Origin of the sequence: Ruixingdingia sedimenti (assembly GCF_031432425.1) — a bacterium.
Lineage (GTDB): Bacteria > Pseudomonadota > Alphaproteobacteria > Rhodobacterales > Rhodobacteraceae > Ruixingdingia > Ruixingdingia sedimenti.
Map to the genome: position 1 here is coordinate 56,446 of NZ_JAVKPH010000003.1, position 188,956 is coordinate 245,401.

Here is a 188,956-nt window from a genome sequence, read left to right on the forward strand (position 1 = left end):
GGACATGGAAAACCCCCGCGATCCGGCCGGATCGCGGGGGTTTTCAGTGGCGGGGACCGCAGCAGCCGTGGCGGCTGTGATTTCCCGAGAGCCTGACGTATCAGGTGGGCGCCAGATACCGGGACCAGGATCCCGGCAGAGCCAGCCCCCTCGGAAATGCTTATCGGCCACTGGAAAAGGGCCGCACACGAACCGAGCAGATCCGCCGTTTCCATAGGTAGGGCAGGGCAGGGGCTTCGGCAAGGGGGCGGGACGCGCGCCCCCGGCCTGCGGGCGCGGCGGGGTCAGAAGGCCATCGCCGCCGCGACCGCCCGGGTCCAGCGGTCGTGGCGCGCCGCGCGTTCCTCCGGCGTCATCGCCGGGGCGAAGCGGCGGTCGAGCGCCCATCCCTGCGCGAACTCCTCCATCCCCGGGCAGAGCCCGGCGCGCATCCCCGCCAGCCATGCCGCCCCGCGCACGGTGGTTTCGGTGACGCGCGGGCGGTCCACCGGCGCGCCGAGGATGTCGGCGAGGTATTGCATCGTCCAGTCGCTCGCCGCCATGCCGCCGTCGACGCGCAGCACCGTGGCCGCCCCGGCACCCCAGTCGGCGCGCATCGCCTGCCACAGGTCGCGCGTCTGGTGGCCCACGCTTTCCAACGCCGCGCGCGCCAGTTCCGCCGGCCCCGTCGCCCGCGTCAGCCCGAAGATCGCGCCCCGGCATTCGGGGCGCCAGTGCGGCGCGCCGAGGCCGGTGAAGGCGGGCACCATCACCACGCCCTGTTCGGGGTCGGCGGCCTCTGCCAGCCCCTGCGTTTCCCCCGCGCTGCGGATGATCTGCACCCCGTCGCGCAGCCATTGCACCACCGCGCCCGCGATGAAGATCGACCCTTCCAGCGCATAGCTGACCCGCCCGTCCAGCCGCCAGGCGATGGTGGTCAGCAGCCGCGCATTGCTGGCGACCGCCCGTTCGCCCGTGTTCAGCAGCGCGAAACAGCCGGTGCCATAGGTCGCCTTGATCATGCCGGGGGTGAAGCACGCCTGCCCGATGGCCGCCGCCTGCTGGTCGCCCGCGACGCCGAGGATGGGGATTTCCCGCCCGAACAGATCCGCCCGGGTGCGGCCGAAATCGGCGGCGCAGTCGCGGACCTGCGGCAGGATCCCCATCGGCACGCGGAAGAGCGCGCAAAGTTCGGCATCCCATTCCCCGCGATGGATGTCGTAAAGCGAGGTCCGCGCGGCATTGGTGGCGTCGGTCGCATGCACCCGCCCCCCGGTCAGCCGCCAGATGAGGAAACTGTCCACCGTGCCGAAGGCCAGCTCGCCCCGCTCGGCCCGCGCCCGCGCGCCCTCGACGTGATCGAGGATCCAGGCGATCTTGCCGGCCGAGAAATAGGGGTCGAGCAGCAGCCCCGTGCGCGCGCTCACCAGCCCCTCGTGCCCCTCTGTGCGCAGGTGGGCGCAGGCCGCGGCGGTGCGCCGGTCCTGCCAGACCACGGCGGGATGGATGGCCCGGCCCGTCCCCCGGTCCCAGATCACCACCGTCTCGCGCTGGTTGGTCAGGCCGATGGCGGCGATCGCCCCCGGCGCCAGCCCCGCCCGCTCGATCGCCGCGCGGGCGGTGGCGGCGGATGTGGCCCAGAGATCCTCGGGGTCATGCTCAACCCGGCCCGGGGCGGGATAGGACTGGGGAAATTCCTGCTGCGCCTGCGCCACGGGGGCAAGGGAAGCGTCGAACACCACCGCCCGGCTGGAGGTGGTGCCCTGGTCGATGGCGAGGATATGGGTCATGGCGGTCTCCCTCCGCGCAGTTTAGGGCGGATCGGGGCGGGGGAACAGGGCCCGGCGGCGGTGGGGGCGGAGGGCGCGGCGCCGGGGGCCAGCCCCCGGACCCCCGGAGTATTTGGGGGCAAGATGAAGCCGCGCCATTCTTTCCGGGAAATGCCTTGCGTCTTTCACCGTGAGAGAAATATCCCGGGGTCCGGGGCAGCGCCCCGGCGCCGCGCTCTCTGCCCGCTCAGCCGCCCCGCATGAAGGCGTCGATGGCCGCGATCTGGCCGGCGCTCAGCCGCAGGCCGAGCTTCGTGCGCCGCCAGACCGCATCCTCGGCCGTCCGGGCATATTCGCGCGTCATCAGCCAGCGCAGTTCGGCCCCGGTCAGCGTCGCGCCGAAATCGGGGCCGAGGTCTTGCGGGGCGCGCGCGCCGTCCAGCACCGCCCGGGCCTCGGTGCCGTAGGTGCGGATCAGGCGGGCGGCCCAGGGGGCGGTGAGGAAGGGGTGGTCGGCCATCAGCCGCGCGCGCAGGGCGGGGGCGCCGTCCGGCGGAAAATCGCCGCCCGGCAGCGGCGCCCCTGCCGTCCACGCCCCCCGCGCCTGCGGCAGGTGCGGGGCGAGACGGGCGAGCGCGGCCTCTGCCAGCCGGCGATAGGTGGTGATCTTGCCGCCGAACACGGTCAGCAGCGGCGGGCCCTGCGTGTCGAGGGTCAGAACATAGTCCCGCGTCGCCGCCCGGGCCGGCCCCGCGCCGTCGTCATAAAGGGGCCGGACCCCGGCATAGGTCCAGACCACATCGGCGGGTGTCACCGGCCGCGCGAACCAGCGCGAGGCGGCGGCGCAGAGGTAATCCCGTTCCGCCGCGGTGCAATGCGCATCCTCGGGCGGGCCGGGGTGGTCGATGTCGGTGGTGCCGATCAGGGTGAAATCCTGCTCGAACGGAATCGCAAAGACGATGCGGCCGTCCGATCCTTGCAGGATATAGCAGCGGTCGTGGCCGAACAGGCGGCGGGTGACGATATGGCTGCCGCGCACCAGCCGCACATGCGCGGGGCCGTCGCGCCCGGTGATCGTGCGGGCCATGCCCTCGGCCCAGGGGCCGGCGGCGTTGACCAGCGCGCGGGCGTGCGTCTCGGCCCGCCCTTCCGGCCCTTCGGTGGTGATGCGCCACAGCGCGCCCTCGCGCCGCGCGGCGGTCACGCGGGTGCGGGTGCGGATGCGCGCGCCACGGGCCGCGGCGTCGCGGGCGTTGAGGACCACCAGCCGGGCGTCCTCCACCCAGCAGTCGGAATATTCGTAGGCGCGCCGCAGCCCGGGCCGCAGCGCCGCCCCCGCCGGATCGTGCCGCAGGTCCAACCGGCGCGTGCCGGGCAGGATCCGCCGCCCGCCCATATGGTCGTAGAGAAACAGCCCCAGGCGGATCATCCACGCCGGCCTGCGTCCGCGCAGCCAGGGCAGCGCGGCAGAGATCAGGCGCGAGGCCGGGGTTTCGGCGTCGAACCGCATCGCGGGGTCCAGCGGCAGCACGAAGCGCAGCGGGTGGCTGATATGCGGCATCGCGGCCAGCAGAACCTCGCGTTCGGCCAGCGCCTCGCGCACAAGGCGGAATTCGAAATATTCCAGATAGCGCAGCCCGCCGTGAAAAAGCTTGGTCGAGGCCGAAGAGGTCGCCTGCGCCAGATCGCCGGCCTCGGCCAGGTCCACCGTCAGCCCCCGCCCCGCCGCATCGCGGGCGATGCCGCAACCATTGACGCCGCCGCCGATGACGAAGAGGTCGATGGGTGCGGGGGTGGTCATGGGGACCCTCCGGGGCTGGCAGGATGTGGCCGGGGCGGCGGCACGGGCGGGCCCCCGCCCGGCCCGCGGGCCCGGTGCGAAGGGCAGGGGCCTCCGGCGGGGATATTTAAGGACAGAAAGTGAACGGGCCGTGTCCAAGTCCCGGTCCTGCTCACTTTCTGTCCGCAAATATCCCGCGGGGGTCCGGGGGCGCGAAGCCCCCGGCGCCGTCCCCGCCACGGCCGCGGCGCGCGTCAGTCGCCCAACAGGCGGCCCGCGTCGATCTGGCCGACGTTGCGCAGCAGTTGCTGGATCAGGCCGATGCCCTTGACATTGGTGCTGGTGACGCGGCGCGACAGCGGCACGACATTGCCGTTCTCGAGCCCGAAGCGTTCCACATTCGCCACCGTGCCGTTCGTGGCATAGCTGACGACCACCACCTGGCGGTCGACCTCCTGCGGGGCGCGCGCGCCGAAATGGCGCCAGCGGCTTTGCACGTAATACCAGCTGTCGTCGGACAGCAGCCCCTCTGCCGAGGGGCGGCCGATTTCGGCGGCCACGGTGTCGCGGTTGTCCTTGCCGACCGCGATTTCCGCCAGTTCGGCATCGGTCGGCGCATAGCCGTGGTTGCGGTAGACCGCGCTGCAACCCGCCACCGCCAGCAGCACGAGCCCCGCGAGGGCACCGCGCATGCCCAATCCCGCCTTCGCCATCACGCCCTCTTGCCTTGCCCGGGGAAGCCTTCTATCCGCTTAAAGGATGACCGGGGGCGGTTCAAGGAAGGAACGCGCCCCTGCGCACGGAACCCCATCGCTGACCGGAGGCGCCGTTGACCGATCTTCCCTATACCCATCCCGTGCGCGCCGCCGACCTGACGGGCCGGCGCGACCGCGCGTTCGACCTGCGCCCCGATGCGGCGGCCTGCGCGGCGATCGCCGCCACGCTCGGCATCAATGCGGTGGCGGATCTGGCCTTTGCCGGCCACCTGCGCCCGGCGGGCCGCGCCGATGTGATGCTGGAGGCGCGGCTGGAGGCCACGGTCGACCAGCCCTGCGTCGTCACGCTCGTCCCCGTGCGCAGCCGCATCGACGTGCCCGTCGCGCGCCGCTATGTCGCCGGCATGGCCGCGCCCGAGGGGGCCGAGGTCGAGATGCCCGAGGACGACACGCTCGAACCCCTGCCCGAGGTGATCGACCTCGGCGCGGTCATGGTCGAGGCACTGGCGCTGGCGCTGCCCGACTATCCGCGCGCGCCCGGCGCCGAACTGGGCGAGGCGGTCTTTGCCGCCCCCGGGGTCGCGGCCCTGCGCGATGCCGACCTGCGCCCCTTCGCGGCGCTGGCCAGGCTGCGCCCCGGCGGCGAGGGCGACAAGGGCTGAGCCGGCCAGAAAGGGGCTTGCGCCCGGCCGCAAACCGGCTATGTTCCGCGCCTCGCAAGGAGGCTCGCGCAGGGTCCGTCCGGCTATGCCGGGCAGCGCGCTTTCCGCAAGGATTTCCGGGGCCTGTCCCCCCCAACACCGAGGTCGAGACATGGCTGTCCCGCAGAACCGAGTCACCCGTTCGCGCCGCAACATGCGCCGTGCCCATGATGCGCTGGTCGCGTCGAACCCCAACGAATGCCCGAACTGCGGCGAGCTGAAGCGCCCGCACCACGTCTGCGGCGCCTGCGGCCACTACGATTCGCGCGAGGTGGTCGCCACCGCGGCCGAGGTCGACCTGGACGACGACGCGGCCTGATCCCGCCTGACATCCTTTCGTCATGGCAACCGGCAGCGATCTGACGGATACCGGGGCGGCTGCCGGGCAGGGGCCCGGGGTCGTGCTGTCCGTCGATGCGATGGGGGGCGACCGCGGGCCTGCGGCCGTGGTCGCGGGTCTGGCCCGCGCCGCCGCCGCGCATCCCGATGTCAGCTTCATCCTGCACGGCGACGAGGCCGCGTTGGCGCCCCTGGTCGGGCGCCGCCGCGCGCTCGCCGGGCGCTGCACCATCCGCCACGCCCCGCGCGTGGTGACGATGGAGGACCGCCCCAGCCAGGTCATGCGCCATGGCGAGGGCACCTCGATGTGGTCCTGCATCGAATCGGTCAAGCAGGGGGAGGCCACGGTCGCCGTATCCTGCGGCAATACCGGTGCGCTGATGGCGGTGTCGATGATCCGGCTGCGCAAGCTGCCGGGCGTGAACCGCCCGGCCATCGCCTGCCTCTGGCCCTCGCGCAACCCCACCGGCTTCAACGTGATGCTGGACGTGGGCGCCGACATCAAGGCAGAGGCGCCGGATCTGTTGCAATACGCCACCATGGGCGCGTCCTATGCGCGCAACGGCCTCGGGCTGGCCAGGCCGCGGGTGGGCCTGCTGAACGTCGGCACCGAGGAACACAAGGGCCGCGCGGAACTGAAAGAGGCGAACGAGATGCTGGCCGCCGGGGCCGAGGCGGGCAATTTCAGCTATCACGGGTTCGTCGAGGGCGGCGACATCCCGGGCGACCGGGTGGATGTGATCGTCACCGACGGCTTCACCGGCAATATCGCGCTCAAGACCGGCGAGGGCACGGCCAAGCTCATCAGCGACTTCCTGCGCGAGGCGTTCAACGCCACCTTCCTGTCGAAGATCGCGGCCCTGCTGGCGCTGACCTCGCTCAAGCGGCTGCAAAAGCGCATCGACCCGCGCCGGGTGAACGGCGGGGTATTCCTGGGCCTCAACGGCACGGTGGTGAAATCGCATGGCGCAGCCGATGCGACCGGCGTCGCCGCCGCCATCCGGCTGGCCTATCTGCTTGCAAAATCGGGATTTCAGGACCGTCTGGCGGCGCGGGTTGCATCCGCCGGGGCGGCGGGGCAGGATGCTGCCGGTCTCGGGGCGTTGAACGGTAATCTGGAATGACAACAAGAGCCGTCGTCAAGGGTGTCGGGCACTATCTGCCGGAGCGGGTGGTGCCGAATGCCGAATTCGAAGCCACGATCGACACCAGCGACGAATGGATCCGCAGCCGCAGCGGCATCGAGCGGCGCCATTTCGCCGCCGAGGGGCAGACGACATCGGACCTTGCGGTGCGCGCGGCGCAGGCGGCGCTGGCCGATGCGGGCCTGACGGCAGAGGATATCGACGCGATCATCGTCGCCACCTCGACCCCGGACCTGACCTTTCCGTCCGTCGCCACCATGGTGCAGGCCGGCCTCGGGATGACGCGGGGCTATGGCTATGACGTGCAGGCCGTCTGCGCCGGATTCGTCTTTGCGCTGGCCAATGCCGATGCGATGATCCGCGGCGGCATGGCGCGGCGGGTGCTGGTGATCGGGGCGGAAACCTTTTCGCGCCTGATGGACTGGACCGACCGCACCACCTGCGTGCTGTTCGGCGACGGCGCCGGCGCGCTGGTGCTGGAGGCGGCAGAGGGGCAGGGGAACACCGACGACCGCGGCGTGCTGTCCTGCGACCTGCAATCCGACGGGCGGCAGCGCGACATCCTTTATGTCGATGGCGGCGTGTCCACCGGCACCACCGGCCACCTGCGCATGCTCGGCAAGGAAGTATTCCGCCATGCCATTGAGAAACTTGCGCAAACCGCCCATGCCGCGCTGGATCGCGTAGGGCTGAGCGGGGAGGATGTGGACTGGATCGTGCCGCATCAGGCCAACCTGCGGATCATCCAGGGCACCGCGCAGCGCATGCAGGTGCCGATGGACCGCGTGGTGGTGACGGTGCAGGATCACGGCAACACCTCTGCCGCCTCGATTCCGCTGGCGCTGTCGGTCGGCAAGGCGCGCGGGCAGATCAAGCCGGGCGACCTTCTGGTGTGCGAGGCGATCGGCGGCGGGCTCGCCTGGGGGGCGGTGGTTCTGCGCTGGTAAGGCCCCGCTACAAGCCGTTGATATTGACTCGGAAATTCAAACCCCGCATCCTGCCGTGAAAATCCGGGAACAGGGGGATGGCATGTCCGGCAAGACGTTGACGCGGATGGACCTGAGCGAGGCGGTGTTCCGTGCCGTGGGCGTATCGCGGAACGAGGCGGCGCAGCTGGTCGAGGCGGTGCTGACCCATGTGTCCGACGCGCTGGTCGCGGGCGAGACGGTCAAGATCTCGTCCTTCGGCACCTTTTCCGTGCGCGACAAGGCCGCGCGCGTGGGCCGCAACCCCAAGACGGGCGAGGAAGTGCCGATCTCGCCCCGCCGGGTGCTGTCGTTCCGGCCGTCGCATCTGATGAAGGATCGGGTCGCGGCCGGGCCGAAACGCTGAAAGGACCCGGCGGATGGAGAAGTCTCCCGACGCCTTCCGCACCATCAGCGAAGTCGCCGACCTGCTGGAGACCCCGCCGCATGTGCTGCGCTTCTGGGAAACGCGGTTTCCCCAGGTGCGCCCGGTCAAGCGGGCGGGCGGGCGGCGCTATTACCGCCCCGCCGACATCGCGCTGCTGGCCGGGATCCGGGCGCTGCTGCATGATCAGGGAATGACGATCCGGGGCGTGCAGAAGATCCTGCGCGAACAGGGCGTGCGCCATGTGATGGACCTGCCGGAGGCCGTTGTCCCGGCGGGTGCGCCGGCGGCCATTCCCCCGGCGCAGCCGCCGGAAACCGCCGCTCCACCCGCGGCGGCCCCGGGTCCGACGGACCTGCCGGAACGCCCCGATCCGCCCGAGGCGCCCGGCGTGGAGCCTGTGCCGGAGGCCGCCGACCCGTTGGACCTGTCCGCAGACGCCGCCTCGGCGGATGCGGGGGAAGATGTGGCCGGACAAGCATTTGCCGCCCCCGCAGACCTTCCCGATGACGCGGGCCAGCCCGGCGGTGTCGCCGAACCCGCCGTCCTGCCCGGGGCCGAGGCATCGTCCCGGCCCGCGCCCCGCCTGTCGCTCGTATCCGCCGCCCCGCCGGTGCCGGACCCCGCCGCGCCCCCGCCGGAGGCCGACCCCATGCCCGAGGACACCGCCCCCCAGCCTGAGGATGCCGCGATGGACCCCCGCCAGAGCGACCTGTTCAACCACGCCGCACCGCCCGCCGATTCGGCCCCGCCGCCTGCGCCCGATTCCCTGCCGGACCCCGAACCTGCCGCCCCGGCCGATCCGGCCCGCGAATCCGTTCCCCCCGAATCTGCGACGATATCCCTCCCGGACATCGCCGCAGAGGACCCCGTGCCAGAGACCGGGGCCGCGCCCACCGCCGCCGCCCGCCTGCGCCGCCTGGGGCCCGCGGCGCTTGGCCGCCACCGCGCGGCGCTGCTGTCCGTCCATGCCCGGCTGACCGATCTGCACCGCCGCCAGACCGCCGCCGCCCGCGGCCGGCGCGGTTGATCGCGCCCATGCGTTTTCGCCCTTGCGCCCCGGGCGTGATTGTCGCTAAGAGTGCCCCCGTCGGGCCGTGGCGCAGCCTGGTTAGCGCGTCCGTCTGGGGGGCGGAAGGTCGCGAGTTCGAATCTCGCCGGCCCGACCATACCGAAAACCGCCCGCCCGCCGCATTGGCCGGCGGGCGGTTTTGTATGTAGGAACAACGGCGGGGGCAGGCATGGCCGAAGGCGTTCTACCGGCACAGGCGATCCGGGCGCTGGCCGCCAGCGGCGCGATCGCGGCCGATCCCCCGATCCTGCCCGCGCAGATCCAGCCCGCCAGCATCGACCTGCGGCTCGGCACGGTGGCCTATCGCGTGCGCGCCTCGTTCCTCGCGGGGCAGGGGCGCCGCGTGGCCGACCGGATCGCCGAATTCGGCATGCACGAAATCGACCTGACGCGCGGCGCGGTGCTGGAAAAGGGCTGCGTCTATGTCGTGCCGCTGATGGAACATCTGGCGCTGCCCGGCGATCTGACGGCGGTGGCGAATGCCAAAAGCTCCACCGGGCGGCTCGATCTTCTGACGCGGACGATCACCGACGGCGGGGTGGAATTCGACCGGATCCCGGCGGGGTATACCGGCCCGCTGTATGCCGAGATCTGTCCGCGATCGTTTTCGGTGCTGGTGCGGCCGGGGATGCGGCTCAACCAGATGCGGTTCCGCCGCGGCCATGCGGTGCTGGACGATGCGGCGCTGGCGGCGCTGCACGCGCGCGTGGGGCTGGTGGACGGGCCGGCGGTGATTTCGGACGGTCTGGGGTTCTCGGTCGACCTGCGGCCGCGGGCGGGGCTGATGGGCTATCGCGCCAAGCCGCATGCCGGCATGATCGACCTCGACCGCATCGGCGCCTACGACCCGGCCGATTTCTGGGAGGAGTTGCAGGCCCGCGACGGCCATCTGATCCTCGACCCCGGCGCGTTCTACATCCTCGTCAGCCAGGAAGCGGTGACGATCCCGCCCGACCACGCCGCCGAAATGGCGCCCTATCTGGCGATGGTGGGCGAGTTCCGGGTGCATTACGCGGGCTTCTTCGACCCCGGCTTCGGCCATGCGGCTGCGGGCGGCGCGGGGTCGCGCGGGGTGCTGGAGGTGCGCTGCCACGAGGCGCCCTTCGTACTGGAACACGGGCAGGTGGTGGGCCGGCTGGTCTATGAACGCATGGCGGCGGTCCCCGATACGCTCTATGGCGCGGGGATCGCGTCGAACTATCAGGGGCAGGGGTTGAAGCTGTCGAAGCATTTCCGCCCCTGACGCGCCCATGAAGGAGCAAGCCCCGGCCTGCGGATCCCGCGCCCGGCGGCGGTGCGGGCGGATGGGGCAGGAGCCTCCGGCGGGGATATTTAAGGACAGAAAGTGATGGGGGGCGTGCCCTTCCGCACTTTCTGTCCGGAAATATCCTCAGGGGGTGAATTGGCGCAGCCAAGAGGGGGCAGAATGCCCCCTGCGCCGCCCGTCGGGGGCGCGCGGGCGGGGTCAGCGGCCGATGCGGCGGGTCAGGCGCGCGGCGCGGCGGGCGGTCTTGATCGTCTCGCGCATCTTCCTTGCCTGTTCGCGTTCGGCCTTCGTCATCTGCGCCGCGGGTTTGCCCTTGCCGGCGGCCATGTCCGCGCCCTTGCGGACGCCGTAATTCACCGCCTTGCGGGTGAAGAGGCGGATCAGGCGGTTGATGATCTGGTCGACGTTCATGGCCTTCCCTCCTTCGGGATCAGTCCTCGAAAAGCTCGCTCTGGCCGGCGGGCTGGTCGTCGTCCTCGCCCGCGCCGGGCAGGGGGCGGCTGTCCAGCAGCCCGGCCGCGCGCAGTTCCTTCAGCCCCGGCAGGTCGCGCGTCGATTCCAGCGCGAAATGGTCGAGGAAGCGTTCCGTGACCATGAAAGTCACCGGGCGGCCCGGGGTCATGCGGCGGCGGCCGAGGCGGATCCAGTCCAGTTCCATCAGCTGGTCGATGGTGCCGCGGCTGACGGCGACGCCGCGGATTTCCTCGATTTCCGCGCGCGTCACCGGCTGGTGATAGGCGACGATGGCCAGCGTCTCGATCGCTGCGCGGGAAAGCTTGCGCGTCTCGACCACTTCCTTGTGCATCAGGTGCCCGAGGTCCGGCGCGGTGCGGAAGGCCCATCCGTCGCCCACCCGCACCAGCCGCACCCCGCGCCCGTCATAGCGGCGCACCAGATGCGCCAGCGCCTCTGCCGGATCGCAGCCGAGCGGCATGCGGCTGGCGAGTTCGGCCACCGTCACGGGTTCGGTCGCGGCAAACAGGATCGCCTCTGCCATGCGTTCCTGTTCGCCCATGGGGGGCGCGGCAAAGAGCGAGGGTTCTTCCGGTACGGTGGGCGCGGGCTGCATCAGCGGTCTTTCCGGCGGACTTCGATGGGGGCGAAGGTCTCTGCCTGTCTTAGCGCGATATGGCCCTGTTTCGCCAGTTCCAGCGCCGCGGCGAAGGTGGCGGCGGTGGCGGATCGCCGCCGGCGGGGCGCGGTGCGCCAGCCTTCGGGCAGCCAGTCGGCAAGCGCCGTCCAGTCCACCGCCTGCGGGATCAGCGGGCGCAGCGCATCCAGCGCCTGTTCCATCGTATAGACATCGCGGCGGTCGAAGGCGAAGGGGCGGAATTCGTCGCGGGTGCGGATGCGGGCATAGGCGTGCAGAAGGTCGAGCAGCGTCGCGCCGTATTCCACCTTGCGGCTGCGGATCACCTCTTCGGGCTGGCCGCGGGCGAAGGTGTCGCGGCCCAGATGCGGGCGGGCCATCAGTTGCGCCGCCGCCTCGCGCATGGCTTGCAGCCGTTCCAGCTGAAACGCCAGATGGGCGGCCATGTCCTCGGCCGAGGGGCCTTCCTCGGTCGGGTCGGGGGGCAGCAGCAGGCGGGATTTCAGATAGGCGAGCCAGGCGGCCATCACCAGATAATCCGCCGCCAGTTCGATCCTGAGCGCCTTGGCGCGGTCGACGAAGGCGAGGTATTGTTCGGCCAGTTGCAGCACCGAGATGCGGCGCAGGTCCACCTTCTGCGTGCGCGAGAGGTTCAAAAGCAGGTCGAGCGGCCCCTCGAACCCGTCCACATCGACGATCAGCGCCTCTGCCGCCAGGCGTTCGGCGACGGGCGGGGACAGCGGCAGGGCGGGTTGGCCCCGGTCAGCCATCGGCGAGGGCGGCGAGGTCGCGGGCCAGTGCCGTCAGGTCGGCCTCCTCGGGGGCGTGGCGGCGGGCGAGCGCGGCGGCGGCGCGATCCGCAGCAACGCCATGCAGGGGGCCGGCAGCGGCCACCACCGCCGCCATCTCGGCCCGGTCGCCGTTGCAATGCAGCGCCACGTCGCAGCCGGCGGCCAGCGCCTGTGCCGTCAGTGCGCCCAGATCGCCCGAAAGCGCCTGCATCGACATGTCGTCGGTCATCAGCAGCCCGTCGAAGCCCATCCCACCCCGGATCGCGGCGATGCCCGCAGGCGACAGCGTGGCCGGCAGATCGGGGTCGAGCGCAGTATAGACCACATGCGCGGTCATCGCCATCGGCAGGTCGGCCAGCGCGCGGAAGGGGGCGAAATCGGTCGCCTCCAGTTCCGCCAGCGGGGTGGTGACGACGGGCAGGCTCAGGTGGCTGTCGGCGGTGGCGCGGCCGTGGCCGGGGATATGCTTGATCACCGGCAGGACGCCCCCCGCCAGCATCCCCCGCGCCGCCCCCCGCGCCGCGGCGGCGACTGCGGCGGCATCCAGCCCCAGACAGCGGTTGTGCAGGAAGGGATGCGTCGCAGGCCCCGCGATATCGCAGGTCGGCGCGCAGTTCGCGTCGATGCCGAGGGCGCGCAGGTCCGCCGCGATCAGCCGATAACGCAGTTCCATCGCGCGCGGCGCATCCGCCCCGGCGGCCAGAACCTGATCCAGCGGTGCGGGCCAGTCGCGCCAGTGCGGCGGGCGCAGGCGCTGTACCCGCCCGCCCTCCTGGTCGATGAACACCGGCGCATCGCGCCCCACCGCATCGCGCAGGGCGGCGGTCAGGCGGCGGATCTGGCCGGGGTCCTCGATGTTGCGCGCGAACAGGATGAAGCCCCAGGGCGCGGCCTCGCGGAAGAACGCGGCCTCGCCGGGGCCGAGCACCGGCCCCGCGCAGCCCAGGATGGCGGCAGAGGTCATCGGTGCGTGACCGGCACGCAGCGCAGGTCGTCGCCCTCGATCGCGGCGCAGAAGCGGCGCGCGTCATCCTCGCTGGAAAAGCCCTTGGCGCGCAGGCGGAAGAAATCCTGCCCGGCGCTGGTGGCGGGCTGGATCACGCGTTCCTTCCCCTCCATCAGCGCGCCGGCGCGGGTGGCGATGCGGGCCCATTCGGCGCGCGCGATTTCCGCCGTGTCGAAGGCGCCGAGCTGCACCAGCCTTGTGCCGGGGCGCAGGGTGGCGGGGTCCACCTCGGGCGCATCGACGAAGGCCGAGGTCGCCTGCACCTGGGTCAACACCGCCGCGGCGGTGCTGAGCGGGCGCGGCCGGGGGCGGGGCGAGCGGGTGACGGCGCCCGGGGGCGGGGTGAAGGCGGGGGCGGCATCGGCGGATACCAGTTCGTCGGCCAGCGCCAGCGTGCGTTCCACCGCCGCGGCGACGGCGGCGGGCGCGGGGGCCACGGGGATCTCTGCGGCGGGGGCGGCCTGGCCCAGGCCCGCCGCGTCGTCCTCTGCCAGACCCACGGGGCGGGGGGCCAGCACGATGCGGTCGGGCAGTTCGCCCGCCGCGCCGGCAGCGGCGACGCCGTTGACCGAAAGGCCCAGATGCGCGGCGGTGGCGCCGCCCGGATCCTCGGGCGCGATGCGCATCGGCCCTTCCATCGCCTGGATCACCGGCACGCCCGACACGTCGCGCACCGCCAGCCGGTAGCCCCAGAAGGCCACCCCCAACACCAGCGCGACCGAGGTCACGCCGCCCGCGATGTTCACCATGCGCCCGAAATGGATGCGACGCGGCGCATGCGCGCCCGTCACGAATTCATCGAAATTCGCCTCGGCCATGTCCTGCTCCGTCGCGGGGCTACCCTCTGACGGGGCGCTGACCGCTTGTTGCCTGCCATGCCGGACGACTGCGCCTGTTGATCAGCGCATTTCCTCGACCGGCTTGACCCCCAAGATACCAAGACCAGCGGAAATGACAACGCCCACGGACCGCGCAAGGGCAATTTTCGCCCGGCTGGTGTCGGGATGCCCCTCTTGCACGAAGCGCAGGGCGGGGTCGTCGTTGCCGCGGTTCCACAGCCCGTGGAAATCCGAGGCGAGTTCGTAGAGGTAGAAGGCCACCCGATGCGGCTCGTTCGCGCGGGCGGCGATTTCCACCAGCCGGGGCCATTCGGCCAGCTTGCGCGCCAGCGCCAGTTCCGCCGGATGCGACAGCCGCGTCAGGTCGGCCGCCGCCAGCGTGGCGTCATCGACGACCAGCCCCGCCTCCGCCGCCCGGCGCAGGACGGAATTCACCCGCGCATTCGCGTACTGGACGTAAAAGACCGGGTTGTCCTTGGACTGTTCCAGCACCTTGTCGAAGTCGAAATCGAGCGCGGCGTCGTTCTTGCGCGTCAGCATGACGAAGCGGGTCACGTCCGGGCCCGCCTGTTCCACCACGTCGCGCAGCGTCACGAAGGTGCCGGCGCGTTTCGACATCTTGAAGGGTTCGCCGTTCTTCCACAGCTTCACCAGCTGGATCAGCTTGATGTCCAGGGGCACCCGGCCTTGCGACAGCGCGGCGACCGCGGCCTTCATCCGCTTGACGTAACCGCCATGGTCGGCGCCGAAAATGTCGATCAGCGCGTCGAAGCCGCGGGTGATCTTCTCGTAGTGATAGGCGATGTCGGGGGCGAAATAGGTCCAGCTGCCGTCCGATTTCTTCACCGGCCGGTCCACGTCGTCGCCGTGCAGGGTGGACCGGAACAGGGTCTGTTCGCGGGGTTCCCAGTCCTCGGGCGTCTTGCCCTTGGGCGGTTCCAGCACGCCTTCGTAGATCAGCCCCATGCCGCGCAGGGTGTCCAGCGCCGCCTCGATCCGCCCGGTGCCGTAGAGCGCGCGTTCGGACGAATAGACGTCCATCTCCACCCCCAGAAGGGCGAGGTCGTCGCGGATCATCGCCATCATCCGTTCGGTGGCGAATTCGCGTACGATGTCCAGCCATTCGGATTCGGGCCGGTTGAGAAAACGGTCGCCGTATTCGGCCTTGAGCGCCTCGCCCACCTCGATCAGGTAGTCGCCGGGATAAAGCCCCTCGGCGATCTCGGGCGACAGGCCATGCGCCTCGCGGTAGCGTTCATAGGCGGACCGCGCCAGCACCTCGACCTGCGCGCCGCCGTCGTTGATGTAGTATTCGCGCGTCACGTCCCAGCCGGCAAAGGCCAGCAGGCGCGCGAGCGCATCGCCGAAGACCGCGCCGCGGGTATGGCCGACATGCATCGGCCCGGTGGGGTTGGCGGATACGAATTCGACATTCACCCGCCGCCCGGCGCCGAGGGCGGACCGGCCGTAACCGGCCCCGGCGGTCAGCACCGCGCGCACCAGCCCCTGCCAGACCCCGGGCGCGAGCCGCAGGTTGAGGAACCCGGGCCCCGCCACCTCTGCGCTGGCGATGCGGGGATCGGCGGCAAGGCGGCCGGCCAGCGCCTCGGCGATGGTGCGGGGGGGCAGGCCCGCGGGTTTGGCCAGCACCATCGCGGCATTGGTCGCCATGTCGCCATGCGCGGCGTCGCGCGGGGGTTCCACCGTCACGGCGCCCCGGTCCAGCCCCGCGGGCAGGCCACCCGCCGCCTCGATTTCGTCCAGCGCGGTCAGGACCAGCGCGCGAATGTCGTCAAAAAGGTTCATCATGCCCACCTTGGTCTGCCCGCGGGTTTATCACGCGGACATGCCGGGTCAACCGCGGCGGGGGCGTTCGTGGTGCGGGCTGGCCGGATCGGCATTGATCTCCCCTGCCCTCAGTCCTCGGGCTGGAAATCCAGCGCCACGCCGTTGATGCAATAGCGCAGGCCCGTGGGGGCGGGGCCGTCGGGAAAGACATGGCCCAGATGCGCCTCGCAGCGCGCGCAGCGGATTTCCGTGCGCGTCATGCCGTGGCTGTTGTCGATCACCGCCTCCAAGGGCGCATCCTCGACCGGGCGGAAGAACGAGGGCCAGCCCGACCCGCTTTCATACTTCGCCGCCTTGTCGAACAAGGGCGCGCCGCAGCAGGTGCAGGTGAAGGTGCCCGGCCCTTCGGGAAAGCCGGGGTGGCTGCCGGCGCGTTCGGTGCCGTGCTGGCGCGTCACGCGATAGGCGAGGTCGGAAAGCTGCGCGCGCCATTCGGCGTCGCTGCGGGTGATCTTGCCGGTCATCGGGGGCTCCGCTTCAGATGTCGCTTCGGTGTCATATGTTGTATGTTAGGGTCCGCAGGGCAAGATGCCCGGGACAGGAGTGTGCGATGCTGTCACTGCGCAAGGGCCGCTATGCCGCCCGTTTCGCCGAAACCCCTGCCGATATGGCGGCGGCGCAGGGGCTGCGCCATCTGTGTTTCCGGGGGAGCGCGGGGCTGGACGCCGATGCCTTCGATGCGATCTGCCGCCATGTGCTGGTCGAGGAAACCCGCACCGGGGCGCTGGCCGCCTGTTTCCGCCTGCTGCCGCTGACCTCGGGGTGCGAGATCGGGCGCAGCTATTCGGCGCAATATTACGACCTTGGGGCTTTGGAGGCTTTCGACGGCCCGATGGTCGAGATGGGCCGATTCTGCATCCACCCCGACCGGCGCGACCCCGACATCCTGCGCGTGGCCTGGGGGGCGATGACCCGCTTTGTCGATGCCAACGGGGTGCGGATGCTGTTCGGCTGTTCCTCCTTCAAGGGGACCGAGGCCGAGGTATACCTCGACGCCTTCGCCATGCTGCGCGAACGCCACCTCGCCCCGCGCCGCTGGCTGCCGCGGGTCAAGGCGCCGCAGGTCTTCCGTTTCGCCCGCCGTCTGGCGCGCCGCGAACCCGACCGCAAGCGCGCGCTGCTGACGATGCCGCCCCTGCTGCGGACCTATCTGGTGATGGGGGGCTGGGTGTCCGACCATGCGGTGGTGGACCGCGACCTGAACACGCTCCACGTTTTCACCGGGCTGGAAATCGGCGCCATCCCCCCCGCCCGCGCGCGCCTGCTGCGGGGCGTGGCGGGCTGAGCAGCACATGAAAAAGGCCGCAAAAAGCGGCCCGTTTTCAAGTCTTTGGAGATTTTGGTGGAGCCAAGGGGAGTCGAACCCCTGACCTCTTGAATGCCATTCAAGCGCTCTCCCAACTGAGCTATGGCCCCACCGGAGGTACCGATCATCTCGGTGACGTGGCTTCTAGTGCGGGGCGGAGGCGGCTGCAAGTGGAAAATGCGCCCCCGCCACGGTTTGTCAGACTTCCTCGTCGTCGCCCGCCACATCGGCCAGATCGTCGAGCGAAACCGTCTCGTCCTCGTCGTCCTCGAGCAGTTCCTCGTCCAGATCCGCGTCCTCGGTGGCATCGGCCTCGATCAGGTCGTCGGCATCCAGATCGGTGTCGAGCAGGTTCGACGCCTTGGCCTCCTGCGCGATGATCGCGCCCACGGCCTTGCGGCGGGCGGATTCGATATCCACGATCTCGCCCGTATAGGGGCTGACGATCGGGGTGCGGTTCAGGTCGTAAAAGCGTTTGCCGGTGGTCGGGCAAATCCGCTTCGTGCCCCATTCAGCCTTGGGCATGGTCATTCCCCTTGCGGTGTCGGATGGTCCAAGGAAGGCCCATTGGAACAGCCCGCAGCCCCTGTCAAGGGCTTTTCCGCAGGGCAGGAGCGGCTATGCTGCGCCCCTGCCGCCGGGCCGCGAATCCCCGGCGCGAAGGAGCCTTGATGCCGCCGCTGCCCGGCCTGCCGGAAGTCGAGATCACGTTGCGCCGGTCGGCCCGCGCGCGGCGGATCAGCCTGCGGGTGTCGAGCCTCGACGGGCGCGTGACGCTGACCCTGCCGGCGCGGGCGCGCGAATCCGAGGGGATGGCCTTCCTGCGCGACCGCGCCGACTGGATCCGCGCGGCGCTTGCCCGGGTGCCGCCGCCGCGCGCGCCGGGGCCGGGCGGAATCCTGCCGATCGAGGGGCGGGGGGTGCCGGTGCTGGCGGGGCCCGCGCGGGGGCCGGTGCGGGTGACGCCCGAGGGGCTGGTGGTGCCCGGCGATCCGGCGCTGGCGGGGCCGCGAATCGCGGCCTTCCTCAAGGCGCTTGCCCGGGGGCGGCTGGCCTCGGCCTGCGACCGGCATGCCGCGGCGCTCGGCCGGCCCTACAGCCGTCTGGTGCTGCGCGACACACGGTCGCGGTGGGGGTCCTGCACCACCGCGGGCGTGCTGATGTTCAACTGGCGGCTGGTCATGGCCCCGCCCGAGGTGCTGGATTATGTGGCGGCGCATGAGGTTGCGCATCTGGCCGAAATGAACCATTCGCCCGCCTTCTGGGCCGTGGTCGCGCGCCTGATGCCGCAGCACGCCGCCCCGCGCGCCTGGCTGCGGGCAGAGGGCAATGCGCTGCACGGCTGGCAGTTCGGCCCGCGCGGGGATTGACCCGGCGGCGCGGGGCGTGAAGATGGCGCATGGTATTGCGCGCCCGTCCGTCCGACTCGGCCCTTGCGGCCCATGACCGGCTCTACCGCACCCTGCGCACGCAGGTGATGCATGGCGAGCTGCCGCCCGGCCATGCGCTGACGCTGCGCGGGATCGGTGCGGCGCACGGCACCTCGATGACCCCTGCGCGCGAGGCCGTGCGGCGGCTGGTGGCGGAAGGCGCGCTGACGCTTTCGGCATCCGGCCGGGTGGCGACGCCGGAACTGTCGTCGGAACGGATCGAGGAACTCGCCTCCATCCGCGCGCTGATCGAACCGGAACTGGCCTCGCGCGCGCTGCCGCGGGCGCATTTCGCGCTGATCGACCGGCTGGCGGCGATCAACGCCCTGAACGCAGAGGCCGTGGCGCGGCAGGATGCGGTGGCCTATATCCGCACCAACCTGGAATTCCACCGCACATTGTATCTGCGCGCGCAGGCCCCGGCGATGCTGGCGCTGACGGAAACGGTGTGGCTGCAACTGGGGCCGACGATGCGCGCCCTTTATTCCAAGCTGCGCCGGAACGAACCGCCCCAGCACCACCGGCTGATCATCGCCGCCCTGCGTGCGGGCGACGAACCCGGCCTGCGGCTGGCGGTGCGCACCGATGTGACGCAGGGCCTGCGGCATCTGGCGGCCTGAGCCTGTCCCGCGCGGATGGGGCATTCCGCGCCCGCCGCCCGTGCCAGCCTTCCCCATCCGCAAGACCGGCGAGGGGGATCCGATGGGCAGGTTCGACGGAAAGGTGGCCGTGATCACCGGCGCGGCCTCGGGGTTCGGGGCGCAGGTGGCGGTGCAGATGGCCGCGGGCGGCGCAAGGGTGGTTCTGGGCGATCTGCGCGACTGTGCCGAGACCGCCGCGCACATCCGCGCCGCCGGGGGCGAGGCGGCGACGGCCCTTGTCGACGTGTCCGACCCGGCGCAGGTCGCGGCGCTGATGCAACTGGCCACCGACAGCTTCGGCGGCATCGACATCCTGCACGCCAATGCCGGAATGGTCGGCAACGGCGCGGACGGGCTGGTGTCGATCCTCGATCTCGACCTCGATTTCTGGGACCGGACCTTCGCGGTGAACGTGCGCGGCGCGATGCTGTGCATCCGCGCGGCGCTGCCGTCGATGATCGCGCGGGGCGGCGGGTCGATCGTCATCACCTCGTCCATCGCCGGCCAGATGGGTGAAAACGTGCGCAGCGCCTATTCGGCCTCCAAGGCGGCGGTGAACGCGATCACCCGCCATGTCGCCACCGCTTTCGGCCGGCAGGGGGTGCGCTGCAATTCCATCGCGCCCGGCCTGATGCGCGAGGTGCCCGAGGGCGCGGCGGTCGATGCCTGGGGCCGCCATGTCCCGGGCCGCGTCGCGGCCTATGCCGAGGTCGCGCCGGTGGTGCTGTTCCTCGCCTCGGACGATGCGCGCCATGTCACCGGGCAGGTGCTGACCGCCGATGGCGGCTTTTCCATCCATTTCCCCAACTGGGCCGATGGCGGCCATGTCAGCGAACGCAGGGCCTGAGCCGGAGGAACCGATGGGACTGTTCGACGACCGCATCGCCGTAGTGACCGGCGCCGCCAATGGCCTAGGCGAGGCCACCGCCCTGCGGCTGGCGGCCGAGGGCGCGACGCTCGCGCTGCTGGACCGCGAGGGCCCGGCGCTGGCCGCCGTCTGCGACCGGATCGCGGCCGCAGGGGGCAGGGCGCGGGGCTTCGTGGTGGATGTGCTGGACCGCGCCGCCGTCGCCGATGTCTTTGCCGAAATCGCGGGCCGTCTCGGCCCGGTCGATGTGCTGGTCAACAACGCCGGCGGATCGGCGCGCGAAAGAAACCGCGAATTCTGGTGTTCCGACCCCGAGGTCTGGGATTACGTCATCGACCTGAACCTGAAATCCGCCATGTTCTGCGCGCGGCAGGTGGTGCCGGGCATGCGCGACCGCGGGCGGGGCAAGATCGTCAACCTCGGCTCGGGGTCCTACAACGCGGGCGATGCGGATATCGCCGATTACGTCGCGGCCAAGGGGGGCGTGGTGGGTTTCACCCGCTCGCTCGCCCGCGAACTCGCGCCCTTCGGGGTGAACGTCAACGCCGTCTCGCCCTCGACCATCATGACCCGCGCCGCCGAACGCGCGCCCGAGGTGATGGCGCGCGCGCTGGCCAATGTGCCGATGCGCCGCGCCGGCCGGCCCGAAGACATCGCCAACGCCATCGCCTTCCTCGCCAGCGCGCAGGCCGATTACATCACCGGCCAGGTGCTGGTGGTCGACGGCGGGCGCACCTTCAACTGAAAGGACAGTCCATGCCCGCGCTTTTCATCGCCATCCGCGAACGCACCCGCGATGCGGCAGAGATGGAAACCTATTCCGCCCTCGCCCGCCAGACGCTGGCGGGCCGCGCCTTCCGCCTGCTGGCGCGCTACGAGGGCCACGACGGACTGGAAGGGCCGGAACCCGAGGCCGTGCTGGTGATGGAATTCCCCACGATGGCGGATGCCCGCGCCTGGTACCACAGCGACGACTACCGCGCCGCGCTGCGCCACCGCAACATGGGTGCCGATTACCGCGTGCTGCTGGTGGAAACGAAGGAATAGGCCGATGCAGGCGCCCCCCACCCTCGACCGCGATCCTTATGGCGAAGGCATCCTTGCCGACCCCTATGCCTTCTACGCCGAACTGCGCGAGATCGGCCCGGTGGCCTATATCCCCGCCCATGGCGTCTATGCCGTCGGCCGCTACGATGCGGTGAAACAGGTGTTCTCCGACCATGCCCGCTTCACCTCGGAAAGCGGCGTCGGCATCCAGGACGCCCGCGACCCGGCCCAGAAGGCGCGGCCGAAAAGCCTGCTGGTGGAAATCGACCCGCCCGCCCATACCGCCAACCGCCGCGCCGCGAACCGGATCATGTCGCCCCTGATCATCCGCAGCTTCCGCCAGGTGTTCGAGGAACGCGCCCGCGCGCTGGTCGATGCCGTGCTGGCGCGCGGCGGCGATTGCGACGGCGTGGCCGATCTGGCCGAGGATCTGGTGCTGACCGGCTTTCCCAAGGCGATGGGCCTGCGCCACAACCCCGAGGCGATCCGCGCCATCGGCTACATGTCCTTCAACCAGACCGGGCCGAAGAACGCGCTGCATGAAAAGGGCCTCGCGGCGGGCGAGCCGTATATGGAATGGTTTCTGGAAAGCTGCCAGCCGGAACATGTCCGCCCCGGCTCGCTCGCCGATGAATTCTACCGGGCCGAGGCGGCGGGCGAGGTCGAGCCCGGCTTTGCCGCGAATGTCATCCGCTCGCTGGTGCGGGGCGGGTCGGATTCGACGATGGCGGGGATCGGCTTCGCGATCCACCAGCTGGCGCGCAACCCCGATCAATGGGCGCTGTTGCAGGCCAACCCCGGCCGCCGCCGCTTCGTCTATGACGAGGCTTTGCGCCACGAATCCCCCTTCCATGTCGTCTACCGCGCGGTGGTGGGGCAGGGCGCGGAACTCGACGGTTTCGCGCTGGAGGGCGGGATGAAGATCGGCATGTACCCCGGCGCCGCCAACCGCGACCCGCGGCAATGGGAACGCCCGGATGCCTTCGACATCCTGCGCGACAGCGCCGGGGTGCATCTGTCCTTCGGCACCGGCGATCACAACTGCATCGGCCAGAACATCGCCCGGCTGGAGGCCGATGCGCTGCTGGCCGCGCTGATGGAACGGGTGGCCCGCATCGACCTCGCCGGCCCGCCCGCCTACCGGCTGCACAACCAGCTGCGCACGCTCGACACCCTGCCGCTGCGCCTGATCGCCGCCTGAAACAGGAAGGGGGCGCCGCGGCCCCCTTCACTTTCTGTCTGAAAATATCCCACGGGGCGCCGGGTGGTGCGCCACTGGTTCGAGAACCAGCCGGCGCCGGGGGTGTGAAACCCCCGCCGCTGCCCTATCCCCCCGCAGCTACGCGTGGATGGCGCCCAACCCGCAGGCCAGCGCCGCCTCGCGCACTGCCTCGGAACAGGTCGGATGCGCGTGGCAGGTGCGGGCGATGTCCTCGGCAGAGGCGCCGAATTCCATCGCCACGCAGATCTCGTGGATCATCTCGCCCGCGCCGGGGCCGATGATATGCGCCCCCAGAACCCGGTCGGTCGCCGCATCGGCGAGGATCTTGACGAAACCGTCGCCCGCGAACATCGCCTTGGCCCGGCCGTTGCCCATGAAGCTGAACTTGCCCGCCTTGTAGGCGCGGCCCTCTTCCTTCAGCTGTTCCTCGGTCTTGCCGACGCTGGCGACCTCGGGGCTGGTGTAGATCACGCCGGGGATCACGCCATAGTTCACATGCCCCGCCTGACCGGCAAGGATTTCGGCCAGCGCCACGCCCTCGTCCTCGGCCTTGTGGGCCAGCATCGGGCCGGGCACCGCGTCGCCGATGGCATGGATGCCCTTCACGCTGGTGGCGTAATGCGCATCCACCGCGATCTGCCCGCGCGCCGTCATCTGCACGCCGAGCGCGTCGAGGCCCAGACCCGTCGTGTAGGGCCGCCGCCCCGTCGCCACCAGCACCACATCGGCGGCGAGCGTCGCCTCCGCCCCGTCCTTGCGTTTCTGATAGCGCAGGGTGGCCTTGCCATCCGCCACATCGACGCCCTGCACCGCGGCGCCGGTCACGATCGCCAGCCCCTGTTTCTTCAGCGTCTTCTCGAACGCCCGCTGCACCTCGGCGTCGTTGCCGGGGATCAGCGCGTCGAGGTATTCGACCACCGTGACCTTCGTGCCGAGCCGGGCATAGACCGATCCCAGTTCCAGCCCGATCACGCCGCCGCCGATCACCGCCATCGTCGCCGGGATCGCCGCCAGCGCCAGCGCGCCGGTCGAGGTCACGACGACCTTTTCATCCACCGTCACCCCCGGCAGGCTGGAGGGTTCGGAGCCCGAGGCGATGACGATATGTTTCGCCCCGTGCACCTCTTCGCCGACCTTCACCTGACCCGCGGCGGGGATGGAGGCCCAACCGTTCAGCCATGTCACCTTGTTCTTCTTGAACAGGAATTCGATGCCCTTGGTGTTCTGGCCGATCACATCGTCCTTGTAGGCCAGCATCCTGGCCCAGTCGACGGTGGGGTTCGCGCCCATCAGGCCCATCTTCTCGAAGTTCTCGTGCACCTCGTGCAGCTGGTGGCTGGCATGCAAGAGCGCCTTGGACGGGATGCAGCCCACGTTGAGGCAGGTGCCCCCCAGGGTCTCGCGCCCCTCGACGCAGGCGACCTTCATCCCCAGTTGCGCCGCGCGGATGGCGCAGACATAGCCGCCGGGACCGGCGCCGATCACGATCACATCAAAACTGGCCATCGGGCTCTCCTTCCTTCTGGGCCGCCGGGGCATGGCGCGCGGGGGCCGGTATCGGTCATATCAGATCAGGCCGGCGACGATCATCGCCAGCGTTGCAACGAAACCCACCCCCCAGACCACCGACCGCCAGGGCGTCAGCCCCATCACATAGGCGGGCAGATAGAGGATGCGGGCGGCAAGGTAGACCCAGGCGCAGGCGGCGGTGAAGCCGCTGGCCTTGGCGCCGAGCGTCACCACCACCACCGCGAGGGTGAAGAGGATCAGCCCCTCGAAATGGTTCGCCACCGCCCGTTGCAGCCGCCCGGCGCGCGGCGACAGGGCGCGCGGCGGCGGGGCGTCGCGGGGCCCGGCGGTGTAATCGGGGCCAAGCTCGCGGTTCGCGGGCACGGCATAGAGCGCCAGTTGCACCGCCTGCAACAGCCCCGCAAGGGCCAGCACGGTCAGTTCGGGGGGCAGTCCGGGGGTCATGCGGCCTTCTCCTTCGTCCAGCGGCGCAGGTTTTCGGGCGTCAGCAGCCGCGCCTTGCGGGCGACGAAATCGGCGATGCAGGCGGTTTCCGCCGCCGCCACGCCGGGCAGGGCGCGTAGGCGGGCCATTTCGGCCTGCGTCGCGGGCCAGTGCCGCAGGATGGACCGGTCCTGCACCGCGTTGCGGTTGGCGGTGCGGTGCCAGCGCGAGTTCAGGTGGTATTTGTCGCTGGCCTTGCCCTGCCCGTCGCCGCGATCGTTCTTGAGCAGGAAGGTATCGCGCGACCGCACCGCGTAATGGTTCACGCAGGCCCCGGGCCGCGTGGCGCGGTCGAGGGGGCGGTATTTCGCCCGCGGCGGGCCATAGAGAACATCGGCCTGCAACGGCTCGCCCCGGGTATTGACCACCCGCGCCTCCGCGATGCGGGGCCGGGTCGGCATGTGGTCAGAGGCATGTTCGAACGCGCGGAACCGGAAGAGCGACTTGAACTTCACCGTCGCGGGGTCCGGCGCCGCCTCGCAGGCGGTGAAATGCGGCAGCGTCGCGCCCGGCCAGTCCGCCAGCCCCGCATCGCCGAAGGCCCGCCAGGGCAGGGCGACCACATGCGCCGCGCCCGCCCGCGCGGTTAGTTCGCCCACCCCGCCCCCGCCATGGGCGATGTTGAGGAATTCGTCGCTGTCCAGTTGCGCCAGCCATTCGGCGCCCGTATCCGCCAGCCGGACCATCGCGCGGATCATGCCGTGGTCCTGCGGCGCCTCGCCCGGCGGGACCGGATTGTCCAGATGCACCACCGCATCCCCAGCGGCCAGCGCATCCAGCAGCCGGTCGGATCCGTCGGTGCAGTCGTTGGTGCAGATCACGACGGGATCGAAGCCGATCACCCGGTGATAGGCCAGCCATTCGAGGATGAAGATCCCCTCGTTGCGCATGCAGGACAAAAGGGCGGGGGGCGTCATGGGCGGCCCCTGCCGAAGGTCGCTGCGCATATCCGAAAGGGTGACAGGGCCACGGGGTCGTCCGCCGGTCTGGGCAAGGCCGGGCCGGCCGCAGGGCCGCCCCGGCAGGGTATCGCACCGCCGCCGCGTACTGCCGCGGCGGGCCGGATCACAGATCCATCAGCAGCCGGCGGGGATCCTCCAGCGCCTCTTTCACGCGCACGAGGAACGTCACCGCGCCCTTGCCGTCGACGATGCGGTGGTCGTAGCTGAGCGCGAGGTACATCATCGGGCGGATGACGATCTGGCCCTTCACCACCACCGGGCGGTCCTGGATCTTGTGCATGCCGAGGATGCCCGACTGCGGCGGGTTCAGGATCGGGCTGGACATGAGCGAGCCATAGACGCCGCCGTTCGAGATGGTGAACGACCCGCCCTGCATTTCCGCCATCGACAGCTTGCCGTCGCGGGCGCGCGCGCCCAGTTCGGCGATCTTCTTCTCGATCGCGGCGAAGGACATCTGGTCGGCGTCGCGCACCACCGGCACCACCAGACCCGAGGGGGTGCCCACCGCCACGCCCATATGGACGTAGTTCTTGTAGACGACATCCTGCCCGTCGATCTCGGCGTTGACCTCGGGCACCTCTTTCAGCGCATGGCAGCAGGCCTTCACGAAGAAGGACATGAAGCCGAGCTTCACGCCGTGCTTCTTCTCGAACTGGTCCTTGAACTCGCTGCGCAGGTCCATGATGCCGGACATGTCCACCTCGTTGTAGGTGGTCAGCATGGCGGCGGTGTTCTGCGCATCCTTCAGGCGCCGCGCGATGGTGGCGCGCAGGCGGGTCATCTTCACCCGTTCCTCGCGCGCGGCATCGTCGGCCGGAACCGGCGCGCGCGGCGCGGGGGCCGCCGCCGGGGCCGGGGCGGATTTCGCGGCGGCGATGGCGGCCTGCACGTCTTCCTTCATCACCCGGCCGTCGCGGCCGGTGCCGGTGACGGCATCGCGGGCCACGCCCGATTCCGCCATCAGCTTCTTGGCCGAGGGTGCGTCTTCCACATCGGCGCGCGGCTGCACCACCTCGGGGCCCGCGCCGGGCGAATTGACGGCGGCGGCGGCTTCGGCGCGCGGCTCTTCGGCCTTCGGCGCCGCGGCCACGCCCGCGCCATCGGTGGAAATGATCGCCAGCCGCGCATTCGCCGCGACCGTCGTGCCCTCGGGCGCGAGGATTTCCGCCAGCACGCCCGCCGCCGGGGCCGGGACCTCGACCGACACCTTGTCGGTTTCCAGTTCGCACAGCATCTCGTCCTGCGCCACCGTGTCGCCCGGTTTCTTGAACCAGGTCGAAACCGTCGCCTCGGACACGCTTTCGCCCAAGGTGGGCACCATCACGTCAATCATTCCGCCCTCTCCCGCGCCGGTCTTCGTCTCGGCGCCTTTCATCGGCTTGAGTGTTTCTGCGGCCCCTTCCGTGATCTGCGCCAACAGCGCATTCACGCCGACCGTGGCCCCTTCGGGCGCCACGATCTCGGCCAGAATTCCGGCGGCGGGGGCATGCACCTCGACCGTCACCTTGTCGGTTTCCAACTCGCACAGCATATCATCGGCGGCCACGGCATCGCCCGGTTTCTTGAACCAGGTGGCCACCGTGGCCTCCGACACACTTTCGCCGAGCGTCGGAACGCGAACCTCCACCGCCATGTCAGGAAGACCCCAGGCTGAGGGCTTCGTTCACCAGCGCCTCCTGTTCGGCCTTGTGGCGGCTGGCAAGCCCCGTGGCGGGCGAGGCAGAGGCCGCGCGGCCCGCATAGACGGCGCGGCTGTGCTTGGCCCCGATCCGGGTCAGCACCCATTCGAGGTTCGGCTCCACGAAGGTCCAGCCGCCCTGGTTCTTGGGTTCTTCCTGACACCAGACGATTTCCGCGTCCTTGAACCGTTCCAGTTCCTTCACCATCGACATGGCGGGGAAGGGGTAGAACTGTTCCAGCCGCAGCAGGTAGACGTCATCGAGCCCGCGCGCATCGCGTTCGGCCAGCAGGTCGAAATAGACCTTGCCGGAACAGATCACGACGCGCTTGATCTCTGCATCCGGTTTCAGCTGCGTGGCCGACCGGCCGATCTGGGCGTCATCCCACAGCACGCGCAGGAACTGGCTGCCGGCGGTGAAATCCGCGGCCTCGGACACGCACATCGGATGGCGCAGCAGCGATTTCGGCGTCATCAGCACCAGCGGCTTGCGGAAGCTGCGGTGGATCTGGCGGCGCAGGATGTGGAAGTAGTTGGCGGGGGTCGAGCAGTTCGCCACGATCCAGTTGTCTTCCGCCGACAGTTGCAGGAACCGTTCCAGCCGCGCGGAGGAATGTTCCGGCCCCTGGCCCTCGAACCCGTGCGGCAGCAGCATCACCAGCCCCGACATGCGCAGCCATTTCCGCTCGCCGGAGTTGATGAACTGGTCGAACATGATCTGCGCGCCGTTGGCGAAATCGCCGAACTGGGCTTCCCACATCACCAGCGCGTTGGGTTCCGACAGCGAATAGCCGTATTCGAACCCGAGCACGGCATATTCCGACAGCATCGAGTCGATGACCTCGTAGCGTGCCTGCCCGGGGCGGATGTTGTTGATCGGATAGTACCGTTCCTCTGTCACCTGATCGACGAAGGCCGAATGCCGCTGGCTGAAGGTGCCGCGGGTGCAGTCCTGCCCGGACAGGCGTACCGGATAGCCCTCGACGGCGAGGCTGCCGAAGGCCAGCGCCTCTGCCGTGGCCCAGTCGAAGCCCTTGCCGGTTTCGAACATCTTCGCCTTGGCGTCGAGCTGCCGCAGCACGGTCTTGTGCATGTCGAAGCCCGCCGGCGCCGTGGTCAGCGCCTTGCCGATTTCCTGCATGGTTTCCGGCGTGATCGCGGTCGCGCCGGGTTCGTAATCGGCCTTTTCGCGGTCCAGATGCTTCCAGCGGCCATCCAGCCAGTCGGCCTTGTTGGGCTTGTAGTCCTTTCCGGCCTCGAATTCCTCGTTCAGCTTGGCCTGGAAGGCGGCCTTCATGTCCTCGATCTCGCCCTCGGGGATCAGGCCGTCGGCCACCAGACGCTCGGTATAAAGCTGAAGCGTGGTCTTGTGCCGCTTGATGTTGGTGTACATCGCCGGGTTGGTGAACATCGGCTCGTCGCCTTCGTTGTGACCGAAGCGGCGATAGCAGAAGATGTCGATGACCACATCCTTGTGGAACTTCTGCCGGAACTCGGTCGCCACCTTGGCGGCATGCACCACCGCCTCGGGGTCGTCGCCGTTGACGTGGAAGATCGGCGCCTCGACCATCAGGGCGATGTCGGTGGGGTAGGGGGACGAGCGGCTGAAATGCGGCGCGGTAGTGAAGCCGATCTGGTTGTTCACCACGATATGGATCGTCCCGCCGGTGCGGTGCCCCTTCAGCCCCGACAGGCCGAAGCATTCGGCCACCACGCCCTGGCCGGCGAAGGCCGCGTCGCCATGCAGCAGGATCGGCAGCACCATCGTGCGGTCGGGGTCGTTCCACTGGTCCTGCTTGGCGCGCACCTTGCCCAGGACGACGGGGTTCACCGCCTCCAGATGCGAGGGGTTGGCGGTCAGCGACAGGTGCACGACATTGCCGTCGAATTCCCGGTCGCTCGACGCGCCGAGGTGGTATTTCACGTCGCCCGACCCGTCCACGTCGTCGGGCTTGAAGCTGCCGCCCTGGAATTCGTTGAAGATCGCGCGGTAGGGCTTGCCCATCACGTTGGCGAGGATGTTCAGCCGCCCCCGGTGGGGCATGCCGATGATGATTTCCCTCACGCCGAGCGCGCCGCCGCGCTTGATGATCTGTTCCATCGCCGGGATCAGCGCCTCGCCCCCGTCAAGGCCGAACCGCTTGGTGCCCATGTATTTGACGTGCAGGAACTTTTCGTAGCCTTCCGCCTCGACCAGCTTGTTCAGGATCGCCTTGCGGCCCAGCTTGGTGAAGGTGATTTCCTTGCCGTAGCCCTCGATCCGTTCCTTCAGCCAGGCGGATTGCTCGGGGTCCGAGATATGCATGTATTGCAGCGCGAAGGTGCCGCAATAGGTGCGTTTCACCAGATCCATGATCTGGCGCAGCGAGGCGTGGGTCAGGCCCAGAACGTTGTCGATGAAGATCGGCCGGTCCATGTCGGCCTCGGTGAAGCCGTAGGATTTCGGGTCCAGTTCCGGGTGCGGGGTCTGGTCGCGCATGCCCAGAGGGTCGATGTCGGCGATCAGGTGGCCGCGGATGCGGTAGGCGCGGATCAGCATCAGCGCCCGGATGGAATCGAGCACCGCGCGCTGCATCTGCGCATCGGTCAGCGCCACCCCCTTTTCGGCCGCCTTTTCCGCGATCTTGCGGCCCGCGCCCTTCGCCTCTGCCGGCGCCTGCGGCCATTCGCCGGTCAGCGCGGCGGTGCGGTCGTCGACCGGCAGCGGCGGCCAGTCGGCCCGCGCCCAGGACGGACCCGCCGCCGCGCGCCGGGCATCCGCATCGCTGTCGCCGAGGGCGGCGAAGAACGCGGCCCAGGAGGCATCGACACTCGCCGGATCCGCCGCGAATTTCGCGGCCATCTGATCCATGTAATCGGCATTGGCCCCGTCCATGAAGGACGAGGCACGAAGCGCGGCGTTGGGGGATTGGTCGGTCATGTTCTCACCTCAGGCGGTTGGGACCGGATGGGGGGGATGGATGGGGGAACAGGCAAAAAGCGCGGGACGACGGGACGGGCAGGGGGCGCGAGACGACGGAACCCGGGGCGGCCGAACCGCCCCGGGGATTGTGGCGGCCGGCGGGGCTGGCCGCAGTGGCTCGCGCCGGGTGCATGGTCAGCCCTTGATCGCCTTCAGCACCGCCTGCCCCAGTTCGGCGGGGCTGTCGGCCACCACGATCCCGGCGGATTTCATCGCCTCGATCTTGGATTCCGCATCGCCCTGGCCGCCCGACACGATGGCGCCGGCATGGCCCATGCGGCGGCCCTTCGGCGCGGTGCGGCCCGCGATGAAGCCCGCGCAGGGCTTGGCGCGGCCCTTCTTCGCCTCGTCGGCCAGAAAGCGCGCGGCCTCTTCCTCGGCGGTGCCGCCGATTTCGCCGATCATGATCAGGGCCTCGGTTTCCGGGTCGGCCAGGAACATTTCCAGCACTTCCAGATGCTCGGTGCCCTTGATCGGGTCGCCGCCGATGCCCACGGCCGAGGACTGGCCGAGCCCGAGGTCGGTCGTCTGCTTGACCGCCTCATAGGTCAGCGTGCCCGAGCGCGACACCACGCCCACCTTGCCGCGCTTGTGGATATGGCCCGGCATGATGCCGATCTTGCAGGCGCCCGGCGTGATCACGCCCGGGCAGTTCGGCCCGATCAGGCGCGAGCGCGAATTGATCAGCGCCCGCTTGACCTTCATCATGTCCAGCACCGGGATGCCCTCGGTGATGCAGACGATCAGTTCCATCTCGGCGTCGATCGCCTCCATGATGGAATCGGCGGCGAAGGGCGGGGGAACGTAGATCACCGAGGCATTGGCGCCGGTCACGTCCCTGGCCTCGTGGACCGAGTTGAAGACCGGCAGGTTCAGGTGCGTCGTGCCGCCCTTCCCGGGGGTCACGCCGCCGACCATCCTGGTGCCGTAGGCAATGGCCTGTTCGGAATGGAAGGTGCCTTGCGAGCCGGTGAAGCCCTGACAGATGACCTTGGTGTTTTCGTCGACGAGGACTGCCATTTTCTTAGCCTTTCACCGCTTTCACGATCTTCTGCGCCGCGTCCGACAGGTTGTCGGCGGCGATCACGTTCAGGCCCGATTCCGCGATGATCTTCTTGCCCAGATCCACGTTCGTGCCTTCCAGACGCACGACCAGCGGCACTTGCAGGCCGACTTCCTTCACCGCGGCGATGATGCCTTCCGCGATGATGTCGCAGCGCATGATGCCGCCGAAGATGTTCACGAGGATCCCTTTGACGTTCGGGTCGGAGGTGATGATCTTGAACGCCTCGGTCACTTTCTCCTTCGTCGCGCCGCCGCCGACGTCGAGGAAGTTCGCGGGTTCGGCGCCGTAGAGCTTGATGATGTCCATCGTCGCCATGGCGAGGCCCGCGCCGTTGACCATGCAGCCGATCTCGCCTTCCAGCGCGATGTAGTTCAGGTCGAACTTCGAGGCGGCGAGTTCCTTCGGGTCCTCTTCCGTCTCGTCGCGCAGCGCCAGGATGTCGGGCTGGCGGTAGAGCGCGTTGTTGTCGAAGCCCACCTTGGCGTCCAGCGCCTTGAGGTCGCCCCCGGTGGTCACGATCAGCGGGTTGATCTCGATCATCTCGGCGTCCTTTTCCACGAACGCCTTGTAGAGCTTGGCCACCAGATCGGTGCACTGCTTGACCTGCTTGCCTTCCAGACCGAGCGCGAAGGCCACGCGGCGGCCGTGGAAGCCCTGGATGCCGGTCGCCGGGTCGACGCTGAAGGACAGGATCTTTTCGGGGGTGTGGGCGGCCACTTCCTCGATGTCCATGCCGCCTTCCGTCGAGACGACGAAGGAGATGCGGCTGGTCGCACGGTCCACCAGCAGCGCGAGGTACAGCTCGCGGCTGATGTCGCTGCCGTCCTCGATGTAGATGCGGTTCACCTGCTTGCCCGCGGCGCCGGTCTGGTGCGTCACCAGCGTGCGGCCCAGCATCTGATGGGCCATCGCCTCGGCCTCTTCGACCGATTTGGCAAGGCGCACGCCGCCCTTCTCGCCGGCCTCGGGCTCCTTGAACTTGCCCTTGCCGCGGCCGCCGGCGTGGATCTGCGCCTTGACGACCCAAAGCGGCCCTTCCAGTTCGCCCGCGGCGGCCTTCGCCTCTTCGGCGCGCAGCACGACGCGGCCATCCGACACCGGAACGCCATAGCTGCGCAGCAGCGCCTTGGCCTGGTATTCGTGGATGTTCATAGCCCTCTTCCGTCCTTGGTGGGATCGGGGCTCCTTTGGCACAGCTTGCGCCGGTAGTGAAATGAAATTGGCGTTTCCGCGCGGGCGGGGTGCGGAAATCCGCCTTATGTGATCACGGCCAATTTTCCAGTGATCACAAAACCGCAAAGGCCCCGCGCCGCGTCCTGACGGGCGGGATTCGCCGCCCTCAGCCGGGGCCGACGATGGCGAGGATCAGCGCCGGGGGCTGGCCGGGGCCGTAGGGGCGTTGCAGCAGGACGACCTGCCCGGGGGCGATGGCCCAGGCCCGTTCCACCCGGGGCCCGAGCCGCGCGGGATCGACCGGCGCCGCGGCGGGGAAACGGCGGGCCACCATGTCGTGGATCCGCCCGGTCTGGCCGGTGCGGGCGGCGGCGGCCACGGCGCAGGCGCTGCCGTCGGCGGCCAGCATCACCGCAGGGCGCCGGTCGTCCACGGCAAAGCTGCGGATCGCGCCATCGCCGCTGCCGATGCCCGGAGAGGCGCGGCGGGGCACCTCGACGTAATCCATCCCGCGCAGCGCCTGTGCCGCGGCCCCGGGCGGGGTGTCGAGGCAGATATGCTCGAACACAGCGGTCAACTGGCGCGGGGAGCTTTTGGGCAGGATATGCGCGGGGTGGATGTTGCGCAGTTCCTGCGCATCGGGCCCCTGCGGGGCGTCGCAGCCCGCCAGCGCGGCGAGACAGAAAAGAAGGGAAACGCGACCGATCACCATGCAAGGCCCCCTGTTACAGGCGCGATGCTGGACCGGCGGGGGGCGGAACGCAACCACGGGTTGCGGCCCGGGGGATGGCGCGCGCAAGGGGCCCCCTGCGCGCGCCGGATAAGGTGGAAAGGTCAGGCCAGCGAGGGGTCGATGCCCTTGCAGGCGGTGACGAGGCCCTTCACCGCATCGACCGACTTCTGGAACATCGCCTGTTCGTCGCCATTCAGCTTGATGTCGACGATCCGCTCGATCCCGTCCTTGCCGATCACGGTCGGCACGCCGACATAAAGCCCGTCGAGCCCATAGGCGCCCTTCACATAGGCCGCGCAGGGCAGCAGGCGCTTCTGGTCCTTCAGATAGCTTTCGGCCATCTCGATGGCGCTGGTCGCCGGCGCGTAGAAGGCCGAGCCGGTCTTGAGCAGGCCGACGATTTCCGCCCCGCCGTCGCGGGTGCGCTGGACGATCGCGTCCAGTTTCTCCTGCGTGGTCCAGCCCATCTCGACCAGATCCGGCAGCGGGATGCCCGCCACGGTGGAATAGCGGGTCAGCGGCACCATCGTGTCGCCATGGCCGCCCAGAACGAAGGCGGTCACGTCCTTCATCGAGACATCGAATTCGAGGCTCAGGAAATGCCGGAAACGCGCGGAATCGAGCACGCCCGCCATGCCCACCACCATGTGATGCGGCAGGCCCGAGAATTCGCGCAGCGCCCAGACCATCGCATCCAGCGGGTTGGTGATGCAGATCACGAAGGCGTTCGGGGCGTTCTTGGCGATGCCCTCGCCCACCGACTTCATCACCTTGAGGTTGATGCCCAGAAGGTCGTCGCGGCTCATCCCCGGCTTGCGCGGCACGCCGGCGGTGACGATGCAGACATCCGCGCCCGCGATGTCCTCGTAGCTGTTGGCGCCTTTCATCGCGGCGTCGAAGCCCTCCGAGGGGCCCGATTGCGCGATGTCGAGCGCCTTGCCCTGCGGGGTGCCTTCGGCGATGTCGAACAGGACGACGTCTCCGAGTTCCTTGATCGCGGCGAGATGGGCGAGCGTGCCGCCGATCTGCCCCGCGCCGATCAGCGCGATCTTGGGTCTGGCCATGATGTACTCCGGTTTCCGGTCATTGACGGGGGACGCTTAGGCCCAACCTTTACGCCACGCAAGCCCGGATGGCCCCCGGGGGCTGTCGCAGGGCGCAGGTTTGCGCTAAACCCGGCCCCCGGCGGCGGCCGCAGGGGGGGCGGGGGTGACGTTCGATCTGGCGTTCTTTGCGGTTGCGATCCCGGCGGTGCTGCTGGCGGGGGTGTCAAAGGGCGGTTTTGCCTCGGGCGCGGCCTTTGCGGCGACACCGATTCTCGCGCTGGTGATCCCGCCGGGGCAGGCGTTGGGGCTGATGCTGCCGCTGCTGATGCTGATGGATGCGGCCACGCTGCGCCCCTACTGGAAGCGGTGGGATGGCGCGGCGTCGCGCATCCTGATCCTGGGCGGCATTCCCGGCGTGGTTCTGGGGGCGGCGGTCTGGCGGCTGGTGGATGCCGATCTGATCCGGCTGCTGATCGGGGTCATCGCCATCGGGTTCGTCGCGTTCCAGGTGGCGCGGATGACGGGGCTGCTGCGGATCGCGCAGCGCCCGATGGGCCCGGTGGCGGGGCTGGCCGCGGGCGCGGCGGCGGGGTTCACCAGTTTCGTCAGCCATGCGGGCGGGCCGCCCGCGGCGGTCTATCTGCTGATGAAGGGCATCGGCAAGACGCCCTATCAGGCGACCACGGTGATCGTGTTCTGGGCGATCAACATCGTGAAGGTGATCCCCTTCCTGTTTCTCGGCATCTTCACCGCCGACACATTGCTGGGCAGCCTCATGCTGGCGCCGGTCGCGCTGGTGGGCGCGCGGCTGGGGGTGAAGGCGCATCACCTTTTGCCCGAGGGGCCGTTCTTCGCGCTGACCTATGTGCTGCTGGTGCTGACCGGGGCCAAGCTGGTGTTCGACGCGCTGGTCTGAGGGGGGGGCATCCACGCGCGCGCGCCGGTTGACCCGGGCGGGGTAAGGAAACGCACTGCGTTTCCCCGCCCGTTCGCGCGGCGGTGCCGTGAGAGACGGTGATCACAGGAGTAACGGCCAGGCCGGCGCCTGCCCCGGCGGGCGAGAAGCGCCCGCCATGGGCGGGGCGGGCGCTGGCCGGGGGCTTGGGGCCCCCGGCCGGGGCAGCGAGATCTGCGTCGCGGTGGCGAAGGCACGCGCCTTCGCCAGACAGAACGATAGTGCGACTGCCCCACCTTTAGGTCCGCGCTTACCCCGACTCCCGCCCCCGGGTTTCGCGGCGGTGCAGAAAGACCTTGCCGGATGTGCCGCGGTTGTGGTCACTGACGCAAGAATATTTCGTGGAGCGAATCATGACCCAGCCCGCCCGCCCGTTCCGTTCGGTGCTCTACATCCCCGCCTCGCGCGAGCGCGCGATGGAAAAGGCGCGCGGCCTGCCTGTCGATGCGATCATCTTCGATCTGGAAGACGCCGTGGCGCCGGACGAAAAGGCCCCGGGGCGGGACCTGCTGGTGCAGGTGCTGCGGACGGCCGATTACGGCCAGCGCGCGCGGATCGTGCGGGTGAACGGGCTCGACACCCAATGGGGCCGCGACGATCTGGCGGCGCTGGCCGGCGTGCCGCTGGAGGCCGTGCTGATCCCCAAGGTCAACCGCGCCGCGGATGTCGAGGCGGTGGCGCAGGCGCTGCCCGGCGTCGCCATCTGGGCGATGATGGAAACGCCTCTGGGCATGCTGAACGCGGCGGAAATCGCGGCGCATCCGCGGCTGGAGGGCATGGTGATGGGCACCAACGACCTCGCCAAGGATCTGGGCACCCGTTTCCGCCCCGACCGGCTGCCGCTGCTGACGGGCCTCGGCCTCAGCCTGCTGGCGGCGCGGGCGCATGGGGTGGCGATCGTCGATGGCGTCTACAATGCGTTCAGGGACGCCGAGGGCCTGCGCGCCGAATGCGAACAGGGCCGCGACATGGGCTTCGACGGCAAGACCCTGATCCACCCCGATCAGGTCGCCATCGCCAACGAGGTCTTCGCGCCCTCCGAGGCCGATGTGGCCCTTGCCCGCCGCCAGATCGAGGCGTTCGAGGCCGCCGCCGCCGCGGGGCAGGGCGTTGCGGTCGTGGATGGCAAGATCGTCGAAAACCTGCATATCGTGACCGCACAGGCGACCCTGGCCAAGGCGGCGGCGATCGCCGCCCTGTCGGCGGGGTGAGCCCGGCCAATAGCAAGCGAAAGGCGAGCCATGACCCTGTTGATCCTCGGCGTGGCCCTGTGGTGGGCCGGTCATCTGTTCAAGCGCGCGGCGCCCGGGCTGCGGGCGGGCATGGGCGACCGGGGCCGGGGCGTGGTGGCGCTGGTGCTGCTGGTGTCGGTGGTGCTGATGGTCCTCGGCTATCGTGGCGCCGGGGGTGCGGTGTACTGGGGACGCAGCCCGGCGCTGGTCGGCGTCAACAACCTCGTCATGCTGGCCTCGGTCTATCTGTTCGCGGCGGCAGGCATGAAGACCGCGGTGGCGCGGCGGCTGCGGCATCCGATGTTGCTGGGCGTGCTGCTGTGGTCGGCGGCGCATCTGCTGGTGAACGGCGATGCGGCGTCCGTCGTGCTGTTCGGCGGGATCGGGCTCTGGGCCCTGGTCGAAATGGCGGTGATCGGCCGCGCGGACCCCTGGGTGCCGCCGCGGGGCAAGGGACCGAAGATGGAGATCTTCGCCATCCTCGGCACGGTTCTGGTCTATGGCGTGCTTGCGGGCGCGCATTATCTGCTGGGGTATCCGGCGTTCGGGTGAAGCGATGAAACTCTATCGACTGCTGACCGAGGACGACACCTCGGCCTTCTGCCACAAGGTCACGGCGGCGCTGAACAAGGGTTGGGAACTGCATGGTGGCCCCGCCTACGCCTTCGATGCGGCGCGGGGCGTGATGCGCTGCGCGCAGGCGGTGGTGAAGGACGCGCCGGGCGACTATGCGCCAGAGGTGAAGCTGGGCGAGCAGTAGGGTCAGCGTCGGGGGCGGCGCCATTGGATGGCGCGGCGCCGGGGCGCTGCCCCGGACCCCGGAGTATTTTTGAAAAGATGAAGCGGGAGGCGTGGGCATGAAGACGAATGCGGGGCGGTTTTTCGAGGATTATCGGGTGGGCGAGACCATCACCCATGCCGTGCCGCGCACGCTGTCGGGGGGGGAGCGGGCGTTCTATCACGCGCTCTATCCCGCGCGCGGGGCGCTTTATTCTTCGGATGAATTCGCGCGGGCCTGCGGGCTGCCGGCCGCGCCGCTGGACGACCTGATCGCCTTCCACACCGTTTTCGGCAAGACCGTGCCCGACATCAGCCTGAATGCGGTGGCGAACCTCGGCTATGCCGAGGGGCGGTGGCTGGCGCCGGTATATCCGGGCGACACGCTGCGGTCCGTATCCGAGGTGATCGGGCTGCGCGAGAATTCCAACGGCAGGTCCGGCGTCGTCTGGGTGCGCACCCGGGGGCTGAACCAGCGGGGCGAGGCGGTGCTGGAATATGTCCGCTGGGTGATGGTGCGCAAGCGGCGCGACACGCCCGCGCCCGCGCCGGTGGTGCCCGCGCTGGCCCCGGCGGTCGCGGCCGCCGATCTGGTGGTGCCGGCGGGGCTCGACTTCACCGGCTACGATTTCCCGCTGGCGGGCGAGGGGCATCGCTGGGGCGACTATGCCGTGGGCGAGACCATCGACCATGTGGACGGCGTGACCATCGAGGAGGCCGAGCACATGCTCGCCACCCGGCTGTGGCAGAACACCGCCAAGGTGCATTTCGACGCCACCTTCCGCGAGGACGGCAAGCGGCTGATCTATGGCGGCCATGTCATCAGTCTGGCGCGGGCGCTGTCGTTCAATGGCCTCGCCAATGCGCAGATGATCGTGGCGCTGAACGGCGGCGCGCATGCCAATCCCTGTTTCGCGGGCGATACCCTGCGCGCCTGGTCCGAGGTGCTGGACAAGGCCGAAACGGCGGCGCCCGGGGTGGGGGCGATCCGGCTGCGGCTGGTGGCGGTGCGGCAGGGGGCGGCGCCCTTCGCGCTGAAGGATGCGGCGGGCAAGTACCTGCCCGAGGTCCTGCTCGATTTCGACTACTGGGCGCTGATGCCGCGCTGAGCCCGGAAATGCGGCGTTGCGGCGGGGCCGTGACGCCGAAAGGGGCGCGATGCGGAAATCCTGATGCGGCGCTGCAACATCGCGGGCGCCGCAACGGCCCCCGATCCCCGCGCGGCGCTTTTGTCCATGGTGCGGGGCGGCGGAAAGTGCTTTTGTAAACATCATGCAACATGGTTCGCAGGAGTCCCCCATGCGCTCGCTTCTCGCCGCTTCCGCCCTTGCCCTGGGCGTTTCGGTCCCCGGTCTCGCCGCCGCGCAGGACCTGTCGGTTTCCGCCGGCTTCACGCTGACCAGCCGCTATGTCAGCAGCGGCATCGAGCAGACCAAGGGCGCCGCCTTCCAGCCCTGGGTGGAGGCAGAGATCGCCGGCTTCTACTTCGGGGCCTGGGCCTCGAACACCACCAAGTCGGTGATCGGCCATTCGGCCGAGATCGACCTCTATCTGGGCTACCGCAACCAGATCGGCATCTTCGCCTATGACGTGGGCTATGCCCGCTACTTCTACCGCAACCCGTCGTGGGATTGCTGCGGCGAGATCACCTTGGATCTGAGCGTGACCCCGGTGGAACAGTTCACCGTCGGGCTGGACATCGCCCACGACCCGAGCGCGGATGTCACCAACAGCGCCGTCTATGCCAGCTTCGCGCCGATGGACAAGATCACCCTCGACGCCACCTATGGCGAGATCAACAAGGGCGGGCATTCCTACTGGTCGGTGGGCGCGGGCTATGCCGTCACCGATTCGCTCGGCCTGTCGCTGGCCTATCACGACACCGACATCAGCAAGGGCCTCGCGGTCCTGTCGCTCGACTACAGCTTCTCCATCCGCTGAGCCGCAGCGCCTTTCCGCATCCGGGGCCGCGACCGTTGTCGCGGCCCTTTTGCATGGCCGATGTGATCACGCTGTTTTGCGCGTGATCACAAAGCGCGGCTTTTTGTATTGCCCACGCCACATTCCGGCGCTTTTCCCGCGGCTGGCCCGTGACAGCGGCGAAAAAAAGCGTATTCATCACCGCGAAGTCAGCGGGCCGCCCGGATGCGGCCCGCAGCCCGCCAGCCGAAAGGGAATCCCATGGCCGAGCCAAAACGGGTGGAACGCCCCCTGTCCCCATTCATGATCGGGCCCTACTACCGCCCGCAGATGACCTCGATCAGCTCGATCCTGACGCGCATCACCGGCAACGGGCTGATCGTGGCGGCGGTGCTGGCCGTCTGGTGGCTGCTGGCGGCGGCGACGGGGGACGACTATTTCGCCACCGCCGACGCGGTGGTGCGGTCGTGGTTCGGGAAACTGGTGTTCCTTGGGTCCATCTGGGCGATCTGGTACCACTACCTCGCCGGGCTGCGGCACCTTTACTTCGACGCCGGCCACGGGATGGAGATCCGCACCGCGGAAACGCTCGGCTGGGTCTGCGTCATCGGTTCGGTCGTGCTGACCGTCATCACCATCCTGATCCTGTGAGGGCAACATGCGCTATCTGACCGCACGCAAGCGCGCCGAAGGCAAGGGCGCGGCCCATCGGGGGACGGAACACCACTGGTACATGCAGGCGTCGGCCGTGGGGCTGGCCTTCGCGGTGCCGACCTTCCTCTATATCTTCGGCTCTGCCATCGGCGGCACCCGCGAAGAGGTGCTGGCCACCTTCGCGCGCCCCTTCCCGGCGATCCTGACCGCGCTGGTGCTGGTGGTGGGGATGCAGCATTTCCGCAAGGGCGCCATCATGATGATCGAGGATTACTGGCGCGGCAGCCTGCGCAAGACGCTGATCATCGCCGTCACCGCGCTTTCCTACATCATCGTCGCGACCGGGCTTTACGCGCTGGTCAAGATCGCGCTTTGAGGACCTGAGAGACATGGCAGCTTACGCTTACGAGACGCATGAATATGACGTCGTGGTGGTCGGCGCGGGTGGCGCGGGCCTGCGTGCTACCCTCGGGATGGCCGAACAGGGCCTGCGCACGGCCTGCGTGACCAAGGTGTTCCCGACCCGCAGCCACACCGTGGCGGCCCAGGGCGGCATCGCGGCGAGCCTGTCGAACATGGGGCCGGACCACTGGCAATGGCACATGTTCGACACCGTGAAGGGGTCGGACTGGCTTGGCGACACCGACGCGATGGAATACCTCGCGCGCGAGGCGCCCAAGGCGGTGTACGAACTGGAACACTACGGCGTGCCCTTCAGCCGCACCGAGGAAGGCAAGATCTACCAGCGGCCCTTCGGCGGCCATACCACCGAATTCGGCGACGGCCCCCCGGTGCAGCGCACCTGCGCCGCCGCCGACCGCACCGGCCACGCGATCCTGCACACGCTCTATGGCCAGAGCCTCAAGAACAACGCGGAATTCTACGTCGAATATTTCGCCATCGACCTGATCATGTCCGCCGACGGCCGTTGCCAGGGCGTGGTCTGCTGGAAGCTCGACGACGGCACGATGCATGTGTTCAACGCCAAGATGACCGTGCTGGCCACCGGCGGCTATGGCCGGGCCTATTTCAGCGCGACCTCGGCCCATACCTGCACCGGCGACGGCGGCGGCATGGTGGCGCGGGCGGGGCTGGCGTTGCAGGACATGGAATTCGTGCAGTTCCACCCCACGGGCATCTATGGGTCCGGCTGCCTCATCACCGAAGGCGCGCGGGGCGAGGGCGGCTATCTGACCAACGCCAACGGCGAGCGGTTCATGGAACGCTACGCGCCGCAGTACAAGGATCTGGCGCCGCGGGACTATGTGTCGCGGTCCATGACGATGGAGATCCGCGAGGGCCGGGGCGTGGGCGAACACGGCGACCACATCCACCTGAACCTCAGCCACCTGCCGCCCGAGGCGTTGGCCGAACGCCTGCCCGGCATTTCGGAATCCGCCCGGATCTTCGCCGGCGTGGACGTGACCAAGGAACCGATCCCGGTGCTGCCGACCGTGCATTACAACATGGGCGGCATTCCCACGAACTACTGGGGCGAGGTCATCAACCCGACCGCCGCCGACCCGAACGCCATCGTCCCCGGCCTGATGGCGGTGGGCGAGGCGGGCTGTGCCAGCGTACACGGGGCGAACCGGCTCGGCTCGAACTCGCTGATCGACCTCGTGGTCTTCGGGCGCGCCGCGGCGATCCGCGCCGGCAAGGTGGTGGACCGCGACGGGCCGAACCCGGTGCTGAACAAGGCCGGCGTCGATGCCGCCTTCGACCGCTTCGACGGGCTGCGCCACGCCAGCGGCACCATCCCCACCGCCGAACTGCGGCTGGAGATGCAGCGCACCATGCAGGCCGACGCGGCGGTGTTCCGCACCGACAAGACGCTGAAGGAAGGCGTGGAAAAGATGACCGCGATCGCCGCCCGCCTCGGCGACCTGCATGTCACCGACCGCAGCCTGATCTGGAACAGCGACCTGATGGAAACGCTGGAACTGACCAACCTGATGCCCAACGCGCTGGCCACCATCGTCGGCGCCGAGGCGCGCAAGGAAAGCCGCGGCGCGCATGCCTCCGAAGACCACCCCACCCGCGACGACGCCAACTGGCGCGTGCACACCATCGCGCGGGTGGACGGCAACAAGGTCGCGCTCAGCTACCGCGACGTCATCAAGGACCCGCTGACCACCCCCGAACAGGGCGGCATCGACCCGTACAAGATCGCGCCCAAGGCGCGGGTATTCTGAGGAGGCAGCCAGATGGTCCAGTTCACGCTCCCCAAGAACTCCAAGATCCGCACCGGCAAGACCTGGCCGAAGCCCGAGGGCAGGAATGTCCGCAAGTTCCTGATCTACCGCTGGAATCCCGAGGACGGCGAAAACCCCCGGGTGGACACCTATTTCCTCGACATGGACAAGTGCGGCCCGATGATCCTGGACGCGCTGATCAAGATCAAGAACGAGGTCGACCCGACGCTGACCTTCCGGCGGTCCTGCCGCGAGGGGATTTGCGGGTCCTGCGCGATGAACATCGACGGGATCAACACGCTGGCCTGCATCTATGGGCTGGACGAGGTGAAGGGCGACGTGCGCATCTATCCGCTGCCGCACATGCCGGTGGTCAAGGATCTGGTGCCGGACCTGACGCATTTCTATGCGCAGCACGCCAGCATCATGCCTTGGCTGGAAACCAAGACCAACCGCCCCGCCAAGGAATGGCGCCAGTCGATCGAGGATCGCAAGAAGCTCGACGGGCTCTATGAATGCGTGATGTGCGCGTCCTGTTCGACGGCCTGCCCGAGCTACTGGTGGAACTCCGACCGCTATCTCGGCCCGGCGGCCTTGCTGCATGCCTATCGCTGGATCATCGACAGCCGCGACGAGGCGACGGGCGAACGGCTGGACGCGCTGGAGGATCCCTTCAAGCTTTACCGCTGCCACACGATCATGAACTGCACCAAGACCTGCCCCAAGGGGCTGAACCCGGCCAAGGCGATTGCCGAGATCAAGAAGATGATGGTGGAACGGATCGTCTGATCCGGTCCGCCTGCCTGCCCGCCGGTTCGCGGCCCCGGACCTGCGCGGCAGGCCGGGGCCGCCTGCATTCCGGGCCCGGTTCCAGGGGGTCGTGCTGCAATGCAGAATATGCATGCCGCAATTGCGCAATCGGCAGTGGGTTCCGGGGGCGTTCGTGCTTATCTGGATGCGGGAGGACGAACAGGAGACATGCCATGTCGCGCCATCCGAAACCCGACACCTTCCGCCCGGCCCCCGATGCGGCCCTGCGGACCGCCGCGATCGCGGCCGAACTCGAGGTCTATTATCAGCCCGGCCCGGCCCGCGCGGTCGACCTGCGCCAGCTTACGCCGCTGGAACAGATGTACGAATACTACAGCCAGCCCGAAGCCCTGGCCGAAACCCTGGCCGAAGCGGCCTGATCCGCCGCGCGCCGAAACCGGGCAGGGGGCCTGAATGCCGGTCCTGCTGCTGATCCTTGCCATCGGGGTGTTCGTGTGGCTGTGGCTCGCCCGCCGGGGCAGCACGCTGACGCGGCTCTGCCGCTGGCGCGAGGACCGGCGCGTGGGCCCCGGCCATTTCCGCTGCGCCGCCTGCGGGGCGGAATGCATCCTGCCGCCCGGGCAGGTGCCGCGCCACTGCCTGCGCGATGCCGGATGAGGATGCCGGGGCGCCTGCCGTCAGGGATCGGTCAGCAGGAAACTCGACAGGAAATTCGCGAATACCCGCGTCTTGCGCTGCGCGCGGCGGCGGGCGGGGAAGGTGGCATAGGCCTGCAAGGGCGGCACCTCCAGTTCCGGGCAGATGCGGATCAGCCGTTCGGACGCCAGATCGCGCCGGCACATGACATTGGGCAGGATGGCGATGCCCATCCCGGCCAGCACCATCTGCCGCGCCATGGCGATGTTGTTCAAAATCACCTGCGGCTCTATCGAGCGGTCGTCGGCGCCGAGGCCGAGCGCGCGTTGCCACACGCCCTCTTCGGCCTGATGCATGGTGATGATGATCGCATGCGACAGGATTTCCTCGGGCGTGCGGGGCACGGGGCGGCGCGCCAGATAGCCGGGCGCGACATACATCCCGCGCGACAGGGTGGAAAAGGGCCGCGCCGGGCGCTGCGCGTCGCCGGGGGCCGACAGCATGATGGCGATGTCATAGGGTTCCTCGGACAGGTCCACCCGGCGGTTGTTGATGTCCAGCATCAGGCGGATGTCGGGATGTTCGCGGGAAAACTCGGCGACCAGCCGGCTGAGCCATGTGCTGCCGAAATCCACCGGCAGGCTGATCCGCAGAAGGCCGCTGAGCTGCGAATCCTGTTCCGACCGGTGCACGCCCGCGTCTTCCAGTTCCGCCACGATCCGCTGCGTGTGGTCATAGATCCCGCGCCCGAATTCCGTCAGCACCAGCCGCTGGCGGTCGCGCCTCAGCAGTTTGGTGCCCAACTGGTGCTCGAGGACCGACAGCTTGCGGCTGATGGTCGATTTGGGCAGGTTCAGCTTGCCGGCCGCCGCCGAGATCCCGCCAGAGGCGGCGACCTCGTGAAAGATCATCAACGCGTTCAGATCCGTCATGCCGGCCATGGTCCCCTCCGCCGAAAAACCCGCGCTCAGCCCTGCGCCAGAAGTTTGGTGACAAGGTAGGGCTCCATCCCCTCGATGCCGCCCTCGCTGCCGTAACCGCTGTGGCGGACGCCGCCGAAGGGCGCCTCGGGCGTGGAAACCGCGATGGCATTGACGCCGAGCATCCCGGCCTCCACCCCTTCGGCCAGCCGGGCGATGGTGGCGGCAGAGCGCGTGAAGGCATAGGCGGCGAGCCCCAGGGGCAGGCGGTTCGCTCGGTCGATCGCCTCGTCCACGGATGCGATGCGGGCGGTGACGACCACGGGGCCGAAGGGTTCCTCGTTCATGATCCGGGCGGTTTCGGGCACGTCGGCCAGCACCGTGGGGGCGAAGAAATACCCCCGGTTGCCGACCGGCGCGCCGCCCGTGACCAGCCGCGCGCCCTGCGCCACCGCATCCTCCACTAGGTCGCGCACCGCGGCGACGCGGCGGGGGTTGGCAAGCGGTCCCATGCCGGTGCCCGGCGCGGTCCCGGGGCCGAGCGTCAGCCCCTTGGCCATCTGTGCCATGCCGTCGACGAAACGGTCGTGCAGGCTGTCGTGGACGTAAAAGCGCGTCGGCGCGATGCAGACCTGCCCGGCATTGCGGAACTTGAACGGGCCCAGAAGGTCCAGCGCCCGGTCCAGATCGGCGTCCTCCATCACCAGCACCGGCGCATGGCCGCCCAGTTCCATCGTACAGCGTTTGGCCCCGTGGCGCGCGGCCAGCGCCGCCAGATGCTGCCCGACCCCGACAGATCCGGTGAAGGTGATCTTGCGGATCGCGTCATGCGCGATCAACCGTTCCGACACCATCCCCGGTACCCCGAAAACGAGGTTCAGCACGCCATCGGGCAGGCCCGCATCCTGCAACGCGCGGGCGAATTCGACCGCCGCGCCGGGCGTTTCCTCGGATGGTTTCAGCACGATGGTGCAGCCGCTGGCCAGCGCCGATGCCACCTTGCGCGCGGGCATCATCAGGGGAAAGTTCCACGGCGTGAAGGCCGCGACCGGCCCCACGGGCTGTTTCAGCGCGCGGTATTCGACGCCGGGGACGGGGCTCGGGATGATCCGGCCATAGATGCGCCGCCCCTCTTCGGCGCACCAGTCGAGCGTATCGGCGGATACCCCGATCTCGATGCGCGCCTGTGCCAGCGGCTTGCCCTGTTCGGTGGACAGGATCCAGGCGATGCGGTCGGCGCGGTCGCGCAACAGGTCCGCCGCCCGGCGCAGGATGCGCCCGCGGTCCAGCGCGCTGCGCGCCCGCCATGCCGGAAAGGCCCGGGCGGCGGCCGCTGCCGCGCGGTCCAGATCGTCGGGCGCCGCATGCGGCAGATGCGCCAGAACCTCGCCCGTCGCCGGGTCGAACACATCCTCGCCCGCCGCGCCGTCGCCGGTCCATTTGCCGTCGATCAGCATTTCCAGCGGGCCATAGGGGTGGGGGGCGTCAGTCATGCGCGGTCTCCGTCAGGTCGGGGTCGGGGTCGAGGGCGTCCAGCGCCGCGGTCAGGGCCATGGCGCGCTTGAAGAACAGCCCGATGTCGCAGTCGTCGGTAAAGCCGATGCCGCCGTGGAACTGGATCGCCTCGCGCGTGGCCAGCCGGGCGGCGCGGGCGGCGCGGCGGTAGGCGGCGCGCGCCCCCGCATCGCGGGCCCCGCCGTCGAAGGCGCGCACGGCCTCGTAGACCAGCGCCTGCGCCGCCATCGCCTGCACATGCGCATCGGCCAGACGGTGCTGGATCACCTGATGGCTGGACAGCGCCGCCCCGAACTGCCGCCGCGTTTCGACATGATCGACGGTAAGGCGCAGCGCCGCGGCCGACAGCCCCGCAAGCTCCGCCGCCGCCAGCAGCCGCAGGGTGGCGCGGGCGGCATCGGCCAGCGCCAGCGCCTGTGCGCCGGTGGCCAGCACCGTGCCCGCATCGGCGGGAAACCATGCCGTGCCGGAACTGCCGCCGTCCACCGTGGCGAAAGGGTCCACCACCAGCCCGGGCGCATCGCGGGGCAGAAGGCGCAGGGCGGCATCCTGTGCGCAAAAGACCGCCAAGGCCCCGGCCTGCGCCAGCCCCGGCACCGCGCCGGTGCGCCAGCCACCGCCGTCCGGCACCGCGAAGGCGGGCAGGGTGCGGGGTTCCCGGTCGGGCCGGTCCAGCACCTGCGCCGCCACCGCCAGCCCGGCCAGCGGTTCGGGCGCAAGATTGCGGCCCGCGGCCTCCAGCGCCACCACCGCGCCGCGCAGCCCGAAGCCGAGCCCGCCGCGGTCCTCATCCAGCAAAAGCCCGCCCCAGCCTTCGGCCAGCAGGCGGTCCAAGGCGCCGCCGCCGCCGCCCCGCAGCCGCGCCCGCCCGCCGAGGGCGGCGAACAGCGCATCCGCGCTGTCGGCGATCATGCGATCCTCGTCCGACCAGACCGGCATCAGGCGCGCCCCCCGTTCAACCCCATGATCCGCGTCGCGAGGATCGTGCGCTGGATCTCGTTCGCGCCGCCGTAGATCGGCAGCCGCCGGGCCTGCAAGAACATCTCGTTGAGGTCGAGCCGCGCGTCCCCCTGCATCAGCGGCCCCCGCCGCGCGGCCATGCCGCCCGCGGCCTCCTGCACCAGATCGAGGATCTCGTGCACGGCCTCGGTGTTGAGGATCTTGAGCCCGCTCGATTCATTGGGCACCGCCGTTCCGGCCGCGAAGCGTTCGGCGGTGTCGAGATAGGCCGCCGTCACCGTTTCCACCGCGTCGCGCGCCTGGTCGAGCCGCCCGGCCCAGTCCCGCTGCGCGCGGGCGGGCATGCGCGCCACCAGCCGTTCCAGCCGCACCAGCGCGCGGTTGGCCTGCGCCGGGGTGCCCAGATGCATGCGTTCCTCGTCCAGCAGGGCGGTCGCGACCTTCCAGCCCTCGTCCACCGCGCCCACCACATTGGCCAGCGGCACGCGCACCCCGTCGAGGAACACCTCGGCGAATTCCGCATCCCCGGCGATGGTGGTGATGGGGCGGGTGGTGATGCCGGGCGTGTCCATCGGGAACATCACGAAGGTGATCCCCTGCCGCCGCTTGCCGGATGTCCGCACCAGCGCGAACATCCAGTCCGCGTGATGGCCCCAGGTGGTCCAGATCTTGCGCCCGTCGATGACCAGATCGCCGCCGTCGATCCGCGCGCGGGTCTGAAGCCCGGCCAGATCCGACCCGGCCTCGGGTTCCGAATAGCCCTGGCACCAGATCACGTCGCCCGACAGGATCGGCGGCAGGTGGCGGGCGATCTGGTCGGCCGTGCCCGATGCCATCAGCAGCGGCCCGATATGGTTGAGCCCCTGCGAGGGGATGTCGGGCGTGCCGGCGCGGGCGAATTCCTCCCACAGGATGACCTGTTCGACCGGGCTTGCGCCCATGCCGCCGTGCTCTTTCGGCCAATGCGGGGCGATCCAGCCCTTTTCGGCCAGCCGGCGGTGCCATTCCATCGCTTCTGCCGGGGCGGGGCGGAAGGTGGTATGGGCCAGATGCGGCGGCACCGCCGTTTCCAGCCAGGCGCGGACCTCGGCGCGCAAGGCGGCCTCGGCCGGGGTTTCGGGGCGGATCATGGCGCGGGCTCCGTCGTCAGGCCCAGTTCCGCCAGCGCGGCGGGCAGGATTTCGCGTTTGAGCACCTTGCCGGTGGCGTTGCGGGGCAGGCGGTCGCGGTAGAGGACATGTTTGGGCTTCTTGTAGCCGCCGATGCGGCTGCGGCAGTGTTCGATCACCGCCGCGGGGTCGGGGGGCGCGGCGGGGCCGGTTTCGATCACCGCCACCACCGCCTCGCCAAAGACCGGATCGGGCACCCCGATCACCGCCACATCCACCACCCCCGGCAGTTCGCCGATGGTCAGCTCCACCTCCTTGGAATAGATGTTGAACCCGCCGGACACGATCATGTCCTTCTTGCGGTCGACGATATAGAGATAGCCGTCGGCATCCTGCCGGGCCATGTCACCGGTGCGGAACCAGCCGTCGGTAAAGGCGGCGGCGGTTTCCTCGGGGCGGTTGAAATAGCCCTTCATCACCGTGAAGGCCCCCGGCCGGCCCGCGCGCACCAGCAGTTCGCCCGGTTCGCCCGGGGCCACGTCGCGGCCGTCCTCGGCGACGATCCGCACCTCCACCCCCGGCGAGGGGCGGCCGACCGATGCGGCATGCGTGACCTGTTCGCGGTGCATGAGCCCGGTGACGCCGCCCGCCTCTGTCATGCCGAAGAACGACACGATTTCCAGTTGCGGCAACAGCGCCATCAGCCGTTCCTTCAGCGGCACGGGAAACGCCTCGCCGGTGACGGCAAGGCGGCGCAGGCTGGCGGCGCGCTCGGGTGCTGCGTCGAGCGCGGGCATCATCATCCGCACCATCGTGGGCACCAGCCCCATCACCGTCACCCGTTCGCGCGCGATGGCGGCAAGGATGTCGTCGGGGTCGAAACGGGTCATGACGATCAGCGTGCCGCCGAGCAGCATGGCGTTGATCATCCGCCCCATCCCGGCGCGATGCGCCATGGGTGCTGCGACAAGATAGGTGTCATCGCCGCCGATCCCCCAGTCCACCGCGTTCATGTAGCCGTGACAGACGAGGATATTGGCATGGGTCAGCACCACGCCCTTGGGCCGCCCCGTGGTGCCCGAGGTATAAAGGATCGCGGCCTCGTCCCGGTCCACCGCCACCGGGGGCAGGGGCGTGTCGCCGGGCAGGCGCAGCGTGTCGAACCCCGCAAAGCCTTCTGCCTGCCCGCCGGCGGTGATCATCGCCACATCCGGGCCCAGTTCGGCCCGCGCCGCCCCGGCGGCCGCGGCGTCGCAGATCACCAGCCCCGCGCCGCTGTCGGCCCGGAACCACGCCAGTTCGCGCGGGGTCAGCCTTGTGGTGACGGGCACCGCGATGGCCCCCGCCGCCTGGATGGCAAAGAACGCCTCGACGAATTCCGCCCGGTTCGACATGTAGAGAACCACCCGGTCGCCCGGGCCGATGCCGCGCGCCAGAAGCCCCCGCGCCACCGCCCGGACGCGATGGCCCAGATCCGCCCAGGTCAGCCGTTCGTCGCCGCAGACCAGCGCGGTCTTGCCGGGATGGGCGCGGGCATGGGACAGAAGGATCGTTTCAAGACGCACGGCAGCCCCCGTTCAGACCAGCCGGAAGGCGGGATACCAGATGTCGTCCGCCAGCCGTTCCCAGTCGAGGTCCACCCGCGCGCCGATCTGCACCGCGCCCGGCTCGGCGTTGGTGATGTTGCCCAGAAGGCGCGCGCCCTCGTCGAGGTCGATGGTCGCCACGTTCAGCGGCAGACGGCCCTCGGTGCCCGTGCCGGGGATGCGGATCACGGTCGCGGCATAGACCACGCCCTTGCCCGTGACCTGCCGCCATTCGAGGTTGCGCGAGCCGGTATAGATCGACACCGGGCGCGGATAGTGCTGGAAACGCCCCGTGTCGCGGCAATATTGCAGCCACAGCTCCTTGCGCTTCGCCCCTTCCCAGAAGGGGCGGGTATCGACGAAGGTGTTGGGCTTGGGGACCGGGCGGGTTGCAACGGCGTCGGACATGTCAGACCTCCAGGATCATGGCGGCGCTGGTGCCCCAGTTCCGCGCGAATGGAATGACGCCGATCCCCGTGACCAGCGCGTTCTTGGGATTGGCGACCTGCCGCGCCCCGCCCTCGCCCATCAGCTGGCGCACCGCCTCGGCAAGGTTGAGCCCGCCGCTGGCCAGTCCCGGCTGCCCGGCCGAAATCTGTCCGCCCCCGGTGTTGAGCGGCAGATCGCCCTTATGGCTGAGATCGGTCGCCATCACGAAATCGCTGCCCTCGCCCCGGCCGCAAAAGCCGAAATCCTCGAACTTCATCAGCACCGCGATGGTGAAATCGTCATAGGGCTGGAACATCGAGATGTCGGCGGGTTTCAGCCCCGACTGCGCCCAGATCTTGGGCGCGATCCTGGAAAAGCCGGTTTCCGTCACATCGGCCAGCGGGTCGGTGCCGTTCACGTTCGTCAGTTCCGCATAGGCGGTGGGATGGACGTATTTCCTGATGCCGAGCGCATCCGCCTTTTCCCGCGTCATCACGAGAAACGCGTTCGCGCCATCGCAGAACATCACCGAATCGAGCATCCTGAGCGGATCGGCCACCACCCTGGAGGCGAAATAATCTTCCTCCGTCAGCGGTTTGCGGAACTTGTCCAGCGCGTTGTCGTTCAGCAGCGCGTGGTTGCGCTGTGTGATCGCGATCTTGGCCAGCGCCTCGGGGCGCAGCTTGTACTGATGCGCATAGCGGCTCATCAGCAGGCCAAAGACGGCCGGCGGGCCCTGCACGCCCTGGGGATCCTGAAACTCGGTCCGGTAGGCGCCGTAGTTCGCGGCCCACCGGGTCGAGGGCGCGTCGGCCGACATCACCACCGCCACCTCGCAATGGCCGTCGCGGATCGCCGACATGGCGCGCGCCACGCCCCCAGTGGCCGAACAGCCGCCGGTGCCGCCATAGTTCAGCCAGGTGGGCGACAGGCCGAGCGCCTCTGCCATGTAGACGGCGAAGAACGGGTTGGAACATTCGCTCAGCGGCACGGTGACGGCCATGCCGTCGATTTCCGCCTTGTCGATGCCGCTGCGTTCCAGCAATTGCGCCAGCGCCTCGCCGGCGAAGTCATAGGCGCTGCGGCCCGATTTGAAAAGCACCGGGGTTTCCGCATAGGCGGCGATGACGATATCGGATTTCGGCATGCCCTTCATTCTCCCTTGAACTGCGGTTCGCGCTTTTCGCGGAAGGCGCCGAGCCCTTCCTGACGGTCGCGCGTGAAATACAGCATGAACGAGGCGTCGCCCTCGGCGGCGAACCCGTCGGCCAGCGACATGTCGATGCCGCGGTCGATGACGCCCTTGGTCAGCATGACCGACAGCGGCGCGTTGGCCGCGATGGTGCGGGCGATCTCGCGCCCCTTGTCCAGCGCCGCGCCCGCGGGGGTGACGTGGTTGACCAGCCGCATCTGATGCGCCTCGGCGGCGGTGATGCGCCGGCCGGTCCACATCAGTTCCTTCGCCAGCGGCTTGCCGATCAGGCGGGGCAGGGTCTGCGTGCCGCCGCCGCCGGGCATCAGCCCCAGGCGGATTTCCGGCAGGCCGAGCCGCGCCTTTTCGCCCGCCACGATGATGTCGCCCACCAGCGCCAGTTCCAGCCCGCCGCCCAGGGCAAAGCCCTCGACCACGGTGATCACGGGCTTGGTGTAGTCGGGCAGGTCGCGGAACAGGCGGTTCACCTTGCGGCTGCGGCGGCGCAGGCGGTAGAAGTCGAAATATTCGTTGTCGGCGATGGTGAATTCCGAGGTGTCGATTCCGGTGCAGAACGCCTTTTCGCTGCCCTTGAGGATGACGGCGCGGATGGCGCGGTCATGTTCGGCGGCGGCCATCGCGTCGAGGATCTCGGACGCCGTGGTCTCGCGCAGCGAGTTCAGCTTTTCCGGCCGGTCGATCTGGATTTCCAGCCAGCTTTCGACCTGTTCGACAAGAATGTCCTGATAGCTCACAGATTGCTCCTTGGTTGTGCGGGGGCCTTTGGGGGCCGTCATGCGGGATCGCCGTCCATGCAGGCGGCGATGCGGCCGTGCAGGGCCGCGGCCTGCGCGGGGTCGGCACGAAGCGTGTCGTCGATGCTTTCTTCCAGCGCCACGCCCACCTTGGGGCGCAGGACGATCACGCGGTCGGCCATTTCGATGGCGTCGTCGATGCGGTGGGTGACGAAGAGGCAGGTCTTCTTGTATTCGCGCACCACCGCCGCGAAATCCTGCCGCAGCGTGCGCGAGGTCACATGGTCCAGCTGGCTGAAGCTTTCATCCAGCAGCACCAGTTCGGGGTCCACACACAGCGCGCGCGCCAGCGACACCCGTTGCCGCATGCCGCCCGACAGTTCGTGCGGATATTTGTCCGCCGCCCCGTCGAGCTTGACCCGCGACAGCCAGGTCAGCGCACGCTTGCGCGCCTCTGCCGCCGGGATCTTGAGGATCAGCAGGCCAAGCTCGCAGTTTTCCACCGCGGTGCGCCAGGGCAGCAGGCGGTCGGTCTGGAAGCTGACGGCAAGCTTGCCGCGCAGCCGGGCGAATTCGGCATGGGGGTCGTGCCCGGCGACGCGGATCGTGCCCTCGGTCGCCTCCTGCGTGCCCATGATCATGTTCATCACGGTACTTTTGCCGGCGCCGGTCTGGCCCAGAAGGGCGACGATCTCGCCCTTGTGGACCTGCATGTCGATGCCGGACAGCACCCGGAACGATCCATAGGCCTTGCCCACGCCTTCGAGGCGGATCACGGTCTGGTCGGTCATCTGACGGAAGCCTCCGGGCGCCATTTGAGAAGAGCCTTGTCCAGCGCGTTCAGAGCCGCCTGAAGCGCGATGTTCGCCACCACCAGGATCACCGTCCAGCCCATCACCAGGTCGATGCGGAACATCGACTGCGCGAGGCTCATCCGCGATCCGATGCCGATGGCCGAGGCGACGAGTTCGGCAAAGATCGCCATGCGGATCGCATAGCCGATCACCGATTTGGTGGTCGAAAGGATGTAGGGCACGATATGCGGCAGGATCAGATAGCGCAGGACCTGCATCCGGCTTGGCCGGAAGCTTTCGATCATCTCCACATAGTCGCGCGACAGGGCGCGGATGCCGTCGTAGATGCTCAGCGCATAGAACGGCACCAGGATCACCGAGAGGATGAAGAAGATGCGGATTTCCGGCTGCGAGAACCAGAAGATCGCCAGCAGCATCCAGGACAGCGCCGGTATGCCGGTGTCGATGATGATGAGCGAACGCAGATAGGGCCGGATGCCGGGGAAGATCCCCATGATGATGCCCAGGACCACGCCCAGAACCATCGCAAAGGCCAGCGCCACCAGAAGCCGCAGCGCGGTGATGCCCATATGGACGTATTGCGTGCTCAGGATGTCGATCATCGCCCGCACGATGGCGGCGGGCGAGGGCAGCACGAAGGGCGGCACGAACTGGCTGGCGACCTGCACCACCGCCACCAGCGCCGCGACGACGACCAGAACGGGGACGATGCTTTCGCGCCCGCCTTTCGGGGGTTCCACCGGCCTCGCCGTGCCGGTCTGTTCTGCGTTGGTGTCGGACACCGCCTTCTCCCGGGGTTCTGGACCTGCGCGCGCCGGGGGGCGCGCAGGTCGGGTCTGGTGGATCAGAGCTTGATGAAGAAGCTGTCGTCCGGCACCTGCGCCAGCGCGCCGTTGCGCACGCAGAATTCCGCCGCCCCGCGCAGGTTGTCGCGCGCCGCCGGATCGGTCATCGAGGCATAGACGAAATGCAGCCGCCGCGATGCGATCGCCTCGGTCAGCACCTCGGGGCGGAAGCCCGTCGTTTCGCCCACGATGTTCACCGCGGCCTCGACATCGCCGGTGATCCCGTCGATGCAGTCCTTGAACATCGCGTCGATCTTTGCGCCCACCCCGGGATCCCGCGCCAGCAGTTCGTTGCGCACCGCGACGCCGAAATAGGGCAGCACGCCGCCCCCGGTGGCCTTGGTGTAGGTTTCGCCCACGTTGAAGATCGACTGGATCCGGGGATCCTCGGCCATGCCGTTGGACACGTTCGGTTCCCATGTCAGGCCCGCGGCGGCACTGCCCGCCCGCAGCACCGAAACCGAGGCGGCGGGGTTCGTCACGCTCTGGATCGTGGAACTGGCCTCGATGTCGATATTGCTGAATTCCGACAGGACCGCCTTGGCCATCCGGTAGGTGCCGGTGGATTGCGGCGCGGCGATCACCTTGCCGGCCAGATCCTCCACCCTGTCGGCGCCGGTATCGCGCAGCGAGACGAGGTTGATCATGTTCGCGGTGGTGATGTTGCACACATAGGAAAGCGGCACCCCGCCCGCGTGGCGGACGGCGAAAGTGTCCCAGCTGCCGATGCAGACGTCGTAGTTGCCGACGTCGAAATCGCCGTAATAGGTCGGGACAGAGGTGTATTCCGTCGCCGGGCCCAGTTTGAAGCCGTTCTTTTCGTCCAGCTTGTGGTGGCGGATGTAGTGGGTGATCAGCACCGTGAAGCCCGGCGTCAGCCCGGCCCAACGCACCTCTGCCGCCTGCGCCAGCGCCGGACGGGCGAAACCGGACAATGCCCCGGCGGCGGCCAGTCCGCCTGCGCCCCTGAGTATCTGTCGACGTGAAATCCTGTTCATCGGCTCCTCCCCAGCCTTTTCGTGATCTCCCGCCGGTCCGGTTTTTCCGATTCCCCGCGGGCTGTGGGCACTATGGGGTGGCCCGGCCCGTTCAGAAAGACGCTGGATTGCCTCCATCATGTTCCATTGGTGGAACGGTTTTCGATGCAAATGCGGAACATGTTTGCAACCCGGCCGGGCGCTGCGGGCCGGGCCGGGTGGGGTCTGGCAGGCGTCGGGGCGCCGTCAGACGGCCTCTTTCCGCGGTTCCGCGCGCCAGCGGCGCACGGTGCCGAGGTCGATGCCGAACAGGTCCAGCACCCGGCCGAGCGTATGGTCCACCATCGCGTCGAGCGTTTCCGGCCTTGCGTAGAAGGCCGGAACCGGCGGGGCGATGATCGCGCCCATCTCTGCCGCCGCCGCCATGTTGCGCAGATGGCCCAGATGCAGCGGCGTCTCGCGCACCATCAGCACCAGCGGCCGGCGTTCCTTCAGCACCACATCGGCGGCGCGGGTCAGCAGCGAGGTCGTTGTTCCATTTGCGATTTCCGCCAGACTGCGGACGGAACAGGGCGCAACGACCATGCCCATCGTGCGGAACGACCCCGAGGATACCGCCGCAGCCATGTCATCGGCCCCGTGACAGCGGTCGGCGAGCGCCCGCACCGCGGCGATCTTGCGCCCGGTTTCCAGCGCGATGGTGACTTCGGCGGCCTTGGACAGCACCAGATGCGTCTCTATGCCCGTGCCGCGCAGCAGTTCCAGCAGGCGGATGCCATAGATCGCCCCGGACGCGCCCGAAATGCCGATCACCAGCCTGTTTTCGCCCGCCTGTGCCATCCGCCCCGTTCCCTGTTGCGGAACGAATGGATCACAGCCGTGTATCACAATCCACTAGGGAATGATGATGTTTGTCATCACGATTCGCTATGACGACAGAGTGATGAGGTCGCGCGGCACCCGGCGAAGGCGGTCGCGCAGGCCCGACAGGAACACCTGTGCCGCCCGGCTCATCGGGCGGGTGGCGCTGTGGGCAAAGACCACCCGGCGGCGCGTGTTCGGGGCCAGCGGCAGGATCGCCAGCCGCCCCGCCGACAGGCCGCGCAACACCGCCACCGCCGGCAGGATCGTCACATGGCCGCCCCGGGTGACGAACTGTTCCAGCATCGCGATCTCGTCGCATTCCAGCTTGGGGTCGAGCCGCAGCCCCGCCTCGCGCGCGGCAAGGTCGATCACGTCGCGCAGCCCGTGGCGGAAGGTGGGCAGGGCCAGCTGGTCCAGATCCGCCTGCACCACCGGCCCGCCCCGCCGGACCGCCGGGTGATCGGGCGCGCAGACCAGCGCCAGCCCCTCGTGGAACAGTTCCTCCTCGATCAGGTCGGGGCGGGGGCGCGGGCCCTGGTTGATGATCGCCACGTCGATCCGGCCCACGCGCAGCAGTTCCAGCATTTCCGCCGAATAGCCGCCCGTCACGCGAAAGGTCACGTCGGGATGGCGCGCGCCCATGGCGATCAGCGTGTCGGGCAGGATGTCATGCGCGATCGAGGCGATGGCCCCGATCGACAGCATGCCGCCCACATGATGGCGGTCCGACGACAGGTCGTGGCGCGCGGCCTCCAGCCCCTGCACCAGCGGGCGGAACAGCCGATAGGCGTTTTCGCCCAGATAGGTGGGTTTGAGCCCCTTCGAGGTGCGCTGGAACAGCGTGCCGCCCAGTTCGCCTTCCAGCTTGGCCAGTTGCTGGCTGACCGCCGGCTGCACGATGTTCAGCCGATGCGCGGCCTGGGTGATGGAGCCCTCTTCGTAGACGGCGACGAAATAGTGCAGCTGGCGCAGTTCCATGGTCTGTCCATAGCGAATCGTGATGGTGGATATTACCCGAAATTACTGGTGATTATAGGTATGGTCCTCCACCCTGCCGCGACCATGGAACGAGAGGCAGGACATGAACGCGCCGACATCCCTTTGCCGCGCCCCGGAATTGCGCGACTGGCTGGCCCATCTGCACCGGACGGGGCGGCTGGCCATCGCCCGGCCGGGGGCGGGGCTGATGCATGAAATCGCGGGCATCGCCAACCGGCTGGACGGCACCGCCGCCACCGCCTTTCCCGATGCGGGCGGGGGCGGGATGACGGTGGTGTCGGGCCTTCTGTCCGACCGCGACTGGATGGCAGAGGCGCTTGGCGTGGATCGCGCCGGGCTGGTCGCGGCATTCCAGCATGCGGCGGCCCATCCGCTGCCCTGGCGCGAGGTGACGGAGGCGCCCTGCCAGCAGGTGGTGGTCGAAGAGGGCGATCTGTTGGGCCGCCTGCCGATCCCGACCCACAACGAACATGACAGCGGCGCCTATATCACCGCCGGCCTGCTGATCGCGCGCAACCCCCGCACCGGGGTGCAGAACGTGGCGATCCACCGGCTTCAGGTCTCCGGCCCGCGCGAACTGGGCGTGCTGCTGTTGCCGCGGCACACGCTGGCCTTCTTTGCCGCGGCCGAGGCGGAGGGGCACGACCTCGACGTCGCCATCGTGGTGGGGTGCAGCCCCGCCTGTCTGATGGCCTCGCAGGCGATCCTGCCCATCGACCGGGACGAGCTGGAGGTGGCGGGGGCGCTTTACGGTGCGCCGCTGGCGGTCGCGCGCTGCATCGGGTCCGAAATCCGGGTGCCGGCGGAGGCGGAAATCGTCATCGAGGGGCGGCTTCTGGCCCGCAGGCGCGCGCCCGAGGGGCCGTTCGGCGAGTTTCCGCAGTATTACGGCGAACGGGCCGAACGCCATGTCATCGCCGTGGACCGCCTGACCCACCGCGAGGCGCCGCTGTTCCACACCATCGTCGGCGGCGGGCTGGAACATCTGCTGCTCGGCGCGCTGCCGCGCGAGGCGACGATCCTGAACACGTTGCAGTCCAGTTTTCCCGGGGTGCGCGCGGTGCATCTGACGCTCGGCGGGGTGGGGCGCTATCATCTGGTGGTGCAACTGCACCAGACCAGCCGGGGCGAGGCCAAGAACGTCATCCTCGGCGCCTTTGCGGCGCATTACGACATCAAGCATGTCGTGGTGGTGGACGGGGATGTGGACATCCACGATGCCCGCAGCGTGGCCTGGGCGGTGGCGACGCGGTTCCAGGCCGACCGCGACCTTGTGGTGGTGGGGGGCGCGCAGGGGTCGAAGCTCGACCCTTCGACCGAGGACGGTTTCGGCGCGAAGATGGGGCTGGACGCCACGGTGCCGCCCGGCGCGCCCGAGTTCCGCTTCACCCGCATCCGCGTGCCGGGGCAGGAGGCCATCGACCTCGGCGCCGTGATCGACGCGGGCGCGGGGCTGGAGGGTATTCTGTAGCGTAGCCCTTTCGCGCTGTCTGGCGAAGGCCCGTGCCTTCGCCACATCCGGCGCGTGGAGTTGCCCCGACCGGGGGGCCCAAGCGCCCGGCCAGCGCCTGCCCGGCGTTCCAGGCATCATCGCCCCTGATGGCACCGCCACGCGAACGGGCGGGGGAAACGCGGTGCGTTTCCTGATCCCGCCCGGCCAGATCGCCGTGTGCCAGATCGCCCAATGAATACCGATCCGCCCCGGGGCGCGCGCCCCGCGACGCAAGGGCCCCCGCAGCCCTTTGTCGCACTGCGGCGGATTGCCCTGCTTGCCAGCCCGGCCCCGCGTCCGTAAACGGGCCCGAGGCATGAAGGGAAACGGCATGAACGCGACCGCAAATGGCCCCTCCGCGGCAGAGGACCGCGCCACCAAGGCCCGTGTCGGGGCGCTCCGGGGGCTGATGCCCTTCCTGCGGCCCTATCGCGGGATGATCACGGGGGCGGGGCTGGCGCTGGTGGCCACCGCGGTGCTGTCGCTTTTGCTGCCGCTGGCGGTGCGCCGGGTGGTCGACGGCTTCGGCGCGGGCGAGGAACTGCTCGACCTCTATTTCGGCGCGGCGCTGCTGATCGCGGCGCTGCTGGCGCTTGGCACCGGGGCGCGGTTCTATCTGGTGACGCGCCTGGGCGAGCGGGTGGTGGCCGACATCCGCCGCGCGCTGTTCGAGCGGGTCCTGTCGCTTTCGCCCGCCTTTTACGAACGGATGATGACGGGCGAGGTTCTCAGCCGCCTGACCACCGACACCACGCTGATCCAGTCGGTCATCGGTTCGTCCGTCTCGGTCGCGCTGCGCAACATCCTGATGATGATCGGCGGGCTGGCGATGCTGGCGCTGACCTCGGCCAAGCTGACGGGGCTGGTGCTGCTGATCGTGCCGGCGATCGTGGTGCCGATCGTGCTTCTGGGCCGCCGCCTGCGCCGGCTGAGCCGCGAGACGCAGGACTGGATCGCGGCCTCTTCGGGCTATGCGTCGGAATCGCTTCTGTCGGTGCAGACGGTGCAGGCCTACAGCCGCGAACGCGAGACCGGCCATGGTTTCGCGCTGATCACGGAAAATTCCTTCGTCGCCGCCTGCCGGCGCACCGCGACGCGGGCGCAACTGACGGTGATCGTGATCTTTCTGGTCTTTGCGGGCGTGGTCGGCGTGCTGTGGATCGGCGCGCATGACGTGCGCGCGGGTACCATGTCGGCGGGCGAACTGGTGCAGTTCGTCATCTATGCGGTGATGCTGGCGGGCGCCGTGGGCGCGCTGTCGGAAATCTGGGGCGAGTTGCAGCGCGCGGCGGGCGCGACGGAACGGCTGGCCGAACTGCTGCACACCGACGATACCGTGGCCGACCCGGCGGCGCCCGTCGCGCTGCCGCTGCCCGTCCATGGCGAGATCGCGTTCGAGGGCGTGCGCTTCACCTATCCCACGCGCCCCGGCCACCCGGCGCTGGATGGCGTCAGCCTGACGGTGCGCCCCGGCGAAACCGTGGCGCTGGTCGGGCCTTCGGGGGCGGGCAAGTCCACCATCCTGCAACTGCTGCTGCGGTTCTACGACCCGCAGGCGGGGGCGGTCCGGCTGGACGGGATCGACCTGCGCGACATGGCGCGCGCCGATTTCCGCGCCGCGATGGCGCTGGTGCCGCAGGATCCGGTGATCTTCGCCACCACCGCGCGCGACAACATCCGCTTCGGCCGCCCCGAGGCGACGGATGCAGAGGTCGAGGCCGCCGCCCGCGCCGCCGCCGCGCATGATTTCATCATGGCGCTGCCGCAGGGTTACGACACGCAGGTGGGCGAACGCGGGCTGATGCTGTCGGGCGGGCAGAAACAGCGCATCGCCATCGCCCGCGCCATCCTGCGCGACGCGCCCGTGCTGCTGCTGGACGAGGCGACGAGCGCGCTCGACGCCGAATCCGAACGCGCGGTGCAGGAGGCGTTCGCGCGCCTCGCGCAAGGGCGCACCACGCTGGTCGTGGCGCACCGGCTGGCCACCGTCAAGCAGGCCGACCGCATCGTGGTGTTCGAGGGCGGCCGCATCGTCGCCACCGGCACCCATGACGAACTGGTGGCCGAAGGGGGCCTTTACGCGCGCCTCGCCCGGTTGCAGTTCGCGGCCGAAGCCGCCTGAGCGGTTGATTTTCCCGCCCCGCGCGGCGACAACCGGCAGGGGCCGGACGTTCCGGCCGCGATGCAGGAGAGTGACATGGGTCTTTGGTCCTTCGTGAAGGATGCGGGCAAATCGCTGTTGGGGTCCAAGGCGGAGGCCGCGACGCTGCCCGACGAACAGGCGCTGAAGCAGGAGGTCGCGGGTCTCGGACTCGACACCACCGGGGTGGACATCAAGGTCGAGGGCGACAAGGTGGTGGTCAAGGGCGCCGCGGTGTCGCCCGAGGTGAAGGAAAAGATCATCCTCGCCGTCGGCAACGTCGAGGGCGTGGCAGCGGTCGAGGCGGATGCGGACGGCGACGAGCCCGTGTTCCACACCGTGGTCAAGGGCGACACGCTGTCGGCGATCGCGAAAAAGACGCTCGGCAACGCCAACCGCTATCCCGAGATCTTCGAGGCCAACAAACCCATGCTGACCCATCCCGACAAGATCTACCCGGGCCAGGTGCTGCGCATCCCGCAGAAATGACCCCCCACGGGGCCGCGCGCCATGCGCCGCGGCCCCTCGCGCAGCGTCAGGCTTGCCAGACCCGCGAAAAGCCACCATTTTCCCCTTGAGGAGACCGTTCAGGGGGGGAGAGTTGCGATGGCCCGTTTCGCCACGATGGAGGACCGCAACGCGGTCGAGGCCGAAAGCCCCTGGGCGGACCGGCAGGTTCCGGGGACGATGTACGGCTTTCTGGCCGATGTGGCGCGCCGCCACGGCAGCCGGCCGGCGGTCACGTTCCAGCTCATGTCGGGGCCGAAGGACCCGGCGCAGACCCTGACCTGGGCGCAATTGCTGGCGCGCTCGACCCAGGCCGCGAACCTGTTCCGCAGTCTCGGCGTGGGCGAGGGCGATGTGATCGCCTATGTGATGCCCAATGCGCTGGAAACCGCGGTGGCACTGCTGGGGGGCTCCATCGCCGGGGTGGTGAACCCGATCAACCCGCTTCTGGAACCCGAACAGATCAGCGCCATCCTGCGCGAGACCAGGGCCAAGGTCGTCGTCACCCTGCGCGCCTTTCCCAAGACGGATGTGGCCCAGAAAGTGGCAGAGGCCGTGCGCCACGCCCCCGAGGTGCGCCATGTGCTGGAGGTCGACCTCAACCGCTACCTGACCCCGCCCAAAAGCTGGATCGTGCCGCTGGTGCGGCCCAAGAACCCGGTGGAACATGTCGCGGATGTGCAGGATTTCAACGCCGCCTGCGCCCGCCACCCTGCCGACCGGCTGACCTTCGCGGATGCGACCGCCGACCGGGTGGCGGCGATGTTCCATACCGGGGGCACCACCGGCATGCCCAAGGTGGCACAGCATAAATACAGCGGCATGATCTACAACGGCTGGCTCGGCGCGACATTGCTGTTCACGCATGAGGACGTGCTGATGTGCCCGCTGCCGCTGTTCCACGTCTTTGCGGCCTATCCGATCCTGATGTCGGCCATCGCCTCGGGCGCGCATGTGGTGTTCCCGACGCCCGCGGGCTATCGCGGGGACGGGGTGTTCGACAATTTCTGGAAGCTGATCGAACGCTGGAAGGTGACGTTCATGATCACCGTCCCCACCGCCATTGCGGCGCTGATGCAGCGCCCGGTGAATGCCGATGTCTCGACCCTGCGCAGCGCCATTTCGGGATCCGCCCCCCTGCCGATAGAGCTTTACAACCGCTTCAAGCAGGCCACCGGGGTGGAGATCGCCGAGGGCTACGGGCTGACCGAGGCGACCTGCCTCGTTTCCTGCAACCCGATCGACGGGGTGAAGAAGATCGGTTCCGTCGGGATTCCGTTCCCCTATACCCAGGTGCGGATCCTGACCCGCAAGAACGGCGATTTCCATGAATGCGCGGTGGACGAGGTGGGCGAGATCTGCGTCGCCAACCCCGGCGTGTTCGAGGGCTCGACCTATACAGAGGTGGACAAGAACCGCGATCTTTTTGCCGATGGCCGCTATCTGCGCACGGGCGATCTGGGGCGGCTGGATGCCGACGGCTATCTGTGGATCACCGGCCGGGCGAAGGACCTGATCATCCGCGGCGGGCACAACATCGACCCCGCGGTGATCGAGGATGCGCTGCTGCGCCACCCCGCGGTCGCCTTCGCCGGGGCCATCGGCCAGCCGGATTCCTTCGCGGGCGAACTGCCCTGCGCCTATGTCGAACTGGTGGCGGGCAGTGCGGTGACGGTGGACGAACTCATGGCGCATGCCCGCGACCATATCGCCGAACGCGCCGCGGTGCCGAAACATGTCGAGATCCTGCCCGAACTGCCCAAGACGGCGGTGGGCAAGATCTTCAAGCCCGACCTGCGCAAGCGCGCCATCGCCCGCGTCTATGACGCGGCGCTGGCCGAGGGCGGCGTGGCCGCGCAGGTGGCCGAGGTGTTCGAGGACAAGAAACGCGGCCTCGTCGCCCGCCTCGCCCGCACCGGCACGGTGGACGAGGCGAAGGCGCAGGAGGTCCTGGGCAATTTCACCGTGCCCTGGGAATGGGGCTGAGCCCCGGCGGCCGGTCCCGGACCGCCGCCTCGGGGGGCATCGAGCCCCCCTCGCCGGCGCTGCCGCGGCCCTTTGCCCGGCGGTGGTGCGGGGGATGGGGGCGGGAGCCTCCGGCGGGGATATTTGGGGACAGAAAGTGAGGCGCGGCGCGCGCTGGCCCGGCGAAGGTGCGGGTGGCGAAGTCGGTGGCGCCCCGCGCGGGGATATTTGGGTCCAGCCTGAAGATACGGGGCCTGAAGATACGGGGGCCTGAAGATACGGGGGTCGGTCTTTCGCTGCCCCTGCTCACTTTCCGTCCCTAAATATCCTGCGGGGCGCCGGGTGGTTCGCCACCGGTTCGAGAACCGGCCGGCGCCGGGGGTGCAAAACCCCCGCCGCTGCGCCATCCCCCGCAGGGCGGCCGGGTTCAGCCCTCCATCGCCTCCAGTTCGTCGATGAAGCCCGCGATCATGTTCAGCCCCTTGTCCCAGAACGCGGGGTCCGTCAGATCGAGGCCGAAGGGGGCCAGCAGGTCCTTGTGGTGTTTCGAGCCGCCCGCCTTCAGCATGTCGAAATACTTGTCCTCGAACCCTTCCAGCCCCTCGGCATAGGCTGCGTAGAGCGCGTTCACCAGCCCGTCGCCGAAGGCATAGGCATAGACGTAGAAGGGCGAGTGGACGAAATGCGGGATATAGGCCCAGAAGGTTTCATACCCGTCCATGAACTCGAACGCATCGCCGAGCGACTGCGCCTGCACCGACATCCAGAGCGCGTTGATGTCGTCGGGCGTCAGTTCCCCTTCGCGCCGGGCGGCATGCAGCTTGCATTCGAAATCGTAGAAGGCGATCTGGCGCACGACGGTGTTGATCATGTCCTCGACCTTGCCGGCCAGCAGGGTCTTGCGTTCGGCGGGCGTCGCCGCCGCATCCAGCAGTTTGCGGAAGGTCAGCATCTCGCCGAAGACGCTGGCGGTTTCGGCCAGCGTCAGGGGGGTGGAGGACAGCAGTTCCCCCTGACCCGCCGCCAGCCGCTGGTGCACGCCATGCCCCAGTTCATGCGCCAGCGTCATCACGTCGCGCGGCTTGCCGAGGTAGTTGAGCATCACATAGGGGTGCACCGTGGTGACGGTGGGATGGGCGAAGGCGCCCGGGGCCTTGCCGGGTTTGACGCCCGCGTCGATCCAGCCCCTGGTGAAGAAGGGATCGGCCAGTTCCGCCATGCGGGGGTCGAAGGCGGCATAGGCGGTGCTGACGGTTTCGCGCGCCTCGTCCCAGCCGATGGTGCGCGGGGTTTCGATCGGCAGCGGCGCGTTGCGGTCCCAGACCTGGAGCCGGTCGAGCCCCATCCATTTCGCCTTCAGCCGGTAATAGCGGTGCGAGAGCCGCGGATAGGCGGCGACCACGGCGTTGCGCAGCGCCTCGACCACCTCGGGTTCGACATGGTTCGACAGATGCCTTCCGTGCTGCGGCGTCGGCATCTTGCGCCAGCGGTCCTCGATTTCCTTTTCCTTGGCCAGCGTGTTGTGGACGCGGGCGAAAAGCTTGATGTGGCGGTCGAAGACGCCGGCCAGCGCGCGCGCCGCGGCCTCGCGTTTGGTGCGGTCGGGGTCGGTCAGCAGGTTGAGGGTGGATTCGAGGTTCAGATCCTCTTCCTCGCCCGCGACGGTGAAGGTGAGGCCCGCCATCGTCTCGTCGAACAGCCGGTTCCAGGCGGCGGCGCCCACGGTGGACTGGTCGTGCAGGAAGCGTTCCAGTTCGTCCGACAGCTGGTGCGGGCGCATCGCGCGCATGCGGTCGAACACGGGCCGGTAGCGGGCGAGATCGGCGTTCGCGGCCAGCAGGGCGGCCAGATGGTCCTCCTCCAGCCGGTTGAATTCGAGGCTGAAGAACACCAGCGGCGTGGTGTGGTCCGTCACCTGGTCCTGGCAATCGGCCAGAAACTTGGCGCGCGTGCTGTCCATCGTGTTCTGGTAATAGCGCAGCCCGGCGAAGGACATGATCCGCCCGGCCACCACGTCGATCTCTTCGTAGCGGCGCACGCAGGCGAGCATCGCGGCGGCGTCGAGCGTGGCGAGTTTGCCTTCGTAATCCGCCGCGAACCCGGCGCAGGCGTCGCGCAGCCAGTCGAGGTCGCGCGCGACCTCGGGGGCGTCGGGGGCGGGGTAGAGGTCGGACAGGTCCCATTCGGGCAGCGGCCCGAGCCCGCCTGCGGCGGCGTTGGCGTCGAAAACGGGGCGGGGCAGGGGCAGCGTCATGGGAACCTCTCGGATGGTACTGCCTCCATCTAGGGGTTCCGCCCCCCCGGGTGCAACCCGAGAGGCGGCGGGGCGGCGAGGGCAGGGCCGGGGGCCAGCCCCCGGACCCCCGGGATATTTGGATCACGGTGAAAGACGGCTCGGCGTCCTTCGAAAGAAGCGGCGCGGCTTCATCTTGCCGGAAATACTCCGGGGGTCCGGGGGCTGGCCCCCGGCGCGGCGCCTTCCGCACAACCGGGCGGCGGGATTTCGTGCCCGGGGCCCTTTCCCTCGCCCGCCGGATGCGCAAAGCTGTGCGCGCCGGGCCGGATGGCGCCCTTCCGGGGGTGCGTCCCGGCCCCCGAGGAGGAGCCGACATGATGCCACAGACCACCGCCGCCGCCTTGCCCTTCCCCGAGCCGCCCCCGCCCGGTGCGGCCATCGAGGTTGCGCCCGGGGTGCTGTGGATGCGCTTTCCGCTGCCCTTCGCGCTCGATCACGTCAATATCTACGCCATCGACGACGGCGACGGCTGGGCCATCGTGGATGCGGGTTTTGCCGACGACACCACCCGCGCGCTGTGGGACCACATGCTGGCCGGCCCCCTGCGCGGCCGGCCGATCACCCGGCTGATCGTCACCCACCACCACCCCGACCACATGGGGCTGGCGGGCTGGCTCTGCGCCCGTTTCGGCCTGCCGCTGTGGATGACCGAGATGGAATACCTCTACGGCCGGTATTTCCTGTCGGGGACCGAGGCCGTGCATGGCCAGTTCTACGAACGTTTCTACGCCCGCCACGGCCTGCCGGCGGAATATGCCGATGCGGTGGTCGAACGCGGCCACTGGTACATGGAACAGATCACGCCCCTGCCGAACGACTTCCACGTGCTGGAGGCGGAGACGCCGCTTTCCCTCGGCGGGCGCAGTTTCCGTGTGCTGAAGGGCGCCGGGCATTCGCCCGATCAGGCGATGCTGCATTGCCCGGCCGAGGGTCTGTTGCTGGCCGCCGACCAGGTGATGGAACGGATCACGCCCAATATCTCGGTCCATGCGATGCAGCCCGAGGCCGATCCGCTCGGCCGGTATCTCGACTCGCTCGCCATGCTCAAGGCGGTGGTGCCCGAGGGCACGCTGACGCTGGCGGGCCACCACCGGCCGATGCGGGCGCTGCATGCGCGCATCGACGAACTGGCGGCCCATCACGCCGACCGTTGCGCGATCATCGCGGCGGCCTGTGCCGATGCCCCGCGCAGCACGGCGGAGATGCTGCCGCTGCTGTTCCACCGCAAGCTCGACCTGCACCAGACCTCGTTCGCCTTTGCCGAGGCGCTGGCGCATGTGAACCACATGATCCGGCAGGGTGACCTGGAATGGGTGAGCCGGGGAGAACACTGGCGCATGCGCACCCTGCGCGGGGCGGGGGGGCGGTAGGGGGGCGACCTTCCGCGGCACGCGTGTTTCGCCCGCTTGCATCCGGCGCGGGCGCGTGTATAAGGCCCCATCCTTCCGCGCCCATATGTCAACCGGCGCATCCCCTCGTGGACGGGGCGGAAGGCGTGGCCCGTCCTATGAAATGCGCCCCTGAGATCGGAGACCGCATGCCGCTTTACGAGCATGTCCTCATCGCACGCCAGGACCTGTCCTCGGCGCAGGCCGAAGGCCTCGTCGAACATTTCTCGACCGTCCTTTCGGACAACGGCGGCAAGATCGTCGCGTCCGAATACTGGGGCGTCAAGACGATGGCCTACAAGATCAACAAGAACCGCAAGGGCCACTATGCCTATCTGCGGTCCGACGCGCCCTCGGCCGCCGTGCTGGAGATGGAGCGTCTGGCGCGCCTGCACGACGACGTGATGCGCGTGCTGACCGTGAAGGTCGACAAGCACGAGGACGGTCCCTCGGTGCAGATGCAGAAGCGCGACGACCGCGAGCGCGGCGACCGGGGTGAGCGGGGCGATCGCGGTGGTGATCGTGGCGACCGCGGTGATCGTGGTGGCGACCGCGGCGGCTTCCGCGGCGACCGGCGCTGATCTGGGGAGAGGAACAGAAAATGGCAACCAAACCGTTTTTCCGCCGCCGCAAGGTCTGCCCCTTCTCGGGCGAGAACGCACCCGCGATCGACTACAAGGACGTGCGCCTGCTGCAACGCTACATCTCCGAGCGCGGCAAGATCGTCCCCGCCCGCATCACCGCCGTTTCGGCGAAAAAGCAGCGTGAACTGGCCCGTGCGATCAAGCGCGCGCGGTTCCTCGCGCTGCTGCCCTATGCCGTGAAGTAAGGAGAACGAAGATGCAAGTCATCCTGCTTCAGCGCGTGGCCAAGCTTGGCCAGATGGGCGATGTCGTCAAGGTCAAGGACGGCTACGCGCGCAACTTCCTGCTGCCGCAGGGCAAGGCGCTGCGGGCTTCCGACGCCAATATCCAGGGCTTCGAGGTCCGCAAGGCGCAGCTCGAGGCGCAGAACCTGGAAACCCGGAAAGAGGCCCAGGCCGTTGCCGAGAAACTCGACGGCCAGTCCTTCGTGGTGATCCGGTCGGCGTCCGACGCCGGCGCGCTCTACGGGTCGGTGACGACGCGCGATGCGGCTGATGCCGCGACCGCGGCGGGCTTCACCGTCAACCGCGCGCAGGTCGTGCTGGAACGCCCGATCAAGGAACTGGGCCTGCACCGGGTTTCCGTCGTGCTGCACCCCGAAGTGACCGCTTATGTGACGCTGAACGTCGCGCGGTCGGTCGAAGAGGCGGAACTGCAAGCCTCGGGCAAGTCGATCCAGGAACTGGCGGCGGAGGCCGAGGCCGCGGCGGAGTTCGAGATCGCGGAGCTTTTCGACGATATCGGCGGCGCCGCGTCGGAAGACGAGTGAGCCTTTGCCCCAAGGGGCCGGAATGCGGGAAGGCGGGTCGGCAACGACCCGCCTTCCTGCGTTTTCCGCGATTGAGTCGCGCCCCCCGCCGGGATAAGAGGCGCGCAACGGGGTAAGGAGGTAACATGTTTGACCTTACGGGCAAATCCGCGCTGGTGACGGGCGCATCGGGCGGCATCGGCGCGGCCGTCGCCCGGCGGCTGCACGGCGCGGGCGCGGTGGTGGCGCTGTCGGGCACGCGGCTGGCGCCGCTGGAATCGCTGGCCGCCGAACTGGGGTCGCGGGCACATGTGCTGCCCGCCGATCTGGGCAGCGTCGAGGCGGTCGAGGCGCTGCCGAAGCAGGCCGCCGAGGCGATGGGCGGGCTCGACATCCTCGTCAACAATGCGGGCATCACCCGTGACGGGCTGATGATGCGCATGTCGGACGAAGACTGGGCGCAGGTGCTCGAGGTCAACCTGACGGCGACCTTCCGGCTGTGCCGCGCGGCGATCCGCCCGATGATGAAGGCCCGCTGGGGCCGGATCGTCAATATCGGTTCCGTCGTGGGCACCATCGGCAATCCGGGGCAGGCGAACTATGCCGCCGCCAAGGCGGGCGTGCTGGGCCTGTCGAAATCGCTGGCCGCCGAGGTGGCGACGCGCGGGATCACCGTGAACGTGGTATCCCCCGGCTTCATCACCACGGCGATGACCGACAAGCTGAACGACGACCAGAAGGCGCGGCTCCTGGCGATCGTGCCGCAGGGCCGCATGGGCAGCGCCGAGGAAGTGGCCGGGGCGGTGCATTATCTGGCCAGCCCCGAGGCGGCCTATGTGACCGGCGCGACGCTGCATGTGAACGGCGGCATGGCGATGATCTGAGCCCCCCGGGGGCCCATGGGAAAGCGTTTGCCTGTGCGCGCGACTGTGCTATAGGCGGCGCTAGCCGATCCGGCCGCAGCCCGGCGCGTGGCCGGGGTAAACCGCTCGGACGAGCAAGGGACAAGCCCGGGTGCGCCCCGGCAGCAAGAGGAAAGACCATGAGCGACATCGCGGAACGCGTGAAAAAGATCGTCGTCGAACATCTCGGCGTGGAAGAGGACAAGGTGACCGAGAACGCCTCGTTCATCGACGATCTGGGCGCGGACAGCCTCGACACGGTCGAGCTGGTGATGGCCTTCGAGGAAGAATTCGGCATCGAGATCCCCGACGACGCGGCCGAGACGATCCAGACCTTCGGCGATGCGGTGAAGTTCATCACCGAAGCCAACGCCTGACCGTCCGGCCCCCGGGCCCGATGCGGGGCGCCCCTCGGGGCGCCCTTTTTGTTTTGACCGGGACCGTCGTGCAGGTGGATGGGACAGGGCCGGGGGCCAGCCCCCGGACCCCCGGGATATTTATGGACAGAAAGTGAAAGGGGGCGGCTTTCTCTTCCAGGGAAGGTGCCCGCGGCTTCATCTTTTCCCAAATACTCCGGGGGTCCGGGGGCTGGCCCCCGGCCCTGACCCGTCCACCCGCGCAAGGCCGGGCAGGGCGGCCTGCCGCCGCCGCAGCGCGGCCCATGTTGCGCGGCTGTCGCGGGGCGTGTATCACCGCGGCGGTATGCACCGGCTGAGAGGTTCCATATGCGTCGCGTTGTGATCACGGGTCTGGGAATGGTGACGCCGCTCGCCTGCGGGGTGGAAGAGACCTGGCGGAGGCTTCTGGCCGGGCAATCCGGGGCGGGGCCGATCACTCGGTTCGACACGTCGAACGTGGTCACGACCTATGCCTGCGAGATCCCGTTCGGCGACGGCAGCGACGGGACCTTCAACCCCGACGACTGGATGGAGGCCAAGGACCGCCGCAAGGTGGACGACTTCATCCTTTACGGTATGGCCGCCGCCGTGCAGGCGGTGCGGGATTCGGGGTGGGAGCCCGCGTCCGAGGAGGACCGCGAGCGCACTGGGGTGATGATCGGATCCGGCATCGGCGGGCTGACCTCGATCGCCGAGACGGCGGTGCTGATCAAGGAGCGGGGGCCCAAGCGCGTGTCGCCCTTCTTCATCCCCGGCGCGCTGATCAACCTGATTTCGGGGCAGGTCAGCATCCGTTTCGGCTTCAAGGGCCCGAACCATGCCGTCGTCACCGCCTGTTCCACCGGCGCGCATGCCATCGGCGATGCGGCGCGGCTGATCCAGTGGGGGGATGCGGATGTGATGGTCGCGGGCGGGGCGGAAAGCCCGATCAGCGAGATCGGCATCGCCGGGTTCAACGCCTGCAAGGCGCTGTCGACCAAGCGCGCGGACGATCCGGCCAAGGCCAGCCGCCCCTATGACGCCGACCGCGACGGGTTCGTGATGGGCGAGGGCGCGGGCGTCGTGGTGCTGGAGGAATACGAACACGCCAAGGCCCGCGGGGCGAAGATCTATGCCGAGGTTCTGGGCTATGGCCTGTCGGGCGACGCCTATCACATCACCGCGCCGTCCGAGGATGGCGAGGGCGGATACCGCAGCATGCAGGCGGCGCTGAAGCGCGCCGGCATCACGCCCGATCAGGTGGACTACATCAACGCCCATGGCACGAGCACCATGGCCGACACGATCGAGCTTGCGGCGGTGGAGCGGTTGCTGGGCAATGCGGCGGGCAAGGCCACGATGTCGTCCACCAAGTCGTCCATCGGCCATCTGCTGGGGGCGGCCGGGGCGGTCGAGGCGATCTTCTGCACGCTGGCGATCCGCGACCAGATCGCGCCGCCGACGATCAACCTCGACAATCCGGCGGTTCAGCCGGTGCTGGATCTGGCGCCCAACAGGGCGGTCGAACGCAGGATCGATGTGGCGTTGTCGAACAGCTTCGGCTTCGGCGGCACGAATGCGAGCCTCGTTCTGGGCCGGGTGGACGGCTGATGTGGCGGGCCGTCGCCTCGAACGCGCTGACGCTGTTCATCGTCATTCTGGTGGCGGTGGCGGGGGTGCTGGCCTGGGGGCGGCAGCAATATGTCGCGCCGGGGCCGCTGGCCGAGGCGATCTGCGTGCGGGTCGAACGGGGGGCGAGCCTTGCCGCCGTCAGCCGCAACCTTGCGGCGCAGGGCGCGGTCAGCGATGCGCGCATCTTCCGCATCGGGGCGGATTACACCGACAAGGCGCAGGGGCTGAAGTTCGGCAGCTATCTGGTGCCGGCGGGCGCCTCGATGGAAGAGATCGTCGATATCCTGACGCGGGGCGGGCAATCGACCTGCGGGTCCGAGGTCAACCTGCGCATCGGCGTGGCGACGGCCGAAATCATCCTGCGCGAGCTTGACCCGGCCACCAGCCAGTTCGTGGAAAAGGCCCGGTTCGACCCGGCGGCGGGGCCGACGCCGCAGGAATATGCGGATGCGCAGAGCGATTCCGCGCTGCGCTACCGGGTGACGGTGGCCGAGGGCGTGACCAGCTGGCAGGTGGCCGAGGGGCTGAAGCGCGCCGATTTCCTGGGCGGAGAGGTCGCGGCGGTGCCGGCGGAGGGTTCGCTTGCGCCGGAATCCTACGAAGTGGTGAAGGGACAGGACCGCGCGGCGCTGCTGGCAGAGATGGCGGCGCGGCAGGACCGCATTCTGGCCGACCTCTGGGCCGCGCGGGCCGAGGGGCTGCCCTATGACACGCCGGAGGAGGCGATGATCATGGCCTCGATCATCGAGAAGGAAACCGGCATCCCGGACGAGCGCGGGCAGGTGGCGAGCGTGTTCGTCAACCGGCTGAAGGCGGGGATGCGGTTGCAGACCGATCCGACGGTGATCTATGGCGTCACCAAGGGGCAGGGCGTGCTGGGCCGGGGGCTGCGGCAGTCCGAACTGCGTGGGGCAACGCCTTACAATACCTATGTCATCGACGGGCTGCCGCCGACACCGATCGCCAATCCGGGGCGCGAGAGCATCGCGGCGGCGCTGAACCCCGAGGCGACCGATTTCCTCTATTTCGTGGCCGACGGCACCGGCGGGCATATCTTTGCGCGGACGCTGGCCGAGCATAACGCCAATGTCGCCAAATGGCGGCAGATCGAGGCGGAACAGCGCCGCCAGCAGGGCGCGAACTGAGGATTGCGCGGCGCCGGGGGGCTTGGTGTTGCGTAAGGCGCGCCGGGGGCGTGCGCCGCATTAACCATTTGAAAACACAAAACTTCTTGACCTGGCGCCCGGTCTGATGTAGGTATTGTGGCATGCTAGAAGAGGTGGGCAAGCGGCACGGGGCAACCCGGCGCCGCTTTTTCATTTCGCTCGTGCGGAGTGGCATGAGAGGCAGCAGGACGCATGACGCTTCACACTCCCGTAGATGAGAGCGGTTCCCCGGAGGTGGCACTTTCGGGGGCCTGGGAACTTTACACCACGGCGGCGGAAATCTTCACGCTGCTCCTTCGCGAGGTGAAGGAGGAGAAGAAGGACAACGCCCGCGAACTGATGACCTACACCAAGGACATCAAGGACGCGCTCAAGCTGGTACTGAACGAAAGGGCGGCCGTTGACAGACTTCGCAAGGATTTCGGAGGACCGGACGGGGACCGGGACCTCGACTTCGACGCGGCGCGCGATGAGATCGGGCGCCGCCTGGCTTGCCTCCGCGACGCAGGAGGCGGTTGACGAATTTCTGGCCGGGCTCAGCGACCAAGCGTTGCTGGCCCTGCCGTGGATGTTCGAATTCTGGGCGCTGCCGCATCAGTTGCCCCCCGATGGCGCATGGAAATCATGGGTCATCATGGGAGGGCGCGGTGCGGGCAAGACGCGGGCCGGGGCGGAATGGGTGCGCGCAGAGGTAGAGGGCGCGCGGCCCGCCGACCCCGGCCGGTCGGCGCGGGTGGCGCTGGTGGGCGAGACGGTGGATCAGGTGCGCGAGGTGATGGTGTTCGGCGACAGCGGGATCCTTGCCTGTTCGCCCCCCGACCGCCGCCCGCAGTGGGAGGCGACGCGGCGCCGGCTGGTCTGGCCCAATGGCGCGGTGGCGCAGGTGTTTTCGGCGCATGACCCCGAAAGCCTGCGGGGGCCGCAGTTCGATGCCGCCTGGGCGGATGAACTGGCCAAGTGGAAGAAGGCGGAGGAGACGTGGGACATGTTGCAGTTCGCGCTGCGCCTTGGGCCGCATCCGCGGCAGGTGGTGACGACGACGCCGCGCAATGTGGGGGTGCTGAAGGCGATCCTGCGCAACCCTTCGACGGTGATCACCCATGCGCCGACAGAGGCGAACCGGGCCTATCTGGCGGCGAGTTTCCTCGAGGAGGTGCAGGCGCGGTACAAGGGCACGCGGCTGGGGCGGCAGGAGCTGGACGGGGTGCTGCTGGAGGATGCGGAGGGGGCCTTGTGGACCTCTGCCGGGATCGAGGCGGCGCGGGTGGATGCGGCGCCTGCCTTGACGCGCATCGTGGTGGCGGTGGACCCGCCGGTCACGGGGCACGGCGGGTCGGACGAATGCGGGATCGTGGTGGCCGGCGTGCTGGCCGAGGGCGAGCCGCGCGACTGGTGCGCCTATGTGCTGGAGGATGCGAGCGTTTCGGGGGCCTCGCCGGAGGCCTGGGGGCGGGCGGCGGTGGCGGCGATGCGGCGGCACGGGGCCGAGCGGCTGGTCGCCGAGGTCAACCAGGGCGGCGATCTGGTGGAAACCCTGTTGCGCCAGATCGACCCGCTGGTGCCCTTCCGCGCGGTGCGGGCGGCCAAGGGCAAGGCCGCGCGGGCGGAACCCGTGGCGGCGCTTTACGAACAGGGGCGGGTGCGGCATCTGCGGGGGCTGCCCGGCCTCGAGGACCAGATGTGCCGCATGACGCTGCACGGATACGAGGGGCGGGGCAGCCCCGACCGGGTGGATGCGCTGGTCTGGGCGCTGACCGATCTGATGATCGAGCCCGCGCAGACATGGCGGCGGCCGCGGGTGCGCAGCCTCTGACCCCATGAACCGGCGCCGGCGATCCCCGGCGCGAAAGGAGTTTGCCTGATGGTGTTCGATTTCCTGCGGCGCGGCGGCGAGCCTGCGCCCCGAACGGCTGTGCCCGAAACCAAGGCCTCGGCCACCGGGCCGGTGGTGGCCTTTCACGGCGCGGGCCGCGCGGCATGGAGCCCGCGCGACACGGTATCGCTGACCCGGACCGGGTTTCAGGGCAATCCGGTCGGGTTCCGCGTGGTCAAGCTGATCGCGGAGGCGGCCGCTGCGCTGCCCCTGGTGGTGCAGGATTGCGAGCGGCGGTACGAGGCGCATCCCGTTCTGGAGTTGATCCGCCGCCCGAACCCGGCGCAGGGGCGGGCGGAACTGTTCGAGGCGGCTTACGCACAACTGCTGCTGTCGGGCAACGCCTATCTGGAGGCGGTGGCGGGCACGGGCGGCGCGCCGGTGGAGCTGCATGTGCTGCGGTCCGACCGGATGAGCCTTGTGCCCGGGGCGGATGGCTGGCCGGTGGCCTATGACTATACCGTGGGCAGCCGGCGGCATCGGTTCGACATGACGGGGGCGGCGGCGCCGATCTGCCATATCCGGGCGTTCCATCCGCAGGACGACCATTATGGCTTCAGCCCGTTGCAGGCGGCGGCGACCGCCATCGACGTGCACAATGCGGCGAGCCGGTGGTCCAAGGCGCTCTTGGACAATGCCGCGCGGCCCTCGGGCGCCATCGTCTACAGGGGCGTGGACGGGGCGGGGACACTGAGCGCGGATCAGTACGACCGGCTGGTAACAGAGATGGAGGCGAACCATCAGGGCGCGCGCAATGCCGGGCGGCCGATGCTGCTGGAAGGGGGGCTCGACTGGAAGCCGATGGGCTTTTCGCCCTCGGATATGGAGTTCCATCGCACCAAGGAGGCCGCGGCGCGGGAAATCGCCATCGCCTTCGGCGTGCCGCCGATGCTGATGGGGATCCCGGGCGATGCGACTTACGCGAACTATCAGGAGGCCAACCGGGCGTTTTTCCGCCTGACGGTGCTGCCGCTGGCGGCCAAGGTCACGGCGGCGGTGGGGCATTGGCTGTCCACCCTGACCGGCGAGGCGGTGGAGATCCGCCCCGATCTGGATCAGGTGCCCGCGCTGGCGGCCGAGCGCGACCAGCAATGGGCGCGGGTGGGGGCGGCGGATTTCCTGACGGTGGCGGAAAAGCGGCTGTTGCTGGGGCTGCCGCGGCTGGCGGATGACGCATGAGCCTGCGCAAACCCGCGGGCGGGTCGCGCTATCTTTACGACAGTTTCGATGCCGCCGCGGCGCGGATCGAGGCGAACGAGCGCGTGGCCGAGGAACGCTGGACCGCGCTGGATTTCCGTCTGGGCCAGATCGACGCCGCGCTGGAGCGGCTGGAACGGCGTCTGTGGCTGGGCGTCTACGGGGTGGCGGGTTTCCTTCTGGCGCAGGGCGCCGAGGCGGTCCTGCGCGCGGCGATGAAATAGGGGGCATCATGGAATGGTCGGATGAGGGGGCCGGGCTGGAACGCAAGTTCCACCGGCCCGAAACGGGGCTGGCGCTGACGGAGGGGGGCCGGGTCGAGGGTTACGCCTCGGTCTTCGGGCTGGCCGATCAGGGCGGCGATGTGGTGCTGCCAGGGGCCTATGCGGCGTCGCTGGCGTCGCTCAAGGCGGCGGGGCGCGGGGTCAAGATGCTGTGGCAGCACGACCCGGGCCAGCCCATCGGCGTCTGGGACCATGTGGCCGAGGATGCGCGCGGGCTTTACGTCCGCGGCCGTCTGCTGCCCGAGGTGGCAAGGGCGCGCGAGGCGCTGGCGCTGGTGGGCGCGGGGGCGGTGGATGGCCTGTCCATCGGCTATCGCACGAAACGGGCCGAACGCGACGGCAAGGGCCGCCGCCTTCTGGCCGAACTGGAGCTGTGGGAGGTGTCGCTGGTCACTTTCCCGATGCTGCCGGAGGCGCGGGTGCAGGCCAAGGGCGCGGCCCCGGATGCGCTGGCCCTGCTGGCGGCCGCCTTCGACGAGGCGCGCCGCAATCTGTCGGGCCGCTGAGGCCCTTTTCCCCAAGGAGCGACGATGAGCGAGACCAAGGCGCGTACCCCCGCCGGGGTGCCGGAGGCTGCCGGGTAGGTGGCCGATTTCCTGAACGCCTTCAACGGGTTTCAGGCCGAAATCAAGACGAAACTTCAACAAACGGAAGAGCGACTGACCATGCTGGATCGCAAGACCGCGGGCTTTGCCCGCCCCGCGCTGTCGGCCCATGCCGAGGTGGAAGTGCCCCACCGCAAGGCCTTTGACGCCTATCTGCGCAATGGCGACGACGACGGGCTGCGCGGCCTCGTGCTGGAGGGCAAGGCGCTGAACACCGCCGTGGCGGCGGAGGGCGGCTATCTGGTGGACCCGCAGACGGCAGAGGCCATCCGGTCGTCGCTGCGGTCCACATCGTCGCTGCGGGCCATCGCCAATGTGGTGCAGGTGGAGGCGACCAGTTTCGACGTGCTGGTCGACCATTCCGATGTCGGATCGGGCTGGGGCACCGAGGCGGGCGGCGTGACGGAAAGCGCCACGCCGGCGATCGAGCGGATCTCGATCCGCCTGCACGAACTGTCCGCCATGCCGAAGGCCAGCCAGCGGCTGCTGGACGACAGCGCCTTCGATATCGAGGGCTGGCTGGCGGGCCGCATCGCCGACAGGTTCGCCCGGGCCGAGGCGGCGGCCTTCGTGCTTGGCGACGGGGTGGACAAGCCGCGCGGTTTCCTGACCCATGACAAGGTGCCCGAGGCGAACTGGGCCTGGGGCGACATCGGCTATATCGCCACCGGCACGGCGGGGGATTTCGCCGCCACCAACCCGGCGGATGCCATCGTCGATCTGGTCTATGCGCTGGATGCGGGCTACCGCGCCAATGCGAGCTTCGTCATGAATTCGAAAACCGCCGGTGCGGTGCGCAAGATGAAGGATGCCGATGGCCGCTTTCTGTGGTCGGATGGCCTTGCGGCGGGGGAACCGGCGCGGCTGATGGGCTATCCGGTGCTGATCGCCGAGGACATGCCCGACATCGGCGCCAATGCCCATGCCATCGCCTACGGCGATTTCGGCGCCGGCTATACCATCGCCGAACGCCCCGACCTGCGCGTGCTGCGCGACCCGTTCAGCGCCAAGCCGCATGTGCTGTTCTACGCCACCAAGCGCGTCGGCGGCGATGTGAGCGATTTCGCGGCCATCAAGCTGCTGAAGTTCGCGGTGTCCTGACCCGCGGCGGAAGGCCCGGTTTCCCCTGACGGGGGGCCGGGCTGATGGGCGCGTGCCGCTGGCCGGTGCCGTCTAGCTGTTCCCCCTCCGTCCGAGCGGTGCCGGGGTGCGCGCCCATTCTTGCGGGGGTGTTGCGGAGATCTGGGATGATGTTGATCGAGCAGACCGGGGTGCCCGAGGGCGCGCTGCCGGTGGCGATGATGCGGGACCATCTGCGGCTGGGATCCGGCTTTGCCGATGACGCGGCGCAGGACGGGCTGGTGGCGGCCTATCTGCGCGCGGCGCTGGCGGCGGTCGAGGGGCGGATCGGCAAGGCGCTGCTGACGCGGCGGTTTTTGCTGCGGCTGCCGGACTGGCGCGATGCGGCGGGCCAGGCGCTGCCGGTGGCGCCGGTGGAGACGGTGGTGTCGGTCGCGCTGGTCGATGCGGGGGGCGTGGCGGTGGCGGTGGATCCGGGCCGCTGGCGGCTGATGCGCGACATGCACCGGCCGCGGCTGATGCCTGTGGGGGCCCTGCTGCCCGGGGTGCCGCAGGGCGGGCGGGTCGAGGTGGTGTTCGACGCCGGTTTCGGTGCGGCATGGGCCGATGTGCCGGCGGACCTGCGGCAGGCGGTGTTCCTGCTGGCGGCGCAGTATCATGAATTGCGCCACGAGGGCGGGCCGGGGGCGGCGATGCCCTTCGGCGTCATGGCGCTGATCGAACGCTGGCGCACGGTGCGGGTGCTGGGCGGGGGCGGGCGATGAGTACGCCGCGGCTGAACCGGCGTTTGGTGCTGGAAACCCCTGCCGCGGTGCCGGATGGCGCGGGCGGGTATGTGCAGGGCTGGGCCGTGCTGGGCACGCTTTGGGCCGCGATGGCGGCGGGGGCGGGGCGTGCGGCGGGCGGCGAAGAGGTGATCCGGCCCGAGGTCGGCTGGCGCATCACGGTGCGGGCGGCGCCGGTGGGCGCGCCTTCGCGCCCGGTGGCGGGGCAGCGGTTGCGGGCGGGGGACAGGGTGTTCGCCATCCTTGCCGTGGCCGAAAGCGATGCGGATGCCCGCCACCTGACCTGTTTCGCGCGCGAGGAGGAGAGCGCATGAGCTATGCCATGGCGGCGGCGTTGCAGGCGGCGGTCTGGCAGCGGCTGGTGACGGATGCGGGGCTGGCGGCCATCGTGGGCGATGCGGTGCATGACGCGATGCCCGCCGGGCCGGTACCGGAAACTTATGTGATCCTCGGCCCCGAGGAGGTGCGCGACGCATCGGACCGCGACGGCGCGGGGGCGGAACATCGGTTCGTCGTTTCGGTGGTGTCCACCGCGGCGGGGTTCCGGCGCGCCAAACAGGCGGCGGCGGCGGTGTCGGAGCGGCTGGAAGGGGCGGAACTGGTGCTGGCGCGGGGGCGGCTGGTGGGGCTGTGGTTCCACCGGGCGGTGGCGCGGCGGCTGGACAACGGCGCCGCGCGGCGCATCGACCTGACCTTCCGCGCCCGCACGGAAGCGTGATTTTTCCACAAGGAGACAAGGACATGGCTGTGCAGAACGGCAAGGACCTGCTGGTGAAGGTCGACCTGACGGGCGACGGGCAGTTCGAGACCATCGCGGGCCTGCGCGCCACGCGGATCAGTTTCAACGCGGAAACGGTGGATGTGACCTCGCTGGAATCGCAGGGCGGCTGGCGCGAGTTGCTGGGCGGCGCGGGGGTGCGGTCGGCGTCGATTTCGGGGTCGGGCGTGTTCCGCGACAGCAGCACGGACGAACGCGCGCGGCAGATCTTTTTCGACGGCGAGGTGCCGGCCTTCCAGGTGGTGATCCCCGGTTTCGGCGTGGTGGAGGGGCCGTTCCAGATCACCGCGCTGGAATATGCCGGGAGTTACAACGGCGAGGCCACCTATGAACTGTCGCTCGCCTCGGCCGGGGCGCTGTCGTTTACGGCGCTGTGATGAACCCCTTTGCGGGCGAGGTGGCGGTGATGCTCGACGGGCGGCGGCATGTCTGCAAGCTGACGCTGGGGGCATTGGCCGAACTTGAGGCGGCGCTGGAGGCGGGCGGGCTGATCGAGCTGGTGGAACGGTTCGAGACGGGCCGGTTTTCCACCCGCGATGTCCTGGCGCTGCTGGTAGCGGGGCTGCGGGGCGGGGGCTGGCAGGGCACCGCCGCCGATCTGCGCACGGTCGAGATCGGCGGCGGGCCGCTGGAGGCCGCGCGGGTCGCGGCGCAACTGCTGGCGCGCGCCTTTGCCCTGCCGGGCGAGGCGGGATGAGTGCGCGGATCGACTGGCCGGGCCTGATGCGGGCGGGGATGGCGGGGCTGGGGCTGACGCCGGACCAGTTCTGGCGGCTGAGCCCGGTGGAATTGCGGATGATGCTGGGGATCGAGGCGGGGGCGGCGCCCCTGTCGCGCGCGCGGCTGGACGAACTGGCGCGCGCCTTCCCCGACCGGCGGAAAGGGCAGGGTGAGGATGCAGGATCTGGACAGCCTTGACGATCAGGTGACGGCGCTGGAGGGCAGCTTGGGCGGCGTGGCCGCGATGGCGGGGGCTTTTGATGCCGAGTTGCGGCGGATGCAGGGCAGCCTGACGCTGACCTCGCGCGAGGCGAATACGCTGGCGATGGGGATCGGCGGGGGCCTGCGGCGGGCCTTCGACGGGCTGGTGTTCGACGGGATGAAGCTGTCGGACGCCCTGCGCGGGGTGGCGCAGTCGGTGGTGAACACGATGTACGGCATCGCCATGCGCCCGGTGCAGAATGCGGTGGGCGGCGCGATCGCGGGGGGGCTGGAAAACCTGCTGGGCGGGTTGATGCCTTTCGCCAAGGGGGGCGCGTTCACGCAGGGCCGGGTGATGCCGTTCGCGCAGGGGGGTATCGTATCCTCGCCCGTGTCCTTCCCGATGCGGGGCGGCCGCGGCCTGATGGGCGAGGCGGGGCCCGAGGCGATCATGCCGCTGGCGCGCGGCGCCGACGGGCGGCTGGGTGTGCGGGCGGCGGGGGGCGGGCGGCCGGTCACGGTGGTGATGAACATCGCGACGCCGGATGTGCAGGGTTTCCAGCGCAGCCAGAGCCAGATCGCCGCGCAGGCGCAGCGCGCGCTGGCCCGCGGGCAGAGGAACGGGTGAGACATGGCATTCCACGAGGTGCGGTTTCCCGCCAACCTGAGCTTCGGTTCGGTCGGCGGGCCGGAGCGGCGGACGGAAATCGTCACGCTGACCAACGGGTTCGAGGAAAGGAACAGCCCCTGGGCGCATTCGCGCCGGCGCTATGACGCGGGGCTGGGGTTGCGCAGCCTCGACGACGTGGCGGCGCTGGTGGCGTTCTTCGAGGCGCGGCGGGGGCAGCTTTACGGGTTCCGCTGGAAGGACTGGGCGGATTTCAAATCCTGCGCGGCGTCCAAAAAACCGGGGCCAGAGGACCAGATCCTCGGCACCGGCGACGGCTTGGCGCGGGTGTTTGCCTTGCGCAAGGGCTATGCCTCGGGCGGGGCGGTCTACTGGCGGCCGATCGTCAAGCCGGTGGCGGGGTCGGTCACGGTGGCGCTGGCGCGGCGGCCGGTGGCGGAAGGCATCGACTGGCAGGTGGATGTGGCCACGGGGCAGATCACCTTCGCCGATCCGGTGCCCGAAGGCGAGGTGGTGACGGCCGGGTTCGAATTCGACGTGCCGGTGCGGTTCGACACCGACCGGATCCAGACCTCTGTCGCCAGTTTCCAGGCGGGCGACGTGCCCAACGTGCCGGTGGTGGAGGTGCGGCTGTGAGCGGGTTTTTCGACCATATGGCCACGGGGGCGACAACGGTCGCGCGCTGCTGGGCGGTGACGCGGCGGGACGGGGCGGTGTTCGGATTCACCGATCACGATGGCGATCTTGCCTTCGACGGCATCACCTTTCGCGCCGGGACGGGCCTGTCGGCCCGCGCGCTGAGCCAGACCACGGGCCTGTCGGTGGACAATACCGAGGCCGTGGGCGCGCTGTCCGACACGGCGGTGACGGAGGCCGACCTGAACGCGGGCCGGTTCGACGGGGCCGAGGTGCGGGCCTGGGCGGTGAACTGGGCCGATCCGGGGCAGCGGGTGTTGCAGTTCCGCGGCGCGCTGGGCGAGATCACGCGCGCGGGCGGAGCGTTTTCGGCCGAACTGCGCGGCCTGACCGAGGCGCTGAACCGCCCGCAGGGGCGGGTGTTCCAGCGGCCATGTTCCGCCGTTCTGGGCGATGGCCAGTGCCGGGTGGACCTGTCGCTGCCCGGCTATGCCGCCGAGCGCGCGGTGGAGGTGGTGGAGGGTGGGCAGCTGTTCCGTTTCACCGGCTTTACCGGGTTCGATGACCGCTGGTTCGAAAACGGGCGGCTTGTCGTGCTGTCGGGTGCGGCCGGGGGGCTGGTGGCGATGGTGCGGGGGGACCGGCTGTCGGGCAGCGACCGGGTGGTGGAACTGTGGGAGGCGTTGCGCCTGCCCATCGTGCCGGGCGACCGGGTGCGGCTGGAGGCGGGATGCGACCGGCGGGCGGATACATGTCGGTTGAAGTTCAACAATTTCCTAAACTTCCGCGGCTTTCCTCATATTCCGGGTGAAGACTGGCTGATGGCCTATCCGACCAGTGCGGGGATGAACGACGGGGGGAGTCTGGCATGACCCCCGACCGGATCGTGGCAGAGGCGCGGGGCTGGATCGGCACGCCCTATGTGCATCAGGCGAGCGCCAAGGGGGCGGGCACGGATTGCCTCGGCCTGTTGCGCGGGGTCTGGCGCGCGGCGGTGGGGGCGGAGCCCGAACCCGTCCCGCCCTATACCGCCGACTGGGCCGAACCCGCGCGCGACGAGGTGCTGGAGGCGGCGGCGCGGCGCTGGCTGGTGGAAAAGCCGCTGGCGGACGAGGCGCCGGGCGATGTGATCCTGTTTCGCATGCGCGCGGGCGGGATCGCCAAGCATCTGGGCATCGCGGGGCGCGTGGGTGCGCAGGCGAGCGTGATCCATGCCTATACCGGGCATGGGGTGGTGGAAAGCCCGCTGTCGGCGCCGTGGCGGCGGCGGATCGCGGCGCGGTTCGCCTTTCCGGGCGTCTGAGCGCGCCAGAGTTTCAAGAACAAGGGGGTCGGCATGGCGACCATTTTGCTGTCGGCGGCGGGTGCTGCGGCCGGGGCGGGATTTGGCGGCACGGTGCTGGGGCTTTCGGGCGCGGTGATCGGGCGCGCGGTCGGCGCGACGCTGGGGCGGGTGATCGACCAGCGGCTTCTGGGCGCCGGGTCGGCCCCGGTCGAGGTCGGCCGGGTCGAACGGTTCCGCCTGATGGGCGCGGGCGAAGGTGCGGCGGTGCCGCAGGTCTGGGGCCGGGTGCGGCTGGCGGGGCAGGTCATCTGGGCCTCGCGCTTTCTGGAGGATGTCACCCGCAGCGGCGGCGGCAAGGGGGCGCCGAAGCCCAAGACCACGGAATATTCCTATTCCGTCAGCCTTGCCGTGGCGCTGTGCGAGGGCGAGATCGCGGGCATCGGCCGGGTCTGGGCCGATGGGCAGGAGGTTGCGCCCGAGAGCCTGAACCTGCGCGTCTATACCGGGACCGAGGACCAGTTGCCCGACCCCAAGATCGCGGCGGTGGAGGGCGCGGGCCATGCGCCCGCCTATCGCGGCATCGCCTATGTGGTGATCGAGGATTTGGCGCTCGCCGCCTATGGCAACCGGGTGCCGCAGTTTTCCTTCGAGGTGATGCGCGCCGCCGGGGGGGCGGAGGCGCTGCCGGTGCGGGCGGTGGCGCTGATGCCGGGGACGGGGGAATATGCGCTGGCCACCACGCCGGTGCATTATTCCGACGGGCCGGGGATCAACCGTTCCGCGAACGTCAACACGCCCTCGGGGACGACGGATTTCGCCACCTCGCTGGCGCAGCTGGAGGCGGAGGCGCCGGGGGTGGGGGCGGCTTCGGTGATCGTGTCGTGGTTCGGGGACGACCTGCGCTGCGGCCAGTGCCGCATCCGCCCCAAGGTGGAACAGAAGGCGAAGGACGGCGTGGGCCAGCCCTGGCGGGCAGGCGGCATCACCCGCGCGCAGGCCGGGGAAATCGCGCAGTCGTCGGGCCGGCCCGTCTATGGCGGTACGCCGGGGGACGAGAGCGTGGTGGAGGCGATCCGCGCGCTGCGGGGGGCCGGGAAGGCGGTGATGTTCTATCCCTTCGTGCTGATGGAGCAGATGGCGGGCAACACCCTGCCCGACCCCTGGACGGGGGCCGCTGGCCAGCCCGCGCTGCCCTGGCGGGGGCGGATCACACTGTCCACCGCGCCGGGGCGGGCGGGCAGCCCCGACCGGACGATCACCGCGGCGGTCGAGGCCGCGTCGTTCTTCGGCACCGCGCAGGTGGCGGATTTCGCCATCCAGAACGGGCGCGTCAGCTATTCCGGCCCCGCCGACTGGCGCTATCGGCGGTTCATTCTGCATTATGCGCATCTGTGCAAGCTGGCGGGCGGGGTCGATGCGTTCTGCATCGGGTCGGAAATGCGGGGCTTGACGCAGATCCGGGCGGATGGGCATGCCTTTCCGGCGGTGATCGCGCTGCGGCAACTGGCGGCGGATGTGCGCGCGGTGCTGGGGCCGGGGGTGAAGATCGGCTATGCCGCCGACTGGTCGGAATATTTCGGCTATGACAGCCCGGACGGGAACCGGTATTTCCACCTCGATCCGCTGTGGGCCGATGACGCCATCGACTTCGTGGGCATCGACAATTACATGCCGCTGTCGGACTGGCGCGAGGGCGTGGACCATGCGGATGCCGGTTGGGGGTCGATCTACAACCTCGACTATCTGAAGGCCAATGTCGCGGGCGGCGAGGGGTTCGACTGGTATTATGCCAGCCCCGAGGCCGAGGCAGCGCAGATCCGCACCCCGATCACCGATGGCGCCCATGGCGAGCCCTGGGTCTGGCGCGTGAAGGATCTGCGCAACTGGTGGGCGCTGCCGCATCACGACCGCATCGGCGGGGTGCGCAACGCCGCGCCGACGGCATGGGTGCCGCGGTCGAAGCCGATCTGGTTCACCGAACTGGGCTGCGCGGCAATCGACAAGGGGACGAACCAGCCGAACCTGTTCCTCGATCCGAAATCGTCGGAATCGCGGCTGCCGCGGGCATCGTCGGGGCGGCGGGACGATCTGATCCAGATGCAGTACCTGCGCGCGCAGGCGGATTACTGGGGCGACCCGGCGCACAACCCCGTCTCGCCCCTTTACGGCGGGCGGATGGTGGATATGGCGCGCGCCTTCGTCTGGGCCTGGGACGCGCGGCCGTTTCCGCAGTTTCCGGGGAATACCGATCTGTGGGCCGATGGCGCGAACTATACCCGCGGGCACTGGCTGAACGGGCGGATGACGAACCAGCCGCTGGCGGCGGTGGTGGCGGAGATCTGCGCGCGGTCGGGGGTGACGGACTGCGACCTGAGCCGGTTGCACGGCGTGGTGCGCGGCTATGTGCGCACCGATACCGGGTCCGCCCGTTCGGCGTTGCAGCCGCTGATGCTGGCCTATGGGTTCGAATGTCTGGAACGCGGCGGGGTGTTGCGGTTCCAGATGCGCGACGGGCGGGCGGCGGCGGTGCTGGACCCCGCGGCGCTGGCGGTGCACGGGGATCTGGAGGGGCCCTTGGAGTTGACCCGCGCGCCCGAGGCCGATGTGGCGGGGCGCGTGCGGCTGGGTTTCACCGAGGCCGAGGGGGATTTCGAGGCGCGGACGGAAGAGGCGCTGTTTCCCGACGAACAGGCGTTCGGGGTCGCGCAGACGGACCATCCGCTGGTGCTGACGCGGGCCGAGGGGCGGGCGACCGCCGAACGGTGGCTGGCCGAGGCGCGGGTGGCGCGCGACGGGGCAAGGTTCGCGCTGCCGCCCTCGCTGTCGTGGCTGGGGGCGGGGGATGTGGTCGATCTGCCGGGGGCGGGGCGGTTCCGTATCGACCGGGCAGAAGCCGCGGGCGCGGTGCTGGTCGAGGCGGTGCGGATCGAGCCGCAGGTCTATGTGCCCTCCGACGCCGCCGAGGAACGGGTGGCGCCCAAGGCGTTCGTCGCGCCGGTGCCGGTCTGGCCGGTGTTTCTGGACCTGCCGCTGATGACGGGGGCAGAGGACCCGCTGGCCCCGCATCTGGCGGTGGCGGCGGTGCCCTGGCCGGGGGCGGTGGGGGTCTGGGATGCGGCGGCGGATGCGGGCTATGCGCTCAACCGCCTGATGCCTTCGCCTGCGGTCGTGGGGGTGACGGAAGGACCGCTCTGGGCCGCGAAACCGGGGCTGTGGGACCGGGGCCCGGCGCTGCGCGTGCGGCTGTTGCGCGGCGTGCTGGCGGGGGCGGACCCGGTGGCGGTGCTGGGCGGCGCGAATCTGATGGCGATCGGGGATGGGTCGTCCGACCGGTGGGAGCTGTTCCAGTTCGCCGAGGCCGTGCCGGTCGCACCCGGGCTGTGGGATCTGTCGCTGCGCCTGCGCGGGCAGGCGGGGACGGACGGGGGGATGCCGCCGGTCTGGCCCGCGGGATCGGTGGTGGTGCTGATCGACGGGGCGGTGGCGCAGATCGGCGTGCAGCCCGCGAACCGGGGGCTGGCGCGGCACTACCGCATCGGGGCGGCGGCGCGGGGCTATGACGACCCGGCGACGGTGCATCGGGTCGAGGCCTTCGCGGGCATCGGCCTGCGCCCCTATGCCCCGGCGCATCTGCGTGTGGCGCGCACGGGGGGCGCCGACCGTTTCACCTGGGTGCGGCGGACGCGGATCGACGGCGACAGCTGGGCATCCGAGGAGGTGCCCCTGGGCGAGGCGGCGGAGAGCTATCGCATCCGGGTGCTGAAGGCGGGCGCGATCCGGCGCGAGGTCACGGTTTCGGCGCCGGAATGGACATATGGGGCCGCGATGCGCGCGGCGGACGGGATCGCCGGGCTCTGGCGGGTCGAGGTGGCACAGGTTTCCGACCGTTTCGGGCCGGGGCCGTTCACGGGGATGGATCGCAATGACTGAGACGACGCAACTGGGGTTGCCGCTGCTGCTGCCTTCGCAGGCGCAGAAGCATGTGACGGTGAACGAGGCGCTGGCGCGGCTCGACGGGCTGGTGCAGGCGGTGGTGGCGGACCGGGTGCTGACCGCGCCGCCCGCCGACCCGGCGGAGGGCGAGGCCCATATCGTCGCCGGCCCCGCCCCGACCGGAGACTGGGAGGGGTGGGAGGGCGACGTCGCCGTCCGGGCCAACGGCGCCTGGCTGCGGCTGGTGGCGCGGGCCGGCTGGCGGGTCTGGTCGCTGGCCGAGGGGACGGTGCTGGTGCGCACCGGCGCGGGCTGGCAGCGGTTGCAGGATGCGCTGGGGCTGGTGGATGCCGATGCGCTGGCCGCGGGCGGGGTGGAACGGCTGGGGATCAACGCCGCGGCGGATGCCACCAACGGCTTCGTCTTTCGCGGCACCAATGCGCTGCTGCATTCAGATGGCTCCATCGACGCGACGCTGAACAAGGCGGCGCCCGGGGGCGATGCCAGCCTGTCGTTCAAGACCGGCTGGTCGGCGCGCGCGCTGCTGGGCCTGCTGGCGGGCGAGGATTTCAGCATCAAGGTCTCGGCCGATGGCGCGAGCTATGCCGAGGCGCTGCGCATCGCCGCCGCCACCGGGGCGGTGACGCTGGGGCAGGGCGCGCGGGTTGCCGGGGGCGGGGCGGCGGAACCGGGGCTGGCCTTTGCCGGCGACACCGACACCGGCCTGACCAATCCCGGCGCCAATCAGCTGGGGCTGGTGGCGGGCGGGGTGCAGCGGGCGGTGCTGGGCGCCGCGGGGCTGAACCTTGGCGTGCCGCTGACGGGGACGGCGGTGGTTTCGGGGGCGGCCGACGCCACGGCGGGGCGGGTGCTGACCACGGGGTACATGGGGCTGGGCGGCATCGCGCCGCTGATCGGCAATGCGGCGGTGACGGACAACAGCCTGACGCCGGGCACCTGGCGGTTCGACAGTTCGGGCGGTTCGTCGGGCGGGCCGGCGGTCGGGGGGGTCGTCCGGGGGTTCCTGATCCACAACCGCCGGGCGGCGGGCGGGGGCGAGGTGCAGGTGCTGGTCGTCGAATCGGCGGGGCAGTTGCCGGCGGGCAGCATCCTGACGCGCAGCCGGGTCAGCGCCGGCTGGTCCGAATGGGCGATGGGCTATGGACAGGCCAATATCGTCGGCACCGTCAGCCAGACCGGGGGCCTGCCCACGGGCCGGCTGATCGAGCGGGGGGCGAATGCCAACGGATCCTATATCCGCTGGGCGGACGGGACGCAGACCTGCTGGCACAGGCTGCCCCTGGGCAGCATCGCCGCGCAGGGGGCGGGGACCTGGGCGAACCCCTACCGCACCGCATCGACGGCGGCCTGGACCTTTCCGGTGGCCTTTTCCGCCGCGCCGCAGGTGACGGGCCGGGCGATCCCGCCCGCGGGGGCCGACGATGCCCGCCGCCGGGCCGCCTTTGCCAGTGCGGCGGCGGATGCGGCGGCGGTCTATCAGGTGCAGGCGGTGCGGCTGGGCGACAGCGCCGCGGCGGATATGTTCGAGGCCGACCTGATCGCGGTCGGCCGCTGGTACTGAGGGAGGACGGAATGCGGATCACACTGGCACCACAGCGCAGCGACGACCGGCTGGACCTGCACCGGGCGGGCGATGTGCTGACGATCAACGGCACCGCGCATGATTTCGGCGCGCTGGCCGAGGGCGCGGTCCTGCCGCGCGCGGCGGTGGGTTGCGACAGTCTGGTATCGGACGTGACGCGGCAGGGGGGCGTGATCTGCCTGACGCTGATCCTGCCGCACGGGGCGGTTGCGCCCGAGGCGACGCTGTTCCCCGCACCGCTGGAGATCGCCGCCGACGGCCCCGTCGCGCTGCCGCCCTACGAGGCCGCGCCGGAGGCCGGGCCCGACCCCTGACGCGCGGCGATTTGCGCGTGCGCCTCTTGGCCCGTGACATGGCGATGCTATCTGATAAAATCGGTGGCGAAGATACGGGAGAACGGCATGGGCGAGACCAGGATCAAGATCACGGCCGTCGACCCGGTATGGGACCGGATCCGCCTCGATGCGGAAGAATCCGTGCGCAACGAGCCGCTTCTGGGCGGGCTCATCCATGGCAGCCTGCTGCACCATCCGACGATGGAACGGGCGCTGGCCTTCCGGTTCTCGATGAAGCTCGCCTCGGGCGAGATGAGCGAGCAGATCCTGCGCGAGATCGCGGACGAAGCCTATGCCGACGACGAATCCCTGGGGCAGGCGGCGCGGGCCGATCTGGTCGCGGTCTATGAACGCGATCCGGCCTGCCACCGGATGATCCAGCCGATCCTGTTCTTCAAGGGCTATCAGGCGGTCCAGGCCTACCGCGTCGCGCATTGGCTGTGGCGGCGGGGGCGGCGGGACATGGCCTATTTCGTGCAGATGCGCATGTCGGAACTGTTCGGTGTGGACATCCATCCGGCCGCGCGGGTGGGCAGGGGGATCATGATCGACCATGCCCATGCCGTCGTCATCGGGGAAACCGCGGTGGTGGGCGACAATGTGTCGATGCTGCATTCGGTGACGCTCGGCGGGACCGGCAAGGAGGATGGCGACCGCCATCCCAAGATCGGCAATGGCGTGCTGATCGGGGCGGGGGCGAAGGTTCTGGGCAATATCCGTGTGGGCGAATGTTCCCGCATCGCCGCCGGGTCGGTGGTGCTGTCGGACGTGCCGCGCTGCACCACGGTGGCGGGGGTGCCCGCGCGGGTGGTGGGCGAGGCGGGGTGTTCGCAGCCCTCGGTCACGATGGACCACCGGCTGGACGGGGCGGTCTGAGCCTGGCGCAGCAGACATGAAAACGCCCGGCGGGGGACCGCCGGGCGTTGTGCATTGCGGGTGCGTGTCAGACGCCGCGGGCCAGCGCCGCAACGCCGGTGCGCGCAACCTCGGCCAGGCCGAGGGGGCGCATGAGGTCGGCGAAGGCGTCGATCTTTTCCGGGGTGCCGGTGATTTCGAACACGAAGCTTTCCAGCGTCGAATCGACGACATTGGCGCGGAAGATCTCTGCCAGCCGCAGCGCCTCGATCCGCGCCTCGCCCTTGCCGGCGACCTTGAGCAGGCCCAGTTCGCGCTGCACGGCGGGGCCTTCGACCGTCAGGTCGTGGACGTCGTGCACCGGGACCATGCGGGCGAGCTGCGCCTTGATCTGTTCGATCACCTGCGGGGTGCCGGTGGTGACGATGGTGATGCGCGAGCGGTGGCCCTTGTGGTCCACCTCGGCCACCGTCAGGCTGTCGATGTTGTAGCCGCGGCCCGAGAACAGGCCGATGACGCGGGCGAGAACGCCGCTTTCGTTGTCGACCACCACCGCGAGGGTGTGGCTTTCGATCACCTCGGCATGCGGATCGCGCAGGTCGTAGGCGGAGTGGCTCGACGAGCCCTTCTGGATGTTGAGCGGGGACATGGGCGGCCTCTGGCTGCGTGTGGGGGCCGCCCCGGGCGGGGGCGGCCGGTGTCGGGTCAGACGAGCACCGCGCCGGTGGCGCCGATGGCGCCTTCGGTATCGGCCTCGCCCAGGAGCATTTCGTTGTGCGGCTTGCCGGACGGGATCATGGGGAAGCAGTTCTCGTGCTTTTCCACCAGACAGTCGAAGATCACCGGGCCGTCATAGGCCAGCATTTCGCGGATCGCATCGTCGAGATCGGCGGGGTCGCTGCACCGGATGCCCTTGCAGCCGAAGGCCTCTGCCAGCTTCACGAAATCGGGGAGCGATTCCGACCACGAATGCGCATAGCGTTCGCCGTGGAGCAGTTGCTGCCACTGGCGCACCATGCCGAGGCGTTCGTTGTTGAGGATGAACTGTTTCACCGGGGCGCGGAACTGCATCGCGGTGCCCATTTCCTGCATGTTCATCAGCCACGATGCCTCGCCGGCGACGTTGATCACCAGCGCCTCGGGATGGGCGACCTGCACGCCGATGGAGGCGGGCACGCCATAGCCCATGGTGCCGAGCCCGCCAGAGGTCATCCAGCGGTTGGGCGCGTCGAAATGCAGGAACTGCGCCGCCCACATCTGATGCTGGCCGACCTCGGTGGTGATGTAGCGGTCGCGGCCGCGGGTCAGTTCCTCCAGCCGTTGCAGCGCGTATTGCGGCTTGATCGTTTTCGAGGACGGGCGGTAGGACAGGCAATCGACCTTCTTCCATTCCGCGATCTGGCCCCACCAGGCGGAGAGCGCGGCCTTGTCGGTCCTGCGGCCGCGGGATTTCCAGATGCGCAGCAGGTCTTCCAGCACATGGCCCACGTCGCCCACGATCGGCACGTCCACCCGGATCACCTTGTTGATGGACGACGGGTCGATGTCGATATGCGCCTTGACCGAGCCGGGGCTGAAATCGGCCACCCGGCCGGTGATGCGGTCGTCGAACCGCGCGCCGATGTTGATCATCAGATCGCAGCCGTGCATGGCGAGGTTCGCCTCGTAGAGCCCGTGCATGCCGAGCATGCCGAGCCAGTTCTTGCCCGAGGCCGGATAGGCGCCCAGACCCATCAGCGTCGAGGTGACGGGAAAGCCCGTGGCATCGACCAGTTCGCGCAAGAGCTGGCTCGCCCCGGGGCCGGAGTTGATGACGCCGCCGCCGGTGTAGAACACCGGGCGTTCGGCCTTTTCGATCAGTTCCACCAGCCGGGTGATGTCGGCGATGTCGCCCTTGACCGGCGGGCGGTAGTGATCGACGCGGGCCTTTTCGGGGGGCGTGTATTCGGCGGTGGCGAACTGCACGTCCTTGGGGATGTCGACCAGCACCGGCCCGGGGCGGCCCGAGCGCGCGACATGGAACGCCTGGTGGATGGTGCCGGCCAGCCCGGCGGTATCCTTGACCAGCCAGTTCATCTTGGTGCAGGGCCGGGTGATGCCCACGGTGTCGGCCTCTTGAAAGCCGTCGGTGCCGATCATGAAGGTGGGCACCTGGCCCGACAGCACCACGATCGGGATCGAATCCATCAGCGCGTCGACGATGCCGGTGACGGCATTGGTCGCCCCGGGGCCCGAGGTCACCAGCACCACGCCGACCTTGCCGGTGGAGCGCGCATAGCCTTCGGCCATGTGCACGGCGCCCTGTTCGTGGCGCACGAGGATGTGGCGGATGTCGTTCTGCTGGAAGATCTCGTCATAGATCGGCAGGACCGCGCCACCGGGGTAGCCGAAGACCACCTCGACGCCCTGGTCCTTGAGCGCCTGCACCACCATCTTCGCGCCGGTCATAACCCGTGTCATCATTCGCTCCGTCTCGCGCGCGTCTGCGCAACAAAAAGCCCCCGAGGCTGTCGGGGGCGCATGAGGGGGGATTTGGGTAGCCCGTTACCGGCCCATGCGCCATTTCCCGATAATAAGTACGATGCGCTGCATCATCGGACATCCCCTTTGTGCCGGCTGGACAATATTGCCGCCGATTTTCGCCGTCAACCGCCTATCGGGGAAAAAAGTGTCGCAGCCTGCGTCCGGCGGGACTTTTTATTTCGCAATACGGCGTTCAGACGGCGGCCATGGTGACGGTATAGGCGGCGTAGAGCGCAAGGAATCCCGCGCCCGCCAGCCGCCCCAGGCCGCCCCGCCACCACAGCATCCCGGCCAGCAGCAGTGTCACCGCGATCATAACCGGCAGGTCGAGCGCGAGGAACCGCGTCTCGACCGGGATCGGCTGTACGAGCGCCGTCAGGCCGAGGATCGCGAGGATGTTGAAGATGTTCGAGCCGACGACATTGCCGAGCGCGATGTCCCGGTGCCCGCGCAGCGCCGCGGTGATCGAGGTCGCGAGTTCGGGCAGCGAGGTGCCGACGGCGACGATGGTCAGGCCGATCACCGCCTCGGACAGGCCGAAGGTGCGGGCGATGTCGGTCGCGCTGTCGACCAGAAGCCGCGCCCCCACCATCAGCACGACCAGCCCCCCGAGCGTCAGCGCGAGCGACAGGCCGAGCGCCGGCGGCGGCGCATCGTCGGCGGCGGGCCGGGCAGAGCCGACGCGGCGCAGCGCAAGGCCGATGTAGACGAGGATCCCGGCGAACAGCAGCGCCCCCTCGGCCCGGCCGACCGCGCCCGACCAGAAGACAGGCACGCAGGCCAGCGCCGCCGCCAGCATCCAGCCGAGGTCGCCGCGCAGCGACCGGAACTGGGCGGCCATCGGCCCGACGGCAGCCGAAAGCCCCAGGATCAGCAGGATATTGGCGATGTTGGACCCCACGACATTGCCGATGGCGATGCCCGGAATGCCCGCCAGCGCCGCCTGCACCGACACCAGCAGTTCGGGCGTGGAGGTGCCGAAGCCCACGATGGTCAGGCCGATCACCATCGGCGGCACATGATAGCGCCGCGCGATGCCCGATGCCCCCCGCACCAGCCACTCGCCGCCGAAGAACAGGCCGACGAGGCCGAGCAGGAACAGAAGATAGGTCATCGCGTATCCTTCGACCGGGGTCCGGGGACAGATGTGATCGAAGCGGGCGGGCGCAAGGGGGCGGGTGCGATTTTCCGGGCCGGTGATGCGGCGGTGCCCTACTGCGGCGCGTAGCAGACGGCGTTGAGCTTGTTGCCGTCGGGGTCGCGCACGTAGCCGGCGTAGAAATGCGGCCCATATTGCGGGCGCGGGCCGGGGGCGCCTTCGTCGGTGCCGCCTGCCGCCAGCGCCGCGGCGTGGAAGGCATCGACCGCGGTGCGGGTGGGGGCGAGGAAGGATACCATCGTGCCGTTTCCGGCCGTCGCGGGCCCACCGTCGAAGGGCAGCGTCACCCATAGATGCGGCCCCGGATCGTCCACCCCCCAGGCGGCGGACCGGCCGTCGTCCATATCCGCCACCCGTTGGTGGCCCAGGGTCGCCATCACCGCATCGTAGAAGGCCCGCGCCCGGGCGATGTCGTTCGTGCCGAGGCTGACATAGCTGAACATCCCCGGGTCCTACCGCCCCGTCATCCCGTCGGGCAGGCTGATCCGCGCCACCTGTTCGGCGATGGGATCGACCGACAGGGGATGCAGGCTCGAATCATGGTCCGAGGGCGTGCCGATCGGCTGCCAGCGGCCGCCCTTGTAGATTTCCAGCGCGTCGAACTGGGCCTTGTAGCCCATCTTGCGGCTGCCGGGCACCCAGTAGCCGAGGTAGACGTAAGGCAGCCCCGCCTCGCGCGCGATGGCGATATGGTCGAGGATGATCCAGGTGCCGAGCGACAGATGGGTGCGGTCGGGATCGTAGAAGGAATAGACCATCGACAACCCGTCATCGAGGATGTCGGTCAGGCAGACCGCGATCAGCGGCCGGCCATGTTCGCCGGGCTCCGCCGGCCGGGTATATTCCACCACGCGCGAACGGATCGGGGTTTCCTCGATCATCGCCGAAAACTCGAACACATCCATGTCGGCCATGCCGCCGTCGGAATGCCGGCTGTCGAGATAGCGGCGGAACAGCGCGAACTGTTCTTCGGTCGCCCAGGGGCTGGTGGCGTTGCGGCGCAGCGCGGCGTTGCGGCGCAGGGTGCGGCGCTGTGTGCGGCTCGGCGTGAAATCGGCCACCCGGATGCGGGCCGACAGGCAGGCCGAACATTCCGCGCAGGAGGGACGGTAGAGCACGTTCTGGCTACGCCGGAAGCCCTGTTTCGACAGCGCGTCGTTCAGCCGTTCGGCCTGGTCGCCTTGCAGCGCAGTGAACAGCTTGCGCTCCATCCGCCCGTCGAGATACGGGCAGGGCTGCGGTGCCGTCACGTAGAATTGCGGCACGATGGGCAGGGTATGGCGCATGCGGGGTCCGTCGAAACATCCGGCGGGCACGCTAGCAAACCTTGCCCGTCCGCGCCAAGCGGCTTTTTGCCCCGGCGGCTCAGGCGGTGTCGGCCGGGCGGTTGATTGCCGCCGTGCCGAGAACCATGTCGGTCAGCCCCTGCGCCCGCGCGCCCGTCAGCATCAGCACCACCGACACGATCTGCGGCAGCACGAACCCCATCGACAGCGCAAAGCCGAGCGTATGGGCCAGCGCGAGGCCCAGGTCGAACGGCCGCCCCCGGGCGTCGCGGAGCTCGATCGCCATCAGGCGCATGCCCGGTGTGGCCGACCGGCGGGCAATCGTGACGGTGCGGTAGGCGAAGTTCACCACCAGATAGAGCGCGGGCAGGTAGAAGACCGCGGTGAAGGCGGTGAAGGGGATCAGCACCACCGTCAGAAGCCCGGTCAGAAGCGTATCCACCCCCCAGGCGATCAGCCGCTTGGTGGGCACGCCGGCGTAGAAACCGGGCTGGAGGTCGGGGTCGGGCAGGCCGGGCGTGGGCTGGAACACGGGTCACTCCGCAGGCAGGACGGGGCAGGCAGGACGGGCGGCGCGCGCGGCGCCGCCCGGTCGTCGTCGGGTCGTTCTTCGGGCCGATCAGTAGGCGCCGGAACCCTCGGGCGCAACCGGCGCGTCGTCGCGGCGCGTGGTCTCTTCACGGGCGGCGCGGGCGCGGTCTTCCATGAAGGCGTCGAATTCCTGCTTGTCCTTGGCGTCGCGCAGGCGTTGCAGGAAGGTCTCGAACGCCTGCTGTTCGTCCTCCAGACGGCGCAGCGTGTCGGCCTTGTAGGCCTCGAAGGCAGAGTTGCCGGTCGGCGTCAGGCCCGAACGGTGCATGCGCCAGGCGCCGCGGTGGCAGGCGGATTTGCGGAACATCTTCTTCCCCCAGATCATGTAGAACAGAATGGCAAGGCCCACGGGCCAGAACAGGATGAAGCCCAGGACCATGACGGCGATCCAGGCGCCCTTGCCGCGGTCGTCGAGCCACGCCTCGGCGCGACCGAACCAGGATCGCTGCGGCGTGATGTCGGTAAAGGTCATTGCGGTGTCCCCTCGGTGCGTCGGTTGCATGTGAATTGCTTTCACATCCCCAAGATGCGCGCGGCAGGGGCGGCGTTCAAGGGGGCATGTTAACGTATTTCACATTTTTTCGCAGGGATGGGCGAAAGGCCGCCGGGGCTGTGTGGCGAGGGGGATGACCGGTTCGTCCACGCGCATGCGGGGAAGGGGTGCCACCGGCATCCGGGAAGATCGGTATCCGGGGCTCATCCTCGGGGATACGGGCATCGAGGGCGGGCGCAGCATCTGCCTGCGGCCCGTCCCCACCGGCCGGTGGCGATCCGCGCCTGTTACCGCCCCCCTCACCCTTCCACGAAGGCCCCCCGTTCGGCGCCGGTGATCCGTTCCAGCACCGCCGGGTCGATGGCGAAGATGTGGCGCGGGGTGCCGGCGGCGGCCCAGACCAGGGGGAAATCCAGCAGCCGGGGGTCGAGGAAGGCGCGGACGGGCGTCAGATGGCCCACCGGTGCCACGCCGCCGATGGCAAAGCCGGTCTCTGCCCGCACCAGCGCCGCATCGGCCTTGCCGAGCGGCTCGCCCGCCAGCGCGCTTGCGCGGCCGGCGCAGACGCGGTTGCCGCCGGCGGTCAGGAACAGGCGCACATGGCCCGAGGTCTCGCCGCGGAAGATGATCGACTTGACGATCTGGTCGAGGTGGCAGCCCGCAGCCGCCGCGGCCTCTGCCGCGGTGCGGGTGCTGTCGGGCATCTCGCGCAGCTCTGCCGCCACGCCCGCGGATTCCAGCGCCGCGCGCACGCGGGCAACACTCTTGCTCATCGCATCCCCTCCGTTCACCCCTGCGATCTTGCCCAAGGCGGGGGCGGCCGCAAGCCCTGTTGACCCTGCCTGCGGCCCCCGCCAAGTTGCCGTCATGACCTTCGCATCCCGCCTGACCCGCCAGCCCATCCCCCATGACGCCGACGCGGGGGCCGAGGCGGCGCGCGCCTTTGCCGATCTGGGGCCGGACCTCGCGGGGCTGCTGGCGGGGACGGCGGGGTGCAGCCCCTACCTCAACGGCCTGATGACGCGCGAGGAGGCGTGGCTGCGCGCGGCGCTGGCCGTTGCGCCGGAGGCGGCGGCAGAGGCGGAACTGGCCGCATTGGCCCCGGTGGTGCTGGCCGATCTGCCCGGCGCGCTGCGGCAGGCGAAACGGCGGCTGGCGCTGCTGACGGCGCTGGCCGATCTGGGGGGCGTCTGGCCGCTGGAAACGGTCACGGGCACGCTCACGCGGCTGGCCGACACCGCGGTGGATCTGGCCATGAAGGCGCTGGTGGGCGAGGAAATCCGCCGCGGCAAGCTGCCGGGGCAGGGGCCGGACGACGTGGCGGCGGCGGGGGGGATGGTTGCGCTCGCCATGGGCAAGATGGGGGCGGCGGAGCTGAACTATTCCTCCGACATCGACCTGATCTGCCTTTTCGACGAAACCCGCTATCCGGGCGAGGAACAGGACGCCCGCGCCGCCTTCATCCGCGTCACCCGCAAGATGGCGGCGATGCTGTCGGACATGACCGGCGAGGGCTATGTCTTCCGCACCGACCTGCGCCTGCGCCCCGACGCCAGCGTGACGCCGGTGTGCCTGTCGATGGCGGCGGCGGAAACCTATTACGAATCGGTCGGCCGCACCTGGGAACGCGCGGCCTATATCAAGGCGCGGCCCTGCGGCGGCGATCTGGCGGCGGGGGACCGTTTCCTGAAGGTGCTGACCCCCTTCGTCTGGCGCCGCCACCTCGATTTCGCTGCGATCCAGGATACTTACGACATGCGGCTGCGCATCCGCGATCACAAGGGCCTTGCCGGGCCGGTGGCGATCGAGGGGCACAACATGAAGCTCGGCATCGGCGGCATCCGGGAAATCGAGTTCTTCACCCAGACCCGCCAGCTGATCGCCGGCGGGCGCGACCCCTCCTTGCGCGACCGCACCACGGTGGGCGGCCTTGCGGCGCTGGCGGCGAAAGGGTGGGTGCCCGAGGCCACGGCGGCGGAACTGACCGATCTTTACCGCGCGCACCGCGAGGTGGAACACCGCCTGCAGATGGTGCAGGACGCCCAGACCCATCTGATGCCCGCCACGCCCGAAGGGGTGGACCGCATCGCGCGCTTCTGCGGCGAGGGCGACACCGCGCGCTTCCGCGACGCCCTGCGCGGGCGCATCGACCGCGTGGCCGAACTGACCGAAGGCTTCTTCGCCCCCGGAGAGGCCGAGGCGGGCCCCGAACTTACCCCCCGCATGGCGGAAATCGTCGAGGGCTGGCGCGCCTATCCGGCGATGCGGTCGCAGCGCGCGGTGCAGATCTTCCGCCGCCTGCGCCCGCAACTGCTGCGCCGGCTGATGCGCGCGGCCAACCCCGAAGAGGCGCTGGTGGCGCTGGACGGGTTCCTTGCCGGGCTGCCCGCCGGGGTGCAGCTTTTCTCGCTGTTCGAGGCCAACCCGCAACTGGTGGACCTGATCGTCGACATCGCCGGCACCGCGCCCGCGCTGGCGCGGCATCTGGCGCGCAATTCCTCGGTGCTGGATGCGGTGATCGGGGGGGCGTTCTTCGCGCCCTGGCCGGGCACGGCGACGCTGGCGGCGGATCTGGCGGCGAAGCTGGCCGAGACGGCGGATTACGAGAAAAAGCTCGACGTGGCGCGGGTCTGGCGGCGGGAATGGCATTTCCGTATCGGCGTGCACCACCTGCGCGGGCTGATCGACGCCTTCGAGGCGGGCAAGCAATATGCCGATCTGGCGGAGGCGGTGCTGGCCGCGATCTGGACCCCGGTGGCGGCGGAATTCGCCCGCAAGCACGGGCCCATGCCGGGGCGCGGCGCGGTGGTGGTGGGGATGGGCAGCCTCGGCGCCGGGCGGCTCAGCGCGGGGTCCGACCTCGACCTGATCGTGATCTGCGACGCGCAGGGGGTGGAGGCGTCGGAGGGCCCGCGCCCGCTGGCGTCGCGGGCCTATTATGCACGGCTGACGCAGGCGCTGGTGACGGCGCTGACCGCGCCGATGGCGGCGGGGCGGCTTTACGAGGTGGACATGCGCCTGCGCCCCTCGGGCCGGCAGGGGCCGGTGGCGACCGCGCTTGCGGCCTTTGCCGACTACCAGCAGACCGAGGCCTGGACATGGGAACACCTTGCGCTCACCCGCGCGCGGCCCGTCGCCGGCAACATGGATCTGGGCGCAGAGGTCGAGGCGCTGCGCCGCGACCTGCTGGCCGCCAAGGGGCAGGGCGCCCGCGTCATCCCCGACGTGGCCGGGATGCGCGCCCGCCTCGCCGCCGCCAAGCCCGGCGGCGGGTGGGAGGCGAAGGCGGGCCCCGGCCATATCATGGACATCGAACTGCTGGCCCAGACCGCCGCCCTGCGCGCCGCGAACCCGGCCCGGCGGCTGGAGGCGCAGTTGCGCGCAGGCGTGCGGTCGGGGTTCCTGTCGCGCGAGGACGAGGGGGCGTTGCTGGCGGCCTATCGGCTGCTCTGGCGGTTGCAGGCGGGCACGCGGCTTCTGTCGGAAACCGTTCTCGACCCCGATACATTGGGCGAGGGCGGGCGGGCCTTCATCCTGCGCGAATGCGGCGCGGCGGACATGGCCGAACTGGCGGCGATGCTGGACCGGTTGACGGCAGCGGCGGCGGCGGTGATCGACGGGCACCTGCCCGTCGAGGCCGCGGCTTAGGGCGGATCGGCCTTCATTTCCTCCGCCCTGTCTGGCGAAGGCGCGCGCCTTCGCCATATCCTGCCGGTCCCGCTGCCCCGGCCGGGGGCCCCAAACCCCCGGCCCGCGCCCGCCCCGCCCATGGCGGGCGCTGGCCTCTTGTTTCCGGGGACTCACGGTTTCCAGCGGCACCGCCGCGCGACGGGCTGGGGAAACGCGGTGCGTTTCCTGATCCCGTCCGGCCCGATGGCTGTGTGAATATCGGTCCGCCTCGGGCTGGACCGCATTTTCTGCAACGCGGCATTGCGTCACGTGCAAGCCTTTGTGCCAGATCCGCCCGATCCGTAGACATCAGCGATACATCTGTGGGAGATACCTGCACATAGAGGCCATATGGTTGCGTCCACTGCATGGCAGGCTTTCCCGCCGCGCCCTTGCAATGTCAGTAGCATCCCCCTAATTTCTGCATCACAGCATGACAGGAAAGGACCTACACCATGGTGCACAACGTCGAAGTTCAGTCCGCGGTCTCGCAAGCCCGCCGTCTCCGCGCCGAATACGTCGCGCAACTGATCCGCAGCCTCTTCGTGCGGACCCCGGCTGCCCCGGTCCACGCCAAGACGGCGTGACCCCATGACGGCCGATTGTTTCCCGATCGACAGAAAACCCCGGAAATGATCCGGGGTTTTCGCATTTAGACCACAATCCGCGCCGATCCTGTCATCAGAGCAGCAGGGGCAAAGCCCCGGAGGATGACAGATGAACCTGCACCGCCTTATCGCCCTGACCGGCCTCATGGCCAGCCTCGCGGCTTGCGCCGCCCCCGATGTGGCCAGCCGCAGCACCCAGGCCCCCGCCCTTCTGGATACGGCCGCCACCGAAGCCCCCGCCCCCACCCTCCGCCATGACGTGCGCGCCGTGCATGTGACCGTGCCGCGCGACCTGCGGGTGTCGGAGGCGAACGTCTATTACCCCCTCGCCGATATCGTCTGGCGCGGCGAGGCGCGCGGCGACCGCCACGCCCAGGTCGAGGCGATCCTGCAAGAGGCCTTCGCCCGCGGCACCGAGGGCATGGACAAGGGCGCCCCGGTGATCGTCGAGGCGGAACTGACCCGGTTCCATGCGCTGACCGAAAAGACCCGCTATTCCTTCGGCGGCGTGCACGCGATCCGTTTCCGCCTGACGCTGCGCGATGCGCTGACGGGCGCGGTGATGGGCGCGCCGCAGATGGTCGCGGCCGACATCAAGGCCGCCGGCGGCCAGCGCGCGCTGGAAGAGGAAAGCCGCGGCCTGACGCAGCGGGTGGTGATCGTGAACGAACTCTCGCAGGCGATCCGCGCCGCGCTGTCGCGCCCGCCCGCCGCCGCCCCGCGCCACGCCCCCGACGGGCCCGCGGCGCCGGCGCTGACCTCGCGGCTGAACGACGACCTGCGGCTGACGCTGGCGGCGGTGTCGATGAAGAACATGCAGGTGGCGCCCGGGGCCGAGTGACCCCTTTTGCCGCCCGCGCGGACAGGGTAGAGGGGGGGCATGACGCCCCCCCTTTCGCATCCCGCCCATCCCCCCGGCCTTCCCACCGTCCGCCTGCGCCCCAAGGCCGAGGCGCGCGCGATCCGTCACGGCTTTCCCTGGGTCTATGCCGACGAACTCGTGACCGACCGGCGCACCCAGGGGCTGCGCCCCGGCACGCTCGCCGTGCTGGAGGATGCGGACCGCCGTCCCCTCGGGCTGGTGACGGTCAACCCCGCCTCGCGCATCATCGCCCGCATGCTCGACCGCGATCCGGCGGCGGTGGTGGATCAGGGCTGGTTCGCCGCCCGCCTGACCCGCGCGCTGGCGCTGCGCGAACGGCTCTACGACGCGCCCTTCTACCGGCTGGTCCATGCCGAGGCGGACGGGCTGCCCGGCGTGGTGATCGACCGTTTCGGCGATCTGGCGGTGATCCAGCCCAATGCCGCCTGGGCCGAGGCGCATCTGGACGCGCTGGTCGCGGCGCTGGTGGCGGTGACGGGCGTCGTCCGCGTGGTCAAGAACGGGACGGGCCGCGCCCGGGGGCTGGAAGGGCTGCCCGAGGAAACGCTGGTTCTGCGCGGCACGGTGGACGGGCCGGTCGAGGTGCCGATGAACGGCGCGATCTACCTTGCCGATGTCCTGGGGGGCCAGAAGACCGGCCTTTTCTATGACCAGCGCCCCAACCATGCCTTCGCCGCGCGGCTGGCGCGCGGGGCGCGGGTGCTGGATGTGTTCGCACATGTCGGCGGCTTCGGGCTGGCGGCGCTGGCGGGGGGCGCGGACAGCGCGCTGGCGGTGGATGGATCGGCCGCGGCGCTGGCGCTGGCGGAACGGGGGGCGGCGGCGGGCGGTTTCGCCGACCGTTTCGCCACCCGGCAGGGCGATGCCTTCGCCACGCTGGAAACGCTGGCGACCGAGGGCGCGCGGTTCGATCTGGTGATCTGCGACCCGCCCGCCTTCGCCCCCGCCAAACCGGCGCTGGAGGCGGGGTTGCGCGCCTATGAACGTGTCGCGCGGCTGGCGGCGCCGCTGGTCGCGCCGGGGGGCTACCTCGTGCTCTGTTCGTGCTCGCATGCCGCCGACCTGACGGCGTTCCGCAACGCCTCGGCCCGCGGGATCGGACGGGCGGGGCGGCGGGGGCAGATATTGCACACAGGGTTCGCCGGGCCCGACCACCCGGTGCTGCCGCAACTGGCCGAATCGGGCTACCTCAAGGCGCTGTTCTTCCGGCTGGACGGATGAAGGCGGTTCTCGACGCCTGCGTGCTCTACCCCACCGTGCTGCGCGAGATCCTGACGGGCGCTGCGGCGGCGGGGCTTTACACCCCGCTCTGGTCCGCGCGTATCCTTGAAGAATGGGCGCGCGCCACCCGCAAACTGGGCCCCGGCGCCGAGGATCAGGCCCGGGCAGAGGCCGCCGCGCTGGCCCGCGCCTTTCCCGCCGCGATGGTGGCGCCGCAACCGGGCCTCGAATCGCGCCTGCACCTGCCGGACGAAAACGACATCCACGTGCTGGCCGCCGCGATCGCCGGCGGGGCGGATGCCATCGTCACCTTCAACCGCGCCGATTTCCCGCAAGGTACGCTGGCGGCCGAAGGGCTGACGCGGCGCGAGCCCGACGGTTTCCTGTGGGAACTCGCCTCGCACCACCCCGGGACGATGGCGCAGGTGGTCGAGGATGTCCGCGCCCGGGCCGAGGCGATCCTGGCCGCGCCGCAACCCCTGCGCCCGCTGCTCAAACGCGCGCGGCTGCCCCGGCTGGCGAAGCTGCTGGCGGGGTAGGGGCACTTGCCCCGCGGCGGTGCGGGTGGAGGGGGCAGGAGCCTCCGGCGGGGATATTTAGGGACAGAAAATGAAGCAGGTGGATCCTGAACGAGACCTGATCACTTTCTGTCCCCAAATATCCCGGGGGTCCGGGGGCTGGCCCCCGGCGCCGACCTTTCCGCCGGACATGCGGTCAGAGATTCACCCCCGCGGCACCAGCCCCCATTGCGCCTCGCGCGCCTCGATCGCGGCGATGCGGTCGGCGGCGGCGGGGTGGCTCATCAGCCAGGCGGGCACCGCACCCTCGCGCAGGCCGGTCAGCCCCGGCAGCTTGCGGAACAGCGACTTCTGCGGCGCGGTGCCGATCCCGGCCTTGACCAGCAGCGCCGCGGCCCAGGCGTCGGCCTCGTATTCGTCGCCGCGCGACAGCCGCGCCGCCAGGGCCCCCGTCACCAGCCGTGCCACCATCACCGCCAGAAGCGGCCCCACCACCGGCACCGCGCGCAGGATCAGCGCCACCAGCGTGACGAACACCGCGTTCTGGCCCGAAAAGTCGATCATCCGCCGCCGGGTATGGCCAAGCGCGACATGGCCCAGTTCATGGGCGATGACGCTGGCGATTTCCTCGGCCGTGACCTCGCCCCTGCGATAGCGCTGATAGAAGCCGCGGGTGATGTAGATCTGCCCGTCGGGCGCGGCGAGGCCGTTCACGGGCTCGACCTCGAACAGGTTCACGGTGATCTTCGGCAGGTCCAGCGCCTCGGCCAGCCGCGCGGCCTGCCGGCGCAGTTCGGGGTCGGCCAGTTCCGCCGCGTTTTCGGCCAGCATCTTCCGCGTCCGCCAGGCGGAGAACCAGTACATCGCCATGGCGTAGAGGATGGCGAGAAGGATGGGTGCGAACTTGAGCATGCCCCCGATATGGCCCCTGCGGGGCCGCGGGTAAAGGTCATGCTGGGGGACGGGTGCGGGAAAACCGCGCCGCGGGGCTCAGCCGCCCCAGGTGCGGACGGGGCCGCAATCCATATGCACGAAGTTGGAGCGCGAATAGCGCCCCACACCGCCCGAGGCGCAGGCCTCTGCCGCGCGGGCCATCTGGCTGACCGACCGCGACTTGAGCCGCAGGTCGGCGGCCTGGCCCTTCATGTGCAGCGAATTGCGCGCCACCCCGCTGGAGCGCGAGCGCAGCGCGGCGTTGGTCTGCGGCGAGCGGTAGCCCGACAGCAGCATGTAGGGTTCCGTCACGTCCATCAGGTTGTGCGCGGCGGCCATGATGTCGATCGTGCGGGCGTCCATCTTCATGGTGCTGCCGGTGCGCACGTCGCGCATGAAGTGGTTGATCTCTGCCATCGCCTCGGGGATGTACTTGCCGTCGATCCAGTAGATGGTGTCGAGGCTTTCGCCCGAGCGGCCGGAATACATGCGCACCCGCCGGACGTCGCCGGCCCCGCGCAGCAGCCCGAAAGCGTTGGAATAGGTGGGTGCCGCCGCCACGATGCCCGCAGCAAAGATGCCAAGCAGCCTGCGCCGCGAGATGCCAGAATCAGCCGTCGTCGTCATTTCTTGCCTGTCCCGTTGCGGCTGATGCTGTCTTGCGACAGCGCCGCTTTTGTTCTGCCTTCGTCTTGCATCCCCAAATGCTGGCTTTCTATGGCACGGAAAGATTCGCAACCCAACCCTCCTGTTCCTTTCGGATGACCGTTTTTCCATCGATCGGCAAAAATTTGCTGAACGCGCGGGCGCGGGGGCCGGTGGCGGCGCGGGCTGCGGCGGGGATGCCGCAGTGCCGCGGTTTCCGCGGCGCGCCCGGGTGCGGCGAATTGCGCGATGCGCGGCAAGCCGTTAGGGTCGGCCACCGGGTGCCCGTTTCGCGGGCGGATCAGGCGGGGCGCGCGCAGGCCCCCGGGAAAGGACGCATCATGCTGGCAGCCGCTTCGCGCCGCTTTCGCCATGGCACCGCGCTGGCGCTGGTGGCGCTTCTGGGCGGCGCGCCGGGGGGGCTGGCGCAGGCCGTGGCGCCTGTGACCCTGACGCAGGCACCCCTGATCCGGGCGCCCCTGCCGGCAGAGGCGGCCTTCGGTCAGGCGGTGGCCGCCGCGGCGGCGGAGGATGAGGCGGTCGCCGGTTTCTACCGCGACCGCGGCTATCGCCCGCTCTGGACCGGGGCGGCGGATGCGGGGCGGCGCGCGGCGCTGCTGGCGGCGCTCGACGGCGCGGGGCTGCATGCGCTGCCCGAGGGGCGGCACGACGCGGCGGCGCTGGTGCGGCAGTTCCAGGCGGCGGCGACCGAGGGTGACCGGGGCCGGGCCGAGGTCGCGATGACCCGCGCCTTCCTGTCCTACGCGCGCGAGGTGCAGAGCGGCATCCTGACGCCGGGCAAGATCGACAAGGGCATCGTGCGCGAGGTGCCGCTGCGCGACCGGCGCGAACAACTCGACGCCTTTGCCGCCGCCGACCCGGTGGATTTCCTGCGCGCGCTGCCGCCGCAGCACCCGGAATATGCACGGCTGGTCAAGGCGCGGCTGGCGCTGCTCTCGGCTGTCGAGCGCGGCGGGTGGGGCCCCGCGGTGCCCGCCAAGGCGCTGCGCCCCGGCCAGCAGGGGCAGGCGGTGGTGGCGCTGCGCGACCGGCTGATGCGGATGGGCTATCTGGGCCGGACCGCGACGCAGATCTATGACGCCGCGATCCAGGCGGCGGTGCAGGAATTCCAGTTCGACCACGGGCTGACCGCCGATGGCGTGGCCGGCGAGGCGACGCTGGCAGAGATCAACCAGCCCCCCGTCGCCCGCCTGCGCGCGGTGACGGTGGCGATGGAACGCGAACGCTGGACCAATATCGAGCGCGGGAAACGGCACATCTGGGTCAACCTCACCGATTTCTCGGCCAAGATCGTCGATGACGGCAAGGTCACGTTCGCGACCCGCGCGGTGGTGGGGTCCACCATCGCCGACAAGCGCACCCCCGAATTCTCGCACCGCATGACCTATATGGAGGTCAACCCCGACTGGACGGTGCCGCCCGGGATCATTCGGCGCGACTACCTGCCGCGGTTGCAGGCGAACCCCGGCGCGCTCGGCCATCTTCAGGTGGTCGATTCGCGCGGGCGGGTGGTGCCGCGCAGCGCGGTGAATTTCGCCGCCTATACCGCCGGCAACTTCCCCTACAACCTGCGCCAGCCGCCGGGGCCGACCAACTCGCTCGGCCGGGTGAAGTTCATGTTCCCCAATCCCTGGTCGATCTACCTGCACGACACGCCGGAAAAGCACCTGTTCCAGCGCGAGTCGCGGGCCTATTCCTCGGGCTGCGTGCGGCTGAACGACCCTTTCGACTTCGCCTATATCCTGCTCGCCCCGCAGGAGGCCGACCCGCGGGCCGCCTTCCACCGCGTGCTCGACAGCGGGCGGCAGGAACGCATCTTCCTCAAGGAACCGGTGCCGGTGCATCTGGAATACCGCACCGCCTTCACCACCGCCAAGGGCCGGGTGAACTATCGCCGCGACATCTATGGGCGCGACGCCGCGATCTGGCAGGCGCTGGCCGACGCCGGGGTGGCGCAGGTGGCCGAAGGCGGCTAAACCCGTCGCCGGGGCACGGGGCCCCGGTGGGGAAAGCCGATGGCATACAGCATCCGCGAAATCGCGGCCGCCCTTGGCGCGCAGGCCGAAGGCGCGCTGGACCTGAGGGTTGCGCGCGTGTCCGAACCCGCGAGCGCCGGGCCCGATGCGCTGGCGCTGGCGATGGACCCGAAATATGCCGATGGCCTGGCAAAGGGGCAGGCGCGCGCGGCGCTGGTCTGGCCGGGGGCGGACTGGCGCGCGCTCGGGCTCGAGGCCGCGATCGTGGTGCCCCGGCCGCGGCTGGCGATGGCGGGGCTGACGCGGGCCTTCGACCCCGGCCCGGCCATCGCGCCGGGCATCCATCCGCTGGCGGTGGTGGACCCCGGCGCGCAGATCGGCGCGGGCGTGGCCATCGGCCCCTTCGTCACCATCGCCGCCGGCGCCGTCATCGGCCCGCGCGCCCGCATCGCCGCCCATTGCAGCATCGGCCCCGACGCCCGCATCGGCGCGGATGCGCTGTTGCTGGACCGGGTGTTCATCGGCCGGGGCGTCACCATCGGCGACCGCTTCATCGCCCAACCCGGGGCGGTGGTCGGGGCGGACGGGTTTTCCTTCGTCACCCCCGAGAAGTCGGGGGTCGAGGAAATCCGCGGTACGCTCGGCCAGCGCGACCGGATCCGCCAGCAAAGCTGGCAGCGCATCCATTCGCTCGGCGCCGTGACCCTTGGGGATGATGTCGAAATCGGCGCGAACAGCACCATCGACCGCGGCACGATCCGCGATACGGCGGTGGGATCGGGGACGAAACTCGACAACCTCGTGCATATCGGCCACAACGTGCAGGTCGGGCGCGACTGCCTTCTGTGCGCGCAGGTCGGCATCGCCGGATCGTCGCGGATCGGCGACCGGGTGGTGCTGGCGGGCCAATGCGGGGTCAACGACAACATCTTCGTCGGCGACGACGTGATCGCGGGCGGGGCCAGCAAGATCTTCACCAATGTGCCCGCCGGCCGGGTGGTGCTGGGCAGCCCGGCGGTGAAGATGGAAACCCAGATCGAGATCAACAAGGCGTTGCGCCGCCTGCCGCGGCTGGCCGCTGTCGTGACGGCGTTGCAGAAAGCGGTTTCAAAAGACGGCGAAGCGGGCTAGATCGCCCGCAAAAGCAGGCACAAGCGGAGAGGTGACATGGCCGAGAGCGTGAAGGACCGGGTGATCGCCATCATCGCCGAACAGGCGGTGCTGGACGTGGCCGACGTATCCCCCGCGATGACCCTGGAGGCACTGGGGATCGACAGCCTGGGGCTGGTGGAATCGATCTTCGCCATCGAAGAGGCGTTCGACATCACCGTCCCCTTCAACGCCAACGAACCCTCGCAGAGCGATTTCGACATCTCTTCGGTGGCGGCGATCATCGCCGCGGTCGAGGCGCTGGTGGCCGAACAGCACGGATGAGGCGGGTCGTCATCACCGGGGCGGGCACCGTCAACGCGCTGGCCCATGACGTGGCCGGCACCTTCGCCGCCTTCCGCGAGGGGCGCTGCGGGATTTCCGAACTCGACATCCGCGACAAGGACCGGCTTGGCGTGCGCATCGGCGGGCAGGTCCATGGCTGGGACCCCGAGGCGCATTTCAACCGCCAGCAGATCGCGCTTTACGACAAGTTCACCCAGTTCACCCTTCTGGCCGCGCGCGAGGCGATCGAGCAATCGGGGCTGGTGTTCGGGGACGACCTGTCGCTGGCCTCGGGCGTGGTGCTCGGCACCGCGGGCGGGGGCGTGAACACCTGGGATGAAAATTACCGCGCGGTCTATGAGGAAGGGAAGAACCGCGTCCATCCCTTCGTCGTGCCGAAACTGATGAACAATGCCGCCGCAAGCCATGTCAGCATGGAATGGAACCTGCGCGGCCCCACCTTCACCGTGGCCACCGCCTGCGCCAGTTCCAACCATGCGATGGGGCTGGCGTTCCAGCTGGTCCGGTCCGGCGCCGCGCGGGCGATGGTGACGGGCGGGTCGGAATCCATGCTGTGCTTCGGCGGCGTCAAGGCGTGGGAGGGGCTGCGCGTCATGTCCAAGACCGCCTGCCGCCCGTTTTCGGCCAACCGCGACGGCATGGTGCAGGGCGAGGGCGCGGCGATCTATGTGTTCGAGGATTACGAACACGCCCGCGCGCGCGGCGCGCAGGTGCTGGCAGAGGTGGTGGGTTTCGCCATGTGTTCCGATGCGGGCGACATCGTGATGCCCTCGGCCCAGGGGGCGGAACGGGCGATCACCGGCTGTCTGCGCGATGCGCGGCTGAACCCCGAGGATGTGGGCTATATCAACGCCCATGGCACCGGCACGGCGGCCAACGACAAGACCGAATGCGCGGCGGTGGCCCATGCCTTCGGCCATCATGCCGACCGGCTGATGATGTCCTCCACCAAGGCGATGCACGGCCATTGCATCGGCGGCACGGGGGCGGTGGAACTGCTGGCCTGCCTTCTGGCGCTGAACGAGGGCGTGATCGCGCCGACCATCGGCTATGAGGAACCCGACCCCGAATGCGCGCTGGACGTGGTGCCCAATACCGCGCGCGAGGCGCGGGTGGATGCGGTGCTGTCGAACGCCTTCGCCTTCGGCGGCCTGAACGCGGTGATCGCGCTGCGCCGGGTATAGGGCGGGGCGGGAGCCCCGGCCTATGCTGCGGGCATGGAAAAGGGGCCTCGCGGGGCCCCTTCTTCTGTCGCGGGCGCGGACAGGCCGGGGCGCGCCCCGGCCCAAGGGCCGCTCATTCGGCGGGTTTCGCGGCCTCGGCCTCTTGCGCTTCCTTCGCGGCCTTGGCGATCACCTCGGCGGCCTTGGTGTTCGCGGCGACCACGGCGTCATAGCCCTTGGTGAAGCCCTTCAGCGACATGGTGAGCTTCACCTGCTGGTCCGGCGCCACCATCGGCACGATGGTGATCTCTGCCGCCTTGCCGCGGCGGAAAGCGTCCAGATCGGCCTGCGTGAACCCGACCCGCGCGACGCAGCCCACCGGGGCGCAGAAGGTGAACGGATAGCGTTTCGCCTGCCCGCCGTCGATGCGCATGGTGACGGCCTGCGTCAGCAGCGTTTCCAGCGGCGTCACGATGGTGCCGCCCATGACCGCCTCGCCGCCCTTGGGCATGTTGAACAGGCTGATTTCCGCCACCGGCCCGCCATTTGGGTCGTTGAGCCCCTGGAACAGCTCGCACGGGTCGGCCTCGAGCCCGGTGCGTTCGCAGGTCATCTGCCAGTCGTCGAAGGTTTCCGCGACATAGAGCCTGCCCGGGGCGTTCTCGTCCGCGACCGGCTCGCCGAGCGAGGGCGCGCCGGGGGCGGGTTCGGCCGCCTGCGGCTGTTCGGTGGGGGCGGGCGTTTCGGCCGGCGTTCCGCCGGACTGCGCCAGCGCCGCCGCCGGGGCCAGCGCGGCGCAGAGAACGAGGGCGAGGGGCAAGCTGCGATGGGTCATTCGAGGTTCCAAGCAAGGGTATCCGTTTGCGCCCGGGGTCTAGCACGCGCCGCCCCCGCTGTCAGTTCAGTTTTTCCTGATCGCCGGTGCGGGGCGTTCCGCCGCGGGTCCGATGCAGGGTGGAGCGGTGTCTGGCTGGGCACGTGAAGAAAAAGGGCCCGAAGGCCCTTTTCCGGTATCCTTGCTCCCTGTCGGACCGGCCGACTTATAGGGGCACGCTAGGGTTATTGAAGGGGGCCGTCAACGAAAAAGATTCGCGCCCGCCCGTGCCGTGCCCGGCAGGGAAAACCGTCCCGAAACCGGCGGCAGGGCGGAAAAAAAGCCGCGCCCGAGGGGGGCGCGGCAGTCTGACAGGGAGGAAGTACCGCCCCCGCCGCAAATCCCGGCACAGGGGGCGGGATCAGACTGGCACGGACGGGTTAACAATGTATTTTGCCATCGTTTCCCGCTATGCGGGACGGGACACAGACCGGGGCAGGGCAGGGCGAAAGGACGGGCGGCATGGCGGCGGACAGGATCTTCGTGGGCGGCGGGGGCGAGGGCTATGGCGCCCCGCAGCATCTTCTGCTCGGCTATGCCAACCGCCACGGGCTGGTCGCGGGCGCGACGGGCACCGGCAAGACGGTGACGCTGCAGGTGCTGGCAGAGGGCTTTTCCGCCGCGGGCGTGCCGGTGGTGCTGGCGGATGTGAAGGGCGATCTGGCGGGGCTCGCGCTGCCGGGGCGGGCCGAGGGCAAGCTGCACGAATCCTTCGCCAGACGCGCCGCGACCATCGGGCTCGACCTGCAGTATGCCGCCTGCCCGGTGGCGTTCTGGGACATCTGGGGCCGGCAGGGCCACCCGATCCGCGCCACGGTGGCGGAAATGGGGCCGCTTCTGCTGTCGCGCATGCTCGACCTGACCGAGGCGCAGGAGGGCGTGCTGAACATCGCCTTCCGGCTGGCCGACGACGAGGGGCTGCCGCTGCTGGATTTCAAGGATCTCGCAGCGATCCTCGCCTTCGTGGCGCAGAACACCGGCGCGCTGTCGAAAACCTGGGGCCATGTCGCGCCCGCCTCGGTCGGGGCGATCCAGCGGCGGCTCCTGGTGCTGGAAAACGAAGGGGGGGCGGCGCTGTTCGGCGAACCGGCGCTGGATCTGGCGGACCTGATGCGCGTGGATGCCGCGGGCCGGGGCATGGTCAACATCATCGCCGCCGACCGCCTGATGCAGAGCCCGCGGCTTTACGCCACCTTCCTGCTGTGGCTGCTGTCGGACCTGTTCGAAAGCCTGCCCGAGGTGGGCGACCCGGAAAAGCCGAAGCTGGTGTTCTTCTTCGACGAGGCGCATCTGCTGTTCGACGGCGCGCCGAAGGCGCTGATCGACAAGGTGGAACAGGTGGCGCGGCTGATCCGGTCCAAGGGCGTGGGGGTTTATTTCGTCACCCAGAACCCCGCCGACGTGCCCGAGGCGATCCTCGGCCAGCTCGGCAACCGGGTGCAGCACGCGCTGCGCGCCTTCACCGCGAAGGACCAGAAGAACCTGCGGCTGGCGGCGCAGAACTACCGCGCCAATCCCCGCTTCGCCATCGAGGACGCGATCCGCGAGGTCGGCACCGGCGAGGCGGTGACGTCCTTTCTGGAACCCAAGGGGGTGCCGGGGGTGGCCGAACGCACGCTGGTGCGCCCGCCGTCGTCGCAACTGGGGCCGATCACCGCGGACGAACGCGCGGCGCTGATCGCCGCCTCCGCCCTGCGGGGGAAATACGAACAGGTCATCGACCGCGATTCGGCGCATGAGATGCTGGCGCGGCGCGCCGAGGCCGCCGCCCGCGACGCCGAAGCCGCGGAAGCCGCCGAGGCGCGCGCGGCGGAGGAAGAGCGCGAATTCCGTTCCGCCCGCCGCTATTCGGGCGGCAGCCGCAGCACCAGGGGCTATGACGGCACGGCGCCGAAGCCCCGCAGCGGCAAGGGCCGGTCCGACAGCGTGGGCGAGGTCTTCGCCAAGTCGGTCGCGCGGCAGTTGGGGTCGAAAACGGGGCAGGCGCTGGTGCGCGGGGTTCTGGGCAGCCTGTTCCGGGGGCGCTGACCGTCACCGGCGTCGCGGGCGGGGGCGTCGGGGGCCTCCGGCGGGGATATTCAGGGACAGAAAGTGAACAGGGGTGTGTGCAGAAATTGCGCCCCTTTCACTTTCTGTCTGAAAATATCCCGCGGGGGCGCCGGCTGGTGCGCCACTGGTTCGAGAACCAGCAGGCCACGGGGCGCGAAGCCCCGGTTCGAGAACCAGCAGGCCACGGGGCGCGAAGCCCCCGGCGCGCCCGTGGGAGGTTCTCATCCCCGCGCGGCTTTGCTAAAGCCCCATGGCGCATGCCCGCCAAGGGCCGGAGGGGACCGCATGACCACCATCAGCCTCACCAATACCCGCAGCCGCCGCAAGGAGGTGTTCGTGCCGCTCGACCCGGCGAATGTGCGGATGTATGTCTGCGGGCCCACCGTCTATGACCGCGCGCATATCGGCAATGCGCGCCCGGTGGTGGTGTTCGACGTGCTGTTTCGCCTGCTGCGCCATGTCTATGGCGCGGATCACGTCACCTATGTGCGCAACTTCACCGATGTGGACGACAAGATCAATGCGCGCGCGGCGGAAACCGGGCGTGCGATCCGCGACATCACCGACGAGACCATCGCCTGGTATCACGCCGACATGGACGCGCTCGGCGCGCTGCGGCCCACGGTGGAACCGCGGGCGACGGAATGGATCGGGGCGATGGTGGCCATGATCGCGGATCTGGTCGCGCGCGGGCATGCCTATGTGGCGGAAGGCCATGTGCTGTTCGACGTGCGGTCCTACCCCGATTACGGGCGGCTGTCGGGGCGCAGCCTCGACGACATGATCGCGGGCGCGCGGGTCGAGGTCGCGCCCTTCAAGCGCGACCCGATGGATTTCGTGCTGTGGAAACCCTCGGCGGGCGATCAGCCGGGCTGGGACAGCCCCTGGGGCTTCGGGCGGCCGGGCTGGCATATCGAATGCTCGGCCATGAGCCATGAGTTGCTGGGCGAAAGCTTCGACATCCACGCCGGCGGCATCGACCTGCAATTCCCCCACCATGAGAACGAGATCGCGCAAAGCTGCTGCGCCCATCCCGAGGGGCATTTCGCCCGCTACTGGCTGCACAACGAGATGTTGCAGGTGGAGGGGAAGAAGATGTCGAAATCGCTCGGCAATTTCTTCACCGTGCGGGACCTGCTGGACCGGGGCTATCCGGGCGAGGTGATCCGCATGGTCTATCTGGGCACGCATTACGGCCGGCCGATGGACTGGACGGCGGAAAAGGCCGCGCAGGCCGAGGCGGTGTTGCGCAAGTGGCGCGGCCTTGTCGCGGGCGCCGCCCCCGCGCCGGGCCCGGCGCCCGCCGTTCTGGCGGCGCTGGCCGACGACCTCAATACCGCGGGCGCGATCGCGGCGCTGCATGCGCTGGCGCAGGCGGGGGACGGGCCGGGGCTGCTGGCATCGGCGCGGCTTCTGGGGCTGCTGGAGCCGCAGATGGGTGCCTGGGCAGAGGCGGCGGGGCCGACGGAGGATGTGGCGGCGCTGATCGGGGAACTGCTGGCGGCGCGGGCGGCGGCGCGCAAGGCGAAGGATTTCGCGCGGGCCGATGCGTTGCGCGACGGTTTTGCCGCGGCGGGGGTGGTGGTGAAGGACACGCCCCAGGGCACGGAATGGGAACTGGCCCCCGGTTTCGATGCGGAGCGGCTGCGGGCGCTGCGATGACCGCGCCGGGGGGCCTTGCCGCCTGCGCGGGGCTGGTGGAACGGGGCGACCCCGACCGTTTCCGCGCCGCGATGGCCGCGCCGCTGGCGGCGCGGGCGCGGCTGATCCCGCTTTACGCGCTGAACCTCGAACTCGCCCGCGCGCCCTGGGCGAGTGCGGAGCCGATGCTGGCCGAGATGCGGTTGCAATGGTGGCGCGATGCGCTGGACGAGATCGGGCAGGGGGCCACACCCCGGGGGCACGAGGTGCTGGCCCCGGCGGCAGAGGTGATCCGCGCGGCGGGCATCCCGGTGGCGCTGTTCGACGCCATGGCAGAGGCGCGGCGGTGGGACATCTGGCGCGAGCCCTTCGCCGGCGAGGCCGCGCTGTGGGACCATCTCGATGCGACGGCGGGCAACCTGATGTGGGCCGCGGCCCTGGCGCTGGAGGCCCCTATGGGGGCGGAACCCGCGGTGCGCCGGTTCGCGCGCGGGGCGGGGCTGGCGGCCTGGCTGCGGGCGGTGCCGGCGCTGGCGGCGCGGGGGCGCCATCCGCTGCCCGACCCGGGCGATGCCGGGGCGCTGGCCCGCGCGGGGCTGGCCGATATCGCCGCCGCCCGGGCGGCGCGCGCCACCGTCCCGCGCCGCGCCGTGCCCGCGCTCTGGGCAGGCTGGCAGGCGCGGGCGATTCTGGCGCAGGCGGCGGCGGAACCGGGGCGGGTCGCGGCCGGGACGCTCGGCCTGTCGGAATTCGCGCAGCGCGGGGGCCTTCTGTGGCGGGCGTTCGCGGGGCGCTGGTAGCGCCATCACACATTTCGCCAAGGTGGTTGAATCCGCCCCCCGGACGGGCCAGATATGTGCGGTCAGGGGAAGGCCGGGCGCTGCCGACATGTACGGGGCCGGTGCCTTTCCGCCAGTGAAGGAACAGAGATGAATCAGGAACTCTCTCCCCGCTACCCGGTGCTGCCGCTGCGCGACATCGTGGTGTTCCCGCACATGATCGTGCCGCTGTTCGTGGGGCGCGAGAAATCGGTGCGGGCGCTCGAGGAGGTGATGACGGACGACCGCCAGATCCTGCTGTCGAGCCAGATCGACCCTTCGGTCGACGATCCCAAGGCCGAAGGCATCTACCGCGTCGGCGTGCTGGCCAATGTGCTCCAGCTGCTGAAACTGCCCGACGGCACCGTGAAGGTGCTGGTCGAGGGCAAGTCGCGCGTGCGCATCGTCGATTTCCTGCCCAACGACAACTTTTTCGAGGCGACCGCCGCGCCCTTGACCGAACTGCCGGGCGACGAGGCGTCGGTCGAGGCGATGGTGCGGTCGGTCGTCGAAGAATTCGAACGCTACGCCAAGATCAAGAAGAACATCCCCGAAGAGGCGCTTTCCGCCGTGTCCGAGGCGCATGACCCCGCGCGGCTGGCCGATCTGGTCGCGGGCCATCTGGGCATCAACGTGGGCCAGAAGCAGGACCTGCTGGAAACGCTCGACGTCGCGGAACGGCTGGAAAAGGTCTATGGCCAGATGCAGGGCGAAATGTCCGTCCTGCAGGTGGAAAAGAAGATCAAGTCGCGCGTCAAGACGCAGATGGAGCGGACGCAGCGCGAGTACTATCTGAATGAGCAGATGAAGGCCATCCAGAAGGAACTCGGCGACGGCGAGGACGGCCAGAACGAGATCGCGGAACTGGAAGAGCGGGTGAAGAACACCAAGCTGTCCAAGGAGGCCCGCGACAAGGTGGATGCCGAGATCCGCAAGCTCAAGACCATGAGCCCGATGTCGGCAGAGGCCACGGTGGTCAGGAACTACCTCGACTGGATCCTGGGCGTGCCCTGGGGCGTCAAGTCGCGCGTGCGCAAGGATCTGGGCAAGGCCGAGGCGGTGCTGGACGCCGACCACTACGGGCTGGAAAAGGTCAAGGAGCGGATCGTCGAATACCTCGCCGTGCAGGCGCGGTCGGACAAGCTCAAGGGCCCGATCCTGTGCCTCGTCGGCCCTCCGGGCGTCGGCAAGACCTCGCTCGGGCGCAGCGTGGCCAAGGCGACGGGGCGCGAGTTCATCCGCATCTCGCTTGGCGGGGTGCGCGACGAATCCGAAATCCGCGGCCACCGGCGGACCTATATCGGGTCCATGCCCGGCAAGATCATCCAGTCGATGAAAAAGGCCAAGACCACCAACCCGCTGATCCTGCTCGATGAAATCGACAAGATGGGGCAGGATTTCCGGGGCGACCCGGCCTCGGCGCTGCTGGAGGTGCTGGACCCGGAACAGAACTCGACCTTCGCCGACCACTATCTGGAGGTGGAATACGATCTGTCCAACGTGATGTTCATCACCACGGCGAACTCCTACAACATGCCCGGCCCGCTGATGGACCGGATGGAGATCATCCCGCTGGCGGGCTACACCGAGGACGAAAAGCGCGAGATCGCGAAACAGCACCTGATCCCCAAGCAGGTGGCGAACCACGGGCTGAAGAAGGGCGAATTCACCCTGACCGAGCCGGCGCTGACCGAGGTGATCCGCACCTATACCCGCGAGGCGGGGGTGCGGAACCTGGAACGCGAGATCGCCAAGCTGGCCCGCAAGGCCGTGACCGAGATCGTCAAGAAGAAGGACAAGGCCGTGGTCGTCACGCCCGAGTCGCTCGAAGGCTATCTGGGGGTGAAACGCTACCGCTATGGCCTGGCCGAGAAGGAGGATCAGGTGGGCGTCGTCACCGGGCTCGCCTGGACCTCGGTCGGGGGCGATCTGTTGCAGATCGAGGCGCTGAAGCTGCCCGGCAAGGGGCGGATGAAGACGACCGGGAAACTGGGCGACGTGATGAAGGAATCGATCGAGGCCGCGTCTTCGTTCGTACGCTCCATCGCGCCCTCGATCGGGGTGAAACCGCCGCGGTTCGAGACGCTGGACATCCACGTCCACGTGCCCGAAGGCGCGACGCCCAAGGACGGGCCTTCGGCGGGGATCGCGATGGTGACGTCGATCGTGTCCGTGCTCACCGGCATTCCGGTGCGCAAAGACGTGGCGATGACCGGCGAGGTCACGTTGCGCGGCAATGTGCTGGCCATCGGCGGGCTGAAGGAAAAACTTCTGGCGGCGCTGCGCGGGGGCATCACCACGGTGCTGATCCCCGAGGAAAACGCCAAGGACCTGCCCGAGATCCCCGAGAACGTGAAGGCGGGGCTGAAGATCATCCCCGTCAGCCACGTGCGCGAGGTGCTGGCCCAGGCGCTGGTCCGCCAGCCCGAGCCGGTGGAATGGGACGAGGCCGCCGAAGAGGCCGCGGCCCTGGCCCGCAAGACCAGCGACCCCGGCGCGGCGGGGCAGGTCGCGCACTGACCGTTTCGTGACGCGAAACGACGGGCCGCCCGGTTTCCGGGCGGCCCTTTGCGTTTGTGCCGCGATCCCTGCGCCACCAGCTTCTGCGGCGGGATGCCGGTTCGCCGGGGCTGGTTTCACGCGAGACTTGCGGCGCGCTGTCCGATGCTGTTTGCTTCATTCCAATAGCCTTTCAACAAAGGAGCGCCATCATGGCCAGAACCCCCCGAGCCGCCGCCGCTACCCCGAGGCCCCGCCGCCGCGCCGCTGCGGCCACCGAAGCCGGGACTGCCGCCGTTACCGCCGCCGCCGAAGAGGGCGGCGCGGACAAGTCGCTCACCGTCAAGTTGCTGATCGAGCGTGTCGTCGCCCGTACCGATCTGAAGAAGAAAGAGGCCAAGACCGCCGTCGAGGCCGCGCTTGCGGTCCTTGGCGATGCGATGGCCGCCGGCGAGACGCTGAACCTGCCGCCCTTCGGGAAGATGCGGGTGAACAGGAAGAAGGACAAGGCCAATGGCGAGTCGATGACGCTGCGCATGCGCCGTGGGTCGGGCGGCCGGTGGGGCGGTCAGAAAGCGGATGAAAACGCGAAAGAGCCCCTTGCGGCGGCGGACGAGTGAGGCTAATACCCCGCCCATCGGGCGATTAGCTCAGCGGTAGAGCGCTTCGTTCACATCGAAGATGTCAGCGGTTCAAATCCGTTATCGCCCACCATGTTTCCGAAGGCGTCAGGCCGGTCTCACCACCGCCTGGCGCCTTTTCCGTTCGGGCCCTGGGTCTTCCGGGCGGGCCCGGCGATGGCGCGGGGCCGCGGCGTTACCGGCGCCACGCCTGAAGGCGCGGCGCGCATCGCCTTTTCCTTCTCGGCCTCTGCCCTCGCCGCTGGAAAGCGCCGCGGGGCGTGCTGTCGGAAGGGGGCAGCAAGCATCGGCAGGCGGCTTGCAGGTTGCCGCGCCGTGGCGGACAGGCCCGGGCCGCGCGCCCCCTGCGGCAAGCGGCATTCCGCAACAGGGCGGTGCGGCGGGACCGCCGTGCCGCCAGCGCGGCCGATAAGGGGTTGGCTCAGCCCTTTCCCCCCGTCATGCTACAGTTCCCGCGATGCCGAACCTGTCCTCGAGGAGAAACCGGATGAAACGTCAAGCAACCCACCCCTTCGTCGGCGCCGTCGCCGCCATGGCGTTCTGCGCCGTTTCGGCCTCTGCGCAGGTCGTCGTGTCTTCCAAGATCGACACCGAGGGCGCGCTGCTCGGCAATATCATCCTTCAGGTGCTCGACGCGAACGGCATTGCGGTGACGGATCGGGTCTCGCTCGGCGCGACGCCGATCGTGCGCGCGGCCATCACGGCGGGCGAGATCGACATCTACCCCGAATATACCTCCAATGCGGGTTTCTTCTACAATGTCGCGGATGACCCGGCCTGGAGGAATGCCGATACCGCCTATGCATTGGCCCGGCAGCTCGACCATGACAATGCCCGCATCGTCTGGCTGCAACCGGCGCCGGCCAACAATACCTGGGCGGTCGCCATCACCAATACGCTTGCGGAATCGAGCGGTGTGGTCACGTTCTCCGACTTCGGGAAATACGTGGCGGACGGGGGCGCGGTGAAGCTTGCCGCCTCCGCCGAATTCGTCAATTCGGAATCCGCCCTGCCGGCTTTCCAGCAGGCCTACGGATTTTCATTGAACGCGGACCAGCTTGTCGTTCTGTCCGGGGGCGATACGGCGGCGACCATCGCGGCGGCGGCCCGGGGCACCGACGGGGTGAATGCCGCCATGGTCTACGGGACGGATGGCGCGATCGCGGCGGTGGGTCTGGTCGTTCTGCAAGACGACAAGGGCGTCCAGCCCGTCTATGAACCGGCCCCCATCATCCGCGAGGAGGTTCTGCGCGCCCACCCGGAAATCGAGACGCTGCTGGCGCCGGTGTTCGCGGGTCTGGATCTGGCGACGCTGCAAGGGTTGAACGGCAGGATACAGGTGGAGGGCGAGGCCGCATCCGATGTGGCGCGCGACTGGCTGACGCAGAGCGGCTTTCTGAAATAGGCCGATGGGGCGGCCCGGGCCGCCCCGCTTGCCCATGGCCGTATCTCCTCCGTCCCCTGCCGCCGTACCCGCCGTACCGGCCCCGCGCCTCGACAGGCTGGGGGTGATCGTCGCCCTGCTGGCCATGGCGGGGGCGGGGGTCTTGCCCTTCGCGGCCTTCAAGGCCAATCGCATCGTGCCGGGCGATCCGCTGTCCATCCTCGGCGCGCTGCCGTCCGGGCAGGCCGTCCTTCTGTATGGTGTCATCGCCGCGGGGGCATGCGTCGCGGTCCTTCGCGTGCGCAACCTCTGGCGTCTGGCCGCCGGGCTCTGCGTGATCGGGGCTTTGGCGCTGATGCTCGGCGCCGCGGCGAGCTTTCTGACGCCGGACGGGAACCGGGTCGCCCGGGTATCCCCGGCGGCAGGGTTCTGGCTGCTGGTCTTTGCCTTCGCCCTGATGGTCGCCGATGCGCTGGCGCGGCTGCGGCCGGGGCCCTGGACGCGGCTGGCCCTGCTGGTGCTGATCGCATCGGCGGGTGCGGCCCTGCTGTGGGGCGGGGTCTGGGGGGATGTGTCCATCCTCAGGGAATATGCCAGCCGCGGCGCGGCCTTCTGGGCAGAGGCGCGGACCCATGTCGTGCTGTCCCTCGGCTCGCTTGCCGCCGCGGCAGTGGTCGGCGTGCCGCTCGGCCTCTTCTGCCACCGCAGGCGGAGATTGCGCATCGGGGTGCTGAACGTCCTCAACGTGGTGCAGACCGTGCCGTCGATGGCGCTTTTCGGCCTTCTCATCGCGCCTTTGGCCTGGGTGGCGGCGCATGTGCCGGGGGCGGCGGCGCTTGGCGTTTCCGGCATCGGTTTCGCCCCGGCGATGGTGGCGCTGTTCGGCTATTCCCTGCTGCCCATCGTCGCGAACACCGTGGCGGGGCTGGACGCAGCACCCGAAACGGTGCGCGAGGCCGCGCGCGGCATGGGGATGACGCCGCGGCAGGTGTTGTTCGGGGCGGAACTGCCGCTGGCGCTGCCCGTCATCCTGACCGGCATCCGCATCGTTCTGGTGCAGAACATCGGCCTGGCCACCATCGCCGCGCTGATCGGGGGCGGGGGCTTCGGCGTCTTCGTGTTTCAGGGCATCGGCCAGACGGCGATGGATCTGGTCCTGCTCGGCGCGGTGCCGACGGTGGCGCTGGCCATCGCCGCGGCGGTCGTGCTGGACGCGATGGTGGACCTGACGGGGCCGCGAAAGGCCCGCGGCGCATGATAGAGATCGACAGGCTCAGCAAGGTCTATGGCGGCGTGCCGGTGGTGGACGACGTGTCCTTCACCATCGGCAGGGGCGACATCTGCGTCGTGGTCGGCACGTCGGGGTCGGGCAAGACCACGCTGATGCGCATGATCAACCGTCTGGTGGAGCCCACCGGCGGCAGCGTGCGCATCGGCGGGCAGGACACCAGGGCCTTCATCGGCCACGAACTGCGCCGCCGGATCGGCTATGTCATCCAGGGCAACGGGCTTTTCCCCCATCGCAGCGTCGCGCAGAATATCGCCACCGTGCCGCAACTGCTGCACTGGGAGCGGGCCCGCATCGCCGCGCGGGTGGATGAACTTCTGTCCCTTTTCCATCTCGATCCCGCCCGATACCGCGACCGTTTCCCGGGCGAGCTGTCGGGGGGCCAGCAACAGCGGGTCGGCGTGGCCCGGGCGCTGGCGGCCGAACCCGGGATCCTTCTGATGGACGAACCCTTCGGCGCGCTGGACCCCATCCTGCGCGGCAAGGCGCAGGCGGATCTGCTGGCGATCCAGCGGCGGTTCGGCACCACGGTCATGCTCGTGACCCATGACATGGACGAGGCCATGGCGCTTGGCAACAAGATCGCGGTGATGGACGGGGGCAGGCTGCTGCAATACGCCCCGCCGGCAGAGATCATCGCCCGGCCCGCGACCGGTTTCGTCGCAGACCTCATCGGCAGCGGCGACCGGCCGTTCCGCATGCTGGCGCTCGACACCGTGTTCAACCATGTCGAGCCCGGCACGGCGGCGGGCGATGCCATCGACGGCCATGCGAGCCTGCGGGATGCCTATGCCGAATGCCTCTGGTCCGGCCGCGATGCGCTGCCGGTCGTCCGCGACGGCCGGCGCATCGGGCGCATCACGCTTGCGACGCTGACGCGGCTGGCGGCACGGCCATGACCGGGATCGGCTGGCTGGTCCGCATCGCGGTGTTCCTGCTGCTCGCGCTGTTTCTGCTGACGCCGGAAAGCTTTGCGCCGCTGCTGCGGCCGCTTGCGCGGTACGGGGCGCCGGCGGTCTACAATCAGGGAAGCCTTCTCGGCATCACGGTCAGCCATCTGGGGATCACCTTGCTGGCGACGCTGGCGGCGACGGCGATCGCGGTGGGTCTGGCGATCCTCGTCACCCGGCCGTCGGGGGCCGAATTCCTGCCGCTGAGCCGCAGCATCGCCAATGTCGGGCAGACCTTTCCGCCGGTCGCGGTGCTGGCGCTGGTGGTGCCGGTTCTCGGCTTCGGGACCGCGCCCACGCTTGTGGCGCTGTTCCTCTATGCCCTGCTGCCGATATTCGAGAATGCGCTGGCGGGCCTGTCCAATATCCCGCGCGACGTGCGCGAGGCGGCGGAGGGCATGGGCATGACCGGCTGGCAGCGGCTGACGCGGGTCGAGCTTCCGCTGGCGTTTCCGGTCATGCTGACGGGGATCCGCATCGCCGCCGTCATCTCGCTGTCCACGGCCACGATCGGGTCGACCATCGCCGCACGGACATTGGGCGAGGTCATCATTGCCGGCCTTACCACCGCCAACACGGCCTTCGTCCTGCAAGGGGGCCTTGTCGTCGGCGTCTGCGCGGTATTGATCAACGATAGCCTGGGCGCCCTCGAGGGGTGGTTGCGGCGCAGGACCGGCAGGGCGGACGGGCGATGACGGTCCCGCGCCCTTCGCCACGGGCCGGCGGACGCAACGGCAGGGGCGATGCGCCGGGCAGGGCGCGGCTAACGGTTTGCCGGGGCGGGCAAGGCCGGATACATCGCCTGTGACAGAATCGTGAAACCTATATGAACCCGGGGTGAGCGCGCGTGACCGACCAGCATCTGCCGCCGAAAGTCAATCAATGGAAGACGCTCGACAAGGATCTGGGCCGGATCGTCGCGCTGGAACGCGCGACGGCGGCCATCGCGCGCCCGACGGTGGCGATCGGCCTTGCGCTGGTCTTTGTCGTGATCTGCGGCCTGGTCGCGGTGGCGGCCACCGGGATGGGGTCGGGCACGCTGGTCATCGTCGCGGCGGCGGTTTTCGGGGCCTATATGGCGCTGAACATCGGTGCGAACGACGTGGCCAACAACATGGGCCCCGCGGTGGGCGCCAAGGCGCTGACCATGGGCGGCGCGCTGGTCATCGCCGTGGTGTTCGAGACGGCGGGATCCCTGATCGCGGGGGGCGATGTGGTGTCCACCATTTCCGGCGGGATCGTAGCGCCGGCTGCGGTGGCCGACCCCGAGACCTTCATCCGGGCGATGATGGCGGCGCTGATCGCCGCGTCGGTCTGGCTCAACCTCGCGACATGGCTGGGCGCGCCGGTGTCGACCACCCATGCCATCGTCGGCGGGGTTCTGGGCGCGGGCGCGATGGCGGCGGGGTTCGGCGCCGTCCAGTGGGGGACGATGGGGCAGATCGCGGCCTCCTGGGTCATCTCGCCGGTGCTGGGCGGGTTTTTCGCCGCGCTTTTCCTCGCCTTCATCAAGCGGTTCGTCAACGATGCCGAGGACAAGCTCGGCGCGGCGCGGCTGTGGGTGCCGGTGCTGATCGGGCTGATGGCGGGCACCTTCACCGCCTATCTGGCGATGAAGGGGCTGAAGAGGCTGGTCGACGTGTCGATGCCGCAGGCGCTGGTGCTGGGGCTGGTCGTGGGCGTGGCGGTCTGGGCGGTGTTCCGCCCGGTGATCCGCCGCCGCGCCGCCGGGATGGAAAACCGCAAGCGCAGCCTGAAACAGCTGTTCGGCCTGCCGCTGATCGCCTCGGCGGCGCTGCTGTCCTTTGCCCATGGCGCCAATGACGTGGCCAATGCGGTGGGGCCGCTGGCGGCCATCGTGCATGCGGTCAAGGCGATGGATGCCAGCGAGGCGGTGGCGATCCCGCTGTGGGTCATGGGGATCGGCGCCTTCGGCATTTCCTTCGGCCTGCTGCTGTTCGGGCCCCGGCTGATCCGGCTGGTGGGGCAGGAGATCACCAAGCTCAACCAGATGCGCGCCTATTGCGTGGCGCTGTCGGCGGCGATCACGGTGATCGCGGCATCGGGGCTCGGGCTGCCGGTATCCTCGACGCATATCGCGGTGGGGGGCGTGTTCGGCGTGGGGTTCTACCGCGAATGGAACGCGGAACGCCGGGCGCGGATGCTGAACCTGCAAAAGGGCAAACCCGTGGCGCCCGACGAACGGCGCCGGCGCAAGCTGGTGCGGCGCGCGCATGTGATGGGCATCGCCGCCGCCTGGGTGGTGACGGTGCCGCTGACCGCGCTTTTGTCGGCGGTGCTGTTCTGGATGCTGGGTGCGGTCATCTGACGGGCAGGGCGGCGGCGCCCGGATGGCGCGGGCGGGGCTTGCGCCCCCGGGCCCCGGCGGGGTAGACAGCCCGGGCCCGGGTGATTAGCTCAGTTGGTAGAGCGCCTCGTTTACACCGAGGATGTCGGCGGTTCGAGTCCGTCATCACCCACCATTCCCGATGGGCGAGGCGCCCCCCGCGTCAGAAGATGAAGTCGCCCGTGTCGAACATGTCGAGCGTGGCGTTCCAGATGTGCAGGCGGCTGCCGTCTTCCATATTCACCACCACATCCGCGCCGACCTGCCGGGCCTGGGCCTGGAACTGCTCGATCGTCTGGATGCTGGCCACGGCGGTGAAATCCAGCCGGTCGACGCCGTTGCTCCAGTCGCGGATGACGGTTTCGCCGACCTCGGTGCCGACCACGAACACATCCGCGCCGCCGCCGCCGAACAGCACGTTGCGCCCCAACCCGCCGTCGATCCGGTCGTCGCCGAGCCCGCCGAAGATGATGTCGTCGCCGCCGCCGCCGAACAGCAGGTCATTGCCCGCATTGCCCAGAAGACGGTCGTTGCCGTTGTCGCCGTAAAGGGTGTCCTGGTCGGCGCCGCCGCGCAGCACGTCATTCCCCACGCCGCCATGGAGCAGATCGTTGCCCGTACCGCCGTGAAGCTTGTCGGCGCCGCCGCCGCCGGTGATGGTATCGGCCCCGCTGCTGCCGCGCAGGATGTCGTTGTCGTCGCCGCCATCGATCGAATCGTCGCCGCCGCCGCCGAAGATCATGTCCGCGCCCCCGGCCCCGAGCAGCGTGTCCTGGCCGTTGACGCCGCGAAGGGTGTCGTTGCCGTCCTGGCCCAGGATGCTGTCGTCGCCGATGCCGCCCTGGATGCTGTCGTCGCCGCTGCCGCCGTGAAGCGTATCGTTGCCCGTTCCGCCGGTGATGCGGTCGTTGTCGGCGCCGCCGTAAATCAGGTCGTGGCCAGCGCCGCCGCCGAGGCGGTCGTTGCCCTCGCCGCCGTCGATGGTGTCGTTGCCGCCATTGCCCGTCAGCGTGTCATTTCCGGCCCCGCCGGACATATCGTTGTCGAATTGGTCGCCGATGAAAAGGTTGTCCAGCGCGTCGCCGATATAGGGATTGTCGAAGACCTGATAGGGCGCATCCGTGATGCTGACCGACAGCGCCAACGCGCCGAGCAGTCCGGGTTCGCCGTTGGGGTAGTGGAAATAGATGGTCCCGCCGGACTCGAAGATCACGATATCCACCGCCTCGCCGAGCGGCACGAAGGCGACGCCGACCGTCAGCCCCGGCGTCGCGGTGCCCGAGCCGATATAGGTGACGGGATTGCCGTTGAAGGTGGAAATGCCGTTGTCGTCGGTGGCGAGGATCCCCTCGTCATCCAGCAATGCGCCGGTCTGCGCCGAGGTCAGCACACTCAGCAGAATCGTCTGGGTGTCGGACAGCAGATTGGCCGCCAGAAGCGTGCCCGTATAGCCGTAGACGGTAATGTTTGAAGTCGGCATGGCGTTACCCCGTATGGTTGAGTGGATTCGCTCTGGACACGCTTGGCGGGAATTGTGACCGAAATGGAGCGGAATCGGGGTGGTAACGGGGCGGTGAGGTTTTTAGTTGCATTCAAAATACATGTTCAACCTGTGGTTGTCGTTTCCGGCCGCGATCGCCCGCAATCCGGCCTGCTTCCAGGGGAACTCCGGCGGCGACGGCGGGATGGAAAACGGACGACGGCCCCTTTGTCCGGCCATCGGGGGAAGGCGCCGGGAGAGCGAGCTTTCCCCGCGGCCGCGCGGCCCGCCGCAGGGCAGGGGCCTATCGCGCCAGCGCCAGTTCCGCCCGCAGCCCGCCGAGCCTGCGGCTGTCGCTCAGCCGCAGCACGCCGCCGTGGCTGCGGGCGATGTCGGCGGCGATGGCCAGCCCCAGACCCGCGCCGCCGCCGCGGTTGGCGTTGCGCGCGCTGTCCAGCCGGGTGAAGGGGCGCAGCGCCTCTTCCCGCCGTTCGCGGGGGATGCCGGGGCCGTCGTCCTCGACCACCAGCCGCAATTCGCGCCCCGAGGTTTCCATGGACACTTCGGCCCGCGTGCCGTGGCGCACCGCATTGCCGATCAGGTTGCCGAGCGCACGCGCCACCGCATCGGGGCGCAGCTGCATGGTGACGGGTTCGGCGCCGGGGATCAGCGTCACCGGCTGGCCGGCGCGCCGCGCGCGGCCGACCACATCCTCGACCAGCGCCGACACATCGGTCTGCTGCGCCGCCTCGGTCGCGTCGCCGCGCGCGAAGGCGAGGAAGTCGTCGATGATCCGCTCCATCTCCGCCACATCGGCGGACAGCGCCTCGACCTCCTCGCCGTCGTCCAGCATGGCGAGGCCGAGCTTGAGCCGCGTCAGGGGCGTGCGCAGGTCGTGGCTGACCCCCGACAGCAGAAGCGTGCGCTGTTCGATCTGCCGCTCGATCCGGGCGCGCATCTCGACGAAGGCCGCGCCCGCCGCGCGCACCTCCTGCGCGCCGCGGGGTTTGTAGGGCAGCACGCGGCCTTTGCCGAACGCCTCTGCCGCATCGGCCAGCCGCTTGATCGGGCGCAGTTGCGCGCGCAGGAAGATATAGGCGATCACCGTCAGCAGGATCCCCGCGCCGATCATCAGCACCAGCAGCTGATGCGGGTTCGAGGCCGACAGCCGCCGCCGGTCCACCACCACCGCCAGCGGCCCCGGCCCCGCGTCGATCAGCACCCGCACCTCGCGCCGCCCCGTGACCGGATCGGTCACGGTCAGGTCCACGCCCCTGACCTCGGGCATGTCGGCATGCAGCGTGGCGATGATCGTGCGCCCCGAGATATCCCAGAACACCCGCCGGTCCCCGGGCGCCACCCCCGCGCCATCCGTCACCCGCAGCCGCATCGGCGCGGCCAGCCGGTCGGCCGCCGCCACCGCGCCCCCGGGCCAGTCGCCGGGCGGCACGGCGCGGGTTTCGGCCAGCACGGCGCGGATCTCTGCCTCCACCCCTTCGGTCATCTGCCGCGTCACCCCCTCGAAATGTCGTTGCAGGAAGGCTATGGACACCAGCAACTGGATCGTGACGATGGGCACGATCAGGATCAGCGCGGCGCGGCCGTAAAGGCCGCGTGGAAGCCGGGGGCGGGGCCAGTCCGTCATGCGCCGACCCTAGCCGCCCCGAAGGCCGAGAGGAAGCCCGATGACAGACACCGCCCCGCCGCCCTATGGCCTTTGCGAATGGCTCGCCCCCGGGCTGCGCCGGGTGATCGCGGCCAACCCTTCGGCCTTCACCGGCTGGGGCACGAACAGCTATATCCTGGGCGAGGGCGCGGTGACGCTGATCGACCCGGGCCCGCCCGACCGGGCGCATCACGCGGCGCTGCTGGCGGCGCTGGCGCCCGGGGAACGGATCGCGCGCATCGTCGTGACCCACAGCCATCTGGACCATTCGCCGCTGGCCCGCCCGCTGGCCGAGGCCGCGCGCGCGCCCGTGCTGGCCTTCGGGGCGACCGGGGCGGGCGATATGGCGCGGATCGGCGATCTGGGCGGCGGCGAGGGGCGCGACGACGGTTTCGTCCCCGACGAATCGTTGCCCGACGGGGCAGAGATCGACCTCGACGGCGGGCCGCTGCGCGTGCTGCACACGCCGGGCCATTTCGGCAACCATATCTGCCTGGAATGGGGCGGGATGCTGTTCAGCGGCGACCATGTGATGGGCTGGTCGACCTCGATCGTCTCGCCCCCCGATGGCGACATGGGCGCCTATATGGCCTCGCTGCGCCGGTTGCAGGGGCAGGGGTTCCGCCGCATGTTCCCCGGCCATGGCGCGCCGATAGAGGCACCCGAGGCGCGGCTGGCCGAACTGATCGCCCATCGCGAGGGGCGCGAGGCGCAGATCCTGTCGGCCTTGGCCGAGAGGCCCGCCGACGCCGCCACCCTGGCCGCGCGCATCTACCGCGACATCCCGCCCGCCCTGCTGCCCGCCGCCGCGCGCAACGTGCTGGCGCATCTTCTGGACCTCGCCGACCGCGGCCTCGCCGCCCCCATTCCCGAGGGCCCGCCCCTCACCCCCGCCACCCGCTTCGCGCTGCGTGCAGGGGGATGAAAAAACTTGCGAAAGGTGCTGGACACCCCCGGAAACCACGGCTATATCCGCCCCGTGTTCCGGCGTAGCTCAGCGGTAGAGCAGTTGACTGTTAATCAATTGGTCGTAGGTTCGATCCCTACCGCCGGAGCCAAAAATCCCTGAAAATACAGAGATTTAAGAGCAAGCCCCCTCGCGGGGGCTTTTCTCGTTTGGGCTTTGGGGAACACCGGGGGAACAGGTCGAAGCCGGGGGAACGCGCCCAGCGCCGCCGATGAATCGGGCTACTCTGCCCGCTTCAAGGCCGCAAAGGTGAAGCCCTCGCGCATCCGCTTGCCGCCGTCGAACCAGCAGCAGAGCGCATCGCCGGTCATGTAGGCTTCGCCCTCATAGGTCATCACCGGCCCGCCGCTCTTGAGCTGCACCAGATCGCCGGGTTTCAGGTCGTCCTTGGTCATGGTCATTCATCCGCCCAATCAATGAAGGCCAGCGCATCTTGCAGGGTCGCGCCCTCGATCCCGGCTTCCTTTGCCTGCGCCAGTGCCGCCACCATCGTTGCCAGCGCCCGCGCCTTGCCGCCCGCGTCGAAAGCCTGCATCGGTCGCACAACGTCGATCTGGACAGGCCCGCCGAGCTTTTCCGAGGCTTCCTCGGCCATCTGCCCGGCAATCGGCTGCAAGATGAGCTGCGCAAGGTGCCGCTGCGCCTCGCGCACCATCGGCCCGGTTGTCGCCGGGTTTTGAAGGCCGGGCAGGATGCCGAAAGCGGAATAGATCGCGCCCTTGGCTTCGGTCAGGAACTTATCGGCCAGGGTGCGCGACAGATCGGGGGAAAGCTGATCCGGCCCCTTGCCGAGTTGCGGGTGCATCCCCGCGCCGACAGCCTGCGCCACGCCCTCGATCACGATTGCCGAGCCGCGCCGCCCGATGAAGGAACGCCGCAAGCCGTCCATGTCATCCGCCGAGCCTTCGGGCACGGGCACGATCTGACTGCCAAGGGGCGCATCGCGGAACACGTCGCGGATCGCCGTTTCCACCTCGGCCAGCAGTTGCGCCGAAAGCTGCGAACGCCGCAGAGGGGCAGAACCCGCCCAGGGCATCACGGCATCGGAACCGATACGGAAGTGCAGCACTTCACCGGCCAGCGCGATTTCGGATCGCCCGCCGCCCGCCTCGGAGATTTGCAGCCGGTAGGATCGCGGATCGCCGTTGCGGGTCGTCACATCCCAGTCAGAGGCCGGAATCAGCTTGTCACGGATCAGGAACACCGCCTCGCCCCGCAAGGCCAGAGCGCGGGCCGTGATTGCCAGTGCCCGCCGGGTCAACAGGTCGGTGCCCTTCACATCGGCCAGCGACAAGCCGCCTTCCCAGAGAGTGACGCAGGATTGAACCGCCGAGGTCAATTCGCCAAGGCCAGAGGCCCCGGTGATGAAGGATTGCCGCGCCGCCATGATCTGCGCCGTGTAGCCGGTGCCGCTCGAGCGGGTTTCCACCGGCTTGCGCCGGAAAAGGTCGATCAGCCCCACGTCATGCCCTCCACCGATTCAAGGCATACTGCGCACCGCGCAGGGGTTGCCGGTCTTGGTGCGTTTCCCATGCCCGCGCCTCGATCTGCGCTTGGCTGTAGGCGGGCCGGGTGACTGCCGACAGCTCGAACAGCGCCGCGCGCATGACAGTGCGCAGATAGTCCGCGCCGCGCCGCTCGATCCGTTCCCCGCCCGGCTGGACGCGGAACCCAGGCGACAAGCCACGGATTAGGCCGCTTGCATGAGCCGCCAGAAAATCGCGCGCCCAGGACGTGCCGCCGTCGATCCGGGCTTCTAGGACAAGCGCCGCGTCGGTGTCGGTCAAGGTCAGGGTGCCCGCCGCTCTCGAGGCCAGAGGCTTGTCGAAGCTATGGCCGAACAGCAGGTGAATATCCTCGCCCGCGTCGATCCGGTCTGCGAAGGCCCGAGGGGCGATAACCTCATGCCGCCCCGGTGCCAGCTCGGTTTGCGCACCATAGGGGAAGCTCGCGCGAAGGCGGGTTTCCCCGCCATCGCTGCGAACGTCCAGAGCGCCGAGATTACCGCCCCAGAGCATCAGGTGCCCTCGGCAACGGCCAGCTCGAGGCCGGTCACAAGTTCGAGTTGCGAACCGCGCGCCACGGTCACGTCAGCGGTCGTCAATGCCGTGAGCCGCAGCCCGCCGGATTGCGCATCCGAATAGGGGTCGCGGATCAGATCGAACGCCCCCCAGATGCCGACAAAGACGGGGGCAACGCCGCCCGCATTGGTCGTCAGCAGCACTTGGGTTTCCAGCGGCGGGCCACCAGCCGGTGCCGCAAGCGCATTTGTGGTCTGCACCACGCTGCCGATCTGCGCTTTCACCCGGTCCCATTCCGTCACGCCCGAGCCGGTGAAGGCTTCCACGCCGTCAAGGAAGCTCCACAGCTCGGGCCGGATCAGTGCGCGCACCGCGCCCGGCCCTGCCGCCGCATTGGCGGTCATAAACCGCACCACAGCCGCCCGCAGAGCCGCCCAGGACGCGGAACCCTCGGCATCGGTCGAGGTGATGCCATAGGTCGCCACGCCCGGAATGACGCCGAGGGGTTGCCCATTGGCACCCGTGCCTCGGAAAATCGCCTTGTCCAGCTCGGCTTGCATGGTCCCGGCCATGTCGCGCCGGATTGCAGATTCCAGAGCATCGCCCGACTGCATCATGGCCTTGCGGCTGATCCGCATATGGATGCCGAGGGTTTGTTCCGGTTTCAGCGCCTTGTCGGTCGTCGCATAGACGGTCGGCCCGGCCACATTGGCAAGCTCGCCATCGGCCCAGCCCGCCGTCACCGCCGAGGTCGTCACCGGCCATTCAATCGCCCCGCTGCCCACGGTGATGAGCTGAACGCCCATCTGCGCCGCGACAGAGGCCGGGAACAGCCGATCAATGATCGGGCGGGTTTGCAGCGGGTCCGGGGTGCCCGAGGCAATCGTTTCGCCCGCCCGTTGCTCGAGCGCCAGAAGCGGAACCGGGATGCCACGATATCCGCCCGCGTTGCGCAATTCCTGCACCACTTCGGCGGTCTTGCCCGACAGCGCCTTGCCCTCGTCCAGCGACAGCACCGCTTGCCGCAGCTCGAAGCCCTGCACCAGCTCGCGCCATTGCACATCGGAGCGGGTTTCCAGATCCCGGCCCGCCTCGCGCCGCTCGCCATCCTCGGCCACCAGCGCCGCGCGATAGCGGGTTTCATTGGTCTGATATTCCCGGTCGAGGTCGCCCATCTGGCGCACTTCATCCTCGGTCGGTTTGTCCTTGCCCGCCAGAGCCGCAAGCCCTTGGCGGATTTCGCTTTGCCGTTTGGCAATCTTCACAGAGTCCAGCATGTCTTACTCCATCGCCGGGGTTTCGGTTTCCGCTGCCAGATCGGCAACAGCTTCGCGCCACGCTTGGCGCTTCGGATCGGGGGGCTTGTGCCCGCACTCAATACGGGTTTTGCGGGTGTGACAGCCCGCGCAAAGAACTTGCAGGTTCGCCGGATCGAACGCCCGTTCCGGGGCATTGCGCACCGGCTGGACGTGATCCACCTCGAGCCGCCGCCGTTCGCCGCAGCACCGGCATTTCCAGCCGTCACGCTCGAGGATTTGGTGCCGTAGCACTTGCCAGCGCCGGGTTTTCAGCACGGGCCGCGAATAGCGGGCAAAGTCCTTGCGGGTTCTAGCCATCGGTGCGCGCCCTCGCCGTGATTTCGAGGAAGCGGTGCCGCCCGTCCTTGGCTTCCTTGATCCCGAGAATGTTCCAGGTCAGCCCGCCTTGGGTCAGCCGGTCTTTCGGGTCCAGATCGCGGGTGAAGCCGGTCGAGCGCACCACGAACCGCGACAGAAGGCTGGCCTCGATACTGCCCGCCGTCGCCTTTTCCATGTCCGAAACATCGGTGCGCGATGCCGAGACGGGGGAACCGTGATCGGCCCACACCTCGGTCATGCCGAACCCATCATCAACCAGCGTGAACCGCTGGAATTGCACCCGCCGGTCAAGTTTGGCTGCGCCACTCATAGCCATGCCATCCTGACCTTTCGGGCCGGTGCCGCCTTCATCCGGGCACCCTGCGCAACGGCCAGCACGGTTGCCGCCGCCGCGTCGATCCGGCCCAGGGAACGCGCCTTCGCCAGCTTGTGATTGCCCGCAGGGTCAACCAGCGTGATCGCATCCGAGAACGCCGAGCGCAGAAGCATGGAAGGGGCAACGACAATCTCGCCGTCGAACAAGGCCCGCCGGAACCGCTCGATATCCTCGGAACCGTCCTTCCACCCGAACCCGCGCCACACGAACGGAACCCGCGCAAGGCCCGCCGCCTGCATCGCCTCGGAAAACTCGGCATGGCGGAATCGGTCGCCCACGATGCAGGCCACCTCGGCCCCGTCCAGGTGCCGCACGATCTCGGCCAGCCACGGGCCGGGGGGCACGGTTGCCTCGCCCATCACCGACAGCTCGCCCCGGTCGTTCATCTGCACATAGCGGTCGGAGACGCCATCCGCCGCGCCACGATCCGCAAGAGACGGGATTGCCGGGAATGTTCCCAGCGCCTCGAGCCTGCCAGTGTCGGGCCAATAGAAGGCCGCGGCACTCATGGAACGGGAACCGCCGAGGTCAACGCCCAGAACACAAGGCCCGGCCCGTTCGGGAAGCTGATCGGGGGAAACCTCTGCCGACAGCCATTCGTCAACCGTCACCAGCACCGAACGATCTTCGGAGCTGATCCGCTCGTTCCGATTCAGGTTGCGAAAGCTCGAGAGCGCCGAACCGCCGCGCGCAATCGCGCGCCGTGCCTGCGCCACCAGCCAGTCAGAGGTTGCGCCGATGCCTTCGGTCGCGCCGGGGTTGGCCTCGAGTAGCGATGCCAGATCATCGGCGGGAAGCCCGAACGCGGGCCGGTGTTCCTGCACATACGTTCCCGGCGGGGGTTCATCCAGCCATCGGGAAAAGGTGTTCGCGTCATCCGGTGCCGAGGTCGAGATAATCAGCGCCCGGCCATCGCGCTTGCCGAGGCCCGAGAGGATCGCGTTTTCCAGGTTGTCGCCCTTGTCGCGTTCCCATGCCGCCCGTTCATCCATCAAGGCCAGCGTCGGGGCACCACCCAGAACCGACTTGCCATCCGCCGCAATGACGCGGGCCAGCCCGCCGCCGTTGCCTTCAAACTCCACCTCGAGCTTGGAGCCGCGCCGGATCGTGAATTGCGCCCGATCTTCCTCGGGCAAGCCCTCGATGAAACCGACAAGGAACCCGAAGGCGGTTTTCGCCTGATCCCGGTTCCGGGCTGCGAACAGGATTTCCCGCTTGGGCTGATCGTCCCAGACGCCGACAAGCGCGCCGAGCGCCAGCCCCGCCGAGAGCGCCGTTTTCGCATTGCCGCGCCCGATCGACAGACAGGCCACCATGACGCCATCGGCCAGAGCGCCGCGAACGAATTTGCGCTGAAACTCGGCCAGCCGCAGAGGGGTGCCCGCTTTCTTGCCCTCGGGAATGTGCAACAGCTCGAGGAAGGCCATCGCCCGATCTGCCGCAGTTTCCCCCCGGATTTTTTCCAGGAGAGAGAAAGCAACAGTCCCACCCCCGGTTCCATGCCACCCTGAACCGGGGGCATTGGGACCAGAACCGAACAGGTCATCTTGCTTCATGCGGTTCCGAAGGCCGCTCACGGGTTGACCGGACACATCCGCACCCCGCGATATCGCGCGACGATCCGGCTTGCGGCCAGCGACAGGCCCACGGGCCGGTTAGTGTCACCGCCGCGCGCATCAAAGAGCAAGGCCAATTGGTCGATGATCGCAAACCGCAGATCGGCGGGCAGGTCGTCCGCATCCTCGGGCAAGTCATACTCTGCCGCCGCTGCCACATCAGCCGCCGCCGCCGAGAGCATCAGCATAATGGCCGCGTCGTCGTCGTGATGATCGACACGCGCATGAGCCTTGGCATCGGAAAGAAGATCGAACACATCCATGCGCCGCATGATAAATCAGACGCAAACAATTGATAACTATATCACTTTATCACTTCATCTAACGCGCATCGCGTGCGCAGCACCGCGTCAAGCGGGTGCGCAGCGCATAGGGGTGTGGGGATATATGGCGAAGGGGGGATGAAGGGGGGATGAAGGGGGGATGAAGCCCCTACGCATCCCCCATGCAGAGGTATGTCACGGGCCGAGATGCCGGGCCGGTCGTTTCGTTCCTGATCTTGCCCTTGTTATAGAGCGCGTCCATCGCGGCCTTGAAGGCACGTTTCGTCACGCCCTCGGCCTCGGCACTATCTGCGAACATCTTGGGCGCATAGGTCGGCCCGCCGTTGCCATTGACGCGCCGCCCCTGTGCCGTGAACGCCGCCAGCAGCTTGAGGAACACCCGCTCGGCCTTGGCACCCGCTGCCATGCGGTCGAGGCCGGTTTCCGGGGCATCCGCCACGAAAACACCGCCCTGCCATGTCACGCTGATTTCGCCGCCGTTGCGCCCATAGTTGGCTTTCTTGGTCGAGAGCAACCGCGCATCCGGGTTGGCCTCGTATCCGTCTTGAATGACACGCTCGAGATAGAGCCGAGAGCGAACAGAGTTGTTCCAGGCGGTCGAGCCGCTTGTGCCGCTGCCGCTATTCAAGCCCGAGAGTGACGGGTGCGACAGCAGCAGCAAGGCGCACTCATGCTTGATCGCCAGCCCGCGCAACAGCCCGACGAACTGCCGCGCCTGCGCCCGGTCGTTTTCATTGCCGGGGAACAGATCGGCCAGGGTGTCCAGCACCACCAGCGCCGGGTTTTCCTCGGCTATGCGCTTTTCGATTTCATGGAACAGCGCCGAGGCCAGCAGCACCCCGCCGGATCGGTCCAGCATGGCAAGCAAGGCATCCTCGCCCGCAAAGCTGCGCAGGGTCAGCCGGTCCAGATCGTCAAAGCTGCCGCCGCTGGACTGCACCACATCGGCAAGCCGTCGGTGAAGCTCGGCCTCGTCATCCTCAGCAGAGATGAACAGCGCGCCGCCGCCTGCCACGCCACGCCCGAGCCATGCGCCGCCGGTCGCCACCGCATAGGCCAGTTGCAGCGCCAGAAGCGATTTCCCGGTGCCGCCGTCACCGCCGAGAAGGGTCACGGTGCGCGAAGGCACCAGATCGCGCACCAGCCATTCGCGCGGGGGAACCGGCTTGCCTGACCATTCCGAGGCCGGGAAGAAGCGCGATGCACGGGGCACGGCATCCTCGAGGAAAGGGTTATGCGGCGGGCCGAACCGATCATCCGGGGGCATGTCATCCGCCGGGGGCAGATCGGCAAAGGGGTCGTGATGAACGTTCATGCCGCCCCCCTGCGCAGGAACCGGCCCTCGGCATCAACGCGCGTCAGGAAGGCTTGCCGGTCCTTCGGATCGAAGGTTCCCCAAAGCCGGGCAAACAGCCGCTTGCGGGTATCCAGCCCGAGCGCCAGGCCGCGCAGCCGGTCAAGCGCCGCCGTGCCATAGGCCACCAGCTCATGCGCCGGGGCACAATCGGCCCAGAACAGCGCATCCCCCGTCACGGTGCCCAACAGATCGCCCATGACAGGCCCGCCGGTTTCCAGCTCGGCAAGGCAGGTCGCGCAGATATGGGCCACGTCTTGCGGGTCGCAATGGTCGAGCGCGAACCACGCCGCGTTTGCCCATTCCTTGCGGATACGGTATTCTATCGGCGGAACCTGCCCGGTTTCAAATTCGCCCTCGGTCGCGGTGCCAGCCGCGCCGGGGGTTTCGCTTTCTTGCTGCATCAGGCCCCCTCTTCATCGTCCAGGGGAATGCCGCCAACCTCGCATCCGACAACCATCAGGCGGGCCATCGCGGCATCGAGCATCTTGTGATAGGCTTGCAGCTTGTCGGACCAGTCGGCCAGATTTTCGACAAGCGCGGTCATGGCATCCGGTTCGGCCTCAAATGCGGCGCGCAGCTCGTCCTTGGTCTTTTCAATCGTGATACCCGCAAGGCGGATATGCACCCCGATTTGCACCTGCCAGTCAGCGTCAAAGTGTTCCTTGGGAAACGGCACGGCCTCAAACTCGATCCCACTCATGCCACAGCCCCCCGCGACGCATCGGCCTGCGCCTCGATCCAGGCGGAGATTTCAGCCTCGCGGAAATAGCGCCGCTTGCCGATGTAAACGGGCTTGGGGAAGGCCAGATCGGGGTCATTGAGCCAGCGCCACAGGGTCATGTCAGACACACCGCCGCACAGGTCGCGCACCGCATTTGCGGATATCAGCTTGTTTTCCATAGCATCACGCCTCTTGTTAGAACGTGATACCCAATATTCACAGATCGGCCCGGACAGCGGCCTATCTGTCCGGTTTTTCTTTGAAGCGGTCCCATTGACGCCTGATCGCCTGCCAGCCCCCGAGACCCTCGGACTCGCACTGGCGGGCCGCGTTTTCTACTCCCAAGGCAGGCACCAATTCTTTCATGCGGGTGAACCGTGCCTCACGCATAGGAGCGTGAGCCTTGTTCGTGATCGCAGCACCGTCTTTCTGCCCGCGCTTCACGGGTCGCCCGGTCAAGGCCAGAACTTCCCTCTTTTCGCCGCTGATCGGATCAACACCAGCGCGCCACCACATGCGTTCCTGTAGTCTGCCCATTTCTTCGGTCGCCATCAGCATCCGAGATAGGTTTTCGGGTGTTACGTCGCCAGCCTCGAACCGCTCGCGTCCTCTTTTCAGAGCGTTGTATTCGGCCAGCCAGTGCGCAGCTATCCATTGCGCCGAGTTTTCCGCCAAGCCCTTTTCGCGCAGAGGTCCGGTATTCACCGCGCACTTGCCATCATCCGCCAAAGCTACCGTTGCAAGGATTGCTCGGCATCGCTCGGCATTGTGCCGGTGCAAGGCATCGCCGGGCCAGTCGCCAGGTTCGGCAACGGGGAAGGAATCGGCCCATGCCTTGAAAGCCGCGATACAGCCTTCCACATCGCGCGGGTCGTCCATCCGATACTTGATATCGGTTCGCTGCATCATCCCGGTGTCTCTTGTGATCCTTTCGGGCATCAGCGCGCCCCTTCCAGCCGCACCACGTTGTCGGGCTGGCCTTGCACCAGCGACAGCACGAACCGGCCCCACGCCTCGAGCGCCTGCCGCTTTTCGTCCGCATAGTCGTGCCGCTGATAAACCGCGACGATCCCGCCGCCGGTGCCCGAGATGTGATTTAGAACCGCCTCGGTCACGCGAACCGGGATGCCGAGCCGGGCCATGCCGGTTGCCGCCGTCCTGCGCAGATCGTGAAAGGTCCAGCGCGGGATTTCCACCGCCTCGCCGCGTTCCTCTGCCGCAAGCCGCTCCATCGCCTCGGCCAGATGTGCCCGCGCCTTGAAGAACCCGCTAACGGGGGTCGTGCCGGTCGTCGTGAAGATGAAGCCCGGTTTCCCCTCGATCCGCTCCACCGCGCCGAGAACCTCTTGCACCGCATCCGACAGGGGCACGTCATGCGCCCGCCCGTTCTTTGTCCGGTCTGCCGACAGGTGCCACAGATCGCCCCGAATTTCCCCCTCGGTGATCTGCGCCGCCTCGTTCAACCGCTGCCCGGTCAACAGCAGCACCTTGCCGAGAGGCCCCCACGGGAAGCCCTCGGCATCGCAAGCCTGCCAGAACCAGCGGATTTCATCATCGGTCAGCACCCGGTCGCGGCTGGCCTCTTTCGCCACCGGCTTGACGCCCGTTGCCGGTGACAGGGGCAGGATATCCCGCTCCACCGCCCAATTCAGGAACTTGTTGAGATAGGCCCGAACCCGGTTCGCCGTCACCACGCGCCCGCTATCCGCGATGCCGTCCAAGAGGTCGATCACGTCACGCTTGGTGATCGAATGAATGTCCCGCTCGCCCCATTCCTTGACCACAAAGCGGTCAAGCTCGCGCCGCACCACGTCACCGGATTTCAGCCCTTTGAGGTGCCGCTTGTCATACTGGCCGATCAAGGTCTTGATCTTGTCGCGGTCATCCTCGGGCTTCGGTGCCTTCGCCGCCTTCACTTCCTCGGCGGGGTCGCGCCCTTCGCTGGCCGCTGCCATCACTTCCCGCGCCCGAACGCGCGCCGCCGCCAGCGACAGTGTGGGGAAGCTGGCAAGGGTCATCCGCCGATGCACCCCGCCGTGCCTGTAGCGAACTTGCCAGCTCTTTTTGCCGGTTGGCTGCACCACCAGGTAAAGGCCGGTGCAAAGGTCGTCAGGGATTTCCTGCCGCTTGTCGGTCGCCTGTAGCGTTTCAACCGTCGCCGCCTTCAGCTTCATGTCAATTTGTCCTTCTGGGGAACAGTCTGGGGAACAGTCTGGGGAACAGAGTTGCGGATACCCGCCGTTCCCCAACGTTAGACGATGATAGGCGGAAACGTCAAGAAATATTGATTTTCAGTGTGTTGCGCGCGACGATAGTTTTACATCGTTTGGCGCTGATAGCCAGCTAAAATAGACTGTTAATCAATTGGTCGTAGGTTCGATCCCTACCGCCGGAGCCAAAAATCCCTGATATCGCAGGCTGTAGATGGCCGGTAAAATCAGTCGTCGTCCGTATCCGTCCGCGGGTGGGGTTTCCGGGCTGGGGTATCCTTAACGGATAGCCGATCGGGCACTTTCGATGATCCCACGGAGTTTCAAGGATAACCGATCAGCGAATTCGCATGGTTTCATGCTGAGACGCGGATAAGAGCACGGCGTGGTGCGCAGATACCGGCCTTGGGCATCCGGTCGCCTCTTTCGCGCAGGCGTGGGTGGAAACGGTGCGGACCGCAGGGTCGGCATGGCGACCTCGATGTCATTTCTTTCACCGAGGCGCGCGGCAAAATCTGGCGATAGAGTCCATATGGCCTTTACATTTGGTCCATATGGCCCATATTGAGACCAGAGGAGCCGCCCATGCAGATCGCCGCCAGAACCCGGGAACCTGCCCAACTCGACGCCATCGCGCTGAAGGCCTATGCGCGTGTGGCGGAGGCCTGGGGGCTGGCGCAGAAAGAGGCGGCGGCGTTGGCCGATATGTCGGAAAGCACCTGGAAACGGGCGCGCAAGCCAGGGTTCGCGGGGGAACTGACGCGGGATCAGCTGTTGCGGCTCAGCGCCCTCATCGGGATCTACAAGTCGCTGGAACTCTACTTTTCCGAACCGCTCGCCCGCGGCTGGTTCACCCGCCCGAACACCGGCCCGCTGTTCGGCGGCGCGCGGCCCATCGACAGCGCGATCGAGGGGGGGCTGCCGCAGATCCTCGCCATCCGCACGCATCTGGATGCGCTGCGGGGCGGCGCATGAGGAAGGCCGACCTGTCGGACCGGGGGCTCGTGCGGCTGCTGCCCGCGACATACCACAAGCCGCCGGCGCTGCGCGGGCTGGTCGATACCGACGACGAGATGGAGATCCTGGCCGAGATCGAGGGGCTGACCTCTGCCCGCCTGCGGGCCGAGCGCGGGGGGAACCCGCATCTGGACCCGCGCGAACTGGCCTGGCGGCGGCGGTCGCGCGACCTGCGGATCTATGGCGACACCCATGTCAACGCGGCCTTCACCTATACGCGCGCGGGCGGCAGCCGCTTCAACCCCGAGACGCGGGGGGCCTGGTATTGCGCCTGGGACAGCATGGTGTCGGTGGCCGAGGTCGCCTGGCACCGCACGCGCGAACTGGGCTTCACCGGCTGGTTCCACGACAGCGCCCGCTATGTCGAACTGCTGGCCGATTTCATCGGTGCCTTCGACGACATCACGGACGAACCCGGCCATCCCGCGCTGGCCGCCGATCCGGCGGCCGGCTATCCCGAGGGGCAGGACCTGGCCGAGCGGCTGCGGCGTGCAGGTTCGCGCGGGCTCGTCTATCCGTCGGTCCGGGCGCCTGCGCCGGGCGGCAACTGCCTTGTGTGTTTCGAGCCGAACGCGATCCAGAACGTCCGGCCCGGCGCCGCCTGGGATCTGGTGTGGCAGGGGACGCCGGAGTATTCGGTGCTTGCGGCCGGCTGAACGGGGGCGGCGCGCCGCCTATTCCGACACCTTCTTCACGAACTGCGACTTGAGCCCCATCTGGCCGATGCCCGGGATCTTGCAGTCGATGTCGTGATCGCCGTCCACCAGCCGGATCCCGCGCACCTTGGTGCCGACCTTGACGACCGCGGAGGATCCCTTGACCTTCAGGTCCTTGATCACCGTCACGGTATCGCCGTCGCGCAGGATGTTGCCCACGCTGTCGCGGACCTCTGCCGCATCCTCGGCGGGGGCGCCGGGTTGCCATTCATGCCCGCATTCGGGGCAGGTCAGCAGGGCATCCACCTGATAGGTATAGGCGGAGGAACATTCGGGGCAGGGGGGCAGGGTCTGGGTCATGGCTTTCCTATAGGGCCTCGGCGCGCCGGAGGCCAGCCCTTGCCCAACGCCCCGATTGACCTTTGCCCGCCGCCCCTGTAGCCCGCGGGCCATGGCACGCGCACCCCTTCTTCAGCTTTCCGGCATCTCGCTGACCTTCGGCGGCAATCCCGTGTTCGACGGGCTCGATCTCACCGTCCAGCAGGGCGACCGGGTGGCGCTGGTGGGGCGCAACGGGTCGGGCAAGTCGACGCTGATGAAGGTGATGGCCGGGCTGGTCGAACCCGACGCGGGCGCGCGCGTGGTGCCGGCGGGCGTCAGCGTGGGCTATATGGAACAGGATCCCGACCTGTCGGCCCATGCCACGCTTGGCGATTACGCCGCCGCCGGCCTGCCCGAGGGCGAGGCCTGGCGTGTGCCGGTGGCCGCCGAGGGTCTGGGTTTCCGCCCCGAAACGCCGGTCGCCACCGCATCGGGGGGCGAGCGGCGGCGGGCGGCGCTGGCCAAGCTGCTGGCAGAGGCGCCGGAACTGATGCTGCTCGACGAGCCGACGAACCATCTGGACATCGCGGCGATCGAATGGCTGGAAGGCCAGTTGGCCGAAACGCGGGCGGCCTATGTCATCATCAGCCACGACCGCGCCTTCCTGCGCCGCCTGACGCGCGCCACGCTCTGGATCGACCGGGGCGAGGTGCGCCGGCGCGAGGCCGGGTTCGAGGGGTTCGAGGACTGGCGCGAAACCGTCTGGGCCGAGGAGGACGCCGCGCGCCACAAGCTCGACCGGCGCATCAAGGCCGAGGCGAAATGGGCGGTGGAGGGGATCAGCGCCCGCCGCAAGCGCAACATGGGCCGCGTGCGGGCGCTGGAGGCGATGCGCGCCGAACGCGCAGCACAGATCCGCCGGCAGGGCACCGCGGCGCTGGAACTCGACAGCGGGCCGGTGTCGGGCAAAAGGGTGATCGAGGCGGTGGGGATTTCCAAATCCTGGGGCGAAAAGGCGATCATCCGCGACTTTTCCCTGCGCGTGCTGCGGGGCGACCGGGTGGCTTTCGTCGGGCCGAACGGGGCGGGCAAGACCACGCTGCTGCGGCTCCTGACCGGGGAAATCGCGCCCGACAAGGGCACCGTCACGCTTGGCACCAACCTGTCGGTGGCGGTTTTCGACCAGGCGCGCGCGCAGCTGAACCCCGACCTCAGCCTGTGGGAAAGCCTGACCGGCGATGCGGACATGCGGGTGTCGGGGCAGGCCGATCAGGTGATGGTGCGCGGGGTGCCGCGCCATGTGGTGGGCTATCTCAAGGATTTCCTTTTCGACGAGGCGCAGGCGCGCGCGCCGGTCCGTTCGCTGTCGGGGGGCGAAAAGGCGCGGCTTCTGCTGGCGCGGATCATGGCGCGGGAATCGAACCTGCTGATCCTCGACGAGCCGACGAACGATCTGGACGTGGAGACGCTGGACCTGTTGCAGGACGCGCTTGGCGAATACGACGGCACGGTGCTGCTGGTCAGCCACGACCGCGATTTCATCGACCGCGTGGCGACGCAGACCGTGGTGCTGGAAGGCGATGCGCGCGCGGTGGTCTATGCCGGCGGCTGGACCGACATGCAGGCGCAACGTGCGCTGGCCGCGCCGGGGGCGGTGGTGCGGCCTGCCGCGGCGGCGAAGGCCGAAAAGCCCGCCCAACCCGCCGCGAAACCCGCCGCCCGCGCGGGGCTGAGCTTCACCGAGAAACACCGGCTGGACGAATTGCCCGCCGTCATCGCGCGGTATGAGGCAGAGATCGCCCGGCTGACCGGCCTTCTCGCCACCCCCGACCTGTTCACCACAGAGCCGGTGAAGTTCCGCAAGGCGACAGAGATGCTGGCCGAACGGCAGGCGGCGCTGACGGCGGCGGAAGAGGAATGGCTGGATCTGGCCGAACGCGCCGAGGGGTAGCGCGGGCCAGCGCCCGGGCCGGGGCTTGCCCCGACCTGCGGCGGATCGGCTTTCGCGCCGCCGGAGCCGGGTTGCCAACATAAGCTATCGGAGAAACCGGCAGGCCAATGGTCTGACGGATTGAGCTTCGGTTCCCCCGCTCTCCTTGGCGAAGGCACGTGCCTTCGCCACCGCGATTCAGATCGCGTTGCCCCGGCCGGGGGCCCCAAGCCCCCGGCCAGCGCCCGCCCCGCCCATGGCGGGCGCTTCTCGCCCGCCGGGGCAGGCGCTGGCCTGGCCATTTCTTCCAGCATCACCGCCCCTGATGGCACCGCCGCGCGAACGGGCGGGGGAAACGCGGTGCGTTTCCTGTTCCCGCCCGGCCCGAAGGGCGGGGCTGACCGCCGGACCGCCACAGGCCGGGCCAGCGCGGACCGCCCCCCCCGCCACAGCCTGTCCCCGCCGCCGCGCGGCAGAATTTCCGCAGGAAAATCCGCGTCCCCCTTTGCCCGCCCCGCGATTTGCGCTTTGCTGGCCCAAAGCGAAAGGGGGCGGGCATGGATCGGATTGCGCGGCGTATCCGGCAGGGGCGGGGGGCGGAACCGGCGGATCTGGTGCTGCGCGGGGGGCGGGTGTTCTGCCTTGTCACCGGCGCGATGATCCCGGGCGATGTGGCGATCTGCGGCGACACCATCGTGGGCATCGGCGCGGAATACGCGGGCCGCCGGGTGATCGACGTGACCGGCGCCATATTGGTCCCCGGCTTCATCGACACCCATCTGCATATCGAATCCTCGCTCGTCACCCCGTTCGAGTTCGACCGCTGCGTCGCCCCCCGGGGCGTGACCACCGCGATCTGCGACCCGCACGAGATCGCCAATGTCGCGGGGCTCGACGGCATCCGCTATTTCCTCGACGCCGCCACGCGCACGGTGATGGACATCCGAGTCATGCTGTCGTCCTGCGTGCCCTCGACCGCGATGGAAACCGCCGGTGCCGCGCTGGACGCGGGTGATCTTGCCGCGCTGGCGGACCATCCGCGCGTCCTGGGGCTGGCGGAATTCATGAACTACCCCGGCGTGCTGGCGGGCGATCCGGGGTGCCTCGCGAAGCTGTCGGCCTTTGCGGGCCGCCATATCGACGGCCACGCGCCGCTTCTGTCGGGGCGCGACCTCAACGCCTATATCGCCGCCGGGATCCGCACGGAACACGAGGCGACCAGCGCCGCCGAGGCGCGCGAAAAGCTGCAACGCGGGCTGCGGGTGCTGATCCGCGAGGGCTCGGTGTCCAAGGACCTTGCCGCGCTGGCGCCGGTGCTGACCGACACGACCGCGCCCTTCATGTGCCTGTGCACCGACGACCGCAACCCGCTGGACATCGCCGAGCATGGGCATCTCGATCACATGATCCGCGAATTGATCGCACGCGGCTGCCCGCCGCTCGCCGTCTATCGCGCGGCGAGCCTGTCGGGGGCGGAGGCCTTCGGGCTCAAGGACCGCGGGCTGATCGCGCCGGGGCGGCGGGCGGATATCGTGGTGCTGGACGGGCTGGAAAGCTGCCGCGCGCGGCTGGTGCTGTGCGGGGGCGTGGTGGCCGATGACGCGGCCTTCGCCGCGCGGCAGGTCATCGCCCCGGTCGCGCGGCAGTCCGTCCGCGCCCCGGCGGTGACGGCGGCGGATTTCCGCAACCCCGGCCGCAGCAACGACTCGGGCGGTACGGTGCCGGTGATCGGCATCCTGCCCGGCAAGATCATCACCGAGCACCTGCGCGTCGAGGTTACGGCGCAAGACGGCGACCGCCCGCCCGACCCCGCGCGCGATCTGGCCCGCATCGCGGTGGTGGAACGGCACGGCAGGAACGGCAATATCGCCACCGGCTTCGTCCGGGGGTTCGGTATGACGCGCGGCGCCATCGCCTCGACCGTCTGCCACGATCACCACAACATCGCCGTGGCGGGGGTGGATTACGCCGACATGGCGCTGGCGGCGAACCGTCTGGGGCAGATCGAGGGCGGGTTCGTCGTGGCAGCAGGGGGCGAGGTTCTGGCCGAACTGCCGCTGCCGGTGGCGGGGCTGATGAGCCTTCAGCCGTTCGAGGCGGTGCGCGACCGCCTGACCGCCCTGCGCGCCGCCGCCCGCAGCCTCGGCGTGGTGCTGGAGGAACCCTTCCTGCAACTCGCCTTCCTCGCCCTGCCGGTGATCCCGCACCTCAAGATCACCGACCGCGGGCTGATGGACGTGGACCGCTTCGCGCTGATCGGCTGAGGGGGAGCATTCGGCCCCCCGCTCTGGCTGGCGAAGGCGCGCGCCATCGCCACAGCGATGTCGGTGGAGTTGCCCCGACCCGGCCAACCGCCCTATCGCGCCGGGGGTTCGGGCAGTTCGGTGCCGAAATGCTGCGACTGGCTCAGCCCGGGGAAGCGTGCGCGCAATTCCTCGGCCAGCCCGTCGGGCAGGCGGGCGATGGTGGTGTCGTTGATCATCAGGCTTTCGACCGGGATGCCCTCGGCATAGATGATCTCGTGCCGCTCGAACACCAGGCTGAAATATTCCGCGAACCCGCCCTCGCGCAGATAGATGCGGCTGCCGTCCACCAGATGGCGCGCCTGCACCAGCAGTTCGGCAGTGGCCACCCCCGCCCGCCGGTCGCGCTGGTAGAGAAACAGGCGATGGTGCTGGCCCACGATCAGGTCGGCGTCGTTGCCCATCGTGCCGGCGGCGATCACCACCGGGGCAAAGCCGCCGCGCGCGCGCAACGTGGTGCGCCCGATCCAGCGCAGCGGCTGCGGCCCGTGATCGCGCGTCAGCACCCGGTCGCCGGGCTGCAACTGCTCGATCGGCACCTGCGCGCCCGAGGCGAGCGCGATCCGCGTGCCGCGGCAGAAGGACAGGCACAGAAGATCGGCCAGCCGCACGTCGGCGGGCGAATCCTCGGCCGACAGCAGCGTGTATTCGGTGCGCGGCGCGATGGCCGACAGCGGCAGCACATGGATGCCGGCGGCCGATGACCGCCCCGCCGCGCGGTGGTGCAGCACCAGCAGTTCCACCCGGTCGCCGTCCGGCGCCATCATCACCAGCCGCGCCGTCAGCATCACCGGATCGCCGGGCGCGCCGACCTCCGACCCCGGCGCGACCAGCTGTTGCCGCCCCGCCGCCGCCGCATCGCCCCTCGGCTGCGCCAGCGCCAGCAGACGCGGCTGCGCGTCGGGATCCAGTTCGTAGATGTCGCCCAGGCTCAGTTCCGCCGGCGCGCCGAGCCCGTCGCCCAGATTGGCCCCCGAGACGACATAGATGTCGCCCGCGGGATAAACGCTGAGCCGCTGCGCGGCGCCATCGGCTTCTTGGGTCATCGGGGCCTCCGGGCTGCGGGCCGGCGGGGGGCCGGGCCTCGGCCCCGGATAGCCCCCGCGCCACCGCGGCGTCAACTGCGGTTCCGTCTGCGGTTCCGTCGGGCGCCATCCGGTGCTAGACCAAGGCGCGCGGTAGGGCGGAGGACGGCATGGATCTGGGCATCAGGGGCAAACGGGCGCCGGTCCGTGCCGCATCGCGCGGGCCGGGGCGCGGGGGCGCCGCCGCGCGATGACAGAGGCCGCGACGCCACGGCTCGAGGTCGCGGGCCTCTCGCGCCGCTTCGGGGCAAGGGCGGTGGTGGCGGACCTGTCGCTCGCCATCGCGGCGGGGCAGGTGACATGCCTTCTGGGCCCCTCGGGCTGCGGCAAGTCCACCACCCTGCGCATCATCGCCGGGGTGGACCGGCCCGATGCGGGCACGATCCGCATCGACGGGCGGGTGGTCTGCGACGACCGGGTGGCGGTGCCGCCGGAACGGCGGTCGGTCGGGCTGATGTTCCAGGATTTCGCGCTTTTCCCGCATCTGACGGTGGCGGGCAATGTGGGCTTCGGGCTGGCGGGGATGGACCGGCAGACCGCGGCGGCGCGGGTGGGCGAGTTGCTGGAACGGGTGAACCTGCCGGGCTTCGCCGCCAAATACCCGCACGAATTGTCGGGCGGCGAACAGCAGCGCGTGGCGCTGGCCCGGGCGCTCGCCCCCCGCCCCCGGGTGATGCTGATGGACGAGCCCTTTTCCGGCCTCGACAACCGGCTGCGCGACGGGATCCGCGATTCCACGCTCGACCTGCTCAAGGAAACCGGCACCGCGGTGCTGCTGGTCACGCACGAACCCGACGAGGCGATGCGCATGGCCGACGAGATCGCGCTGATGCGCGACGGCCGCATCGTCCAGCAGGGCGCGCCCTACAACATCTACAATGCCCCGGCGGACCGCGCGGCGGCGGCGTTCTTTTCCGACATCAACGTGATTCGCGGCATTTCGCGCGGGGCGCTGACGGAAACGCCCTTCGGCGTGTTCCTGACCCCCGGCCATGCCGACGGCGCGGCGGTGGAGATCGTGATCCGCCCGCAGCATCTGAAGATCGAGCTGGACCGCAACGGCCGCGGCCCGAGCCCCGACACCCGCAACGGCGCCGCCGCGCGCGGCATCGTCACCCGGGCGCGGTTCCTCGGGCGGGAAAGCCTGGTGGAATTCCGGCTGGAGGCCGACGGCACGCGGCTGACCGCGGCGGTGCCGGGCGTGTTCCTGCCGCGCGCAGGGGCGGCGCTGTGGCTGATGATCCGGCGCGACCGCTGCTTCGTCTTTCCGGCGCGCCCGTGACGGGCCGGGCAGGGGGCATTCTGCCCCCTCTTGGCTGCGCCAATTCACCCCCTGAGGATATTTAAGGACAGAAAATGAAGGGGAGCGCTTCCGATGAAGGGGGACGGCTTCACTTTCTGTCCCCAAATATCCCCGCGCGGCGCGCCGCCGACCGCGCCACCCGCACTGCCGCCATGCGTCAGGGCAGGTCGATATCCGCCTGCGGCAGCAGCGTCGCCACCTTCATCAGCAGGCTTTTCGCCGCCCGGGCGCGGGGATGGCTGTCGTCGGCGGCGATGCGGCTCAGCCCCTCGGACAGCGCGTCGAGTTCCTCTGCCGTCAGCATCGTCGGCGGCAGCACCAGCGGCGCGCGCAGGATATAGCCGAGACCCCGTTCCCCCTCGACTGGCAGGCCGGTCTGCGCCATCACCGTCATGTCGCGCCAGATCGTGCGCGTCGACACGCCGAGCGCCTGCGCCAGTTCGGCGGCCGTGTGCAACCGGCCGTCGCGCAGGATCTGGATGAGGTCGTAAAGGCGCTGGTCGCGTTTCATCGGGGATGTCCGGGTTCGCGCCTCCAGCATAACCCGGCGCGGCCGCGGGCGACAGGGCCCGACTACTGACAAAATACTGTCAGTAGGCGGGCCCTCGCCTCCAGATCGGCTTTGAAGGCGGCGGGGCTTCGGCGTAGATCAGGGTCATGCGGGGAATCCGGTTGGCCCCGAACGGAGGTAGACATGCTGAACAACATCGGCCTTCCCGGCCTTCTGCTCATCGCGGTCGTCGTGCTCGTGCTGTTCGGGCGCGGCAAGATCAGCTCGCTCATGGGCGAGGTCGGCAAGGGCATCACCGCCTTCAAGAGAGGCGTGAAGGACGGCACCGAGGAGATCGAGAAGGGCGTGACCGAGGCCGCCCGCGACGTGACCCCGCAGGCCGAGAAGGACAAGGTCTGAGCGCCCGCAAGGGCCAGGGGGAAAGAGCGCGATGTTGGACATCGGTTGGGGTGAACTGCTGGTGATCGGCGTCGTGGCGCTGATCGTGGTGGGGCCCAAGGACCTGCCGGAGATGTTCCGCACCCTTGGGCGGTTCACCGCCAAGGCGCGGGCGATGGCGCGCGATTTCAGCCGCGCGATGGAGGCTGCGGCCGACGAGGCCGGGGTCAAGGACGTGGCCAAGGACCTGCGCAACGTCACCAGCCCGAAAAGCATGGGGCTCGACGCGCTGAAGGACGCCGCGACCAAGTTCGAATCCTGGGATCCGACGCGCCCCGCCGCACCCGCCAAACCCACCGTGACGACCGGCGCAGGCGCCGCCGGCGCCAAGGAGGCCGCCGCGGCCGCGGTGGCCGCACGGGCCGCTGCCCCGGCCGCCGACGCCGCCCCCGTGGCAGAGACTGCGGCAGAGACGCCGGCGGCGCCCCAGGACAAGCAGGACCAGGCATGAGCCGCCCCGACGATATCGACGATACCAGCGCGCCGCTGATCGAGCATCTGGCGGAACTGCGGTCCCGCCTGCTGTGGTCGGTGGGGGCCTTCCTCGTGGCGATGGTGCTGTGTTTTGTGGTGGCCGAGCCGATCCTCGACTTCCTGCTGCGCCCGATCGAGCGCGCGATGCGCGATCTGGGCAACCCCAATCCGGTGATGCAATACACCGCCCCGCAGGAATATTTCTTCACGCTGGTGCGGATTTCCATGCTGGGGGGGCTGGCGCTGTCCTTTCCGGTGGTGGGCTATCAGCTGTGGCGCTTCGTGGCGCCGGGCCTTTACCGCAGCGAAAAGGCGGCCTTCCTGCCGTTCATGCTCGCCTCGCCGGCGCTGTTCCTTCTGGGGGCGGCCTTCGCGCAATATGTCGTCACGCCGATGGCGATGGCCTTCTTCCTCGGCTTTGCCGACGCCTCCTCGATCCTGACGGCGCTGATGCCGGTGCTGACCGATACGCCCGAGGCCGTGGCGGAGGCGCCCGCGGCCACGCAGGGGATCGGCATCGTCTTTCAGGGCAAGGTCAATGAATCGCTCGATATTTCCATCAAGCTGATCATCGCCTTCGGCCTGTGCTTTCAACTGCCGGTGCTGTTGACGCTGATGGGCAAGGCGGGGATCATCACCGCGGCGGGGCTGGGTGCGATGCGCAAATACGCCATCGTGCTGATCCTGATGGTCGCCGCCATCGTGACGCCGCCCGATGTGATCACACAGCTGATCCTGTTCGGCGCGGTCTATCCGCTTTACGAAGTGTCCATCTTCCTGATCCGCCGGATCGAAAAGCGGCGCGAGGCGGAACTGCGGGCCCAGGGCCTGTGGGACGATGACGAGGACACGGACGAAAAGGACACCGGCAAGGCATGACCGAGGATGCGCTGAACCGCATCGCCGCGGCGCTGGAGCGGCTTGCGCCCGCACCAGCCCCCGCGCCCGATTTCGACGCCGCAGGCGCCTTTCTCTGGCACGACGACCCCGACCGGCTGGAGCCGGTGGCAGAGGTTTCGCGCGTGGACCTGTCGCTGTTGCACGGGGTGGACCGGGCGCGCGACACCCTTTTGGCCAATACGCGGCAGTTCGCGGCCGGCTTTCCGGCGAACAATGCGCTTTTGTGGGGCGCGCGGGGGATGGGCAAATCCTCGCTGGTCAAGGCGGTGCATGCGGCGCTGCGGGCCGAAGGTGCGGCCCGGCTGCGGCTGGTCGAAATCAGCCGCGAGGATCTGGCCTCCATCGGGCGGCTGCTGAACCATCTGCGGGGGGCGGGGGACGAGCGGTTCATCCTTTTCTGCGATGACCTGTCCTTCAGCCATGACGACCAGCATTACAAGGCGCTGAAGGCGGTGCTGGATGGCGGCATCGCCGGGCGGCCGGAAAACGTGGTGTTCTACGCCACCTCGAACCGCCGCCACCTGATGCCCCGCGACATGATCGAGAACGAACGGTCCACCGCCATCAACCCGTCCGAGGCGGTCGAGGAAAAGGTGTCGCTGTCGGACCGGTTCGGCCTGTGGCTGGGTTTCCATCCCTGTTCGCAGGACGACTATCTGGCGATGATCCGCGGCTATTGCGATGCCCATGGCGTGGCGGTCGAGGACGACACGCTGCGGGCCGAGGCCATCGAATGGCAGCAGACCCGCGGCGCGCGCTCGGGCCGGGTGGCGTGGCAGTATTTCACCGATCTGGCGGGACGGCGGGGCGTGCGGCTCTGACCACACATCCGGCCGTTGGCCCGGCGGAAAGCTGCGCGGAGGTATTTGTGAAAAGATGAAGCCGCTGGCGCGTCCTTCCCCGGAAGGGCCTGCGCGCAATCACTTTCTGTCCTTAAATATCCCCGCCGGAGGCTCCCGCACGCGCCGCCGGGCCAAAGGCCGGGCGGAGACGCGCGTCCGTCATTGCAGGAAGGGCATCGGGTCGAGGCTTTCCAGCCCCTGCCGCACCTCGAAATGCACGAAGGACGGGTTGCCGGCGCGGACCTTGCCGATGGTCTGGCCGCGTTTCACGGCGGCGTCCTTGGCCACGGTGATGCCGTCGAGATTGGCATAGACCGTCAGCATGTTGTCGGCATGGCGGATGACGACGATCGGCACCTGATCGGTGTCGCGGGTGATCGCGGCCACGGTGCCGTCGGCGGCGGCGCGCACCGGGCTGCCGGCGGGGGCGCCGATGTCGATGCCGTCGTTCTTCTTTTTCACATAGGCGCGCAGCACCGACCCGTCCGCGGGCATGGCGAAACGCGCGTTGCTGGTGCGCTGTGTCCCCAGATCCGGCGAGGCGGGCCTGGCGGTGGCCGCCGCCGGGGGTTCCGCGGCGGGCAGCGGTTTCGCGGCCGAGGGTGGTTGCGGCGTGGCCGAACCCTGCCCGGGGGCGCTGGTGGTGTCGGGGGCGGCGGCGGCGGCCTGCGCGGGTGCGCCGGTGGTGGGCGGGATCAGCAGCGTCTGCCCCTCGCGCAGCCGCATGTCGGACCCGAGGCCGTTCCAGTCGGCGATGGCCCGCGCCGTCACGCCGTAGAGCCGCGCGATGGTATAGACGCTTTCGCCCGCCGCCACGCGGTGGCGGACCGGCTCGACCCCCTGCACATCGGCGCCGCGCACCGGGGCGGGGCCGGGGGTGATGCCCGCAGGCGCCGTGCCCCGCGCGTTTTCGGCGCGGTCGATGGCGGCAGAAGCGATGGTGCCGACGTCGATCGGGCCGGACTGCACCGGCCCGCCGAGGATCGCCCCCGTGGCGGCGGAAGGTTCGGCCACGCGGCCGGGCAGCACCAGCACCTCGCCCTGCCGCAGCGGCACATCGGGGGCGATGGCGTTCTGCTTGCCCAGATCGGCGGCGGAAACCCCCAACCGCCGCGCGACCGAGGCGACGGTCTCGCCGCGCTGCGCCAGCACCACCTGATAGCCGGGATAGGAGATCACGCCCCGGCTGTCGGCCTGCGGGCGGTTCGCGGTGGGCGCCAGGGCGGCGTCGCGGGTGTTCAGCCCCCCGGTGCTGCGGAAATCCCAGTCGAAGGTGTCGTTGGCGGCGGTGCAACCGGCCAGCGCCAGCGCCGTACCGAACGCCAGCGCGGGGTGCCGCAAGCGGGAAAATCGCGTCATCTCGACCTGCCTATCTCTTGCCCGGGCCGGGTTTCGCCCCGGCGCATCCTCTGCGGCCTTGCGCCGCCTCATTCCTGTGCGAGCCCTTCGACCAGCGGCACGAAGCGCACGGCGCGCAGTTCCTCGTATTCGAAGCCCGTCTCGGTCCGCCGCACGCGGATCAGGCTTTGCACCGTGTCGGACTGGCCGACCGGCAGCACCATGATAGCCCCGATCCGCATCTGGGCCAAGAGGGGGCCGGGCGGGTCTTCGGCCGCCGCGGTCACAAGGATGCGGTCGAAGGGCGCCTGTTCGGGCAGGCCGAAGCTGCCGTCGGCGGTGCGGGCGGTGATGTTGGTGAGGTTGAGCCGGGCAAAGACCTCTTCGGCCTCGCGCACCAGACGGCGGTGGCGGTCGACGGTGTAGACGCGCCGGGCCAGCAGGCTCAGCACCGCGGCCTGGTAGCCCGATCCGGTGCCGACCTCCAGCACCTTGTCGCGGGGCGAAACCTCCAGCGCCTGGGTCATCAGGCCGACGACGGAAGGCTGGCTGATCGTCTGGCCGCAGGCGATGGGCAGCGGCATGTCGTCATAGGCGCGGTCGGCGAAGATGCCGCGCACGAAGGCGCCGCGGTCGATGCGTTCCATCGCCGCCAGCACCCGCTGATCCGTGACCCCGCGCGAACGCAGGGCGAAGAGAAACCGCATCTTGCGCTCGGCGGTGTCCTCGTCCTGCGGGGCGCGGTTGTCGGTCATCCCAACCGCGCCTCCAGATCCGCGAGCCGGTTGTGGGCGGTCAGGTCGCAGCGCATCGGCGTGACCGAGATCCAGCCGTCGAGGTTCGCCGCCACATCGGTGCCCGGATCGGTCGGCGCGTGCTGCGGACCGCCCTTGATCCACAGGAAGCGGCGTCCCGAGGGCGAATGGTGCGGTTCGACCCCGAAGGCGGTGTTGCGGCGGAACCCCTGCGCGGCGGGGCGCAGGCCCTTGACGCCGGCGGCCGGGCAGGGCGGGAAGTTCACGTTGTAGAACAGCCGGTAGTCGTCGCCCTCGTCCCAGACGGCGCGGTCCAGGAGCGCGCGCACCACCGCCACGCCATGGTTGCGCGCGGCCTCGAACGGGTCGTCCAGATCATGCGTCGCGGGCCCGAGGTATTGCGACAGCGCGATGGCGCGCAGCCCCTGCAACGCCCCTTCCATCGCGCCGCCCACGGTGCCGGAATAAAGCGCGTTCTCGCCCGCGTTGTTGCCCCGGTTCACCCCCGACAGCACCAGATCGGGCCGCGCGCCCTGCAACACATCGTAAAGCCCCGCCAGCACGCAATCCGCCGGGCTGCCCTCTGCCGCATAGCGGCGGGGACCGTGTTTGGCGATCATCATCGGATGGGTATACGAGATCTTGTGCGCCACCCCGGATTGTTCGAAGGCGGGCGCGACCGTCCAGACCTCGCCTCCCGGCCCGGCGATTTCCTCGGCAATTTCGGTCAGGACGGCAAGCCCGGGGGCGTGGATGCCGTCGTCATTGGTGATCAGAATGCGCATCGCGGGCCTTGTCGAACTTCCTGCCGGTCCTGATTAGACCAGCCGGCGGCGGGGGTAAAGCCAAACCCCCCGCCTGTCCGGGCCTCAGGCGTTGGCGGCGCGGATCTGGTCGGCCTTGGCCTTGTCGTAGGTCACGCCCTTGGCGTCGAACAACTGGTCCAGTTCGCCCGAAAGCGTCATCTCGGTCACGATGTCGCAGCCGCCGACGAATTCGCCCTTGACGTAAAGCTGCGGGATCGTCGGCCAGTCGGAGAAGTCCTTGATCCCCTGACGGATGTCGGCATCCGCCAGCACGTTCACGTCGAGGTAGTCGACCCCCATGAAGTTCAGCACCCCCGCCACGCGGGAAGAAAACCCGCATTGCGGCATCATCTTGGTGCCCTTCATGTAGAGCACCACGTCATTCTGGGCGATCATCTCGCGGATCTGGTCTTGCGCGCTCATATGCTGTCCTCACGGTTGGCCCCAGGGGGCATCACTCCGGTGCTTTCGTCGTCAGGGCGAGCGCGTGCAGCTCGCCGTTCGCGCCGTCCATCTTGCCCTTCAGGGCGGCATAGACGGCGCGTTGCTGCTGCACGCGGTTGAGGCCCCGGAAGGATTCGTCGATCACCTCGGCGGCGAAATGGGCGCCGTCGTCGCCCTGCACCATGATCGTCGCATGCGGGAAAGCTTCCCGCAGCAACCTTTCGATATCCTCAGCTTGCATCGCCATCTCAGGTCGTCCCCATCTCTGGTTTTCCCAGATGTAGAGCCTCCCCGGGGGGGCTGCAAGCCCGCGCGGGTCAGGCGACGGCGCGGGCGAAGGCGCTGCGGTAGAGGGCCGACAGTTCGGCCAGCGGCGCCTCTGCGGCGCCAAGCCGCACCGTATCGCCGCCGAAACGGCCCACCACCGCGACGGGCACCCCCGCCGCCGCCCCGGCCGCGACCAGCGCGGCCGCGTCGGTTGCTGTTGCGGCGACCAGATAGCGGGCCTGATCCTCGCCGAACAACTGGCCGATGTCGGCGGGATCGAGCGTGACACCCATCCCCGCGCCCTCGGCCATCTCGAAGGCCGCCAGCGCAAGGCCGCCGTCCGACAGGTCGGTGGCCGCGCGCACCAGCGCCCGGTTGGCCAGCAGGAAGTCGCCATTGCGCCGTTCCGCCGCAAGGTCCACCGGGGGCGCATCGCCCTCTTCGCGGCCCCACATTTCGGCCAGCAGGGCGGATTGCCCCAGATGCCCCGCCGTCGCCCCGATCAGCACCGCCGCGTCGCCCGCCACCGGCAGCGCGCCGATGCGGTCGTCCAGATGCGCCAGCAGGCCGACGCCGCCGATGGTCGGCGTCGGCAGGATCGGCTGGCCGTCGGTTTCATTGTAAAGCGACACGTTGCCCGACACGATGGGGAAATCCAACGCCCGGCAAGCTTCGCCGATGCCTTTGATGGCGCCGACGAACTGGCCCATGATCTCGGGCTTTTCGGGGTTGCCGAAGTTGAGGTTGTCGGTCGAGGCGAGCGGCGTCGCCCCCGCGGCCACAAGGTTGCGCCAGGCCTCTGCCACCGCCTGCTTGCCGCCCTCATAGGGGTTGGCCTTGACGTAACGGGGGGTCACGTCGCTGGTGAAGGCCAGCGCCTTGTCGGTGCCATGCACCCGCACGAGGCCCGAGCCGAGCCCCGGCGTGCGGATCGTATCGGCCAGCACCATGCTGTCGTATTGTTCCCACACCCAGCCCTTGTGCGCGTAGGAGGGCGAGCCGATCAGCGCCCGCAGCGCGTCGAGGGCATCCACCGCCGGGACGGGGCCGAGCGGGGCGGGGATGGGCGTCTCGATCCACGGCCGGTCGTATTCCGGCGCGCTGGACGACAGTTTCGACAGCGGCAGGTCGGCCTTCACCGCATTGCCGTGCAGGATCAGAAAGCGGTCCTCGGCGATGGTCTCGCCCACGATGGCGAAATCGAGGTCCCATTTCTCGAAGATCGCCCGCGCCTCGGCCTCTTTCTCGGGCTTCAGCACCATCAGCATGCGTTCCTGGCTTTCGGACAGCATCATCTCATAGGCCGTCATCGCTGCCTCGCGGCAGGGCACGCGGTCGAGATCGAGCCGGATGCCGAGCCCGCCCTTGTCGCCCATCTCCACCGCCGAACAGGTCAGCCCCGCGGCGCCCATGTCCTGAATGGAAATGACGGAATCCGAGGCCATCAGTTCGAGGCAGGCTTCCAGCAGGCGTTTTTCGGTGAAGGGGTCGCCGACCTGCACGGTGGGGCGCTTTTCCTCGATCGTCTCGTCGAATTCGGCGCTGGCCATGGTCGCCCCGCCCACCCCGTCGCGCCCGGTCTTGGCGCCGAGATAGACCACCGGCATGCCGACGCCCGATGCGGCGGAATAGAAGATCCGGTCAGCGTCGGCCAGTCCGGCGGCAAAGGCGTTCACCAGACAGTTGCCGTTGTAGCTGCGGTGGAACCGCACCTCGCCGCCCACGGTGGGCACGCCGAAGGCGTTGCCGTAGCCGCCGATCCCCTCGACCACGCCCTTGACCAGATGCGCGGTCTTGGGATGCGCGGGTTCGCCGAAGCTCAGCGCGTTCATCGCCGCGACGGGCCGCGCGCCCATGGTGAACACGTCCCGCAGGATGCCGCCGACGCCGGTCGCGGCGCCCTGATGCGGCTCGATGTAGCTCGGGTGGTTGTGGCTTTCCATCTTGAAGATGACCGCCTGCCCGTCGCCGATGTCGACCACGCCGGCATTCTCGCCCGGTCCGCAGATCACCTGCGGCCCGGTGGTATGCAGCGTGCGCAGCCATTTCTTGGACGACTTGTAGGAACAATGCTCGTTCCACATCGCCGAGAAGATGCCGAGTTCGGTGAAGGTCGGTTCGCGCCCGATGATGTCGAGGATGCGCGCGTATTCGTCGGGCTTGAGCCCGTGGGCTGCGATCAGGTCGTCGTCGATCCGGGGCTCTTCGCGCATGATGGGGCCTTCCGCTGCCGCAATTCCAGCGCCTTTTACGCAGTCCGGGGGCAGGGGGGAAGGCCCATCTGCATCGCGCCCGCCGGGCCCGGCCCGGTTCGCGCCGCGCCGCAGAAACGGGCGGCGGTGCCCAGGGATGCGCAAATGGAGGGCAAGGACGCGCGGGGCCAAAAAAAAGGCCGAGCTTTCGCTCGGCCGAAGTCCAACAGGGAGGTAGAAGATGACGAGAGCGGATCGTCGTCGCCTTCTGAGGGTGGATTTAGGCCCTCGGGCGATTCCGTTCAAGCCCAACTTTGCCGCAGGTGCAGCATGTCAGCTATGCGCCTTGGGCATGGCTTGTCCCGTCATGGGGGTACACAGGCGAAATCCGCCGCGCCCGGCCCTGCGGTGGGCGCCGGGGGCCAGCCCCCGGACCCCCGGAGTATTTGGGGCAAGATGAAGCCGCAAGCGCACCGACCGCCATTCACTTTCTGTCCCTAAATATCCCGGGGGTCCGGGGGCTGGCCCCCGGCGCCCACGGCAAGGCCGGGCCTGCGGGCGGGATCACTCGCGCCGGTTGCGGCGGAAGGCGATGACCTCTTCGGTCACGAAGTCGCGGAAAGCGGCGACGCGGCGGGAATGGCGCAGTTCCTCGGGGTAGGCGAGGAACACCGGCACCTCGACCGATTCCACATCCGGCAGCACCCGTTCCAGATGCGGGAAATCGTGCAGCAGGTAATCGGGCAGCACGCCGACGCCGAGGTTGTTCAGCACCCCCTGCAGCACGCCGAAGTAGTTGTTCACCTTCAGCGCCGACACCGCGTCCTGCGCCAGCAGGATCTGCACCAGTTCCGCCCCCGCCGCGACCTGCGCCGCGCCCGTCTGCTGGCAGATGATCCGGTGGTCGCGCAGGTCCGACAGCTGGGTCGGGCGGCCGCGGTCGTCCAGATAGTCGGGCGTGGCGTAAAGGCGCATGCGCACGCTCATCAGCCGCTTGCGGATGAGGTCGGCCTGGCTCGGCTCCTTCATCCTTATGGCCACGTCCGCCTCGCGCATCGGCAGGTCGAGCACGCGTTCCTCCAGCATGAGGTCGAGCGTCACGTCGGGGTAGCTGTTGTAGAAGGACGCCAGCCGCGGCACCAGCCAGAGCGTGCCGAAGCCGGTGGTGGTCGTCACCTTCAGCTCGCCCATCACCTCGTCGTCGGCATCGCGGATGCGCGCGGTCGCGGCATCGAGGCGCTTGGCCATCGACTGGGTGGCGTCGAACAGCAATTCGCCCTGTTCGGTCAGGATCAGCCCGCGCGCGTGGCGGTGGAAGAGCGTGGCGTCGAGGCTTTCCTCCAGCGCGCGGATCTGCCGGCTGACCGCCGATTGCGACAGGTGCAGCACGTCGCCCGCATGGGTGAGGCTGCCCGCATCCGCGACCGCGTGGAAAATGCGCAGCTTGTCCCAGTCCATCATGCGTTTCGGTTTCCTCTGCCATGCATGTGCTGCAAGTCACATAGGCGGCCCTCTGCCGTGTTGCAAATGAAACCGCGCGGCATGTGCGCCTATGCGCGGTGGCGTGATCGGCGGGCGATTTCGGCGCAGAAAATGGCGGCGGCCCGATGGCGTTTTTCCCTGCGCGGGCGTAGAGATGGGCGAGGCGGTACGGGATGGGCGCATGGCGGTTGGCGTTTTCGATTCGGGTCTGGGCGGGCTGACGGTGCTGGACGCATTGGTGAAACGGCTGCCCGATGTGCCCTTCGTCTATCTGGGCGACAATGCGCATGCCCCCTATGGCGTGCGCGACGCCGACGACATCTTCCGCCTGACCTGCGCGGGGGTGGAACGGCTTTGGGCCGAGGGCTGCGATCTGGTGATCCTGGCCTGCAACACCGCCTCCGCCGCGGCGCTGAAGCGCATGCAGGAAAGCTGGATCCCCGCCGACAAGCGGGTTCTGGGCGTGTTCGTGCCGCTGATCGAGGCGCTGACCGAACGCAACTGGGGCGACAATTCCCCCCCGCGCGAGGTGGCGGCGAAACATGTGGCGCTGTTCGCCACCCCGGCCACGGTGGCGTCGCGCGCGTTCCAGCGGGAGTTGGCCTTCCGCGCCATCGGCGTGGATGTCGAGGCACAGCCCTGCGGCGGCGTGGTCGACGCGATCGAGCAGGGCGACGAGATCCTGGCCGAGGCGCTGGTGAAAAGCCATGTCGAGGCGCTGTTGCGCCGCATGCCGCATCCCGAGGCGGCGATCCTCGGCTGCACCCATTATCCGCTGATGGAAGAGGTGTTCCAGAAGGCGCTCGGCCCCGGGGTGCGGGTGTTCTCGCAACCCCGGCTGGTGGCCGAGGCGACGGCGGATTATCTTGCCCGGCGGCCCGAATTCCTCGGCCGGGGCGTGGTGTCGCGCCATCTGACCACGGGCGATCCCGACAGCGTGTCGGCCAAGGCGACGCAGTTCCTGCGCCGCCGGATCGACTTCGAGGCCGCCTGACCCCGTGCCGGTCGATGCCGCCATTGCCCCCCTGCCGCGCCGCCGCTGGCGGCGGTGGCTGCGCCGTGCCGGGATCGCGGCGGTGCTGGTGGTGCTGGCCGCGGTGGCGGTGCATCTGCGGGTGGTGCCCTTCGTCTGGTACTGGGGCATGATGCAGCTGAACGCGTCCGACTGGCGCGACCGGGCGATCTGGCTGCCGGATTATCGCGTCGCGCTGGATGCGGCGCCGGTCGCGGGCGTGGCCTCGAACCTGTCGGGCCTGACCTACAGCGCCGAGACGGGGACGCTGTTCAGCGTCGTCAACCGCCCGCCGCTGGCGGTGGAACTGTCGCCCGACGGGCGGCTGTTGCGCACGCTGCCCATCCGCGGCGCGGGCGACCCCGAGGGCATCACCCATGTCGCGGGCGACCGGTTCATCGTCGTGGACGAGGACAGCCAGACCTTCACCTGGGTGCGCATCGGCCCCGACACGGCAGAGATCGTGCTGGACGGCGCGCCGCGCTTTTCGCTGCACATGGACAAGCGCGACAACATGGGGTTCGAGGGCGTGTCCTGGGACGACCGCACCGGACGGCTCTTGATCGTGCAGGAGATGCTGCCCCTGCGCGTGCTGGTGGTCGAGGGGCTTGCGGGGCTGGTGGCGGGCGGGCCGATGGCGCTCGACATCTGGGAATGGGCGCCCTCGGATGCCTCGCGGCTGTTCATGCGCGATCTGTCGTCGATCACGCTGCACGAACCGACGGGCCATGTGCTGCTGCTCAGCCATATGTCGTCGATGGTGGTGGAATATGCCGCCGACGGCACGCCGGTCAGCATCCTGCCGCTGGTGCGCGGGGCGGCGGGGCTGTCGGCCACCGTGCCGCAGGCGGAAGGGATCGCCATGGGCCCGGCGGGCGAGATCTTCGTGGTGTCCGAACCGAACCTCTTCTACCGTCTGGAACGCACGCATCCTGCGCCGTGGATGGGGGCGGGGCAGGGCGGGTAGGCCGGACCGGCTGGCGCACCACCGCCGGGCCGGGCGGGATCAGGAAACGCACCGCGTTTCCCCCGCCCGTTCGCGCGAGGGTGCCACTGAAAACCGTGCCGCCCCAGACCCGAGAGGCCAGCGCCTGCCCCGGCGGGCGAGAAGCGCCCGCCATGGGCGGGGCGGGCGCTGGCCGGGGGCTTTGGGCCCCCGGCCGGGGCAACGAAACCTGAATCGCGATGGCGAAGGCACGCGCCTTCGCCAGCCCGCGCGGCAGGCCCGCTACCAGGCACGTTTTTCCCTTGCCCCGCGGCGCGGGCTGGCCCATCAGTCGGCCATTCAGCAAGGGAAACGCGCCATGACCCATCGCATCGCCATTCTCGGGGCCTCGGGCTATACGGGGGCCGAACTCATCCGCCTGATCGCCACCCATCCGGGGATGGAAATCGTGGCGCTGTCGGCCGACCGCAAGGCCGGGATGGAAATGGCCGAGGTGTTCCCCTTCCTGCGCCATCTGGATCTGCCCCGGCTGGTGAAGATCGAGGACATCGACTTTTCCGGGATCGACCTGTGCTTCTGCGCGCTGCCGCATGCGACCACGCAACAGGTGATCGCGGGCCTGCCGCGCGGCCTGAAGATCGTCGATCTGTCCGCCGATTTCCGGCTGCGCGACCCGGCGGCCTATGAAAAATGGTATGGCCAGCCCCATGCGGCCATCGAGGTGCAGAAAGAGGCCGTCTATGGCCTGACCGAGTTCTACCGCGAGGAGATTCGGGCCGCCCGGCTGGTCGCGGGCACCGGCTGCAACGCCGCCACCGGGCAATATGCGATCCGCCCGCTGATCGAGGCGGGGGTGATCGACCTTGACAATATCGTGATCGACCTCAAGGCGGGCGTGTCGGGCGCGGGGCGCAGCCTCAAGGAAAACCTGCTGCATGCCGAACTGTCGGGCGGGACGCACAGCTATTCGGCCGGGGGCAAGCACCGCCATCTGGGTGAATTCGATCAGGAATTCAGCAAGATCGCGGGCCGCCCGGTGCAGGTGCAGTTCACGCCGCATCTGATGCCTTTCAACCGCGGCATCCTCGCCACGGTCTATCTGCGCGGCGCGGCGCAAGACATCCACGCCGCGCTCGCCAGCCGCTATGCCGCAGAGCCCTTCCTGAGGGTGCTGCCTTTTGGCGCACTCCCCTCGACACGCGACATCGCAGGGTCCAATTTCTGTCATATCGGCGTGATCGGGGACCGCATCCCGGGCCGCGCCGTGGTCGTCGCGGTGCTGGACAACCTGTGCAAGGGGTCCTCGGGCCAGGCGATCCAGAACGCCAACCTGATGCTGGGGGCGGAAGAGACCGCGGGCCTGATGCTGGCCCCCGTCTTTCCGTAGGGACATATGAAGGGCCTGAAGAAAAAACGCCGGATCCAGATCATTCTCGCCGCCTTTCTGGCGCTCGCGGTGTCCACCGGGCTGGTGGGCTATGCCATGCAAGACGGGATCAACTTCTTCCGTTCGCCCAGTCAGGTGGCCGAGGCGCCCCCGCCGGAAACCGAAACCTTCCGCCTTGGCGGGCTGGTCGAGGAAGGCAGCCTGATCCGCGGGCAGGGCGAGGCCGTGACCTTCCGCGTGACCGATGGCGGCGCCACGATCCCGGTCAGCTTCACCGGCGTGCTGCCGGATCTCTTCGGTGAAAACCAGGGCATGATCGGCACCGGCAAGCTGGTGAAGGGCGTCTTCGTCGCGCGCGAGATCCTCGCCAAACATGACGAGACCTATATGCCCAAAGAGGTCATGGACGCGCTGAAGGAACAGGGCGTCTACAAGGACCCGAACGCTGGCGAGACCTGATCTTAACCTCTTTTCATGAAGCTTTCCCGCAGGTTCACAACATGCGGGAAGCCCATGAAGACCGTTCAGCAGATCGCCCAGGAAATCGTCGCCCGCGAGGGCGGCTTCGTCGACGACCCCGATGACCCCGGTGGGGCGACCAACCACGGCGTGACGATCCACACGCTGCGCCGTCTGGGAATCGACCTCGACCGCGACGGGGCGGTGACGGCGGCGGATGTGCGCCGCCTGACCGCGGCGCAGGCGGTGGAAATCTATGTCGAACATTACTACCGCCGCCCCGGCATCGCCGCGCTGCCCGAGGCCATCCAGGCCAGCGTGTTCGACATGTATGTCAACGCCGGGTCCAACGCGGTGCGGCTGTTGCAGCGGCTGCTAAGCAAGATGGGGCAGGACACGGCGGTGGATGGCGTGATCGGGCCGCAGACGATCCGCAATGCCCATCGCGCCGCGCAGATGGCACCCGACCATTTCGCCGATGCCTACGGGATCGAGCGGCGGAACTACTACTACGCGCTGGCCGATGCCCGCCCCGCCAGCCGCAAATACGCACGGCGCCGCGACGGCGGCAAGGGCGGCTGGATCACGCGGGCAGAGGCGTTCATCTCCACCCGGTTCCATCTGTCGGATGCCGAACATCGCGAAAGGGTCGCGGCATGGGCGTGATCGGCGGCATGATCGGGGCGGCGCCCGCGGTGGCGGCCATAGGGGCGGCGGTGCGCGATGTGGCGGGGGCGTTCAGTCCCCATGCCACGCGGGCGATGGAACTGTCGGCGGGCGCGCAGCAGGCGGCGCTGGCGCAGCATGCGGCGGAATTCGGGCTTGCGCGCGGGGGCTGGTTCGACGGGGTGGTGAACGGGCTGAACCGCCTGCCGCGGCCCCTGCTGGCGCTCAGCACCATCGGGCTTTTCGCCTATGCGATGGCGGATCCGCCGGGGTTCGCGCGGCGGATGGTGGCGCTGGCGCAGGTGCCCGAGCCGCTCTGGTGGCTTCTGGGCGGGATCGTGTCGTTCTATTTCGGCGCGCGCGAGGCGTTCTATTTCCGCCGCCGCCAGACGGTGGCCGCCGCCGCCGCCCCGCCGCCGTTCGAGCCGGAACCGGAAGATGACGAGGACCGCCCGGTGAAGGTGAAGGGCACCAATCCCGCGCTGAACGCCTGGCAGCAGTCGGGCGGCATGCCCTGACGCCCCGGCCCCGGGGATCAGCGCCAGATCACCCCGGGGCCGATGTCGGCCAGGGTCGGGCAGCCGGTCAGCGTCATCGCGACCTCCAGCTCGGTGCGCAGGATGGTCAGCACATGCGCCACGCCCGCCGCACCGCCCACCGCCAGCCCGCACAGCACCGGCAGCCCCGTCAGCACCGCATCCGCGCCGAGCGCCAGCGCCTTCAGCACATCCGTTCCCCGCCGGATCCCGCCATCGGCCAGCACCGGCACCCGGCCCGCCACCGCCGCCGCCACGCGCGGCAGCGCCTCGATACTGGCGGGCAGGGTGTCGAGCACGCGGCCGCCGTGGTTCGACACGATCAACCCGTCCACCCCCGCCGCCAGCGCCGGTTCCACGTCCCGGGGCGACAGGATCCCCTTGACCAGCACCGGCAGCCGGGTTTCGCCCTTCAGCCAGGCGATGTCGGACCAGCGCGGCGCCGCATCCAGCAGGCCCAGGAACACCGGGCTCTGCCCCGGGCCCGCGCGCGATGCCGGGGCGGCGAAGCCGCGCAGGTTCACCGCCTCCACCCCCGGGGGCAGGCGGAACCCGGCCCGCGCCTCCTCGTTGCGCAGCCCGTTGATCGCCGCATCCGCCGTCACCACCAGCGCGCGACAGCCCGCATCCTCGGCGCGGCGCACCAGCGCCAGCGTGTCCTCCCGCCGCGGCTGCATGTAAAGCTGGAACCACAGCGGCCCGTGCGCGGCGGCGGCGATCCGGTCCAGCGCCACGCTCGCCTGGCAGGACACCACCATCGCGCTGCCCACCGCGCCGGCGCCCAGAACGGTGGCCAGTTCGCCCTCGCCGTGCAGCAGGCGGTGAAAGGCGGTGGGGGCGACGAGGATCGGATGATCCAGATCCATTCCCAGCAACCGCAGCCGCGTATGCGCCCCCCGCATGTCGGCCAGCACCCGGCCTTCCAGCCGCAGCGCGTCGAAGGCCGCCCGGTTCGCCGCGCGCGTGATCCCGTCCGCCCCCGCACCCCCGACATAGGCCCAGACATCGGCGGGCAGCCGCGCCCGCGCATGGCGTTCGTAATCCGCCAGCGCCACCGCGTCGGGCGGGATCGGGCCCGCCTGCGTCACAGGTCCGACCAGGCGCGGATCAGGTTGTGGTAATGCGCGGTGATCCCCGTCACCGCCGGGTCGTCGTCGGGCAGCATCGAGCGGATGCGCATGATCGACATGTCCAGATCGTAAAGCATGTGGCGCTGCCAGTCGTCCTTCACCATCGACTGCGCCCAGAAGAACGAGGCCCACCGCGACCCGCGCGTGACCGGCGTCACCGAATGCAGGCTGGTCGCCGGATAGACCACCGCATGGCCCGCGGGCAGCTTGACCCGGTGTTCGCCATAGGTGTTGTGCACCACCAGCTCGCCCCCGTCGTAATCCTCGGGCGGGGTCAGGAAGATGGTGGTGGACACATCGGTGCGGATGCGCTGGCCGGTGCCGGGGATCACGCGGATCGAGCCGTCCACATGCGCACCGAAGGTCATGCCTTCGTCATAGCGGTTGAACATCGGCGGCAGCACATGCAGCGGCAGCGCGGCGGTGGAATAGATCGCGCTGCGCCCCAAGGCCCGCAGCACGATGGTCGACAACTCCCGCGCCTCGGCGCTGTCGATGGGCACCTGGAGGTTGTTCTTGACCTTGACCGCCTGGTCCCCCGCGGTGACGCGCCCGTCCACCCAGGGCGTGCCGTCCAGCACCTGGCGGATATAGGCGACCTCTTCGGGGGTCAGGATGTCGGGGATGGTGACGAGCATGGCGGGCTCCGGCTGTTGCGGCTCGGGCCGGACCATAGCGCCGCGCGCCCCGTATGGTAAGCGTTTTTGTCAGGTAATCCGGGGCCAACTGTCGCAGACCCGTATGCCATCGAAGAACGCCCCCTTCATTTTCTGTCCAAAAATATCCCGGGGGTCCGGGGGCTGGCCCCCGGCCCTGACCCAACCACCCGCACGAACCGCAGGAAGGATACCCCGAAAGCAAACGGGCGGCCCCCGCGAAGGGGCCGCCCGCGGCCGGTCCGGGAACCGGGATCAGAAGCGGTAGTTGACCTTCAGCGTCGCCGCGCGCCCGGGGGCGCGGTTCGCGAACAGGCCCACATGCGAGGCATCGTAGAGCCGTTCGTCGAACAGGTTGGTGACGTTCAGCTGCAGGTCGGCCTTCTCGTTGATCTCGTAGGCGGCGAAGGCATCCACCCGCCATTGCGAGGGCAGGATCGCGGTATTGGCCGCGTTCAGGAACCGCTTGCCGGTGAAGGTCGCCCCGCCGCCGAGCGTCAGGCGGTCGGTGACGTCATAGGTGGTCCACAGGCTGAAGCTGTGCCGGGCGACGAACTGCAACTGGTTGCCGTTGTCCGGGTCGGCCACGCCGCCGACGAAGCCGCCATCCACCAGCTTGGCGTCGGTGAAGGCATAGCCCGCCGAAATGCCCCAACGGTCGTTGATCTGCCCGGCCGCGCCCAGTTCGAACCCCTGCGCGCGGCTGTTGCCGATCAGCGCCACGTTGCCGAGCGGGTCGAGCGCGCGCTGGTTGGTCTTTTCGGTGTGGAAGACCGCCGCGGTCAGCAGCAGCCGTTCGTCGAACACCGCCCATTTGGTGCCGATCTCGATGCTGCGGTTCTTTTCCGGCTCGAGGTTGGCGTTGTTGGCGGTCAGCGTGCAGGCCGCCGCGCCGTCGGCGCCGCCGGCCATCGTGGCGCATTCGCCCGAGGGGTTCGACGAGGTGCCGAAGGACAGGTAGATGCTGCCGTTCGGCGCCGGCTTGTAGACGAGGCCGAGCGAGTAGTTGACCATGTTGTCGGTGCGCCCGAAGGGCGTGTCCGGCACCCCGCCGACGGTGCCGTAGGTGTTCACCTCGTAGCGGTCGAAGCGCAGGCCGAGGTTCAGTTCCCACTGCGGGTTGAACGTCATCGTGTCGAAGACGTAGAGCGCGCGGGTGTCGGTCGTGGTGGGCAGGCCGAAGGGGCCCCAGACCGGGGCGCCGGTGACGGGCGTCAGCGGATCGGGGTTGAAAAGATCGGTCGGCGGCACGGTATAGCCGCCCGTCAGCGAGGCCGAGGACAGCTTGTCCCGCGTCAGTTCGATCCCCACGGCGAAGTCGTGCTGGATCGTGCCGGTGTGGAAGGTGCCGGTCAGCGCGGTGGTGAAGGCCACGCCGCGGTTCTTCTTGCCGCCGCTGCGCAGGTCGCGCGCCACCTCGCCGGCCGCGTTGATGGTCGGGCGGGTGACCTGGTAGAACTGTTCCGAGCCGATCCAGGTCAGCGCGGATTCGAGCCGCAGGTTGTCGCTGAACTCATGCTCGAACTTCAGCTGCGCGCTCTGGTTCGTGACCTCGCGATGGTCGCGCAGGACGGAGCCGTAGAAGTTTTCCGCGCGCATGGATTCGAGCGGGCGAAAGGGATCGGCCAGCGTGCCGGTGCCGAAATCCGTGCCATGGGTGGCGACATAGTTGGCGTTCGCGAAGGGCACGCCCAGGTCCGGCGTCGTGTCGGCCTTGGTATGCAGCACGTTGAACGACAGCTTGCTGCCCTCGCCGAAGCGTTTGGACAGGGCGATGGCGATGCCGCGGCGGTCGTCCTTCAGATAGTCGCGTCCGGGCACGCCCGAATCCTGCGCCATCAGGTTCAGCCGCGCGGCCAGCCCGTTGCCGAGGTCGTAGTTGCCGTCATAGGTCAGCCGCGCATGGCTGGCATTGCCGGCGGTGGCCGACAGGTGATGGAAGGTCTCGCCCTCATGCGCCTGCTTGGACACCAGGTTGATCGACCCGCCGGTGGACCCGCGGCCCGAATAGGCGCCGCCCGGGCCCTTGGCGATCTCGACCGATTCGACCGCGAAAGCCTCCTGGCTGGTGCGGCCGAGGTTGCGCACGCCGTCGACCATCATGTCGGTCGCCGCCTGGAAGCCGCGCACGAACATCCGGTCGCCGAGCGGCGTGCCGCCCTCGCCGGAACCGAGCGTGACGCCCGGCGTGGTGCGCAGCACCTCGAGCACCGAGGTCGCGCCGCGCTCCTCGATCTCGCGCTGGGTGATGATGCTGATCGTCTTGGGCGTGTCGAGCAGCGGCGCGGTCAGCTTGGACGAGGACCCTTCGGTCACGGTCAGGTTCGTCGCCGGATCGGGCCGGGCCTGGAGCGTGATCGGGTCGAGCACGGTGGTTTCCGGCTGCTGCGCGGTCTGGGCATGGGCCGGGGCGGCGACCGCGGCGGAAATGGCCAGCACCGGCAGAAGCCCGAGCGTGGTGCGGATCTGCGCGGGGGTCTCGGCGGCGCCGGTCTGCGGGGGGCGGGATGTGGTCACGGGAACTCCTGTTGCAAGCGCTCCCACCCCCGGCGGCGGGCGCCGGGGACAGGATGGTGTCGTCACGGGGGTAGCTGGCTTGCGGCTGGCTGGGGCATTTGGCCGCGGGACCGCAGGCCGTTATCCGGCGATTGGGCCAGCGGGGGGCGTCTGTCAATACCGTTGCGACAGAAACAGTCGGAAATACCGGCGCTGTGTCGCACCACCCCCGGTTGCGGCGCCTTCCTCGACCCCGCGTGATCCACTGCGTCCAGAACAGCGCCGGGGGCTTCGCGCCCCCGGACCCCCGCGGGATATTTGGGCCAGCCTGAAGAACAGGCACTCTTGCCAGACGGGAAGCACGGCTGTTCTTCAGGCTGGATCTAAATATCCCCGCCGGAGGCTCCCGCACGCTCCGCCGGGCCGGACGGGGCGGGAAGGGGGCCGGCGGTGCGGTTCCCCTAAAACCGCCGCGACCAAGGCGCGCAGCCCATTGGCCCCGGCAAACGAACGCATTATGCTGCGCGCATGATCATAGAACTCGGCCACTTCGCCCTCGTCCTCGCCCTGCTCGTCGCGCTCGTGCAGTCCGTCGTGCCCCTCGTGGGGGCGCAGAAGGGCTGGGGGGCCTGGATGGCCGTGGCCGAACCCGCCGCCACCGCGCAGTTCCTGCTGGTGGCCTTTTCCTTCGCCGCGCTGACCTGGGCCTTCGTGACCTCGGATTTCTCGCTGCTGCTGGTGGTGTCGAACTCCCACACGCTCAAGCCGATGCTCTACAAGGTGACGGGCGTCTGGGGGAACCACGAAGGCTCGCTTCTGCTCTGGGTGCTGATCCTGGCGCTGTTCGGGGCCTGCGCGGCCTGGTTCGGGGGCAACCTGCCGCCGCGGCTGCGCGCGCGCGTGCTGTCGGTGCAGGCGATGATCGGGGTGGCGTTCCTGGCCTTCACGCTCTTCACCTCGAACCCCTTCCTGCGGCTGGCCGTGCCGCCGATGGACGGGCGCGACCTCAACCCGCTGTTGCAGGACCCGGGGCTCGCCTTCCATCCGCCGTTCCTCTACCTCGGCTATGTCGGGCTCAGCATGGCGTTTTCCTTCGCCATCGCCGCGCTGATCGAGGGCCGGGTGGATGCCGCCTGGGGCCGGTGGGTGCGGCCCTGGACGCTGGCGGCCTGGGTGTTTTTGACCATCGGCATCGCGCTCGGATCGTGGTGGGCCTATTACGAACTGGGCTGGGGCGGGTTCTGGTTCTGGGACCCGGTGGAAAACGCCAGCTTCATGCCCTGGCTGATCTCTGCCGCGCTGCTGCATTCCGCCATCGTGGTGGAAAAGCGCGAGGCGCTGAAGGCCTGGACGATCCTGCTGGCGATCCTGGCCTTCGGGTTCAGCCTGATCGGCACTTTCATCGTGCGCTCGGGCATCATCACCTCGGTCCATGCCTTCGCCAACGACCCCGAACGCGGGGTGTTCATCCTGCTGATCCTCGCGGTGTTCATGGGCGGGGCGCTGATGCTGTTCGCCGCGCGGGCGGGCGCGATGGAGGCGAAGGGGGTCTTTGCCCTCGTCAGCCGCGAATCGGCGCTGGTGGTGAACAACGTGCTGCTGGCGGTGGCGTCCTTCGTCGTCTTCGTGGGAACGATCTGGCCGCTGCTGGCGGAAATGTTCTTTGCACGGAAACTGTCGGTGGGTCCGCCCTTCTTCAACATGGCCTTCACGCCCTTCATCGTGGCGCTGGCGGTGCTGCTGCCCCTGGGCGCGATGCTGCCGTGGAAACGCGCGACGCTCGGACGGGCGATGCGGCCGCTGTGGGGCGTGCTGGCGCTGGCGCTGGCGGCGGGCGCGCTGGTCTGGGCGATGCAGACGGGGCGTTCGGCGCTCGGCCCGGTGGGGGTGTTGCTGGGGGTCTGGGTCGTGCTCGGCGCGGTGGCGGACCTCTGGGCGCGCACGGGGCGCGGGGCGCTTGCGGACCGCGCCGCGCGGCTCGGCCGCCTGCCGCGGGCCGACTGGGGCAAGGCCACGGCGCATGCCGGGCTCGGCATCACCATCTTCGCCATCGCCGCCCTGACCGCCTGGGATACCGAGGATATCCGCGTCGCCCGCCCGGGCGAACCCTTCACCATCGAGGGGCGCGAGATCACCCTGCAGGGCGTCGAACGGATCGAGGGGCCGAACTATATCGCCACCACCGCCACGATCACCGTGCGCGAGGGCGGGCGGGTCTTCACCCTCTACCCCGAAAAGCGGGTCTATCCCGTCGCCGCCATGCCCACGACCGAGGCCGCGATCGACTACGGCCTGCTGCGCGACGTCTACCTCGTCATCGGCGATCCGCAGGCGGACGGGGCCTGGGCGGTGCGCACCTATATCAAGCCCTTCGCCAACTGGATCTGGGGCGGCGCGATCATCATGGCGCTCGGCGGCTTCCTGAGCCTGTCGGACCGCCGCTATCGCGTGGCGGCCGGGGCGCGGCGCACGGCGGCCGCGGTGGCGGCGGAATGAGGGCGGCGGCGATCCTGCTGCTGGCGGCCGCGCTGGCCGCCGCGACGCCCGCGCTGGCGGTGGAGCCCGACGAGGTGCTGGCCGATCCGGTGCTGGAGGCGCGGGCGCGCGAGATTTCGAAGAACCTGCGCTGCCTTGTCTGCCGCAACGAAAGCATCGACGAATCGAACGCCGAACTGGCGCGCGACCTGCGGCTTCTGGTGCGCGAACGGCTGTTGCAGGGCGACAGCGACGCCGAGGTGCTGCGCTATGTCGTCGAGGGGGATGAAACCTTCGCGGGCTACGGCGAATATGTGCTTCTGCGCCCCAATGCATCCGGCAGCAACCTCGTGCTGTGGATCGCAGGCCCGGCGATGGCGGTGCTCGGCCTCGGGGTCGCGGCGCTCTACCTCCGCCGCCGCCGCGCTGCCCCCGACCCCGCGCCCGAGGCGCTGAGCGAGGCCGAACGCCGCCGGCTGGACGAGCTGATGCGCGACTGACCGGCGGTCGGGCCGGTGGACGAGGCGGCGCCGGGGGCCAGCCCCGCGGCCTGCTGGTTCTCGAACCAGTGGCGCACCATCCGGCGCCCCCGGGATATTTAGGGACAGAAAATGAGCAGGTCGGCTTCCTGAAGCGACCGCCGCGGCTTCATCTTGCCGAAAATACTCCGGGGGTCCGGGGGCTGGCCCCCGGCGCTGTCCTGCACATTTGCGCGTCCGCCGACAGGGGCCCAAAACGAAACCGGCCCCCGAAGGGGCCGGCGGGATGCGGTTCGGGGCAGGGTCAGCGCGCCGCGACGTCCGGGTAGTTGCGGTGTGCCGCGCCGACGTAAAGCTGCCGCGGGCGGCCGATCCGCTGCGTCGGGTCGCCGACCATTTCCTTCCACTGCGAGATCCAGCCCACCGTGCGCGACAGCGCGAAGATCGGCGTGAACATCGAGGTCGGGAAGCCCATCGCCTCGAGGATGATGCCCGAGTAGAAATCGACGTTGGGGTAGAGCTTCTTCGAGACGAAATAATCGTCCTCCAGCGCGATCCGCTCCAGCTCCTTGGCGACCTTCAGGGTTTCGTTGTTGTGGATGCCCAGAAGGCCCAGAACCTCGTCGGCCGATTCCTTCATCACCTTGGCGCGCGGGTCGAAGTTCTTGTAGACCCGGTGGCCGAAGCCCATCAGGCGGAACGGGTCGTCCTTGTCCTTGGCTTTCTTGATGTATTCCGGGATCCGGTCGACGGTGCCGATTTCGCGCAGCATTTCCAGGCAGGCCTGGTTCGCGCCGCCATGCGCCGGGCCCCAGAGGCAGGCGATGCCGGCGGCGATGCAGGCGAAGGGATTCGCGCCCGAGGACCCGGCCAGACGCACGGTGGAGGTCGAGGCGTTCTGTTCGTGGTCGGCATGCAGCATCATGATCCGGTCCATCGCCTTGGCGAGGATCGGGTTGACCACGTAATCCTCCGCCGGGACCGAGAAGCACATGTGCAGGAAGTTGCCCGCGTAATCGAGGCTGTTCTTCGGATAGACGAAGGGCTGGCCGATCGAATATTTGTAGGCCATCGCCGCGATTGTCGGCAGCTTGGCGATCATGCGGATCGCCGCCACCTCGCGGTGCCAGGGGTCGTTGATGTCGAGGCTGTCGTGATAGAAGGCCGACAGCGCGCCGACCACGCCGACCATCGTCGCCATCGGATGGCTGTCGCGGCGGAAGCCGCGGAAGAAGTTGTGGACCTGTTCGTGCACCATCGTGTGGCGCGTCACGCGGGTCTCGAAATCGACCATCTGGGTCTGCGTCGGCAGTTCGCCGTAAAGCAGCAGGTAGCAGACTTCAAGGTAATGCGATTTCTCGGCCAGCTGTTCGATCGGGTAGCCGCGGTAGAGCAGTTCGCCCTTGTCGCCGTCGATATAGGTGATGGTCGATTCGCAAGAGGCCGTCGAGGTGAAGCCGGGGTCGTAGGTGAACACGTCCGCCTCGGCATAGAGCTTGCGGATGTCGACGACATCGGGCCCGAGCGTGGGTGAAAGCAGCGGCAGTTCGTAGGACTTGCCGTCAATGGTCAGTGTCGCGGTCTTGGTCGGTGCGGCCATTCTCGTCCCTCTTTCATTGCCGGCACGGGGCGCCGGCGTATTCGTCCGGTCTGGCGGGCGCGCGCCGGCCAGGATCACCCGGCCCAGGAGCGCGCATCCGACAGCCGCGCAATCGTCTCTTCCCGACCGATGACCAACATCATGTCGATGACGCCCGGGCTCACCGCCCGGCCCGACAGCGCGGCGCGCAGGGGCGGGGCGATCTTGCCGAAACCTACCCCGCGGGATGCGGCCACGTCAGCCAGAACAGACTCCAGAGCATCGCGCGACCACCTAGCATTCCGCAAGGGGGGCGTCAATTCGTCCAGTATACCACGGGATACCACATCCACCGCCGCCCGCGCCTTGGCATCGGGTTCCAGCGGGCCTTGAGTCAGCGCAAAGTAAGCCTTTTCAAGCAGTTCCGGCAGGGTCTTGGCGCGGTCCTTGAGGCAGGGCAGCGCCCGCGACAGGCCGTCGCGCTGCACATCGGTCAGGGGCGGCTGTGCGGTCGCGGCAAGGAATGCCTCGATTTCGTGCAGCAGCGCGGCATCCGCCATCGCCGCGATATGCTGGCCCGAGAGGTTTTCCAGCTTCTTGAAATCCAGCCGCGCCGGCGCCCGCCCGATCTGGGGCAGGTCGAACCAGTCGCGCGCCTGCGCATCGGTGAAGAACTCGTCGTCCCCATGGCTCCACCCCAGGCGGCAGAGATAGTTGCGCAGCGCCGCGGGCGGATAGCCGAGGGCGGCATATTCATGCAGCCCCACCGCGCCGTGGCGTTTCGACAGCTTCTTGCCGTCGGGCCCGTGGATCAGCGGGATATGGGCCCAGACCGGCACCGGCCAGCCCATCGCGTCATACACCATCTGCTGGCGCGCGGCGTTGTTCAGATGGTCATCGCCCCGGATCACATGCGTCACGCCCATGTCATGATCATCCACCACCACCGCCAGCATATAGGTGGGTGTACCGTCGGAGCGTAAACAAATCATATCATCGAGCTGGTCGTTGCGGAACCGCACCATGCCCTGCACCGCATCCTCGACCAGGGTTTCCCCTTCGCGCGGGGCCTTCATGCGGATGGCATAGGGGCCCTCGGGCCAGGTCGCCGGGTCGGCGTCGCGCCAGGGCGAACGGAAGAGGGTGGATCGTCCTTCCGCCCGGGCGGCCTCGCGGAACGCCTCGATTTCCGCCGGCGTGGCGTAGCAGCGATAGGCCGCGCCGCGGGCCAGCATCTCGTGCGCGACCTCGGCGTGCCGGTCCTTGCGGGCGAACTGGCTGACCGCCTCGCCATCCCAGTCGAGGCCGAGCCAGCGCAGCCCCTGAAGGATCGCCGCCGTCGCCTCGGGCGTGGACCGCTCGCGGTCGGTATCCTCGATCCGCAGCAGGAATTTCCCCCCCCGGCCGCGGGCGTAGAGCCAGTTGAACAGCGCCGTGCGCGCCCCGCCGATATGCAGGTAGCCGGTGGGCGAGGGGGCGAAGCGGGTCACGACAGGAGGCGCGGCGGCCGGTCCGGGCATCGGGATTAACCTTTCGGAAACCATCCAGGGCGTAGCGTAGGCGCCTGTCTAGGCAATCGGCATGCAGAGGACAAGGTGCCCCGGATCCCCCATCCGCTCGACTGGCTGCTGCAGGCGCGCGGGATCCTGTTTCCCTGGCTGCCGGTGTGCCTGGGCACCGGAATCGCGCTGTGGTTCGCCGCCCCGCGCGAACCGGGGCTGGCAGAGGCGGGTGTGGCCGGTGCGCTTTTGCTGGCGGCGCTGGCCGGGCGGGTGTTCGGCGGGGTGCGCTGGCATCCGGTCTGGATCGGCGCGGGGATGGTCGCGGCGGGGTTCCTGCTGGCCACGGGGCGCGGCGCGCTGGTCGCCGCGCCGGTGCTGGACTGGCGCTATTACGGCCCGGTCGAGGGGCGGGTGGTGGAGGTCGACCGCTCCGCGAAGGACCGGATCCGCCTGACGCTCGACCAGGTGGCGCTGGACATCCGCGGCCCGCCGCCCGGGCGGGTGCGGATCTCGCTCATGTCCGATCAGCCGTGGCTTGCCCCGGTGCCGGGGATGCGCGTGGCGACCACCGCGCATCTGGCCCCGCCGCAGGGCCCGGCAGAACCGGGCGGGTTCGATTTCCGCCGGCTGGCGTGGTTCGGGGGGTTGGGGGCCACCGGCTATACCCGCACGCCGGTGCTGCGGCTGGCGCCGGCGGAAGGGGCCGCCGCGGTCTGGCTCGCGGCGCAGCGGCAGCGGCTGGCGCAGGCGGTGATGGCGCGGATCCCGGGCGATGCGGGGGGCTATGCGGCGGCGGTGATGACGGGGGACCGTTCGGGGATCGGCGCGGCGGCGAACCAGGCGATGCGCGATTCGAACCTTTATCACCTCGTGTCGATTTCCGGCATGCATATGGGGATGCTGGCGGCCTTCGTCTTCGGGCTGGTGCGCTACGGGCTGGCGCTGGTGCCCCGGCTGGCGCTGCGGCTGCCGGCCAAGAAGATCGGCGCGGGCGTCGCGCTGGTGGCGGCGGCGGCCTATCTGGCGCTGGCGGGGCGCGACGTGGCGACGGAACGCGCCTTCATCATGGTCGCGGTGATGCTGGTGGCGGTGCTGTTCGACCGGCGCGCGCTGTCGCTGCGCACGGTGGCGATCGCGGCGCTGATCGTGCTGGCGCTGCGGCCGGAAAGCCTCGTGAACCCAGGGTTCCAGATGTCCTTCGCCGCCACGGTGGCGCTGGTTGCGGCCTTCGGCGCGCTGCGGGGCCTGCCGCGCGGGGGGCTGCCGCGCTGGCTGGTGCCGGCGCTGACGCTGGTGTTTTCCTCGGTCGTGGCGGGGACGGCGACGGCACCCTATGCGGCGGCGCATTTCGGGCGGGTGGCGGATTACGGGCTGGTGGCGAACCTGCTGGCGGTGCCGGCGATGGGGGTGCTGGTGATGCCCGGGGCGGTGATCTGGGCGCTGACCGCGCCTCTGGGGCTGGATGCGCCCGCGCTTTGGGCGATCGAGGCGGGGTCGCGCTGGATCCTCTACGTGGCCGCGCAGGTGGCGGCGGCGGAGGGCGCGGTATCGGGCGCCGTCCGCCCGTCCGGGGCGGTGCTGCCGGTGCTGACGCTCGGCGGGCTGTGGCTGGTGCTGTGGCGGGGGCCGGTGCGGCTGGCGGGGCTTGCGGGCATCGCCGCGGCCCTCTGGCTGTGGTGGGGGGCGGAGCGTCCGGCGCTGCTGGTTGCCGCCGATGGCGGGCAGGTGGGGGTGCATGCGGGTGCGGCCCGGGCGCTGGCCCGGCCCGGCGCCGCCTTCGTGGCCGAGGCCTGGCTGGAGGCCGATGGCGACATGGCCGGGGCCGATGCCGCCGGGCGGCGCGCGGGGGTGCGGCGCGAAGGCGGGCAGGCGGTGCTGACGCTGGCGGGGGCAGAGGTCGTCCACCTGCGCGGCAAGGCGGCGGCCGGGGCGCTGCCCGACGCCTGCGCCCGGGCGGCGCTGGTGGTGATCGCCGCGCCCGCGCCCGCGCCGCCGCCGGGCTGCATCGTGATCGACACGGGCTATCTGAAACGCCATGGCGCGCTGGCGCTGTCGCCCGCGCCGGGGGGCCTGCGGCTCGACGCCGCCGAGCCTTTGGCGGGCGCGCGCTACTGGACGGGTTTCGACCCCTGGCGGCGGGGGGCAAGGCCGCCCCCGCTGCGCCCGGACCTGCCGCCCGGCGCGGCATGGGCCGAAGGCGGGGCAACCATCCTCGCCTGGCCCCCGGCGGCGGCGCCGGTGCGGGTGGCGGAAACGGACCCCGGTTCGGTGCGGGGAGGGCGGTGAAGCGGCGTTCCGCGGCTGTTTGCGTTGCGCGGGACTATGCGGACCGCGGCCGGGAGCGCCCCCCGGCAGGAGCCGGAACCCGGGCGCGGCAGGGGAGGGGTGGAATCCGTTTTGTTGCCGCAATGACAAGGTGTTGCAGGGTGATCCTGAACTTCCGTGTCAGCGGTGCGGCGAAATGCGGAAACCTTCGTCGAGGCGGTCAGCGGCGGGCCTGTCGATCTGCGGAGGGCATGGCCCCGCGCCGGCGGAAGGTCGGGACGCAACCCGATTTCCAGCGAAACTCCAATATCTTCCGGGGTGTCTTTCGACCACTTTTCCCACAGCGTCGTGAAGGCATCGACAGGACGCGGCGGCCCCGATCAATAACTGCGGATCAGCCCCACCAGCCGGCCCTGCACCTGCACCAGATGGTCGGGGTAGACGCGGGTTTCATAGGCGGGGTTCGCGGCTTCCAGCGCGATCATGCCGCCCTTGCGGCGAAAGCGTTTCAGGGTCGCCTCGTGATCCTCGACCAGCGCCACGACGATATCGCCGTTCTCTGCCGTGTTCTGTTCGCGGATCACCACGATGTCGCCATCGTTGATCCCGGCCTCGATCATCGAATCGCCCCGCACCTCCAGCGCGTAATGCGCGCCCTGGCCCGACAGCATCGACCCCGGCACCGCGACATGGTGCGAGACCTCGCTGATCGCCTCGATCGGCACACCGGCGGCGATGCGGCCCATGACGGGCAGTTCCAGCGCATGCACGGGCACCACCGGCATCGCGCCCCGGGGCGGTGCGGGCGGCGCGGGCGTTTCGGCCACCACGCGGGGGCGGAAGCCGGGGCGTTCCATCGCCTCGGGCAGTTTCACGATTTCGATCGCGCGGGCGCGGTGGGCGAGACGGCGGATGAAGCCGCGTTCTTCCAGCGCCGTGATCAGCCGGTGGATGCCGGACTTGGACTTGAGGTCCAGCGCCTCCTTCATTTCGTCGAAGGACGGGGGGATGCCATCCGCCTCCATCCGGGTGCGGATAAGGTCGAGCAATTCCAGTTGTTTGCGGGTCAGCATGGGGCCCCCTTCGGTTTGCAGGACGGCATGTACGCCTGATGTTCTGCCACCGTTCCCCTTTTGTGTCAACGCCCTTACAGCGCCAGCCAGTCCATTTCCGCCCCCGCCGCGCGCGCGGGATCGCCCGGCGGGCGGATCAGCAGCGCATCGGCATCGGCCAGCAGCACCAGCCGCGCGCTGTCCTGATCGTCATAGGGGTCGATCTGCGGCAGGCCCGCGCCGGGGATCAGGCGGGCGCGCATGTAATGGGCGCGGGGCCCGTTCGGCGGCAGGGCGCGGGCAAGCACCGCCCGGCGCGGATCGGGCCCCGGCGGCAGGCCCTGCATCGCGCGCAGAAGCGGCAGCAGGAAGAGATGCCCGCAGACGATGGCCGACACCGGATTGCCCGGCAGGCCGAGCAGAACCGAATCCCCCAACCGCCCGGCCATCAACGGTTTTCCCGGGCGCATGGCGATCTTGTAGAAGGCGCGCTCCATCCCCATGCCCGCGGCCACGGCGCCCACAAGGTCATGGTCGCCGACCGAGGCGCCGCCCACCGTCACGATCACATCCGCCCCTGCGGCAAGGCGCAGGACGGCGGCCAGCGCCTCGGCCCGGTCGCGGGCGATGGGCAGGATGCGGGTCTCTGCCCCCTCGGATTGCGCCATCGCGCGCAGGGCGAAGATGTTGGAGGCGACGATCTGGTCGGGGCCCGGCGCCTCGCCCGGCATCACCAGTTCGTCCCCGGTGGCGATCAGCGCGACCACGGGGCGGCGGTGGACGGGCACGCGGCCCACATTCATCGCCGCCAGCAGCGCGAGATCGGCCGGGCGCAGGCGGCGGGGCGCGAGGCGATGGCCGGCGGCGAAATCGGCGCCGCGGGGGCGGATATGGGTGGCGGCCTCGGCCGCGGGGCCGAGCGTGACGTGATCGCCCTCTGCGGTCATGTCCTCCTGGATCAGCACGCGGGCGGCGCCGCGGGGCAGCGGCGCGCCGGTGAAGATGCGCACGGCCTCGCCCTGACCCACGCGGCCGGGGTAGGCGGCGCCGGCCTGCGCCATGCCGATGACGCGGAAGCGCGTGCCGGGGGCGGGGTCGCCCGCCACCGCATAGCCATCCATCGCGGCGGCGTCGAAGGGCGGCTGGTCGCGGGTGGCGGTGACGGGTTCGGCCAGAACGCGGCCAGCGGCGCGGGCAAGGGGCACCTCTTCCACCCCGGGGGGGCGGGCGAGGGCCAGGACCCGCGCCAGCGCCTCTGCCACCGGGATCATGGCGCGGCCTCGTAGCGGCCGGATTTGCCGCCGTCCTTCATCACCAGATGGATGTCGGTGATGCGCATGGATTTTTCCGCCGCCTTCAGCATGTCGTAGACGGTCAGCGCGGCAACGGAAACGGCGGTCAGCGCCTCCATCTCCACCCCCGTCTGGCCGGTGGTGCGCACGGTGGCCTCGATCACCAGCCCGGGCAGCGCGGGGTCGGGGGTGATGTCGAGCGCGACCTTGGCAAGCGGCAGGGGATGGCAGAGCGGGATCAGATCGGCGGTGCGTTTGGCCGCCATGATCCCCGCGAGCCGCGCGACGCCCGCCACATCGCCCTTCTGCGCGCGGCCCCCCGTGACCAGCGCCAGCGTGTCGGCCGACATGACCACATGGCCGCGCGCCACGGCCGTGCGCGCGGTTGCGGCCTTGTCCGAGACATCGACCATATGGGCCCGGCCGGCGGCGTCGAAATGCGTGAGCGGCATGGCGCCCCCCTACATGCCCCCCTGGGCGGTGAGCGGATTGGCCAGCAGCGCGCGGGTGGCGGCGGCCACGTCGTCCTGCCGCATCAGGCTTTCGCCGATGAGGAAGCAGCGCACGCCGTAGCGGGCGAGGTCGGCAAGGTCGGCGGGCGTGTGAAGGCCGCTTTCCGACACCACCATCCGGTCCTCGGGCACGCGGCGGGCGAGCTTGCGGGTGGTGTCGAGGCTGACCTCGAACGTGTGCAGGTTGCGGTTGTTGATGCCGATCAGGCGCGAGTGCAGGCGGGTGGCGCGGTCCAGTTCGGCCTCGTCATGGACCTCGATCAGCACGTCCATGCCCCAGTGCTGCGCGGCGGATTCGAGTTCGGCCGCCTGGCCGTCCGACACGCTGGCCATGATGATCAGGATGCAGTCGGCGCCCCAGGCGCGGGCCTCTGTCACCTGCCAGGGATCGTAAAGGAAATCCTTGCGCAGGCAGGGCAGCGCCGTGGCCTCGCGCGCCCGGATCAGGTATTCGGGCGCGCCCTGGAAGCTGGGCCCGTCGGTGAGGACCGACAGGCAGGTGGCGCCGCCGGATTCGTAGGCGCGGGCCAGCGCCGGCGGGTCGAAATCGGCGCGGATCAGGCCCTTGGAGGGGCTGGCCTTCTTGATCTCGGCGATGAGGCCATAGCCCGAGGCCGCGGCCTGGCGCAGGGCATCGGCAAAGCCGCGCGGCGCCGGGGCGGCGCGGGCGGCGGCCTCCAGATCGGCCTGGGGGGTCGCGGCGCGGGCGGCGGCGATTTCCTCGAGCTTGTAGGCCTTGATGCGGTCCAGGATGGTGGTCATCGGCGGTCCTCCTGTGGCTGAGGTAGCGCGGGTTGACGGGAAAGTGAAGCTTCGGGCCGGATTTTTCCCCGGGAAGGGGCGTTCGGGGGGCAGCCGCCCCCCCGTTTTGCGGAAAGAGCGGGGGGCTGCCGCCCCCCGCGGCCCCCCGCCCAAAGGGGCCTTCTGCCCCTTTGGAAACCCCGAGAGTATTTCGGAAAAGGTGAAGTCAGGCGGACCAGTCGACGGGTTTCCCGCCCCGGGCGGCGAGCCAGTGGTTGGTGCGGCTGAAGGGGCCGGAGCCGAAGAAGCCGCGCCGGGCGGAAAGGGGCGAGGGGTGGGCGCTCGTAAGGATCAGGTGTTCGGGGCCGAGCAAGGGCAGGGCGAGCGTCTGCGCCGGCTTGCCCCAGAGCAGGAAGGCCGTGGGCCGTGCGGCGCAGCGGGCGAGGATCTGGGCCGCGAGCCTTTGCCAGCCGAGGGTGCGGTGGCCGTGGCTTTCGCCCTCGGGCACGCTGAGCACGGGGTTGAGCAGCAGGACGCCCTGTTTCGCCCATCCGGTGAGGTCGCCGTTGCTGCGGGCGATGCCGGTGTCGTCCTCCAGTTCGCGGAAGATATTGGCGAGCGAGCGGGGCAGGGGCCGGGTGCCGGGCGGGACGGAAAAGGCGAGGCCCATCGCATGGGCGCGGTTGGGGTAGGGGTCCTGGCCGAGGATCACCGCCCGCACCGCCTCGGGCGGCGTGAGGTCCAGCGCCCGGAAGAGCGCATCGGGGCCGGGCAGCCAGCCGGGCGTCCGCGCCAGCGTGGCGCGGATCGTGGGCCAGTCATCGGCGAAGAAGGGAAGATCGGCCCAGGGTGCGGGCGGGGTCATGCCGGGGCCTGCGCGGGGGTGATCCGCCGCAGGGCCTCCAGCCTTTCGCGCGCGGCGCCGCTGTCGATGGCGCGGCGGGCGAGGTCGGCGCCCTCGCGCAGGCTGGTGGCGCGGTCGGCCACCACCAGGGCGGCGGCGGCGTTCAGCAGCACCGCGTCGCGATAGGCCCCCGGCGCGCCGTTCAGAAGCGCCTGAAGGGCGGCGGCGTTTTCCGCGGGCGTGCCGCCGGCGATATGTTCGAACGGATGCCAGGGCAGGCCCGCGTCATCCGGGGTCACGGTGAATTCGCTGACCGCGCCATGCGCCAGTGCCGCCACGCGCGAGGGGGCGGCGATCGACAATTCGTCCGTGCCGTCGCCGCCATGCACGATCCAGGCCTTGACCGCGCCGAGCGCGGCCAGCGTTTCCGCCATGGGCCGCAGCAGCGTATCGGAAAACGCCCCCGTCAGCTGCCGCCGCACCCCGGCGGGGTTGGTCAGGGGCCCGAGGATGTTGAAGATCGTCCGCGTCCCCAGTTCCAGCCGCACCGGGGCGACATGGCGGGTGGCGGGGTGGTGCATGGGGGCCATCATGAAGCCGATCCCGGCGTCGGCCAGGCAGCGTTCCACCACCTCGGGGCCGATCATCACGTTCAGCCCCAGTTCCGTCATCGCATCCGCCGCCCCCGATTTCGACGACAGGTTGCGGTTGCCGTGTTTGGCCACGCTGACCCCCGCCCCCGCGACGACGAAGGCCGTGGCGGTGGAGATGTTGAGCGTGCCCTTGCCGTCGCCCCCGGTGCCCACGATGTCCATCGCATCCTCGGGCGCGCGGACCTTGTGGCATTTGGCGCGCATGACGGAGGCGGCGGCGGCGTATTCGTCCACCGTCTCGCCCCGCGTGCGCAGGGCCATCAAGAGGCCCCCCATCTGGGCGGGCGTCGCCTCGCCCTCGAAGAGGATGGTGAAGGCGGCCTCCGCCTCCGCCCGGGTCAGGGCGCGTTCCGAGGCGGCGGCGATCAGCGGTTTCAGCGCCTGGCTCATGCGGCGGCCTTCGCGGTGTTCAGGAAGGTTTTCAGCATCGCATGGCCATGTTCCGAGGCGATGGATTCGGGGTGGAACTGCACGCCCTCCACGGCCAGATCGCGGTGGCGCAGGCCCATGATGGTGCCGTCCTCCAGCCAGGCGGTGATTTCGAGGCAGTCGGGCAGGGTCTCGCGCTCCACGACCAGCGAGTGGTAGCGCGTCGCCTGCAGCGGCGAGGGCAGGCCCGCGAAGACGCCCCGGCCCGCGTGGTGGACGGCGCCGAGCTTGCCGTGCACGATCTCGTGGCAGCGCACGACGCGGCCGCCGAAGGCCTGCCCGATGGTCTGGTGGCCGAGGCAGACGCCCAGAAGCGGGATCCCCGCATCGGCGGCGGCCAGCGTCAGCGGCAGGCAGATGCCGGCGGCGTCGGGGTCGCAGGGGCCGGGCGACAGCACGATGGCGGCGGGGTTCATGGCCAGCGCGTCCTGCACGCTCAGCGCATCGTTGCGGCGCACCGCGACATCGGCCCCCAGTTCGCCGAGGTAATGCACGAGGTTGTAGGTGAAGCTGTCGTAGTTGTCGATCAGCAGAAGCATGCCGTGGCCCGGCCTTTCCCCGCGAAAGCGGCGCGTGTTAGGGGGTGAACCCCGGTCCGTGTCGCGGTATAGATGCGCAAAGCGCGGGAGGGGGTCAACCCCGGTCCCGTGTGCGTCGCCGCCGCGCAGGGGGCGATGGTGACGCAGCGGCAAGGCAGGCAAGGCGCGGAGGCAGGTTTGGGCAGGGGAATGCTGGCGGGGCTGGCCACGGGGGCGATCGTGGCGGTGCTGGGATTTATGGTTCTGTCGGTGGCGCTGCCGGAGCCGCAGCGCGCGGGCGCGCCCGCCCTGTCCGGGGAAGCCGCCATGCCCGCAGAGGATGCGACGGCTGTGACCGCTGGCGAAGAGGCGCGGGGGGCGCCGACAACCGGCGAAGAGGCCCCCGTGCCCGCAGCGCCGGGGCAGACCGTAGACGCCGGGGGGCGGCCCGCCGCAGCGGAGGAGGCCCTGGCCCCCGTTCCGGCGGCGGACGCGCCCGGCCAGTCTGCCGCCCCTGCGGCGGATGCGCTGCCCGTCACGGCGGCCCCCGCCGCGCCCCCCGCCGGGGCGGGAACGGAACCCGCGCTGGCCGTACCGCCTGCGCCCGAGGCCGTGCCTGCGGCCGAGACCGTCCTTTCGGGTGAAACGGCCGCCGAGCCCGTGACCGGGCCCGCCCCCGAGGCCGCACCAGAACCCGCCGCACCGCAGGCCCCCGCCGCGCCCGAGGCCACGCCCCCCGCCCCTGCGGGCGAGGCGGCCCCCGGCGCCGTGCCGCCGGGCGCGGGCCCTGCGCTGCCGCCCGCCGATCCCGGCCCCGCCGCCGAAGTCGCGGTGCCGGCGAGGGAGGACCGGGGCGCGGCGGAGGACGGCGCCTCCGGCCCTGCCGCCGATGCGGGAGAGAGCGGGGCGCAGGCCGCCGAAGGCGGGCAGGGCGCGGAAGGCCCCGCCGGAGAGGCCGGGGCGGAGGCGCCGGAGGCCGATGCCGCCGAAGGCGGTCCGGCAGCCGATACTGCCGGGGCCGTGCCCGGCGGGGACGATTCCGCCGCTCCGCCGCCCGCAACGACGGCTGGAGGCGGGGAGGCATCCGGGGCCGATACGCCCGGGGCAACGGATGAGCAAAGCGCCGCCGCGCCGCCGGAAGGGGCGCCCGGGGCGGAGCAGGCGGGGTCTGCCGTGCCGGGGGCTGCTGATGCCGGTGATGCGGGCGGCGGCTCTGCCGGGGCAGGCGACGCGGGTTCTGCGCCGGATGCTGCTTCCGGTGCGGGTGGCGACCCAGCCGGGGGGCGCACGCCGGGGGCTGGCGAGGCCGTTCCCGATATAGGCGACGGCCCTGCCGGGGATGCGGCTGCCGAAGGGGGGCAGGCCGGGGGGGCCGCTGCCGTGGACGGCGCCGATCCCGCTGCCCCCGCCCGGCCGCAGCCGGGGTTCGACCGGCAGGTGGAGGGCGTGCGCACGGGGCAGTTGCCGCGGATCGGGGGAGAGGCCCCGGCGGAGGATGCGCCGGAGGCCGATGGCCTGCCGGGCGCGGCCCTCGGGCCCGCCGTATTGCCCCCGGATCTGCCCGCCGATGCCCCCGCCTGGCAACGCAATGCGCGGCCTTTTGCGGCGCCGCCGGGGCGGCCGCTTTTCGCGGTGATCCTGCTCGACACCGGGGCAGAGGGGGTGGACCGGGTGGCGCTGGCCGCGGCACCCTTCCCGATCACGCTCGCGCTCGACCCTGCCACGCCGGGGGCAGAGGCCATCGCGCGCGACTGGCGCGCGGCGGGGCAGGAGGTGCTGCTGACCTCTGCCGGGCTGCCGGCGGGGGCGACGGCGCAGGATGCCGAAGTGGCGCTGGAATCGCTCGCCGCGGCCTTTCCCGATGCGCTCGGCCTGATCGACGCCCCGCGCGGCGGGTTTCAGGGCGAACGTGCGGTGGCCGGGGCGGTGGTGCCGGGGCTGGCGGCGCGGGGTCTTGGCCTCGTCACCTGGGACGGGCGCGTCAACCCCGCCGACCAGATCGCCCGGCGCGAGGGCGCGGCACGGCTGCGTGTCTACCGCGATCTGGATGCCGAGGGCGAGAACGCGGCGACCATCCGCCGCTACCTCGACCGCGCGGCGTTCCGGGCGGCGCAGAACGGGCAGGTGGCGGTGGCCGGGCGGCTGCGGGCGGAAACCGTGGCCGCGCTGATGGCCTGGGCGCTGGAGGGGCGGGCGGATTCGGTGGCGCTGGCCCCCGTCTCGGCCCTGTTCGCCCGGCCCGAGGACTGAACGCGGAAGGGGCAGGGGCCGGGCGGGCCCCGGCTCCGGCCGTCTGTCCCCACGCGGGGCTTGTCCGGCCGCGCGCCAGCCCTTAGAGAAGCCATGACCCGGCCCGACAGAAAGGCCAGCCTTGGCCAGCCCCGGCTGGCCACGAACCCGCGAAAGGACCCGCCGATGAAGAAACCCAGTCTGGGACAGGCCTTCGTCTGGATTCTGCTGGCCCTGGTGATCGTCGGGCTCGGCGGTTTCGGGGTGACGAATTTCGGCGGCTCGATCACCAGCATCGGCAAGGTCGGCGGGCAGGACATCGGCGCGAACGACTATGCCCGCGCCATCGACCGCGAGATGCGCGCCTTTCAGGCCCAGACCGGCCAGCCCATCGGCTTTGCGCAGGCGCAGGTGCTCGGCCTCGATGCGCGGGCGCGCCAGCAGCTGGTGACGGGCGCGGCGCTGGACGATCTGGCCCACACCATGGGCCTGTCGGTCGGTGACGCGCGGCTGGCGCAGGAAATCCGGGGTCTCGGCGCCTTTCAGGGCCTCGACGGGCGCTTCGACCGTGATGCCTATGGCGCGGCCCTGCGCCAGAGCGGCTACACCGAACGGGAATTCGAGAACCAGGTGCGCGAGGACGTGGCGCGCAACCTGATCCGGCAGGCGGTGGCGGGCGGGCTCGGCGCGCCGGAAGGTGCGGCGGCGGCGGTCTGGTCCTATCTGGGCGAACGGCGCAGCTTCACCCTGGTGCGGTTGACCGAGGACGATCTGGCCGAACCCGTCCCCGAACCCACCCCCGACGACCTGCGCGCGTGGTACGAGGCCCATCCCGACAGCTATACCCGCCCCGCCGGGCGCCGCATCGCCTATGCCGTGCTGCTGCCCGAGGATGTGGTGGACGAGGTGCCGGTGGACGAGGCGGCGTTGCAGCGGCTCTACCAGACGCGGATCGACGAATTCGTCCAGCCGGAACGCCGGCTGGTGGAACGGCTGGTGTTCCCCGACGAGGCCGCCGCGGCGGCGGCGCGCGAACGGCTGGATGCCGGCACCGCCAGTTTCGACGATCTGGTCGCCGAACGCGGCCTGACGCTGGCCGACATCGACATGGGCGACATGGCGCAGGCCGATCTGGGCACTGCGGGCGCAGAGGTGTTCGCGGTCGAGGCGCCGGGCGTGGCGGGGCCGCTGCCCTCGGCGCTCGGCCCCGCGCTTTACCGTGTGAACGGGGTGCTCGCGTCGCAGGAGATCACCTTCGAGGCCGCGCGCGAGGCGCTGCGGGCCGAATATGCGATGGACGGCGCGCGGCGGCTGATCGGCGAGCGGGTGGACGAGATCGACGACCTGCTGGCCGGCGGCGCCACGATCGAGGATCTGGCCGCCGAGGGCGGGATGACGGCGGGCACTGTCGATCTGTTCCCCGATACGGCAGAGGGCATCGCCGCCTATCCCGCCTTCCGCACCCGGGCCGCGCAGGCGCGCGCCGACAGCTACCCCGAGGTGTTCGAACTGGACGATGGCGGCATCGCCGCGCTGCGGCTGGAGGCCGAACTGCCCGCCGAACTGCGCCCCTACGACGCGGTGGCCGAACAGGTGGCCGACGACTGGCGCACCGCGGAACGGGCCGCACGGCTGGCCGCGCGGCTGGCAGAGGCGGAGGCGGCGGTGACGGCCAGCGGGTCGCTGGCCGATGCCGGCGGCACGGCCGAGACGTTCACCGGCCTCGGCCGCGACGGTTTCGTGGAAAACGCGCCCGCCAGCCTGATCGGCACCGTGTTCGGCATGGCGCCGGGCGATCTGCGCGCGATCACCGAAGGGGATTTCGTGGCGCTGCTGCGGCTCGACAGCGTGATCCCGGCGGACCAGCAGTCCCCCGATGCACTGATCATCAAGGCGGCGGTCGCCGGGCAGATGGGCCAGGACATGGCGCAGGACGCCTTTCTGATGTTCTCGGCGGCGGCGGAACGGCGGGCGGGGCTGCGGCTCGACCAGATCGCCATCGACGCCGTGCACGCGCAGATGCGCTGAGAGGAGACCCCGATGGCGCTGACCCCTGCCTTCGACGCCTTCGAGAAAGGCTGGGCCGAGGGCCGCAACCAGCTGGTCCATGCCCGGCTGGCGGCGGATCTGGACACGCCCGTGTCGCTGATGCTGAAACTGTCGGAGGCCGGGACCGACAGCTTCCTGCTGGAATCCGTCACCGGCGGCGAGGTGCGGGGCCGCTATTCGGTCGTCGGCATGAAGCCCGACCTGATCTGGCAGTGCCACGGCACCCAAAGCCGCATCAACCGCGAGGCGCGGTTCGACCCGGGCGCCTTCGCGCCGCTGCCGGGCCATCCGCTGGACACCTTGCGCGCACTGATCGCGGAAAGCCGCATCGACATGCCCGACGACCTGCCGGCGATCGCGGCGGGGCTTTTCGGCTATCTCGGCTATGACATGATCCGGCTGGTCGAACGGCTGCCGGACGTGAACCCCGATCCGCTCGGCCTGCCGGATGCGGTGTTGCTGCGGCCCTCGGTCGTCGCGGTGCTGGACGGGGTGAAGGGCGAGGTGACGGTGGTCGCGCCCGCCTGGTACAGCCCCGGCATGTCGGCGCGCGCGGCCTATGCGCAGGCCGCCGAACGGGTGATGGATGCGCTGCGCGATCTGGACCGCGCGCCGCCCGCGCAACGCGATTTCGGCGAGACCGCCCCGGTGGGCGAGGCGCGGTCGAACTTCACCCCCGAGGGCTATCGCGCCGCGGTGGAAAAGGCCAAGGACTATATCCGCGCGGGCGACATCTTTCAGGTCGTGCCCTCGCAACGGTGGGCGCAGAGGTTCACCCTGCCGCCCTTCGCGCTTTACCGGTCGTTGCGGCGCACCAACCCCTCGCCCTTCATGTTCTTCTTCAACTTCGGCGGCTTTCAGGTGGTGGGGGCCAGCCCCGAGATCCTCGTGCGGCTGCGCGAGGGCGAGGTGACGGTGCGCCCCATCGCCGGCACCCGCAAGCGCGGCGCGACCCCGGAAGAGGACCGCGCGCTGGAGGCCGATCTGCTGGCCGACGGCAAGGAACTGGCCGAACATCTGATGCTGCTGGATCTGGGGCGCAACGATGTGGGCCGCGTGGCGAAGGTCGGCACCGTGCGGCCGACGGAAAAGTTCATCATCGAACGCTATTCCCACGTCATGCACATCGTCTCGAACGTGGTGGGCGAACTGGCCGATGGGCAGGACGCGCTGTCGGCGCTGCTGGCGGGGCTGCCCGCGGGCACGGTGTCGGGGGCGCCCAAGGTCCGCGCGATGGAGATCATCGACGAACTGGAACCCGAAAAACGCGGCGTCTATGGCGGCGGTGTGGGCTATTTCGCCGCGAACGGCGAGATGGACATGTGTATCGCGCTGCGCACCGGGGTGCTGAAGGACGACACGCTTTACATCCAGTCGGGCGGCGGCGTGGTCTATGACAGCGACCCCGAGGCCGAATATCAGGAAACCGTCAACAAGGCCCGCGCCCTGCGCCGCGCGGCCGAGGATGCGGGGCTGTTCGCGCGGCGGGGGAACTACTGAGGCAGGATGCCGTGCTGACGCAGCACGGCCTCTTCATCGCCGGAAATCCAGCCGAAGATCCTTGGCCCGCCGTCCAGAACCTGCAACAGATAGTGGACCTCGAAGGCGATGGCGACATCGGGGTCCCCGGGACGGGTATAGGTGGCCGTCCAGCCGACATGGGCGAGGGCATGGGCCGGGTCGATCCGGTCCACCCGGATGGTGTCGAGCCGCATGCCCTTGGTGCCGATGGCGCGATAGCGGGCATAGCCCTGCGCCATCGCCTGTCGCAGGCTGTCGTCGTTCTGCCCGGTCATCACGCCCCGCGGCGTCGCGGCGATGAAGGCGGGGCTGTAGAACCCGGCGGCCTCCGCCATGTCGGCATCCCCGGCCAGCGCGCGGTTGAAGAACGATTCGTAGTGCGCGAAGAAGGTGTGGATGTCCGTTTCCATTCGTCCCTACCTCCGGTCCAGTGTCAGGCCCGCCAGCCGGGCGAACAGTTCGGCGATCCCCGCGCGGTCGATATTGGCGAAGGCGATGCGCAGCCCCTGCGGCCCGCGCGGATCGCCCGGGGGCGTGAACATGGTGCCGGGCAGGGCGAGCACCCCGGCCTGCGCAAGCAGCGCGCGGCCGAGGGCACTGCCCGCCAATGCGAAGGGATGTTCGGCATAGGCGAAATAGGCCCCGCAGCCCAGTAGCCGCCATCCTTCCAGCCCCGGGAAACCGGCGGCGATGGCGGCGCGGCGGGCAAGGATTTCGGCCCGTTCGCCTGCCACCCAGTCGCGCAGGTTCCGCATCCCCCACAGCGCGCCCAACTGTCCCAACTGGTTCGGGCAGATCGCCACGGTGTCGAGCACCTTTTCCACCTCTGTCAGCCGCGCCCGGCTGGCGACGATGGCGCCGACGCGGTGGCCGGTCAGCCGGTAGGCCTTGGAGAAACTGTAAAGCTGGATCAGCGTGTCGTGCCAGTCGGGGTCCGCAAACAGCGCATGGGGGCGGCCCTCGCGGCTGTCGAAATCGCGGTAGGTTTCATCCACCACCAGCGCGAGGCCCCGCGTGCGCGCCAGATCGTGGAAGGCGGCGAGCGTTTCGGCCGGGTATTCCGCCCCGCCGGGGTTGTTGGGGCTGACCAGCACGATGGCGCGGGTGCGGCCCGTCACCAGCGCCGCCGCCGCGCCCGCGTCGGGCAACAGCCCCGCGCCGGTCGCCAGCGGCACGCAGCGCACGCCCGCCATCTCCAGCCACATGCGATGGTTGAAATACCACGGCGTGGGCAGGATGACCTCATCCCCCGGGCCGGCGAGGGTGGCGAGCGCGGCGCAGAACGCCTGATTGCAGCCCTGGGTGATGGCGACCTGATCCTCGGCCACCTGCCCGCCATAGGCCGCCGACCATTGCGCGGCGATTTCGGCGCGCAATTCCGGCAGGCCGAGGACGGGGCCGTAAAGATGCGCCTGCGGCTGGTCCAGCGCCGCCTGCGCCAGCGCCTGGCGCAGCGCAAGGGGCGGCGGGTCCACCGGGGCGGCCTGACTGACGTTCAGCAGCGGCAGCCCGGGGGGCAAGGGCACCTCTGCCAGCCAGCGCCGCGCCTCCATCACCGGGGGGGCGAAGGTGGCGGCGACGGCGGGGTTCAGGGGATACATCGTTCAGTCGCGTTCGCGGTAGGGCTGGACGTATTGCAGCGCCATGTCCCAGGGGAAGAAGATCCAGGTGTCCTGGCTGACCTCGGTGATATAGGTATCCACCATCGGCCGGCCCTTGGGCTTGGCATAGACGGTGGCGAAATGCGCCCGGGGATAGAGCGAGCGGACAAGCTCCAGCGTCTTGCCGCTGTCCACGAGGTCGTCCACCACAAGGATCCCCTCGCCATCGCCCATCAGATCCGCCTGCGGGGCCTTGGTCACGCGCGCCTCGGTCTGCGACTGGTTGTTGTAGCTTTGCACGCTGATCGTATCGACCACGCGGATGTCCAACTCGCGGCTGACGATCATCGCCGGGACCAGCCCGCCGCGGGTGATCGCCACCACCGCCTTCCATGTGCCGCCATCGGGGCCCCGCCCGTCCAGCCGCCATGCCAGCGCCCGGGCGTCGCGGTGGATCTGGTCCCAGCTGACGTGAAAGCCCTTTTCATGCGGCAGGCGGTCGGCAGCGGCCATGATGTCCTCTTATGTGGCGGCGATCTTGATACCAAGGGCGACCAGAATCCCGCCGAAGGCGCGGTCGATCCCGGCTTTCATTCTGGCGTAGATACTGCGGGGGCGGTCAAAGGAAAACAGCCTTGCGACAAGAATATTGCAGGCAACCTCGTTGACCCAGACCGCGATCAGCAGCGCTACCAGCCAGGGCCATGTGGTGCCGGGCGGGACGGTGCCGACGAAGACCGCGCCGAAGAACACCGCAGGCTTGGGGTTCGACAGCTGCGTGGCAAGGCCCAGCCATGCCGCGCCGATCCGCCCGCGCGCGACCCGGCCCGCGCCCGGGGCGGCCAGCGGCACCGCCGCATGGCGCCACATCTGAAAGCCGATCCAGCACAGGAACAGCCCGCCCGCGATCTTGAACCCCAGAAGCAGCGCCGGGGCCACCTTGAACAGCACCGCCAGCCCGAAAAGCGCCGCCACCGCCCAGACCACCGCGCCCAGACCCAACCCGAGCGCCAGCCACACGCCGGTGCGGAAGCCCTCGGTCACGCCGGTGCGCGCCGCCATCAGCACCGCCGGCCCTGGCGAGGCCGCCGCCACCAGATGCAGCGCCCAGGCGGCAAGGAAGGCGGCCAGCGTCATCCGGCGGTCCTATTCCTTGCGGCCGGTGGCCACGTCGATGTCGGGCGCGTCCACCGACTTCATGCCGACGACGTGATAGCCCGCATCCACATGATGCGTCTCGCCCGTGACGCCCGAGCCGAGGTCGGACAGCAGATAGAGCGCGGATTTGCCCACCTCTTCCTGCGTCACGTTGCGGCGCAGGGGCGAGTTCAGCTCGTTCCACTTGAGGATATAGCGGAAATCGCCGATACCACTGGCGGCCAGCGTCTTGATCGGCCCGGCGGAAATCGCGTTGACGCGGATCCGGTCCTTGCCCAGATCCTCGGCCATGTATTTCACCGACGCCTCCAGCGCCGCCTTGGCCACGCCCATCACGTTGTAATGCGGCATCACCTTTTCCGCGCCGTAATAGGTCAGCGTCAGCAGGCTGCCCCCGTTCGGCATCATCGCCGCCGCGCGCTGGCAGACGGCGGTGAAGGAATAGACCGAAATGTCCATCGAGACGCGGAAATTCTCGCGGCTGGTATCGACATAGCGGCCGCGCAATTCGTTCTTGTCGGAAAAGCCGATGGCATGGACCAGAAAGTCGATGCTGCCCCAGGTTTCCTTCAGATGGGCGAAAAGCGCATCCATCGACTCTTCGGAGCCGACGTCGCATTCGATCATCTGGTTCATGCCGATGGAGGCGATCAGCGGTTCCACCCGTTTCTTCAGCGCCTCGCCCTGGTAGGAAAACGCGATCTCGGCGCCTTGCGCGGCCAGCGCCCGGGCGATGCCCCAGGCGATGGACTTGTCGTTCGCCAGCCCCATGATCAGGCCGCGGCGGCCCTCCATCAGTTTCGTTGACATTCGTTCAGCCTCGCCCACCTATTGCCCGGGTCTGGAACCGTGTAGGCGATCAGATCGGGCGCATCAAGGCCGCGCGAACCTAGCGTAAGGAGGACACATGGGCCGATCCGGCATCTTCGCGGGCGATGACCCCTTTGCGCTGGCGCGCGCCTGGCTGGCCGAGGCCGAGGGGACGGAGCCCAACGACCCCAACGCCATCGCGCTGGCGACGGTGGATGCCGCGGGCCTGCCGAACGTGCGCATGGTGCTGCTGAAAGAGATCGAGGACGATGGCTTCGTCTTTTACACCAACTACGACTCGCAGAAGGGGCAGGAGATCGCGGCGACCGGCAAGGCGGCCTTCGTGCTGCACTGGAAATCGCTGCGCCGCCAGATCCGCGTGCGCGGGACGACCAGCCGCGAGGAGGGGCCGCAGGCGGATGCCTATTTCGCCTCGCGCAACCTGAAAAGCCGGATCGGGGCCTGGGCGAGCCGCCAGTCGCAGCCCCTGACCTCGCGCGAGGCGCTGATGGCCGAGGCGGCGAAGGTGGCGCTGTCCAGGGGCCCCAATCCGCCCCGCCCGCCGTTCTGGGGCGGCATCCGCATCGCGCCGGTGGAGATCGAGTTCTGGGCCGACGGCGCCTTCCGCCTGCACGACCGTTTCCGCTGGCGCCGCGCCGGCCCGGGCAGCCCCTGGACGGTGGAACGACTCAATCCCTGACCCCTGGTCCTGCGGCGGCCGGGGCCGGGCGCGGCGATGCCCGAATATCGGCGGGCTTTCGCCTCACTCCTGCCCGGATTCAGGCGCCGCTTCGCCGCAAGGTATAATCCTGCCGTTTATGTCAGCAGGTTGGCGATTTCCAAATTGCTGTAGCGCGGCGTCAGCTTTGGCCGAATAGGGCGTCAGCTTTGGCCGGGAAAAGTTTGCCCACCGCCCTTTCCTGAC

At 69.5% G+C, this 188,956-nt stretch carries 189 protein-coding genes, 5 tRNA genes and 1 other RNA gene; 104 read left to right on the forward strand and 91 right to left on the reverse strand.

The features are described from left to right. Nucleotides 1-49: 49 nt before the first annotated feature. From ssrS to RGD00_RS03770, 4 genes are all read right to left on the reverse strand, one after another. Nucleotides 50-206: non-coding RNA, 6S RNA (gene ssrS / locus RGD00_RS03755), on the reverse strand. A 78-nt stretch (nucleotides 207-284) separates the two neighbouring features. Next, the gene (glpK, locus tag RGD00_RS03760; RefSeq protein WP_310455957.1) at nucleotides 285-1,769 is read right to left on the reverse strand and encodes a glycerol kinase GlpK; all 1,485 of its coding nucleotides are present in this window, start codon (nucleotides 1,767-1,769) and stop codon (nucleotides 285-287) included. A gap of 226 nt (nucleotides 1,770-1,995) precedes the next feature. Then, nucleotides 1,996-3,549, reverse strand: coding sequence for a glycerol-3-phosphate dehydrogenase (glpD, locus tag RGD00_RS03765; RefSeq protein WP_310455958.1), 1,554 nt, complete (start codon nucleotides 3,547-3,549; stop codon nucleotides 1,996-1,998). A 233-nt stretch (nucleotides 3,550-3,782) separates the two neighbouring features. Further along, nucleotides 3,783-4,220 carry an outer membrane protein assembly factor BamE gene (locus RGD00_RS03770; RefSeq protein ID WP_310455959.1) on the reverse strand — a complete coding sequence of 146 codons (438 nt, stop codon included), beginning with the start codon at nucleotides 4,218-4,220 and terminating at the stop codon, nucleotides 3,783-3,785. A gap of 137 nt (nucleotides 4,221-4,357) precedes the next feature. On the opposite strand from RGD00_RS03770, the gene RGD00_RS03775 reads away from it, so the two are divergent. The 8 genes from RGD00_RS03775 to RGD00_RS03810 all read left to right on the forward strand — a co-directional run bounded on the left by RGD00_RS03775 (nucleotide 4,358) and on the right by RGD00_RS03810 (nucleotide 10,094). Further along, nucleotides 4,358-4,906 (forward strand): YceD family protein, encoded by a 549-nt coding sequence (locus tag RGD00_RS03775; protein ID WP_310455960.1) that lies wholly within the window; start codon nucleotides 4,358-4,360, stop codon nucleotides 4,904-4,906. A 151-nt stretch (nucleotides 4,907-5,057) separates the two neighbouring features. Further along, the gene (gene rpmF, locus RGD00_RS03780; RefSeq protein WP_310455961.1) at nucleotides 5,058-5,264 is read left to right on the forward strand and encodes a 50S ribosomal protein L32; all 207 of its coding nucleotides are present in this window, start codon (nucleotides 5,058-5,060) and stop codon (nucleotides 5,262-5,264) included. Nucleotides 5,265-5,286: 22 nt separating this feature from the next. After that, nucleotides 5,287-6,408 carry a phosphate acyltransferase PlsX gene (gene plsX, locus RGD00_RS03785; protein ID WP_310455962.1) on the forward strand — a complete coding sequence of 374 codons (1,122 nt, stop codon included), beginning with the start codon at nucleotides 5,287-5,289 and terminating at the stop codon, nucleotides 6,406-6,408. Continuing rightward, nucleotides 6,405-7,376 carry a beta-ketoacyl-ACP synthase III gene (locus RGD00_RS03790; RefSeq protein ID WP_310455963.1) on the forward strand — a complete coding sequence of 324 codons (972 nt, stop codon included), beginning with the start codon at nucleotides 6,405-6,407 and terminating at the stop codon, nucleotides 7,374-7,376. Before plsX ends, RGD00_RS03790 begins: the two co-directional genes overlap by 4 nt. An 82-nt stretch (nucleotides 7,377-7,458) precedes the next feature. Continuing rightward, entirely contained in the window at nucleotides 7,459-7,761 is a 303-nt protein-coding gene (gene ihfA / locus RGD00_RS03795) for an integration host factor subunit alpha (RefSeq protein ID WP_310455964.1), read from the forward strand. 13 nt (nucleotides 7,762-7,774) lie between these two features. Next, entirely contained in the window at nucleotides 7,775-8,809 is a 1,035-nt protein-coding gene (locus RGD00_RS03800; protein WP_310455965.1) for a MerR family transcriptional regulator, read from the forward strand. Nucleotides 8,810-8,870: 61 nt separating this feature from the next. Beyond that, nucleotides 8,871-8,948 (forward strand) — tRNA-Pro (locus RGD00_RS03805). A 72-nt stretch (nucleotides 8,949-9,020) separates the two neighbouring features. After that, nucleotides 9,021-10,094: a 2'-deoxycytidine 5'-triphosphate deaminase gene (locus RGD00_RS03810; RefSeq protein WP_310455966.1), complete on the forward strand. Its 1,074-nt coding sequence runs from the start codon at nucleotides 9,021-9,023 to the stop codon at nucleotides 10,092-10,094. Nucleotides 10,095-10,316: 222 nt separating this feature from the next. Here RGD00_RS03810 and RGD00_RS03815 read toward each other — a convergent pair whose 3' ends face one another. The 7 genes from RGD00_RS03815 to msrB all read right to left on the reverse strand — a co-directional run bounded on the left by RGD00_RS03815 (nucleotide 10,317) and on the right by msrB (nucleotide 16,156). After that, on the reverse strand, nucleotides 10,317-10,529 hold the full coding sequence (locus RGD00_RS03815) for a hypothetical protein (RefSeq protein WP_310455967.1): 213 nt from the start codon (nucleotides 10,527-10,529) through the stop codon (nucleotides 10,317-10,319). Nucleotides 10,530-10,548: 19 nt separating this feature from the next. Beyond that, entirely contained in the window at nucleotides 10,549-11,187 is a 639-nt protein-coding gene (gene scpB / locus RGD00_RS03820) for an SMC-Scp complex subunit ScpB (RefSeq protein ID WP_310455968.1), read from the reverse strand. After that, complete coding sequence (locus tag RGD00_RS03825; RefSeq protein WP_310455969.1) at nucleotides 11,187-11,978, reverse strand: segregation and condensation protein A; 792 nt, start codon at nucleotides 11,976-11,978, stop codon at nucleotides 11,187-11,189. The genes scpB and RGD00_RS03825 overlap by 1 nt, the downstream gene beginning before the upstream one ends. Further along, the gene (locus RGD00_RS03830) at nucleotides 11,971-12,963 is read right to left on the reverse strand and encodes a glycoside hydrolase family 3 N-terminal domain-containing protein (protein WP_310455970.1); all 993 of its coding nucleotides are present in this window, start codon (nucleotides 12,961-12,963) and stop codon (nucleotides 11,971-11,973) included. Before RGD00_RS03830 ends, RGD00_RS03825 begins: the two co-directional genes overlap by 8 nt. Next, entirely contained in the window at nucleotides 12,960-13,823 is an 864-nt protein-coding gene (locus RGD00_RS03835; protein ID WP_310455971.1) for an SPOR domain-containing protein, read from the reverse strand. Before RGD00_RS03835 ends, RGD00_RS03830 begins: the two co-directional genes overlap by 4 nt. Nucleotides 13,824-13,904: 81 nt before the next feature. Further along, on the reverse strand, nucleotides 13,905-15,650 hold the full coding sequence (gene argS, locus RGD00_RS03840) for an arginine--tRNA ligase (RefSeq protein WP_310455972.1): 1,746 nt from the start codon (nucleotides 15,648-15,650) through the stop codon (nucleotides 13,905-13,907). A 110-nt stretch (nucleotides 15,651-15,760) separates the two neighbouring features. After that, entirely contained in the window at nucleotides 15,761-16,156 is a 396-nt protein-coding gene (gene msrB, locus RGD00_RS03845) for a peptide-methionine (R)-S-oxide reductase MsrB (protein WP_310455973.1), read from the reverse strand. 86 nt (nucleotides 16,157-16,242) lie between these two features. Here msrB and RGD00_RS03850 point away from each other — a divergent pair, with 86 nt between their 5' ends. Next, entirely contained in the window at nucleotides 16,243-16,977 is a 735-nt protein-coding gene (locus tag RGD00_RS03850) for a GNAT family N-acetyltransferase (RefSeq protein ID WP_310455974.1), read from the forward strand. A 55-nt stretch (nucleotides 16,978-17,032) separates the two neighbouring features. Here RGD00_RS03850 and RGD00_RS03855 read toward each other — a convergent pair. Together RGD00_RS03855 and RGD00_RS03860 are read right to left on the reverse strand one after the other, a co-directional pair. Further along, nucleotides 17,033-17,108 (reverse strand) — tRNA-Ala (locus RGD00_RS03855). 88 nt (nucleotides 17,109-17,196) lie between these two features. Then, a complete protein-coding gene (locus RGD00_RS03860; protein ID WP_310456142.1) occupies nucleotides 17,197-17,523 on the reverse strand; it encodes a TIGR02300 family protein in 327 nt (108 codons plus the stop codon). 146 nt (nucleotides 17,524-17,669) lie between these two features. On the opposite strand from RGD00_RS03860, the gene RGD00_RS03865 reads away from it, so the two are divergent. The 6 genes from RGD00_RS03865 to RGD00_RS03890 all read left to right on the forward strand — a co-directional run bounded on the left by RGD00_RS03865 (nucleotide 17,670) and on the right by RGD00_RS03890 (nucleotide 22,185). Then, nucleotides 17,670-18,368, forward strand: coding sequence for a M48 family metallopeptidase (locus RGD00_RS03865; RefSeq protein WP_310455975.1), 699 nt, complete (start codon nucleotides 17,670-17,672; stop codon nucleotides 18,366-18,368). Nucleotides 18,369-18,397: 29 nt separating this feature from the next. Further along, entirely contained in the window at nucleotides 18,398-19,048 is a 651-nt protein-coding gene (locus tag RGD00_RS03870) for a GntR family transcriptional regulator (protein WP_310455976.1), read from the forward strand. An 82-nt stretch (nucleotides 19,049-19,130) separates the two neighbouring features. After that, the gene (locus tag RGD00_RS03875; RefSeq protein ID WP_310455977.1) at nucleotides 19,131-19,916 is read left to right on the forward strand and encodes an SDR family NAD(P)-dependent oxidoreductase; all 786 of its coding nucleotides are present in this window, start codon (nucleotides 19,131-19,133) and stop codon (nucleotides 19,914-19,916) included. 13 nt (nucleotides 19,917-19,929) lie between these two features. Next, nucleotides 19,930-20,682 (forward strand): SDR family NAD(P)-dependent oxidoreductase, encoded by a 753-nt coding sequence (locus RGD00_RS03880; RefSeq protein WP_310455978.1) that lies wholly within the window; start codon nucleotides 19,930-19,932, stop codon nucleotides 20,680-20,682. A gap of 11 nt (nucleotides 20,683-20,693) precedes the next feature. Further along, on the forward strand, nucleotides 20,694-20,984 hold the full coding sequence (locus tag RGD00_RS03885; RefSeq protein ID WP_310455979.1) for a DUF1330 domain-containing protein: 291 nt from the start codon (nucleotides 20,694-20,696) through the stop codon (nucleotides 20,982-20,984). 4 nt (nucleotides 20,985-20,988) lie between these two features. Beyond that, a complete protein-coding gene (locus RGD00_RS03890) occupies nucleotides 20,989-22,185 on the forward strand; it encodes a cytochrome P450 (protein WP_310455980.1) in 1,197 nt (398 codons plus the stop codon). A 138-nt stretch (nucleotides 22,186-22,323) separates the two neighbouring features. Here the strand turns inward: RGD00_RS03890 and lpdA are convergent, their stop codons facing one another. The 9 genes from lpdA to mdh all read right to left on the reverse strand — a co-directional run bounded on the left by lpdA (nucleotide 22,324) and on the right by mdh (nucleotide 33,857). Continuing rightward, the gene (lpdA, locus tag RGD00_RS03895; protein ID WP_310455981.1) at nucleotides 22,324-23,712 is read right to left on the reverse strand and encodes a dihydrolipoyl dehydrogenase; all 1,389 of its coding nucleotides are present in this window, start codon (nucleotides 23,710-23,712) and stop codon (nucleotides 22,324-22,326) included. Between the two features lie 60 nt (nucleotides 23,713-23,772). Beyond that, the gene (locus RGD00_RS03900) at nucleotides 23,773-24,168 is read right to left on the reverse strand and encodes an MAPEG family protein (protein WP_310456143.1); all 396 of its coding nucleotides are present in this window, start codon (nucleotides 24,166-24,168) and stop codon (nucleotides 23,773-23,775) included. Nucleotides 24,169-24,176: 8 nt separating this feature from the next. Continuing rightward, on the reverse strand, nucleotides 24,177-25,136 hold the full coding sequence (locus RGD00_RS03905; RefSeq protein ID WP_310455982.1) for a glycosyltransferase family 2 protein: 960 nt from the start codon (nucleotides 25,134-25,136) through the stop codon (nucleotides 24,177-24,179). A 148-nt stretch (nucleotides 25,137-25,284) separates the two neighbouring features. After that, complete coding sequence (gene odhB / locus RGD00_RS03910; protein WP_310455983.1) at nucleotides 25,285-26,814, reverse strand: 2-oxoglutarate dehydrogenase complex dihydrolipoyllysine-residue succinyltransferase; 1,530 nt, start codon at nucleotides 26,812-26,814, stop codon at nucleotides 25,285-25,287. Nucleotide 26,815: 1 nt separating this feature from the next. Beyond that, a complete protein-coding gene (locus tag RGD00_RS03915; RefSeq protein WP_310455984.1) occupies nucleotides 26,816-29,779 on the reverse strand; it encodes a 2-oxoglutarate dehydrogenase E1 component in 2,964 nt (987 codons plus the stop codon). Between the two features lie 177 nt (nucleotides 29,780-29,956). Next, complete coding sequence (gene sucD, locus RGD00_RS03920) at nucleotides 29,957-30,841, reverse strand: succinate--CoA ligase subunit alpha (protein WP_310455985.1); 885 nt, start codon at nucleotides 30,839-30,841, stop codon at nucleotides 29,957-29,959. A 4-nt stretch (nucleotides 30,842-30,845) separates the two neighbouring features. Continuing rightward, complete coding sequence (sucC, locus tag RGD00_RS03925) at nucleotides 30,846-32,039, reverse strand: ADP-forming succinate--CoA ligase subunit beta (protein WP_310455986.1); 1,194 nt, start codon at nucleotides 32,037-32,039, stop codon at nucleotides 30,846-30,848. Between the two features lie 187 nt (nucleotides 32,040-32,226). Continuing rightward, complete coding sequence (locus RGD00_RS03930; protein WP_310455987.1) at nucleotides 32,227-32,772, reverse strand: hypothetical protein; 546 nt, start codon at nucleotides 32,770-32,772, stop codon at nucleotides 32,227-32,229. 122 nt (nucleotides 32,773-32,894) lie between these two features. After that, nucleotides 32,895-33,857: a malate dehydrogenase gene (mdh, locus tag RGD00_RS03935; protein WP_310455988.1), complete on the reverse strand. Its 963-nt coding sequence runs from the start codon at nucleotides 33,855-33,857 to the stop codon at nucleotides 32,895-32,897. 145 nt (nucleotides 33,858-34,002) lie between these two features. Here mdh and RGD00_RS03940 point away from each other — a divergent pair, with 145 nt between their 5' ends. The 12 genes from RGD00_RS03940 to RGD00_RS03995 all read left to right on the forward strand — a co-directional run bounded on the left by RGD00_RS03940 (nucleotide 34,003) and on the right by RGD00_RS03995 (nucleotide 43,000). Then, nucleotides 34,003-34,755 carry a sulfite exporter TauE/SafE family protein gene (locus RGD00_RS03940; protein ID WP_310455989.1) on the forward strand — a complete coding sequence of 251 codons (753 nt, stop codon included), beginning with the start codon at nucleotides 34,003-34,005 and terminating at the stop codon, nucleotides 34,753-34,755. 392 nt (nucleotides 34,756-35,147) lie between these two features. Then, the gene (locus RGD00_RS03945; RefSeq protein ID WP_310455990.1) at nucleotides 35,148-36,005 is read left to right on the forward strand and encodes an HpcH/HpaI aldolase/citrate lyase family protein; all 858 of its coding nucleotides are present in this window, start codon (nucleotides 35,148-35,150) and stop codon (nucleotides 36,003-36,005) included. A gap of 30 nt (nucleotides 36,006-36,035) precedes the next feature. After that, nucleotides 36,036-36,578 (forward strand): NnrU family protein, encoded by a 543-nt coding sequence (locus RGD00_RS03950; protein ID WP_310455991.1) that lies wholly within the window; start codon nucleotides 36,036-36,038, stop codon nucleotides 36,576-36,578. 4 nt (nucleotides 36,579-36,582) lie between these two features. Then, entirely contained in the window at nucleotides 36,583-36,786 is a 204-nt protein-coding gene (locus RGD00_RS03955) for a DUF1737 domain-containing protein (RefSeq protein WP_310455992.1), read from the forward strand. A gap of 97 nt (nucleotides 36,787-36,883) precedes the next feature. Next, entirely contained in the window at nucleotides 36,884-37,912 is a 1,029-nt protein-coding gene (locus tag RGD00_RS03960) for a MaoC family dehydratase (protein WP_310455993.1), read from the forward strand. 190 nt (nucleotides 37,913-38,102) lie between these two features. Then, the gene (locus tag RGD00_RS03965) at nucleotides 38,103-38,744 is read left to right on the forward strand and encodes a TorF family putative porin (RefSeq protein ID WP_310455994.1); all 642 of its coding nucleotides are present in this window, start codon (nucleotides 38,103-38,105) and stop codon (nucleotides 38,742-38,744) included. A gap of 240 nt (nucleotides 38,745-38,984) precedes the next feature. Beyond that, nucleotides 38,985-39,374 carry a succinate dehydrogenase, cytochrome b556 subunit gene (sdhC, locus tag RGD00_RS03970; protein WP_310455995.1) on the forward strand — a complete coding sequence of 130 codons (390 nt, stop codon included), beginning with the start codon at nucleotides 38,985-38,987 and terminating at the stop codon, nucleotides 39,372-39,374. Between the two features lie 7 nt (nucleotides 39,375-39,381). Next, nucleotides 39,382-39,753 (forward strand): succinate dehydrogenase, hydrophobic membrane anchor protein, encoded by a 372-nt coding sequence (locus tag RGD00_RS03975; protein WP_310455996.1) that lies wholly within the window; start codon nucleotides 39,382-39,384, stop codon nucleotides 39,751-39,753. Nucleotides 39,754-39,766: 13 nt separating this feature from the next. After that, nucleotides 39,767-41,572 carry a succinate dehydrogenase flavoprotein subunit gene (gene sdhA, locus RGD00_RS03980; protein ID WP_310455997.1) on the forward strand — a complete coding sequence of 602 codons (1,806 nt, stop codon included), beginning with the start codon at nucleotides 39,767-39,769 and terminating at the stop codon, nucleotides 41,570-41,572. Between the two features lie 12 nt (nucleotides 41,573-41,584). Next, a complete protein-coding gene (locus RGD00_RS03985) occupies nucleotides 41,585-42,361 on the forward strand; it encodes a succinate dehydrogenase iron-sulfur subunit (protein ID WP_310455998.1) in 777 nt (258 codons plus the stop codon). Nucleotides 42,362-42,555: 194 nt separating this feature from the next. Continuing rightward, nucleotides 42,556-42,762 carry a hypothetical protein gene (locus tag RGD00_RS03990; RefSeq protein WP_310455999.1) on the forward strand — a complete coding sequence of 69 codons (207 nt, stop codon included), beginning with the start codon at nucleotides 42,556-42,558 and terminating at the stop codon, nucleotides 42,760-42,762. 34 nt (nucleotides 42,763-42,796) lie between these two features. Next, nucleotides 42,797-43,000, forward strand: coding sequence for a hypothetical protein (locus tag RGD00_RS03995; RefSeq protein WP_310456000.1), 204 nt, complete (start codon nucleotides 42,797-42,799; stop codon nucleotides 42,998-43,000). Nucleotides 43,001-43,020: 20 nt separating this feature from the next. Here the strand turns inward: RGD00_RS03995 and RGD00_RS04000 are convergent, their stop codons facing one another. From RGD00_RS04000 to RGD00_RS04060, 13 genes are all read right to left on the reverse strand, one after another. Further along, the gene (locus RGD00_RS04000; protein WP_310456001.1) at nucleotides 43,021-43,920 is read right to left on the reverse strand and encodes a LysR family transcriptional regulator; all 900 of its coding nucleotides are present in this window, start codon (nucleotides 43,918-43,920) and stop codon (nucleotides 43,021-43,023) included. Between the two features lie 26 nt (nucleotides 43,921-43,946). Continuing rightward, nucleotides 43,947-45,392 carry an NAD-dependent succinate-semialdehyde dehydrogenase gene (locus RGD00_RS04005; RefSeq protein WP_310456002.1) on the reverse strand — a complete coding sequence of 482 codons (1,446 nt, stop codon included), beginning with the start codon at nucleotides 45,390-45,392 and terminating at the stop codon, nucleotides 43,947-43,949. Further along, nucleotides 45,385-46,353 carry an acyl-CoA dehydrogenase family protein gene (locus tag RGD00_RS04010; protein WP_310456003.1) on the reverse strand — a complete coding sequence of 323 codons (969 nt, stop codon included), beginning with the start codon at nucleotides 46,351-46,353 and terminating at the stop codon, nucleotides 45,385-45,387. The genes RGD00_RS04005 and RGD00_RS04010 overlap by 8 nt, the downstream gene beginning before the upstream one ends. Further along, nucleotides 46,353-47,504, reverse strand: a complete 1,152-nt coding sequence (locus tag RGD00_RS04015; RefSeq protein WP_310456004.1) for an acyl-CoA dehydrogenase family protein — start codon at nucleotides 47,502-47,504, stop codon at nucleotides 46,353-46,355. The genes RGD00_RS04010 and RGD00_RS04015 overlap by 1 nt, the downstream gene beginning before the upstream one ends. Then, nucleotides 47,501-49,048 (reverse strand): class I adenylate-forming enzyme family protein, encoded by a 1,548-nt coding sequence (locus RGD00_RS04020; RefSeq protein WP_310456005.1) that lies wholly within the window; start codon nucleotides 49,046-49,048, stop codon nucleotides 47,501-47,503. Before RGD00_RS04020 ends, RGD00_RS04015 begins: the two co-directional genes overlap by 4 nt. A 12-nt stretch (nucleotides 49,049-49,060) precedes the next feature. Further along, a complete protein-coding gene (locus RGD00_RS04025; RefSeq protein ID WP_310456006.1) occupies nucleotides 49,061-49,477 on the reverse strand; it encodes a Zn-ribbon domain-containing OB-fold protein in 417 nt (138 codons plus the stop codon). A gap of 1 nt (nucleotide 49,478) precedes the next feature. Then, nucleotides 49,479-50,645 carry a thiolase family protein gene (locus tag RGD00_RS04030; protein ID WP_310456007.1) on the reverse strand — a complete coding sequence of 389 codons (1,167 nt, stop codon included), beginning with the start codon at nucleotides 50,643-50,645 and terminating at the stop codon, nucleotides 49,479-49,481. Nucleotides 50,646-50,650: 5 nt separating this feature from the next. Further along, entirely contained in the window at nucleotides 50,651-51,445 is a 795-nt protein-coding gene (locus RGD00_RS04035; RefSeq protein WP_310456008.1) for an enoyl-CoA hydratase/isomerase family protein, read from the reverse strand. A 38-nt stretch (nucleotides 51,446-51,483) separates the two neighbouring features. Next, nucleotides 51,484-52,236 carry an ABC transporter ATP-binding protein gene (locus tag RGD00_RS04040; RefSeq protein ID WP_310456009.1) on the reverse strand — a complete coding sequence of 251 codons (753 nt, stop codon included), beginning with the start codon at nucleotides 52,234-52,236 and terminating at the stop codon, nucleotides 51,484-51,486. Next, nucleotides 52,233-53,042, reverse strand: coding sequence for an ABC transporter permease (locus RGD00_RS04045; RefSeq protein WP_310456010.1), 810 nt, complete (start codon nucleotides 53,040-53,042; stop codon nucleotides 52,233-52,235). Before RGD00_RS04045 ends, RGD00_RS04040 begins: the two co-directional genes overlap by 4 nt. Nucleotides 53,043-53,104: 62 nt before the next feature. Next, nucleotides 53,105-54,103, reverse strand: coding sequence for an ABC transporter substrate-binding protein (locus tag RGD00_RS04050; RefSeq protein ID WP_310456011.1), 999 nt, complete (start codon nucleotides 54,101-54,103; stop codon nucleotides 53,105-53,107). Between the two features lie 225 nt (nucleotides 54,104-54,328). Next, on the reverse strand, nucleotides 54,329-54,922 hold the full coding sequence (locus tag RGD00_RS04055; RefSeq protein WP_310456012.1) for a UbiX family flavin prenyltransferase: 594 nt from the start codon (nucleotides 54,920-54,922) through the stop codon (nucleotides 54,329-54,331). An 87-nt stretch (nucleotides 54,923-55,009) separates the two neighbouring features. Next, on the reverse strand, nucleotides 55,010-55,924 hold the full coding sequence (locus RGD00_RS04060) for a LysR family transcriptional regulator (RefSeq protein WP_310456013.1): 915 nt from the start codon (nucleotides 55,922-55,924) through the stop codon (nucleotides 55,010-55,012). Nucleotides 55,925-56,027: 103 nt separating this feature from the next. On the opposite strand from RGD00_RS04060, the gene RGD00_RS04065 reads away from it, so the two are divergent. The 4 genes from RGD00_RS04065 to RGD00_RS04080 all read left to right on the forward strand — a co-directional run bounded on the left by RGD00_RS04065 (nucleotide 56,028) and on the right by RGD00_RS04080 (nucleotide 62,070). Then, nucleotides 56,028-57,416: a UbiD family decarboxylase gene (locus RGD00_RS04065; RefSeq protein WP_310456014.1), complete on the forward strand. Its 1,389-nt coding sequence runs from the start codon at nucleotides 56,028-56,030 to the stop codon at nucleotides 57,414-57,416. A 352-nt stretch (nucleotides 57,417-57,768) separates the two neighbouring features. After that, complete coding sequence (locus RGD00_RS04070) at nucleotides 57,769-59,559, forward strand: ABC transporter transmembrane domain-containing protein (protein WP_310456015.1); 1,791 nt, start codon at nucleotides 57,769-57,771, stop codon at nucleotides 59,557-59,559. Between the two features lie 75 nt (nucleotides 59,560-59,634). Next, nucleotides 59,635-60,066: a peptidoglycan-binding protein LysM gene (gene lysM / locus RGD00_RS04075; RefSeq protein WP_310456016.1), complete on the forward strand. Its 432-nt coding sequence runs from the start codon at nucleotides 59,635-59,637 to the stop codon at nucleotides 60,064-60,066. Between the two features lie 117 nt (nucleotides 60,067-60,183). Next, on the forward strand, nucleotides 60,184-62,070 hold the full coding sequence (locus RGD00_RS04080) for an acyl-CoA synthetase (RefSeq protein WP_310456017.1): 1,887 nt from the start codon (nucleotides 60,184-60,186) through the stop codon (nucleotides 62,068-62,070). A gap of 406 nt (nucleotides 62,071-62,476) precedes the next feature. Here the strand turns inward: RGD00_RS04080 and RGD00_RS04085 are convergent, their stop codons facing one another. Further along, nucleotides 62,477-64,303 (reverse strand): M3 family oligoendopeptidase, encoded by a 1,827-nt coding sequence (locus RGD00_RS04085; protein ID WP_310456018.1) that lies wholly within the window; start codon nucleotides 64,301-64,303, stop codon nucleotides 62,477-62,479. 356 nt (nucleotides 64,304-64,659) lie between these two features. On the opposite strand from RGD00_RS04085, the gene RGD00_RS04090 reads away from it, so the two are divergent. From RGD00_RS04090 to cysE, 28 genes are all read left to right on the forward strand, one after another. Then, nucleotides 64,660-65,715, forward strand: a complete 1,056-nt coding sequence (locus RGD00_RS04090; protein WP_310456019.1) for an MBL fold metallo-hydrolase — start codon at nucleotides 64,660-64,662, stop codon at nucleotides 65,713-65,715. Between the two features lie 167 nt (nucleotides 65,716-65,882). Then, a complete protein-coding gene (rpsF, locus tag RGD00_RS04095; protein ID WP_310456020.1) occupies nucleotides 65,883-66,314 on the forward strand; it encodes a 30S ribosomal protein S6 in 432 nt (143 codons plus the stop codon). A gap of 20 nt (nucleotides 66,315-66,334) precedes the next feature. Beyond that, entirely contained in the window at nucleotides 66,335-66,562 is a 228-nt protein-coding gene (rpsR, locus tag RGD00_RS04100; RefSeq protein ID WP_310456021.1) for a 30S ribosomal protein S18, read from the forward strand. A gap of 11 nt (nucleotides 66,563-66,573) precedes the next feature. After that, nucleotides 66,574-67,146, forward strand: coding sequence for a 50S ribosomal protein L9 (gene rplI / locus RGD00_RS04105; protein WP_310456022.1), 573 nt, complete (start codon nucleotides 66,574-66,576; stop codon nucleotides 67,144-67,146). A 125-nt stretch (nucleotides 67,147-67,271) separates the two neighbouring features. Further along, nucleotides 67,272-68,009, forward strand: a complete 738-nt coding sequence (gene fabG / locus RGD00_RS04110; RefSeq protein WP_310456023.1) for a 3-oxoacyl-[acyl-carrier-protein] reductase — start codon at nucleotides 67,272-67,274, stop codon at nucleotides 68,007-68,009. Between the two features lie 158 nt (nucleotides 68,010-68,167). Further along, nucleotides 68,168-68,404 (forward strand): acyl carrier protein, encoded by a 237-nt coding sequence (locus RGD00_RS04115; protein ID WP_310456024.1) that lies wholly within the window; start codon nucleotides 68,168-68,170, stop codon nucleotides 68,402-68,404. Nucleotides 68,405-68,752: 348 nt separating this feature from the next. After that, nucleotides 68,753-70,015, forward strand: coding sequence for a beta-ketoacyl-ACP synthase II (gene fabF / locus RGD00_RS04120; RefSeq protein WP_310456025.1), 1,263 nt, complete (start codon nucleotides 68,753-68,755; stop codon nucleotides 70,013-70,015). Next, on the forward strand, nucleotides 70,015-71,181 hold the full coding sequence (gene mltG / locus RGD00_RS04125; protein WP_310456026.1) for an endolytic transglycosylase MltG: 1,167 nt from the start codon (nucleotides 70,015-70,017) through the stop codon (nucleotides 71,179-71,181). Before fabF ends, mltG begins: the two co-directional genes overlap by 1 nt. A 213-nt stretch (nucleotides 71,182-71,394) precedes the next feature. Beyond that, nucleotides 71,395-71,721: a hypothetical protein gene (locus tag RGD00_RS04130; RefSeq protein WP_310456027.1), complete on the forward strand. Its 327-nt coding sequence runs from the start codon at nucleotides 71,395-71,397 to the stop codon at nucleotides 71,719-71,721. Next, entirely contained in the window at nucleotides 71,672-73,015 is a 1,344-nt protein-coding gene (locus tag RGD00_RS04135) for a DNA-packaging protein (RefSeq protein WP_310456028.1), read from the forward strand. Before RGD00_RS04130 ends, RGD00_RS04135 begins: the two co-directional genes overlap by 50 nt. Before the next feature lie 48 nt (nucleotides 73,016-73,063). After that, complete coding sequence (locus RGD00_RS04140) at nucleotides 73,064-74,254, forward strand: phage portal protein (RefSeq protein ID WP_310456029.1); 1,191 nt, start codon at nucleotides 73,064-73,066, stop codon at nucleotides 74,252-74,254. Then, a complete protein-coding gene (locus RGD00_RS04145; RefSeq protein WP_310456030.1) occupies nucleotides 74,251-74,496 on the forward strand; it encodes a GTA head formation protein, RCAP_rcc01685 family in 246 nt (81 codons plus the stop codon). The genes RGD00_RS04140 and RGD00_RS04145 overlap by 4 nt, the downstream gene beginning before the upstream one ends. 8 nt (nucleotides 74,497-74,504) lie before the next feature. Further along, nucleotides 74,505-75,062 (forward strand): HK97 family phage prohead protease, encoded by a 558-nt coding sequence (locus tag RGD00_RS04150; RefSeq protein ID WP_310456031.1) that lies wholly within the window; start codon nucleotides 74,505-74,507, stop codon nucleotides 75,060-75,062. A 78-nt stretch (nucleotides 75,063-75,140) separates the two neighbouring features. Then, complete coding sequence (locus RGD00_RS04155; RefSeq protein WP_310456032.1) at nucleotides 75,141-76,262, forward strand: phage major capsid protein; 1,122 nt, start codon at nucleotides 75,141-75,143, stop codon at nucleotides 76,260-76,262. A gap of 146 nt (nucleotides 76,263-76,408) precedes the next feature. After that, the gene (locus RGD00_RS04160; protein ID WP_310456033.1) at nucleotides 76,409-77,005 is read left to right on the forward strand and encodes a head-tail connector protein; all 597 of its coding nucleotides are present in this window, start codon (nucleotides 76,409-76,411) and stop codon (nucleotides 77,003-77,005) included. Then, nucleotides 77,002-77,340, forward strand: a complete 339-nt coding sequence (locus RGD00_RS04165) for a head-tail adaptor protein (RefSeq protein ID WP_310456034.1) — start codon at nucleotides 77,002-77,004, stop codon at nucleotides 77,338-77,340. Before RGD00_RS04160 ends, RGD00_RS04165 begins: the two co-directional genes overlap by 4 nt. Next, on the forward strand, nucleotides 77,337-77,744 hold the full coding sequence (locus RGD00_RS04170) for a DUF3168 domain-containing protein (protein WP_310456035.1): 408 nt from the start codon (nucleotides 77,337-77,339) through the stop codon (nucleotides 77,742-77,744). Before RGD00_RS04165 ends, RGD00_RS04170 begins: the two co-directional genes overlap by 4 nt. Nucleotides 77,745-77,767: 23 nt before the next feature. Then, the gene (locus RGD00_RS04175) at nucleotides 77,768-78,181 is read left to right on the forward strand and encodes a phage major tail protein, TP901-1 family (RefSeq protein WP_310456036.1); all 414 of its coding nucleotides are present in this window, start codon (nucleotides 77,768-77,770) and stop codon (nucleotides 78,179-78,181) included. Continuing rightward, nucleotides 78,178-78,501 (forward strand): gene transfer agent family protein, encoded by a 324-nt coding sequence (locus RGD00_RS04180; RefSeq protein WP_310456037.1) that lies wholly within the window; start codon nucleotides 78,178-78,180, stop codon nucleotides 78,499-78,501. The genes RGD00_RS04175 and RGD00_RS04180 overlap by 4 nt, the downstream gene beginning before the upstream one ends. Beyond that, complete coding sequence (locus tag RGD00_RS04185; RefSeq protein WP_310456038.1) at nucleotides 78,498-78,722, forward strand: rcc01693 family protein; 225 nt, start codon at nucleotides 78,498-78,500, stop codon at nucleotides 78,720-78,722. Before RGD00_RS04180 ends, RGD00_RS04185 begins: the two co-directional genes overlap by 4 nt. Beyond that, the gene (locus RGD00_RS04190) at nucleotides 78,700-79,353 is read left to right on the forward strand and encodes a phage tail tape measure protein (RefSeq protein WP_310456039.1); all 654 of its coding nucleotides are present in this window, start codon (nucleotides 78,700-78,702) and stop codon (nucleotides 79,351-79,353) included. The genes RGD00_RS04185 and RGD00_RS04190 overlap by 23 nt, the downstream gene beginning before the upstream one ends. A gap of 3 nt (nucleotides 79,354-79,356) precedes the next feature. Continuing rightward, on the forward strand, nucleotides 79,357-79,989 hold the full coding sequence (locus RGD00_RS04195) for a phage distal tail protein, Rcc01695 family (RefSeq protein WP_310456040.1): 633 nt from the start codon (nucleotides 79,357-79,359) through the stop codon (nucleotides 79,987-79,989). A gap of 17 nt (nucleotides 79,990-80,006) precedes the next feature. Continuing rightward, nucleotides 80,007-80,861 carry a DUF2163 domain-containing protein gene (locus RGD00_RS04200; RefSeq protein WP_310456144.1) on the forward strand — a complete coding sequence of 285 codons (855 nt, stop codon included), beginning with the start codon at nucleotides 80,007-80,009 and terminating at the stop codon, nucleotides 80,859-80,861. Beyond that, nucleotides 80,858-81,292 carry a C40 family peptidase gene (locus RGD00_RS04205; protein ID WP_310456041.1) on the forward strand — a complete coding sequence of 145 codons (435 nt, stop codon included), beginning with the start codon at nucleotides 80,858-80,860 and terminating at the stop codon, nucleotides 81,290-81,292. Before RGD00_RS04200 ends, RGD00_RS04205 begins: the two co-directional genes overlap by 4 nt. 33 nt (nucleotides 81,293-81,325) lie before the next feature. Beyond that, nucleotides 81,326-85,204, forward strand: coding sequence for a baseplate multidomain protein megatron (locus RGD00_RS04210; protein ID WP_310456042.1), 3,879 nt, complete (start codon nucleotides 81,326-81,328; stop codon nucleotides 85,202-85,204). Further along, nucleotides 85,197-86,789 (forward strand): DUF2793 domain-containing protein, encoded by a 1,593-nt coding sequence (locus RGD00_RS04215; protein ID WP_310456043.1) that lies wholly within the window; start codon nucleotides 85,197-85,199, stop codon nucleotides 86,787-86,789. Before RGD00_RS04210 ends, RGD00_RS04215 begins: the two co-directional genes overlap by 8 nt. A gap of 11 nt (nucleotides 86,790-86,800) precedes the next feature. Next, nucleotides 86,801-87,124, forward strand: coding sequence for a hypothetical protein (locus RGD00_RS04220; RefSeq protein WP_310456044.1), 324 nt, complete (start codon nucleotides 86,801-86,803; stop codon nucleotides 87,122-87,124). Nucleotides 87,125-87,211: 87 nt separating this feature from the next. Next, nucleotides 87,212-88,021 carry a serine O-acetyltransferase gene (gene cysE, locus RGD00_RS04225; RefSeq protein ID WP_310456045.1) on the forward strand — a complete coding sequence of 270 codons (810 nt, stop codon included), beginning with the start codon at nucleotides 87,212-87,214 and terminating at the stop codon, nucleotides 88,019-88,021. Between the two features lie 67 nt (nucleotides 88,022-88,088). Here cysE and ilvN read toward each other — a convergent pair whose 3' ends face one another. The 8 genes from ilvN to RGD00_RS04265 form a co-directional block, all read right to left on the reverse strand. Then, a complete protein-coding gene (ilvN, locus tag RGD00_RS04230) occupies nucleotides 88,089-88,649 on the reverse strand; it encodes an acetolactate synthase small subunit (protein WP_310456046.1) in 561 nt (186 codons plus the stop codon). 56 nt (nucleotides 88,650-88,705) lie between these two features. Then, a complete protein-coding gene (locus tag RGD00_RS04235; RefSeq protein WP_310456047.1) occupies nucleotides 88,706-90,460 on the reverse strand; it encodes an acetolactate synthase 3 large subunit in 1,755 nt (584 codons plus the stop codon). Between the two features lie 256 nt (nucleotides 90,461-90,716). Continuing rightward, the gene (locus tag RGD00_RS04240) at nucleotides 90,717-91,637 is read right to left on the reverse strand and encodes a calcium/sodium antiporter (RefSeq protein ID WP_310456048.1); all 921 of its coding nucleotides are present in this window, start codon (nucleotides 91,635-91,637) and stop codon (nucleotides 90,717-90,719) included. 98 nt (nucleotides 91,638-91,735) lie between these two features. Continuing rightward, the gene (locus tag RGD00_RS04245; RefSeq protein ID WP_310456049.1) at nucleotides 91,736-92,125 is read right to left on the reverse strand and encodes a VOC family protein; all 390 of its coding nucleotides are present in this window, start codon (nucleotides 92,123-92,125) and stop codon (nucleotides 91,736-91,738) included. A gap of 9 nt (nucleotides 92,126-92,134) precedes the next feature. Then, entirely contained in the window at nucleotides 92,135-92,968 is an 834-nt protein-coding gene (locus tag RGD00_RS04250; RefSeq protein ID WP_310456050.1) for an arginyltransferase, read from the reverse strand. 79 nt (nucleotides 92,969-93,047) lie between these two features. After that, on the reverse strand, nucleotides 93,048-93,500 hold the full coding sequence (locus RGD00_RS04255; RefSeq protein WP_310456051.1) for an RDD family protein: 453 nt from the start codon (nucleotides 93,498-93,500) through the stop codon (nucleotides 93,048-93,050). Nucleotides 93,501-93,587: 87 nt separating this feature from the next. After that, the gene (locus tag RGD00_RS04260; RefSeq protein WP_310456052.1) at nucleotides 93,588-94,031 is read right to left on the reverse strand and encodes a DUF2852 domain-containing protein; all 444 of its coding nucleotides are present in this window, start codon (nucleotides 94,029-94,031) and stop codon (nucleotides 93,588-93,590) included. Nucleotides 94,032-94,351: 320 nt separating this feature from the next. Further along, nucleotides 94,352-94,825 carry a YbaK/EbsC family protein gene (locus RGD00_RS04265; RefSeq protein ID WP_310456053.1) on the reverse strand — a complete coding sequence of 158 codons (474 nt, stop codon included), beginning with the start codon at nucleotides 94,823-94,825 and terminating at the stop codon, nucleotides 94,352-94,354. A 94-nt stretch (nucleotides 94,826-94,919) separates the two neighbouring features. On the opposite strand from RGD00_RS04265, the gene RGD00_RS04270 reads away from it, so the two are divergent. From RGD00_RS04270 to RGD00_RS04290, 5 genes are all read left to right on the forward strand, one after another. Then, a complete protein-coding gene (locus RGD00_RS04270) occupies nucleotides 94,920-97,700 on the forward strand; it encodes a [protein-PII] uridylyltransferase family protein (protein ID WP_310456054.1) in 2,781 nt (926 codons plus the stop codon). Nucleotides 97,701-98,176: 476 nt separating this feature from the next. Further along, the gene (locus tag RGD00_RS04275; protein WP_310456055.1) at nucleotides 98,177-98,308 is read left to right on the forward strand and encodes an RSP_7527 family protein; all 132 of its coding nucleotides are present in this window, start codon (nucleotides 98,177-98,179) and stop codon (nucleotides 98,306-98,308) included. A 130-nt stretch (nucleotides 98,309-98,438) separates the two neighbouring features. Beyond that, on the forward strand, nucleotides 98,439-99,170 hold the full coding sequence (locus RGD00_RS04280) for a DUF6778 family protein (RefSeq protein ID WP_310456056.1): 732 nt from the start codon (nucleotides 98,439-98,441) through the stop codon (nucleotides 99,168-99,170). Nucleotides 99,171-99,209: 39 nt separating this feature from the next. Next, nucleotides 99,210-100,433, forward strand: a complete 1,224-nt coding sequence (locus tag RGD00_RS04285; protein WP_310456057.1) for an RSP_2647 family RNA methyltransferase — start codon at nucleotides 99,210-99,212, stop codon at nucleotides 100,431-100,433. Continuing rightward, nucleotides 100,430-100,972, forward strand: coding sequence for an RSP_2648 family PIN domain-containing protein (locus RGD00_RS04290; protein ID WP_310456058.1), 543 nt, complete (start codon nucleotides 100,430-100,432; stop codon nucleotides 100,970-100,972). Before RGD00_RS04285 ends, RGD00_RS04290 begins: the two co-directional genes overlap by 4 nt. Nucleotides 100,973-101,155: 183 nt before the next feature. Here the strand turns inward: RGD00_RS04290 and RGD00_RS04295 are convergent, their stop codons facing one another. The 3 genes from RGD00_RS04295 to RGD00_RS04305 all read right to left on the reverse strand — a co-directional run bounded on the left by RGD00_RS04295 (nucleotide 101,156) and on the right by RGD00_RS04305 (nucleotide 102,807). Then, nucleotides 101,156-101,863: a M48 family metallopeptidase gene (locus RGD00_RS04295; RefSeq protein ID WP_310456059.1), complete on the reverse strand. Its 708-nt coding sequence runs from the start codon at nucleotides 101,861-101,863 to the stop codon at nucleotides 101,156-101,158. A 78-nt stretch (nucleotides 101,864-101,941) separates the two neighbouring features. Beyond that, complete coding sequence (gene mepK, locus RGD00_RS04300) at nucleotides 101,942-102,511, reverse strand: peptidoglycan L,D-endopeptidase MepK (protein ID WP_310456060.1); 570 nt, start codon at nucleotides 102,509-102,511, stop codon at nucleotides 101,942-101,944. Continuing rightward, nucleotides 102,508-102,807: a hypothetical protein gene (locus RGD00_RS04305; protein ID WP_310456061.1), complete on the reverse strand. Its 300-nt coding sequence runs from the start codon at nucleotides 102,805-102,807 to the stop codon at nucleotides 102,508-102,510. Before RGD00_RS04305 ends, mepK begins: the two co-directional genes overlap by 4 nt. A gap of 63 nt (nucleotides 102,808-102,870) precedes the next feature. Here RGD00_RS04305 and RGD00_RS04310 point away from each other — a divergent pair, with 63 nt between their 5' ends. The 4 genes from RGD00_RS04310 to RGD00_RS04325 are packed head-to-tail and all read left to right on the forward strand — an operon-like array spanning nucleotide 102,871 to nucleotide 107,165. Beyond that, on the forward strand, nucleotides 102,871-104,526 hold the full coding sequence (locus RGD00_RS04310) for a L,D-transpeptidase family protein (RefSeq protein WP_310456062.1): 1,656 nt from the start codon (nucleotides 102,871-102,873) through the stop codon (nucleotides 104,524-104,526). Between the two features lie 39 nt (nucleotides 104,527-104,565). Beyond that, entirely contained in the window at nucleotides 104,566-105,657 is a 1,092-nt protein-coding gene (gene lpxD, locus RGD00_RS04315) for a UDP-3-O-(3-hydroxymyristoyl)glucosamine N-acyltransferase (RefSeq protein ID WP_310456063.1), read from the forward strand. 36 nt (nucleotides 105,658-105,693) lie between these two features. Then, nucleotides 105,694-105,960 (forward strand): acyl carrier protein, encoded by a 267-nt coding sequence (locus tag RGD00_RS04320; RefSeq protein ID WP_310456064.1) that lies wholly within the window; start codon nucleotides 105,694-105,696, stop codon nucleotides 105,958-105,960. Then, complete coding sequence (locus RGD00_RS04325; RefSeq protein WP_310456065.1) at nucleotides 105,957-107,165, forward strand: beta-ketoacyl-[acyl-carrier-protein] synthase family protein; 1,209 nt, start codon at nucleotides 105,957-105,959, stop codon at nucleotides 107,163-107,165. Before RGD00_RS04320 ends, RGD00_RS04325 begins: the two co-directional genes overlap by 4 nt. A 112-nt stretch (nucleotides 107,166-107,277) precedes the next feature. On the opposite strand, the gene RGD00_RS04330 is transcribed toward RGD00_RS04325, so the two are convergent. After that, nucleotides 107,278-107,979, reverse strand: a complete 702-nt coding sequence (locus RGD00_RS04330; protein ID WP_310456066.1) for an invasion associated locus B family protein — start codon at nucleotides 107,977-107,979, stop codon at nucleotides 107,278-107,280. A gap of 501 nt (nucleotides 107,980-108,480) precedes the next feature. Between RGD00_RS04330 and RGD00_RS04335 the strand changes: the two genes are divergently transcribed. The 12 genes from RGD00_RS04335 to RGD00_RS04390 all read left to right on the forward strand — a co-directional run bounded on the left by RGD00_RS04335 (nucleotide 108,481) and on the right by RGD00_RS04390 (nucleotide 121,771). Then, entirely contained in the window at nucleotides 108,481-110,046 is a 1,566-nt protein-coding gene (locus tag RGD00_RS04335; protein WP_310456067.1) for a helicase HerA-like domain-containing protein, read from the forward strand. A gap of 306 nt (nucleotides 110,047-110,352) precedes the next feature. Beyond that, nucleotides 110,353-111,729, forward strand: a complete 1,377-nt coding sequence (gene cysS, locus RGD00_RS04340; RefSeq protein WP_310456068.1) for a cysteine--tRNA ligase — start codon at nucleotides 110,353-110,355, stop codon at nucleotides 111,727-111,729. Further along, complete coding sequence (locus tag RGD00_RS04345) at nucleotides 111,726-112,508, forward strand: squalene/phytoene synthase family protein (protein WP_310456069.1); 783 nt, start codon at nucleotides 111,726-111,728, stop codon at nucleotides 112,506-112,508. The genes cysS and RGD00_RS04345 overlap by 4 nt, the downstream gene beginning before the upstream one ends. Before the next feature lie 129 nt (nucleotides 112,509-112,637). Further along, nucleotides 112,638-115,046 (forward strand): endopeptidase La, encoded by a 2,409-nt coding sequence (lon, locus tag RGD00_RS04350; RefSeq protein ID WP_310456070.1) that lies wholly within the window; start codon nucleotides 112,638-112,640, stop codon nucleotides 115,044-115,046. 191 nt (nucleotides 115,047-115,237) lie between these two features. After that, nucleotides 115,238-115,645 (forward strand): HU family DNA-binding protein, encoded by a 408-nt coding sequence (locus tag RGD00_RS04355; protein ID WP_310456071.1) that lies wholly within the window; start codon nucleotides 115,238-115,240, stop codon nucleotides 115,643-115,645. A 19-nt stretch (nucleotides 115,646-115,664) separates the two neighbouring features. Next, nucleotides 115,665-115,739, forward strand: a tRNA-Val gene (locus RGD00_RS04360). A 414-nt stretch (nucleotides 115,740-116,153) separates the two neighbouring features. Next, nucleotides 116,154-117,071: a glycine betaine ABC transporter substrate-binding protein OsmF gene (gene osmF, locus RGD00_RS04365; protein WP_310456072.1), complete on the forward strand. Its 918-nt coding sequence runs from the start codon at nucleotides 116,154-116,156 to the stop codon at nucleotides 117,069-117,071. Between the two features lie 103 nt (nucleotides 117,072-117,174). Beyond that, nucleotides 117,175-118,308: an ABC transporter permease gene (locus RGD00_RS04370; RefSeq protein ID WP_310456073.1), complete on the forward strand. Its 1,134-nt coding sequence runs from the start codon at nucleotides 117,175-117,177 to the stop codon at nucleotides 118,306-118,308. Then, the gene (locus RGD00_RS04375) at nucleotides 118,305-119,237 is read left to right on the forward strand and encodes an ABC transporter ATP-binding protein (protein WP_310456074.1); all 933 of its coding nucleotides are present in this window, start codon (nucleotides 118,305-118,307) and stop codon (nucleotides 119,235-119,237) included. Before RGD00_RS04370 ends, RGD00_RS04375 begins: the two co-directional genes overlap by 4 nt. Beyond that, nucleotides 119,234-119,983, forward strand: coding sequence for an ABC transporter permease (locus RGD00_RS04380; protein WP_310456075.1), 750 nt, complete (start codon nucleotides 119,234-119,236; stop codon nucleotides 119,981-119,983). The genes RGD00_RS04375 and RGD00_RS04380 overlap by 4 nt, the downstream gene beginning before the upstream one ends. Before the next feature lie 152 nt (nucleotides 119,984-120,135). Continuing rightward, nucleotides 120,136-121,617: an inorganic phosphate transporter gene (locus tag RGD00_RS04385; protein ID WP_310456076.1), complete on the forward strand. Its 1,482-nt coding sequence runs from the start codon at nucleotides 120,136-120,138 to the stop codon at nucleotides 121,615-121,617. A 78-nt stretch (nucleotides 121,618-121,695) separates the two neighbouring features. Continuing rightward, nucleotides 121,696-121,771 (forward strand) — tRNA-Val (locus RGD00_RS04390). 27 nt (nucleotides 121,772-121,798) lie between these two features. On the opposite strand, the gene RGD00_RS04395 is transcribed toward RGD00_RS04390, so the two are convergent. Beyond that, nucleotides 121,799-123,115 (reverse strand): calcium-binding protein, encoded by a 1,317-nt coding sequence (locus RGD00_RS04395; RefSeq protein WP_310456077.1) that lies wholly within the window; start codon nucleotides 123,113-123,115, stop codon nucleotides 121,799-121,801. Between the two features lie 304 nt (nucleotides 123,116-123,419). Next, nucleotides 123,420-124,760, reverse strand: a complete 1,341-nt coding sequence (locus RGD00_RS04400; protein ID WP_310456078.1) for an ATP-binding protein — start codon at nucleotides 124,758-124,760, stop codon at nucleotides 123,420-123,422. Between the two features lie 40 nt (nucleotides 124,761-124,800). Here RGD00_RS04400 and RGD00_RS04405 point away from each other — a divergent pair, with 40 nt between their 5' ends. Then, nucleotides 124,801-125,706 (forward strand): MBL fold metallo-hydrolase, encoded by a 906-nt coding sequence (locus RGD00_RS04405; protein WP_310456079.1) that lies wholly within the window; start codon nucleotides 124,801-124,803, stop codon nucleotides 125,704-125,706. Between the two features lie 58 nt (nucleotides 125,707-125,764). After that, nucleotides 125,765-125,839, forward strand: a tRNA-Asn gene (locus RGD00_RS04410). A gap of 130 nt (nucleotides 125,840-125,969) precedes the next feature. On the opposite strand, the gene RGD00_RS04415 is transcribed toward RGD00_RS04410, so the two are convergent. The 14 genes from RGD00_RS04415 to RGD00_RS04480 all read right to left on the reverse strand — a co-directional run bounded on the left by RGD00_RS04415 (nucleotide 125,970) and on the right by RGD00_RS04480 (nucleotide 135,934). Next, nucleotides 125,970-126,149 (reverse strand): YodC family protein, encoded by a 180-nt coding sequence (locus tag RGD00_RS04415; protein ID WP_310456080.1) that lies wholly within the window; start codon nucleotides 126,147-126,149, stop codon nucleotides 125,970-125,972. Then, the gene (locus RGD00_RS04420; RefSeq protein ID WP_310456081.1) at nucleotides 126,146-127,210 is read right to left on the reverse strand and encodes a hypothetical protein; all 1,065 of its coding nucleotides are present in this window, start codon (nucleotides 127,208-127,210) and stop codon (nucleotides 126,146-126,148) included. The genes RGD00_RS04415 and RGD00_RS04420 overlap by 4 nt, the downstream gene beginning before the upstream one ends. A 1-nt stretch (nucleotide 127,211) precedes the next feature. Next, nucleotides 127,212-127,766 (reverse strand): HK97 family phage prohead protease, encoded by a 555-nt coding sequence (locus RGD00_RS04425; protein ID WP_310456082.1) that lies wholly within the window; start codon nucleotides 127,764-127,766, stop codon nucleotides 127,212-127,214. Next, complete coding sequence (locus RGD00_RS04430) at nucleotides 127,766-129,046, reverse strand: phage major capsid protein (protein WP_310456083.1); 1,281 nt, start codon at nucleotides 129,044-129,046, stop codon at nucleotides 127,766-127,768. Before RGD00_RS04430 ends, RGD00_RS04425 begins: the two co-directional genes overlap by 1 nt. Before the next feature lie 3 nt (nucleotides 129,047-129,049). Beyond that, a complete protein-coding gene (locus RGD00_RS04435) occupies nucleotides 129,050-129,385 on the reverse strand; it encodes an HNH endonuclease (RefSeq protein WP_054301044.1) in 336 nt (111 codons plus the stop codon). Further along, nucleotides 129,378-129,716: a head-tail adaptor protein gene (locus RGD00_RS04440; RefSeq protein ID WP_310456084.1), complete on the reverse strand. Its 339-nt coding sequence runs from the start codon at nucleotides 129,714-129,716 to the stop codon at nucleotides 129,378-129,380. Before RGD00_RS04440 ends, RGD00_RS04435 begins: the two co-directional genes overlap by 8 nt. Continuing rightward, complete coding sequence (locus RGD00_RS04445; RefSeq protein ID WP_310456085.1) at nucleotides 129,713-131,338, reverse strand: terminase large subunit domain-containing protein; 1,626 nt, start codon at nucleotides 131,336-131,338, stop codon at nucleotides 129,713-129,715. The genes RGD00_RS04440 and RGD00_RS04445 overlap by 4 nt, the downstream gene beginning before the upstream one ends. 17 nt (nucleotides 131,339-131,355) lie before the next feature. Continuing rightward, complete coding sequence (locus RGD00_RS04450) at nucleotides 131,356-131,661, reverse strand: head-tail connector protein (RefSeq protein WP_310456086.1); 306 nt, start codon at nucleotides 131,659-131,661, stop codon at nucleotides 131,356-131,358. Between the two features lie 169 nt (nucleotides 131,662-131,830). Continuing rightward, a complete protein-coding gene (locus RGD00_RS04455) occupies nucleotides 131,831-132,997 on the reverse strand; it encodes an AAA family ATPase (protein ID WP_310456087.1) in 1,167 nt (388 codons plus the stop codon). Beyond that, nucleotides 132,994-133,440, reverse strand: coding sequence for a hypothetical protein (locus RGD00_RS04460; RefSeq protein WP_310456088.1), 447 nt, complete (start codon nucleotides 133,438-133,440; stop codon nucleotides 132,994-132,996). The genes RGD00_RS04455 and RGD00_RS04460 overlap by 4 nt, the downstream gene beginning before the upstream one ends. Beyond that, nucleotides 133,440-133,739, reverse strand: a complete 300-nt coding sequence (locus RGD00_RS04465) for a hypothetical protein (RefSeq protein WP_310456089.1) — start codon at nucleotides 133,737-133,739, stop codon at nucleotides 133,440-133,442. The genes RGD00_RS04460 and RGD00_RS04465 overlap by 1 nt, the downstream gene beginning before the upstream one ends. Then, nucleotides 133,736-133,939 (reverse strand): helix-turn-helix transcriptional regulator, encoded by a 204-nt coding sequence (locus RGD00_RS04470; protein WP_310456090.1) that lies wholly within the window; start codon nucleotides 133,937-133,939, stop codon nucleotides 133,736-133,738. The genes RGD00_RS04465 and RGD00_RS04470 overlap by 4 nt, the downstream gene beginning before the upstream one ends. A gap of 61 nt (nucleotides 133,940-134,000) precedes the next feature. Next, the gene (locus RGD00_RS04475; RefSeq protein WP_310456091.1) at nucleotides 134,001-134,699 is read right to left on the reverse strand and encodes a hypothetical protein; all 699 of its coding nucleotides are present in this window, start codon (nucleotides 134,697-134,699) and stop codon (nucleotides 134,001-134,003) included. Beyond that, entirely contained in the window at nucleotides 134,699-135,934 is a 1,236-nt protein-coding gene (locus RGD00_RS04480) for a tyrosine-type recombinase/integrase (RefSeq protein ID WP_310456092.1), read from the reverse strand. The genes RGD00_RS04475 and RGD00_RS04480 overlap by 1 nt, the downstream gene beginning before the upstream one ends. A gap of 621 nt (nucleotides 135,935-136,555) precedes the next feature. On the opposite strand from RGD00_RS04480, the gene RGD00_RS04485 reads away from it, so the two are divergent. Continuing rightward, nucleotides 136,556-136,945: an antitoxin Xre-like helix-turn-helix domain-containing protein gene (locus tag RGD00_RS04485; protein ID WP_310456093.1), complete on the forward strand. Its 390-nt coding sequence runs from the start codon at nucleotides 136,556-136,558 to the stop codon at nucleotides 136,943-136,945. Further along, the gene (locus RGD00_RS04490; protein ID WP_310456094.1) at nucleotides 136,942-137,643 is read left to right on the forward strand and encodes an RES family NAD+ phosphorylase; all 702 of its coding nucleotides are present in this window, start codon (nucleotides 136,942-136,944) and stop codon (nucleotides 137,641-137,643) included. The genes RGD00_RS04485 and RGD00_RS04490 overlap by 4 nt, the downstream gene beginning before the upstream one ends. A gap of 18 nt (nucleotides 137,644-137,661) precedes the next feature. Here RGD00_RS04490 and RGD00_RS04495 read toward each other — a convergent pair whose 3' ends face one another. Beyond that, nucleotides 137,662-138,003 (reverse strand): zinc ribbon domain-containing protein YjdM, encoded by a 342-nt coding sequence (locus RGD00_RS04495; RefSeq protein WP_310456095.1) that lies wholly within the window; start codon nucleotides 138,001-138,003, stop codon nucleotides 137,662-137,664. Between the two features lie 91 nt (nucleotides 138,004-138,094). Between RGD00_RS04495 and RGD00_RS04500 the strand changes: the two genes are divergently transcribed. Then, nucleotides 138,095-139,915: an ABC-F family ATP-binding cassette domain-containing protein gene (locus RGD00_RS04500; RefSeq protein ID WP_310456096.1), complete on the forward strand. Its 1,821-nt coding sequence runs from the start codon at nucleotides 138,095-138,097 to the stop codon at nucleotides 139,913-139,915. 536 nt (nucleotides 139,916-140,451) lie between these two features. Next, nucleotides 140,452-142,158, forward strand: a complete 1,707-nt coding sequence (ade, locus tag RGD00_RS04505; RefSeq protein WP_310456097.1) for an adenine deaminase — start codon at nucleotides 140,452-140,454, stop codon at nucleotides 142,156-142,158. Nucleotides 142,159-142,250: 92 nt separating this feature from the next. Here ade and RGD00_RS04510 read toward each other — a convergent pair whose 3' ends face one another. Then, entirely contained in the window at nucleotides 142,251-143,243 is a 993-nt protein-coding gene (locus tag RGD00_RS04510; protein ID WP_310456098.1) for a Hint domain-containing protein, read from the reverse strand. A gap of 229 nt (nucleotides 143,244-143,472) precedes the next feature. Here RGD00_RS04510 and RGD00_RS04515 point away from each other — a divergent pair, with 229 nt between their 5' ends. Beyond that, nucleotides 143,473-144,564 carry an ABC transporter ATP-binding protein gene (locus RGD00_RS04515; RefSeq protein ID WP_310456099.1) on the forward strand — a complete coding sequence of 364 codons (1,092 nt, stop codon included), beginning with the start codon at nucleotides 143,473-143,475 and terminating at the stop codon, nucleotides 144,562-144,564. Between the two features lie 178 nt (nucleotides 144,565-144,742). Here RGD00_RS04515 and RGD00_RS04520 read toward each other — a convergent pair whose 3' ends face one another. Then, entirely contained in the window at nucleotides 144,743-145,096 is a 354-nt protein-coding gene (locus RGD00_RS04520; RefSeq protein ID WP_310456100.1) for a helix-turn-helix transcriptional regulator, read from the reverse strand. A gap of 183 nt (nucleotides 145,097-145,279) precedes the next feature. Between RGD00_RS04520 and RGD00_RS04525 the strand changes: the two genes are divergently transcribed. Genes RGD00_RS04525 through RGD00_RS04540 form a run of 4 tightly spaced genes read left to right on the forward strand, consistent with a single transcriptional unit; the run spans nucleotide 145,280 to nucleotide 147,729 of the window. Then, complete coding sequence (locus RGD00_RS04525) at nucleotides 145,280-145,495, forward strand: twin-arginine translocase TatA/TatE family subunit (RefSeq protein ID WP_310456101.1); 216 nt, start codon at nucleotides 145,280-145,282, stop codon at nucleotides 145,493-145,495. A 31-nt stretch (nucleotides 145,496-145,526) separates the two neighbouring features. Next, nucleotides 145,527-145,985 carry a Sec-independent protein translocase protein TatB gene (gene tatB / locus RGD00_RS04530; protein ID WP_310456102.1) on the forward strand — a complete coding sequence of 153 codons (459 nt, stop codon included), beginning with the start codon at nucleotides 145,527-145,529 and terminating at the stop codon, nucleotides 145,983-145,985. Beyond that, nucleotides 145,982-146,887: a twin-arginine translocase subunit TatC gene (gene tatC, locus RGD00_RS04535; protein ID WP_310456103.1), complete on the forward strand. Its 906-nt coding sequence runs from the start codon at nucleotides 145,982-145,984 to the stop codon at nucleotides 146,885-146,887. Before tatB ends, tatC begins: the two co-directional genes overlap by 4 nt. Continuing rightward, nucleotides 146,884-147,729 (forward strand): ATP-binding protein, encoded by an 846-nt coding sequence (locus tag RGD00_RS04540; RefSeq protein ID WP_310456104.1) that lies wholly within the window; start codon nucleotides 146,884-146,886, stop codon nucleotides 147,727-147,729. The genes tatC and RGD00_RS04540 overlap by 4 nt, the downstream gene beginning before the upstream one ends. Before the next feature lie 180 nt (nucleotides 147,730-147,909). Here RGD00_RS04540 and RGD00_RS04545 read toward each other — a convergent pair whose 3' ends face one another. The 7 genes from RGD00_RS04545 to RGD00_RS04575 form a co-directional block, all read right to left on the reverse strand. Continuing rightward, nucleotides 147,910-149,109 carry a peptidoglycan DD-metalloendopeptidase family protein gene (locus RGD00_RS04545; protein ID WP_310456105.1) on the reverse strand — a complete coding sequence of 400 codons (1,200 nt, stop codon included), beginning with the start codon at nucleotides 149,107-149,109 and terminating at the stop codon, nucleotides 147,910-147,912. Between the two features lie 68 nt (nucleotides 149,110-149,177). Next, the gene (locus tag RGD00_RS04550) at nucleotides 149,178-149,843 is read right to left on the reverse strand and encodes a protein-L-isoaspartate(D-aspartate) O-methyltransferase (protein WP_310456106.1); all 666 of its coding nucleotides are present in this window, start codon (nucleotides 149,841-149,843) and stop codon (nucleotides 149,178-149,180) included. After that, on the reverse strand, nucleotides 149,840-150,628 hold the full coding sequence (surE, locus tag RGD00_RS04555) for a 5'/3'-nucleotidase SurE (RefSeq protein WP_310456107.1): 789 nt from the start codon (nucleotides 150,626-150,628) through the stop codon (nucleotides 149,840-149,842). Before surE ends, RGD00_RS04550 begins: the two co-directional genes overlap by 4 nt. 84 nt (nucleotides 150,629-150,712) lie before the next feature. Further along, nucleotides 150,713-151,072 (reverse strand): Grx4 family monothiol glutaredoxin, encoded by a 360-nt coding sequence (grxD, locus tag RGD00_RS04560; RefSeq protein WP_310456108.1) that lies wholly within the window; start codon nucleotides 151,070-151,072, stop codon nucleotides 150,713-150,715. 31 nt (nucleotides 151,073-151,103) lie between these two features. Beyond that, the gene (locus RGD00_RS04565) at nucleotides 151,104-151,340 is read right to left on the reverse strand and encodes a BolA/IbaG family iron-sulfur metabolism protein (protein ID WP_310456109.1); all 237 of its coding nucleotides are present in this window, start codon (nucleotides 151,338-151,340) and stop codon (nucleotides 151,104-151,106) included. A 70-nt stretch (nucleotides 151,341-151,410) separates the two neighbouring features. Continuing rightward, the gene (gene purL, locus RGD00_RS04570; protein WP_310456110.1) at nucleotides 151,411-153,573 is read right to left on the reverse strand and encodes a phosphoribosylformylglycinamidine synthase subunit PurL; all 2,163 of its coding nucleotides are present in this window, start codon (nucleotides 153,571-153,573) and stop codon (nucleotides 151,411-151,413) included. Nucleotides 153,574-154,116: 543 nt separating this feature from the next. Then, nucleotides 154,117-155,010 carry a LysR family transcriptional regulator gene (locus RGD00_RS04575; protein ID WP_310456145.1) on the reverse strand — a complete coding sequence of 298 codons (894 nt, stop codon included), beginning with the start codon at nucleotides 155,008-155,010 and terminating at the stop codon, nucleotides 154,117-154,119. 205 nt (nucleotides 155,011-155,215) lie between these two features. Here RGD00_RS04575 and RGD00_RS04580 point away from each other — a divergent pair, with 205 nt between their 5' ends. From RGD00_RS04580 to RGD00_RS04605, 6 genes are all read left to right on the forward strand, one after another. Further along, a complete protein-coding gene (locus RGD00_RS04580) occupies nucleotides 155,216-156,028 on the forward strand; it encodes a glutamate racemase (RefSeq protein ID WP_310456111.1) in 813 nt (270 codons plus the stop codon). Between the two features lie 4 nt (nucleotides 156,029-156,032). Beyond that, complete coding sequence (locus RGD00_RS04585) at nucleotides 156,033-157,013, forward strand: SdiA-regulated domain-containing protein (protein ID WP_310456112.1); 981 nt, start codon at nucleotides 156,033-156,035, stop codon at nucleotides 157,011-157,013. A gap of 337 nt (nucleotides 157,014-157,350) precedes the next feature. Continuing rightward, entirely contained in the window at nucleotides 157,351-158,379 is a 1,029-nt protein-coding gene (gene argC, locus RGD00_RS04590; RefSeq protein WP_310456113.1) for an N-acetyl-gamma-glutamyl-phosphate reductase, read from the forward strand. A gap of 6 nt (nucleotides 158,380-158,385) precedes the next feature. Further along, entirely contained in the window at nucleotides 158,386-158,838 is a 453-nt protein-coding gene (ccmE, locus tag RGD00_RS04595) for a cytochrome c maturation protein CcmE (RefSeq protein ID WP_310456114.1), read from the forward strand. A 54-nt stretch (nucleotides 158,839-158,892) separates the two neighbouring features. Further along, complete coding sequence (locus tag RGD00_RS04600) at nucleotides 158,893-159,504, forward strand: holin-associated N-acetylmuramidase (protein ID WP_310456115.1); 612 nt, start codon at nucleotides 158,893-158,895, stop codon at nucleotides 159,502-159,504. After that, nucleotides 159,495-160,022, forward strand: a complete 528-nt coding sequence (locus RGD00_RS04605) for a holin family protein (RefSeq protein WP_310456116.1) — start codon at nucleotides 159,495-159,497, stop codon at nucleotides 160,020-160,022. The genes RGD00_RS04600 and RGD00_RS04605 overlap by 10 nt, the downstream gene beginning before the upstream one ends. A 17-nt stretch (nucleotides 160,023-160,039) precedes the next feature. On the opposite strand, the gene RGD00_RS04610 is transcribed toward RGD00_RS04605, so the two are convergent. The 3 genes from RGD00_RS04610 to RGD00_RS04620 form a co-directional block, all read right to left on the reverse strand. Beyond that, on the reverse strand, nucleotides 160,040-161,128 hold the full coding sequence (locus RGD00_RS04610) for an alpha-hydroxy acid oxidase (RefSeq protein ID WP_310456117.1): 1,089 nt from the start codon (nucleotides 161,126-161,128) through the stop codon (nucleotides 160,040-160,042). Beyond that, nucleotides 161,125-161,808, reverse strand: a complete 684-nt coding sequence (locus RGD00_RS04615) for a Fe2+-dependent dioxygenase (protein ID WP_310456118.1) — start codon at nucleotides 161,806-161,808, stop codon at nucleotides 161,125-161,127. Before RGD00_RS04615 ends, RGD00_RS04610 begins: the two co-directional genes overlap by 4 nt. 273 nt (nucleotides 161,809-162,081) lie before the next feature. Then, complete coding sequence (locus RGD00_RS04620; RefSeq protein WP_310456119.1) at nucleotides 162,082-164,343, reverse strand: TonB-dependent receptor; 2,262 nt, start codon at nucleotides 164,341-164,343, stop codon at nucleotides 162,082-162,084. 507 nt (nucleotides 164,344-164,850) lie between these two features. On the opposite strand from RGD00_RS04620, the gene RGD00_RS04625 reads away from it, so the two are divergent. Both RGD00_RS04625 and RGD00_RS04630 read left to right on the forward strand, forming a co-directional pair. Next, nucleotides 164,851-166,818, forward strand: a complete 1,968-nt coding sequence (locus tag RGD00_RS04625; RefSeq protein ID WP_310456120.1) for a heme lyase CcmF/NrfE family subunit — start codon at nucleotides 164,851-164,853, stop codon at nucleotides 166,816-166,818. Next, nucleotides 166,815-167,297, forward strand: a complete 483-nt coding sequence (locus RGD00_RS04630) for a cytochrome c-type biogenesis protein (protein ID WP_310456121.1) — start codon at nucleotides 166,815-166,817, stop codon at nucleotides 167,295-167,297. Before RGD00_RS04625 ends, RGD00_RS04630 begins: the two co-directional genes overlap by 4 nt. Before the next feature lie 283 nt (nucleotides 167,298-167,580). Here the strand turns inward: RGD00_RS04630 and gltA are convergent, their stop codons facing one another. Further along, nucleotides 167,581-168,876 carry a citrate synthase gene (gltA, locus tag RGD00_RS04635; protein ID WP_310456122.1) on the reverse strand — a complete coding sequence of 432 codons (1,296 nt, stop codon included), beginning with the start codon at nucleotides 168,874-168,876 and terminating at the stop codon, nucleotides 167,581-167,583. A gap of 74 nt (nucleotides 168,877-168,950) precedes the next feature. After that, the gene (gene gltX / locus RGD00_RS04640; protein WP_310456123.1) at nucleotides 168,951-170,375 is read right to left on the reverse strand and encodes a glutamate--tRNA ligase; all 1,425 of its coding nucleotides are present in this window, start codon (nucleotides 170,373-170,375) and stop codon (nucleotides 168,951-168,953) included. A gap of 75 nt (nucleotides 170,376-170,450) precedes the next feature. Between gltX and RGD00_RS04645 the strand changes: the two genes are divergently transcribed. Beyond that, nucleotides 170,451-172,643, forward strand: coding sequence for a ComEC/Rec2 family competence protein (locus tag RGD00_RS04645; protein ID WP_310456124.1), 2,193 nt, complete (start codon nucleotides 170,451-170,453; stop codon nucleotides 172,641-172,643). Between the two features lie 359 nt (nucleotides 172,644-173,002). On the opposite strand, the gene lexA is transcribed toward RGD00_RS04645, so the two are convergent. The 7 genes from lexA to RGD00_RS04680 form a co-directional block, all read right to left on the reverse strand. Next, nucleotides 173,003-173,695 (reverse strand): transcriptional repressor LexA, encoded by a 693-nt coding sequence (lexA, locus tag RGD00_RS04650; protein ID WP_310456125.1) that lies wholly within the window; start codon nucleotides 173,693-173,695, stop codon nucleotides 173,003-173,005. A 74-nt stretch (nucleotides 173,696-173,769) separates the two neighbouring features. Continuing rightward, entirely contained in the window at nucleotides 173,770-174,945 is a 1,176-nt protein-coding gene (locus tag RGD00_RS04655; RefSeq protein ID WP_310456126.1) for a molybdopterin molybdotransferase MoeA, read from the reverse strand. Beyond that, nucleotides 174,942-175,418, reverse strand: a complete 477-nt coding sequence (gene moaC, locus RGD00_RS04660; protein ID WP_310456127.1) for a cyclic pyranopterin monophosphate synthase MoaC — start codon at nucleotides 175,416-175,418, stop codon at nucleotides 174,942-174,944. Before moaC ends, RGD00_RS04655 begins: the two co-directional genes overlap by 4 nt. Before the next feature lie 9 nt (nucleotides 175,419-175,427). Further along, entirely contained in the window at nucleotides 175,428-176,240 is an 813-nt protein-coding gene (gene trpC / locus RGD00_RS04665) for an indole-3-glycerol phosphate synthase TrpC (protein WP_310456128.1), read from the reverse strand. Nucleotides 176,241-176,445: 205 nt separating this feature from the next. Beyond that, nucleotides 176,446-177,084 carry a uracil-DNA glycosylase gene (locus tag RGD00_RS04670; protein ID WP_310456129.1) on the reverse strand — a complete coding sequence of 213 codons (639 nt, stop codon included), beginning with the start codon at nucleotides 177,082-177,084 and terminating at the stop codon, nucleotides 176,446-176,448. Then, nucleotides 177,081-178,106, reverse strand: coding sequence for an anthranilate phosphoribosyltransferase (gene trpD / locus RGD00_RS04675; protein WP_310456130.1), 1,026 nt, complete (start codon nucleotides 178,104-178,106; stop codon nucleotides 177,081-177,083). The genes RGD00_RS04670 and trpD overlap by 4 nt, the downstream gene beginning before the upstream one ends. Then, nucleotides 178,103-178,684, reverse strand: coding sequence for an anthranilate synthase component II (locus RGD00_RS04680; RefSeq protein WP_310456131.1), 582 nt, complete (start codon nucleotides 178,682-178,684; stop codon nucleotides 178,103-178,105). Before RGD00_RS04680 ends, trpD begins: the two co-directional genes overlap by 4 nt. Nucleotides 178,685-178,861: 177 nt before the next feature. Here RGD00_RS04680 and RGD00_RS04685 point away from each other — a divergent pair, with 177 nt between their 5' ends. The 3 genes from RGD00_RS04685 (at nucleotide 178,862) to trpE (ending at nucleotide 184,441) form a co-directional block, all read left to right on the forward strand. After that, on the forward strand, nucleotides 178,862-180,913 hold the full coding sequence (locus tag RGD00_RS04685) for a divergent polysaccharide deacteylase family protein (RefSeq protein WP_310456132.1): 2,052 nt from the start codon (nucleotides 178,862-178,864) through the stop codon (nucleotides 180,911-180,913). A gap of 165 nt (nucleotides 180,914-181,078) precedes the next feature. Further along, nucleotides 181,079-182,920, forward strand: coding sequence for a peptidylprolyl isomerase (locus RGD00_RS04690; RefSeq protein WP_310456133.1), 1,842 nt, complete (start codon nucleotides 181,079-181,081; stop codon nucleotides 182,918-182,920). A 12-nt stretch (nucleotides 182,921-182,932) separates the two neighbouring features. Beyond that, complete coding sequence (gene trpE / locus RGD00_RS04695) at nucleotides 182,933-184,441, forward strand: anthranilate synthase component I (RefSeq protein ID WP_310456134.1); 1,509 nt, start codon at nucleotides 182,933-182,935, stop codon at nucleotides 184,439-184,441. Here trpE and RGD00_RS04700 read toward each other — a convergent pair. The 5 genes from RGD00_RS04700 to fabI are packed head-to-tail and all read right to left on the reverse strand — an operon-like array spanning nucleotide 184,435 to nucleotide 188,031. Further along, entirely contained in the window at nucleotides 184,435-184,872 is a 438-nt protein-coding gene (locus tag RGD00_RS04700) for a nuclear transport factor 2 family protein (RefSeq protein ID WP_310456135.1), read from the reverse strand. The two genes, trpE and RGD00_RS04700, sit on opposite strands and share 7 nt — an antisense overlap. Nucleotides 184,873-184,878: 6 nt before the next feature. Then, nucleotides 184,879-186,063 carry an aminotransferase gene (locus tag RGD00_RS04705; RefSeq protein WP_310456136.1) on the reverse strand — a complete coding sequence of 395 codons (1,185 nt, stop codon included), beginning with the start codon at nucleotides 186,061-186,063 and terminating at the stop codon, nucleotides 184,879-184,881. Nucleotides 186,064-186,066: 3 nt separating this feature from the next. After that, entirely contained in the window at nucleotides 186,067-186,576 is a 510-nt protein-coding gene (gpt, locus tag RGD00_RS04710) for a xanthine phosphoribosyltransferase (RefSeq protein ID WP_310456137.1), read from the reverse strand. A gap of 9 nt (nucleotides 186,577-186,585) precedes the next feature. Further along, entirely contained in the window at nucleotides 186,586-187,200 is a 615-nt protein-coding gene (locus RGD00_RS04715) for a LysE family translocator (protein ID WP_310456138.1), read from the reverse strand. Between the two features lie 9 nt (nucleotides 187,201-187,209). Next, nucleotides 187,210-188,031: an enoyl-ACP reductase FabI gene (gene fabI / locus RGD00_RS04720; protein ID WP_310456139.1), complete on the reverse strand. Its 822-nt coding sequence runs from the start codon at nucleotides 188,029-188,031 to the stop codon at nucleotides 187,210-187,212. Between the two features lie 97 nt (nucleotides 188,032-188,128). Here fabI and pdxH point away from each other — a divergent pair, with 97 nt between their 5' ends. Further along, entirely contained in the window at nucleotides 188,129-188,731 is a 603-nt protein-coding gene (pdxH, locus tag RGD00_RS04725; RefSeq protein ID WP_310456140.1) for a pyridoxamine 5'-phosphate oxidase, read from the forward strand. Nucleotides 188,732-188,956: the final 225 nt, after the last annotated feature.

Coding starts and splice junctions, on each gene's coding strand:
- glpK (WP_310455957.1), bottom strand. CDS start 1,769: ATGACCCATATCCTCGCCATCGACCAGGGCACCACCTCCAGCCGGGCG.
- glpD (WP_310455958.1), bottom strand. CDS start 3,549: ATGACCACCCCCGCACCCATCGACCTCTTCGTCATCGGCGGCGGCGTC.
- RGD00_RS03770 (WP_310455959.1), bottom strand. CDS start 4,220: ATGCGCGGTGCCCTCGCGGGGCTCGTGCTGCTGGCGGTGGCGGGTTGC.
- rpmF (WP_310455961.1), top strand. CDS start 5,058: ATGGCTGTCCCGCAGAACCGAGTCACCCGTTCGCGCCGCAACATGCGC.
- plsX (WP_310455962.1), top strand. CDS start 5,287: ATGGCAACCGGCAGCGATCTGACGGATACCGGGGCGGCTGCCGGGCAG.
- RGD00_RS03790 (WP_310455963.1), top strand. CDS start 6,405: ATGACAACAAGAGCCGTCGTCAAGGGTGTCGGGCACTATCTGCCGGAG.
- ihfA (WP_310455964.1), top strand. CDS start 7,459: ATGTCCGGCAAGACGTTGACGCGGATGGACCTGAGCGAGGCGGTGTTC.
- RGD00_RS03800 (WP_310455965.1), top strand. CDS start 7,775: ATGGAGAAGTCTCCCGACGCCTTCCGCACCATCAGCGAAGTCGCCGAC.
- RGD00_RS03810 (WP_310455966.1), top strand. CDS start 9,021: ATGGCCGAAGGCGTTCTACCGGCACAGGCGATCCGGGCGCTGGCCGCC.
- RGD00_RS03815 (WP_310455967.1), bottom strand. CDS start 10,529: ATGAACGTCGACCAGATCATCAACCGCCTGATCCGCCTCTTCACCCGC.
- scpB (WP_310455968.1), bottom strand. CDS start 11,187: ATGCAGCCCGCGCCCACCGTACCGGAAGAACCCTCGCTCTTTGCCGCG.
- RGD00_RS03825 (WP_310455969.1), bottom strand. CDS start 11,978: ATGGCTGACCGGGGCCAACCCGCCCTGCCGCTGTCCCCGCCCGTCGCC.
- RGD00_RS03830 (WP_310455970.1), bottom strand. CDS start 12,963: ATGACCTCTGCCGCCATCCTGGGCTGCGCGGGGCCGGTGCTCGGCCCC.
- RGD00_RS03835 (WP_310455971.1), bottom strand. CDS start 13,823: ATGGCCGAGGCGAATTTCGATGAATTCGTGACGGGCGCGCATGCGCCG.
- argS (WP_310455972.1), bottom strand. CDS start 15,650: ATGAACCTTTTTGACGACATTCGCGCGCTGGTCCTGACCGCGCTGGAC.
- msrB (WP_310455973.1), bottom strand. CDS start 16,156: ATGACCGGCAAGATCACCCGCAGCGACGCCGAATGGCGCGCGCAGCTT.
- RGD00_RS03850 (WP_310455974.1), top strand. CDS start 16,243: ATGCTGTCACTGCGCAAGGGCCGCTATGCCGCCCGTTTCGCCGAAACC.
- RGD00_RS03860 (WP_310456142.1), bottom strand. CDS start 17,523: ATGCCCAAGGCTGAATGGGGCACGAAGCGGATTTGCCCGACCACCGGC.
- RGD00_RS03865 (WP_310455975.1), top strand. CDS start 17,670: ATGCCGCCGCTGCCCGGCCTGCCGGAAGTCGAGATCACGTTGCGCCGG.
- RGD00_RS03870 (WP_310455976.1), top strand. CDS start 18,398: ATGGTATTGCGCGCCCGTCCGTCCGACTCGGCCCTTGCGGCCCATGAC.
- RGD00_RS03875 (WP_310455977.1), top strand. CDS start 19,131: ATGGGCAGGTTCGACGGAAAGGTGGCCGTGATCACCGGCGCGGCCTCG.
- RGD00_RS03880 (WP_310455978.1), top strand. CDS start 19,930: ATGGGACTGTTCGACGACCGCATCGCCGTAGTGACCGGCGCCGCCAAT.
- RGD00_RS03885 (WP_310455979.1), top strand. CDS start 20,694: ATGCCCGCGCTTTTCATCGCCATCCGCGAACGCACCCGCGATGCGGCA.
- RGD00_RS03890 (WP_310455980.1), top strand. CDS start 20,989: ATGCAGGCGCCCCCCACCCTCGACCGCGATCCTTATGGCGAAGGCATC.
- lpdA (WP_310455981.1), bottom strand. CDS start 23,712: ATGGCCAGTTTTGATGTGATCGTGATCGGCGCCGGTCCCGGCGGCTAT.
- RGD00_RS03905 (WP_310455982.1), bottom strand. CDS start 25,136: ATGACGCCCCCCGCCCTTTTGTCCTGCATGCGCAACGAGGGGATCTTC.
- odhB (WP_310455983.1), bottom strand. CDS start 26,814: ATGGCGGTGGAGGTTCGCGTTCCGACGCTCGGCGAAAGTGTGTCGGAG.
- RGD00_RS03915 (WP_310455984.1), bottom strand. CDS start 29,779: ATGACCGACCAATCCCCCAACGCCGCGCTTCGTGCCTCGTCCTTCATG.
- sucD (WP_310455985.1), bottom strand. CDS start 30,841: ATGGCAGTCCTCGTCGACGAAAACACCAAGGTCATCTGTCAGGGCTTC.
- sucC (WP_310455986.1), bottom strand. CDS start 32,039: ATGAACATCCACGAATACCAGGCCAAGGCGCTGCTGCGCAGCTATGGC.
- RGD00_RS03930 (WP_310455987.1), bottom strand. CDS start 32,772: ATGGTGATCGGTCGCGTTTCCCTTCTTTTCTGTCTCGCCGCGCTGGCG.
- mdh (WP_310455988.1), bottom strand. CDS start 33,857: ATGGCCAGACCCAAGATCGCGCTGATCGGCGCGGGGCAGATCGGCGGC.
- RGD00_RS03945 (WP_310455990.1), top strand. CDS start 35,148: ATGACCCAGCCCGCCCGCCCGTTCCGTTCGGTGCTCTACATCCCCGCC.
- RGD00_RS03950 (WP_310455991.1), top strand. CDS start 36,036: ATGACCCTGTTGATCCTCGGCGTGGCCCTGTGGTGGGCCGGTCATCTG.
- RGD00_RS03955 (WP_310455992.1), top strand. CDS start 36,583: ATGAAACTCTATCGACTGCTGACCGAGGACGACACCTCGGCCTTCTGC.
- RGD00_RS03960 (WP_310455993.1), top strand. CDS start 36,884: ATGAAGACGAATGCGGGGCGGTTTTTCGAGGATTATCGGGTGGGCGAG.
- RGD00_RS03965 (WP_310455994.1), top strand. CDS start 38,103: ATGCGCTCGCTTCTCGCCGCTTCCGCCCTTGCCCTGGGCGTTTCGGTC.
- sdhC (WP_310455995.1), top strand. CDS start 38,985: ATGGCCGAGCCAAAACGGGTGGAACGCCCCCTGTCCCCATTCATGATC.
- RGD00_RS03975 (WP_310455996.1), top strand. CDS start 39,382: ATGCGCTATCTGACCGCACGCAAGCGCGCCGAAGGCAAGGGCGCGGCC.
- sdhA (WP_310455997.1), top strand. CDS start 39,767: ATGGCAGCTTACGCTTACGAGACGCATGAATATGACGTCGTGGTGGTC.
- RGD00_RS03985 (WP_310455998.1), top strand. CDS start 41,585: ATGGTCCAGTTCACGCTCCCCAAGAACTCCAAGATCCGCACCGGCAAG.
- RGD00_RS03990 (WP_310455999.1), top strand. CDS start 42,556: ATGTCGCGCCATCCGAAACCCGACACCTTCCGCCCGGCCCCCGATGCG.
- RGD00_RS03995 (WP_310456000.1), top strand. CDS start 42,797: ATGCCGGTCCTGCTGCTGATCCTTGCCATCGGGGTGTTCGTGTGGCTG.
- RGD00_RS04000 (WP_310456001.1), bottom strand. CDS start 43,920: ATGGCCGGCATGACGGATCTGAACGCGTTGATGATCTTTCACGAGGTC.
- RGD00_RS04005 (WP_310456002.1), bottom strand. CDS start 45,392: ATGACTGACGCCCCCCACCCCTATGGCCCGCTGGAAATGCTGATCGAC.
- RGD00_RS04010 (WP_310456003.1), bottom strand. CDS start 46,353: ATGCCGGTCTGGTCGGACGAGGATCGCATGATCGCCGACAGCGCGGAT.
- RGD00_RS04015 (WP_310456004.1), bottom strand. CDS start 47,504: ATGATCCGCCCCGAAACCCCGGCCGAGGCCGCCTTGCGCGCCGAGGTC.
- RGD00_RS04025 (WP_310456006.1), bottom strand. CDS start 49,477: ATGTCCGACGCCGTTGCAACCCGCCCGGTCCCCAAGCCCAACACCTTC.
- RGD00_RS04030 (WP_310456007.1), bottom strand. CDS start 50,645: ATGCCGAAATCCGATATCGTCATCGCCGCCTATGCGGAAACCCCGGTG.
- RGD00_RS04040 (WP_310456009.1), bottom strand. CDS start 52,236: ATGACCGACCAGACCGTGATCCGCCTCGAAGGCGTGGGCAAGGCCTAT.
- RGD00_RS04050 (WP_310456011.1), bottom strand. CDS start 54,103: ATGAACAGGATTTCACGTCGACAGATACTCAGGGGCGCAGGCGGACTG.
- RGD00_RS04055 (WP_310456012.1), bottom strand. CDS start 54,922: ATGGCACAGGCGGGCGAAAACAGGCTGGTGATCGGCATTTCGGGCGCG.
- RGD00_RS04060 (WP_310456013.1), bottom strand. CDS start 55,924: ATGGAACTGCGCCAGCTGCACTATTTCGTCGCCGTCTACGAAGAGGGC.
- RGD00_RS04065 (WP_310456014.1), top strand. CDS start 56,028: ATGAACGCGCCGACATCCCTTTGCCGCGCCCCGGAATTGCGCGACTGG.
- RGD00_RS04070 (WP_310456015.1), top strand. CDS start 57,769: ATGAACGCGACCGCAAATGGCCCCTCCGCGGCAGAGGACCGCGCCACC.
- lysM (WP_310456016.1), top strand. CDS start 59,635: ATGGGTCTTTGGTCCTTCGTGAAGGATGCGGGCAAATCGCTGTTGGGG.
- RGD00_RS04080 (WP_310456017.1), top strand. CDS start 60,184: ATGGCCCGTTTCGCCACGATGGAGGACCGCAACGCGGTCGAGGCCGAA.
- RGD00_RS04085 (WP_310456018.1), bottom strand. CDS start 64,303: ATGACGCTGCCCCTGCCCCGCCCCGTTTTCGACGCCAACGCCGCCGCA.
- RGD00_RS04090 (WP_310456019.1), top strand. CDS start 64,660: ATGATGCCACAGACCACCGCCGCCGCCTTGCCCTTCCCCGAGCCGCCC.
- rpsF (WP_310456020.1), top strand. CDS start 65,883: ATGCCGCTTTACGAGCATGTCCTCATCGCACGCCAGGACCTGTCCTCG.
- rpsR (WP_310456021.1), top strand. CDS start 66,335: ATGGCAACCAAACCGTTTTTCCGCCGCCGCAAGGTCTGCCCCTTCTCG.
- rplI (WP_310456022.1), top strand. CDS start 66,574: ATGCAAGTCATCCTGCTTCAGCGCGTGGCCAAGCTTGGCCAGATGGGC.
- fabG (WP_310456023.1), top strand. CDS start 67,272: ATGTTTGACCTTACGGGCAAATCCGCGCTGGTGACGGGCGCATCGGGC.
- RGD00_RS04115 (WP_310456024.1), top strand. CDS start 68,168: ATGAGCGACATCGCGGAACGCGTGAAAAAGATCGTCGTCGAACATCTC.
- fabF (WP_310456025.1), top strand. CDS start 68,753: ATGCGTCGCGTTGTGATCACGGGTCTGGGAATGGTGACGCCGCTCGCC.
- mltG (WP_310456026.1), top strand. CDS start 70,015: ATGTGGCGGGCCGTCGCCTCGAACGCGCTGACGCTGTTCATCGTCATT.
- RGD00_RS04130 (WP_310456027.1), top strand. CDS start 71,395: ATGACGCTTCACACTCCCGTAGATGAGAGCGGTTCCCCGGAGGTGGCA.
- RGD00_RS04135 (WP_310456028.1), top strand. CDS start 71,672: ATGAGATCGGGCGCCGCCTGGCTTGCCTCCGCGACGCAGGAGGCGGTT.
- RGD00_RS04140 (WP_310456029.1), top strand. CDS start 73,064: ATGGTGTTCGATTTCCTGCGGCGCGGCGGCGAGCCTGCGCCCCGAACG.
- RGD00_RS04145 (WP_310456030.1), top strand. CDS start 74,251: ATGAGCCTGCGCAAACCCGCGGGCGGGTCGCGCTATCTTTACGACAGT.
- RGD00_RS04150 (WP_310456031.1), top strand. CDS start 74,505: ATGGAATGGTCGGATGAGGGGGCCGGGCTGGAACGCAAGTTCCACCGG.
- RGD00_RS04160 (WP_310456033.1), top strand. CDS start 76,409: ATGATGTTGATCGAGCAGACCGGGGTGCCCGAGGGCGCGCTGCCGGTG.
- RGD00_RS04165 (WP_310456034.1), top strand. CDS start 77,002: ATGAGTACGCCGCGGCTGAACCGGCGTTTGGTGCTGGAAACCCCTGCC.
- RGD00_RS04170 (WP_310456035.1), top strand. CDS start 77,337: ATGAGCTATGCCATGGCGGCGGCGTTGCAGGCGGCGGTCTGGCAGCGG.
- RGD00_RS04175 (WP_310456036.1), top strand. CDS start 77,768: ATGGCTGTGCAGAACGGCAAGGACCTGCTGGTGAAGGTCGACCTGACG.
- RGD00_RS04185 (WP_310456038.1), top strand. CDS start 78,498: ATGAGTGCGCGGATCGACTGGCCGGGCCTGATGCGGGCGGGGATGGCG.
- RGD00_RS04190 (WP_310456039.1), top strand. CDS start 78,700: ATGCAGGATCTGGACAGCCTTGACGATCAGGTGACGGCGCTGGAGGGC.
- RGD00_RS04195 (WP_310456040.1), top strand. CDS start 79,357: ATGGCATTCCACGAGGTGCGGTTTCCCGCCAACCTGAGCTTCGGTTCG.
- RGD00_RS04200 (WP_310456144.1), top strand. CDS start 80,007: ATGGCCACGGGGGCGACAACGGTCGCGCGCTGCTGGGCGGTGACGCGG.
- RGD00_RS04205 (WP_310456041.1), top strand. CDS start 80,858: ATGACCCCCGACCGGATCGTGGCAGAGGCGCGGGGCTGGATCGGCACG.
- RGD00_RS04210 (WP_310456042.1), top strand. CDS start 81,326: ATGGCGACCATTTTGCTGTCGGCGGCGGGTGCTGCGGCCGGGGCGGGA.
- RGD00_RS04215 (WP_310456043.1), top strand. CDS start 85,197: ATGACTGAGACGACGCAACTGGGGTTGCCGCTGCTGCTGCCTTCGCAG.
- RGD00_RS04220 (WP_310456044.1), top strand. CDS start 86,801: ATGCGGATCACACTGGCACCACAGCGCAGCGACGACCGGCTGGACCTG.
- cysE (WP_310456045.1), top strand. CDS start 87,212: ATGGGCGAGACCAGGATCAAGATCACGGCCGTCGACCCGGTATGGGAC.
- ilvN (WP_310456046.1), bottom strand. CDS start 88,649: ATGTCCCCGCTCAACATCCAGAAGGGCTCGTCGAGCCACTCCGCCTAC.
- RGD00_RS04235 (WP_310456047.1), bottom strand. CDS start 90,460: ATGACACGGGTTATGACCGGCGCGAAGATGGTGGTGCAGGCGCTCAAG.
- RGD00_RS04240 (WP_310456048.1), bottom strand. CDS start 91,637: ATGACCTATCTTCTGTTCCTGCTCGGCCTCGTCGGCCTGTTCTTCGGC.
- RGD00_RS04245 (WP_310456049.1), bottom strand. CDS start 92,125: ATGTTCAGCTATGTCAGCCTCGGCACGAACGACATCGCCCGGGCGCGG.
- RGD00_RS04250 (WP_310456050.1), bottom strand. CDS start 92,968: ATGCGCCATACCCTGCCCATCGTGCCGCAATTCTACGTGACGGCACCG.
- RGD00_RS04260 (WP_310456052.1), bottom strand. CDS start 94,031: ATGACCTTTACCGACATCACGCCGCAGCGATCCTGGTTCGGTCGCGCC.
- RGD00_RS04265 (WP_310456053.1), bottom strand. CDS start 94,825: ATGAGCAAGAGTGTTGCCCGCGTGCGCGCGGCGCTGGAATCCGCGGGC.
- RGD00_RS04270 (WP_310456054.1), top strand. CDS start 94,920: ATGACCTTCGCATCCCGCCTGACCCGCCAGCCCATCCCCCATGACGCC.
- RGD00_RS04275 (WP_310456055.1), top strand. CDS start 98,177: ATGGTGCACAACGTCGAAGTTCAGTCCGCGGTCTCGCAAGCCCGCCGT.
- RGD00_RS04280 (WP_310456056.1), top strand. CDS start 98,439: ATGAACCTGCACCGCCTTATCGCCCTGACCGGCCTCATGGCCAGCCTC.
- RGD00_RS04285 (WP_310456057.1), top strand. CDS start 99,210: ATGACGCCCCCCCTTTCGCATCCCGCCCATCCCCCCGGCCTTCCCACC.
- RGD00_RS04290 (WP_310456058.1), top strand. CDS start 100,430: ATGAAGGCGGTTCTCGACGCCTGCGTGCTCTACCCCACCGTGCTGCGC.
- RGD00_RS04295 (WP_310456059.1), bottom strand. CDS start 101,863: ATGCTCAAGTTCGCACCCATCCTTCTCGCCATCCTCTACGCCATGGCG.
- mepK (WP_310456060.1), bottom strand. CDS start 102,511: ATGACGACGACGGCTGATTCTGGCATCTCGCGGCGCAGGCTGCTTGGC.
- RGD00_RS04310 (WP_310456062.1), top strand. CDS start 102,871: ATGCTGGCAGCCGCTTCGCGCCGCTTTCGCCATGGCACCGCGCTGGCG.
- lpxD (WP_310456063.1), top strand. CDS start 104,566: ATGGCATACAGCATCCGCGAAATCGCGGCCGCCCTTGGCGCGCAGGCC.
- RGD00_RS04320 (WP_310456064.1), top strand. CDS start 105,694: ATGGCCGAGAGCGTGAAGGACCGGGTGATCGCCATCATCGCCGAACAG.
- RGD00_RS04325 (WP_310456065.1), top strand. CDS start 105,957: ATGAGGCGGGTCGTCATCACCGGGGCGGGCACCGTCAACGCGCTGGCC.
- RGD00_RS04330 (WP_310456066.1), bottom strand. CDS start 107,979: ATGACCCATCGCAGCTTGCCCCTCGCCCTCGTTCTCTGCGCCGCGCTG.
- RGD00_RS04335 (WP_310456067.1), top strand. CDS start 108,481: ATGGCGGCGGACAGGATCTTCGTGGGCGGCGGGGGCGAGGGCTATGGC.
- cysS (WP_310456068.1), top strand. CDS start 110,353: ATGACCACCATCAGCCTCACCAATACCCGCAGCCGCCGCAAGGAGGTG.
- RGD00_RS04345 (WP_310456069.1), top strand. CDS start 111,726: ATGACCGCGCCGGGGGGCCTTGCCGCCTGCGCGGGGCTGGTGGAACGG.
- lon (WP_310456070.1), top strand. CDS start 112,638: ATGAATCAGGAACTCTCTCCCCGCTACCCGGTGCTGCCGCTGCGCGAC.
- RGD00_RS04355 (WP_310456071.1), top strand. CDS start 115,238: ATGGCCAGAACCCCCCGAGCCGCCGCCGCTACCCCGAGGCCCCGCCGC.
- osmF (WP_310456072.1), top strand. CDS start 116,154: ATGAAACGTCAAGCAACCCACCCCTTCGTCGGCGCCGTCGCCGCCATG.
- RGD00_RS04375 (WP_310456074.1), top strand. CDS start 118,305: ATGATAGAGATCGACAGGCTCAGCAAGGTCTATGGCGGCGTGCCGGTG.
- RGD00_RS04380 (WP_310456075.1), top strand. CDS start 119,234: ATGACCGGGATCGGCTGGCTGGTCCGCATCGCGGTGTTCCTGCTGCTC.
- RGD00_RS04395 (WP_310456077.1), bottom strand. CDS start 123,115: ATGCCGACTTCAAACATTACCGTCTACGGCTATACGGGCACGCTTCTG.
- RGD00_RS04400 (WP_310456078.1), bottom strand. CDS start 124,760: ATGACGGACTGGCCCCGCCCCCGGCTTCCACGCGGCCTTTACGGCCGC.
- RGD00_RS04405 (WP_310456079.1), top strand. CDS start 124,801: ATGACAGACACCGCCCCGCCGCCCTATGGCCTTTGCGAATGGCTCGCC.
- RGD00_RS04415 (WP_310456080.1), bottom strand. CDS start 126,149: ATGACCATGACCAAGGACGACCTGAAACCCGGCGATCTGGTGCAGCTC.
- RGD00_RS04425 (WP_310456082.1), bottom strand. CDS start 127,766: ATGCTCTGGGGCGGTAATCTCGGCGCTCTGGACGTTCGCAGCGATGGC.
- RGD00_RS04430 (WP_310456083.1), bottom strand. CDS start 129,046: ATGCTGGACTCTGTGAAGATTGCCAAACGGCAAAGCGAAATCCGCCAA.
- RGD00_RS04435 (WP_054301044.1), bottom strand. CDS start 129,385: ATGGCTAGAACCCGCAAGGACTTTGCCCGCTATTCGCGGCCCGTGCTG.
- RGD00_RS04440 (WP_310456084.1), bottom strand. CDS start 129,716: ATGAGTGGCGCAGCCAAACTTGACCGGCGGGTGCAATTCCAGCGGTTC.
- RGD00_RS04445 (WP_310456085.1), bottom strand. CDS start 131,338: ATGAAGCAAGATGACCTGTTCGGTTCTGGTCCCAATGCCCCCGGTTCA.
- RGD00_RS04450 (WP_310456086.1), bottom strand. CDS start 131,661: ATGGATGTGTTCGATCTTCTTTCCGATGCCAAGGCTCATGCGCGTGTC.
- RGD00_RS04455 (WP_310456087.1), bottom strand. CDS start 132,997: ATGAACGTTCATCACGACCCCTTTGCCGATCTGCCCCCGGCGGATGAC.
- RGD00_RS04460 (WP_310456088.1), bottom strand. CDS start 133,440: ATGCAGCAAGAAAGCGAAACCCCCGGCGCGGCTGGCACCGCGACCGAG.
- RGD00_RS04465 (WP_310456089.1), bottom strand. CDS start 133,739: ATGAGTGGGATCGAGTTTGAGGCCGTGCCGTTTCCCAAGGAACACTTT.
- RGD00_RS04470 (WP_310456090.1), bottom strand. CDS start 133,939: ATGGAAAACAAGCTGATATCCGCAAATGCGGTGCGCGACCTGTGCGGC.
- RGD00_RS04475 (WP_310456091.1), bottom strand. CDS start 134,699: ATGCCCGAAAGGATCACAAGAGACACCGGGATGATGCAGCGAACCGAT.
- RGD00_RS04480 (WP_310456092.1), bottom strand. CDS start 135,934: ATGAAGCTGAAGGCGGCGACGGTTGAAACGCTACAGGCGACCGACAAG.
- RGD00_RS04485 (WP_310456093.1), top strand. CDS start 136,556: ATGCAGATCGCCGCCAGAACCCGGGAACCTGCCCAACTCGACGCCATC.
- RGD00_RS04490 (WP_310456094.1), top strand. CDS start 136,942: ATGAGGAAGGCCGACCTGTCGGACCGGGGGCTCGTGCGGCTGCTGCCC.
- RGD00_RS04495 (WP_310456095.1), bottom strand. CDS start 138,003: ATGACCCAGACCCTGCCCCCCTGCCCCGAATGTTCCTCCGCCTATACC.
- RGD00_RS04500 (WP_310456096.1), top strand. CDS start 138,095: ATGGCACGCGCACCCCTTCTTCAGCTTTCCGGCATCTCGCTGACCTTC.
- ade (WP_310456097.1), top strand. CDS start 140,452: ATGGATCGGATTGCGCGGCGTATCCGGCAGGGGCGGGGGGCGGAACCG.
- RGD00_RS04510 (WP_310456098.1), bottom strand. CDS start 143,243: ATGACCCAAGAAGCCGATGGCGCCGCGCAGCGGCTCAGCGTTTATCCC.
- RGD00_RS04515 (WP_310456099.1), top strand. CDS start 143,473: ATGACAGAGGCCGCGACGCCACGGCTCGAGGTCGCGGGCCTCTCGCGC.
- RGD00_RS04520 (WP_310456100.1), bottom strand. CDS start 145,096: ATGAAACGCGACCAGCGCCTTTACGACCTCATCCAGATCCTGCGCGAC.
- RGD00_RS04525 (WP_310456101.1), top strand. CDS start 145,280: ATGCTGAACAACATCGGCCTTCCCGGCCTTCTGCTCATCGCGGTCGTC.
- tatB (WP_310456102.1), top strand. CDS start 145,527: ATGTTGGACATCGGTTGGGGTGAACTGCTGGTGATCGGCGTCGTGGCG.
- tatC (WP_310456103.1), top strand. CDS start 145,982: ATGAGCCGCCCCGACGATATCGACGATACCAGCGCGCCGCTGATCGAG.
- RGD00_RS04540 (WP_310456104.1), top strand. CDS start 146,884: ATGACCGAGGATGCGCTGAACCGCATCGCCGCGGCGCTGGAGCGGCTT.
- RGD00_RS04545 (WP_310456105.1), bottom strand. CDS start 149,109: ATGACGCGATTTTCCCGCTTGCGGCACCCCGCGCTGGCGTTCGGTACG.
- RGD00_RS04550 (WP_310456106.1), bottom strand. CDS start 149,843: ATGACCGACAACCGCGCCCCGCAGGACGAGGACACCGCCGAGCGCAAG.
- surE (WP_310456107.1), bottom strand. CDS start 150,628: ATGCGCATTCTGATCACCAATGACGACGGCATCCACGCCCCCGGGCTT.
- grxD (WP_310456108.1), bottom strand. CDS start 151,072: ATGAGCGCGCAAGACCAGATCCGCGAGATGATCGCCCAGAATGACGTG.
- RGD00_RS04565 (WP_310456109.1), bottom strand. CDS start 151,340: ATGGCGATGCAAGCTGAGGATATCGAAAGGTTGCTGCGGGAAGCTTTC.
- purL (WP_310456110.1), bottom strand. CDS start 153,573: ATGCGCGAAGAGCCCCGGATCGACGACGACCTGATCGCAGCCCACGGG.
- RGD00_RS04575 (WP_310456145.1), bottom strand. CDS start 155,010: ATGGACTGGGACAAGCTGCGCATTTTCCACGCGGTCGCGGATGCGGGC.
- RGD00_RS04580 (WP_310456111.1), top strand. CDS start 155,216: ATGGCGGTTGGCGTTTTCGATTCGGGTCTGGGCGGGCTGACGGTGCTG.
- argC (WP_310456113.1), top strand. CDS start 157,351: ATGACCCATCGCATCGCCATTCTCGGGGCCTCGGGCTATACGGGGGCC.
- ccmE (WP_310456114.1), top strand. CDS start 158,386: ATGAAGGGCCTGAAGAAAAAACGCCGGATCCAGATCATTCTCGCCGCC.
- RGD00_RS04600 (WP_310456115.1), top strand. CDS start 158,893: ATGAAGACCGTTCAGCAGATCGCCCAGGAAATCGTCGCCCGCGAGGGC.
- RGD00_RS04605 (WP_310456116.1), top strand. CDS start 159,495: ATGGGCGTGATCGGCGGCATGATCGGGGCGGCGCCCGCGGTGGCGGCC.
- RGD00_RS04615 (WP_310456118.1), bottom strand. CDS start 161,808: ATGCTCGTCACCATCCCCGACATCCTGACCCCCGAAGAGGTCGCCTAT.
- RGD00_RS04625 (WP_310456120.1), top strand. CDS start 164,851: ATGATCATAGAACTCGGCCACTTCGCCCTCGTCCTCGCCCTGCTCGTC.
- RGD00_RS04630 (WP_310456121.1), top strand. CDS start 166,815: ATGAGGGCGGCGGCGATCCTGCTGCTGGCGGCCGCGCTGGCCGCCGCG.
- gltA (WP_310456122.1), bottom strand. CDS start 168,876: ATGGCCGCACCGACCAAGACCGCGACACTGACCATTGACGGCAAGTCC.
- gltX (WP_310456123.1), bottom strand. CDS start 170,375: ATGCCCGGACCGGCCGCCGCGCCTCCTGTCGTGACCCGCTTCGCCCCC.
- lexA (WP_310456125.1), bottom strand. CDS start 173,695: ATGCTGACCCGCAAACAACTGGAATTGCTCGACCTTATCCGCACCCGG.
- RGD00_RS04655 (WP_310456126.1), bottom strand. CDS start 174,945: ATGATCCCGGTGGCAGAGGCGCTGGCGCGGGTCCTGGCCCTCGCCCGC.
- moaC (WP_310456127.1), bottom strand. CDS start 175,418: ATGCCGCTCACGCATTTCGACGCCGCCGGCCGGGCCCATATGGTCGAT.
- trpC (WP_310456128.1), bottom strand. CDS start 176,240: ATGACCACCATCCTGGACCGCATCAAGGCCTACAAGCTCGAGGAAATC.
- RGD00_RS04670 (WP_310456129.1), bottom strand. CDS start 177,084: ATGACCCCGCCCGCACCCTGGGCCGATCTTCCCTTCTTCGCCGATGAC.
- trpD (WP_310456130.1), bottom strand. CDS start 178,106: ATGAGCCAGGCGCTGAAACCGCTGATCGCCGCCGCCTCGGAACGCGCC.
- RGD00_RS04680 (WP_310456131.1), bottom strand. CDS start 178,684: ATGCTTCTGCTGATCGACAACTACGACAGCTTCACCTACAACCTCGTG.
- RGD00_RS04690 (WP_310456133.1), top strand. CDS start 181,079: ATGAAGAAACCCAGTCTGGGACAGGCCTTCGTCTGGATTCTGCTGGCC.
- trpE (WP_310456134.1), top strand. CDS start 182,933: ATGGCGCTGACCCCTGCCTTCGACGCCTTCGAGAAAGGCTGGGCCGAG.
- RGD00_RS04700 (WP_310456135.1), bottom strand. CDS start 184,872: ATGGAAACGGACATCCACACCTTCTTCGCGCACTACGAATCGTTCTTC.
- RGD00_RS04705 (WP_310456136.1), bottom strand. CDS start 186,063: ATGTATCCCCTGAACCCCGCCGTCGCCGCCACCTTCGCCCCCCCGGTG.
- gpt (WP_310456137.1), bottom strand. CDS start 186,576: ATGGCCGCTGCCGACCGCCTGCCGCATGAAAAGGGCTTTCACGTCAGC.
- RGD00_RS04715 (WP_310456138.1), bottom strand. CDS start 187,200: ATGACGCTGGCCGCCTTCCTTGCCGCCTGGGCGCTGCATCTGGTGGCG.
- fabI (WP_310456139.1), bottom strand. CDS start 188,031: ATGTCAACGAAACTGATGGAGGGCCGCCGCGGCCTGATCATGGGGCTG.
- pdxH (WP_310456140.1), top strand. CDS start 188,129: ATGGGCCGATCCGGCATCTTCGCGGGCGATGACCCCTTTGCGCTGGCG.